Origin of the sequence: Vibrio atlanticus, assembly GCF_024347315.1 — a bacterium.
Taxonomy (GTDB): domain Bacteria; phylum Pseudomonadota; class Gammaproteobacteria; order Enterobacterales; family Vibrionaceae; genus Vibrio; species Vibrio atlanticus.
In genome coordinates this window covers 2,306,861-2,537,546 of the sequence record NZ_AP025460.1, presented here as the reverse complement: position 1 = coordinate 2,537,546, position 230,686 = coordinate 2,306,861, and the positions used below count along the sequence as shown (strand labels likewise).

Sequence of the window (230,686 nt, the reverse complement as noted above, 5' to 3'; positions counted from 1 at the left end):
CACTTCCAGGTTTGCCTGTTGTGCGTGATTTAATCGTAGACATGACTCAGTTCTACGATAACTACGAAAAAGTTAAGCCGTTCTTAGTGTCTGATGGCAATGTGCCACCGGCTCGTGAAAACCTACAAAGCCCTGATGAGCGTGCTCATTTAGATGGTTTGTATGAATGTATTATGTGTGCATGTTGTACGACTTCATGCCCATCATTCTGGTGGAATCCAGATAAGTTCATCGGACCAGCTGGCCTACTTGCAGCATACCGTTGGCTAATAGATAGCCGAGATACGGCGACAGACGAACGTCTGTCCGATCTTGATGATGCATTTAGCGTTTTTCGTTGCCATGGCATCATGAATTGTGTAAGTGTTTGTCCTAAGGGATTAAATCCGACGAAAGCGATTGGTCACATTAAGACCATGCTAGTGAATCGTTCGGTTTAAGTTATATAAAAATTGCCGCCCTAGAAGTTTTGGGGCGGCCTTTTAATAGCTCGGCATAGACCGCAGCAAACGTGAAAACTACTGGTTAAGGGAAAATATGCACAACGGCGTGATGAAGGCATGGCTCGAGTCTTCACACTTGGCTGGCGCCAATGCAACGTACGTAGAAGAACTCTATGAACTGTATCTTAGTGACCCCGATTCGGTAAGTGACGAATGGAGAAGCGTTTTTGAAGAACTGCCTGTGCAAGCTTCAGAAGCGGTGGAACAACCACACTCTCGTGTTCGTGAATACTTCCGTCGACTCGCTCAAGAAACAAAGCATTACAGTGTCCAAGTTAGTGATCCAGATGTCGATGCGAAACAAGTAAAGGTTCTGCAACTTATTAATGCCTATCGATTCCGAGGGCATCAATCAGCAAATCTAGACCCCCTAGGTTTATGGGAAAGAGATACAGTCGCTGAACTGGACCCTTCTTTCCACACTCTTACCGAAGAAGACCTCAACGAGACGTTTAACGTCGGCTCTTACGCCATTGGCCAAGAGACGATGGTGCTTAAAGATCTCTACAAATCTCTAAAGCAAACTTATTGTGGTTCGATTGGTGCTGAATACATGCACATGACTAATACAGAACAAAAGCGTTGGATCCAACAACGTTTAGAGTCTGTATCTGGTCAACCGTCTTTCAATAAAGAAGAAAAGCAAGCTTTCCTAGAAGAGCTAACGGCTGCTGAAGGTCTTGAGCGCTATCTTGGTGCGAAATTCCCTGGTGCAAAACGCTTCTCTTTGGAAGGTGGTGATGCTCTTATCCCAATGACGAAAGAAATCATTCGTCATGCCGGTGGACAAGGCATGCGTGAAGTTGTTGTTGGTATGGCTCACCGTGGTCGTCTAAACATGCTGGTCAATGTGCTTGGTAAAAAGCCACAAGACCTGTTTGACGAATTTGCGGGCAAGCACAGCGATGATTCATGGGGTACTGGTGATGTGAAATATCACCAAGGTTTCTCTGCGGATTTCGCAACCCCAGGCGGCAACGTTCACTTAGCTCTTGCATTTAACCCATCTCACTTAGAAATCGTAAACCCGGTAGTTATCGGTTCAGTACGTGCTCGACAAGATCGTCTAGACGATAAAGACGGCAGCCGTGTACTTCCAATTACTATCCACGGTGATTCAGCTATCGCTGGTCAGGGTGTAGTGCAAGAGACGTTTAACATGTCTCAAGCGCGTGGTTTCTGTGTCGGTGGTACGGTTCGTATCGTTGTAAACAACCAAGTTGGTTTTACGACGTCTAACCCTCGTGATACACGTTCTACGATGTACTGTACAGATATCGCGAAGATGGTTCAGGCTCCGATTTTCCACGTTAATTCTGATGATCCAGAAGCGGTTGCGTTCGTAGCGCGTCTTGCATTGGATTACCGTAATACCTTCAAGCGTGATGTTGTTATTGATTTGGTTTGTTACCGTCGCCACGGTCACAACGAAGCCGATGAGCCGAATGCAACACAGCCTTTGATGTACCAAAAAATCAAGAAACATCCAACACCACGTAAGCTTTACGCTGACGTGCTAATGGAGCGCGGTGAATTTGGTATTGATACGGCAACTCAACTGGTTAACGAATATCGTGATGCACTTGATCACGGTGAAGTTGTGGTTAAAGAGTGGCGCCCAATGGCACTTCACTCTGTGGACTGGTCTCCTTACCTAGGTCACGACTGGAACATCGAGTGGGACAATAAGATTGATATCGAGCGCCTGAAAGAGCTTGGTACTAAACTTTGCCAATACCCAGACAGCCACAAGCTGCAAAGCCGAGTAAATAAACTGTACAACGATCGAACTGCCATGGTGAATGGTGAGAAACAAGTCGATTGGGGTATGGCTGAAACTCTGGCTTACGCAACACTTGTTGACGACGGTAAGCGTATTCGTATCTCTGGCCAAGATTCAGGTCGTGGTACGTTCTTCCACCGTCACTCAGTACTGCACAATCAATCAGATGCAAGCACGTATGTTCCTCTTGCGAACATTCATGATAAACAAGGGCCATTCCAAGTGTTTGACTCTGTGTTATCTGAAGAAGCGGTACTCGCATTTGAGTATGGTTATGCGACAGCAGAGCCAAGCGGTCTCACCCTTTGGGAAGCACAATTTGGTGATTTCGCAAACGGTGCACAAGTTGTTATCGACCAATTCATTTCATCAGGTGAGCAAAAGTGGGCACGTCTATGTGGTCTAACTATGTTGCTTCCTCACGGTTATGAAGGCCAAGGCCCTGAGCACTCTTCTGCGCGTCTTGAGCGTTACCTTCAGTTATGTGCTGAACAAAACATGCAGGTTGTTGTTCCTTCAACACCAGCTCAGGTTTATCACATGATTCGCCGTCAGGTTGTTCGACCAATGCGTCGTCCACTGATTGTAATGTCACCTAAGTCATTGCTTCGTCACCCTCTGTGTACATCTTCTCTTGAAGATTTGGCAGAAGGCACGTTCCAACCAGCTATCGCAGAAATTGATGATCTGGCTCCTGAGAACGTAAAACGCGTCGTGTTCTGTTCAGGTAAGGTTTACTTTGACCTGCTTGACCAAAGACGTAAGAACGAGCAAGACGATGTCGCTATTGTACGTATTGAGCAACTTTACCCGTTCCCTTATGAGGACGTGAGAGCTGCAATCGCACAATACACAAATGTAGTCGATTACGTTTGGTGTCAAGAAGAGCCACAAAACCAAGGTGCTTGGTACAGTAGCCAACATAATTTCCGAGCTGCTATCCCAGTGGGTGCTGATATTCAATACGCAGGTCGTCCTGCATCAGCGTCACCAGCTGTTGGCTATATGTCGGTACACTTGAAACAACAAAAAGCGTTAGTAGACGACGCTTTGACCCTACTTAAGAACTAGAAGTAAAAGGAAAATACAGACATGACAATTGAAATTCTGGTTCCAGATTTACCTGAATCTGTGGCTGATGCAACAGTAGCGACTTGGCACAAAAAACCAGGCGAAGCCGTTGCACGTGATGAAGTCATTGTAGACATCGAAACAGATAAAGTAGTTCTAGAAGTACCTGCTCCTGAAGCGGGTGTTCTGGAAGCTATCATTGAAGAAGAGGGTGCTACGGTACTTTCTAAGCAGCTTCTTGCGAAAATCAAACCTGGTGCTGTCGCTGGTGAACCAACGAAAGACACGACTGAAGATACAGAAGCTTCTCCTGATAAGCGCCACAAAGCGGCACTGACAGAAGAAAGCAACGACGCACTAAGCCCTGCTGTTCGTCGTCTTCTTGCAGAGCACAACCTACAACCAGCTGACGTTAAAGGCACTGGTGTTGGTGGTCGTATTACTCGTGAGGACATCGATGCACACCTAGCAGCAGCGAAAGCGGCTCCGGCAGCAGCATCTGCACCAGCAGTTGAAGCGCCAGCAGCGGCTCGCAGCCAAAAACGCGTGCCTATGACTCGCCTACGTAAGACAGTTGCAAACCGTCTTCTAGAAGCGAAGAACAGTACAGCAATGCTGACTACTTTCAACGAAGTGAACATGAAGCCAATCATGGACCTTCGTAAGCAGTACAAAGACCAATTCGAGAAGCGTCACGATACACGTCTTGGTTTCATGTCTTTCTACGTGAAAGCAGTAACAGAAGCACTGAAACGTTTCCCAGAAGTTAACGCTTCTATTGATGGTACAGATATCGTTTACCACAACTACTTCGACATCAGCATGGCAGTATCAACGCCACGTGGTCTAGTGACTCCAGTACTGAAAGACTGTGACACACTAGGTTTCGCTGACATCGAAAAAGGCATCAAAGAGCTAGCAATCAAAGGCCGTGACGGCAAGCTAACTGTTGATGAGTTGATGGGCGGTAACTTCACTATCACGAACGGTGGTGTATTTGGCTCTCTAATGTCTACGCCAATCATCAACCCGCCTCAAGCGGCAATTTTGGGTATGCACAAAATCCAAGATCGTCCAATGGCTGTTGATGGCAAGGTTGAGATCTTACCAATGATGTACCTAGCGCTTTCTTACGACCACCGTCTAATTGATGGCCGTGAATCAGTTGGCTTCCTAGTGACAATCAAAGAGCTTCTAGAAGATCCAGCGCGTCTGCTATTAGACGTTTAGTATCTCTAAAACGTCTAGTTAACCCGGTTAGCTAGACGTAAAAAGTTTCAAAGGCTAGGCTGCTCAACGTCTGGCCTTCACTTGAACTGTAAAGCCATTAGAAAATGGACAGCAGTTGATTTGAGAAGACCCTACAGACGTACCACAGGAAACTGTGTCGTTATGGAAATAATAATCCCTTAAGGGAAAATAAACGGAATATCAAAATGAATTTGCATGAATACCAAGCCAAACAGCTGTTTGCAGAATTCGGTTTGCCTGTACCAGAAGGTTTCGCATGTGATACTGCACAAGAAGCTTTCGAAGCTGCAGGTCGTATCAGTACAGCCAAGAAAGTCGTTAAGTGTCAAGTACACGCTGGTGGTCGCGGTAAAGCGGGCGGCGTAGAGCTACACGACACCAAAGAAGGCGTTAAAGAGTTTGCACAAAAGTGGCTAGGTAAAAACCTAGTGACTTACCAAACAGACGCTAATGGTCAACCTGTAACAAAGATCCTAGTTGAAGAAGCATCGAACATTGCTAACGAACTTTACCTAGGTGCTGTTGTTGACCGTGCAACGCGCAAAATTGTATTCATGGCGTCAACTGAAGGCGGCGTGGACATTGAGAAAATCGCTGAAGAAACTCCAGAGTTGATTCACCAATCAGCGATCGATCCTCTAGTGGGCCCTCAAGCTTACCAAGGCCGTGAACTTGCGTTCAAACTTGGTCTAGTTGGCGATCAAATTAAACAGTTCGTTAAGATCTTCATGGGTCTTGGCCAAATGTTCTCTCAGTACGACCTAGCTCTACTAGAAATTAACCCGCTTGTTATTACAAATGAAGGTAACCTGCTTTGTCTAGACGGCAAGATCAACATTGATTCAAACGCAATGTACCGTCAGCCAAAGCTTCGTGAAATGCACGATCCTTCACAAGAAGACGAGCGCGAAGCGCACGCAGCTCAGTGGGAACTGAACTACGTAGCACTTGATGGCAACGTTGGCTGTATGGTTAACGGTGCAGGCCTTGCTATGGGTACGATGGATATCGTAAACCTACACGGCGGCAAGCCAGCAAACTTCCTTGATGTAGGCGGCGGCGCAACAAAAGAGCGTGTAGCTGAAGCATTCAAGATCATCCTTTCTGATGACAATGTTAAAGCAGTACTAGTAAACATCTTCGGTGGCATCGTTCGTTGTGACATGATCGCTGAAGGTATTATTGGTGCAGTTAAAGAAGTTGGCGTAACAGTTCCTGTCGTTGTTCGTCTAGAAGGTACAAACGCAGATTTAGGTCGCGAAGTACTTGCTAATTCTGATGTTGATATCATTGCTGCTGTATCTCTAACAGATGCTGCTCAGAAAGTTGTTGCTGCTGCGGAGGCTAAATAATGTCTGTATTAATTAACAAAGACACTAAAGTAATCTGTCAGGGTTTCACTGGCGGTCAAGGTACATTCCACTCAGACCAAGCTATCGCATACGGTACGCAAATGGTTGGTGGTGTTTCACCTGGTAAAGGTGGTCAAACTCACCTAGGCCTTCCAGTATTCAACACAGTACGTGAAGCAGTAGAAGTGACTGGCGCAACAGCAACAGTTATCTACGTACCAGCACCTTTCTGTAAAGATGCAATCCTAGAAGCGATTGATGCAGGTATCGAACTGATCGTAACGATCACTGAAGGTATCCCGACTACAGATATGATCGACGTTAAAGTGAAGCTAGAAGAAACTGGCGTTCGCATGATCGGTCCTAACTGCCCAGGTCTTATCACTCCAGACGAGTGTAAGATTGGTATCATGCCTGGTCACATCCACAAGAAGGGTAAAGTAGGTATCGTATCTCGTTCAGGTACTCTTACGTACGAAGCAGTTAAGCAAACAACAGATGAAGGCTTTGGTCAGTCTACATGTGTTGGTATCGGTGGTGACCCTATCCCAGGTTCAAACTTCATTGATATCCTAAAACTTTTCCAAGAAGACCCAGAAACTGAAGCAATCGTAATGATTGGTGAAATCGGTGGTACTGCGGAAGAAGAAGCGGCTGAGTTCATCAAAGCAAACGTAACTAAGCCAGTTGTATCTTACATCGCTGGTGTTACTGCTCCTCCAGGTAAACGTATGGGCCACGCTGGCGCAATCATCTCAGGCGGTAAAGGTACTGCTGAAGATAAATTCGCAGCACTAGAAGCAGCAGGCGTTAAGACTGTTAAGTCTCTTGCTGACATCGGTAAAGGCCTACGTGAAATCACGGGTTGGTAATCAGCTGGCTTTTATCTATTGAGATAGAAGTTAACTGAACGATATTAAAAAGGCTTGGTCACTGACCAAGCCTTTTTTGTATGTTTTCAATGATACGAGATACGAGATACGAGATCGTACTGATAAGTGCTAAGCTCGGCTTCTAATCATTTGAGATAACATAAACATTGCTGCAGCACTAATAACAACAGACGGGCCTGCAGGCGTATCATAGAACCAAGACAAGCTTAGTCCTCCGAACACTGCGATAGAGCCAATAATCGATGCGATGAAGGCCATTTGCTCGGGTGTATTCGCGAATTTCCTTGCTGTAGCCGCAGGGATGATCAGCAGCGATGTCATGATTAACGCACCAACAAACTTCATACCTACCGCAATCACGATCCCAACCAATAGCATTAAAATAAGACGCATTAAATCAATGTTGATGCCATCAACCGCCGCTAGGTCTTCGTTAACCGTTGTGGATAGTAGTGGGCGCCAAAAGATAGCAAGTACCACTCCAATCACGGCAGCACCCGCATAGATGAATACCAAATCTGTCGGAGACACTGCAAGCAAGTCACCAAATAGGTAGCTCATTAGGTCAACACGAACGTTATCTAAGAAACTCACGGCGACAAGACCCAAAGACAGAGCGCTGTGCGCCAAAATACCGAGTAGGGTATCGGTCGCGACCAGCTTTTGTTTTTGTAAAGTCACTAGCAACACAGCCAGCATCAAACAACAAATCAGCAGCGCGAAATACAAGTTAATGTTGAACAGAAAGCCAAGTGCTAAGCCCATCAAAGAAGCGTGAGCAAGCGTGTCACCAAAGTAAGCCATCTTGCGCCACACCACGAATGAACCTAGTGGCCCCGCGATTAGAGCAATGCCCAAGCCAGCTAAAATAGAGGGAAGAAGAAACTCAAGCATTAGTGGTGTCCGTGTTTATGGTTTGAACATTCATGCACGTCGCCTTCGACAGGCTGTCCTGCGAGATCATGGTGGTGATGTTCGTGTTGGTGGTGATAAAAGGCTAAGGTCTCTTGGGTCGCGGTGCCAAAAAGTGCGATATAAGAGGGGTGGTGTTTGATGTCCGCAGGTGCGCCTGAACAGCAGATATGGTGGTGCAAACAGATAACATCGTCTGTTTTTGCCATCACTAAATGCAGATCGTGTGAAACCATAAATACGGCACAACCAAAACGGTGGCGAATGGTATCGATCAGGTCGTACAGGTCTATTTGGCCTTGTACATCAACACCTTGTGCGGGTTCATCAAGAACCAGTAGATCGGGTCTTCTTAGCAATGAACGAGCAATTAGCACACGTTGGTTTTCACCGCCAGATAGTTGGTGCATGTTGCTCTTTTGTAGATGTTCAGCACCAACGAGCTTCAATGCTTCAAGGATCTCTTGCTGACTGAACTTACCAGTGAGCTTTAGAAAACGTTCTACATTGAGCGGTAGTGAATCATTGAGCTTTAATTTTTGTGGTACATAGCCAATTTTCAGTTTTTTAGCTTTTGTTATTGTGCCTGAAAATTTGGTCTGTAAACCTAATACCACTTTTACTAATGTCGACTTTCCTGCACCGTTTGGCCCAATCAGGGTGGTGATTCTGCCGCGCTCTAAATTTAGAGAGATGTTATCTAGAACTTTTCGACCGTCAAATTCGACGCTCACAGAATCTAGTTGGATTAAATTATCCATGAATAGAACTCATTTGCAATTCGCTAATGTTATAATGTAACATTTACCTCAAGCCTAAGCTACTTTTCTATTAACGAGGAATTATGTCACGTTCATCTTTTATACTTGCTACTTTGCTTTTAGCGCCAAGTGTTGCAAGTGCCAATACTATTCTAACAAGCTTCAAACCAATTCAAATGATTGTGACAGAATTAACGCAGGGCGTTAGTGAACCGGATGTGTTGATGAACAGCAATGCTTCGCCGCACGATTATGCGCTTAAGCCATCGGATGTCAAAAAAGTTCATAGTGCCGATATGGTGATCTGGTTTGGCCCTGACCTAGAAGCTTTTTTGACCAAGGTGATTGGTTCTAAAGAAAACGTTATCAAGATCAGTGAGATTCCGGGGATTAACTTGAGAGAGTTTGGACATGAAGACCATGATGCTCATGAAGGGCACAACCATGGTAGCCATGACCCGCATTTTTGGTTGGGTATCGATCAAGTCGAGGTCGCGGCAAAATATATCTCAGCTAAGCTAATTGAGTCAGACTCTGATAACGCCATGGCGTATCAAGAGAATCTAGATTCATTCTTGATTGCTTTGAAAGAGAAACAGCAGGCGATTCATGAACAACTCGCGCCAGTGAAAGATAAAGGCTACTACGTATTCCATGACGCGTATGGCTACTTCGAACAAGAATTTAAGTTGAATAATCTAGGTCACTTTACGGTTAGCCCTGAGCGTAAACCTGGCGCAAAAAGTCTGATAACTATCAAGAAGACTTTGGTGCGTGAAAATGTTCAATGCGTATTTTCAGAGCCTCAATTTACACCAGCGGTGATTGAATCGGTGACTCGTGGAAGTAACGCTAAACAAGGACAACTTGATCCTGTCGGTTCGCAGGTTGAAGTGAAGAGTGGAAGCTATTTTGATTTTCTTCAGCAGCTTACAGATAGTTACACAAGTTGCTTGAGTGGAGTGTAATCAATATCGAGTATTCTTTACGACACTTTGCTCTCGTTAATTGATGAATCATGCCGCTTTTTGCGGCATTTTCGTGACCGCTAAGATAAAACCTTCCAACAAATATCAAACCTCCTTTCTCCTTTGTCAATTTCAGCTAAAATAGAAAGATAATAATAAGCACAAAAAAACTCACTTTTTGGTTAATCAGCAACAAGCGCTGTGAGAACCAATATTTCATGTGTTGTTGCTGTTCAGGATTAAAAGTTGTATCGAATTATTTTCAAAATGTTCATCTTAATGAGCATTTCATTTAGCGTTCTTGCGGTAAATACATCACCCTCCGTTTTCTACCCTTTGCCCGTTCAAGCACAAGGGAACTTCCTTGCGGCCAAAAATCTGTACTTAGGTGAAGGTGGCGGACTCTGGGTTCATGATGTGCATGGAAAAATACTTTTTTATGATGGCAGAACCCTATTCCCTCGAAAAGGTAGCCTTTTGCAATTTTCTTCAGAGAAAGTCGCGTTTCTTAACGATGAGTTTTGGACTTTCTTTGATAATGAGGTGTACCGACATAGCCCAGGAATCGGCAACTCACTTGCATTTAGTCTAAGCCCGGGGGCTGAGATCGCGAATATCGGTGCTTCCGGTGATTATATTTGGGTTACAGATGGCAGTAATTTCTATACGTACAATACTCAATCTTTAGAATTTAGCACTTACTCGCTTCTAAAATTGTATCGGTACAACAATAGCAGCGATATTACGATTAACGATGCTGAGCGGGTGTTGTCAAAATGGGTGCTAGCGACCAGTTCCGGAGTGTACCTTTCTGATAGCCAAGAATTTACTCATATCGGTGCATCAGAAAAAAATCATATAGAGACGCTGTATTTTTCGATGGCAAGACGTGAGTTAGTCATTGGCACATTGAATGGTGCAGTCATTATAGATCTTGCAAATCCTAAGAAAGAAAGGTGGGTGAGTGGTTCGCATGTTCTTTCTCTCGCTGAAACAACCGATCAATACTGGATTGGGACTGAGCATGGTCTGATCAGCTACAACTTTATTACGGGGCAAATTACACGATTTGAACAAGCCGATAATCAAGACTTTTCGTTACCGGGTGAAAAAATATATTCGTTAATTAACGACAATGCTGGTGGAATGTGGGTCGCGACCAATAACGGAATTCGATACTTTTCACTGTTCAGCAGGACATTCTCAAGAACGCCATTAACGGGAATAGGGATGCACTCGAGTAGTGTGGTGATAAACAAAGTACAGCTTGTTCGCGATCAACTGTCTTGGGTTGCTTCTTCCAGAGGTCTCTATTTGGTTGATTCTCTCAGTGAAGATAACCCCGTTCGTGTTTACTCTAACCCGGTACAGGACTTTGAGATCTTTGGTTCTTCAATTTGGTTGGCGACTGCAGAAGGTATTATTAGTTTCAACACTGATACGTTAGAGGCTGAAAAGGTCGATCTACCAAGAGCGATTGAAGGTGTACCCGTTGAAAACTTTGCACTTGAAGCGGATAACATGCTTTGGATGACCTCGGGACAAAACCTTTATTCGTTATCTATCGAAACCAATAAGTTGACAAGTTATGGTACCGACTGGTTAGTCGATAAATTTTTGCCAGCAAAGATCACCGCTCTCAATATAGGTTTACAAGGTCGTATTTATGTTGGTACTGATCACGGATTCTACTCTTTTCTTGATGAGAGAATTAGCTTTAGTCGTTCAAGCGAGCGGCTTGGCAAAGTGGTCGATATTGAAAAAGCGAAAGATGGATCCCAGTGGTTTGCGAGTAGCTATGGTGTGTATCGAATCTCTAATAACAGTTCTATTATTCAAGAGGTCACTCTTGTTGAGGAAAATATCAGTCCTAAATGTTTAATTAGCGATGATAATGGGATGTGGTTAGGCTCTTCGAAAGGTATTAGCTATTACGGATTGGATGGGCAACTACATAAACATATCGGCTCACCATTTGGCTTGATCACCAATGAATTGGCTGCAGGTGCGTGTGCTCTGTTTTACAGCTCAGGTAGCCAGTCTACTAGGCTTATCTTTGGCTCAAGATATGGCGTGGTGAGTGCATTAGCTAATGAGCTATTGGTATCAACAACACCTCATAGCCGTGCATTGCTAAGCAAGATAAGTGTCGACCATCAGATAGTATCACTTGGTGGCAAGACAGCTGATTTAGATGAAATTTCTTATGGCTCATCAATCGGTTTTAAGATTGGAATTTTACCAGCGACATACACACCTGCAATGGAGTATCGACTAAGCGACAATGAACCTTGGAGTGAGTTTGAAGGGGGGTTACTAACACTCGATCACCTTCTTCCTGGGGACTATACGTTGGAAGTGAAACCCGTTAAGGACTCCCATTATCGCTTTACGTCAACGAACCAAAGCTTTTCTATTGCGGAACCTTGGTATCTGAGTAATTGGGCAGCAGCAAGCTCTCTTGTATTACTTATCTGTGTAGTGACTGCTTTGGTTTTTTGGCGATCACGTTACGTCACTTTCGCCAACAGGCACTTAAAGGCGCAAGTTGCATTAAAGACAGATCAACTGAGGCATCAAAGCCGAATACTACTAACGACTAATCAACAGCTTAAAAAACAGTTGTCAGTTAAGAGTGCTCTTGTCACACATACTGCTAATGAACTCTCTTCTGAAGTTAATCATATCGCAGCTATGATCCCAAATTGGAATGATGAACAAGGTAAGTCGCCAATATTGACATTGAAAAATGGCTTGGCTCAGTTGAGTAACACGCCACAAGGGAAGGGAAAGGTTTGTTACGATATAATTTTAATCTTAGAAGCTGTACTCAAAGCTTGGCAGGACGATTTAGCCAAAGCCGGTATTGAACTGGATATTAAAGTTGAAACTAAACAACGACATGTATCCTTGCTGTATTTTAATCTTGATATTATTTTCAACAGTCTAGTCGCTAGCATCATTAAGAGAAATTTTAAGTCACAGAGTATGGTGGTATTGGTTGAAGAGGTTAAAGAGCACCTTGTTGTGACGATTCGAGACCATGGAATGCCTTTCCCAAAATTGACTTCAAGCATTAATGACAATACTGGAAAGTCGACCGACCTAAACATCGAAAAGTTGCCATTATTGATGAACCAGAGCGGTGGTGAACTGAATGCTTTTGTCTCGGACTCTCAAAATAAGGTGCAGCTTTCGTGGCCGATTGAATATCAAGTGTTAGATAATTTGGAAGCTAGCACAATTGAACAGATCGAGACCATTAAACTTACAGTTTCAGCGACGGAGCAACAAAGGTTAAGTGCTGAGCAAGAGTGGAAAAACAGAGTGTCACAGCTTGTAAGTGAAAACTACGCCGATGCAGAGTTCAGTACTGCAAATGCTGCTAAGTACTTGTTCATGTCAGAGAGAAGCTTACAGAGACGTTTTAAATCGGCTTACAACAAGACCTTTAAAGAGCATTTGAATGAAGTGCGTTTAGAGCATGCGTGCGAGCGGCTACTTGCGGGAGAAAGGATTTCAGACGTCGCGTTTGATTCTGGTTTCAATGACCCTTCCTATTTCAGTCAAAGGTTTAAACATCACTTTGGCATGTCGCCATCTAAGTTTGCTGAAAACAACGAAGAGCAGTGAACTAGGGACGTCCAGTTACAACATAGATAAAGATACTTTGAGCCTCGACATTCGGTGTTGGGGCTTTTTTATGCTTCTACGAGATACGAGATACGAGATACGAGATACGAGATACGAGATACGAGATACGAGATACGAGATACGAGATATAACGATAGTTGGGGGAGTTTAAAAAGGTTTGTGGGTTAAAACAAAAGGAAGAAAAAAAATATCGTGGTATAGCCGGGGGGACTATACCACGGGTGCCAATGACACCTTCGCTTGCTGCCGGAGTGATATGGCAAGCCACATCACCTCTGGAATAAAATTAAAGAGAAAGAGTTTCTCTTCGATGGAGTAACTATACGGGTAGCGACTTGTTTTGCTTATAAAATTAACGACAGATGACTGTGAGAAAACCGACATTGTTATAAGTTGTTGATTATTAGTGCCTTATTGTTTTCTGGTTGACGCGTACTAGTGAGGTAGTCCCCACTAATTGTTGAAAGTGACGTTTTTGACGTAAACGTTTTTAACGAAATTTACGAGAGTGTATTTTCGAAAACATTGATTTCACACAATAGAATTGTGGGTATGTGCATGTATCATGTCGGTAATAACAATCTTTCTCATTATCAATCTCGAACTGGGTACTTATGAAACTCTCACAACTAGAGCAAGGAAAAGCGGCTTCTATTGTTGCACTTACAGGTTTAACACCAGACGTTAGAAAAAAACTAATGGTTATGGGCATGTTGCCAAATACCGAGGTGACACTTATCCGTCGTGCACCTATGGGTGATCCGCTTCAAGTTGAAGTGAGAGGTGTTTCTATAGCCATTCGTGAAAGCATTGCAGAACAAATCGAGGTTATCTAAATGGATTATCAAGTTCTTACTGTTGGTAACCCTAATAGTGGTAAAACAACATTATTTAACGCATTAACTGGCGCAAAACAGCACGTTGGTAACTGGGTTGGTGTGACCGTAGAAAAGAAAACCGGTTTATATTCGCACGCTGGTGATCAATTTCAGTTAACGGATTTACCAGGCATTTATGCACTAGACAGTGGCAATGATGCAAACAGTATCGATGAGTCGATTGCATCACGCGCCGTGCTTACTCACCCAGCGGACGTGATCATCAATGTTGTTGATGCTAGCTGTTTGGAAAGAAGCTTATACATGACATTACAATTGCGAGAGTTGGGTCGCCCAATGATCGTTGTATTGAACAAAATGGATGTATTAAAGCGTGAGCGTCAGGTGATTAACCTTAAGGCTCTAGAAAAAGAGCTAGGTTGCCCGGTTCTAAGCTTGTCAGCAAACGATAAAGGACAAGTGGTTCGTTTTAAAGAGCGTTTGCATAAGCTTCTGGTTCAAGGTGTGAGTCTTGATCCTATCTCTATTGATTACGATGCCGCGTTAGAAGCTCTTATTCCTTCTGTTGAGTCACAATTTGATGATGCTGACGTATCTCACCGAGCGCTAGCGATTCGTGCTTTAGAAAATGATTACTTGGTATTGAATGGTTTGGCCCCACAAACTCGGACTCAAATTGATAGTGTGCGTCTTGGTGCCGATTTCGATATTGATCTTGCTGTTGCTGACGCTAAATACACTTTCTTACATGAACTTTGTAAACGAGTTCGTCGCAGCGAAGGCAAACTGAGCCGTAATTTCACAGAGAAAGCCGATCAATTCATTTTGAATAAATGGGTCGGGATTCCTTTCTTCTTCGTCATCATGTACCTAATGTTTATGTTCTCTATCAATATCGGTAGCGCGTTTATCGACTTCTTCGATATTGGTGTTGGCGCAATATTAGTTGATGGCGGACATCATTTATTAGATGGTCACTTACCGGTTTGGCTAGTCACCGTTCTTGCTGATGGTATTGGTGGTGGTATCCAAACGGTTGCGACCTTTATTCCGGTTATTGCCGCACTTTACTTATTCTTAGCGGTACTAGAAAGTTCAGGCTACATGGCCCGCGCTGCATTTGTACTGGATAAAGTGATGCAGAAGATTGGCTTACCGGGCAAAGCATTTGTACCACTTGTTCTGGGTTTTGGCTGTAACGTACCTTCTATCATGGCAACTCGTACTCTTGACCAAGAGCGCGAACGTAAACTCGCCGCATCAATGGCACCGTTTATGTCATGTGGTGCTCGTCTACCTGTATACGCACTGTTTGCTGCTGCATTCTTTCCTGGTGCTGGACAAAACGTCGTGTTCGCTCTGTACATCATGGGTATTCTGGCTTCTGTATTTACGGGCTTGTTCCTTAAAAATACTATCTATCCTGGTAGCAGCGATAGCTTGGTTATGGAAATGCCGGATTACGAATTGCCGACCGTGCAAAACGTGATGCTGAAAACTTGGCAGAAGCTGAAACGTTTCGTGCTTGGCGCAGGTAAAACCATTGTAATGGTTGTGGCAATTCTGAGTTTCTTGAATTCATTAGGTATGGACGGCAGTTTTGGTAACGAAGACAGTGAAAGTTCTGTGCTATCTAAAGCGGCTCAAGTTGTAACTCCAGTGTTCCAACCGATTGGTATTACTGAAGAGAACTGGCCAGCAACGGTTGGTATCATTACCGGTATTTTTGCGAAAGAAGCTGTGGTTGGTACGCTAAATAGCTTATACACCACACCTTCTGATGAAGAAGCGGCTGAGTTTGATCTAGCGGCAAGTTTAGAAGAAGCTGTAATGACCATTCCTGAAAACCTTGCTGGTTTGAGCTATTCAGATCCACTAGGAATTGAAGTTGGTGACTTGTCTGACTCTAGTTCAGTGGCTGCTGATCAAGAGGTTGATACTTCGATCTTTGGTAACTTGAAAGATAAGTTTGTATCAGGCCACGCTGCGTTTGCTTACTTAATCCTAATCTTGCTTTACACACCTTGTGTGGCAGCGATGGGTGCTTATGTTCGTGAATTTGGTCAGACGTTTGCCCGCTTCATCGCAGTTTGGACAATGGCACTTGGTTACTTCGGTGCGACCTTCTATTACCAAGCAGCAAACTTCGCTGTACACCCAGTAAGTAGTGCTGTGTGGATGGTGGCAATTGCTGGTGGTTTTGTGGTGACGTATCGCATCTTCAAGAAAATCGGCAGTAAGCAAAAAGCACTTGAGGTGCAAGTAGTATGATTTTAACTGAACTTCATCAATACATTGACAACGAAGGTGTCGCTGCACGTAGTGAGCTTGCATCTAAGTTTGGGGTAAGTGAAGACGGTATCGATGCGATGCTGGGAGTGTGGGTCAAGAAAGGCAAGATATCTCGCTTGGTCGACACCAATAAGCATGGCCATACAACACGTATTCGCTACACCATCAGCAAACAAGATGGTTTGTCACTGAATGTGATGATGTAGTTCAGGCCTTCATACTCTCGTTGAAAGCGACGAGATTAGACAATAAAAAAGCCGCTCACCTATTTTAGGTAAGCGGTTTTTTGTTATGTATCTTTTCTGAACAGTCTTGTTTTAAAGCTCAATGAGACCAACTCAAATTACGCCTTCTTGAAGATAGAACTCAGCGACAAAACGTTCTGGATACGAGTATGGATTGCAGCTTGTTCTTCTTCCGTACGCTGCTCACCTTTAGTGTTTCCCCATACTGGTCCTGGCCATGCGATGTCATTTTTGAAACGCGCAATATGGTGAATGTGTAGCTGTGGCACCATGTTACCCAGCGCGCCAAGGTTTAACTTGTCTGGTTGGAATATCGCTTCTAGTGCTTGGCTTACCGCTTGAGACTCAAGCAAGAACTGCTGTTGTTCTTTCATTGGTAGATGGTGCAACTCTTTTAGGTTGGCGCGTTTGGGTACCAAGATAACCCAAGGCACTGCACTGTCTTTGCTTAGCAGCGCCAAGCTTAGTGGAAATTCGCCAATAAGCGTGGTGTCTTTTGCTAACTGTGGGTGAAGTTCAAAGCTCATTATTATTATCCATTTCGATTTCTTGAATTCAGTATACGTTAGATAAAACAAAAGGTTGATGCTCTCACATCAACCTTTGTATTTATTCATTGTAACCCGAAGGGAATTACATGCGCTCTAGAGTTTCGATACCTAGAAGCGACAGGCCTTGCTTGATAGTCTTAGCTGTCAGTGCAGCAAGCTTCAGGCGGCTCTGTTTAACGGTTTCGTCTTCAGCCACAAGGATAGGGCATGCTTCGTAGAAGCTAGAGAATTGACCAGCAAGTTCGAACAGGTAGCTACACATGATGTGTGGTTGACCTTCACGAGCAACAGACTGTACCGCTTCTTCAAATTGTAGAAGTTTCGCGATAAGGGCTTTCTCTTTCTCTTCAGTGATTTTGATTTCACCTTCAAGAGAGTCCATAGAAATGCCTGCTTTAGCAAAGATTGAAGCGACACGAGTGTATGCGTACTGCATGTACGGTGCTGTGTTGCCTTCAAATGCCAGCATGTTTTCCCAGTCGAACACGTAATCAGTGGTACGGTGCTTAGAAAGGTCTGCGTATTTAACAGCCGCCATTGCAACTGTGTTCGCGATGGTTTTCTTCTCGTCTTCTGCTAGCTCAGGGTTTTTAGACTCAATCAGCTGAGTTGCACGTACTTCTGCTTCGTCCAGAAGATCAGCAAGACGCACTGTACCGCCTGCACGAGTTTTAAATGGCTTACCATCTTTACCTAGCATCATGCCGAATGCGTGGTGCTCAAGAGATACAGACTCAGGAACATAACCCGCTTTACGAACGATAGTCCAAGCTTGCATTAGGTGTTGGTGCTGACGAGAGTCGATGAAGTAAAGTACGCGATCTGCGCCCAGTTCTTCAAAACGATATTTAGCACATGCAATATCGGTGGTGGTGTATAGGAAGCCACCGTCACGTTTTTGCACGATAACGCCCATAGGGTCGCCATCTTTGTTTTTGTATTCGTCTAGGAATACAACTTGTGCGCCGTCAGACTCTTTTGCTAGACCTTGTGTTTGTAGGTCAGAAACGATGTTTGAAAGCATATGGTTGTACATACTTTCACCCATCACATCATCACGTGTCAGTGATACGTTCAGGCGATCGTAGTTACGTTGATTTTGAACCATGGTTACGTCAACCAGTTTTTTCCACATTTCAGCACAGTATGCGTCGCCACCTTGCAGTTTCACTACGTAGCCACGTGCTTTCACAGCGAATTCTTCGTCTTCGTCGTAAAGCTTTTTAGATTCACGGTAGAACTGCTCAAGATCTGACAGTTCCATTGAAACTTCACCAGTTTCAGCTTGGATGCGCTCAAGGTTTGCGATAAGCATACCGAATTGAGTACCCCAGTCACCAATGTGGTTAGCACGGATAACTTTGTGACCTAAGAACTCAAGTGTACGAACAACAGCATCACCGATGATCGTTGAACGTAGGTGACCAACGTGCATTTCTTTTGCAACGTTTGGAGCTGAGTAGTCAGCAACAATCGTTTGTGCTTCTGCGGCTGAAACACCAAGGCGAGAGTCAGCAAGCGCTGCGTCTGCTTGTTGTGCCAGGAACGTTTCATCTAGGAAGATGTTTAGGAAACCTGGACCTGCGATTTCAACTTTAGAAGCGATACCGTCTAGGTTTAGAACGTCCAATACTTTTTGAGCAAATTCTCGAGGGTTAGTGCCTAGTCGTTTAGCAACACCCATAATGCCGTTTGCTTGGTAGTCACCAAATTGTGGTTTTGCAGATTGACGGACAGCCGCAGGAGAGCCTGCAGGTGCGCCAGCGGCTTCTAGAGCCTGAGATACTTTGTCATTAATCAGTGCTTGGATATTCACACGCGTTTCCTTCAATTCAAGGATGAATAAGAGTAGCCGTTATTTCGTGGGCATTAAATTTGGCTAATTATGCTTCTAGTTAACGATTTAATGCTGAAATGAACAACAGACTCTGTTTAAGTTCACAAAAATGGCGTTAATCATACCAATTTTGTGGGCTTTCTTATAGGTCGAATTGATAGAAAATTAACATTTCCTGAGGGGTTTTTGACAATCAACTTTGACCAAGCGAAGTTTGTCTATTTAGGAAAGTAAGACACGGTACTTTTTGAGTGTTTTTTGTCAAAGCAGCGCTTGTTGCTGGAAGTAAAACTGATACCATGCTGCCATTATTTGGAGAACATAGACAATGACGATGAGCCTGAAGCAAGCTGAACTAGAGCCACAACAAATGATTGCACGCCTTGATACGTTTATGACGAAAATTGAGAACCTCGGAAATGTGCTGGGTTTGGATTTAAGCTTTGCTCAAGCGGATCATATTGCATTGAGAATCAATGAAACTGAGCTTGCTAAATCAGCACATCAAGCATGGTCTGAATACGGCTCTACGATTTCAGAAGCGATGATCAATGGTCGTCCCATTGTGGTGTTGGCTTTCGATAAACCATTGCAAAGCCTTGGTTGGAAGATTGAATGTTTAGAGCTTCCATACCCAGCTGAAGGCAAGATTTACCCGAACCAAGATTGGGAGCATGTAGAGTTTGTGATTCCTTCTCACGCACAAACGGCCGATGAGTATCTAGCAGACCTTAAAGAGACTTACCCGCAGTTCGCTGCTAAGTTTGAAAATTTGGCAGATCAAGGCATTAAGATAAAACTCTCTAGCCCGAAAGGTGAGGGGGAACGTTTGAATAATCCAACGGTTGCATTCAAGCATCAAGGGATTTGCATTAAGCTGCATCCACACTCTTTGAAGAAGATTGTTGAGTCAGAACAGGCCTAATTTGATTAGAGAGTGGCTGGGAATAGATTCCTGATCTCGCCTAGGCTCGTCGGAATTACGGGGTGTTTGATGGTGTTTGCCAGGTCTATCTTTAGATGCTGACAGTCTGAGCGTTCGAGGACGTATGTCAGAGTCTACGGTTAGAAGGTTCTTACCGAATTCGTCATTCCCGATAGCGACGAAGGAGCGTAGTCGGGAATCTCATAAAGCTAGTCAGATCATCAGATGCAAAAAACGCGTAATGGAGAAATCCTATTACGCGTTTTTTATTGGGTTCTAACTGGAAGTCTTACTGTAAATCGATATCCGACTTACAGAATTACGGTCTTGTTGCCGTAAACAAACACGTGATCATTGATCACTTTGTTTAAAGCCTTGCTCAACACGTTCTTCTCTACGTCACGACCCGCTTGTGCCATGTCTTTTGCGCTGAAGTTGTGATCCACTGGGATAACATCTTGCTTGATGATTGGACCTTCATCGAGATCGTTTGTCACAAAGTGCGCCGTTGCGCCAATGATTTTTACGCCGCGCTCATAAGCCTGCTGGTATGGCTTAGCACCAATGAATGCTGGCAAGAAGCTGTGGTGAATGTTGATGATTTTGTGGTTGTACTTCTCAACAAACCCCGGCGTCAGCACTCGCATGTATTTAGCAAGCACTAGATAGTCCGCCTCATACTGGTCAATCACTTCCAACATCTTCTTCTCATGCTCTTCACGGTTCAATCCTTCGTGAGAAACATGGTGGTAAGGGATATCAAAACGCTCGGTTAGGCTTTGCAGTGTATCGTAGTTACCAACTACTGCCGCAATATCAACATCTAAACTGCCATCGAAGTTCTTCATCAAAATATCGCCAAGGCAGTGTGCTTCTTTAGTTACCAGAATCACAACACGCTTACGAGATGAATCAACCAGCTTACGTTTTGTGTTTTCTGGCAGGGCTTGGTCTAAATCGGCGAGTAAGGTTTCGTCATTGAAGTAGCCCTCTAGCTCGGTGCGCATAAAGAAGTGGCCACTTGTGTTATCAACGAACTCATTATTGTGAATAATATTGAGTTGGTGCTTATAACAAATGTTGGTGATCTTTGAGATGAGGCCAGGGGCGTCAGTACAATGTGTTAATAAAGTTTTTCTTTCCATTTGCGTCTTACTTCCATGAATGTTGCACTTATTATATGAAATCGGGATTCTTCAAAATTTAATGCAGGCCGTCGAACGGTGAACTGAGCCGCAGTATCACCGTTATAATTAATCTATTATCAAGTTGGTTTCAACAAATTCTGCTGCTCATTTATCGCATCGATAAATTGTTTTATATAGAAATATCAGTTTTTCGATAGAAAAAAAGGCAGAAGCTTCATTTTTCAAGTTTTGACCGTAGTACGCATTTGAACTTCAACCGAGGCATTGACGCTTTGGCCAAAAATAGAGGTGATACTTATGGATAAAGAGTTACTAGCAAAAAAACTGTACTGCAAACGAGTGAATTCATTAGCGGGAAGTACAGAGTTAGATGGTAATGTTCTAGATGAAATGTGGGAAAGTAAAACCTCACCAACCGATGCAGTGAAAGCCATGCAGCCTTGCGATAATCATTTTGAAGGCGCCCCTTGGTTGTCGCGTTATCTCAGCCGAAAATAATAACGATTCTATGATTTTTATTTCTTCAATTCTTACCTTCTAGGTAGCTTAACCCGAACCAAACACCTCCGGTGCGAAGTCATTCTTGATTCGCGCCGGCTCACTAAACCTGCCATAATTCGCCTTCTATTTTTCTAAACTTCGTACTCTATGATATCTAAAACGTTTTCTGCTGATGGTGCTTTGGGTAAAGCGATCCCTGGGTTCCAACCTCGACAAGCTCAGCTAGACATGGCTGAAGCGGTTTCACAGGCTATTGAACAACAGAGCCAATTGGTCGTTGAAGCGGGAACGGGAACAGGTAAGACGTTTGCTTATCTAGTGCCAGCACTGCTGAGTGGTAAGAAAACGATCATCAGTACGGGGTCTAAAAACCTTCAAGAACAGCTGTTTCACCGAGATTTACCATTGATGGTCGATGCGCTTGGTTTTTATGGTCAGGTTGCGTTACTCAAAGGCCGTTCAAACTATTTGTGCTTGGACAGGCTCAGTCGTCAAATGATCGAGAGCCATGGCACTCACACCGATCCAACGCTGTTAGCTCAGTTGGTGAAAGTGCGCAGTTGGTCGTCATCCACACAAACGGGTGATCTGGGCGATTGTGATGATATCGCTGAAGATAGCCCAGTTATCCCGACGATTACCTCGACCAATGATAATTGCTTAGGTAAAGAGTGCCCAAGCTACACTGATTGCTTTGTGCTTAAGGCGCGTAAAAAAGCGATGGACTCTGATGTGGTTGTGGTAAACCACCACTTGTTCTTAGCGGATTTAGCGATTAAAGAGACCGGATTTGGTGAGCTGATTCCTGAAGCTGATGTGTTTATTTTCGATGAAGCGCATCAACTTCCCGATATCGCTAGCCAATACTTCGGACAATCGGTTTCCAGCCGACAGATCCAAGAGCTAGCCAAGGACATTGAAATCGCTTACCGAACTGAAGCCAAAGACATGCGCCAACTGCAGAAAGTAGGGGATAGGCTCGTTCAATCGTCAGCCGATCTACGCATTGTGCTTGGCGATACGGGCTTTCGCGGTAACTGGCGTGAAGCATTGAAGTCAGAGTCGATTGCGAGAGAGCTAGTTCGCTTACAAGATGCGTTGCAACTGGCCGTTGATGTATTGAAATTAGCATTGGGTCGAAGCCAGTTGTTAGACACGGCTTTTGAACGCGCCACTATGATCAAGTCGCGCATTGAACGTGTATGTGACGTGTCGATTACTGGTTATTCGTATTGGTATGACACCACGCCACGACACTTTGCTTTGCACATCACGCCACTCTCAGTCGCCGACAAATTCCATGAGCAGATTGAGCTAAAACCGGGTGCTTGGGTGTTTACCTCTGCAACTTTGGCGGTGTCGGACGATTTCGATCATTTTACTTCTCGATTAGGACTAAAACCGTCGGCCCAGTTTTCACTGCCGAGCCCATTTGATTACCCAAATCAGGCGCGCTTGTGTGTGCCTCGTTATCTTCCTGAGCCGAATAGCCCGGGCTTAGCGGATAAGCTAGTAAGAATGCTGACCCCTGTGATTGAGCAAAACCAAGGTCGCTGTTTCTTTTTGTGTACTTCACATAGCATGATGAAAGAGTTGGGGGAGCGATTCCGTGAAACCCTCTCGGTTCCCGTTCTGCTACAAGGTGAGACAAGTAAGCAAAAAACCTTAGCAGAATTCATGGAATTAGGTAATGCATTGCTGGTGGCCACTGGTGCTTTCTGGGAAGGCATAGATGTTAGGGGCGATGCATTAAGCTGTGTTATCATCGATAAATTGCCCTTTACAGCCCCTGATGACCCTTTGCTTAAGGCTCGAATTGAAGACTGTAAGTTGAAAGGGGGTGATCCTTTTGCACAAGTACAATTGCCAGACGCCGTGATTACCTTGAAACAAGGTGTCGGTCGATTGATACGTGATAAGCGCGATAATGGCGCTTTGATTATCTGCGACAACCGCTTGGTGACTCGCGATTACGGTGGCATATTTTTGGCGAGTTTACCGCCTATCCCACGTACTCGTGACTTAGGGGTCATTAAAGAATTCTTAGCTAAAGACCATTCAACCGCTGCTGAGTAATTAGCATTGTTGAGCTTAGCCATTATTTTTAGATTAGATAACGAATATTTGAGACACAAATGAGCGCGAAAATTCTTGCAGTAGATACCGCAACTGAAAACTGTTCAGTTGCACTAGTAATTGGTGACCAGGTGTTCGCACGTAGCGAAGAGGCACCTCGAGACCATACGAAAAAAATTCTACCTATGGTTGATGAAGTACTGAAAGAAGCGAATGTTGCTTTAACCGATATCGACGCGATCGCGTTTGGCCAAGGCCCGGGCAGTTTCACCGGTGTACGTATTGGCATTGGTATTGCTCAAGGCTTAGCTTTTGGTGCTGATTTGCCGATGATCGGTGTGTCTACACTGGCAGCGATGGCGCAAGGCAGCTACCGTAAATTTGGCGAAACTCATGTTGCAACAGCAATTGATGCTCGCATGAGTGAAGTTTACTGGGCTCGTTACAGCCGTGAAGATGATGGTCTTTGGACTGCGGTCGATGCGGAATGTGTAACGCCTCCAAGCGAATTGGCTGAACAGCTTGAAGCGGACTCCAACACATGGGCGAAAGTAGGCACAGGTTGGGAAGCATATGCAGAGCACATGGACACACTAGCGATCAACACCAAAGCGTGTGAAGTGCTATTCCCAGAAGCTCAAGACATGGCGTTCCTTGCTCAATTTGCTTATGCTGAAGGCAAAGCGGTTGCTGCTGAAGAGTCTGAGCCGGTTTACCTACGTGATAAAGTGACTTGGAAAAAACTGCCTGGTCGCGAGTAAATACGTATTACTTTGGCTCTGCAGTTTATTTTGTAGAGCCGTTATTAAAATTAGATACACAATCATTAAAGTCAGGTAATAAACTCTTTAAGCATGGTTTCAATCAACGGCTTACCTCCTTCTTCGATAGGCAATACATCTAAAACCAATCGAACCAACAAAAAGAATGAGGTAAAAAAAGGTGATGCAAAGACCTCTGTTGGTCAGCCAACAAAGGTCGCGAATGCTGTCTCGCATTCTATTCGCCAGGTCAAAGAATCTGAAATTCACAAGGCTCAGATTCAATATGATCTTCCAGAAGGGCGCGGACGACGTGCGATGGAGGAGTATATGGATGTGATGAATCAAGCTAAAAAAGAGGAACTTGCAAAGCTAATTGGGGTCGATATTTATATCTAGCTTTGTGTTTTCATTTATCCTGCTCTAAGGAGCTGCATTATGTATTCTCTCATATCTAAATCTCGCTTATTTTTCCTTGTCGCTTTCTCTACGATGGTGATGGGGTGCTCCTCTTTACCTAAAGAACTTAATGCAAACTCAGAACAGGTGGTAACTGACTACCAAGAGTGGGTAAACACACTACCGGATGCCGGTGATGTTCGTTTGGGTGGCGTGATTGCTAAAGTCACTAATCTGAAAGATAAAACGCGTGTTGAAGTGGTGAACTTACCTATCTCTAGTAGTGGTAAGCCTGATATTGATGCCGAACCAAAAGGACGTTTTGTTGGTTACATTGACGGCTATGTTGAACCATTGAGCTTTGCTGAGGGTCGTTTAGTTACTTTAGTTGGCACATCAAATAGCACTGAAGACGGTATGGTTGGTGAATACCCTTACACTTTCCCAGTCATGAATGTCTACAATCAACGTTTATGGCAGATCACTGAAAGAGTGGTTATTAATGACTTTGCGCCAACTTACTACTCTTGCCGCAGTTTACATTGTCGCAGCTTTCAAACCATGCCTAAGTCAGGGCGTGTGATTCAAGATGTGCAATAGTCGAACCTTAACTCGACATACCCAATGACAGGGACACCATACTATCAATGATTGAACAGTCATATTCCCTTGCGAGCGGGACACTTGCAACACAACAGATTGGCAACCCACAAACGACCGTAACGACGGTCGTTTTTATTCATGGCTGGCTAGACAATTCCGCAAGTTTTACTCAGGTCATGCAGCAAGTCTCTAAGCTTTCTCCAGATACTCACTTGGTTGCGATCGATCTTTTTGGGCACGGTTTCTCGTCGCATAAGTCGGGGAGTTACTACCCATTTCACGACTATATTGATGATTTGCACCAGCTAGTGACCAAATTATCGCCAAACAGACTGGTGCTGGTAGGACATTCACTTGGTGCATTGATAGCAAGTTGCTATAGTGCCGCCTTTCCTGAAAAGGTGTCAGGATTAATTCAAATTGAAGGTCACGGACCTCTTTCTGAAGCTCCCCACGAAACAGTCTCTCGCTTGAGGGATGGGGTACTTAGTCGTCTTCGACAGCGAAGAAAGCCTTCACGTCCTCTGGCAAGTCTTGAGGATGCTATTAAGCTGAGAGCTCACGCCAACCAAATTAATGCTGAATTAATCGCTCCTATTGTTGAGCGAGGTATTGTCGAGTTTGAGAACTCTTGGCAATGGCGATGCGACCCTAATCTAAAATGTGACTCGTTATATCGAATGTCACAGGCGCACGCTGAAGCGATTATGGCGGCTATTGAATGCTCTCAATTAATAATCCTAGGGAATGATGGATTCCGACATTTGCAGCATAATCGCTACAAATCAGCGCATAGTCCTCTGAATATAGAGACGATTCCTGGCGGACATCATTGTCATTTAGAGAGCCCAGAGCTAGTTTCAGAGCTAATTCTTGGTGTAGTTAACAAAATTTAAACAAGTGTTTGAGCCTTTTAGTGCTCATGCACTAAAGCTGTGCTGTAATACCGCAATGATAAAAAGCGGCGAAGCAGTCGTCAGCTGATAAACGAGGAGTAACATCGTGGATAAACCTTGGCTTTCACGTTATCCAAGTGACGTACCAGAAACGATCAACCCAGATCAGTACCAATCTCTCATTGAAATGTTTGAACAGTCGGTACAGAAGTTCGCCGACCAACCTGCATTCGAGAACATGGGATCGATTATGACATTCCGTAAGCTTGAAGAGCGCAGTCGTGCTTTTGCTGCTTACTTGCAGAATGATCTAAAACTGAAGAAAGGCGATCGTGTCGCGCTGATGATGCCAAACTTGCTGCAATACCCAATTGCACTGTTTGGTGTACTGCGTGCAGGTATGATTGCAGTGAACGTCAACCCACTGTACACACCTCGTGAACTTGAACACCAACTGAATGACTCTGGCGCAAAGGCGATTGTTATCGTTTCTAACTTTGCGAGCACACTGGAGAAAGTCGTTGATAAAACTCCGGTTAAACACGTTGTACTCACTAGCCTTGGGCAAATGTTGCCACGAGCGAAAGGTACGATTGTCGACTTCGTAGTGAAATACGTGAAAGGGATGGTGCCTAAGTACGATCTACCGGGTGCCATTTCATTCAGAAAGGCACTTTACAAAGGCCGTCGTCTTCAATATGTGAAGCCGTTTATGGCGGGTGATGACATCGCATTCCTACAGTACACAGGTGGTACAACGGGTGTAGCGAAGGGCGCAATTCTAACGCACCGCAATATGATTGCGAACGTACTTCAAGCGAAAGGGGCATACAGCCCTGTGCTACAAGAAGGCCGTGAATTGGTGGTAACGGCATTGCCGCTTTACCATGTATTTGCACTGACAGTGAACTGCTTACTGTTTGTTGAGATGGGTGGCCGTAACCTTTTGATTACTAACCCTCGTGACATTCCTGGCTTTATTAAAGAATTACAAAAAGTTCCGTTTACCGCGATTACTGGCGTAAACACCTTGTTCAATGCGCTAGTGAATAACGAAGATTTCCACGAGTTGGATTTCAGTAACATGCGTCTGTCTGTTGGCGGAGGTATGGCGGTTCAGCGCGCTGTTGCTGAGCAATGGAAGAAAGCGACAGGTGTCCACCTACTTGAAGGCTATGGTTTAACTGAATGTGCTCCTTTGGTCACAGGTAACCCATACGATCTGAAAGACTACACAGGTGCAATCGGCCTACCAGTACCATCAACAGAAGTTCGTATTGTTGATGATGAAGGTAAAGTGGTTGGCAATGACCAAGTGGGCGAATTGCAGGTCCGTGGTCCTCAAGTGATGCAAGGCTACTGGCAGCGTCCAGAAGCGACCAAAGAAGTGATCGATCAAGACGGTTGGTTATCGACAGGTGACATCGTTAAGTTTGATGACGAAGGCTTGCTGTACATCGTAGACCGTAAGAAAGACATGATTCTAGTGTCGGGCTTCAACGTTTACCCGAACGAGATTGAAGATGTAGTGGCTCTACACGGCAAAGTGTTAGAAGTTGCGGCTATCGGCCAACCTCATGAAGTGTCAGGTGAACTGGTTAAGATTTACGTTGTGAAACGTGACCCGAGCCTAACCAAAGAAGACATTATCGCGCACTGTCGTGAACACCTAACAGGTTACAAGATCCCTAAATTGATTGAGTTCCGTGAAGAACTACCAAAAACCAATGTAGGTAAAATCTTGCGCCGAGTGCTTCGTGAAGAAAACGACGCAGAGCTTGCCAAACGCGCAAGCGAGTAGTGCTCGGGTTTGCGAGAAATTAGCCCTCGAAACCATTCAGGCGCTTAATCTAAGCGAGCGCTGAAAAATGGTGTTAGAATGCCGACAGTTAATGTCGGCATTTTTGTATCCGGCGATCAAAGTAAAATCAGTGAGAGTTTTTGTGGATTATCAAATCATTACCCAAGTGAAAGACCTTGAGCGAGTTTGCCAACAAGCACGTGAAGCCGATGTTGTTATGCTTGATACAGAGTTCGTTCGTACAAGAACCTATTACCCTCAATTAGGCTTAATTCAGTTATTTGATGGTGAAACGCTGTCACTGATTGATCCTATTGCTCTTGATGAAATGACCCCGTTTGTTGGGCTGTTGAAAGATACTTCAGTACTGAAAGTTTTGCACGCGTGTGGCGAAGATCTAGAAGTGTTCCAGAACGCATTTGGCTGTACGCCAACGCCAATGGTTGATACGCAGATCATGGCAGCCTTCTTAGGTCATGGTCTTTCAACTGGCTTTGCAGCTCTCGTTTCAGAGTTTGTAGGCGTTGACCTAGATAAGAGTGAATCTCGCACCGACTGGCTAGCGCGTCCGCTTTCTCAAAAGCAACTCGACTACGCAGCAGCAGACGTTCACTACTTGATGCCAATGTACAACAAGCTTCTAGAAAAAGTGATGGAAGCGGGCTGGTGGGAAGCGGCACAGCAAGAGTCTGATTTACAAGTGGCTAAGCGCATCCGTAAAGCAAACCCAGATAACGCTTACCTTGATATTAAAGGCGCGTGGCAGCTAAAGCCTCAGCAGCTAGCTATTTTAAGACCGCTAGCAACTTGGCGTTTAAAAGAAGCGATTAAGCGTGACTTAGCGCTGAACTTTGTCTTCAAAGAACAAGACCTATGGGCTGTGGCGCGTTTTGCGATGAAAGACCCTAAGCACATGGAGCAAGAAGGTTTTGATTACCGCTCTGTACGTCGCCATGGCGCTAAAATCAGTTCAATCGTTAAGTTAGCTGAGCATACGCCAGAAGAAGAGTACCCTGCGCCAGTAGAACGTTTAATGGACTACCCAGGTTACAAGCAACTCTTCAAAGTGTTGAAAGATGAAGTGAAAACAGCATCGCAACACAGTGGTTTAGCGACTGAGTTTTTGGCGTCGAAGAAGCAACTTAATCAAGTGTTAAGCTGGATTTGGAAGTACGATCGCAATCCTGAAAAGCTGCCAGATGTTATGCAAGGTTGGCGTTTAGATGTGGTTGGCGAGAAGCTAAATAAAGCGATCAAATAACCAACGACTGCAATGACATTTCGATGATTCAAAGAAAAGCGACCTAATTAATGTCGCTTTTTTATTTGGTAAAATTTAGCTAGCTACTCGGCACTTAAGCCATTCTTTGCGTCGGCTTCCAGCGTGCTAGTTCAGGATCAAGCTTGATACCTTGCGAAGTCAGCAGGTTAACACGAGCCAAGTAGGCTGCGCCGTGCATTAGGTGTTTTGCTAGGTCGACTGCATTACGCTGCTGGTAATCATCTAGGTAGCTGTCTTTCGCCCATGCGTTGAATGCGCCAAGTGCCGGGCCTGCCCATACTTGGTAATCCATCTCACGACCTTGTTCGCCGGTGTTTGACCAACGGCTAGAAAGACCCAAGTACCAACGGAAGATCAACGCCATTTTACGTTTAGGGTTGCCTTCAGCGCGTTCGATCTGTTTAGGATCGCGCTCGTTAAAGTGCGCCACAGTCCCTGCCCAAATGTCATCCAGTGTTGAACGGAATACCTGCTTCTCTAGCTTTAAACGTTCTTCAACTGGAATTGCTTCAATCGAGTCGTAACGTGTGTATAGCTCATACAGTTTGTTGGCACGCATTGGGAACAAGGTGCCACGCTTAACCACTTGTAGTTTCACGCCCATTTCGAACATGTCTGCTGCCGGAGCCATAGTCACGTCAGCCATTTCAGTTGTCGAAAGCAGCTTACGTGTGTGTTCGCTCGCGCCAGCCTCAACACACGCTTGGTTGATTGAACCGGTAACAATGTATGCCGCACCCATGTTAAACGTCGCTAGAGCAGCATCAGGTGTACCTACGCCACCACCACAACCGACACGTAGCGGTGTTTTGAATTGATACTGAGCTTGGATTTGCTCTTTCAGCGCTAGAATCGTTGGTAGCAGTGTTACTAGCGGACGGTTGTCGGTGTGACCACCAGAATCGGCTTCTGCGGTAATGTCATCAGCCATAGGAACCAGCTGTGCCAGTTCCATCTGTTCTGCTGTGATTCGACCTTCATCAACTAGAGCTTGCAGCATTTTAGCTGGAGCTGGTTGCATGAACTTACTCGCGACTTCAGTACGGCTTACTTTAGCAATAACTTTGTTGCCGATCTGAATCTCACCTTGTGGATCACGGCTAAGGCCCGCGGCACGGTAGTGAACGATTTGCGGTGTTAAACCTAAGAAGGCAGAAGCCTCAACCGTTTTCACTTTGTGCTTCAAAAACAGCTCTACACTGCCACGCTCTAGAGCGGGTTCGCTTGGGCTGTGAATCAGGTTAAACGCATAAGGACCGTTTGGCAGTGCTGCTTGAATACGGTTGATCGCTTGCTCAACGCGAGACGGGATTAAGCCCGCCGCGCCAAATGAACAAAGAATGCCAGCTTGGCCAAGCGCAATCACCAACTCTTCAGATGAAATGCCGTTTGCCATTGCGCCTGCATAGTAAGCGTATTTCACGCCATGACAGCGACGAAAATCTTCGTCGCCCAAGCTTTGTGTACCGAGTGCAGGAGCAAAAGCGCTAACAGGCTGGCTGTTCGCTGCACTTGCTGAGTCGCCCGATGCAATCTCAGATTTTTGGCTTACGCCTAAACCTTTTTCTGGGTGGTTCACGACGTAACAAGCAAGGCTTAAGTCTTTCAATATTGTCGACATTGCTGCGTTATCAAAGCGAGTTGTGCTCTCTTCGATCTGCCAAGGCCACGGAGATAGCTTTTCGTTATTGATTGTAGTTTGAGTTGTCATACTAAATTCTTTCCTAGTTCTCTGTCACTAATGGCGGCTTATGCTTTATCGTTCGCAGGGGCTTCTTCGATACAAATCGCGATGTCTTTCACTTCGTAAATACGCAGACCATCTTTGCCCAGGTTTGCGTCGCCAACGATGATACGTTTACCGTCTTCGTCTTTAATTGCCGTGATATGTACATCCAGAGACATCTGTTTGTTCAGAGGGTTAATCTGACCACGATATTTCCATTTCACTTCAGATTGGATTTGACCAAACTTCGGATTGCGGAAGCCAGCGCCGAGATCTTTGTTCAGCGCGTAGGTTTGCATTAGCTCGATGATCGCTTCGACACCTAGAGAGCCTGGCATTACCGGATCTTGATGGAAGTGGAATTGGAAGAACCAATCGCTTGGGTCAATCGTACGCTCAGCGTATAGGTAACCCAGACCGTCTTTACCACCATCGCTGGTGATCTGCACCGTATCGATAAAGTTCAAGCGACCGCCAGCCAGTTGGTAGTGCTCTTGCACTTCACCAGTAGCAGAAACGGGTGCATTGAAGTAACGCGTCGTTTTGTCTAGTAGGTTGATGTTTACATCCGGTGTACGGTTGTTATCAACGTGCCAAGGGTGAGTTACTTTACCGTTGTCCAAACCCAGCTGATCTTTCAGGGCTGCGCCTTTGAAGTAACCAAATACCGCTGTACCCTGGTAGAAAGGTACGCCGTCAGTGCTCAGTTCGAAGCTGAAGCTCTGTACGATGTTGGTGCCCATCATTACCGTTGAAAGCAGACGAGAATCGTTGGTGATCGTTTTGCCGCGTAAGTCGACGTTACGCAACATTTTTCCGCTGCCGTCTAGGTTACGGAAAAACAGTTCTTCACCTGGGAAGCCCAGTGTGGTGCCCATGTAGCCTGAGATGAAGCCGTTTGGCTGCAGTGAAATCTCCATCAATACCGAGTAAGGCATTAGGGTCTGGTGGCTGTTTTCATCAAAGTACCATGCATTTTCTGGCACTTCGTATTCAGCGATACACGATGAAGGCTTCTTGAAGTCGCCACGCTTACCGTCGATCTCAACAACACGAGTAGTTAGCTGTAGGTCGCCACACGGAGTACGTGGTGGAATCATGCCACGGTAGATAGAGAAATCAGGACCGAAACATTTCTCGATATCGCCAGTCGCGAATTCGAACATGTGATAAGGCGTGAATGGAACCGTATCGGGTGTGCGGTTCGGGTAATCTGGAGTTACCGGCGCTTCAACGTGTTGAAGAGGAACGACACCTTTGTTTGGTGCCGTTTCTAGGTCTTCAATTTGAGCCATCAATGGCGCATTTGCTGAAGCTTGTTGGTTCACTGCTGGCGTATGGCCCAAGCTTTTATGGTCCAAGCTTTCGATAACAGGGGTCGCGACAGCTGTTTCTAAAGAAGGCAGGTAACGAGTACATTCGTCGTCTTCTTTGATCATCACACCCAAGTTTTGGAAATCAACGATCACTTTGCCGTTGAGCAAAATATCGATGTTAGCTTTTGCGTATGGGCGAGGGCTTAGACCAATCTCAGTCACTTCCATGCGGTAAGTAAGTTCTGCCGATTGTGGTAGAACTTGACCACGACAGCGTACTTGTTGAGGGGCATTTTCAAGCGGTTGGAAACGACCATTTTGAACAAGCGTGTGCATGCCAAGGTGCATCATGAAGAACTGAAGCAGTTGACCACAACCTTCTGCCATCAAAGAACCAGCCATTACCGAGTCATCTTTGAAGTGGCAAGGGAAGTACCAGTGTTCAGGCTCTAGTTGCTTGTGACCTTCAATCAGACCAAGTCCCCATGTGCCGCCTTGCGGTTCAACACGGCTAACCTTTTCGATCATCATGAACTTCTCTGAGCTGAAGCATAGAGAAGGCTGGTGGCTATTGGATTGGTGAGTTGGACCAAAACATTCTGCAATGTTGGCAGTCAGCAGATGACGCAGTTCTTGGTGGTTAAACTGGGTTTTAGGGCAGTGCAACATAGGGTCGAAGCGTTGCTTAGTTGCAAGCTTACGAGCCTTGATTTCATCTTCAGTGTGAATCACACCTTTGCCATCTGCTAGCTCTTCGTCCGTGAAGAAGCCCGCACAGCCGTTATCCATTTTGAGGATCATCTTGTCGCCAACGAAACATTCGTACGAGAAGAAGAACAGCAGCGTGTCGCCATTGCGAGCAAAGTTGTTGATTGAGATATCGTAACGCAGCGTATCGCCACCACGAGGCAAGTCGCCAAGGAAAGTCAGCGTACAATCAAGCAGGCGATAAACACGCTCGCCTTTGTTTTCGAAATCAATGCCTAGGTAGCTGATCAGCATTAGATCACACTGACCAGATTCAACTGCAACAGCCCAAGGGATCTGACCATCAACAAGATACGGCGCATCAACTGGGATGTCGTATTCCGTAGTCATGGTGCTTGGCTTGTACTCGTTAACGGTCGCGTTGAGCTTGGTTACACGAGATACCAATAGGTAATCGGTGGTTGGCAAACGAACGCGGCGCGAATAGCTATCGATGATCGCGTAATCAGGGCCAAATACGTTCGCAATATCGCCTTCAGCGTATTCAACCAGATCATCGTAATCCCAGATACATGGCTTACGGATAGGTTTTACTGGTGCTGGCGTTGCAAGTACTTTGACTGGTGTTGACTGAACCTGAGTTGATTGAGCTTGAACAGGCTGAGCTGATGTTTGCTGACCATTCGTTTGTAGAGAAATGGCATTGCTATCTAAACCAGATGTCACTGCGTTTAACTGTGCTTTCAATAGTGCATCAGCCATTTGCATGCCTTGGGCACGAGTGTGCAGGAATGCTTTGTGTACTTGCTGCGCTACTTGTTGGTTTTGAGCAAAAGCTTGGTTGTGTGGTGTTACAGACGGCTGTAATGCTGCATCCGTATTAGCGTCGATTTGAGACGCGCCATTTTTAGCGGATAGGACATGAGTCATATTGCTGTGGTTACCTGTTAGCTGACTGTGGCGAGTTGGCGCCAGAGTAGGGGATACTGATTTAGGAGTTTCGATGACTGGCTCTACCGCGTTCTGCGCTAATGCTTTCTTCTCTAACTCTTTTTGCGCAAGTGCTGCTTGAATGCTTGCTGTCGTTGGAATAGACGCCACTCTTGCTGCTTGTTTGCCAGAAGCTTTCTGTTGAATCGTTGCTAAGTTAGTCACTGGGGTTTGGGCAATATGTTGATAGATATCGCGACCACCTAATGTCACTTGCTTAACTAATTGACGTTTAGCATCACTCGCCAGTTCACTGCTTAAACGAACAGAAAGTGATTGAGATTCAACACCCGATTGGCTTAGTAGCAGCTGTGAACATTGTCCTTCGCTGATGTTGGCAACAATCGCATTTTTAGAGCTGATATTCGGATTCAGAGGTGCAAGGTTAAGGTTGAGCAGACCGTGTAGCAGGCTTGCCATGCCAGAAGCTGCAGAGCAATGACCCACACGTTGACTTGCTTGAGTCGTCTTTGTGTTCCCTAAACTTAGAGATGAAGACTGATGAGATGAAGACTGTGGTGCATGGTTAAGTTCAAGCAGAGAAACATCGTTCGAGCTGATACCAACTTGAGTCAGTAACTCATCAACAACGGCGTTGTTATTCTCGCTTGAACCAAAAGCCAATACGTTGATGCTGCCGTAAGCCGTATCTTGGTTGCTCACCACTCGACTCTCTTCAACAAGAACAATTGCACCTGCGCCTTCGCCCACATTCCAACAGCCGTCTTGCGGTTGTCCGAATTTTGGAGCAAGTGACACTGGGCTCACGCTGTTCTTCAGAATCACATGTTCTGCACTGCCACTAAGGTCAACGGCTGCAATTACAACGGCATCCATAGATTCTTGCGACATGAGGTTTTGTGCGACATCGATACAACGAGCAACTGACTGTTCAGCGGCTGAAATCGTAAAGGCAGGGCCGTTAAAGTCCCACAATGAAGAGATGCGTGAAGCCATGATATTGCCGATGAAACTGGTGTACTGGTTCAGCTTGGCTGCGTCCATCACACTGTCCATCGCGATGGTTTCTAGCGCTTGGTATTCGTCTTGTGTCAGCTCAATACCCATGTTGGCAAAGCTGTCAGCCAGTTGGCTATGCAGGTTTACGCGTCCACGGAATTGGTGCATCTCAAGCTCTGTTTCCATCGCAACGAGTACTGCAACCTTTTGGCCTGCTACGAGCTTGGCATCTTTGATCGCTTCGTCTGCGACTTTCATCAGTAGCAACTGCTGAGAGATCAAACGGTCATCTTCATTTGGCGGCACTTTGAAGCGAAGGAAGTCTAGATCGAATTGATCGATGTACGCGCCATTTGGAATGCCGTGTAAACCAAACTGATTCAGTAATTCTGGATGTTGGTCTAAGCCTTTCCAGCGTTTCTTAGGCAAGGCAATGAAAGCATCGTTGTTGGTCTCAATCGCGGTGCTTAGCGCATTGATGCTTTGCAGAGAACCGAAGTGAGACGCTAGACCAGTAATGCTTAAATTAGACGGCTGTAGGCTTGGAGACGCTGACTCTAGGGTCTGGTTTATATGACTGGTGTCAGAATACGCTTCAAGCAGTAAGTGTGCGTTACAACCACCGAAACCAAATACAGAAACACCTGCGCAGCGCTCTGGGTTGCCCGCTTTACTTGGCCAAGGTTGAACCTGTGTTGGCAGAGTCTGTGAACCAAATAAACCTTCTGGCGACGATAGTGGCTTGTCCAAATTAATACTTGGAGGAAGTACACCTTCTTTCATCGCAAAGATCATTTTCATGATCCCTGGCATACCTGCCGCAGTCAGCAAGTGACCGAGGTTGGACTTCGCAGAGCCAATTAATGGCGGGTTAGAACCATTCAATTTGTCAGCAAAGAAACGCTCCATTGAGGTTAACTCAACCTTGTCACCTAATGGTGTGCCGGTTGCGTGACACTCAATCACTTCAATGCTGTCTGGTGATAAGTTCGAAGCCTCGTAAGCGCGTTCAAAGGCTTGGACTTGTCCTTTGCTGTTTGGGCTTAATACGAACTGGCCTCGGCCATCGTTCGACAAGCCAATACCGCTGACGACTGCGTAAATATTGTCGCCATCACGCTCTGCATCAGCTAAGCGTTTTAGGACTAAAACCCCCGCACCTTCGCCAGCAAACAGACCTTTACTGTTGCTATCAAACGGAACCGACACACCGTGGTCAGGGTAAGCGTGGAAGATGGAAAAACCCATATTGATAAAGAATGGGTCAGCACCAGATACCGCGCCTGCCAACATCATGTCGGCTTTGCCTGTGTTCAAGTAATCACACGCTAACTTCAATGAATACACTGAGCTTGCACATGCGGCATCTAGACTCAGTTGTACGTTACCTAAACCCAATGCATCAGCCACTAACTTAGAGGCGTTATGTGCTGCAGCACCATTGATAGGATTGAGGTCTTGCGCGGTTTCATTGGTAGGTAGCAGTGAAAACTGGTCATTAGCCAATTTAGCTTGTAGTGCCTTTTCGACTACCGAGTGATACATCGGCAGAAACAAGTCGTTTGAACGTGTGGTTGGGAACGAAAGGGCACCCATGATCACGCCTGTGCGCTCTAAAACATCGGCATTTAAATCAATGCCAGCGTCGACTAACGCCTTACGACTGGTATCCAAAGCCCATAGGAAACTTTGGTCAACACCGTTGAATGATTCTGCTGTTAAGCGGTAGCCATTGTTATCGAAATTGAAGTTTTCGATGTAGCCGCCTTTGTCACAGTAAAAGCGGTCTGATTCGCCTTGCACGCCCTGATAGCTTTCAGGTTTAGCACCTAACTTTTCAGCGCTTAATGTGGTTCGAGAATCTTTTTTATCCAGCAAGTTTTGCCAAAAGTCTTTTGGCGTATCAGCTTCTGGGTATTGGTTAGCAATACCGACAATCGCGATCTTATTGCACTTCACTTGCTGTTTGTTCTGAGCTTGAGCTTGATATTGAGATGGCTTCGATTGAGAACTCATACTAGCTCTCCTTGATGATTCACTGCGCTGCCTTTAGACACACCACTTAATTGCTTAGCGGTGGTGATCTGTTGTTCTAGCCCTTGAATAAGGGGCTCGACAGACAGTGGAATTTGATGAGTAATGAGCTGACCAATGCATTTGATGAGCGTGACAATATCGTCACCGCCTTTGGCATTGGAAGTGATTGTGCAGTATTGGTCGGCTACGTTGTCACCACGATTGATCTTGTCGATCAATGTGCTGGTTTGACGATCGGCACCGACTTCTACAAACAGGCGAGCACCTTGTTGACGTGCACTCTGGATCAACGCGGTGAAATCCAGCGTTGAACAGAAAGTGTCGGCAATCGAAAGGGCGATGCTGTCGCTGTCGATATTGATTGGTGCGCCAGTCGGTAGACCTGCTGCGCTGATAAAGCGGATATGCTTTGGCAACTCGTCGAACAGTGGTTGCGTGTAAAACTCTTGCACTTGGCTATGCTGGCTCAACGCTGGCGTGGTGTGCATTGCAGTAACACGGTTAGCGGCAATGCCACGTTTACCCAGTTTCTTGAGCAATGCACGACATGTGCTTTCACAACCTGCTAGCACGCAAGTATCACCTTGGATGATAGCGAGATAAGCGCGCGGAAACTCTGGTAACAGAGCCTCAATCGCTTGTGCATCACTGCGAACCACAAAGCTATTCCATTGGATGCTTTCGTCGCTGTTTAGCTGCCAATCTTGACGCACTGCGGTGAGTTCACCAGAAATAGCCGTGGTGAAGATAGGACTGGTTTGAGTCATCTCAATCAGCGCATGTGGGTTTTTCCAAACATTTAAGCTGGCCCACATGGAAGCTTCACCCTTGGAGTAACCCAAGGCGAAGTCTGGCTGCACTTTGAATTCATCACACAGCAGTTGTGTTAACAGATAACTACTGCCGACGCCTGCAATTGCCAATTCACTGAGCGACATTTCTTGCGAATCTTCAGCGTAGGTTTTGTCAGCCTGCAGCATCTCTTTCAAGTTACCTTCACGTTCTAAACGAGCAAATAACTGTGGGAAATGGTGGTGATATTCGCGCAACATACCGGGATAAACCGTGCCAACACCAGGGTAAACAAATGCAACGCCACCTTTACTTTGAGGCTTCGGTGAGAAACAACTGCCTGCTGGCGTTTTGTAGTGGCTATTGTCAGCCATTACTTTTGGCAACGCATTTTCTAGCGCTGTGATCTCTTGTAGTGCAGCATCAATTGAAGCCGCCTGAATCACGATATTCGTACCAAGGCCAATATTGTGTTGAGCGCTTTGGAAATGGCTTAGGTTTGAATGCATCAAGCTGGCGATAGCAAGTTCGCGGTCTGCCGCTTCGTCAACGCATTTAAGCTCTGCTCTTAGTGAAGCTAGCTGAGAAACCAATTCGGCTTGGTCATTGCCAGAAACCACAAACATCAAACGCTCGCTGGATAGCAATGGCTTTGGTTCGTGCAAACCGGTCGCTTGAGTCAATATCAGGCTGGTGGCTTTTGGGCTATCGTCACTGAAAGTTAACGCAGCAACACGTGCTTTGTTCGGCTCAGTGAACCAGTAATGGTTAGGTAATGAATGGCTCGGCAATGAACGGCTCGGTAATGAACGGCTCGATATCGCATTAACCATACTCAACAATTCATCAAACTGCAGCGAAGCAGAAAGTGCAGAATATTGTTGTTGATGGCTTAAATCTGTCGCGGGGCGGCGCGCAATATCCAGAGAAAGCTGAACGCTATCTTCGGTAGCTGCATCTACAAAACTCGCTAGATAAGCGTGTGGATGAATCTTATTCTGAGCAGCGGTCAGTGCACTCAACATCAACAATGATGGTGAGTGAGAATCCAAACCAAGCTTAACGACATTACCTTGATTGACTGCCTCAATTGCTTGAGTAAGTGCTTGATTAAAATTGCCATCAACCACAACAGAAACCATTTCAGGGAACGAGGGGAATAAGTCGGCAGAAAGCTCAGCCACGTTTGCTGGCTGAGCTAAAAGAGCGATGCGCAATGGCATCGCTTTATTAGTAGGAACAGTCACTATGACAATTGCTCCTTTTCTGGGTTCTTAGTCGCCTCTTTCTTCGACACTGCTGAGCTAGATTTCGGTAAAAATGCGTCATTTAAGCTCTTGCTGATAGTGACTTTGGCACCTTTTATTACTGCGCTTAAACGACCATCTTGGTGGTAAAGCGAGATATCAGCTTGCAGTGAACGAGCCGTGCTTTTTATTACGCTCAGCTCTAGCCAACCTTGGTCACCATTGTGCATCGGTGCGTAGCAAATAAACTCACCGATTGCAGACGGTAGGCTTGCCGCGCCGTACTTCAATCGAGCCCATACCAGCATGGCTTGCAACAGATAATCTTCAGCAAATGGCTGGCTATCACCAAAACCTTGCTTAGGAATAAATGATCCGCAGTCGCTGTTTTCAATCTGAGGCAACTGGCATTGAGCCAATAAGCCTAAGTCGTCAAAACGTTCAACTGAGGTAATACCTTGCAGTCTTGGTCCATGAAACAGAGTGCCGTCGCTGTATAAAGCTTGTGCCGTTGTTACAGGTGCTGAAGTGTTGGCTTCAAAGCGCTTTGTCGACGCTTGTTGAACATCTTCAGACACTTGCACAGAGGCAACTTGCAACTGAGCTTGATACTGTGGTCGCCCTTGGCAACTGATCACTGCTTTTAGCTGACCTTTTGATTTAGCATCAGAGGACGGCTTCTTAGTGTCTGCAGACAAGACAAGCGTTAGCTCTTGCACTTCATCAGTATCAAAAATCACACCTTTCAGCAGTTTGTAGTTGTGAACGCTAACGTTCACCCCTAACAGTTGCTCAGCGACTTCACGCATCCATTGAATGGCACACACTGTCGGTAACACTGGGTTACCGGCAATGCAGTGATCTTGAATGAAAGGCAATGCCTTAGGATCAAGATTACGTGTCACAGTAATGCTTTTATTCAGCGGACTCTCTGCAAGATGCACAGACTCCGCATTAAGCTTTTTTACAGCATCTTCCTTGTTGTCAGAACCTTGCATGCTAGTACCAACCAGCAGTTGAATGCCAGTTTCGTTCAGCAGTTGAGAACTAAATAGTTCTGCACCTGCTTGAAGAGGAATAACATACACGCCGCGCTCGGTGAACATACGTTTCAGTGCTGCGTTGACCATGCCACCGTCCCACGGTCCCCAGTTGAAGCTCATCACTTTCGCTTGAGGGTAGCGAGCAGACAGTTGCAGAGCCGCTTTGTTTAGGATTTCGTTAGACATTGAGTAATCACTTTGGCCTGTGTTTCCGTAGAAGCCCGCCGCCGAAGAGAACATCGCAATCAGTTTTAGCTTACTGCTATCAAGACCACCAAGAACCGCTTCTAGTCCGCCCACTTTCGTGCCGTAAACCATGTTCAGTTCATCAAGTGTTTTGTCTTGAATGTGTTTGTCAGCCAGTACACCTGCACCGTGGATAAGACCCGTGATGCCGTCGAAATTCGCCAGTGTTTTCGCTACCGACTCATGGTTCGATACATCTAGGCTTAGGTACTCAGCGCTCGCGCCAATCTCGTTGAAAGCGGCAAGTGCTGCGTTGATTTCAAGGCTGCTCAATACCGGTTTTAGCAAGGTATCAACTTTCTTCGGCGTTGGTTTGTCACCTGTTGCTTGTAGGTGAGCGATAGCCGCTGGTTTTAGCTCTTTCTCTTGCTTGCCTTGTGCCCACTGAGGTAGCTCAGCTGAAGTAATATGCTTACTACGACCTGCAAGAATGAAGTGAGACTTACATTGCTTAGCAAGTGTCAGTGCACATTCAAACGTCACGCCTTTAGCGCCACCCGTCACCAGAACTTTGTCGCTCTTGGTGAGCTGAGCACCTGCGTTTTTGGTTTGCGCATCACCTGGTGTTGTCGCAATCAATGTTGCACGACCAGATTCCCCGTTTTCCGCATGGCTAAGGCCGATTTCAACCGTGTTGGTATCGATATCGAACAGTTCGCCTGTGATAGCTTCAGCTAGGTGACGAGCATCAATCGAAGCGTCAGCATCTAATGCACGGCAGAATACGTTTGACCATTCATGGCTCAGTGTCTTAGTTAGACCAGACAACGCGGCTTGGTTAAGTTCTGCATTTGCTAGTTGCTTAGTATCTAGGTAACCAAAGCCACCATCGATACGGCTTAGCGTGAAGAACACGCTGCGACCAGAAACAGCATTCAGTTGGCCATTTAGGTGCTTCGCGAACAAGAACGCTGTGGTTAGCGAAGCTCTTGAGTCTGCATTCAAGTTAACCGCTTGCTCGTTGCTTTGTTTTGCATCAACGATAGCTTGTAGGTGAATGAAGCCAGCAATCACTTTGTTCGACGTTTTAAGGTCTGCTTCGATGTCGTTAATAACCGCAGTCACACCAGCATCATCGACGCTGTTGAGTGTGTAGCTTGCGATTTCACTGTTTAAAGGTGACGCGGCAGAAAGGGCACTACGCACTACGGCAACTTGAATGCCGTTAGCGGTCAACTTTTCTGCTAGAACACCGGCGTTGTGACCATCATCTGTGATCACGACACAAGCGTCTTTTGAGAAACAATCGACGAGTTTATCTGCCGCTGGTAGCTTTTTTAGCGCTACCTCATTGTGTGGAGGAAGTTCCGCTGTCGCTGTTTCTGCGATAGGCGTTACTGATTCAGCTTTAGGAGTCGCTACGGGTGCAGCAGCGGATAGCTTGCTTTGCATGTAGGTAACGATTTCACCAAGCGTACGACACTCAGCTAAGTCTTCAGGATTCAGTTCTGGCAGCGTTGGTAGCTGGTCTTGAACCGTACCTAGGATCTCAACGCGTTTGATTGAGTCGATACCAAGGTCTGCTTCCATGTCCATCGCTAGGTCGAGCATTTCTGCTGGGTAGCCTGTTTTGTCGGCAACCACTTCCATCATTGTTGATTGAACGTGAGCAGGATTTAGGTCGTTGCTTGCGCTTTCTACTGAGGCTGTAGCTGCTTCTGGAGCAGGCGCTGCGTTAGGAGCTTCATTAGCGCCTAGCTTGCTGTTCATGTAAGCAACGATTTCGCCTAGTGTACGACACTCAGCTAGATCTTCAGGGTTCAGCTCTGGCAATGTTGGTAGCTGGTCTTGAACCGTACCAAGGATCTCAACACGTTTGATTGAGTCGATGCCAAGGTCTGCTTCCATATCCATTGCTAGGTCTAGCATTTCTGTTGGGTAGCCCGTTTTATCAGCCACTACGCTCAACATTGTGCTTTGAACTTGCTCGGCGTTTAAACCGTTTGAGACTGCTTGCGCTGGTGCAGATACTTGAGCTGCTGGAGCAGAAGCCGGAAGCTTGCTGTTCATGTAGGCTACGATTTCGCCTAGAGTGCGACATTCAGCTAAGTCTTCAGGGTTTAGCTCTGGAAGAGTCGGTAGTTCGTCTTGAACCGTACCTAGAATTTCAACACGCTTGATTGAGTCGATACCAAGGTCAGCTTCCATGTCCATTGCTAGGTCTAGCATTTCAGTCGGGTAGCCCGTCTTCTCTGCTACCACTTCTAACATGGTTTTCTGAACGACAGCGGCATCTAAACCGCTAGCTGCTTGAACTGAAGTTGCTGCAGTTTGAGCGACTACAGGAGCAGAAGCCGGAAGCTTGCTGTTCATGTAAGCAACGATCTCGCCAAGAGTGCGACACTCTGCTAAGTCTTCAGGATTTAGCTCTGGAAGAGTAGGCAGTTCATCTTGAACCGTACCAAGAATCTCAACACGTTTGATTGAGTCGATACCAAGGTCTGCTTCCATATCCATTTCTAGATCAAGCATTTCCGTTGGGTAACCTGTCTTCTCAGCAACCACTTCTAGCATGGTTTGTTGAACGACTTTCGCATCAAGACCGTTAGCGGCTTGAACAGGAGCAGTTGCGCTTGGCTGTGCTGCCACAGGCGCTGATGCTGGCATCTTGCTGTTCATGCTTTTACTGTTCATGTACTCGACGATTTCACCAAGAGTACGACACTCAGCTAAATCTTCAGGGTTCAGATCAGGTAGATTCGGCATTTCGTCTTGAACGGTACCAAGGATCTCTACGCGCTTGATTGAGTCGATACCAAGGTCTGCTTCCATGTCCATTTCTAGATCAAGCATTTCTGTTGGGTAACCCGTTTTCTCGGCGACCACTTCTAGCATCACTTTCTCAGCATCTGCTGATTGTACTGCTACTGGTGCAGCCACAGGAGCCGGTTGCGCTTTAACTGGCACAGGTTGAGCTGCAACAGGCGCTGCCGCTTGAGCCGCTACTTGTGGAGCAGGAGCGGTTTTCTGTACTGGAGCTTTCTGAGTTGTTGTATTTTGAACCGGCGCAGCTTGAACAGGCTGAGCTTGTACAGGAGCAGTCTGTACTTGAGCTACCGCCTGTTGGACGATAGCTGCTGGAGTAGTTGGAGCTTGAATCGCTGGTTGAGCATTTACTGGCGCAACGAAGGTTGGTTGTGCCGTTTGTACTGAACCTTGCGTCAGCATATTAAGTGCTGAGTTGTTGCTGTGCGCTTGCATTTCTAGGTAATGAGCGTGCGCTTTTAGCGTTTCAGCTTGGTGCTGGTGGAACATTTCCATAGAACGCTGTAGGTTCTCAGGAATTGCTACGCCTGCTGTTGCCATTTTCGCTTGCTCAGACATTAGGGTGTTGAATGTGTCACCGTATTGCTGAGGAATCGCCAAGAATTGCTGATGTACTTCTGCTGCTTGTTGTTGAGCATTGAAGAACGATTGCAGTGAAGATTCATCAACTGTTACTTGAGCTGCTGGCTGAATAGTCGCTGGTGCAGATTGCGCCACTTGTGGCTGCTGAGCTGCTGTTACTACTTGTGCACTTGGTGCTGGAGCAGTTGACTGTTGTACATTTGAAGCTTGAGGAGCAGCCACAGGTACTTCAACGATTTCTGTTTTAATCACTTCTTTTTCCACGATTTTCTCGACTTCAACTTTCACTTCAACAATCTCAGTCTTTTCGGTGACGTTGCCCGAAGCCAATGATTGATCCATTTTCTTACGAGTAGCAGGGCTGATGTAGTTGGTTGCATTCAGCTTGATGTTCATTGGTGATGCCTTTGCAGGTTCAGCAATGTCAGCTTGGTAAGGGTCAATGTTGTCTAATGAAACACCTGCCACACACAGTTGAACCGCAGCTAAACGAAGCTGTTGGTCACTGTCGCCTTTAGGGCTTGGGTTGATACTGATTGCGTAAAGCTCTTCGTTCTTATCAGCCAATGTTTTCTCAACCAGTTTTTGAAGAATGTTCTTCGGACCGAACTCAACGAATACACGCGCACCGGCTTCATACATCGCTTCAATTTGTTCACTGAAACGAACCGATTGCAGCATGTGTTGCTTGAACGCTTTCTTGATCGCTTTAGCGTCTTTGCTGTGCAGTTTGCCCGTTGCGTTCGAGTAAAGCGGCAGCGTTGGAGCGCTAAATGAAGCTTTGTCAATTGCAGAAGCAAATGGTTTTTGAGCGTGAGCAACAAGCGGTGTGTGGAAAGCACCAGACACTGGCAGAGCAATCGCTTTGAAGCCTAGTTCTGTTAGCGCTTGCGCTGCTTGTTGAACCGTCGCAGTTGGACCTGCAATAACCAGTTGAGTCGGAGCGTTGTAGTTGGCAATGCTCACGCCTTCGAATTGGCTGATGCAGCTTTCAACGGCTGGAAGTTTGTCTGCGTCTAGGATGACCGCAAACATCGTACCACTGTCGCCTTGTTCTGGTGTCGCTGCCATCGCATCGCCACGAGCGAAAGCTAGCTGGTAGTAATCGTCTTGCGAGATAACACCCGATGCACATAACGCGCTTAGCTCACCAAAGCTGTGGCCTGCGACCATGTCGGCTTTGAAGCCAGCTTGAGTCATGATGTCGAACTGACCCATAGACACAGTACCAATCGCACTTTGAGCATTGGCCGTGTTGGTTAACACCGCTTCTTGAGCTTTGGTTGCTTCTGGTGTGAAAGTTGGAATTGGGAACAGAATTTGCGACAGAGCCGTTTTCTTGTGCTGACCAAATACTTGATCCGCTTGAGCAAGCTGTTGACGCATCTCTGGGTAGTGACACGCAAGCTCACGACCCATGTTTAGGTATTGCGAACCTTGACCGGCAAATAGTGCTGCCACTTTACCTGCACCATTTTCTGCAATCAGTGCCGACTCACGGTAGCTAGTACCGTTTGGCATCTGCCAATGTGTTTTGGTTTGGCTCTCAAGCATAGAAACAGCCTGAGTCAGTTGCGCTTGAAGGTCTGCTTGGTCAGTTACAACTAAACCAAGACGAGCGTGCTTAGCGTTAACTTCGCGTAGAGCGTGCTGCTCAGCAAGCGCTTCCAGTTTGAACACAGCGTCTGCAGCTTGAGTTGAAACCTGGTTGAGCTCATTGATCAGTGCTTGACGAGATTCCGCGCTGAATAACAGTGTTTGCGGTACTTGGCGCTGACGGTATTTGTCACCGCGAGCGTGCTCTGGCGTGTACTCTTCCAATACAACATGGAAGTTAGTGCCACCAAAACCGAATGAGCTGATACCTGCACGGCGTGGTGTGCCGTCGACACGTTTCATCCAAGGACGCGTTTGTGTGTTTAGGTAGAACGGTGAGTTCTCGATATCCAACTTAGGATTCGGAGCCGATACGTTGATCGTTGGCGGCAGTACTTTGTGGTGCAGTGCTAATGCCGCTTTGATTAAACCTGCAGTACCCGCAGTTGATTTAGTGTGACCAATTTGAGATTTCACAGAGCCTAGCGCAATGTGTTGCTTCTCTTCATTGTTCTCGCTGAACACTGAGTTTAGGCCACCAAATTCAGCCACATCACCCGCTGCTGTACCTGTGCCGTGCGCTTCTAATAGGCCAAGCGTGTGCGGTGCGAAACCAGCATCATCGTAAGCACGTTTTAGTGCTTTTGCTTGTCCTTCAGGGCGAGGTGCGTAAATACTCTTGAACTTACCATCCGAAGAAGAACCGACACCTTTTATCACTGAGTAGATTCTGTCGCCGTCGCGCTCTGCATCTTCAAGACGCTTAAGAGCAACCATGCCGATGCCTTCACCAATCATCATGCCTTTTGAGTCGATGTCGAAAGGTTGAATGGTTTCATTGGTGGTAAACGCAGGTGTTTTAGAGAAGCTCATGTACATGGTTGGTGAGTTATCAGTACACACACCACCTGTGATCATCATTTCACTGCGGCCTTCAACCAGCTCACTTAGAGCCATACGCATTGCGGCTAGAGAGCCTGCACACGCAGCATCTACTACACAGTTGATGCCACCAAGGTCAAAGCGGTTAGCAATACGACCTGAAATTACGTTACCCAATGAACCAGGGAATGAGTTCTCTTCCCAGTGGATGTATTGGTCTTGGAATTTTTTGATCAGCATTTCGCTGTCGTCGTCGCTGATACCACTGCTCTTGAAGACTTTTTTCAAAACAGGGTATTGAAGACGAGCATTTAGGCTTTGAGCGATTTTCTGACCACCGCCTACACCGAGTGTAATACCGATCTTATCGCGATCGTAGCCTTCAGGCAGCTTGGCATCTTCAAGTACTTCTTTTGCAACGATCAAAGAAAGCAGCTGTGAAGTATCAGTCAGTTCTAGGATATTTGGCGGAAGACCGAACTCCATAGGGTTGAAGTCTACTTCTGGGATGAAACCACCGCGCTTACAGTAAGACTTGTCTGGCGTAGTACGATCTGAATCGTAGTAATCTTCTGGACGCCAGTGCGTATCTGGTACTTCAGTAATCGCATCGATCTTTTCGCTGATAAGATCCCAAAATTTATTCAGGTAGCGAGAGTTTGCAAACATGCTCGCCATACCAACGATAGCGACAGGCATATCTTTAAGGCGTTTATTCAGTCGAGAATCGTCGACTGATTCCGGTGTATTTGTCTCGGGTTGGCTCATTATGAGTCTCCACTAGAAATCACAGAAAGTGATGTCGTGTTTTGAGGCTGCGCTTTTAAAGCTATAGAAAGAAAATCTGAAACAGACTTAGGGAAGCGCAGCTGAAAATTCAGGTTGCTGAGTGGCGGCAACCAGATAGAAATTAGTTTTTCGAAGTGCGTTGACTTACGAGTGTGGGGGAGGTGTTTCATGCGCGACGGTGGCATTCAAATGTTGAGGCGATGTCCATTAAAATCCTGTTCAAAGTCTGACTAAACGACAAGTCGGTATCCGCAAAGAAAACGTGTGAATTTGTTTAATGGTTGAGCAGGCTACCCGAGGTGAGTGGTCGATACAATGCTCCCAGAGGCCACTATGATCTGTTCAGACCAGATGAATTTGGCATGGTTTTGATTTTTGTATTTTTAATTTAATTAACTTGTTGATAATTAATGGATATGAGTTGTTTTTTAGTGTTTTTACTCTATATTTTAAGTCGGTGAGATCTATGTCATATTTTTGTAAGTAACATTTAATGGATGCCTCTTGTGTAAGGCTAAGTGTGATCTGTGTTTTAATTTGTTATTATTTTAAAAATTAGTTTTAAGTCCTCATATGAAGGGGGTTTTCCTTCCGTATTCTCTAGGTTCCACTTAATTCATAGGTGAGTTAAATTTGTTCGATTGGGTTGTTCCAATCGTGTTTTGAAGAGTGATTTATAGAAGTGAGTTCGAGTTAAATGAAAACTCCCGTTGTTGATTTGTGGCTATGTTCTCTGAGTAACTTGAATGACCAGCCAGACAATGTATCTCAGCTCAAAAAGAGACTGACGGCCGACGAGATAGCCAAAGTTGAGCGCTATCGAATGCCTTCATCTCAAATTCAGGCCCTGTATGTTAGAAACTACCTAAGAAAGGTGCTGTCTAGCTATTCTGATTTGATGCCTGAAGCGTGGCGCTTTGAATATGGTGAGAAAGGGAAGCCAAGATTAATTGAGAAACAACAAATAGAAACCGGCCTGAATTTCAATATCAGTCATAGCAAAGAACATTTGTTAATCGCAGTTTGCCAGAGAGAAGGGAAGTCACTTCAATTAGGCGTCGATATCGAACATGCCAGAAGCTCGACCAATATCGACTCGATCATGAAGCACTACTTTTCAGATACGGAATTGACGGATTTACTTGAGCTCAGCAAAGAAGAACAAAGAGAGCGCTTTTTCGATCTGTGGGCGCTGAAGGAGTCGTATATCAAAGCGACGGGCAAGGGGCTAGCCACATCGTTGCGAAGCTTTTCGTTCGATTTCTCCAATCTGACGGAGCAAACATTGCCACTTCACGCTTCGGATTTTCAACCAAACTTGCAGGATGAAATTAGATTGCATGGTGAAATCAGCATATACAGTGGAGTTGGGTTGGATGTTACTGAGAAAACCGAGAGTTCTACAGGTTGGCAATGTTGCTTGGGGCGGTTGGATGAACAGTATCGTTTCGCCGTGACTCTTGGTGGTCATTTGTTACCCATGCAGATAGAGATGAGAAGCTTTTCGCCGTCTCATCTCTTTACGTCTATGTAGATAAAATAAAGTTAGCTCGTTTCGCCAAGCATCGCTTTTAATACTTCAGCAGGCACTGGCTGCAGTTGCTTGTCTTTATCAAGGCAGACCATTTCAATATCACCAATCACGGCAGGCTTAGTCGCATCTTTACGCCATACCTCTTGTCGCCATAAGGTTTTGTATTTTCCATCGAGTTCAAAAGAGGTTCGGATGTCGCAGATCTCAGCGAACTCAACCCCATCTTGAAAAGTCATGTTGGCTTTATAGACCGCAAAACCTAGTCCGTGCTCATTCCACAATTCCGCCAGTTTATCGCTGCCCAAGACATGTTCGCGTGCCCGCTCGAAGTATTTAAGAAAGTTTGGGTGATAAACCACACCAGAGTGATCGGTATCTTCATAGTAAATTTGTACTGGGTGATGGTAGATCTGACTCATTGGTATCAACTCTTGGTAAGTAGTGGGACAGTAAATCTGACTAAGTTGTGCAGCACTCTACAGGATAGGTCGAAATTACTTCAAGACATCATCGGTAATGTGGCTTTTGGTCAGACCTCATTCATTACTAATACATTGGTCAGCTTCCACCCATTTACAAATATTCTATGTGTCATTTTCCACCCATTAATTTTTGCAGCGAGTTAGCGACAACTGCAAGTAGATCTGATGAAGCCTTGTGGTTAAAGGCTTGTTAATGAATTGTGTTGATGTGGCGCGCTAATTGCCTTAGTGAAAGCACGCAGTTCCCATTGAAGGGCTGCTTTGTTTACTAAGGAGAATAATAATGTTTAAGCCTCTTACCCTGCTGTCTGTATCTGCTCTGGCGCTCACAAGTTTTAATGCTGCTGCAAACTGTGACCCAGGTGAAATTGTGATTAAGTTCAGTCACGTAACCAATACCGATAAGCACCCGAAAGGCATTGCCGCTTCTTTACTGGAAGAGCGAGTAAACACGGAAATGAATGGCAAAGCTTGTATGCAAGTTTTCCCTAACTCAACACTCTACGATGATAATAAAGTACTGGAAGCCCTGTTAAATGGTGATGTTCAAATGGCGGCGCCATCGCTGTCTAAATTTGAGAAGTTCACTAAGAAATACCGCATTTTTGACCTTCCTTTCCTATTTGAAGACGTAGAAGCTGTTGACCGTTTCCAAAACTCAGAGTCTGGCGAAAAGCTGAAGAACGCGATGAAGCGTCGTGGCCTTCAAGGACTAGCGTTTTGGCACAATGGCATGAAACAGATGTCAGCAAACAAACCTCTTATCAATCCTGAAGACGCGGAAGGTTTGAAATTCCGTGTTCAAGCATCAGACGTATTGGTTGCTCAGTTTGAACAACTGGGTGCTAACCCACAGAAGATGTCTTTCAAAGAAGTATACGGTGGCCTACAAACTAAGGTTATCGATGGCCAAGAGAACACATGGTCAAACATTTACGGTAAGAAGTTCTTTGAAGTACAAGACGGCGTGACAGAAACTAACCACGGTATCCTTGATTACCTGGTAGTAACGTCGAACGACTTCTGGAAAGACCTACCTGAAGATGTACGTACGCAACTTGGCACAATCGTTCAAGAAGTGTCTGAGACTCGTAACGCAGAATCTTCAAAAGTTAACCTAGCGAACAAAAACAACATCATCGAAGCTGGTGGTGAGGTTCGTACGCTTACGCCTGAACAGCGTGAAGCATGGGTAACGGCGCTTCAACCAGTATGGAAGAAGTTTGAAAAAGACATCGGTTCAGATCTTATCGATGCAGCGTTAGCTTCAAACCAATAACACCGCTAAGGGAGTGGCGTGCATTTCGCCACTCCTTATTAAAATAACTATAAGCGGAGTCAATTATGGATAATCCTCAAATGGAACAGCCAAATTCTAGCGAGTCAGCACTGGAAACCTCTTTTTTTTCCAAAGTCGGAAGAGTTACGGATGTGATTGAAGAGTCATTAATCGCATTTTTCCTTGGCGCAATGACGCTACTTACTTTTGCCAATGTGGTATTTCGATACGCATTCAATGGCAATATCTTATGGGCACTAGAACTGACGGTGTTCATGTTCGCTTGGATGGTGTTAGTGGGCGCATCTTATGGCGTTAAAAAACACTTCCACATTGGTGTTGATGTGATCATCAACCTTGCCCCAGAAAAGCTACGCAAAGTGTATGCGTTAATCGCCGTCACAAGCTGCCTAGCATTCTCAATCTTACTTCTTATAGGTTCATGGAATTACTGGTACCCGTTCGCGACTGAGCGCGCTTGGTACGAGACCGATGATATTCCAATGCCAGAGATGCTTCAGTTCCTTGCCGACTGGATGAATGAAGGCGAGCGATACGAGAAACTGCCACGTTTTATTCCTTACATGGCACTGCCTATTGGTATGGCAATGCTGACGTTCCGTTTTGCCCAAGTTGCTTACCAAGTAGTCACAGGCAAGCTTGACCGCATGATTGCGGGGCATGAAGCCGAAGAAGAGCTGGATGCATTGAAAGCTGATGTGTTAGCGGGTTCTGATGAAGACGCGACAGCGGTATTGGATTCGACTAAGCAAAACAAGGCGAATGAGTCGGGTACAAAATCTAACGGTAAGGAAGACTAATCATGGCAATGTTATTTCTATTTTTAATGGTAATTGCTTTCATGTTGGTCGGTGTACCAATTGCGATTTCCCTCGGATTATCAAGCGTCATATTCTTATTGATGCATTCAGATGCTTCTTTGGCATCCGTTGCACAAACGCTGTTTAATGCATTTGCAGGCCATTACACTCTCTTAGCGATTCCTTTCTTTATCTTGGCCTCTAGCTTCATGTCCACAGGTGGTGTGGCGAAACGTATTATCCGTTTTGCTATTGCAATGGTGGGTTGGTTCCGCGGCGGTTTAGCAATGGCATCGGTTGTGGCGTGTATGATGTTCGCAGCGTTATCTGGGTCGTCTCCAGCAACGGTAGTGGCAATCGGTAGTATTGTTATCGCGGGTATGATCAAAAACGGCTACACAAAAGAGTTCGCGGCAGGGGTGATCTGTAACGCGGGTACGTTGGGTATCTTGATTCCACCATCCATCGTTATGGTGGTTTACGCTGCGGCGACGGATGTATCTGTCGGTCGTATGTTCTTAGGCGGCGTGATTCCTGGCCTGTTGGCGGGTGTGATGTTGATGATTGCTATCTACATTGCAGCACGTATTAAGAAGATTCCTGCACAGCCGTTTGTGGGCTGGGGTGAGATGTTCGCAGCAGCAAAAGACGCAAGTTGGGGTCTGCTACTGATTGTCATCATTTTGGGTGGTATCTACGGCGGTATCTTTACGCCGACGGAAGCGGCGGCTGTTGCAGCGGTATACGCGTTCTTTATTGCCAACTTTATCTATAAAGATATGGGGCCTTTCGCTGACAAGAAGAATACAAAGCCTGCTTTGATTAAAGTGTTCCAAACCTTCTTCCACAAAGATACCAAAGACACGCTCTATGATGCAGGTAAGCTGACCATCATGCTGCTGTTTATCATTGCCAATGCTCTGATTCTTAAGCATGTACTGACAGAGGAACGCATTCCTCAGATGATCACTGAGTCTATGCTTTCTGCAGGCTTGGGTCCGATCACCTTCTTGATTGTGGTGAACGTTCTACTCTTGATTGGTGGGCAGTTCATGGAGCCATCAGGTTTGCTGATCATCGTTGCGCCGTTGGTATTCCCAATTGCAATTGCACTGGGTATCGACCCAATTCACCTAGGTATCATGATGGTGGTGAACATGGAGATAGGGATGATAACGCCGCCTGTTGGGCTCAATTTGTTTGTGACCGCCGGGGTCGCGAAGATGTCGATGATGAACGTGGTAAAAGCAGCGTTGCCGTGGGTTGGCGTGATGTTCTTGTTCTTGATTATCGTAACTTACGTACCTTGGGTATCAACATGGTTACCGACCACCTTGATGGGGCCAGAGATCATCACTAAGTAGATAGTGAAGTAACAACGAAGTGATGAGGAGGGTTAAACCTCCTCATCGATAATCTTGCCATATCTAGAACCTGAATCAATCTGCTCATACAGCGCTCTTTTTGCCTCTAATTCTGGCGTGTATAGATCGACATGATTGTCAGTATAAAAAATACCATCTATCTCGAAAGTATCGGTGATCGAGGGAACTCTTGTTTTCTCACCCATAGTTATTTCCTTATTACTTTGATTGCATAACATCCTATTATCAAAATAAGTATAGGTGATCTTGCTCCCAAATCTAATTTAGTTTTCGTTTTGTCTGTATGACTCTTTCACTAGCTGGTGTTTTTGCATCTTATCGTAGAGTGTTTTTCGGGGAAGTTGCAGCCTATCCATCGTCTCTTTGATGCTGCCATTACACTCAATAAGCGCTTGCTTTAACGTGTTTTTCTCAAAATCACAAACCAGTTCTGCTAACGACAAATACTGGGTCGACTCCGAAGTGCTGTCTGATAAGTGAGATAGCTTGCCTAAAAGTACGAAACGCTCCGCAGTGTTACGCAATTCTCGTACATTTCCCGGCCAATCGTGGGCTAAAAGCTCGTGCAGTTCTTTCTGTGGAATTGCCGGGGCTGTTTTGCCATAACGTGCCGCAGCGACCAGTAAGAAGTGGTGGAAGAGTGCTGGGATATCCTCTTGGCGGCTTCTCAACGGCGGTAAATCTAGGGTGACAACATTCAATCGGTAGTAAAGGTCTTGTCTGAAAGTTCCTTCTTCAGCTGCCTTTTTCAAGTCAACTTTGGTTGCGGCGATGACTCGAATATCAAGTGGGACCAATCCGTTTGAGCCAACTCTTTCGATGACGCGTTCTTGCAAGACACGTAACAGGCGAATTTGTGCCTGCATCGGCATGGATTCGATCTCATCTAAGAATAGGGTTCCGCCTTGAGCAAACTCGAACTTGCCAATGCGTTTACTCTCAGCACCTGTGAATGCGCCTTTTTCATGGCCATACAACTCACTTTCAATCAGATTTTCTGGAACCGCCCCGCAATTGACGGCAACAAAGTTCTGTTCTCGTCGACTGCTTTGCTCATGTAGGGATCGTGCGACTAATTCTTTGCCCGTACCTGTCTCACCAAACAACAAAATATCGGCGTTAGTGTCGGCAACGTGGGTGATGATAGAACGCAGCTCGGTCATTGATTGCGTGTCACCAATGATTCTTGGTCCAAGCGCTTTACTGGCCTTGAGAGAGCGCTTCAATTCAAGATTCTCAAGGGTAAGTTGGCGTTTTTCTATCGCTCGCTTAGTGGTTTCGATTAGACGTTCATTGGCGAACGGCTTTTCAATGAAGTCATACGCGCCGTCTTGGATTGCTTGTACGGCCATGGAGATATCGCCGTGGCCAGTGATCATGATTACGGGGACTTCTTTGTCTTTGTGCATTACGGTGTTGAGCAAGTCATGCCCGGAAATACCCGGTAAACAGATATCAGTGATGATTACGTGGGGTAAGCCGTTCTCTTGAATTGCGAGCAGAGCAGATTCGGCATCGGGAAAGAACTCCGCTTCAATATCGGCGAGCTCAAAGCTCTGTTCAATCGCCATTCTTAGGTCGGATTCATCATCAATGAAATAGACGTGACACATAGTGATTCCTTTACTTCTTTGTATTCTGATTATCGCTGAGTTTTTTGCTTGTTGGTTGACTCGCTTGTTCAATAGCTAGCTTGCTAACGGTTTAATCTCAGTCTGTTGTTTTTGGTTTGGGTGTTGGTTTTTTTCTTTTTGTTCTTGCTCAACAAGGGGCAACTCTATGCTGAATCGAGCGCCACCTTGAGGGCTGTGACCGGTAACGAGCTTGCCGTTGATTCCGCTGATTATTTGTTGAGAAATCGATAACCCAAGTCCAAGTCCGTTTTTCTTGGTGGTATGGAAAGGTTCAAAAAAATCTCCGCTCGAAGAGGAAGTGAAGCCGGGGCCATTATCATCGACATGAATCAGCAAGGTGCTGGTTTGTTGATGGTCGGATTCCCTAACCTCTAACAGAATAGCTAATTGCTTGTCGCTTTGTTGTTCCATCGCCTGAATCGCGTTGGTCAGCAAATTAATGATCACTTGTTCCAATTGAATGGCGTTGGCGAGCACGCAAGCATCAAAGGTTTCAGGAAGTTCGTTGACCTTTACTCGTTCACTCTTGAGTTGTGGTTTCATCAGCTCTCTTGACGAGTGCAATACGGGAAGTATCTGCAACGTGTGTAGCTCTTCCGCGGTGGATTTCTTGGCGAAGGAGCGAAGCTGGTGGCTGATTTTCGCCATGCGATCAGTGAGCGCCGAGATTCGCGAGAGGTTGTCATCGACACGATCGGTCTTTTCTTTGGCAAGAAACAGTCGGCCGTTGTCGGCATAACTGCGAATCGCAGCGAGAGGGTTATTCAACTCATGGCTAATGCTTGCCGACATTTGCCCTAGCACCGCTAGTTTGGCGGCTTGGATGAGTTCGTCTTGTGTCTGCCTCAGTACATGTTCGGTTTCGATACGATGTTTAATCTCGACGTGCAGCTCTGATGTGCGCTCAAGTACTTGAAACTCTAGCTTTTGCTTGGCTTCAGATTGCAGCCTATCAATTTGGGCACGCCTTTGTTGTCGATGGTGATTGAGCTGCATCGTTAGATAAATAATCGCAAAGATAAGGCTCAAAACCACTAGGTAAGCCACCAGATCCCACCAAACTAAGTGGGTCGGAGAAAATACCCGTATGGTGAGTTTCGGTTCGGCTAAGAAGCGTGATGAGCTAAAGAATTGCTCTTGGACGAGCTTGTGGGGAGACTCAATATTGCTAGTAGCACTCTCTAAGTCACCCGAGAAGTGCAGGCTTTCTATTTTGGTATCGAGATACTGCCTGCTTTCTTGAATTCGAGCTTGCTGTGCTTGGCTCAGCGGCTGAAGGCTTTTGAACAGCCATTCAGGATTACTCGACATGAATACGATTTGGTCTTTATCGTCAGCAACAAAAAAACTCTGTTTGCCTTTCCAACTTGCTTCAATCAGCGATAAATCCATCTTTACGACAATGACGCCAATAATCTCGGCGGCATAGGAGACGGGGTAAGAATAATAATAGCCTCGTTTCCCAGAGGTTGAACCTAGCGCAAAATATTGATTTTCATTGCCAAGAATCGCTTCTTGAAAGTAGGGACGGAAAGCGAAATTTCGACGAATAAAAGAACGCGGTAGATTCCAGTTACTGGCTGCGATAGTGGTGCCAATGCTGTCTAATAAATAAGTGTCGGACGCTTGAATCACCGAATTTACGTGCTCTAGATAGCGATTGGTGAGTTCGATTTGCGCAGAGTTACTTGGAGAGTGAAGGGCATCGACCAGTTCTTTGTCTTTTGAAAGCAGCTCTGGAATGTGCGCGAACTTATCCAATTGGCTTGAAATATGAACCGAAAAGCGGTCTAGCTTAGATTGATGATCATTTAACAAACTTTCATGACTTGTACTCCACACCCAATGACCGCCAAAGACCATCAGTAGACTGTATATGGCCATTAATAGTATTGGGATTCTAAAAGCTTGAAACATGAAGGCTCTCCGCTAATTTCTTTGGTAATCAATCAAGCCCGTCTTCTCTCGTTTATGGTAGCAAATAGCGGTAGTGTTTGCTGAAAGTAGACAGTCGCCAGATGGATGTAGGTTAAGGGTTTGTAACGGGGATTGTTGAAAAAGTTATCGACTCTGAGGGGTAAAACAAGAGCAAGATCTCTTTTTAAGGTTTTTAGCAAAAAAAGCCCTCGATTCCCTTGAAAAAGTCGCTATTGTCCCCATTTCTGTTGTGCTAAGTGATGATTTGATCGTTTTTGTATCATTTAGTTGGACGAATTTAGAGCATTCATCATCATGCAGAGGTGAACGGCTCGACAGAGATTAAACAGATCGCTAGAATGTCGCGTCTAAAATTTCTGTCCTGAGGCTAATCGGAGATACCTTTCTTGTTTTCGAAAACAAGCTTTATTGCGTTTTAATCGACGCGTGAAGAACGAAGATATCGCTGATTAGTCTGGTGTTTGGTTGAATAATCAATTCAGACATCAATGCTCGATTTTAAATTAGGTGTTCGGATAGAGCACTACACAAGGATGCAGCCAACAACGTCGGCTTTTGAATTAAAGCTAAGTTACGGCTCATATGCTCAGATTACTGAGCCAGTTTTGAGGTTTATATAATGCAAGTTACTGTTGAAACGCTAGAAGGCCTAGAGCGCCGTCTTAATATTACTGTTCCTGCTGCTAACATCGAAGATGCAGTTACAGCTGAACTACGCAACATCGCGAAAAACCGTCGTTTCGATGGCTTCCGTAAAGGCAAAGTGCCAATGAAGATGGTTGCTAAAATGTACGGCAAAGCAGTACGTCAAGACGTGATGGGCGAAGTAATGCAACGTCACTTCATCGAAGCGATCGTTAAAGAGAAAATCAACCCAGCTGGCGCACCTACTTTCGCACCAGTTGAAAACAACGAAGGCGCTGACCTAGTATTCAACGCAACTTTTGAAGTTTACCCAGAAGTTGAACTGAAAGGTCTAGAAAACATCACTGTTGAGAAACCAGCAGTAGAAGTTAAAGAAGCTGACGTTGAAGAGATGATCGAAACTCTACGTAAGCAACAAGCAACTTGGACTGAAGTTGAAGCTGCTGCTGACGCGGGTTCTCGTGCAACTATCGACTTCGTTGGTTCTATCGACGGTGAAGAGTTCGAAGGCGGTAAAGCTGAGAACTTCCCACTAGAGATGGGTGCTGGTCGCATGATCCCTGGTTTTGAAGACGGTATCGTTGGTAAAACAGCAGGTATGGAATTCGAAATCGAAGTAAACTTCCCAGAAGATTACCACGCTGAAAACCTAAAAGGTAAAGCTGCTAAGTTCTCTATCAAGCTGAACAAAGTTGAAGCTCGTGAGCTTCCAGAACTAAACGAAGAATTCGTTTCTAAGTTCGGCGCAGCTGAAGGCGTTGAAGGTCTTAAAGCTGAAGTTCGTAAGAACATGGAGCGTGAGCTTAAGCAAGCAGTTAAGAACCGCATCAAAGAGCAAGCAATCGACGGTCTAGTTAACGAAAACAACATCGACGTACCTTCTGCTCTAATCGATCAAGAGATCGGTGTTCTACGTCAACAAGCTGCTCAACGTTTCGGTGGCAACACTGAAGCTGCTGACCAACTTCCACGTGAGCTGTTCGAAGAGCAAGCTAAACGTCGCGTAGTTGTAGGTCTTCTTCTTGGTGAAGTAATCAAGACTGAAGAGCTAAAAGCTGATGACGAGAAAGTTAAAGCTATCATCGAAGAGATGGCTACAGCATACGAAGATCCAACAGAAGTTATTGCTTACTACGAGCAAAACGAGCAAATGATGAACAACATGCGCAATGTTGCTCTAGAAGAGCAAGCTATTGATGCAATCATCGCTAAAGCTCAAGTTTCTGATAAAGAAGTTAGCTTCAACGAGCTAATGAATCAGCAACCTGCTTAATATAGTAATATCTGACGTAGAAGGTTGACGTACGGTCAACAATTCTGCTAACAATGGTCCGTATGATTTAATCATTCGGGCCATTTATTTTAGGGACATAAGAATATGAGCTACCAAGAAAAAAATACAATGCCATCGATTATGGACGCACTAGTTCCTATGGTGGTTGAACAGACTTCCCGTGGTGAACGTTCTTACGATATTTATTCTCGTCTATTAAAAGAACGTATCATTTTCTTAACAGGTCAAGTGGAAGACCACATGGCAAATCTTGTCGTGGCTCAACTGCTTTTCTTGGAATCAGAAAACCCAGACAAAGATATCTATCTTTACATCAACTCACCTGGCGGTAGCGTAACAGCGGGCATGTCTATCTATGACACAATGCAGTTCATCAAGCCAAACGTGAGCACAGTATGTATGGGTCAAGCTTGCTCTATGGGTGCATTCTTACTAGCGGGTGGTACACCGGGTAAGCGTCACGTGCTTCCAAACTCACGTGTAATGATTCACCAGCCACTTGGCGGCTTCCAAGGCCAAGCGTCTGATATTCAAATTCACGCGCAAGAGATCCTAACGATCAAGCAAAAGCTAAACAAACTATTGGCAGAGCACACAGGTCAGCCTCTAGAGGTTGTTGAGCGTGATACAGATCGTGACAATTTCATGTCTGCTGATCAGGCTGTAGAATACGGTTTGGTGGATTCAGTTCTTAATCACCGCGGTCAATAATTGCAGGGCAATTGTTTAACGCAAAGTGATTCAAATTGATATACACTCAAACATAGAGAGTAAAGGCTAAGAGGTTAGCGAATGACAGATAAAAGCAAAGAGGGTGGTAGCGGTAAATTGCTTTACTGCTCTTTCTGTGGCAAAAGCCAGCACGAAGTTCGCAAGTTAATCGCAGGTCCTTCTGTTTACATTTGTGATGAATGTGTCGATCTTTGTAACGACATTATTCGTGAAGAAATTAAAGATGTTCTTCCAAAGAAAGAATCGGAATCGCTGCCAACGCCGCGTGAGATTCGTGAGCATCTTGACGACTATGTAATCGGTCAAGAATACGCGAAAAAAGTGCTAGCAGTTGCAGTATATAACCACTACAAGCGTTTACGTAATGGTGATACGACGGCTGAAGGCGTAGAGCTAGGTAAGAGTAACATTCTTCTTATCGGTCCTACTGGTAGTGGTAAAACACTACTGGCTGAAACACTGGCTCGTTTCCTAGACGTTCCTTTCACAATGGCAGATGCAACAACACTAACCGAAGCGGGTTATGTGGGCGAAGATGTTGAAAACATCATCCAGAAGTTGCTTCAGAAATGTGATTACGACGTAGCGAAAGCGGAACGCGGCATTGTTTACATCGATGAAATCGATAAGATTTCTCGTAAAGCTGAAAACCCATCGATCACGCGTGACGTGTCTGGTGAAGGTGTACAGCAAGCTCTATTAAAACTTGTTGAAGGTACAGTGGCTTCAGTTCCACCTCAAGGTGGTCGTAAGCATCCACAGCAAGAGTTCTTGCAAGTGGACACGTCTAAGATCCTATTTATCTGTGGTGGTGCGTTTGCCGGCCTAGATAAAGTGATTGAGCAACGTGTAGAAACAGGTTCAGGTATCGGCTTTGGCGCAGAAGTGCGTTCAAAAGACGAAACCAAAACTATCGGTGAACTGTTCACTCAAGTAGAACCTGAAGATCTAGTGAAGTATGGTTTGATTCCAGAATTCATTGGTCGTCTACCTGTTACAACAACACTGACAGAGCTTGATGAAGAAGCGCTAATCCAAATCCTTTGTGAGCCAAAGAATGCACTGACAAAACAGTACGCTGCATTATTTGAACTTGAGGATACAGAGTTAGAATTCCGTGAAGACGCCCTACGCGCAATTGCGAAGAAAGCAATGAACCGTAAAACGGGTGCTCGTGGTCTACGCTCTATCTTGGAAGGTGTTCTACTAGAAACTATGTACGAACTGCCATCTTCAACTGATGTAAGCAAGGTTGTGATTGATGAGTCGGTAATTAATGGTGAGTCAGAACCACTATTGATTTACAGTAACTCAGATAACCAAGCAGCTGTTGCAGAGTAGGTCTTTTTAAGACTACACACTCAAATTGAAAAAGGAGGTAAGCAATTACCTCCTTTTTTTTATTCTTCCATTGAATCCAGTCGTTTAAGCCCCATATACTGCTTTATAAGTTAAAGCGGAAGAGAGAAATATATGAACTTGGAACGTTCCGAGCGTATCGAAATCCCCGTGCTACCTCTACGTGATGTAGTGGTTTACCCACACATGGTTATTCCATTGTTTGTTGGTCGTGAAAAATCGATTACTTGCCTTGAATCGGCAATGGAAGCTAACAAACAAGTACTACTTGTAGCGCAGAAAGAAGCGGACACTGATGAGCCTTCAATCGACGACCTATTTAACGTAGGTACAGTCGCTACTATTCTTCAGTTGCTAAAGCTGCCAGATGGTACCGTAAAAGTACTTGTCGAAGGTCAGCAGCGTGCGAAAATTCACCAGTTCAAAGAGAGTGAGTTTTTCTTAGCGGATGCCGAATACGTTGTAACCTCAGAACTTGACGAAAAAGAACAAGAAGTGGTTGTTCGCAGTGCGATCAATCAATTCGAAGGCTTTATTAAGCTGAACAAAAAGATTCCACCAGAGGTTCTAACCTCACTGAACGGTATTGATGAGGCTGCTCGCCTTGCTGATACGATTGCTGCGCACATGCCACTTAAACTGGTAGATAAGCAGCACGTTCTAGAAATTTCAGATGTGACGGAACGCCTGGAATTCTTGATGGGCCAAATGGAGTCAGAAATTGATATCCTGCAAGTTGAAAAACGCATCCGTGGCCGCGTTAAGAAACAGATGGAAAAGTCTCAGCGTGAGTACTATCTGAATGAGCAAATGAAAGCGATTCAGAAAGAACTGGGCGAGATGGACGACGCGCCTGATGAATTCGAGACTCTGAAGAAGAAGATCGAAGATTCTAAGATGCCTCAAGAAGCTCGTGAAAAAACTGAGCAAGAACTACAAAAACTGAAAATGATGTCGCCAATGTCTGCTGAAGCAACAGTAGTACGTAGTTACATTGATTGGATGGTAGGCGTTCCTTGGGCTAAGCGTTCAAAAGTTAAAAAGAATTTAGCGAAAGCGGAAGAGATCTTAAACGAAGATCACTACGGCTTAGAGCGTGTTAAAGAACGTATTCTCGAATACTTGGCAGTACAAAACCGTATCAACAAACTAAAAGGCCCAATCCTTTGTCTTGTTGGTCCTCCTGGTGTTGGTAAAACTTCGCTAGGCCGTTCGATTGCCGCGGCAACGGGTCGTAAGTACACACGTATGGCGCTAGGCGGCGTTCGTGATGAAGCTGAGATTCGTGGTCACCGTCGTACGTACATCGGTTCACTTCCGGGTAAATTAATCCAGAAGATGTCTAAAGTTGGTGTTAAGAACCCACTGTTCCTATTAGATGAAATCGATAAGATGTCTTCTGATATGCGTGGCGACCCATCTTCTGCGCTTCTAGAAGTACTAGACCCTGAGCAAAACAACGCATTTAACGATCACTACCTAGAAGTCGATTACGATTTATCTGATGTGATGTTTGTTGCAACGTCTAACTCGATGGATATTCCGGGCCCACTATTGGACCGTATGGAAGTGATTCGTCTGTCGGGTTACACAGAAGATGAGAAGCTGAACATTGCTAAGAGCCACCTATTGGACAAGCAAGTTCAACGCAACGGTCTTAAGCCTAATGAGATTGAGATTGAAGACTCTGCAATCATCGGCATCATTCGTTACTACACGCGTGAAGCGGGTGTGCGTAGCCTAGAGCGTGAAATCTCTAAGATCTGTCGTAAAGCAGTGAAGAATATCTTGTTAGACAACAGCCTTAAATCTGTAACGGTTAACATTGATAACCTGAAAGAGTACTTAGGTGTGCAACGTCATGACTTCGGTAAAGCGGATGAAAGCAACCGTATCGGCCAAGTAACTGGCTTAGCATGGACGCAAGTAGGTGGCGATCTACTGACCATCGAAACTGAATCAATGCCAGGTAAAGGTAAGCTAACGCAAACCGGTTCACTAGGCGATGTGATGAAAGAGTCGATTCAAGCGGCAATGACAGTGGTTCGTTCTCGTGCAGAAAATCTGGGTATTAACACCGATTTCTACGAGAAACGTGACATTCATGTTCACGTACCGGAAGGTGCAACGCCAAAAGATGGCCCGAGTGCGGGTATCGCAATGTGTACTGCATTGGTCTCTAGCTTAACGGGTAACCCTGTAAAAGCAGAGGTCGGTATGACAGGTGAAATTACCCTTCGTGGTGAAGTTTTACCTATCGGTGGCTTGAAAGAAAAGCTGCTTGCAGCGCACCGCGGTGGCATTAAAACAGTCTTGATTCCAAAAGACAATGAACGTGATTTGGAAGAGATTCCAGACAACGTAATCGCTGACTTGAAGGTGATTCCGGTTCAATGGATTGATGAAGTACTGAAAGTCGCACTAGAACGAGATCCGTCAGGGGTCGAGTTCGACGTGAAAAAATAGTGATGCATAGCAAAAATAAGTAAAGAATTACGCTGATAGACCCGAAAAGGCTTGTCAGCGTTTTTTTTGGACGCTAAGTTATTCGACTAAAGCGGCAGCCCTTTTGTAATAAGGCTTGCGGCTAAATTAAAACCAAAATGGAACGTACAGTCATCGAGAAGTAGTCACAGATGACACATAGGGGAAAAACAGTGAATAAAACACAACTAGTAGAATCAATCGCAGAAAACGCAGACATCTCTAAAGCTTCAGCTGGTCGCGCTCTAGACGCTTTCATCGAAGCAGTTGGCACAACGCTACAATCAGGCGACCAAGTTGCACTGGTTGGCTTTGGTACTTTCAGTGTTCGTACTCGTGCTGCTCGTACAGGTCGTAACCCAAAAACTGGTGAAGAGATCCAAATCGCAGAAGCTAAAGTACCTGGCTTCAAAGCGGGTAAAGCACTTAAAGACGCATGTAACTAATTTTGTTGCTGAAACCTCGAGTTTTGTGAGGGGAAGGCAGTAATATGCGTTTACTGTTTGAACAATGATGTTTCATTTTTAAACAGTATATGTGCAAAGCACATTGAACTTATTTAAATTATGCGCATCCTACTGATGCGCATTTCTTTTTCTGATAATATCGCGTGAATAGATTTTTATTTTGAAGCCAATGCTTCATATCCGGAGAGCACTTAAATTATGATGGATCGATTACGCGAAGGCGTGAATAGCATCGCGGTAAAAATTATCCTTGGGTTGATTATCCTGTCATTCGTATTCGCAGGTGTAGGCAGCTACATCACCGGTGGCGGTAACAACGCAGCAGCTAAAGTTGGCAACACAGAAATTGCTCGTGGTGAGTTCGAACAAGCTTACCAAAACGAACGTAATCGCATGCAATCTCAACTTGGCGATTACTTCGCTCAAATGCTTGCAGACCCTGCATACGTGGAGTCTTTCCGTAAGTCAGTACTTGATCGCATGATCAACGATGTTCTACTTGAGCAGCAAGCAGAGTCTCTAGGCCTACGAATCAGTGATTCTCAAATCCGTACAATGATTCTAGAAATGCCTCAGTTCCAAACGGCTGGTCAATTCGACCAAGAAGTTTACCAATCGGCATTACGTCGTGCAGGTTTCAGCGCAGAAAGCTTCGCTGAATACATGCGTCGTGACCTAATGCGTAACCAACTTGTTACTGCACTTCAAGGCAGTGAATTTGTTCTTCAAGGCGAAATTGATATTCAGAGCAAGCTTATTGCTCAAACTCGTGACATTCGCACAGTGACACTGTCTGTTGCTGACCTAGCGAAAACCATCGAGTTAACTGACGAGCAAATCGAACAGTACTACCAAGAGAACCCTGCGGCTTACACTCGTCCAGAGCAGGCTAAGGTGTCTTACATCGAACTTTCTGCTGAAGCACTTAAATCGCAACTTGAAGTTAGCGATGAGGAAGCACAGAAATATTACCAAGAGCATCTAGATAAGTACTCTACTGAAGAGCAACGTAAAGTTAGCCACATTCTAGTTCAAGGTGATGACGAAGCGAAAGCTCAGTCTATCCTAGACGAGCTAAATGCAGGTGCTGATTTTGCTACGCTAGCAGAAGAAAAATCTGACGACTTCGGTAGTGCAGATGTTGGCGGTGACCTAGGTTGGATTGAACGCGATGTTATGGACCCAGCATTCGAAGAGGCGGCTTTCGCTCTTGAGAATATTGGCGATACGACTGGCTTAGTTAAATCTGATTTTGGCTACCACATCATCAAGCTAGACGAAGTAAAAGCATCTCAAGCTCAGCCTTACACTGAAGTTGCTACTGATATTAAGCAAGAGCTTCTAGACCAACACGCCGTTGATCAGTTCTACGAGCAACAAACTGAACTTGAAAAAGTAGCGTTTGAATTCCCAGATTCTCTAGACGACTCTGCTGAAGCTATCAACGCGAAGATCACGACGACTGATTTCATCTCTCAAGCTGACGCTCCAGAAGTTCTGATGACGCCTGCAGTAATGCAAGCTATCTTGAGCCCTGAAGTGAAAGAAGACGGTTTGAACTCTGAAGTTATCGAAGTGGCTCCTGAGCACGTTATTGTTGTACGTGTAGAAGAGACTCGCGACGAAACAGTTCTTCCTTTAGCAGAAGTGAAAGATCAAGTTGTAGCTGCATTGTCTGCTGTAAAAGCAGAGCAACAAGCGGTAGAGCTAGGTGTTTCTCTAGTAAACGAACTTAAGCAAGGTAATGAAGCGGTACTGGCGGATAACAGCCTTGAGTTTACTGAACTTGAAACCATTGACCGTAATTCTCCATTAGCTGCATCTGTATTCGCTCTAGTGAAACCAGAAGCCGGTCAAGCTGTGTTCGGTCAATCTAAAGATCAAGACGGTAACATCGTTGTTGTTGAGCTTTCTAAAGTAACGGCTGAAATCAACCCTGCTTACAGCACACAACTTGGTGCACAGTTAGAGCGCGTTGGTAATCAACAAGACCTTACTAATGTACTAAACGTACTGCGTAAAAATGCAGACGTTGAATACTACATCGTTGGTCAAGCTCAATAAGCTTTGAATTTACTCAGTAGTCTTCTGCCGAGTAATACAACTTGAGAATGCAACTTGAAAGTAGTGCAGCAACTCGGTTTGCGAGCTAGCTAACAAGTTGATGAAAATTAGATGTATAACGAAGCGGGTCACTTAGGTGACCCGCTTTATTTTTGTCTGGTGAGCGTTTTATCTAGCGCAGCAAATGCATAAGTTACGTTTTTTGAACAAAGGAACGATTTATGCGCACGATATATTCAACACTATTTCTTACATTTCTGATTCTGTTAAGCCCTGCAGCGTATGCAGACAGCCCAACTAAGGCAGAGCTTTACGATGGCATTGAGATTACGGTCAATATCAATACCGCGACAGCAGAAGAACTATCAGCACTATTGGTTGGTGTTGGGGATAAGAAAGCTCAAGAGATCGTCGATTACAGGGATCAAAATGGGGCATTTACGACTGCTGATGATTTGGTGAGTGTGAAAGGGATAGGTGAAGCCACGGTTAAAAAGAACCGCGAAAGAATTCAACTTTAATCCGTTTGTATACTTGTTAGAAATGAAGCGATAGATATGAAGCCTCCGGCCAGTGCACCTGCTAGGTGGGCTTCAATCGCGACACGAGCATTAATCAGTTCGCCAGTCGTGCTAGAAGGGCCAAAAAGCTGCTCCCAAGCGATTTTAGCGATTAATCCCAATACTAACAGCCAACTTGATCTCCTACCGTTTAAAGCCTCACTGAGCGCGAATAAGCCAAACAACCCATGCAAAGTGCCAGATAGGCCAACATAGATCTGAATACTCGAAAACAACAGCGCGATCCCCGTCACTAGACTAATCACAAGCAGAGCAGCAACAAGCTGTTTTTTACTCGGTTGAAACAGATAGCTGATGATCCATAAGCCTGCTAGATTCATCAGAAGGTGCGAGTAGTTGGTATGTGAAAAGTTTCCTGTTAGGATCCGCCACCATTGCCCCTCGGCAATCGCATTGCTATCCCATACGACCCAAGCTTGTATTGGCTCAAATTGGAATAAGACGCATAAAAGTGAAGTGAAAATTAAAACAGGGTACACATTAAATCCATGTCTCGTTATTGCCGCCAATGCAGCAAGGCTTTGAAAGCTTGTATATGTCAGTGGGTTACGCCACTAGAATCGAACGTTGAGCTTATCATTCTTCAGCACCCATCAGAAGAGCATCGCCCGATGGGAACTGCGCGTATCCTCTCGTTATCCTTAAATAACAGTGTGACGTTTGTCGGTGAAGACTTTTCAGACAATGAACAACTCAACGCATTGTTGTGCGATGAAAAGTACCAACATGTGATTTTATACCCAAGCGAAAACTCTGTTTCAGTTGAGTCGGCAACATCTCCAAATAAGAAGCTGCGTGTGATTTTATTGGATGGCACGTGGAAGAAGGCGTTCAAAATGTGGCAAGTATCGAGTAACTTGCATGCGCTGAATACGGTTCACTTGCCGAAAGATCTCAAGGGTAATTACCGAATTCGCAAAGCGCCAAGTGAAAACAGCCTTTCGACAGTAGAGGCGGGTTATCATCTGTTGAGCTTGTTAGAAAAGGATCGAGACTTTAGTTCTCTGCTAACGGCATTTGACCAAATGATTCAGTTTCAAATCAATCAAATGCCGCCGGGCGTGTTTGAGAAAAACTACCTAGATTAAGCCAGTTTCGTTGGAACGAGTCAGAAATTAAAACTCAGTATGAGCTGAGAACAGTTGCTGGTGCATTTTCTGTGCAAGATCATCGGTCATTGATGAAATGTAATCCGCAATCACGCGCATTTTTCGAGACTCATCTTGATGTTGTAGCCATTGCTTCTTGATAGGTAGTGGCAGCAAGCGTTCAGGATCTGCGCTGAATGCTTCAAACATATCCATGATAATCTGCTGACCTTTATATTCTATCACTTGAACCTGTGGCACTTGAATCACGAACTCGCTGACAAAGTGTTTCAGTTTGTCGAGTGTGGCGTCCATGCTCGGTTCAAGCACCGCATTGTAAGCAAGCAGTACATTCTCAAATCTAGCATCTACTCGTTCAATCGAAATACTGGTCAACAGTGCGTTGACTATCCCACCAATCGCATCCTTTCGACGATACTGCTCACCAGAGAAAAGCATCTCTGTGATTGAATCTAGGTGTTCACAAACCCAAGGGTCGGCCATCTCTTTAAGTTGAGGGTAAGCCGACTCGACCCATTGAGATTTGGTGACAGAGCCAAGCACAATCGCATCTTCTAAATCGTGGACGCCATACGCGATGTCATCAGCAAGCTCCATAATCGAACAATCAAGTGACTTATATTTTGTCTTATTATGTTCAAGAGGTTCGGTGTGTTTTTTTCTTTTCTGTTTTAGAAGCTGTTGGTCGCTGCTTGAAAGCGGCTCCAGTACCCAGTTAAAAAGTTCTTCATCATGATCGTAGATGCCTTTTGCTGGCATCCAATCTTTGGCTCGGAGCTGTCGTTGATGCTTAACAGGTTCAGACTGTAATCTCGCTTGGACTTGACTGAGCAGCGAAGGGTACTTAATTAACCCCAGTAGCGTGCGTCGAGACAGGTTCATCCCGTGATGCTCAGTGTAAGGTTCTAGCTGAGTGACAATGCGAAACGTTTGAGCGTTGCCTTCAAAGCCACCGTGGTCGCGCATCATATAGTTGAGTGCGACTTCGCCGCCATGTCCGTATGGTGGATGACCGATGTCGTGAGCCAAGCACAGTGAATCAATCAAACTGTCTGAGGGCAGTAGGTCTCGAAACTCGGGCTGCTTTTTTTTCAGCTGGGCAACGATACCGGTACCTAGCTGAGCGGCTTCTAGCGAATGGGTAAGGCGAGTTCGGTGGAAATCGTTTACCGTGGTGCCATGAACTTGGGTTTTTGCTTGGAGGCGGCGAAAAGCGGCAGAGTGAAGCACCCGCGCACGATCGCGTTGATACGGGCTACGGTGGTCATCACGCCTTATTTTATGTTCATCGTCATTTCGATCTTGCCATTCTTGTTCGAGTTCAAATGGTGGTTCGAGTGGAGAATTCAAAATAGCACCTATCAAATTGATTTATTTAGCTAATTACACTCAACTTATACCCAGCTAGCTTATCTCGTCTAGTGATAATTCAAAGCTCGGCGCAAATGTGGTGAGAAAGTAGTCCATTTCTGGGCTTTTTCGCTGCTTGAGTGTTTGTTCCAGTCTACGCTTGGCTTGCTCGTATTCATGATTGCCCGCACTGAGTTCTTCCAAGCATTTTAGGTAAGCACAGATGGTGTCGGCCTGCTTGACGATGCTTTGTTCTTCTTTGCTTGCTGTGCCTGAAATTAGGAAAGGTGCGAAGTCGTCTCGGAATTCTTCTGGCAGCATTGAAAGCAGTCTTTGCTCTGCCGCCGCTTCTATCTTCTTGTACTCTTGTGCGATGTCTGGGTTGTAGTATTTAACCGGAGTTGGCAAGTCTCCAGTCAGTACTTCACTGGTGTCATGGTACATGCCAAGCAGCGCAATGTGCTCAGGGTTGAGCTGACCATTAAACTTCTTATTTTTGATAAGCGCCAAGGCATGGGCGACGAAAGCGACCTGTAGGCTATGCTCTGAAATGTTTTCGCTTGAGACTGAGCGCATGAGCGGCCAACGTTGAATTAGCTTCATACGTGCGAGATGGGCAAAGAAGTGGCTCTGTTTCATACGCGTCCTTTCTAAATAGTGTTCCACTCGTATTTTGTGTTTACACAGGCATACGAGACAGCGGATACAAAAAAGGCTCCCAAACAGGCTGTCTCTTGATCACAAGTCTGGTTAATCAAGAGACTTAGCGAGTTCATACCCTTCAAGGATGGTTTGTAACCTAAGCCATCCTTGCCATAACGTCTTTATAGAAGCGCGACCTGTTCGCTTGGTATTCTTCCAACCACCTAACCGAGCAATACCGTTGTAAGCCCATGATATATTAGGCGCTTCTTTCGGTAGTTTTTTGCTCTCCAACTTGAGCCACATTAACTTCCACGCTTTGCCTTTTAATACCTGCTCACAACTGCTCTTAGATAACTCGTCTGATTCATTCATAAACCTCAACTGGAGTAACCGAGTCGCGATAAAAGCCAAAACGACGCTGAGCCTTTCTAAGTTATCCTTACTTTGCATTCTCAGTTGCTCAACTTCAGTCCCTTCACTTTTCCAGACTTTATGAAAATCTTCTATTAGCCAGCGCCGCTCATAATAACTGACGATTTTGAGTGCCTCTTCCTTGCTCGTTATCGGCTCTGAAGTCAGTAAGTGCCATGCGAGCTTATTACCACTCTCTCCTTGTTCTATACATCCCACGTAGTAAAGCGGAATGTTATCGAACTCTTTCTTGTTAGCAGGAGACTTGAGTGTCACGGGGGCATATTTGATATCTAAATGAGCCTTGCGAGCTTTACGACCGCCTTTTTGCGGTATTTCGAGCACTTTCTCTCCGGCTGATAACAGGGTAGAGGCATAGCTATAAAGACGATTATCATGCTCTTCAATACAGCGGCTTTGCATTGAGCGAACGAGGAACCTTTGTTGTTGCTCTCGCTTGTAAGTGAGGTATTCAAATAGGTCGGCTTCTCTATCGCACACAGAAATGACATCCGAAATTTTATCGCCAAGTCGCTCAGCGACATGGCGAGAGGCTTGTTCCCACTTATAACTTTCTTTCTCTTTGTATGGTCGAGTCGCATGCTGGTGCCTTTGACCTCGCTTTTCTATATCACGAGTCCAGCGCTGTTGTTCAATTAAACCAATAACAGATTGAGTGTCGGGAGCAAAAAGTAAGGTTGAGTGTACGAACATGGCGCGATGTCGATTGCCTTGATTGGAGTGCCCGAGTTCATCTCGAATGCTGCGATGGGAGTAACTGAGAGAAGTGGTGTCTTCTAAGGCAAGAAGTGTCTGTTGCTCTAATGCTTCTTGTGCGGTGACATAAAAACCCGCTTCTGCGATATCTTCTGCTTTGATTTGCTCATTACGGATGAAGCGATAAGCCCCTTCCATTTCAGCAGGGGAGATAATGAGTTTCGAGACGGGTACGCCAGGCTGCTCGGCCAGTGAGGCTGCGAGAGCAACGAGTCTTTGAGTGCGTCTAGGGTCATTAAGGTGGGCTTGACCGAACTGTTTTTGTGCCCAAAGGGTTGGCTCTATATAGGTCATGATAATCATCCTTGTCATTGCTTAGATGATCAGATCATGAAACCTAAAAATAGTTCAAAAAAAATCCCCAAGCGTGGCTTAGGGATTTGTGTATAAGAGACAGCCCAAACAGGAGCCCTTTAAGCATAGAAGTGAATGAATACAAGTTAAAGTCTTTTAAAACAGCAAATTGTAGCCATCTTTCTTTGTGCTTATTAACCTTCGATGAGGTCGTCTTGGCTGTAAGTCTGCAAGAAGCGCTCTAGACGACCAATCGCGATTTCTAGATCTTCGATATGTGGCAGAGTCACGATGCGGAAGTGATCCGGTTTTGGCCAGTTGAAGCCAGTACCTTGAACCAATAGCACCTTCTCTTGCTTAAGGAAGTCGAGCACAAACTTCTGATCGTCTTTGATGTTGTACATGTTGGTGTCGATCTTAGGGAACAGGTACATTGCGCCTTTCGGTTTCACACAAGAAACGCCAGGGATCTTGTTGATCAGCTCCCATGCGCGGTCGCGTTGCTCAAGTAGTCGACCGCCTGGCAGAATCAGTTCATTAATACTCTGATAGCCGCCGAGCGCGGTTTGGATCGCGTGTTGCATTGGCACGTTGGCACACAAGCGCATCGAGGCCAGCATTTCTAGCCCTTCAACGTAGCCTTTCGCTATGTGCTTTGGACCCGTTAAGAACATCCAGCCACCACGGAAACCACATACACGGTAAGCCTTAGACAGACCGTTGAATGTGACCATTAATACATCTTCGGCAAGCGTTGCAACTGAAGTGTGTACGGCACCGTCGTAAAGCACTTTGTCGTAGATTTCATCAGCGAAGATAATCAAACCGTGCTCACGAGCAATCTCAACAACTTGAAGTAGGAAATCACGGCTGTATACCGCACCCGTTGGGTTGTTCGGGTTGATAAGAACGATGCCGCGCGTCTTTGGTGAGATCTTCGCACGCATGTCATCAAGGTCTGGATACCAATCTGCATCCTCATCACACATGTAGTGAACCGGTGTACCACCAGAAAGTGCAACAGACGCTGTCCATAGTGGGTAATCCGGAGCAGGAACTAAGATTTCATCACCATTATCCAGTAGCGCCTGCATAGACATCACGATAAGCTCTGATGCGCCGTTGCCAATGTAAACGTCTTCTACATCAAGGTTACGTAGACCTTTTTTCTGGTAATGCTGAACAACCGCTTTACGGGCTGAATAGATGCCTTTTGAGTCGCAGTAACCTTGAGATGTCGGTAGGTTACGGATTACATCAACAAGGATTTCATCAGGGGCGTCAAAACCAAATGGGGCGGGGTTACCAATATTAAGCTTCAGTATTTTATGCCCTTCTTCTTCCATGCGCTTAGCATGTTTGAGTACAGGCCCCCTGATTTCGTAGCATACATTGTTGAGTTTTGACGACATCCCGATATTTTGCATTGCCGATTTCCTGAAATTAATTTAAATACTTTATTAAAGTACCGCAAAATGGGGTTTGATAGAATAAAAATCTGATGAATGTCGCATTTCAGTGTCACGTTTGGTCTTTTTGTTGTCACTCTTTTCTAAATTTTAATTAATCGCTTTCTTTGTTATTGGCTAAGGTGAATAAAGGGGCTAGATCGCTTAAAATCACACGAATGTTCAAAAGATATAGTAGATTCTTGATCTAAGTGGGTGCTGCCCATAAAGTATCAAACTAATATAATAATAATTTAGATGTGAACGAGGTCGATTTGTCACATTTCCAGCAAACTATCTCCGCTTTGATTGAGCGAGTACAAAATGCCCAAGCAAGTGAAGTTCGTTGTGTTGAAGTTCTAACGCAAAAACCATCGTTTGCATTTATAGAATGGCTTCATGCTCAACCGCTCTTTCCAAAGTTCTACTGGCAGTCACGTGATACTCGTGAAGAGGTCGTTGCGCTCGGGCAATTACATACTTTTTCTGATCCCGCTCCCGCGTACGCTATTCTTGGTGAAGACCAACGAATCTGGGGTGGGCGCTCGTTTGACGGGCACACCGCAAAAAACCGTCGTTGCATGGAATCGTTTTTCTTCCTTCCTCAGGTTGAACTGATCCGCTTTGACAAGACTTGGTCGTTAGCCGTCAACTTATCTCCTGATCGCGTTGCTTCTATTAATGCTCTAAATAAGCTTTCTGTTGAAGCGGCGATATTGGCCCCTTTGTCGGCGCACATTGAGCAGATTAACCACGTTCCAGAACGAGAGCTGTGGGGCAACCTTGTCGATAAAGTGCTGAAAGGCATTAGCGACGAAGAGTACAAAAAAGTCGTTTTAGCGCGTAAAACCACATTGCAACTCGATGCGCCAATCTGCGCGGCTCAGTTGCTTAAGGCCAGCTACCTGCAAAACCATCACAGCTTTCACTTTATGTTGGTATTGGATTCCAAACACAGCTTTATCGGCTCAACGCCAGAGCGTTTGTACAGTCGATATGGCACTGAGCTTGATACTGAAGCGCTTGCTGGAACCATTGGTCGCGGAGAAAACGCGACAGAAGATATGGAGTTAGCCAATTGGCTTTCTCAAGACAGTAAAAACCTCAATGAAAACCAGTATGTGGTCGACGACATTATTGAGCGTCTCACTCCTCATTCTCAAACGGTACACGTTGAAAAAGAGGCGCGCCTAGTGCGTTTGCGTAAGGTGCAACATCTTAAACGTAATATCCATGCTCAGCTCAATAACGGCGTCAATGGTGTGCAGTTGCTTGCTGCCTTACAGCCGACGGCTGCGGTAGCGGGTTTACCGCGCAAAGAAGCGATGGATTTCATACTTGAACATGAACCGTTTGCGAGAGGTTGGTATGCAGGCTCTGTTGGCTATATTAGCCATCAACGCGCTGAATTCTGTGTCGCGATTCGAAGTGCCTTGATTGTAAACGATCAAGTACAACTGTTTGCGGGTGCCGGGATCGTACCGGGATCGGTTGCTGAACATGAGTGGCAAGAGTTGAATAAGAAAATGTCGACTCTGCTCAGCTTAATTTCAGATCATCCACCATTGGGTGTGGCGTCATGAACCACGACCAAGCCGTATTAAATAGAGTTTGGTGTAATACGTTACTTGAAGAGTTAGCCCGCAGCGGCGTTGAACATGTTTGTGTTGCGCCAGGCTCGCGCTCAACACCATTAACACTCGAAGCCGAAGCCAATCCAAAACTGACACTGCACACGCACTTTGATGAGCGTGGGCTTGGTTTTCTTGCGTTAGGTTTAGCAAAAGCCAGCAATAAGCCAGTTGCCGTGATTGTCACCTCTGGTACTGCTGTTGCAAACCTTCTTCCTGCGACGGCTGAATCTGGACTGACACGAGAGAAGCTGATTTTGCTGACCTCTGATCGACCTATCGATTTAGTCGACTGTGGCGCTAATCAAGCGATTCAACAGCAAGGCATCTTTTCTTCCCATGTTGAAAGTGCTTTAAATCTACCCAGTCCAACCACACAGATTTCATTGAATTGGCTTCTGACATCCGTTGATAACGCGCTAGCGAAACAACGCAATGTTGGCGGTGTGATTCATATCAACTGTCCGTTCCCTGAGCCTCTATATTCTGCGAATAGCGCGGAAATGTATGCGGAATACACATCCAGTATCACTGGGTGGAAGTCGGGAACAGGTTGTTACAGCCAAACGTTTTTACCTAATCAAGTGAATACACAACCGATTGCTCTAGGTGAGTATCTTGGACGTAAGGGTGTGGTTATTCTCGGTTCGCTCGATATTGAACAAGCGACAAAAGCTCAGCAGTTTGCTACTGCATTAGGCTGGCCAGTTTTTTGCGATCCTCAATCAGGTGTCAGCAGTGATTGGAAACATTATGATTTGTGGATGCAGAGTGACGTAGCCAAAGCGCAACTCAACCAATGTGATTTCATCCTTCAGTTCGGTGAGCGTATTGTTTCTAAGCGCCTTAATCATTGGATAAAGTCGCAAGCTTCATCATTCTGCTCATCACAATACATTGTTGTGTCGCCAGATACGCACCGAATCAACCAAGATCATCTGCCTCAAACCCATATCGTTGCTGATATCGAGTCGTGGGTGTCAGAACAGCACTTACCCACCTTGTTAGGTCAACATGCAGGTTGGGCAGCACCTTTGGTCGAAATCGCGAATACGGTTCAACAATTGGCATTGGCGCAAATATCCAATAATGACCAACTGACCGAGTTGAGCGTTGCAGTTGACTTGTCGACTAGACTTAAAGACAGAGAGTTGTTTGTGGGAAACAGCTTGATGGTAAGGCTGGTGGATATGCTGTCATCAATATCTGCAAATCAAGTTTACAGTAATCGTGGCGCATCGGGCATTGATGGCTTGGTAGCAACGGCTGCGGGCGTGGTGAAAGCCAACCAGAACCCCTTGATAATGTTGATTGGCGATACCTCTTTGCTTTACGACCTCAATTCACTGGCTCTGCTTACTCACAATGTAACGCCGATGGTGATTGTTGTGACCAACAATGATGGCGGTGCGATCTTTGACTTGTTGCCTGTTCCTGAGCAACAAAAACAATCTCTATATCAAATGCCCCATGGTTTCGGTTTTGAACATGCCGCTGCGCAATTCCAGCTTGGTTATGCGGCGCCAGAAACTTTGAATTGCTATCAAACGATTATCGAACAACATTTCGAACAAGGTCAGGGTACCTTGCTCGTTGAAGTTAAGACGCCTCCCGAACAAGCGTCTACTTTGCTGAAACAATTCAGTTCAATGCTCACCGAGGCATTAGCCTAAGGACTTTACATGCTTTACTCCAACTATTACCCAGCTGTACAAGAATCTTCTGACAAACCTTTGCTTGTTTTTCTACATGGTTTACTCGGAAGCGGGGATGATTGGAGCGCATGTCATCCATATCTAGAGGATTTTCCTCGTCTTTGCATAGATTTGCCCGGGCACGGACAAAGTCGCTTTATCGATCCGGTAGGCTTTGATCATTGCTGCAAGAAAATCGTTCAGTGCATCACTTCTCAACTTGCTCTCAACGATCTTCCTGCGGATTACCCTATCGTGGTGATTGGCTACTCTATGGGGGGCAGGCTTGCCATGTATGGGGTGACAAGCCCTTGCTTCGAAACGCTCAATCTTGAGAAAGTCATTATTGAAGGTGGCAACTTTGGTTTGGAGCGTGATGAAGAACGAGCACAAAGGTTAGTACATGATACGCAATGGGCTGTCCGCTTTGCGCAGCAGTCGATTGAAGATGTTTTAGACGATTGGTATCAACAAAGCGTCTTTTCTTCACTAAATCATGAGCAAAGACAAACTTTGGTCATAAAGCGTAGTGGTAACCTTGGAGTATCCGTAGCAAATATGTTGTTATCTACTTCGTTAGCTAAGCAACCGGATTTACGTGCCACATTGAAATCTCATGAGCATCAATTGCATTATGTGTGTGGTGAAAAAGATCGTAAATTCATGGAGCTAGCTGAGAATAGTGGCTTTGAATATAGTCAGGTTGATTACGCTGGTCATAATGTTCATTTTGAGCAACCAGAGTTGTTTTCCAACCTGATCATCCAATGTATCGCCAGTCGTCGCTAAACAGACTGAGCGGTTCTCTCGTATAAAGCACTATCAAAAGCAGAGCAACACCGTCACGACTATTCGTTAGTCGTGGTCTCTAATAGAACAATGGGAATCACCATGGCTAAAACAGTAGGCATCACAGAAGAAGAACTTTACGCAGCAGTTAACTGGCGCGATGAAAGCAGTCAATTTGAGGATATTCAGTACCACAAGTCTGACGACGGTATTGCGAAAATCACGATTGCTCGTCCTCAAGTCCACAATGCGTTCCGTCCACAAACCGTAAAAGAGATGATCAATGCATTGGCTGATGCTCGTTATGACGAGAAGGTTGGCGTAATCATTTTGACGGGTCTTGGTGAGAAGGCGTTCTGTTCTGGTGGTGACCAAAGTATTCGTGGTGACTACGGCGGCTACCAAGATGATTCAGGTACACACCACCTGAACGTACTTGATTTCCAACGTCAAATTCGTACTTGTCCAAAACCAGTTATCGCAGCGGTATCGGGTTGGGCAGTAGGCGGCGGTCATGTACTTCACATGATGGCAGACCTTACGATTGCTGCTGAAAGCGCGCAGTTCGGTCAGACGGGTCCTAAAGTGGGTTCTTTCGATGGCGGTTGGGGTGCTTCTTATATGGCTCGTATCGTTGGTCAAAAGAAAGCGCGTGAAATCTGGTTCTTGTGCCGCTTCTACGATGCACAAGAAGCACTGGACATGGGCCTTGTAAACACTGTTGTTCCTGTTGCTGACCTAGAAAAAGAGACCGTTCGTTGGTGTCGTGAAGTGCTTCAACACAGCCCAATGGCACTGCGTTGCTTGAAAGCGGCACTGAACGCTGACTGTGATGGCCAAGCCGGTCTTCAAGAGTTGGCGGGTAACGCAACCATGATGTTCTACATGACAGAAGAAGGCCAAGAAGGCCGAAACGCATTCAACGAGAAGCGTCGACCTGATTTCGACAAATTTCCGCGTAACCCATAGTCTTTCTCTTCTTTAAAATGAGTCGCTAATAGCGGCTCGTTTTGTTTTGATGTTCCCCGTTTTTTAGGAAACTTTATGAACTCAGTGAATTCTCAGCGTCACGCTAAACTCTACCGTTATCAATTACCTATGGATAGTGGTGTGATTCTTCGTGACAATAAGTTGAACGAACGCGTTGGCTATATCATCCAACTTGAGTGTGATGGTAAAACTGGTTTTGGCGAAGTTGCGCCTTTGCCAGGTTTTAGCCAAGAAGATGCTGAACAAGCTGGCATTCAGCTGCAACACGAATTAGAGCTTTGGAGTCACAATAACCCTCAAACGCCTTTTGATGAGTTATATCCTTCTGTTGCCTTCGGTTTTTCGATGGCGATGATGGAACTACGAGGCGAACTCAATGCTGAAGGTAATTACCAAGCGGCACCGTTATGTACAGGAGATCCTGATGAATTGATCCCTGTGCTGAATGAGATGAAAGGCGAGAAGGTCGCCAAAGTAAAAGTCGGTCTCTACGAAGCGATTCGTGATGGCATGCTGGTGAGCTTATTCCTTGAGTCTATCCCTGATTTGACCCTAAGACTTGACGCCAACCGCGCGTGGAAACCAGAGAAAGCGAAGCAGTTCATTAAATATATTTCGCCGTCACTTCGTCAGCGCATTAGCTTTATTGAAGAGCCTTGTCAGAAACCAGAAGACAGCTTGGCCTTTGCCATCGACCACGGTGTGGCGATTGCATGGGATGAGACACTACAAGAAGCGGTGCGAAGCCCTGAGTTTGATCTTAGTGACTTAACGGGTGTTAAGGCGGTAGTGATTAAACCAACCTTGATAGGCTCAGTAGAGCGTTGTGTTGCTATCATTGAACGCGCGCAACAACTTGGTATTAAACCTGTACTAAGCTCAAGCATAGAGTCTAGCCTTGGCTTAACTCAGATTGCTCGATTGGCACAACAGTACTTGCCTAATGAAGTTCCAGGGCTTGATACGATTGGCTTGTATCAACAACAGCTAGAAGTCTCTTGGCCGGGTTGTCAGCTTCCAGTTTCAACGCTTGAACAGCAACAATTGATTTGGTCTTCTTAGGCTGACGTTCGACTGGCTTAGACCGTTCTCAATCTATAACTTGGTTATCTTATGATGCGCCCACAATCTAATCATCACCCGCTCTGGGTACAGTGGGCGCAGCAGAACCCACATCAAACAGCGTTAGTGACTCCTAACCGCGCTTACACTTGGCAGCAAGTGTCTGTGCTGGTGAGTGAGTACCAACAACAGTTGTCTCATCAAGGCCTATCTGAAGGCGATGTGTTGACGATTGTTGGTAAGAACCAAGCTGAAGTGATTCCAGTTTATCTTGCCGCACTCAATTTGGGTGTGGTTTGTGCGTTTACCATGCCTCAGCCGAAAGCTCGTTTAACGCAGAAGCTTGAATCTCTCTATGGTCAGCAAGACAGACGTTACCTTTGGCTATTAGATAGCTGTGGGTTAGATCATTCTGATGCTGTTGACCTCAAGACGGTATTGGTGGCGCTACCTTGCTTGAACGAAGTTAAGGTCGATGGTGATGACAAACCAACAACACCGAAAAATCCTAATTTCAATCCTCAAAACCTTGCAAGCATCGTATTCACTTCTGGCTCTACCGGAAACCCGAAAGCGGTGGTTCACACGTTGCAGCAACACTTATGTTCAGCTCAGGGTTTACTAGACGCTTTCAACTTTGAACAAGCTGACAGTTGGTTGCTTAGTTTACCGATGTACCATGTGTCGGGATTGGCGATTGTCCATCGTTGGTTGGCGGCTGGTGGCTGCATCAAAATAGGGTCAGGTCAACTTGAAACAGACATCGAAGGTTGCAGTCATGCCTCTTTAGTGGCTACTCAACTACATAGGTTATTGCAGAGTAAGCAAGCACTTACTTTAACTCATGTGCTTTTAGGCGGTAGCCATATCCCAGAAGCGCTAGGGCTTGAAGCTCAACAAATGGGCATTGAAACTTGGCTTGGATACGGTATGACAGAAGCGGCTTCAACAGTGACCGCGAAGCCAGTCGATTCTAGTAATACTGCAGGTTTTGTTCTCGACCAACGCCAGCTAAAAATTGAAGATCAACGTATCTTTATTGGCGGCAATACGCTTGCTTCTGGGTATTACTATCAGGGTGAGGTAACGCCATTAGTTGATGAGAACGGTTGGTTCGACAGCAAAGACCTCGGCGAGTGGGATGGCGAACAAGTGTCGATCATTGGTCGTGCTGATAATCAGTTTATTTCTGGCGGTGAGAATATTCACTGTGAGGAAATTGAACGAGCACTGAATCAGTTATCTTTAATCAATCAGGCGTTTATTGTTCCAATTGAAGATGATGAGTTCGGGTTTCGACCTGTCGCTATTGTGGATTGTGCTGAACTGCCAACCAAAGAGTGGCTTGCTGAGCAATTGAATGGCCGTCTTGAGCGGTTCAAATTTCCTGTTGAGTATTATCGAATGCCTAAGCACGAACAACAGGGTATTAAGGTCTCACGCGCTGGATTGGCACAGTGGTTGTCTCAGCATAGGAGTTAAAGGTAAGCGCTTACCTCGACGTTATTTGCGAAGTTGTTAGGTGATTCAGTTGTTAGGTGACTAAGTTGGCAGGTGGTTAGTTAATTTAGCAATTAGATAGTTCAAAACAGAATTTATTATCTTTATAACCATCCATCATAATAAGCTCTATAAATAACGGATTATAGAATAAGGTCTTATTATGAAAGTTGCCCTCATCATTGCGGTTTTGCTGCAGATAGGCCAAGCGCTCGTTTCGTCAGGACTGACTCGTTCATTGGCTGAACTCACTGCATTTGTGCTGGTTGTGGTACTTGTTTTAATGAAAAGAGAGAGCAAGAAGAGTGATAAGCCCCTATTTGATTCGTGATTGTTGTAACAAAGAATATCTTTACTACAAACGATATTTTCACTAAAAACGATAAAGGCAAAGCCCATTAGAGCTTTGCCTTTTTGTTTTGTCATTCGCTAATCTGTTTGTCTGGTTAATACATTAACCAATCTACAGTGCTTCTTTACGTATTGGGTGTAATTAGGCGTATTATACGAGAGTTAACCACGCTAATGAGCCTGTCGAAATCATCGTCCACATTGTAATACCAAACATCAATGGCTTCGGCCCTGCAGCTTTAAGCTTCTCTACTGAAATACCGCAACCAATCAAGAATAGACACACCACCAGTGCACGCTTAGACACATCAAAGATACCTTGATAGACCATCTCAAATTGTGGCAGCAAGTCACTAACAGCAATAGCAGCGCAATAGAAGAAAATGAAGTAAGGAATCGTAATCTTCTTTTGATCGTTCTTGAAGATCATTGCACTGACTAACGCGATTGGGATGATCCAGAGTGCGCGAGCGAGTTTCAATGTGGTTGCTGTGGTCAGTGCTTCTTCGCCATATGCTGATGCTGCGCCGACTACAGAGGAGGTATCATGAATCGCGATGGCAGCCCATGTTCCGAAAGTTTGTTGGCTTAACTCTAGTGCATGGCCAATCATTGGGAACAAGAAAAGGGCGACCGAGTTCAACACAAATACAGTGGCTAACGCCAAGCCAATCTGTTCATCATCAGCTTTGATGGCCGGTGCTACGGCGGCAATGGCGCTACCACCACAAATTGCGGTACCAGAAGAGATAAGGTAACCCGTGGTGCGATCTAATCCCATGCGTTTTGCCAAGAACCAACCAATGACCAAGGTACCAATAATCGTCGTTACAATGAGGCCAATACCATCGCCTGTTACCGCTAATGCTTTCTCAAACTGAATGCCAAAGCCTAAGCCGACAATCGAGTAGGCCAGTAGCTTCTTGGTGAGTTTGCCTACTTCTAGATGCTCAGGGACTAAACCTAAGCTCGCAAGAAGGAAACCGATCACGAGTGCCGTCGGTGAACTCACCCATGGGGTTAAGCAAAACAGAGCAGCAAGATAAAATGGAACAGACTTTTTTAGATTCATTATATTTAATTCGTCGCGTCTAGTATTGGCAGCGTAGTGGAAGACTATACGCTTAACGCAATGGTAAGTAAGTCTAAATGAATTGAACAAACGTTAAGTAAAACTAAACGTTTGTTCCGCTGATATGAATAAAGGCTTGGTTATTTAGCGTAGTGAGCCGCGAAGATCAGAGACTGACTGTCGAAGAGTGTCGCATGAAGCTTCCTTAGCTAGCATAGGTTCGGCAGCTTCTATCTCTAACTTAGCCCTGAAACGGGTGGGTAGCCCCTTGAAAGCTTGACCTTTATAACGACTGAAGTAACTGCCCCATAACCCTTTAAGTGCCATTGGAATCACAGGCACGGGAGAACGTTTGATAATCAGCTCCATGCCACGCATGAATTCGGCTACTTCGCCATCATCGGTTAGCTTGCCTTCAGGGAAAATACAGACGATGTGCCCTTCATCTAGGGCTCGTTCAACTTCTTTGAAAGCGTTTCTAATCGAGTTTCGGTTGGTTGCGGAGATTGGAATAACTCCTGCTCTTTTTAAGAATCGACGTAGTGGAGGAAGTTTGGCGTAATCCTCTTCCATCACAAACCGAATCAAGCGAGGGCAAACCGCACTCAGAAGCAGTGCATCCATATAACTCACATGGTTGCAAACGATCAATGCACCGCCATTCTCTGGAAGATGGTGTAAGTTCTTGTGCTTAACTCGGTACATGGTGTGAGTGACCACCCATGTAAAGAAACGGAAAGCGTAGATAGGAACCTGATAAAACAGGTACAGCATAACCAAAGTATTCCCTATCGCGAGCAACACAAACAGCTGTGGAATAGAAAGATCGAGAACACTCAGGCAAACAATACCCAAAACGGCGCTTCCCACCATGAATAGTGAATTGTAAATGTTGAGCCCGGCAATCACTTGAGCGCGTTCATCTGGTTTCGCTCGTAACTGCATCAGAGAATACAGAGGAACAATGAAGATACCGCCAGAGACACCTAAGAGCAGAAGATAAGCAAACAGCGGCCACAGCTCTGAATACGTCACGAATTGATGGAAAGAGGTAAATTCAGGCAAGGACTCAGGAATGGATATCGCCATCAATAGCCCAAAAATCGACATACCTAGGCTACCCATTGGTACGATGCCGATTTCAATTCTGTGATTTGACAACTTATCGCAAGCCAAAGAACCTATCGCAATACCGACCGAGAATAGAGCTAACAAAAAGGCAACCGAGCTTTCAGTGCCGTTCAAGTGGAGCTTTGTGAAGTTTGGAAACTGAGTTAGATAAGCAGCGCCAAGGAACCAGAACCAGCTGATAGACATCAGTGCTTGAAACGTTGGGCGATCTTTTTTTGCAATCGCCAGTGTCGCGCGGGTTAGCTTTACTGGCTGCCACTTCACTTTCAGATCTGGTGCGTTACTCGGCGCTTGTGGAATAAAGCAGCTTGATACATAGCCAAGCAGGGCGAAAGAAACAATACATACCGCAGCAATGAGCTTCGCGCTTTCTTCAGATGCAATAATACCGGCGCCTAAAGTACCAATAAGGATGGCTAAGAATGTGCCGGTTTCGACTAAAGCGTTGCCGGATACCAGTTCTTTTGTTTCTAACTGTTGTGGAAGCAGTGCGTATTTCACCGGGCCAAAGAAGGCACTTTGCGTTCCCATTAGGAACAGAAGTAGGAGTAGTATCCCGTAGCTTTCGTAGATAAACCCGATCGCACCCAGTGACATGATCGCTACTTCAAGGAGCTTAACTTTACGTATAAACCAAGATTTTTCGTATTTGTCAGCCAGTACACCAGCCAAAGCAGAAAACAGGAAGAAGGGCAGAATGAAAAGACCAGCGGCCAAATTAATGAATAGGTTGCTGGAAATAGGCAGCGTATCTACGCTGGCGAAAGCAACAAACAGTAACAGAACATTTTTGAATATGTTGTCATTAAAGGCGCCTAGAAATTGAGTAATAAAGTAGGGTAGGAACCTTTTTTGCGTTAACAGCGAAGATTGGCTGCTGTTGTTCATTGTCTTTCCTTGGATGATTACCAGTTGGTTAAGTAGTTTGAGATTAGGTTATTGATCAACTCTTTACCATCGATAGGTTCAGAGGCAAAAAATTTATCATCAACGCTAAGTAGAGTAATTCCATGTACTCCAGACCATAATACACGGCTGGCTTTAATGACTTCGCTTTCTGTGTGTTCAGGCGCAATAGCTACCAGCAATTGCTCTAACATACCTGTCATTCTATCAATACGGTTCGATTGCCATTCAGGAAGGTTTTCACCATTCATGTTGTGCTCAAAGATAAGCTGCCAACGGTGAGGGTGTTTTTGTGCAAAATCGTGATAGCAGTATGCAAGATTGAAAAGAGCCTGTTGAGGGTTGCTCGATTGTTCAACCGCAGAAGCAGATTGGGACGACAGTTCATCTAATGTTTGAGCAACAACGTGTAAAAGGAGTAGGTTGTAGTTACCAAATACATTCACCAAGGTGCTAGGGACATAACCAATCATATTGGCAATTTTACGTAGACTTAGCTCGTGATAAGAGTGCTCTTCTAAGAAGTCGGTTACCGTCTTTAAGGTTAATTGCACTAATTGTTCGCGAGTATGATCGTTTCGTCTTGCCATGAGTACTTTCTATTAAATGAACATCGTTCAATATTTTAATGCTGCCCCAGAGTGCCGTCAATCCCTTCGCTAGTTTAGTAATCAATTAATAGCCGCAATATTATGATACATGTGTAAACGTCGTGAATATTTCATTGTTCTTTGTTAACGAGTATGATTAAGGTGTCGAAAGATAAAAAAACCTATAAAGGATAATAATGAAACGATTTTTCTCACTAGTCGCGATTCTGTTGGTAACAGTCGCGGTGACGCCAATCGCGGAAGCGAAAAAGTTTGGTGGTGGTAAGTCATTTGGCAAAAGCTTTAAAACGGCTCCAGCACCAAAACAACAAAACACAAATTCGATCCGACAAGATCAAACTGGCAAGAAAACAGCAGCAGCTAACTCTAGCAAGAAAGGCCTTATGGGCGGTCTGCTAGGTGGTTTACTTGCTGGTGGTCTTTTAGCTGCATTCTTTGGTGGCGCATTTGAAGGTATCCAGTTCATGGATATTCTGATCATGGGTCTGATTGCTTTCCTAGCGTTTAAATTCCTACGCGGAATGTTGGGCGCGAAGCAGGGCTCAATGAATCAGCAGAATGCACGTGGCCAACAGCCAGCATTCGGCGGCATGGGTCAGAACAAGTTTGAACAACCTAAGCAACAACCAAATGTTCATAACTTCGAGCAAGCACAGCCTCAATCACAACCTCATTCGCAAAATAGCGCTGGTGGTTTCGGTTTTGGTGCACAAAGCGATGTTCCACATAACTACCCACCAGGTTTTGATCAAGCGGCATTCATCAACGGTTCTCGTGAGCACTACCGTACACTGCAAGGTGCATGGAATCACAACGAGCTAAACACGATTGAAGAATACGTATCTCCAAGCCTATTTGAAGACCTTAAAGCTGAGCGTAACAAGCTAGACGGTGATCAGCACACAGACGTAATGTACGTTGATGCTGAAATCGTTCGCGCAGACCACGATGGTAGCAAAGCACAGCTAAGCCTTCAGTTTAGCGGTCGCTACCGTGACACCGCAGACGGCATTGAAGAAGATATCACTGATATCTGGCACTTAGAGCGTGACCTAACGATTCAAAATGCACCTTGGTTAATTGTTGGTATTCAAGGTTAATTCCACGATTTAACTAAACATCTAATTGAAAGCCCCTGCTGAGAAATCATCAGGGGCTTTTTTGTGTCTAATGATAGGTATCTGTAAGTCGCAGCAGGGAAATTGGCTTTGAGCTTTTTTTTTGTGGGGGGAAGAGTTTTAGATTCACGAAGCAATGCCAATATGACTAACACGTGGTGAACCGACAAAGAACATGTATCGACCAATTGCTTAGGCTGCGTTGCTTATCTGGTTTGTGAGCGTCATGTTGAAGTGTGGGATCACTGATGTTTGAATAGGCTAGTTCGCTTAGTCTTTTTTGCAGTATTGGGTTGGTGTAAGTTGAGGGCGGTGTTTAGAAAGATAAGTTTAGAAAGACACGTTTAGAAGGATACAGAGCTCAGAAACGAAAAAAGCCAACTCAATGAGTTGGCTTTTCGATTTTCCAATTAAGGAGAATATGGTGGAGGGAGACGGATTCGAACCATCGAAGGCAGTGCCGGCAGATTTACAGTCTGCTCCCTTTGGCCACTCGGGAACCCCTCCAGGGTGTGTCTTACTTTTCACAAAGTAAGCCTAAATTGATGTTTTCCCATAAGCCCATCAATCAGGTTGTTCTCTTAACTCTCGAAAGAGGTAAGAAGAATATGGTGGAGGGAGACGGATTCGAACCATCGAAGGCAGTGCCGGCAGATTTACAGTCTGCTCCCTTTGGCCACTCGGGAACCCCTCCAGGGTGTGTCTTACTTTTCACAAAGTAAGCCTAAATTGATGTTTTCCCATAAGCCCATCAATCAGGTTGTTCTCTTAACTCTCGAAAGAGGTAAGAAGAATATGGTGGAGGGAGACGGATTCGAACCATCGAAGGCAGTGCCGGCAGATTTACAGTCTGCTCCCTTTGGCCACTCGGGAACCCCTCCAGGGTGTGTCTTACTTTTCACAAAGTAAGCCTAAATTGATGTTTTCCCATAAGCCCATCAATCAGGTTGTTCTCTTAACTCTCGAAAGAGGTAAGAAGAATATGGTGGAGGGAGACGGATTCGAACCATCGAAGGCAGTGCCGGCAGATTTACAGTCTGCTCCCTTTGGCCACTCGGGAACCCCTCCAGGGTGTGTCTTACTTTTCACAAAGTAAGCCTAAATTGATGTTTTCCCATAAGCCCATCAATCAGGTTGTTCTCTTAACTCTCGAAAGAGGTAAGAAGAATATGGTGGAGGGAGACGGATTCGAACCATCGAAGGCAGTGCCGGCAGATTTACAGTCTGCTCCCTTTGGCCACTCGGGAACCCCTCCAGGGTGTGTCTTACTTTTCACAAAGTAAGCCTAAATTGATGTTTTCCCATAAGCCCATCAATCAGGTTGTTCTCTTAACTCTCGAAAGAGGTAAGAAGAATATGGTGGAGGGAGACGGATTCGAACCATCGAAGGCAGTGCCGGCAGATTTACAGTCTGCTCCCTTTGGCCACTCGGGAACCCCTCCAGGGTGTGTCTTACTTTTCACAAAGTAAGCCTAAATTGATGTTTTCCCATAAGCCCATCAATCAGGTTGTTCTCTTAACTCTTAAAAGAGGTAAGAAGAAATATGGTGGAGGGAGACGGATTCGAACCATCGAAGGCAGTGCCGGCAGATTTACAGTCTGCTCCCTTTGGCCACTCGGGAACCCCTCCAGGGTGTTTTTCCCTAACTCATAATGGATAGGCTAAAGAGATGTTTTTCCCAACGCATCTCTCAAGTGCGGAGCGCATCATAGCAAACACGTTAAACCTGTAAAGGGTTTTTCTTATGGTTTTGTGTTAAATGCTGCCTTTTTGGGCAAAGATGGCGAAAAGTACGCATATTGCTCGTGAAGTGAACATCTGTATTAAGATTTACGTACTGATAGGTAACACCTTGAGGTAATTAGCTTTCTGTATCGCGTTTGGTTCGTGTCATTCGTCATGAAACGTCAATTGAATTTAACTTAGATTTACACTTCTTGACGTTACAGCATTCATCAGTTGATAGAATACGGTTAATTTCATTTATAGATATTAAACCTTACTTGCAGACCATTATTATGAAGCATAAATCTGTTTTAACCCTGCTTAGCTTGTCTATTCTTATGGCGTCTCCAGCCGCACTAGCTAAACGCATGGGCCCTAGCACTGTCACTGTTGTTACTGAGCAAGTTGATATTCACCAAGTTAGCCAATCTCTTTCTTTGGTAGGTAAGTTAGAAGCAGAACAATCTGTGACCATTACCTCTGAAGTAGCGGGCAGAGTTGACTCTATCAACATCAAAGCCAATCAAGATGTCACCAAAGGGCAGATGTTGGTTCAATTAGATGACGACAAAGCAAAAGCTGCAGTTGCAGAAGCGCAAGCGTACCTAAAAGACGAGCAACGTAAGCTAGCGGAATTCCAACGACTAGTGAAACGTAATGCGATTACGCAAACTGAAATTGACGCTCAGAAAACGAACGTAGAGATCGCCAATGCTCGCCTAGCTGCCGCAAATGCCAATCTTAAAGACTTACACATCAGCGCGCCTTTCTCTGGCACGGTCGGTTTTATCGACTTTAGCCGCGGAAAAATGGTGACAGCAGGTACTGAGCTTGTGACTTTAGATGATTTGTCTGTGATGCAGTTAGATCTTCAAATTCCTGAGCGTTACCTTTCTAAGCTGTCTAAAGGCATGACAGTGACGGCTCGCACCAGTGCGTGGGGCGAGACTCAGTTCACTGGCACAGTGGTAGGCATTGATTCTCGTATTAATGCTGAAACCTTGAACCTTCGAGTTCGAATCCACTTTGACAACAATAATGATTACCTAAAGCCGGGCATGCTAGTGGCCGCTGATATGGATTTCCCTCCTGTAGAAGCGCCGATTATCCCAGTTCAAGCGCTTGAGTATTCTGGTACTAAGCGTTTCGTCTATGTTATTGGCGAAGATAACAAGGCGACTCGTACCGAAGTGTTCTTGGGTGCACGAATCGATAACGAAGTTGTGATCGACAAGGGCATCGAGATTGGTCAGAAGATCGTAGTGCAAGGTATCGTGAACATGCGTGACGGTGTTTTGGTTCAAGAACTTGCCGTTAATCGCCCTTCTAAACTTGATGAAAGTACAGCAGCACAAGAAGGCGCTAACTAATGTTGTTATCTGATGTTTCTGTGAAGAGACCAGTAGCGGCTGTTGTATTGAGCCTGCTTTTGGTTGTGTTTGGTATTGTCTCTTTCAATAAACTCGCAGTTCGTGAAATGCCCGATATTGAAAGCCCGGTGGTATCGATCAGCACTCGTTATGAAGGTGCATCTGCCACCATCATTGAAAGCCAAATTACCTCCAACCTTGAAGACCAGTTATCCGGCATCAGTGGTATCGATGAAATCGAATCTACGACACGAAACGGATCGTCACGAATCACCATCACCTTTGAACTTGGTTATGACCTCAATACTGGTGTGAGTGATGTGCGTGATGCGGTAGCGCGTGCTCAGCGTTCGTTGCCTGATGAAGCCGATGACCCGATTGTTTATAAGAACAATGGTAGTGGTGAAGCGTCGGTTTACATCAATCTCAGCTCGACGGAGATGGACCGAACGCAGTTAACCGATTACACCGAACGTGTGTTGATTGACCGCTTTAGTTTGATCTCGGGCGTGAGCTCAGTGGATATCTCAGGTGGCTTGTACAAAGTAATGTATGTGAAGCTGAAACCTGCTCAGATGGCGGGTCGTGGCGTGACTACCTCGGACATCACTTCTGCTCTGAACAGTGAGAACATTGAAAGCCCAGGTGGTGAAGTACGTAACGATGCGATTGTGATGTCGGTTCGTACTGCTCGTTCATATACTGAAGCCAAAGATTTCGAATACTTAGTGGTGAAACGTGCCTCTGATAACACACCTATCTACTTGAAAGATGTGGCGGATGTTTACATTGGCGCAGAAAACGAGAACTCGACTTTTAAGAGTGACGGCGTTGTTAACGTAAGTATGGGCATTGTGCCTCAGTCTGATGCCAACCCACTTGAGGTGGCTGACTTAGTCCATAAAGAAGTCGAAGCAATTCAAAAGTTCTTGCCGGATGGAACTCGCTTGGCTGTCGACTATGACTCCACTGTCTTTATCGACCGTTCGATCTCAGAGGTTTACAGCACACTCTTTATTACGGGTGGTTTGGTTATCCTCGTGCTTTACGTCTTCATTGGCCAAGCGCGTGCAACGCTGATTCCTGCAGTGACGGTTCCTGTGTCGCTAATCTCGTCGTTTATTGCGGCGTACTACTTTGGCTTCTCTATCAACCTCATCACCTTGATGGCACTTATCCTGTCTATCGGTTTGGTGGTCGATGATGCGATTGTGGTGGTTGAGAATATTTTCCATCACATTGAGCGTGGTGAATCACCATTGCTTGCGGCTTATAAAGGGACACGTGAAGTAGGCTTTGCGGTAATCGCAACCACGCTAGTACTGGTCATGGTGTTCCTACCAATCTCGTTTATGGACGGCATGGTAGGCCTTCTGTTTACTGAGTTCTCGGTACTGTTGGCGATGTCGGTGATTTTCTCATCTGTCATAGCATTGACCTTGACGCCGGTTCTGGGCAGCAAGATCTTAAAAGCGAACGTGAAACCTAATCGCTTCAATCAATTTGTTGAACGTGTGTTTGGTAAGTTAGAAGCTGGATACAAATCGGTATTGCGCCGTGCTCTAAACTGGCGTTGGGCTGCTCCAATCATCATTATTGCGTGTATGGGCGGTAGTTATGGTTTGATGCAACAAGTGCCTTCGCAACTGACGCCACAAGAAGACCGTGGTGTTATCTTTGCGTTTGTTCGTGGTGCCGATGCAACCAGTTACAACCGTATGTCTGCCAACATGGACATCGTTGAAGAGCGCCTAATGCCACTGCTTGGTCAAGGATTCTTAAAGTCATTCAGCATTCAATCGCCAGCGTTTGGTGGTAATGCGGGCGACCAAACGGGCTTCGTTATCATGATCTTGGAAGATTGGGACGAACGTGAAGAAACAGCACAACAAGCCTTGGGCGAGGTGCGTAAGTCTTTAGCAGGTATTCCTGATGTGCGTGTGTTCCCGTTCATGCCAGGCTTCCGTGGTGGTTCGAGTGAGCCTGTGCAATTTTTACTGGGTGGCTCTGATTATTCTGAGCTTCAGAAATGGGGCGAATTGTTAAAGCAAGCCGCTGAAGACTCGCCAATGATGGAAGGTGCGGACATCGATTACTCTGAGAAAACACCAGAGCTGTTGGTAACCGTAGATAAGCAACGTGCAGCCGAGCTGGGTGTTAGTGTCTCAGATATTTCAGATACTTTAGAAATCATGCTTGGCGGACGCAGTGAAACGACCTTTGTGGATCGCGGTGAAGAGTATGACGTATACCTTCGTGGTGATGAGAACAGCTTTAATAATGCTAATGACTTGAGCCAAATCTACATGCGAACTCAGTCTGGTGAGCTGGTTACACTCGATACGTTGACGCATATTGAAGAAGTAGCGTCTTCGATTCGTTTGTCGCACTATAACAAGCAGAAATCGGTGACCATCAAAGCGAACCTAATGGAAGGTTACACGCTGGGCGATGCTTTGGATTTCCTTGATGAACAAGCGATTGAGCAGCTACCGGGTGATATTTCAGTAAGCTACTCAGGCGAGTCTAAAGATTTTAAAGAAAACCAATCGAGTATCTTAGTGGTGTTCGCGCTAGCGATGCTGGTCGCGTACTTGGTACTGGCCGCGCAGTTTGAGAGCTTCATTAACCCGCTGGTGGTGATGTTCACCGTACCTATGGGTATCTTTGGTGGTTTCTTAGGTTTGGTGTTGATGAATCAAGGGCTCAATGTCTACAGCCAGATTGGTATGATCATGTTGATCGGTATGGTGACCAAAAACGGTATCTTGATCGTAGAGTTTGCTAACCAACTTCGTGACCGTGGCATTGAGTTTGAAAAGGCGATCATTGATGCTTCGGCTCGACGTTTACGTCCAATCTTGATGACGGCGTTTACCACACTAGCCGGTGCAATCCCATTGATTACTTCAACGGGCGCGGGTTATGAAAGCAGAGTGGCTGTGGGTACGGTTATCTTCTTTGGTATGGGCTTTGCAACTTTGGTTACTCTGTTCGTAATCCCAGCGATGTATCGACTGATTTCTGGCTCAACACGTTCTCCAGGTCATGTGGAAGCGGTTCTAAATAAAGAGCTGAGCCATGACAACGTGGGAAGAAGCTCTCACGGCTAATAAACACGCGCGGCTAATAAACATGGAATAGTGTAACAATATTGAAAAGCCTGCGTTTGCTCCTAGCGAATTGCAGGCTTTTTTTGTATAACAAACAGAGCTCAACGAATTAATACAATAAATCGAATAAAGGAAAGTAAAGTGGCTGAATTTAAATACAAAGATCTTTCTCAAGAAGAACAAGATAAGCTAGATGCAGCAACCTTTCGTCGTCTGCTAGCACACTTAGACAATAATAAGGATGTGCAGAACATCGACCTTATGATCTTGGCGGGCTTCTGCCGTAACTGTTTCAGCAAGTGGTATAAAGCGGAAGCTGAGCAACAAGGCCTAGACTTGGATATCGATGACGCTCGTGAGCGCGTATATGGCATGACTTACGATGAGTGGAAACAAAACCACCAACCAAAAGCGACACCTGAGCAACTAGCGGCGTTTGAAGCGAAGCAGAAGCCAGAATAATTTGTTCTCGCTAGAAATTGATGAATAGAATAAACCAAAAAAGAGCCCATCAAGGGCTCTTTTCTATTTCGAACTATCGGTTTATATGAACTTAAACCAGTTCACCCGTTTGCGAGAAAGCTTCTAACTTCGCCGCGTACGGTTGTAGGTCACCGATATTCAGATTTACCCACTCGTCATTGAAGTAAGTGTCTAGGTAACGCTCACCGCTGTCACATAGCAAAGTCACGATAGACCCTTTTTCTCCACGCGCTTTCATCTCACTGGCTAACTGAAGCACACCGTACATGTTAGTACCGGTTGATGCGCCAACCTTGCGACCAAGAATGTCAGATAACCAATGCGTCGTTGCGATACTTGCTGCATCTGGAATTTTACGCATTTCGTCAACCACACCAGGAATGAAGCTTGGCTCTGCTCGTGGGCGACCAATGCCTTCAATCTTGCTGAATGTACTGCCTTTCACGTTCGCATTGCCGGTTTGGAAGTATTCGTGGAATACAGAGTTTTCAGGGTCAACTACACATAGTTTAGTTTCATGCTGTTGGTAGCGAATGAAGCGGCCGATAGTTGCAGAAGTACCGCCAGTACCTGGGCTCATTACTACCCAAGCTGGAACTGGGTGATCTTCCATCTGCATTTGATTGAAAATTGAGTTCGCGATGTTGTTGTTACCGCGCCAGTCGGTTGCGCGCTCAGCGTAAGTAAATTGGTCCATGTAATGGCCATTCAGCTCTTCTGCTAAACGACGTGACTCATCGTAAATTTCATCTGAGCGGTCAACAAGATGTGCTTGGCCGCCGTAGAATTCAATCTGCTCAATTTTCTTCTTCGCTGTGCACTTTGGCATCACTGCGATAAACGGTAGGCCAAGTAGGCGAGCAAAGTACGCTTCAGATACCGCAGTGCTACCCGATGAAGATTCAATGATCGTTGTTTCTGGGCCAACCCAACCGTTACAGATAGCGTATAAGAACAGAGAACGCGCTAAGCGGTGCTTCAAAGAGCCCGTTGGGTGTGTGCTTTCATCTTTAAGGTAAACATCAATGCCTTCGATACTTGGTAGTTCGAGCTTGATAAGGTGCGTATCCGCTGAGCGTTGGTAATCGGCTTCAATTTTACGAATCGCGTTGTTAATCCATTGATGGTCAGTGCACATAAGCGTTCTCCTGATCGAGTGTAGGAATTCTTTGTAATTGGTATGGTTCTAATTTAGCTACAATCAGAGAGAAAAACTTTGCCATATTTGCTTTGTTTTGCTTAAATTGTAGAAAATAATTCTCTTTAAATGCGATTTGGTGAAAGTGTGATAGATGCCGTAGATAAAAAAATATTAGGATTACTGCAAGAAGACAGCACCCTGTCATTGAATGACATTTCTGAAGCGGTCAATCTCACCACAACGCCTTGCTGGAAAAGGCTTAAGCGCCTCGAAGAGAACGGCATTATTGAGAAAAGAGTCGCGCTGTTGAACCCAGAAAAGCTCGATCTTTCTTTTACCGCGTTCGTATTGATTAAAACCAGTGATCATTCTCATGAGTGGTATGGTCGTTTTGTGAATACTGTGTCGGAGTTTCCAGAAGTGATGGAGTTCTATCGCATGGCTGGCGAATATGACTATATGATGAAAGTTCAGGTGAAAGACATGAAGTGCTTTGATGATTTCTACAAGCGCTTGGTGAATAGCATTGATGGTATCTCTAATGTGACCTCTACGTTTGCCATGGAACCATTGAAATACACGACAGCATTGCCGCTTTAAGCTCAAACTAATCTTAGGTGACCTATCGTTTCAGTTTAACTATCTTCTCAGTTTAGATCTCGCCTCTGCGATAAAAGAAAAGGATTATTCATGTTTGCAAAAGTATCTACCGCGATCCAATTGGTATTAGCGGTCGCCATTTTTTACTTGGGCTACACCATCTATTCGTTTACTAATAAAGTAGGGGAGATCGTCGATACTTATCCGCAGGTTATCGAAGATTTATCCGGTCTCACGAAAGGGCTAAAAGTGGAAGAGCTGCTAGTATTTGCTGAACATGTTAGTGAGCTTGCTCCTCAAGTTTTGAACACAGTCGAAGAGGTCAGAAAGACGATAGATGACGTGAATCAAACCGTTTCATCGGTCGACAACAAAATCCCTGCGATATTAGATGAAGTAAAAAATGTTCGAACGGAAGTTGAGCAGGTAAGAACCGATGTTATTCCACCAACATTAACTGAGCTGAAACGATACCGTGTGGATGTTATGCCACCGATGCTCGCTGAAAGTAAGTCTTACCGCCAGCAAACTATCCCCACTGTTGTTGCCGAATCTGAAATGCTACGAGCGGAAGTACCGGGTATTTTGGCACAAGCGAATTTGCTGGCAGATAAAAGTAAAGAGTTGGCTCAGGGCGCAGCAGAGGGCGCAGTGAAAGGTGTGGTGTTATCGCCATTTAATCTACTGCGAGACGCTGGTGATGGAATTAAAACTCGAGTACAAGGTGAATTCGAACCCTTGCTAGAGGCTGAATAGAGATTACGGACTGTTACGTGACAGCTTGTCGTTAGCATCATTAAAAAGAGAGGCTAGGTATTAAACCTAGCCTCTCTTTTTGTTTTCTCGTAAATATTTGGGCTTGCAAAAAGCGTTTATTCGCTATTTACTTGATCGCTATTTAGTAAAACGCATCACACCTTCTTGAACGGCTGTCGCTACGAGCTCACCTTTCTGATTAAAAATTTCGCCGCGCACTAGGCCACGAGTGTTCGCCGCTGTTGGGCTTTCAATCGCATAAAGCAACCACTCATCCATCTTGAATGGGCGGTGGAACCAGATTGAGTGGTCAATCGTTGCTACTTGGAAGTTCGGCGTCATGATCGAAACTTCATGAGGGTGTAATGCCGTCACTAAGAATCCCCAATCCGATGCGTAAGCAAGCAGGTATTGGTGAATCAATTGGTTGTCTGGCATCGCGCCATTTGCTCTCACCCAAAGGTACTGTTTTGGGTCGGCTTTCTTAGGGTTAAGCGGGTTCACTATTGTTACCGGGCGCATCTCAATTGGCTTTTCGCCACAGAAAGTTTTACGCAGTTTCTCAGGCAAAAATTCAGCAATGTGGCTTGCTAACTCAGTTTCTGATGCAAAGTTCTCTGGCCCTGGGATGTTTGGCATTTCATTCTGGTGTTCAAAGCCGGGTGCGTCACCATGATAAGAAGCCGTAAGATAGAAAATAGGGCGGCCATTTTGAATCGCTTTCACGCGGCGTGTACTAAAGCTGCGTCCATCTCTTAGGTTCTCAACATCGTAAATAATGGGTTTTTCAGGGTCGCCGGGAAATAGAAAGTAACTGTGGAACGAGTGAACACTGCGGTCGTCTTGAACCGTATAACGAGCAGCAGAAAGCGCTTGCCCTAATACTTGACCGCCGTATACCTGTGGCAGACCTAGGTTCTCACTTTGCCCGCGGAACAGGCCTTCCTCTAGTTTCTCTAGCTGAAGTAAATTGAGTAATTCATTTAAAGGTTGACTCATCGCCAGCATGCCTCTTGGTAAAATAGGTGTCAGATTATGGTGTTAATCATTCAGCTTAGTCAGATATCTGTCAATAAATCATAGGGTTTCGAGACAGAATATGAAAGCTCTCTTATAATTGGTGAGTAGATTTGCCGAGTCCGGCAAACATGTTGAGAGAAATTGAATATGAAAAAGGCTCTAATTCTTATTACGTCTTTAGTATCGTTTGGCCTACTTGTGGGTTGCCAAGCAACATCAGAAACCAGTGCTTCTCAGGAAGTGGTTGCAGAGAACACTCAAGTGGTTTCAGGAACAGTAAGCTACCGTGAAAGAATTGCATTGCCAGAGAATGCCGTAGTGACTGTTACGCTAGAAGACATCTCACTGGCTGACGCACCATCGACCGTTATCGCGACTCAAGAGTTCACCACAGACGGTAAGCAAGTTCCGTTCGCATTCGAGCTGAGCTACGACAACAACAAGATTAAAGCTAACCACCGTTACAACATGCGCGCAACGATTCACGTTGACGGCAAATTACGTTTCACTACTGACACCATTAAGTCAGTGATTACTGACGTAGAAAACACGCAACAAGCAGACCTACGTTTGGTTGGTGTCCGTTAATTCGAAATCGATGCCACTGTTAAGGCATCTTGATTAAGCTTAATTTAGTCAGTTGAATAGACGATTAGTGGCAGCTCTAGGGCTGCCATTTGTATATTCTGAGTTTAACTTTTCCCGCGTCACTCACTTCAATCCCTTCTTCTTGCAAATGCTTTTTCTGACGATCAAAGGAATCCCCTTTCAAAGAGATCTCACCTTTACTATTGATCACCCGATACCAAGGCAGTTTGCTTCCTTCTGGTAGGTTACCCAGCGCTTTACCCACATGGCGCGCATAACCCGGAAATCCTGAAAAACGTGCGATGTCTCCATAAGTTGTTACTTTCCCATATGGAATTTGGTGAATCACAGCAAAGATTTGGGGCAAAAATTGGTCCATACTAAATGTTCCTAGTTCATAAATACCACGGATCGGTAGAAGGAGAGGGCTATGGTATTTTCAACGTTTCAGTTCTTGATCACCACATTATTAGCGGTTGTTTGCGCGAGAGCAATCAGTTTAAGTGAGGGAGATATCCCAGTACTTGCAATGGTCATTCCTGCATTATGGATTCTACCGCAGGGTGGTATCGCCGGTTTAGCTTTGCTTGCTGCCATGACCACTTACGGTCTAACCCTTCCTTTGCAACCCATCACGCTCTCTGTCAGTGTATGGGTGTTATTCCCACTATTGATGGTGGTCTTTTCAAAACGCAGCAGTTTGTCGGTCGTGATTATTTCTGGCTTGATCGTCGCAACGCTACAAGTCGGGATCATGGTGACGCAATCCGCAGGAAAGCTTGATGGCGTTCCGTGGGTTACCACACTGCAAACCTTGTCGATCATCGTGATTTGGTGGGCGGCCAATCATCTTAAACCAGCCAGTCGACACAGCTGGTGGTCATTAGGCTTAATACTTCCATTATGGATGGCCGATTTACCTTATGCCGCTTTGGTTGCTTTGTGTGTCACGGGTATCATGGCATCGATGGAAACACTGACGCGCTTGAAAACTTTCCGTTGGAATAAGCTGTTGTGTTGGACATTGCCAACAGTCGGTTTTGCGGCTTTGGTGATCACCCCAAGTATCGAAGTGCCTAGTCCCGTTTTTGTGGTGTGGTTATGTTTGTTGGGCACCGCTTGGATGACAGACTACATCCTTCGCACCGAAGATAATGAAGACATCGATATTTAGCTCTTCTGTAACCAAACCTTTCAACTGCAGGTAAATGGCGAATTTACCTGCGATTTGCGAATGGGTTGAATAAAGGATAAGCACTTAGAACGTAATTGTTCAAAAATAGGGTGGAAGGGCTTGCAATGGTTGCTGCGATGCTTAATAATCCAATCACTCTTTGAGGCAAGCCTCTTAGAAAAAGAATCTATGGAGGCTCTGGTCCTCCCGCAACACTAACTTGTGAACTCGGTCAGGCCTGGAAGGGAGCAGCCGCAGCAGGCGACGTGTGTGCCGGGATGTGGCTGGGGCTTCCACCCATTTGAAGCCTGCAATTTGACTTATGTTGCAAGCATCACCATTAAAAAAGCCGCTCTTAATGAGCGGCTTTTTGCTATCTGGCGCTGGCCTAATTCTCTTCAAATATTACCCATCTCTTTGGTTAGAAATTGTTTTCTCTCGTTCTGTAGGCTTGGTATTCCCTTATACCTTAAGTAAGATGACCCGAACCCCCTTAGTTTTTATGGAATTATGACTGAGTTATTTGAGCAAAAAAATTTGCAGCCTTTGTACATTCAAGTCGCGGGAGAGTTAAAGCGCGAGATTGATAAAGGCACTTATCCTGCGGGCAGCAAGCTACCGTCTGAAAATCAGCTCGTGGACCTGCTGAAAGTCAGTCGTGTAACGGTGCGTAAAGCATTGCAGCAACTCAATGATGGCGGTTACATTTTCTCAGAGAAAGGAAAAGGCAGCTTTGTTAAATCCAATAAACTGCGTCACGATTTTCTTTCCATGTCTGGTTTGGCGCAAGAAGCTGCGGGCGCAGGGTTAGAGGCAACTAACATTGTCGATACGTTTGAAGTGTTACCCGCGGACGAATTTGTCTCTCAGAAACTCAATATTTCGCTTGGTGATCCCGTTAACTTTGCTCGTCGTTTACGCTTGGTGAACGAACAAGTCGTCTCATTTGAAGAGTTTTATATCCCTCGAGTGCTGTTGCCTAACCTCACAGAAGAAGATCTTAAGGGATCTAAGTTCGAATATTTGAGCCGTCACGGTATTGAGATGATCAAGACACAACAGAAACTGTTGCCGGCTCTGCCCGACGCCACCGTTCAGCAGTTATTGGATGTTGGGGAGCTTGATCCTATCTTGATCAACCAATCACAAAACTACTATGAAGAGCAGAAAATCTACGAATATTCAACGGTTTACTATAAATCTAGCTTGTATGATTTTGAGATAACCGCACGAGTTTAGAAAATGTCGAATAGCCCACGTTTGTGGGCTATTTTTTTATCTATAGGTTTTGAATGTAAGCAATCTTATGCATTTCCAATAAATAACAAGTGTGACGAATAACAAAAAAACGACAGTGTAAAATACAACCTGTATCTAACTTGTATTACTATAAATACAAGTTAGATACAGGTTGTTATTTCTTTGCACTATTTGGAGACCAAAATTATGGCGCGAGATGCGAAAGTTGTAGCGAATAGAGTTATGGCCTTACTGGGAGGTGAGGGCAATATCGCACAACTGAATCACTGTGCAACACGACTGCGTGTTGTGACCAAGGACGATGAACAAGTCGACGCTGAAGGACTCAGCGCAACAGAAGGTGTACACGGGTACTTCTTCCAAAATGGTCAGCACCAAGTGATCTTGGGTACCGGATTTGTGGGTAAGGTTTTTGCCATCATGAAAGGCAATGAAGCCATTGAAGAAGCCCCACAAACTGAAGAGCAAAAAGACAAAGTCAGCACGTTCCAAACAGTAACACGTACTTTCTCTGACATTTTTGTTGCCATTATCCCAGCGTTGGTTGCAACCGGTTTACTTATGGGCTTGCGTGGGCTGTTGGTTAACGGCTTCGGTATTGAACTGTCGCCACAGTTAAATACGTTGTCTCAAGTTTTAACTGATACGGCCTTCATCTTTATTCCAGTATTGGTGACATGGTCGGCCATGCGCGTGTTTGGTGGTAACCCAGTGCTCGGTATTGTATTGGGTCTGATGCTGGTGGCACCGCAGCTAGCAAGCAAATGGGATGTTGCCTTTGGTAACGCCGAAGCGATGATGATTCCATTCATGGGCTTCGAAATTGCGGTGACGGGCTTGCAAAGCTCGATTCTTCCGGCGGTGTTTATGGGTTGGTTTGCTGCCTTAGTTGAGCGCACATCACGCAAACACATCCCTGAAGTTCTGGATTTGATTCTGACACCATTTATTACGTTGTTGGTCTCTTTGATTGCTGGCTTGGTGTTCGTTGGTCCAATCCTACTCGGCATTGAAAAACTCATTACCGAAGCCGTGCTCTACTTCTTACAAATCCCATATGGCATTGGTGGCTTGATTTATGGTGGCGCAATTCAATTCATGGCGGTAACAGGTATGCACCACACCATCGTGCCTATCACTATTGCGATGGTGACAGACACTGGCTTTGACTACATCAACCCATTAGGCACTGCCGCAATCGCTGGTCAGTTTGGTGCTGCAATGGCGGTAATGTCGATGCAGACAGACAAAGTAAAACGTACCGGTATGTTTGGCGCTGCGTTGCCAGCCCTGTTCGGTATCACTGAACCAGCGATGTTCGCTATCACTCTACCTCGCGTAAAACCTTTCTTGTATGGCTGTATTGGCGGTGCATTAGGTGGTTGTTTGGGCGCGATTGCGGGTATCGGCTCTGCGGGTACGGGCGCAACTATGTTACCAGGTGTTCTGCTTTACCTTGGCGGCGGTCTAGGAATGTATGTGCTTGTTATGTTGGTGGGTGCTGCTTCGGCTTTCGCATTAACAAAGCTGCTCTACAAAGAGCCTAAATAATTTTTCACCACCTATTTGAGTGAATGTTTTTTTCTTGGAGTTGTTATGGATTTTTCTAATCGTCAAAACCGCTTTGTCCGAATTCACGAGGTGAGTGAGGAATATTTGGCAGACATTAAACACAAAACACAAACAGACCCGTTTTACCCGAGCTACCACATTGCACCAAAGCACGGCCTGTTGAATGACCCGAATGGTTTGAGTTACTTCAATGGCGAGCACCACATTTTCTATCAGTGGTTCCCGCTTGGCCCAGTGCACGGTTTGAAGCACTGGTACCACGTATCGACCAAAGATTTCGTGAACTTTACTGACCGCGGTATCGCGATGTACCCAGACCAAGATTACGACCACCATGGTTGTTATACCGGTGTTGGTGTACCACACGATGACCAGCTGTACATTTTCTATACCGCGAACTTGAAAAAGGAGAATGACCAACGTCATCCGACTCAAGTTCTCGCGATTATGGACAAGCAAGGTAACGTGGAAAAGAAAGGCGTAGTCGTGGATTTCGATCCAAATGCTTACACTGCAGAGATTCGTGACCCAGTGCTGGTTTGTCGTGACAACGATTATCACATGTTGATTGGCGCTCAAGATCACAACGAAAAGGGCACGCTGGCTTATTATCACGGCAACGATATTGATGATTACCACCATATGGGTGACATTGATGTGGGTCTCGAAGACTTTGGCTATATGTGGGAGTGTCCGAATTACTATGAAACCGATGAAAACGGGGTTTATATCTTCTCACCTCAAGGCGTGAGCTCAGATAATAAGTACGATCTTAAGAACGTCTTCTCAGTGGTTTACATGGTCGGTGAACGTATTGATTTTGAATCAAAAGTCTTCAACAACCAAGGCTACCGTGAGCTTGACAAAGGCTTCGATTTCTACGCGCCACAAACTTATCTGGATGACCAACAACGTCGCATCCTTATTGGCTGGCTGGGCAACTCAAAAAGTGACTACCCAACAGATAAGAATGGCTGGGCACACATGTTGACTCTGCCACGTGAGTTGACGATTGATGGTAGCTACCTAATTCAGACACCACTGAAAGAGCTTGAAGCGCTGCGTCAAAACTCAGTGGATGTTGAAGGCTCTACACCGGTGGCATTAACGTCACGTTCGTTTGAGTTGGAACTGAATGTAGATGAGTCTTTCACTCTGACTCTGGCTAACCAGAAAGGTGAGCAGATGGTGTTCCAAGGTGATCGCGATGAGCTGATTCTGGACCGCTCTCACGTTTCTCATCTACACGCGGAAGCATACGGTACTGTTCGTTACGCACAGCGCCTAGAGCAAGCACAAACCATTCGCGTTTTTGTCGATAACTCAGCGATTGAAATTTTTGCTGACAACGGGAAGACAGTGTTCACCTCTCGAATCTTCATCGATGAGTTGTCTCTGGTCACGCTCAATAATGCGACTGGCACACTGCATTACATGTCTGCGATACAGGCTACTCGCTAGCCACTAATAAATTATTCCAAAACAAAAAAACAAGGCCCTCGTCGGGGAGGGCCTCTTATTGCCAAAATATAGGGTTTAGCATGAAAAATACACTAAAAATGTCGCTCGCTGCGGCTTCAGTAATGGCTGCAATGACTGCGAACGCTGGAATCAGCAATGTTGATACTGAAGAAGGTAACTTCTCTGTTGGCGGTAACGTGGAGTTGAACTTCAACTACCAAGACCGTGAATCACACGATAATAATGACAGCGAATTCAACCAAGACGGCCGCGTTCTAATCGAGTTTGCTGGCGAAAAGTACACGAGCAATGGTCACTATGTGGGTGTTAAAGCACAGCCTCTGTTTGAGAGCACAGGCAATATCGCACTGGATGATGCGTACTTTGAGTTTGGTAAGAAAGACGGCTGGGCAATTAAAGCGGGTCGCTTTGAAGCTTACGACATGTTCCCTGTTGGTCTTGATGTATTCCTAGAGTACTCAGGTGACACAGCGAACGACCTGTATTCAGACGGTGCAGCTTACACGTACCAAGCGAAAGAGGCGCGTGGTCGCGGTTCAGACGGCCAAATCATGTACAGCCAAACTTTTGGCAACTTGTATGTTGAAGTCGGCGCAATGCTAGGTGACCGTTCTAACTTGTTCGATGGCGGCATTGAAGGTAAGTACCACGGCGAGCAAATCGACACAGTTAAAGATTCATTCCTAGTTCGCCCAGTTGTGGCTTACCAAATGGGTGATTTCAAGGTAGCCGCTTCGTTGGAAACCAACCTAGTTTCAGATGCGATTGTAGCTAACGGTGTTGATATCTCAGATCGTACGGGTTACGGCTTGACTGGTAACTGGACCAGCGCTGATTGGAGTGTAAATGCGAACGTTGCATACATGGATGCTGTAGACGAAAACAACCTAACAGCGGGTGTTAATGCACTTTGGAATAACTTTGGGTTAGGCTACATTCACGCAATCAATGAGTATGAAAACAAAGAGTTTTCTTCTTGGGCTGAAGGCGACGTAAATGTATCAACATGGTATGCATCTTACGCATTCCTTGATGTACTTGAAGTACAAGATTTTTCAATTCTTCTAGGTACATACTACACGATGGTGGATAACAAACTGAACCAACAATCGGACGCTTCAGCCTTTGCTGAAGAAGACGATTTCGGTGCTCGTGTACGTCTGTTCTATGAATTCTAATTTAAACGTCGTTACGAGAGGCAAAGTGATATGAACAAGGTTTGGGTAACTGGAGATGCTGTTGTGGATTTGATTCCAGATGGCGAGACTCGTTATTTAAAATGCCCAGGTGGCGCACCAGCAAACGTAGCTGTGGCCATCTCTCGATTGGGCGGTGATACCGCTTTCTTTGGTCGAGTTGGGCAAGATCCGTTAGGGCGCTTTATGAAGCAAACCCTAACAGATGAGAAGGTTAATACCGATGACATGCTTCTGGATGAAGCTCAGCGAACATCTACAGTGATTGTCGACTTAGATGATGATGGTGAACGCAGCTTTACCTTTATGGTTAAGCCAAGTTCTGACCAGTTTTTCAGCGTCGAAGACATCCCCAAATTTGCATCTGGGCAATGGATGCACAGTTGTTCTATCGCTTTGGCTAACGAGCCATCACGCAGCGCAACGCTTGAAGCGATGAAGCTCATGAAATCAGCAGGCGGCTTCATCAGCTTTGACCCGAACCTAAGGGAAGAGGTATGGGCAGATTCATCTCAGATCCAAGAGGTGGTGATGAGTGCAGTTAATCTGGCAGATGTAGTGAAGTTTTCTGAAGAGGAGCTGACGTTCCTTACAGACACTGGCACTCTCGATACGGCTTTGGACGCACTAAATGCGGCGCCTAACAAACTGATTATCGTGACGCTAGGCGCACTTGGTGCACTGGCTGTTTACAATGGTGAACGTCGAGTGATAGAGGGCACTAAGGTTGAGCAAGTTATTGATACAACGGGCGCAGGTGATGCTTTTGTTGGTGGCTTGCTAGCCAAGCTGTCTCAGAATACTGACTGGCGCTCTTGGACTCTGGTCGAAGCTGCCGTGCACTGGGGCAATGGCTGTGGCGCACTTGCGACCACGCAAAAAGGAGCAATGACGGCATTACCATCCTTTGAAAAGCTAACTAAATTAGTCGGGAAGTAGTGAATGCTGCCTCACAACGCTTGACCTATAAAGCTGCTCTTAATGAGCGGCTTTTTGCTATCTGCAGTTTGCCTCTTTCTTGTTCAAGAACGTTTCATCTTTCTCAATTCGCAGGCAAAACAACCGCAGACGCTTCTTCCTCTGAATCTTCTTTGTCTTCGACTTGTTCAGCTACCCAATCAATCGTCTTTGTTAAATAAAGCTTGTTGGTTTCGGTATCACACCAACTCTTTGATAATCCTCTTCGATTAAACTCACTACCAATTGCAGCCAGTGTTTGGTTACTTGGTCTACCGTAATACAAGGTGTCGCACAGTTGCAGGTTCGACATCGATTGTGGGTATGAATTAACCGATGATGAGTTCATGCTTAGTGCTTTCGATTGATTGTGAGTGCATCCGGTTAGGCTTAACAGAAACAAGGTAGCTAGAGCTATTTTCATGGATCTTAGGTTCACGAACGATGGCTGATACGTAATTATGAGCATGTACGATAATGCTATTTGTCAGTATTTTGCCAAACGACGGATTAGCGGGATCTCGGTACCAGTTCTTCTGGCATGGCTAACGCTATATGTTATCTCTGATACTCATCTTGTCATGCCGGAGACGGTGAATTAAAAATGCACCAAATGTTAAAATGCTCTTTAATTTAATTGATGAATGCGCAATTTTGTACAAAAGCTGAAAGAGACTATAGAGTAGACTGATAAGTCGCTCGATAATTAACAGGCTTGGGAATTGTTATGGAGAACAAGAAGCGCTCTAAAGAAAAGGCCGAATATAAGATAACGGAAGAGCTCGGTGGCCTTGAAATTCTTGATGCTGAATACGAAAAGCAGAACTTCTCACGCCACAGCCACGAGGGCTACACGCTTGGAGTCATCGAACAAGGCGCTCAGCGTTTCTATCGAACGGGCGGACATCATATAGCGCCACAAGATGCGATTATTCTGGTCAATGCCGACGAAGTTCATAGCGGTCACTCTGCCACTGAAGGCGGTTGGGCATATCGAGCCATGTATCCACTCCCAGAGCAACTTGCCAAGATCACTCAAGAACTAAACCTACCGAATTACGGTGCGCCTTACTTCCCAAGAGCGGTTGTTGAAGACCCTGAACTCGCCAATCAATTGAGGTTGGTCTTCAACACGATTGATGAATCCGACAATCGTTTGTTAAGAGAAACCTTGATGTACGGGATGTTGGTTAAGCTGATTAGCCGACATGGAAAATCGCCGCTCACCCCTCAACTCGATGGAAAAACTCAGCGCCAGCTTGTGTTGGTGAAAGAGTTTTTAGATGATTTCCCACAGGCCGATGTGTCCTTAGAGGAGCTGTCTAAGCTAGCGGCTTTGAGCCCGTTTCACTTAGTGCGTTCTTTTCAAAAAGAGTTCGGCCTTCCACCACATGCGTATCAGATTCAGTCTAGATTGAGGTTATCGCGTAAGTTATTGAAGCAAGGACATACCATTTCTGATACGGCTCAAGAATGCGGTTTTCATGATCAAAGCCATTTTCATCGACATTTCAAAAAGGCCAATGGTTACACGCCGGGGCAATACATCAAAATGCTCTAAACTTGCGTGGCTAAGGCATGGCTAACTTGTGTTAAGTGCGGTTAAGTGCGGTTAAGTACGGTTAAGTGTGGCAAACAGAGGGACATGAAATCGAGCAAATTTGTACAATCGAACCGACTCAACTCATCTTACATTGAATAGCCAATGTGAAGAGAGAAAAGAACTATATGGATAGTGAAACAATGGATAGACGAACACAGTTATGGAAGGGCGTTTTAGCGGGAATGCCCTTGAGCATTGCGGTAATCCCTTGGGGAATTCTAGCGGGCTCATATGCGATAGATGCTGGATTGAGTCAGCTTCAAGCGCAAGCGATGTCGGCTATTTTATTTGCTGGCTCAGCACAACTTGTCGCTGCGGGTATGTTTAAAGCGGGTATTGGTCTAGGCACCATGTTGTTGACCACGTTCTTTATTACTTCAAGACACTTTTTATACAGCGTATCGATGCGTGACAAAATCAGCCACCTTCCTGCTCGTTGGCGTTTATTACTTGGCTTTTGGCTGACGGATGAACTGTTCGCGATTTGTAGTGGCCAATCTCAGCAAGAGTTTAATCGCTGGTATGCTGCGGGTGTAGGCGGCGGTTTTTATCTCGTTTGGAATATTGCGAGCTTTGCTGGCATTGTCGCGGGAAGCCAAATTCCTTCACTCAATGAAATTGGGCTCGACTTTGCGGTCGCAGCAACCTTTATCGCCTTGGTGTTCCCATTAATCCGAACTCTACCCGTCGTTGTGTGTGTGGTGGTTTCACTGGTCACTTCGGTTGCCATGTCGGTTAACAATATTGAGGGCGGGCTAATGATTGCAGCGATTGCCGGTATGTTAGCGGGCTTTATCAGCGAATCGTTCCAAGAGCGAAACAACGGTAACAAGACAATCGTGGAGGGGAAATAGAGATGATTTGGTTAACGATATTACTTATGACAGCGATTGTTTTCTTTAGTCGGTATTTGTTTCTTGAGCCTGCAATCCCGCTTCGACTCAATCAAACCGCAAGGCGCCTATTGCGTTATTCAAGCCCTGCGGTACTGACTGCGATTTGGGGGCCAATTGTATTTGCACCAGAACAAACATTTTGGCCAAGCCTTGAAAACCCATACTTGATAGGCGCGGTGGTCACAGGTTTGTTGATTTGGAAAACAGGCAATGTGCTGCTAACGATCGGTGTCAGTATGGGCGTGTTTTTGTTCTATAACCTCGTTGCGGTTGATTACCTTTTTAACTGATAGACCTTGCAACGTATAGCTTGGTGGCATCTAATGTACTGATTCACTATTTGTGTGTTTAGGTTTTGGTAAGGAGTTAGTTTGGCTAAGAAGTATTATGTGGTTTGGAAAGGTCGCACACCGGGTATTTTTACCACTTGGAACGAGTGTAAATCGCAAGTTGATGGTTTTGCTGGCGCGAGATATAAATCGTTTCCAACACTAGGCGAGGCCGAGTCTGCTTTCGGTGGTAAAACGTCGTCTGCGTTAGGTTCTACAGCGACAAAGCCAAGCTCTGCGGGTAAGGCGACGAAAGTGAAGGTACCGCCTCTTTCGGAGCAGCAAATCACAGATATGCCTTTTGATATCAAGATCTTTACCGATGGTGCGTGTGAACCAAACCCTGGTGAAGCAGGGACGGGTTTAGCGGTCTACCTAAACAACCAGTTAACAGAATTGTGGTATGGCTTGTATCAGCCTGTTGGTACCAATAATACCGCCGAGTTACATGGACTTAAGCAAGCATTTGTTCTCGCGAAAGAGAAGCTAAACGCGGGTCTGTCTGTAGCCATTTACTGTGACTCTAAGTACTCGATAGATTGCATCACAAAGTGGGCAACGGGGTGGGAGAAAAAAGGCTGGACCAAGTCGGGCGGCGAGATCAAAAACCTCGATATTATTAAGCCTGCGTATGCTCTCTACCAAGAACTGGCTTCAAAAATTACCATCTACCATGTGAACGGACACGTTGGCATTGAAGGTAACGAATTGGCCGATAGAATGTCGATTGTGGCTATTTCATCGAAAGAGCAGGATCTAGCTCAATATCGTGACATCGAAGATCTTGAGTCTATTTTGGCGCTGCGAGCAGGCTAGCTAGGCTTCTTAATGAAAAGCTAATGAAAGCTACTGAAAGCACAAGTTGCCATCATTAGGCTGTGCTAAGTTGAGCGTTACATTTCAAATCAATGTAGCGCTCTTTGTTTTTGTGGTGCTCAGTTGTTTTGATGTGCTTAGTAGCTGTTGTGATGCTTAGCCGTTCTTGCGATGCTTAGCCGTTCTTGCGATGCTTAGCTGTCTGAGTTAGTCCTTATTGAGCAGGGTTCTCTATCCAACGAGATAATTGCTGAGCTTGTTTGATCGAATTAAAACTGTCTTTCACTCTCTCACGTGCCTTTAACCCCATCGATGTTTTATCGTTACTGCTTAGCTGTGCAAAACGCTCAATCGCTTCTCTTAATTCCTCAACGTTTTTTTCGCTGACTACAAACCCCGTCTCTGGTGAGACGATCTCTTTGCATCCCATTATGTTGGTGGTAATGACGGGTGTTCCCACAGCCATCGCTTCTTTTAAAACCAGTGGTCCTGTATCCACACACCCAGTTTCGGAAAAACAGAAGGGCGCGATTAGGCTGTCATAATTAGATAGTTTTTCTTTGACCCACTCGTGAGGTTTAGCGCCAAGAAATGTCACGTTTCGAGTGAGCCCTTGCTCTTTGACCTGCAATTTTAATTGTTGCTCTAAATCGCCCGTACCGATGATATCGAGATGAATGTCGAGAGGTTCGGCAATCGGCGCCAATGCATCAATAAGATGGTGGATGCCTTTTTGCTCCACTAATCGGCCAAGGAAAACAAAGCGAAGTTGTTTCGTTTCGGCTTTTGGGTTGAGTTGGAATTGTTTGGTATTAACTCCGCAGTGCAGGAGTTTAATGTTTCCTTTCGCCATGGTGTTGAAGTCAGCGAGCATGTCTTTACACACTGCAACCACAAAATCACTCGATGAAATCTTATGTTCAATGTCATAAGCGAACTCGTAAACATCATGACCGTGAGCAACGAACGAACAGGTGATATTCAGCAGCTTTGCCGCGACGATGGCGTGAGCTGTCGTGTGCTGACAGAAATGCGCATGAACGTGTTCGGCGTCGTTTTCCGCGAGTTGCAGCGCTAATTTAAACCCATAAGCGAACAATGACTTTTTGGGCATGCTGGTTTGCTTAGAAATAAATGAGACAGCCTTGATGAAACCTATCCAGTTAATGCTGGCGACTTTACCCATCCGAACATTTTTGCCTATTTCGACAATGTCGTAGTCGAACTGTTTTTCGCTGTTTTCAATTTTGAACGTCATTACACACACATCGTGCCCACACGCTTTCACAGAGTCGACTTCTGTTTGAATGAAGGTCTCACTGAGTACAGGGTAGGTTGGCGCCACAAATGCTACTTTCTTCATTCCTTACTCCTCAAATCCATATGACTAAAGCTATCAAGCCAAGGTAATAACCAACAAAGCAAGATACGAACCAAGATCAAATCGTAGCTTTGGAGGGCTTTCTGATTGCTTTTCGAAGGTTACCCCTTAAGAAGTCGCTCGTTTTCTCAAATTGATAATCAAATTGGAGTAGTAGGTTTTTCGACTGGCAGTGTTTGGTCGTCATTTTGAGAATAGGCGTGTAGGTGACTGATATAGAGCTGATTTCGTAGCAAGACGCTCTCGGCATAGAACATGCAAAGTCAGCCATATAACGTATAAATCTGAGGGCGTCATTATGGCTAAAGTAAGTGTTGTTATTCCTACCTACAATTGTTTGGATTACCTGCCGAAGGCAATTGGCAGCGTACTGAAGCAGACTCATCAAGATGTTGAGCTCATTGTCATTGACGATAACAGCAACGATGGAACGTCGACGTATCTCGCTTCGATAGACGATGAACGCATTATTACCTTATCCACATTGGGTGTCGGGGCGCCTCAAGCGAGAAACCTAGGGATTGAAAAAGCGACCGGTGAATACATCGCTTTTTTAGACGCAGACGACTTCTGGTTTCCAGAAAAAATTGAGCGCCAACTCGAATTTCATCAACGATACCCAGACCTCGCGATGAGCTTTACTAACTACGAACACCTTACTGAAGATTACCAAGTGATAGTCGACTGCTTTAGTTACTGGTCGCAGTTTCAAGATCAAGGTGAAGCGTTTATCAATATAGAAAACCCGTTGGAGTTCATCATTGAAAACAATGTTATTGGAACGTCAACGGTGATGGTGAAAGCGGATGTGTTTTCTCAAACAGACAGCTTTAATCCTGATATAAAATATGCAGAAGATTGGGAACTGTGGCTTCGAATGAGTGAAAGCCATCAGATCGGTGTGTTGAATTCTGTGCAGGTTGGCTACTTGATGAGAGCGAGTTCTGTTACCCAAACTGAAAGTCTTAAACTGACAAATTTGCAGTCTATCGAAACCATTCTTCAACGTTACCAAAATGACAGTCAGCGATGGAACCTACCGACGTCCAGTTTCAAAATTGCAAAGGCAAGAATATTAGAAGGTTACGCCGACTATTACAGAGGCTTACAGCAGAACAGACAGGCCGTTGCTTACAGTTTTCGATCTTTGGTGATGGCTCCGCATAAGCGAACGTTACGACACCTAATAGGAGACTGTAAGAGTTTCCTAACACCTGTATTGTAAGGAAGTGGTAACCGCTATGGGTTCATTAAAACAGTCAGCTTATTACGCTATTGGCATCGTGATGATGAAAGGGATTTCGCTCGTGATGATCCCCTATATCACCCATAAGATGACGTTGGTTGAATACGGTTCTTTAGAAGCCATCGTCTTGTTGGCTGACATCGGGACAATCCTATTTAGCTTTGGGATTGTTGAGGCAATGTACCGTTATGTGGGCGTCGCTGAGGGTGAAGAAAAGAGAAAGCTGGCCTCTAACTGTTTCACGTTGAGTGTTTTGGTCTGTGTGTTAGGCGGTTCTTTAATTGCTCTTAGTATGCCGTTGTTGTTATTGATGCTGCCCGTCGAGTTTCAGCCCTATCAAATATTACTTCTTCTGATACCGACCATGTTAGATGGTGCGATTTCTATCCCGTTAACACTGATGCGAATGAATGCGTTAGCTAAGCGCTTTTGCATGCTCAATGTATTGAAGGCAACGGTGCAAGCTGCAATGACCTTTGTGTTGCTTGAAGCGGGTTATGGCATTGATGGTGTTCTGATCTCTTCCGCTGTTTCGAGTGTGTTGTTGATGCTGTGTTTACTGCGTTATCAATGGCAGGAGATGGGCTCATTTGGCAGCCTAAAATACTCCGCTAAGATCCTAAAGTTTGGATTGCCCACGTTAGTCGGTGGTGCTTCGATGTATATGATTACAGGGTTAGACCGCTGGGTAATGGCGAGCTTTGTTGGCGTTGAAGAACTGGCGATTTACGCGGTCAGTGGTAAGTTTGCGTTGCTTCTTGGCTTACTACTGCAGCCTTATGCTTTGTGGTGGTTTCCAAATCGGGTGGCCATGCTGCAACAATTTGGTGGTAAAAAAGTCTGTGCGGACAGAGCGCTAGTCGGCGTGAATTTGGCCATAGTGTTGGGTTGTTTGATGATCCTTACTGTGCCTGGTTTTATTGCTTTGATTCTGCCCAGCAGTTATCAGTATGCAGGTACTATTGTTGTAGCACTGTTGGCGATTGGTGTAGTTAAGAATGCAGGGGATTACCTTAACCTCGGTTGTTTTAGCGGTGACTCAAGTCAGTCGCAAATGTGGATACAGGGTGGTTGTGCGATCTTAGCAACCATTGGCTATTTTGTTGTGACACCGATTTATGGGGTGTGGGCTGTGGTAGTGGTGCTTTGTGGTACTTATGCCGTGAGGCTGTCACTGCTTTATATTGTGAGCCAAAAAATGGAGTACTTGCCTTACGATCATCGTAAATGGATGGCTGCGGTGAGTATCGCCATACTTGCGATTACCAGTGACAGGCTTCTTGGTTGGGTGCTGGTTGATGTTCATGACTTTGTTTTAGGCAGTTTTGTGGCAGTAGTGACGTTAGTCGTCTTTGTTCGATACTCTGTTATTCCTGTTCCACAAGTGTTGCTCGATAAGCTTGCGCTAGGTAAACATTCCCATGTAAGTTGAACCGATTTCACCCAGAGCGCGGGTATTCTGATAAGCGTCTAGGGAAATATGAATTAATGACAATAAAACACTGTTCATAATTATTTTAATTAGATAGTATTTATAAATCTAGTGAATGCTAACTATGGAAAGATACATGAATAAGTGGATGCTGCTCCTTTCTCTGTTTTCAGCTGCCTCATACAGCGATTCTCATTTTTCAACCGAGGGTGTTGATACTCCCGACTTCAATTCACCGGATTTCAAGCCGCCTGAGGTTTCTCAACAGGAACAAGACAACATCGTTTGTGAAAGTGTTGTTTGTAATTCAGTTTCCCAATCGAAGCCCGTTCCTAAAGTGGGCGAAGTACCAGATCGAGAGCCGAATAAAACAATAGAAACGCTGGCGAGTGCGATATATATCGTGGGTGAAATTGGCGCTGCTGATAACTTGTCTGAACCAGACGATGAGCATCATGTTGTAGAGTAATGATTAATTTTAATTACGGCATGTGAAGCTGTTAAATATAGAGTTTTCTGCATTCGTTTATTGATTAAGTATTTACGAAGTTTTTAACAAGGAGGAAAAATGGAAATCTGGAAGTTAATGCTATTCATCCCGGCTTGTTTTGCGCTCAACATGACACCGGGCCCAAACAATTTGTTATCAATGAATAACGCCCGTTGTTACGGATTTCAGGTCGCCTTTGTCGCTGGTCTAGGAAGAATCCTCGCTTTTTCTGGCATGATTGCTTTGGCTGCATCCGGCTTGGCTGTCGTGCTTTATACCTCTGAAACTTTGTTTTTCCTTATCAAGCTATTTGGGGCGATGTACCTGTTGTGGATCGCGTTTAACCTATGGCGATCTCAAGCCAGCCCGGTCGCGGATATCGAGCGAAATAAGAACTGGTTTGGTCTTGTTAAACAAGAGTTCGCGCTCGCGGCGGGCAATCCAAAAGCGATACTCATTTTCACTGCATTCCTTCCTCAATTTGTCGATGTGTCTGCGAACGTAAATACTCAATTCTTTGTTTTGGGAAGTACGTTTCTTGTATTAGAAATGCTCGCAATTTCTATCTATGCCGCCTTTGGCTTATATCTACGACATTGGTTTTCAAAACCTCAGATGGCCAAGCGCTTCAATAAAGCATGTTCTGTGTTTCTTGCCTTGTCTGGTGCGAATTTATTGGTAAGCCGTCAGTAGAAATTGACTGGTTTGTGAGTTGTATTGTCGATGGGTTTGGTGCCATTAAAGAAGAGAATGCCTATCTAGAACCCACTTCTTGATGCTGATTTAAATATGGGCGTACGTACGCCTAGGTCAACATCACGATACCGTGCATCAACACCACGCTCGAGGTTAATCGGGTTCGCATATCAAAATAGCCATCGGGGCCTTCACTTTGGTTATCTTCTCTCATGGCCCTTTCCGCTCGCCAAACCGCAATGTAGCCTAAGATCAGAATCAGTGTGGTGAGGAACTCTTGCTGCTCACCGAGTAACACCGCTAACCAGGCTACCAACACAATCACGTTACTCAGAATCAGAGCCTTGTTGCTAGACTGGCTTTCGAAATTTTCGATGCCATTTCCCCACAAAATACCCGACAAAAAACTCAATATGACCACGCTGTAGGTGATGAAGAGTGCCTCGCCACTCAGGTCTAAGAATTGACTGTCGGTTAGAGACAGCAGTAGGCCAAACAGAAACGGGACTAGCCCCATGTAACCCAGCTTGGTCATGGTATTGCGGGTTTGAGTTGTTGCCATGTAATCTGCCCTCATAGCTGCTGCTCAATCGCATTTTTGAGTGTTGCACTCACTGGTGATGTCGAGCTAGGAAAGGTTGCCACCACTTTACCTTCTTTGCTGATTAGGAATTTGTAGAAGTTCCATTTGGGCGTCACACCTGCTTGCTGCTGTATTTCTGCAAACACAGGGTTAGCGCTACTGCCAGATAGTGAAGCGCGCGCCATCATCGGAAAAGTCACACCATAATCTAGGTAGCAGATTTTAGCGGATTGCTCCTCGCTTCCTCTGTCTTGGCGAAAATCATTGCTTGGGAAACCAACAACCGTGAATCCTTCGTCTTTATACGTTTGGTGAAGCTGCTCAAGTTGCTCGAACTGTGGGGTGAAACCGCACTGACTTGCCGTGTTCACAACCAAAAGGGTTTTGCCTTGAAACTCTTCACACAGCTCAATTTCTTCGTTTGAATTTAACAGCCTTTGTTTGCCGTTGAGTATCTCGGGGCAGCTTGCTGAAAAAGCGAATGAACTTGTTAGGCTCGCAATCAGGGCGGTGGAGTAAAGCAGTAAAGGTTTCATAGGTTTGGCTCATTTTAATTAGCGTAACTGTTAGTACTCTTGCGCGGCACGAAATGATCACTTTGCTAATCATTAACCGTCACTATTTAAGAACTAATCAAGTGTCATCGCTGATGAGATATGGAGCGACCAAACGACTTATGTTCACCCTTGCTCCAAGGCGAGATGCCAGTAGGTACATGCCTCCAATCTTTCGGTGGAGGAATAGAGCGTCTGCTGGTGGCGTATGCCAATACTCTTGTTCCATGCTCAAAATGGTGCCAGCTTCACGAAGTCGTTGAGCGAGTCCGCTGACTTTAAAATCGTAGTCTTCGTCAACCAACATGGGTTCACAAGCCATGGTCACTAAGTTAAGAATGGCTTGGCGCTGCTCGGGGAGAATCGTCTCGCTAAAGAACCCAATCTGTTCGAGTGCTTGATTGAGCCCTGATTCGTCTTGATTAACAACAGAGGTAAAGGCCAAACGATAGCCATCACTGAAGCGGTCGCTGTACTCTCGGGTTGCCCCAAAATCTAACAGCCCAATCTGGCGCGTGTTTTCAACGTAAAGGTAGTTGGCGAAGTTGGGGTCGGTCTGCACCATCTTAAAATCGAATAATTCCCTGAACATGAGTTCGAGCAAGCTGTGCATGACAAAATCACGAGTACCTTGATCGTAACCTTCTATTTGCTCTATCGAGACACCTTCAATGAAGTCCATCGCGAGCACTGATTCTGAAGACATTTGAGGGTGAATCTTAGGCACGACGAAGTGAGAGTGCGCTTTTAATGCGTTATGGTAACGAGTTGCGTAGTCAGCCTCGCGAGCATAATCCGCTTCATCATGGAGTTGTTTCTTTGCCTCTTCTAATAAGCCTTTGTAGTCAACCGACTTTGGTATCAAGCCAACAATATTGAGCAGTGTGCCTACGTTATCCACATCGCTGTCGATGCTTTTTCGAATGCCTGGGTATTGGACTTTGACGGCGAGTTTGTCCCCCGCATCGCTATAGGCTTGGTGAACTTGTCCTATGGACGCACTGGCAATAGGTTTAAAGTTGAAGGAAAGGAATTCGGCTTTCCAGTTGATGCCGAGTGAGCTTTCTAATACTCGGTTGAGCTGCTTTGTCGGTAGTGGGTCGGCGTCTGAGCGTAGGCGGGAAAGAATGTCGGCTAATTCTGGCTCTAGAACATCGCCCGCATCCATTGATAGCATCTGCCCCAGTTTCATCGCAGCCCCGCGTAAATGTGCCAGTTGATCGGTGAGCCGAGCAATGTTTTGAGGTGTTAATACCAAGTCTTTTGCTTTGGGTCTGTTGCCTTGTGCAAGCTGCTTGGTGCCTTCCGTTAGCACGTTGCCCGCGACCCTTGTCGCCAATGAGGCAAACTTACTGAATCTCGAAATTCGATGTGTAGGAAGGTTTCTCTCTTTTGCCGACATAAAGGTTCTCTCTGGGAATTAAGGTTGACTACAAAGTTCTATAAATCATTACCCAACCGAATGTTTTGTTGTGGTAACGTTGCTCGCGAAACAGTAAACAGAATTTAAAGGACAAAACATGAAGTTTATTTGGTTAAAAGTCGCGGTTACCGTTTTAGTTTTTGCTGCGCTGTTTGGCATTGTTTACTACAAAGTCGCCAGTGGTATGTCTTAATACCAATGCAATTTAGTACAGCTATTTTGTGCAGCTGTTACCATCGCAGCGCGACTTTCCGGTTAACCAGAACGAGACTTTGTATCGGTTCTTGGCAAATCGTAGATAACACCAATCTGCCACTGGCTTGAATATCGCCCAACGTAAAGGGGCGTATAGCCAACCTTTTCCTACTAAGCGCCAAGCTTGGTAGGTCACGTCTAAACCTAGCAGCAGTTTTCCATTCTCATCCAATGCATGCAAAATGGTGTTGGCTGCGTAGGCCTCAATCTGAGGGTAGTCTGAAAAGGCTTCACTGTAGATATCGATGGTTTGAATCTTATTCTCGGTATCATGCTTGGCAAGTGCCGCCATCTCCTTTGCGCACAATGGACATGTCCCATCGTAAAATATCGTAAGTTGTGTCATCGTCTGTTCGCCTATCATTTCACTACCTGAACCTTCAGTTACCCGTTAAGTCGGCACCCGTCAATTCAATCGCTTGTTATTCAATAATCTAGCAATGGCTACGTGATTGCACCTTTTAAAGATCACTTACCTTGTATCCAAAGCTCTAAAGATGTCCGACTTAGACACTTTGTTCATCCTTTCAAGTCCTTGATTGTTTGGTCAAATCTCTGGTTTATGGACAAGTGATAACAAAGCGTCCAATAAAGTTGAGCCTTCAATATACAAACATCAACCAAATCAATTAGTTGAACTTGGCTTGGTATATGCTCTATCGAACCTACGAATAGCTAAGGGATTTTCTCCCATTTGGACATGACAGAAAACCCCAAGAGCATAAGTATGGATAAATGGAGAGAGAACATGAAGGTTATAAATTATTTACTTAGTGTGCTTTTGTTGTTTAGTAGCCCTCAGTTGGCGTGGGCTACTGTTGATGTGATGGAACTCGATGGTAACGCGACCAGTGATAATAGTGCTATCGATTGGGATGACGTAAATGATCCTAACAGCACGGTTGGGATTGCAGAATTTTTCCAAAAAGACCGTAATGGTATCGACCAAATCTTTTGGAAGGGTGGGTCAAAAGATGATTCCGACATTACAGATTGGGCGTTCCGTACCGCGTCACCACAACCAAAAGATGACTTTACTAATGCGTATGCCGCTGCCTTTGAAAGCGAAGGCGATTTGCTAATTTACTTTGGTGCAGACCGATATGCGAACAATGGTGATATGTACATTGGCTTCTGGTTCCTACAAGACCAAGTAGGGTTACCGGATGGGAAAACCAAAGGCGACTTCGTTGGGCAACATGTCAATGGAGACATCCTTGTGCTGATTTCATTCCCACAAGCGAGTGGCGGTAATCCGTATATAGAAGTGTTGCAGTGGGATTTAAATAATGGCGATGTCACCGACAACATGACGAGAATTTTCCAAACGGACGGTGACCCTAAATCGAATGACTTCGTTGGTGCAAGATGTGGCAGTGGTGCTGTCGGTGTCGAGAAGATCTGTGCGATTTCAAATGATGATTCTATCGGGGCAATTGATCTACCCAATGTACAAGGTTGGGACTATCTAGCTAAAACGGGTGAAACAACCTCTATTCCGACAGAAAGCTTTGTGGAAGGTCGATTAAACTTGTCAGCTCTGTTGAATGATGAGTTTGGTATTGAGGATATTCCTTGTTTCAGTAGCTTCTTAGTGGAGTCACGAGCTTCTCGTTCGATTGATGCATCTTTGGCTGACTTCGTTGTTGGTTCATTCAGTTTATGTAGCATCAATATAGCGGCGACTTGTAACACAACCAGCTTTACGGTTGATGGCATGTTTAACATAGATTACACCGTGACGGTTACCAATACTGGCCCTGGTTCGTTAGGTACCAATGGTGATTACGAAGTGGCCTTTTTATCTGAGTCACCAATCTTAGGTGCGCTTCCTGTCGTGGGTAACGGCGATGAAGTGTGGAGTGTCGGCGAGTCATTCTCATTCATGGGTAATTACTTGTCGGTAAATAATGGTGCCGTCGGTGTAATAGATGGTGCGGTGGATCTTGATGGGCTTATCGTGAATGCTCAAGCGCCAGTGGCCTACAATTGTCCACCAATAGACTTGAGCCCGATGGTTGAAATTTCTAAGGTGTGTAATAGCTTCTTAGAGGTTGATGGCGGTCAAGTTGTGCTTAAGAAAACCTATGATGTTGAAATATGTAATACCGGTGATATCCCATTGGCCATTGAATCACTGGTGGATTCTAAGGATGACTCTTTGAGCCGTTCTGATTTACCTACTGAAGTAGTCAACAGCAGTTATTACCTCGACTTTGCTTTACCTTGTGATGATCTTGAGGATGTGACCACATGTGGTGCTGGCAATATGTGTAGTGCATTAAGTGCCGACCCTGAGCTGTTTGCTTGTAAAACGGGTGAAGGAGAGTGGATACCGAACTTTGGTGATGCGATTGGTCAAGTGTGTACCCAAGTAAGTAAAACTTATGCACCCAATGTGTTACCAACCGGAACTGCAGGAATGCTATCTAATCAAGTGACAGCAACGTTTGACTCGCTGTTCTTGCAAGAAGCATTTATGGAAACATCGAACATTGCAACCTGTGATGTTTGTCCATTTACTGTACCTGAGCCATAAGTACTTTCATTAATTGAGTACGACTAAACTCTAAAGCAGCCTAGTTCGTTAGGCTGCTTTATTAGTTATTTAGTTAGCTAACTAGGGCGTGTTGATCTTTCGTGAGTGTTTTTTGAACAGCATGGTAAAGAGTTATAATTTGCTTCGCCAAAAGTAAAACCATAACCAATACCATGCCAAGAACAATGCTAACTGATATTCGCTGGGAACTGCTACTCCAAGTTATGAAAAGTACAGGTCGTATTTACGATAAAACTGAACATCGAATGACATTTGAAGGAATACTTTATCGAATGAGAACAGGTATTCCTTGGCGAGATCTACCCTCTGAGTTCGGAGAGTGGAGTACCGTTTACAGACGATTTAATCTTTGGTCAAAGAAAGGGATTTTAGATAAACTTTTCAAAAGCTTATCTAGCATGGCTGATTTTGAATGGGTCTTTCTTGATGGCTCTATAGTTCGAGCGCATCAGCATAGTACAGGTGCAGCTACTGAAAGCTCAGAGCAAATAGGAAAAAGTCGCGGGGGCAACTCAACCAAAATTCACTTAGCCGTAGATAGTGGTGGTCTGCCGATTTGCTTTGATTTATCAGAAGGACAACGCCACGATATAGTGCATGCCGAAAGCTTAGTTGAACAACTCGATGAAGTTAATACTATCGTTTGTGATAAAGGATATGACAGCGAACCTTTCCGTACTTTTGTTAAGGAACGTGGCGGAGAAACGGTAATTGCTAAACGCAATTACGGACAAGATATAGACAAAGACAGTATGGATTGGTGTCTATACAAGTATCGTCACTTGGTCGAAAATGCCTTTGGGAGAATTAAGCATTATCGAGCTATTTCAAGTAGATATGACAAGCTAGAAAGGAATTATGCCAGCATGTTATCGCTGGCATTCATGTTAATGTGGCTACCGATGTATTGTTGAACACAAAATGTACAGCAAAGATCAACACGCCCTAGTTAGGCGACTTAAATTACTATCTGATGTTTCTTGATCAGCTTGTATAAGGTCGTTCGGGAAATACACAACGCTTTAGCAGATTGGGAAATATTGTAGTGGTGTTGCTGAATCACTCGACGAACATTTTTTGAAGAAAGTCGAGTGTCACTCTCAGTATCGGGCGACGCGTCTTTTAATTGAATCCCCATATGACGAGTAGAGAGGGCGCTTGAGTTAGAAAGAACAATCGCTCTTTTTATGCAGTTAAATAATTCTCTGACATTGCCCGGCCAATGGTACTGTTTCATTTGCTCAAGGGTGTCACTAGGCAGTTTGGTTTTGGATGCGTAATTGTGCTTCAGTTCAAATCGAACCAAATCTTCAATGTCTTCTTTGTGATCATTGAGTGGTACTAGGTCTAATGGAAGTACATTGATGCGATGAAATAGATCCTTTCGAAATTTACCCGCAGCAACGGCTTGTTCGATATTGACGTTGGTGGCGAAAATTACACGGCAATCTACGGGCAATTGGTTATTACTACCGAGTCGTTCTATCGAACTATTTTCAAGAAAGTGGAGCAGGTAAGTTTGCAGCGAAAGTTCAAGGTCGCCGATCTCATCCAAAAATAGTGTGCCACCATTCGCTCTTTCCACGTGTCCGACGTAGCGTTTGTTTGCACCCGTGAACGAGCCTTTTTCAAAGCCAAATAACTCTGAGTGAATCAGGGATTGTGGAATTGCGCCACAATTTACAGCGATGAAAGGTTTTTGACTGCGGGCTGAGGCCTCATGTATTAAACGCGCACATAGGCTTTTTCCTGTTCCGGTTTCCCCTTGAATCAGCACTGGAAAATCGTTGTTAGCGATCTTGGCTATCTTCTTTTTAAGTTGCTGGATGGTTCTGGATTGCCCCACCAATTGACATTCATGGCACGAGACAGGTTTAGGTCTAGTTTGCTTGATGTCTACCATGCCATACGCATGCCCTAAATTTCGACAAAGCCATTCTGTATCAATAGGCAGGTGGTAATAATCCCAAAAGGTTTGCTTAATGAGTGATAAGTTGCGGCTTGGTGGTTGGTTGCAAATAGCGATTGCTTTTAAACTTGGAGAGTGAACCTTTAACGCTGATATTTGCTCACATTGTTTGTCGATTGAGGATGATGTTAGACAAGAAACCACAATTGGTGCGTAGCTTTCGCTGCGTGTCTCGAGTAAGTGAATGGCCTGTTCGGTCGTTTCTGCAACTTGAGCTTCCCAGTTATGGAGACGCAGTTCTCCAACCCACTGACTATGGTGCAGGCACGCGGTGTTGCATAACAAAATCACAGAACGAGTTATTGGCTCAGGTGATACTCTTTTTGATGGCATTGTGCTCACTCTTCATGTTTCGATGTCCATGATGAAACCTTCAGTAAGCCCCCTAAATATCCCATAAGCTTAGAAGCAAAATTCAATTAATTCGAGTACACAAATTTGACGGTGTTTAGCTGACAAGTGGGCATTTTTTCAAGCGAGAAAGTTAATCTGGTGCTTTACTTACTGATATTCATGCTATTAGGGCGTGTTGATCTTTCGTGAGTGTTTTTTGAACAGCATGGTAAAGAGTTATAATTTGCTTCGCCAAAAGTAAAACCATAACCAATACCATGCCAAGAACAATGCTAACTGATATTCGCTGGGAACTGCTACTCCAAGTTATGAAAAGTACAGGTCGTATTTACGATAAAACTGAACATCGAATGACATTTGAAGGAATACTTTATCGAATGAGAACAGGTATTCCTTGGCGAGATCTACCCTCTGAGTTCGGAGAGTGGAGTACCGTTTACAGACGATTTAATCTTTGGTCAAAGAAAGGGATTTTAGATAAACTTTTCAAAAGCTTATCTAGCATGGCTGATTTTGAATGGGTCTTTCTTGATGGCTCTATAGTTCGAGCGCATCAGCATAGTACAGGTGCAGCTACTGAAAGCTCAGAGCAAATAGGAAAAAGTCGCGGGGGCAACTCAACCAAAATTCACTTAGCCGTAGATAGTGGTGGTCTGCCGATTTGCTTTGATTTATCAGAAGGACAACGCCACGATATAGTGCATGCCGAAAGCTTAGTTGAACAACTCGATGAAGTTAATACTATCGTTTGTGATAAAGGATATGACAGCGAACCTTTCCGTACTTTTGTTAAGGAACGTGGCGGAGAAACGGTAATTGCTAAACGCAATTACGGACAAGATATAGACAAAGACAGTATGGATTGGTGTCTATACAAGTATCGTCACTTGGTCGAAAATGCCTTTGGGAGAATTAAGCATTATCGAGCTATTTCAAGTAGATATGACAAGCTAGAAAGGAATTATGCCAGCATGTTATCGCTGGCATTCATGTTAATGTGGCTACCGATGTATTGTTGAACACAAAATGTACAGCAAAGATCAACACGCCCTAGTAAATGTATTCACGGATATCGTGTTTTTACTTTTTGTTTGCTGATGAATACACAGTAAACCCCGCGCTAATCACTAACGATAAAGAGCTGATATTGATGATAATTAACGTAGCAAAAAAGTTCATTTTAGCAGCTTCTGCGCTGATGCTCGGCGGTTGTGTTAGCTACAGTGTGACTGAACAAGAAATGACGAACTACCTGCAAGATTCGGTGATGTTAGAACAAGAAGTCGGTGTGCAAAGCGTTATGTATGCGCAAGTCGCTGTTGATGATTTAGCGGTGCAGATTGGTAGAGCTGATACCGAGCGTGTGTCTGTTTTAGCGAACACCAATGCAAAAGTTCAGGTGTTCAATATGCCGAATATGGGGTTGGACTTGGATATCGAGTTCAGTGCGATTCCTGAATACGACAAAGAGAGCGGCGAGATTTATTTGAAATCACTGCGTTTAGAGCGCTTTGAAGAAAAAGATAAACAGCTTTCGCCAGAGATTGCCAAACTGCTTAAGCCTGCCGTTTCCATGATTGGTTTTGCTTTGTCCCAGTCTCCCGTTTACAAGCTCGACAGCAATAAAGTGCAAGAGTCGTTGATTAAGTCATCGGAACCGAATCTAGTGATCCGAGATAATAAGTTGGTTATCGAATTGTTTGATTAACCTTTTTCGTTTTAGCTTGGACTAAGATTTGAACATAATGGCTGCCGATTAGGTGGCCATTTTTGTATGTGTTGAGCGGTTCATTAATCTTATCGAACTATCCCATTTATTGAATTAGCCGCGTATCTCACCTTTACTTTACTCTTGTGAGCAAGCCATCGCTTCAGTCATCAAATGATAAAAAAGATAAAGGTGAACGAACTATGAAGAATCCAGTAATAGCGGATACCAAGCCAATCAAAGTGGAGCTAACTGAAGGGGAGGAGTATTACTTCTGTACCTGTGGTAAATCGAAAAACCAGCCGTACTGCGACGGCTCTCATGCCGGTACCGGCTTTAAACCGAAGAGTTTTGTGGCCGAAGAAAACGGCGACGCTTACCTATGCCGCTGTAAATATTCGAACAATCTCCCTTTCTGTGATGGCACCCATAAACAGTTTACGGCTGAGCAAGTGGGCCAAGAAGGCCCCGATGTTCACATCCAAGCGGCAACGCCCGATCTCTCACCTGCGGCTTCTGCAACCAAAGAAGAGCCCACGGTCGAATTCATTCATCAATTAGCACGAGATGGCTTATCCAAAGTGGGTCACCATGGGCCAATGACTTCAATGGGTGTTCCAAGATATCTATTACCTCACTGGGATGATATTCAAGTGATGGTTGCTCAAATGGCGACCAAACCTCTGTTGGAACATGTGCCAGTCGGTACTGAGCTGATTATTGGGCCAAAAGCGAAAAAGCCGCTTAAATTGAACATCTCCTTGTTTGTTTCTGATATGAGTTTTGGGTCTTTGTCTGAAGAAGCGAAAGTCTCGTTGGCGACAGGCGCGGAACTCGCAGGCACAGGTATCTGTTCTGGAGAGGGCGGTATGTTACCCGAAGAGCAAGCCGCGAACTCACGTTACTTTTATGAACTGGCCAGTGCTCAGTTTGGTTACGATGAATCTAAGCTCAAGAATGTCCAAGCCTTTCACTTTAAAGGTGGGCAGGGGGCTAAAACCGGAACAGGTGGGCACTTACCGGGTGCGAAGAACATCGGCAAGATTGCAGAGGTACGCGGCATTGAAGCGGGTACGGCTGCGATTTCTCCACCAACCTTTGTTGATCTAAAAACCGTCGAGGATTTTAAAAAGTTCGCCAACCGAGTTCGAGAGGTGACAGGCGGAATCCCAATTGGCTTCAAGTTAAGTGCCAATCATATTGAAGAGGATATTCAGTTTGCACTCGATGCCAGTGCTGATTACATCATCTTGGATGGGCGCGGAGGTGGTACAGGCGCTGCGCCTGAAATGTTCCGAGACCATATCAGTGTTCCCACCATTCCAGCACTTGCTCGTGCCAGAGCTTATTTAGACAAGCAAGGTGTAAGTGACAGAGTCACCTTAATCATTACTGGCGGACTTCGTGTTCCTATGGACTTTGTAAAAGCGATGGCGCTTGGCGCTGATGGTGTCGCCATTTCGAACAGCGCCATGCAGTCGATTGGTTGTGTGGCGGCGAGAATGTGTAATACCAACAATTGCCCAGCAGGCATCGCGACTCAAAAAGCCGATTTACGCCAACGCTTGAATGTCGAGAAAGCGTCGAATCAACTCAAGAACTTCTTCGAAGCTTCGAATGAATTGATGCAAGTGATGGCGAGAGCGTGCGGCCATGATCATTTAAATCAGTTTAACCCTCACGATTTAGCGACATGGAATCGTGAAATGGCAGAGTTGTCAGGCGTTACTTATTCGGGCGTTAGCCCATTAAATCAATCTAAGTAAATAACACTTCAATAAAGCACACCCACTGCACTTTTGGGTGTGCTTATTCTTGCCATGCAATACAAATCCATATTCCACATGCTGTAATTAACTGCTTTATAAGTGTTTTTAAATTATTTCCTATTTTTTGAAAATATCGCTTTACCTCAAGTTAACTTGAAGTTCTATCATCGTCCCCAATCTAAAAACACAATCTATCACCTTGTCGCCTAGTGCAGGTTTTGATGTTATCAAACAGACGTTACGAATCTTCAGTTATGAACTTTGAGCTCCGTAATTGAAGTCATGAGTGCAAAAAGGTGAGAAAAATGAACAAGGATCAACAATGAAAGTATTAGCGATTGGCGCGACCAACAGTAAAGCATCGATTAACCAACAATTGGCAGCGTACACCGCAAGCTTAGTTGAGGGCGCACAAGTAGAGGTGCTCGATCTTAATGATTTCGAGATGCCTATTTATAGTGAAGACAGAGAAAAAGAGTCTGGCGTTCATCAACACGCGCAGCGTTTTTTTAGCAAGATTGGCGAAGCAGATGCTGTGGTCATCTCTTTTGCAGAGTACAACGGTTCATACACCGCAGCCTTTAAGAATGTGTTCGACTGGGCATCTCGAATTGATATGAAGGTTTACCAAGGCAAGCCTGTCGTTATGTTGGCCGCATCACCGGGCCCAGGCGGCGCAACATCGGTGCTATCTTCTGCTGTAAACTCTGCGCCATATTTTGCTGCGAACATCAAAGGCAAACTGTCTGTGCCGAGTTTTTACGACAATTTTGATGTGGAGACAGGGGAAGTGACCAACGCTGAAATATTAGAGAACCTTAAATCGATCATGAGTAAGCTTTGAACCTTAAATACTAAGCCTCAAATATAAACCTCAGGTGTCCAGTTATTAAGGTTGAGTCTTAGGTTGTAAGCTCGTGATTAATTAAGCACAGAAACGGCCACCCTCAGGTGACCGTTTTTTGTATGATGATTACATGGCTGATTATTTAGATAGCTCAGCTGCAGTATCGGCGAAGATACCTGGCATATCTTTAGCTTCACGCTCTGTTTGTCCGCCATGTTTTAGAAACGCGCCAATGATTGCCGCTGTTTTTTGCTCTTTTGCACGCTCTAAGAAGTAACGAAGCTCTAGCTCTGCGCCCGCTTGTTCGTCTTTGATTGAAGCCGCGATGATCTCTTTGTACATCACGATGTCACGTACTTCTAACTGGCTGATCACACCTAACGTTGTTGCTAAGAAATCGTCTAGGTCGGCCTTCGGTACGAACTGCGTGATGATGTTACGGCTCTCTGCTTGTTGAGCAGTGAAATCGTTGCCGAGTAACAATGCTTGTAGCGCTTTGTTTTTACCCATGCGTCTTGCAAATTGCACTGCGCCTTGGCCACCCGTTGGGATGTTTACATGAATTTCTGGTTGTGCGAATGCTGAGTTTTCAGTGCCATAAGCTAGGTCACACGCCATCACAAATTCATTACCGCCCCCACGAGCCACACCATCAACCACTGCAACAGACACTTGCTTCATTGATTTGATGTTCTCAATCATGTGATTGAATTCAATCGAACCCGCTTGTCCACCTTGCGTACCGTTGATCACATTGAGATCTAAGTGAGCTAAAAAGAAGCTTTCATTCAATGATTTAAAGACTACAACCTTGGTATCACGATCATCTTTCAATGAAAGAACGAATGCGTTGATCTCATTGATCAAATCGAAAGTCAGTACGTTCACTGGTGGGTTGTTGATAGATACAGTTGCAATGCCATTTTGGTTAGTCACAGATAGTAGTGTCATGGGATGTTCCTCTATTAGTTCGGGACTGAATGTTGTCTCCGTTATGTGCAGCTACTATAGATTTGTAATAAGATGAGAAAAACAGGCAAATTGGCACAATATTGGTGCTTGAAATGCAACAAAGGGCGTTATGGATATATCGAGTCGTTTATTATTGTTACTTGAAGTGGTTGAGCTGGGTTCGTTTGTCAAAGTGGCGGAGCAAAGAAACGTCGACCGTTCCGTTATCTCTAAACAGATCAGCCGTCTTGAAGAAGAGCTAGATGTTCGATTACTCAATCGCACCACTCGTTCGTTATCTCTGACAGCTGCAGGCAATGAGATGGTCAATCAAGCGCATCAGCTTCGTGCACTATTGAACGATACTCGACGCTTGGCGCAAAATTATCATGCAGAGCCTCGAGGGTTATTAAGAATCACCAGCTCGACCATGTTTGGTCGACAGTATGTTCAGCAAGCGATTGCTGTGTTTCAAAAACAATATCCGGATGTCGATTTTGAATTGAGACTAGAAGACCGAATCGTAGACATGGTTAAAGAAGGGTTTGATATCGGTTTTCGTATCGGTAAGCCAAAGAATTCGAGCCTGATTAGCCGTAAGATTGCCAGAAGTCGATTGCTGATTGTTGCTTCCCCAGAGTTCATTGCTGAGCATGGAGAGATCAATACCATCGAAAAGCTAGAGTCATTACCTGCCACCATTTATGCCGCACCGGGATTGCTGATCGACAAGTTTTCCTATGTTGACCAAAAAGGGCAAGCGCAGCATTTTCAGCTCAACGCGACTTATAAAGTGAATGATGTTGAGATGATTTCCAAGAGTGCTTTAACGGGCAGTACGCTCGCAGTAGTCACGGCACAGATGATTGAAGATGAAGTAATCAGTGGTGAGTTGGTGCCTATTATGACTCACTTAAACTTGGATGACTTTGGCACTTTCTATGCGGTGTACCCACATCGAGATGCACCCATAAAAACTAAGCTCTTCATTGATACATTGAAAACTATTGTCGGTGAAGATAAACCCGTGTGGGAGCAAGGCATTCCTGGATTTGACGACATGTATGGTAATCAGCGAACAAAATCATAGCTCAAAAAATCAATACGTTAGGTTGCTTTGTTACGCGTATTTTGTAACCTAACCCAAACATCAAGTTAAAGTGAACTCTATTATACTGGTCATTATCAGGATGAAACGGCTATTCAAACAGGAAGTGAAAGATCATGAGAAACATCGTATATCTCACCATAGGCCAATTGGCGGAGCGAAGTGGTGTGGCACCTTCAGCGCTGCGCTTTTATGAAACCAAAGGGTTGATTGCTTCGATTCGTACTAACGGAAATCAACGCCGGTATCAGTCGGCGATGTTGAGACGAATTGCGTTGATACAAGTCGCGCAGTCGATAGGCTTCACGCTCGAAGAGATCACCGAAGAGTTATCAACACTGCCAATGAACCATACCGCGACTAAGCGAGATTGGGAACGCGTTGCGAAGAAGTGGCAAGGGCAACTCGACAGCAAGATGGCACAAATCCGTTCGTTACAAGAGAATCTAACCGGCTGTATCGGCTGTGGTTGTTTGAGTATGCAGAAATGCCATTTACTGAACCCTGAAGACATCCTGCACGACCAAGGACAGGGAGCACAACGCATTGTCGATTAGTGCCTGTTCCTTGGTTGTTCGTCGTTCTGAGTTTAACGAATTCGTAATTCATCGAATCCAACACACTCGATATGGTTGTCGCTGAGCCATTGTTTCAACGACGTACTGGTTAAAAGATTGTATTCTTCTACTCTCTTATCGTCATATCCAGATAATGATTTCAGTTCTTCACTCACAGAAAGCGATGGGTGACACATTAACTCTACGGTGCTGTTAGGCATGGTAGTTTGGTAGCTCAACAGAATATCTTGCAAGCAGTTAAGGGAGATTCCTTGATCAAAAAATCGCATATCAAAAGCGTCCGGTGTAGGCACCAACAGTGAACCTTGCCCACTCACAATGTTGTCGATGCGTCTTACTGGCAAGCCAATAGTATTTGCTGTTTTAGTAAACGCCGTTTTGAGAGGTTTGAATACGCCACCAAAATGATGGCTGTCGATATGATTGATCTTTAAACCGGCATTGATGGCAGCTTGATACTGCGCGTTAAGCTCCAGCACAACCTCATCTTCGACTACACCAGCTTTGTTAAATAAAACCGCTTTATCTAAGAAGTTACCTTGGTCATCGACCAAACTTGGTACTAACTCTGGTGCACTAAGAGGTTTCCCTGAAGTAACCGTAAAGTGCAAGCCAACTTCTGGAACCAAACCTTGATGGTAAAGATCGATGGCGTGTTGTGTGCCCGGTTGGTTCATCATGATGGTGGTCGACTTCACCACGCCTGCTTTGAAGCACTCAACAATACCATGGTTTACCGTTTCAGTGAGACCGAAATCGTCGGCGTTTAGTATTAGTTTCATCGTGACCTCTGGTGACTAAAATGGAATGTGAACGACTTGGATTAACCTAATTTCGATTGGGCTAATGTACATAAAGTTACTGTTCATTTTGTGCCAATCGATGAGCAAACGCAGGCATGAAGTCTAGGTTCTCTCGAATCGTTTCTTGTAATGCTTCATCGATATGAGAACCACTATCGACTATAGGGTTCAGAATCAAAGCACGCTTTGCTAACACAATATCGCCGGTCATGGCCGCTTTAACGGTTAAGGTTTCAAACTCTTTCATTTGTTGTATGAGACGAAGTGTATCGCTATCAAAGGGTTCGACGTTCAGTGGCAGGATTGCACTACTGGTGATAACAGAGCTGACTTCTACCGCGCAGTCATCTGGAAGCCCTTGAATCGCACCATTGTTGCGGGTATTGACATGCATGATAGAACGCTTGTTGTTGTGAATACTGCTCATCAGTTCACAAGCTGCTTCAGAATAATGGGCACCACCTCGTTCTTCTAATAATTTCGGTTTGGTATCCAGCATCGGATCTCTGTAGATTTCGAGCAATTGTTGTTCAACTTTTGCAACCAAGTCAGCACGATTTTCGCTCTTTTCAGACGCCGAAAACTCTTTGTCTAGAATATCTCGTGACTGATAGTAGTAACGTAGGTAAGCACACGGCACCAGATTCAATGATCGAATTAACTCGGAATCCCATTCAAATAGTGGGATGTTCTTGGGCATCATTTGATCATTGCCTCCGAGGAGTTGCTCAATCACTTCTTGAAGTTTGTCTTCGCCGTTATGAAGCACTTTTCGAGCCCAAACAAGGTGATTTAAACCTGCGATTTGCATGGTGATATCTTTGCGTTCAGCGCCAAGCATTTTTGCTGCACCACGTTCCATGTTCACGGGGATATTACACAAACCGACCGTTTTGATGGTTGAGTGCTTAATTAAGGCTTCGGTCACCATGCCTGATGGGTTAGTAAAATTGAGCAACCATGCATTCGGACAAAGTGCTTCCATCTCTTTTGCGATTTCTAAAGCAATGGGTATTGTTCGACAAGCGTTAGAAAAACCACCTAATCCGTTAGTCTCTTGGCCTATCATGCGATATTTAAGTGCAATTCTTTCGTCGCGTAATCTTGCTTCTAACCGACCTGCTCGAAATTGAGAACAGACAAAGTTTGCGTCAACGAGCGCCGCTTTTCGGTCTGTCGTGAGGTGTACCGTGATGTCACAGTTGGTTTTTTTAATCATTCGCTGCGTTAAATCGGCAATCACTTGCGCTTTTTCCATACCTTCTTTGATATCGACCAGCCAAAGATCAGAAATAGGTAATTCGTGATAGCGTTTTAGTAAGCCTTCGATGAGTTCAGGGGTGTAACTTGATCCACTACCAATCACCGCGACTTTTAGTTTTTGCTTTTGCATCATTTTACTCACCATTATTATTTAGATTACATGGTTTAATCTATATGATGAGAAAGTACACCGACAAACCAGTATCGATGGTTTATGCATTAGTGAGGTTAATCTATGGGCTTATTTGAAAATCGCCAACAAACGCTGTCGCTGTTGCACACATTCAGTGTTTCGGCCAAGTATTTGAGTTTTACTCTTGCTGCCGAAGAACTATTTCTGACTCAAGGTGGAGTCAGTCATCGTATCAAAAAACTAGAACAACAATTGAAGTTCAACTTGTTTGTGCGCAAGACAAGAAAGCTTGAACTCACCCCCGAAGGGCAACGCGTTCTGGCTATGTTGAATGTCTCTTTCGAATCTATTTTTTCTGAGCTAGTGGACATTCAAACCGGAGAGCTGAGCGGTGAGTTATATATCGCGACATCGCCTTATTTCGCTTCCTCGTGGTTAATGCCGCGTTTGCCAGAATTCAGACGCTTGTATCCGAATCTAAGCATCAAACTGCAAACCAAACAGAGCCAGGCAGACTTCCAGTTTGAACCTTATGACGTGGCAATTTTCTATAGCGAAGGCCATTACCCAAACCATTATAGCGAGCGATTATTCAGTGGAGTAAGAACCCCTGTGTGTAGCCCTGAATATGCAAAACAGTTCAACCTAGAGAAAGGCATAGAACACTTGGGTGATGTCCGGTTTATCCATAATGGTGATATCACCGCGTGGCAGCGTTGGTTGCATGAGGCTCAAAGTAACGCTAATTGTGCTCTGCAGTGTGATTATTATAGCGATAATCGCTTGGCAATGGATGCGGCTATGTTATCGATGGGCGTGGCATTAGGGCGGTTAGAGTTTATGAAACCGCAGATTGAGCAAGGGTTGTTAGTCGCTCCGCTTATGAATATTGAATCCGGTAAAGGCTATGATTTGGTGTGCCCGAAAGGCATGGAGCAACGAACTAAGTTTCAGGTGTTTACTCAATGGGTTAAGCAGCAGTTATGACCGAATAGCATGCCTAGACAAACACGAATTATAGGCCTAGTTTAGGTTGTTCTTTCAATAAAAGAAGAGGTTAGTTATGTTCAGCCATGTTTTTCTCGGTACCGAAGATATTGAACGCGCGAAGTCTTTCTATAACCCAATCATGAAGGTGCTTGGTTATAGCGAAGGTTCTGTTGATCCCAAAGGGCGCTGCATTTACGTTAGCCAAACCGGTGTATTAGGTTTAACCAAACCAATTGATGGTCAGCCAGCAACGCACGGCAATGGCATGACGGTAGGTTTTTTAGCGTCTTCTCCTGAAGCTGTAGATGACTGGCATCGTGTTGGCGTAGAAAATGGCGGCACAAGCATTGAAAATGGCCCCGGTGCGAGAGGTTCTGACGAGCGTCGCTTGTACATGGCTTATTTGCGAGATCCTGATGGAAACAAGATCTGTGCGACTCACTTTATGCCATAGTTCGCCTTATGTCATCGTTCAAAATATGCCACAGTGGCGTATAATTAGAGTGTGTTGATAGTTCGGAGTTAGTTTATCGCTGCTCTGAACTAACCTGTTATTTTAAAAACCTGCTGACTATTGCAAAGGACTTGCTAGATGAAACCGAACGAACTGTTTTATGAAAGCTTTGAGCGCTGCCGGATTGACCAAGAATTTTTGGAGAGCTTTCTGGCGGATTTTTGCGAGCATAATCCAAGATTTTCAGAACGTTTTGAAAAGATAGGGTTAGAGCAACAAACCAAGATGCTTAAAGCTTCGATCATCCTCATCCACAACTCTGCTGGTCTGTCGAGTGTTCGAAATTCGGTGAAGAAGCTGGGTAAGCGACACAAAGATTTAGGGATGGATATCTCAGAGCAAGAGCTAAACGAGTGGTTTAATTCGTTGCTCAACACCGTTAAAAAGTACGACCCGCATTATAACGAGCAAGTTGAGCAAGCGTGGGCAGAAACGCTTGATGCTGGCCTCAAGATCATGAAACAAGAATGTGTTGTGCCACACCCTGTGAATCAATAAGTAAGTCAGCAACAGCTTTTCTTGAAAGGTAGACTTCATTTGAAAGGTAAGCCATGAATACGGCTTACCTAAATTTCTAATATCCTGACTCTCTAATCAAAAATGAGTAGCCCAGCCCACCAAGAAGCCTTGTGTGGCAGTATCGTATTCAAACGTGCCTTTATTTTCGTAATCAACCCAAGTGGATTTGTAGGCGAGATTTAAATCTGACCAGTCGTTAATTTGATAACGAACTCCTGTTAGCAAAGAACTGGTAAAGTCAGTGTCGCTGCCAAGCCCCATGTCTAGGTTGGTGTGTACTGTCCAATTTTTGTTGAGTTCTTTGGTCCATCGAACACCGACAAGATAATCGACCCAATCTTCATCCAAAGACCTTGAATTGAGGGGTGTGCCGTTACTTGTATAGAGTTTCGAATCAATATCGTTATCCCACCAACGTATCCCGATCATATAGTCAATATTGCCAATATCGTATTGGTAACGCTTGAAACCTTTCGCTTCTAACACACCTTGCCTAATCTCAAGTTTGCCATTGAGAATCCCAGCATTACCGATAACCGAATTGGATTTAGCACTGAGCTCCATGAAACTGTAATCAAGGTAGTAACCCCATTGATTGTCATAAATCCCTTCAAGGCGAAGCATGGCTCCCATATCTAAATTATCCATGATAAATGCTGGGTCAACATCGACATCACTAGAGAGTCTTCCAATGGTGGTGTCACCACGAATATTCAGAGCTTGAGCATAAATCTCAATGCTGTGTTGCCATTTTTGATTGTAGACTATGTTTTTTATTAAAGAGGCAAATTTAAAGAGTGAGGGTATGAAACAGCAGAGTGCTTTCTTATTAGCCGCCGTTTTGGGCTTAGCGCCGATTGCTTTGTCTTATGGTTATGCTCCGATTATTTCACTGGACACTGGATTACCATTTTGGAATTGATGCTAGCCCTATCAACGTAACTCACATATTTCGTGCAGTAATGGGGCTGTACTTGTCACTGGCTTTGTTTTGGATTAGCACTGTACTGATCAAGAAATATCAACTGCCAGCGCTCTATAGTTTGGTGGTTTTCATGTTGCGTTTAGCTGCTGGACGAGTCATCAGCTTGGTATTGGATGGCATGCCGCACTGGCTACTTTTCATCTATCTGATCTTGGAGTTGGGCTTTGGTTTAGTCGGTTTAAAAATGATTCATAACGAGCAATCTGAAACAGTATAAGGACATTTTATGAAAGGGATTTTTCACCTTCTTACTCTGAGTGTGTTGAGTAGCTTTTCGCTATCGGCATGGTCAGCTCAAGAGCAGCCAAATATCTTTGTTATCTTCACCGATGATGTGGGTATTTCAAACCTAAGTGCGTATCACAACGGCGTGATGAGCAGCGAGACTCCGAACATCGACAGCATTGCCGAGAAAGGCATGTTGCTCACAGATTACTACGCTCAACCATCATGTACCGCGGGTAGTTCTGCTTTCTTAACAGGGCAATTACCCGTTCGAACAGGCATGCACTCAGTTGGGTTACCGGGTGGCCCAGTTGGTTTAAGTGCCGACACGCCAACGCTTCCTGAGGTTCTTAAAACCATGGGTTATGTCACGGGGCAGTTTGGTAAAAACCACCTTGGTGATCGAGATGAATTCCTACCGACAATGCACGGTTTTGATGAGTATTGGGGTTGGTTGTATCACTTGAATGCAATGGAATACACAGAAGATCCAGATTGGCCAAAAGATGGGTCGTTAGATGCCTTTGCGCCTCGTAATGTAATTTATTCAAGAGCCGATGGTAAAGGCGGACAAACCATTGAAGATGATGGTGCCTTGTCGATTGAGCGTATGCGCACACTGGATGATGAAGTGAATAAACACGCGATCAACTTCATCGAAAGGGCGGTTGAAGCGGATAAGCCATTCTTTACTTGGTACTGTCCATCACGTGGTCACGTTTGGACGCACCTGTCACCTGAATACGAAGCCATGCTTGGCCAAAACGGTTGGGGACTTCAAGAAGTGGTCATGAAAGATCTTGATGACCATGTTGGTGAGATGATGGCGAAAATGGAGGAACTTGGTATTGCCGATAACACCATCATCATTTTCACTGCGGATAATGGCCCTGAGATCATGACATGGCCAGATGGCGGTATGACACCATTCCATGGCGAGAAAGGCACAACATGGGAAGGTGGCGTTCGTGCTCCTGCGCTAGTGAGTTGGCCTGGTAAAATTCCAGCAGGAAGCGTGGGTAACGGCATCTTTGATGGTATGGATTGGCTTCCAACATTAGTGGCTGCAGCTGGTGGGCCCACGGATCTGAAAAAGAAGATGCTGACAGGTCATGATGGCTTTAAAGCGCACCTCGATGGTTACAACCAAGTGGACATGTTAACTGAAAAAGGCGAGTCGAATCGTAAAGAGATTTACTACTACGAACGAGATAAGCTACAAGCCGTTCGCATAGGTGACTGGAAAGCGCACTTCGTGGTACAGAATCACGGTTGGAGTGGTCCGAAAGAAGAGCTTAACGCACCGCTACTGTTCAATTTGCGTCGCGACCCATATGAGCGAGCAGCTGAAGAGTCGGGTATGTACTTGAAGTGGATGGGTCAGAAGATGTGGGCGTTTGGTCCTGCACAAGCTGCTGTACAACAACATCTAGCGACCTTCCAAGAGTGGCCCCCAGTGACACCAGATTTACCAGCTGAGAAAACAGGTGGTGTGGGTAATTAATTCGCACTTGTCTCAAGTAGTCGGGGCAGAAAAGGCTGAGTAGAAATACAAAATCCCGTTGGAGACTCTAATCGTCGCCAACGGTTTTTTTTGTATTTGGGTTGTTTAAAAGCGTGTTTTAATCATGCAAACAAAGGCTGAAGAAAACGCTATTTTGCTTTCAACGTAGTGTTACGTTCTACAAATTGAACAGGCACCATTAGCTTTACTAAGCTAGTGTCTTGCTCTTGAATTTGGCTAACGACAATCTTCACGGACTCACGTGCAAGGCGTCGGAAATCCTGCTTGAAAGTGGTCAATTGGTAGTTCAGCCACTGAGTTTGTGGGATGTCATCAAACCCAATCACTTGTAGGTCTTCTGGGATACGGAGCCCGAACTCTAAACGAGCCACGTCCATCACTGCCATAGCGAGATTGTCCGTCGCACAAAATATGGCTTCAGGATGAGAAGCTTCTTTGAACATGGCTCTGATTATCTCGAGTGAATCAAGGTAATCGTAGTCAGCTTCAATCACGCGAGCTTGTTTGCCCGTTAGGTCTTCAAATTCTGTGCAGAAACCCACTTGGCGCTCGCCATTGGTAAATGTCGGGACGTTACCTGTGAGGTAAGTAGCTGACTTGATATCAAGTTTATGAAAGTGCTGAGCAGCAAATTGACCTGCAGCGTAGTTGTCGCTCACCACATGGTTACTCTTAGTCCCTTCAACAACCCGCGCGAACTGAACGATAGGGATGTCGAACTCTTCACATTCTTCATAAAGCGACTTATTAAAGGTCGCAGAAGCGGCAATCACGCCATCAACACGGTACTGGAAGATGTTAGGAATAGAGTGGTTATCGTTTCCATCAACTTGCCAAGGAATCAATACCGCAGAGTACCCCTGTTTTTGTAGCTCAGTAGAGATAAGCTGCAGTGTTTTCATGTGAATAGGGTAGTCGGCATCTGGGAAAACTAACCCAATCAATTTGGATTCATTTGTCGTCAGACTGCGGGCAAAGGCATTGGGACGATAATTCAACGATTTTGCTGCATCGAACACTTTCTGCTTGGTCTTTTCAGACACTGAACTGCCCGGTACAAATACGCGAGATACAGTTGATTGAGAAACGCCAGCAAGCTTAGCGACATCTTTAGAGGTGACGGTTGGCTTTGACGCCGTGGAGTGTTTTGGAGAGTTCATAGACCATACTTTTGAACCAAATTGACTGCGCACAGAGTAACATGATTAGGTACGTACTCATAAAGTAATGCCAACGAATGATATGAAAAATAAGGAATAATGGTTATTTTGAATTCTATGTTGGGTACAACCCATTAACTGTGTCGCTACAAATGTCGTTACAAAAATGTAGCTTCAAATAAATAGTGACTAAAAAGCTCTGCTTAGAAGCAGAGCTTTAGATTACGAATTTACTCAAAAATGAACTACATACCGCTACATCGTTAGAAGTAGTAACGAATACCGGCAGCGAACTGATCATCGTTGTTTTCGTATTTCACACCATTGTATGAATCTTTACCGTTGTCGAATTGGTACTCCGTCCATACTAAGAACTTGTTCTTCTTAAAGTGGTACTCAAGGCCAGGGATAATAAGCTGACGTTCGTAACCATTCGCGTTGTCGTCTGTGTCCGTTAAGTAGTTAACGTTAAAGGTTGGACGTAGACCATTTTCAAAGTGGTAGTAGGTGAAGAATTCAGCACCACGGTGGTCGTAGAATTCTGCTTTGCTGGTGGTTTCCCAGTTAGAACCTTGGCTGTAGGTGAAGCCAACAAACAGACCATTATTGGTGTAGTTCAAACCTAATAAACCGATACGTTGTGTATCGCCATCTTTGATGTTTTTAACGCCAGCATCGACATCGTCAAATTCATTCTGATGGTAAGCCAAACCAATGGTTAGGCCGTCAGTGATGGTATAAAGCGTTGAAGCGCCCATACCGTTTTTCAGTGTTGCGGTTAAACCATCCGCAAGGCCAACATCTTCACGAGTTGTCTGATAAGTGAAGCCGTATTTCCAGTTATCGCTGATGTTGTTGCGGTAAGTGATAGAGTTTTCCGCGCGGCCTGTACCAGAAGCAATACCCCAGTCAGAAAGGTTGTAGTAACCAGAACCACGTGAACCAAAAACACGACCCATATCGGTAAACCAAGCCACATCGTAAAAGGTAGACCACTGTTTAGTACCCGCAGCAATCTTGCCGTATTTTTCGTGCTCTACGCCTGCGTATAGAAGTCGGTCGTAAATATTGTCGCCGTTAGCACCTGAGTTATAACCCCATTCGGCATGGCCAAAGCCAGTCCAATCGTTGTCTAGTCCCATTTGACCTTTAAGGCCGAAACGAGAACTACCGCTGTTCCATTCGCCATTATGATCGCCACCTTTGTCTTGGTAACGAACGTCGAAACGACCGTCTAAAGTAAGGCTATCGCCCGCGTCATTGGTAAAAGTGTGTGCAGCAAAAGCTGAACCTGATGTAAGTGCCGTCAGGATCACTGCAGAAAGTATCGACTTGTTCATTGTTGTTCTCTTTATTCAGGCCGCAGAAAGCCACCGTGCTTTCAAGCCCGTTATATAGGTAATGGTTTGGCAGGGTGTGCCCATCCGTGAGGCACAAGTTGGTTATCTTGGGTGGAGCAAGTTGTCGAGGGCGAGAAGGAGCCCTCGGCAGTCATGCCTGCCTAGCGTAGGTAAGGACTAGGTAGACAATAGGACATGGTTACAACGTAGGGTTCATGATAGATGAAGTGCGCTCGAACACATCCAGACCTTGCTGTTGTAGCCAGTAAGGAAGGTCGATAAGAACCCAGTTCTCAGACAGTTTGTCGCCGTCACGGTAGTACACGTCAACCACTTGCATGTTTGCGCGTACTTCGCCGCCAGTCATACCAAGGAAGCCACCTGTTGGTGTGTTTGATAGGTTTGGCCAACCGAAGAAACAAGAGAAGTTACCCTCAGCGAAACGACAAACGTGGCCGTTGAACTTCTTGTCTTTCAGGTTGTTACGGAAAGGAAGTTGGTGCTGTTGTTGGTAGCGAGGAATTGTGTAAGACGCGCCGATGCCACATGGACCGTACCAAATCATGTCTTTTGACCAGCTCTTCGCGAGTACTTCTGGTGGGCAACCCATCGCGCCGCTGTCGTTAAGAGCAGACAGGTCATCAACCATTTTGTTTACTAGAGCAAGCGTTGCAACGCCTTCTTCTGGAGCCGCGTCTTCAAACAACAGACCATCGTGGTTACGTGGGCCAGGGTAAACGAAGTGCTTACCAGTTGATGGTGGAAGTGGGTAGCAACCCGCTTGATCCATCATGCCTAGAAGGTCTAGGAACAGGCCTGTCTTAGTGATTTTGCCGTCAACCACACAGTTAAACTCTGCGTAGCGAACGTTCATGATCTTGCCAGTAGGGCGCATGCCTAGGTATTCAGCGTCGAATAGACCCATGAAGTGACCCATGCTCATTACCCAAATCTCATCTGGGTTAACTTCGTTGTTACCACCGATGAAGATGTCTTGACGACGCTGCATGCGAGTCATTGACTTCATCATTGGCGCCCAGAATACGTCAGCAGCTGCTTGTGCGCCTTCTTGCTCACGGAATGGGTAAACACCGCGCCATAAGTAATCTTCAGACGTGTGCGCTTTTAAAACTTCAGCAACGTTCTCGTGTGTTGCGTTTTCGATAGCGTCAAAGTAATCGCGAACAATGCGTTTAGCTTCTTGATATTTAGACATAGTAAATTCTCTTTTTTGTTGTCGAGCCAACATTCGGAACAGGACTCGATTTGGATTTTGTTACCGGCTGACTTCTCAGCCGGATTGATGTTTATTTCGTGTCTTTAGAGGTCTTCAACTTCTAGAGGTTTTCAACTTTTAGAAGTCTTCAACTTAAGGGGATTAAGCTTTTGCTGTTTCCGCTTTTTTGCTCTTGTCGAAAATGCCGCCTTTCAATGTTTCTGGTAGAGATAGCCACAGTAGACCAGCTAGAATCCATACGATTGGCGAGCCCCACATTGCAGTCGCAAGGTCGCTGCGCTCTTGGATGAATACCAACACCATTGGTGCCCACATGCCGATGATACGACCACCGTGGAACAGAGCTGCACCGAAGCTACGTAGGTGAGCAGGGAACAACTCAGAGAAGTAGCCACCCCATACCGCAGAAGCAGACAGACCGAAGTTGTAGATAAGACCTAGGATAGCCAGCATGTTTAGGCTGCCGATCATCACGTCGCTTGGTGCAACGAAGAAGACTGAAGCCATAACACCCGCAAGGATGAAACCAAACGCGTTCACTTTACGGCCGTATTTGTCGGCGATTGCACCCCATACCCAAGCACCGAATAGAGAACCGAATGCTGAGATAGAGAAGATGATGCCGATAGTTGAACCGTCAAATTGGCGAACTTCTTTCAGGTATGTTGTCACGAAGCCTGAGAAGAATTGGTAGCCATAGAAGTTAAGGCCAGCCAGTAGTAGACAAGTGATGGTTAGCTTGCGGTAAGGCGCGCTTAGCATTTCACCCCAAGAACCTTTCTTCGCTGGTTTATTCGATGCTTCAGCTACGGCTTGATCTTCTTCACCGTAAGCGATCACTTTCTTGTCGCTAGGCAGGATGAAGATCATCAGTGCAGCAGCAACTAGAGGAGGAATACCACCCACCCACATTAGGCTCTGCCAAGGTGCATCGATGCTAGAAATGAATGCCGCGTATGCGCCCATTGCCATTAGAGCAACCGAGAACATAGAAGAAGCGAATGCCGTTAACTTACCGCGAACGCTTGGTGTGAATAGGCCAATCATCAGGCTTACTGCTACTGTGAAGTAGCCACCCAAAGAAATACCGATGATGAAACGCATTGCTGCCCACATCGCGTAATCAGTAAACATCATGTTGATGATGGTTGCGCCACCATTCAGTGCGGTGATGACAATAAGAGTCGATTTCTTACCAAAGTTTGATGCCACCCATGCACAGCTTAGGGCACCAATAAGTGCGCCAACCGACTGCCATGTATAGAACTGAGCGGTATCCGCCAAGTTAATACCATCGTACGCATCAACGATGTAGGGGCGTACGTAGTCAATAATTACAAAGTTATAACAATAGAAAAAGTAGCCAACTAGAATTGCTAGATAAGCAGCTACCCTTTGAATCATAGGAACTTCGCTCATGTGTTTTTTAATAGTCATGACCGATAAACCTTTATTTTTTTATAGGGTGTTTTTAGTTTTGATTATTGTGCAGTGGTTATTGATGTTCACTACACCGTCTTCGTTTCGGGAGAGATAATAGAATTTTTGTGGTTATTAGATCCGTGATCAAGGTCAATTTTAAAATGAGTGCGTACCCATTTTATGTATTTTGGTGATCTGGATCTCATTAGATCGTGTGTTTGCGCTGATTAGGACGTTTTGAGCGTTTATTCATCTATATTAGTGACAATACTCACACTTACTGTGGGTTTTTGAGGGAATATATCCAATTTTAAGTACTATTGGCGGCGAATGATTTGCGAAATACAATAAACGGAATCTAAAAATGGTTACGTACTCAAGTTTTGTGGTTATTGCTCTTTATGTACTAACTACTCTATTTATCAGTTACTTAGTGAATAAGCGTTATAGCGTTGGTGGCGATTTCTCAACGGGCGGAAAACAATTTGGTTGGTTTACGGCAGGTGTGTCGATTCTTGCAACCTACATCAGTGCGATGACGTTCGTGGGCATGCCGGGCTGGGTTTATAGCTCAGGCATGGAAGCGATGAGCGTCCATTTGAATTACCCAATAGTGATCTTTTTCGCTGTGGTTTTCTTTGTCCCGGTGTTTTACAAACTCGGCCTAACCTCGATTTATGAATACCTAGAGCACCGCTTTGGCGTTGTTGCTCGCACGATCAACTCTATCGTGTTTATTGTGGTTCAGTGTATTTCGGCAGGTGTGATTTTGTATGCGGTTGCACTGATCTTGGTGCAAGTGTTGCCGGTGAGTATCTCCGAGGCAATCATCTACATCAGCTTATTTACCGCTTTGTATACCTATGCGGGCGGTATCTCGACTGTCATATGGACAGACATGTTGCAGTCGGCGGTGCTGATCATCGGCAGCATTGCGATCTTTGCTTTATTGCTGATGAAGATTGATGCAGGGGAGGTGTTGTCTCCTGAACATCTGAATATCATCAACCTCGATTTTGACTTGGGTGTTGATACCACATTGTGGGCAGGCGTAGTGGCAGTGAGCTTCTTACACTTGAGTGTGTATGGCACAAACCAACTGATTATTCAAAGAACATTGGCGACCAAGAACGTTAAGACTGCACAAAAATCGATGCTGCTTTGTGGTTACGGCGCGTTCTTTATTTACCTGTTTTTCTCTGTAATGGGCGTTTTATTGAGTGTTTTTTATCAAGAGCAAAGCTTTGAAAACAGCAATGAAGTGATTCTCGATTTTGTGTTTAACCATACCAACCCAATCGTTGTTGGTTTGGTGATTTCAGCACTCTCGGCAGCGGCAATGTCGACCTTGGATTCAACTTATAACTCAATGGCGACAGTGGCAACGTTCGATTTCTATAAGCGTTTGTTCCGTAAGAAAGCTTCCGATGCACATTATGAATCAGTGGCTAGAAAAATGAGCTTGGTTGCTGCAGCGTCGGTTGTTGTTCCTGCATTACTGGCGGTTTCTAATGAATCAGTGCTTAAAACTATTGCGAGCCTGACCTCTATTTTTGTTGGTATTCGCCTTGGCTCTTTCATCCTGGGTTTGTTCTTTAAAAAGGCAAATGAGAAAGGGGTGATTGCAGGCAGTATTGGCAGTGTGGCCGTCGTATTCATCGCTAAATACAGCGGCATAGCTTGGCCTTGGTTTGCCTTGATTGGCACTGTGGTTTTCTTGGTGTTAGGCGTTGTTGTGAGTCGTTTCTGGGGAGAAGTAACCGAGCAACAAAATGAATTTATAGCCAAACAAAAGCATTTGTTTGCAAAGCCTACCGCGAGTCATTACGGCTTGTTGGTGTTCGCTGTTGTGACGATTGCTGCTTGTACTGTTATCCCTGATTGGCTTTATGCCGCTCTTTCTTAATTGACCGATTTATTACTGGTATATCTATGTTATCGATCTTTGATATCTACAAAATTGGTGTTGGGCCATCGAGCTCTCACACCAACGGCCCAATGATTGCGGGTTTTCATTTCACACAATTAATCGCTGATAGAATCGCAGATGTGACGCGTGTTCAGGTGGATTTATACGGTTCTTTGTCATTGACTGGCATAGGCCACCACACCGACAGAGCAACCATCTTGGGTTTGCTTGGAAATAAACCAGACACGATTAAGATCACCAGCGCTAATGAAGCGATGCGTCTTGCTATCGACAGTGGTGAAATGCAGCTGAGTGGCCATCACACCATTGGCTTCAATTATCAAACCGACATGCTATTTCATGAAGACAATCTGCCTCTGCATGAAAACGGCATGATGATTACCGCGTTTGACCAAAGTGGAAGCGTAATTGTTGATGAAACTTACTATTCGATTGGCGGCGGTTTTATCGCAACCGCGGATGAACTGCAGAATGGCACTCAAACCCAAGCCGTAGAAGTCCCTTTCCCATTCAAAAATGCCGATGAAATGCTGAGAAAAGCAGAAGACAGCGGCATGAGCTTGGGTGGCATGATTCTGAAAAATGAAGCAGCTTTCCAAAGCGCGGATATTATTTCAGGAAAGGCCGATCAAATCTGGCGAGTAATGACTCGTTGCATGGAGCGTGGCTTTGAAACCGAAGGCATTCTTGATGGTGGTTTGAACGTAACACGTCGTGCGCCAAACTTGTTGAAGAAGCTCGAAGCGAATGCAGCCGTTGAAAACGACCCAATGGAAATCATGGACTGGATTAACTTGTTCGCTTTTGCGGTGAGTGAAGAAAATGCAGCTGGCGGTCAAGTGGTGACATCACCCACCAATGGTGCGGCCGGTGTTCTCCCTGCGGTATTGATGTATTACCATCGCTTCATTAAAGAACTCGATACCAAGCAGTTAAAAGACTTCTTAGCCGTATCGGGTGCGATTGGTATTTTGTACAAGACCAACGCTTCTATTTCTGGTGCGGAAGTAGGGTGCCAAGGTGAAGTGGGCGTGTCATCTTCTATGGCGGCAGCGGGTTTAACGGCATTACGCGGCGGCAGCAACGAGCAGATTTGTATTGCAGCCGAAATCGCGATGGAACATTCGCTAGGTATGACATGTGACCCAATTGGTGGCTTAGTACAAGTGCCATGTATTGAACGAAATGCGATGGGTTCCATGAAAGCGATTAATGCTTCACGAATGGCTCTTAAACGTAATAGCAAAAGTCTGATCTCATTGGATAAGGTTATCGCGACCATGTATCAAACGGGTAAGGACATGAACAAGAAGTATCGTGAAACTTCACTCGGTGGCCTTGCTCTGATTCATCTTGCAGCACCATGTGAGTAGCGATCAAACAGATTAATTAGGCTCAATATCAAAGCCCAGTAGCGTTAGACTTCAAGGCTTCAAGGCTTCAAGGCTTCAAGGCTTTAAGGTGACTGGGCTTTTAAGTATCATTCTTGTTGAAAGAAGACGACTGCTTATCAACTTGGAGCAAGATTATTCTCCAAGAGGAAGCAGATAGCTGTTTTTCAACTCTTTAACCGAGATATTGGACTGGATCGCACTCACGCCTTTTACTCGCCTGATCGAGCTAATACGCTCAAAGTACTCTTCCAAATCTTTCGCTAGCACTTGAATCATATAATCTGCGCCGCCTGCAATACAGTGACACATAGGAATCCAATCGGTTACTTCGACAAACTCTTCAAACGGTTCTGTGTTTTCTACTTCATGGTTACCCAAGGTCACAAGAGTAAAACCAGCCACATGAAAACCAAGCTTTTTGCGGTTTAGCTTCGCGGCATAACCATCGATATAGCCGGCCTCTTCCATGCGTTTCCAACGGCGCCAACATGGGGTTTCGCTGAGGTTCACTTTCTCTGCGAGCTTACTGTTGCTCATTCGTCCGTCTTGTTGGATATGTTCTAAGATGGCGATATCAGTGTCATCTAATACTTCTTTGGTGGATTCTTTCTGTTTCATGGGTGTTTTAGAAAAATCTTGCTCAAATTTGCATTAATATTAGCCTATATAGCAATTTAATTCCTAGTCGAATCTGTAAACTCTCTCCGTATAAATACTTTACTTATTAGGAGTGAGAGGAAATGAGCTCTCAATTAATGCTGGCGTTCTTGCTATTTTCAACATCAATTGCAATTACACCTGGGGCAGGCAATATCGCATTACTTGGGATTTCAAGTCGTTATGGATTTGCAGCGACTTTACCTTTTATCTTTGGGAATGCTGTCGGCATCATCATCGTACTGGCGGGTTCTAGTGTCGGTTTGGTGAGTCTATTTACCCTTTACCCAGATCTTTATAACATTTTGAAATACGCGGGTGCGGCTTACTTGCTGTTTATGGCGTGGTCGATTGCGAACATGCAAATCGAAGAAAGCACGACTGATAATCGCTCGGGCTTTATGTCAGGCGTGTTGGTGCAGGTGTTGAACCCTAAAGGTTGGATTGCTTCATTAACCGTGTTTTCGCAGTTCATCACCCCGAATGCAGATTACTTGATCCAAGTAGTGACTATTATCGCGGGCATGGTTATTACCGGTGTGCCTTGCATGTTGGTGTGGGCGTATTGTGGAACCATGCTTAAAAAGCTACTGCAATCGCCAAAGCAGATGATGTTTGTGAACCGTTGCTTAGGCGGTAGTCTCGCACTTGTGGTTGCCTTTATGCTTTATCAACCGGCATAAATCACAAAGAAAAAAACCACTCCTAAATCCATAGGAGTGGTGTCTAAATGTCGACTAAGTCGTTAACAGTAAAGAATTAAGTTAACAAATATTTAAGGAACTTGAGCTAAAAGCTTTTATGCCTAGAAGCTTTTAAGTTTTAATTTTTAAGTTTTAGGTTTAAAGATTAAGCCGTTTCAGCCTCTTTAACTGGAGCTGAGTTACGGATTAGGTGGTCAAATGCACCTAAGCTTGCTTTTGCACCTTCACCCATTGCAATGATGATCTGTTTGTAAGGTACGGTTGTTACATCACCCGCCGCAAACACACCTTTCATTGATGTTGCGCCATGAGCGTTAATTTCAATTTCACCGCGTGGTGAAAGCTCTACCTTCGAACCCTTCAACCATTCGCTGTTTGGCATCAGGCCGATTTGAACAAAGATACCTGCTAGTTCAATCTGTTTAAGTTCATCGGTGTTGCGGTCTTTGTATTCCAGACCGGTTACGCGGTTGCCATCACCAATCACTTGCGTTGTTTGCGCCATCTTGATGATTTCGATGTTTGGTGTTGCGTTCGCTTTGTCGATAAGCACTTGGTCGGCACGCAGTGTGTCTGCAAATTCAAGTACGGTTACGTGTTCAACGATACCCGCTAAATCAATTGCCGCTTCGATGCCTGAGTTACCACCACCGATAACCGCTGTTTTCTTGCCTTTGAATAAAGGACCGTCACAGTGTGGGCAGTAAGCTACACCTTTATTGCGGTACTCTTGCTCACCCGGAACGTTCATTTCACGCCAGCGAGCACCGGTACTTGTGATAACCGTGCGAGCTCGTAGTGTTGCGCCGCTCTCTAGCTCTACGTGGATGTAACCGTCTTCAGTGTTTTCTGCCGCAATGATGTTTGCAGCGCGCTGCTCAGTCATCACTTCAACACCGTACTCTTTTACGTGCTCTTCAAGGCTGGCCACTAACTTAGGGCCAGTTGTCGCTTTCACTGAGATAAAGTTCTCAATCGCCATCGTATCCATCACTTGACCACCGAATCGGTCAGCAACCACACCGGTACGAATGCCTTTACGTGCCGCATAGATAGCGGCTGAAGAACCCGCAGGGCCACCGCCGACAACCAATACATCAAAGGGTGCTTGTTGGTTTAGGTTTGCTGCTTTCTTTTCTGCAGCGCCTGAATCAACTTTGTTAAGGATCTCTGCCAGTGACATACGGCCTTGACCAAATAGCTCACCGTTAATAAACACGCTTGGTACTGCCATGATGTCGCGAGACTTCACTTCGTCTTGGAATGCTGCGCCATCAATCATCGTTGTCTTAACCAGAGGGTTAATCGCCGACATCATGTTGAAGGCTTGAACCACTTCTGGACAGTTTTGGCACGATAGCGAGATGAAAATCTCTACATTAAGCTCTTGATCGAGTTCTTTAATTTGCTCGATTACGTCAGCTTCAAGCTTGATAGGGTGACCACCACTATGAAGCAGTGCAAGTACCAGAGATGTGAACTCGTGACCCATTGGTAAGCCAGCGAAACCGATCGCAGTGCCTTTCTCTTGGTTCACGACCTGCATAATTGGGCGGCGAGTGCTTGCGTTATCATCTCGAATTACTTCAATTTTGTCGGTGAGAGAGGCGATATCATTCGCCAGATCTTGAAGTTTGTTCGCGGTGTCGCTGTCATCAAGGCTAAGGACTAACTGAACCTTGGTTTTTAGGTTTTCTAGGTATGCTTTTAGCTGCTGCTTCATTGCTTGATCTAACATAATCGTGCCTGCTCTTAAATTCTGTGTCTTGGTATTGACCAATACCTTCTTGCTGAAAAAGGAAAATAAAAAGGGGGCGCAAGTCGGCAAATATTGTGGTGTTGATTTTTTGAAAGGGTGGCGCGCAACTGCCCTTTAGGAGGGGGCCGAAGCGCGCCTGTAGAACCGTTTAACTGTTCTGTTTTACTTGTTCTTTCTAGCTGTTCTTGTTTGAACTAGGCTTAGATTAAATCTTGCCTACTAGGTCTAGAGATGGCGCTAGAGTCTCTTCGCCTTCTTTCCATTTTGCAGGGCAAACTTCACCTGGGTGAGCGGCTACGTATTGTGCAGCTTTAACCTTGCGTAGTAGGTCTTCAGCGTCACGGCCGATGCCTTCAGCTGTGATTTCCATTGCTTGGATAACGCCTTCAGGGTCGATTAGGAACGTTGCACGGTCTGCAAGGCCTTGACCTTCACGCATAACGTTGAAGTTGTTTGTGATGTTGCCTGTTTGGTCGCCGACCATGAAGTATTCGATAGTGCCGATTTTGTCAGAAGTATCGTGCCATGCTTTGTGAGAGAAGTGCGTGTCAGTTGATACTGAGAAAACTTCTACGCCGCGAGATTGAAGCTCTGCGTATTTGTCTTGTAGGTCAACTAGCTCAGTTGGACATACAAACGTGAAGTCTGCTGGGTAGAAGAAGAATACAGCCCACTTGCCTTTAACGTCTTGCTCAGTGATTTCTACGAATTCGCCGTTTTTGAATGCTGTTGCGTTGAATGGTTTGATTTCTGTGTTGATCATGATTCGACTCTCTTTCTAATTTGTAGTGTTTAACGCTATCCCGCGTCGATGGAGCTATATTGCATTCGCACCGAAAATTAGTGAAATCGGACATTTCTATAGATTCAATAGGCGAATCCTATCTTCGAAAGGAAAGGACTATCGGCAAAAGCTATCAACAAAAACGATTAAAAAAAGCCATCAAACATCAGCACCCCATAATTTGAGTAGCTATGCTCTTTAGGTTGTTCTCTATTTAGGCTTATCTCTATTCACGTAAGCCTCTATGTATCTATGTATCCAAGTAGGTAAGTAGGTAAGTAGGCAAGGGCAGGCATGGCTTCTTTAAGTGAGCTGGGATCTGATGCTAAACCTGTAAATAACAAAAAATTATCATTAATATAATTTATGATAATTTTAGTTAATCTTCGCATCTCCATATACTCTCTTCATCGAAACGAAACACCGAAGCTAATCTTCGGAAAGCACAGAATTAAAAACGAATTTGGAGCAAGTTATGAAAATGAATCACGTAGGCATCATGGTTGGCGACATGGACAAGGCAGTCGAGTTTTACACTAAGGCTCTGGGTCTAAGAATCGTAATGAACAACACTAAGGTTATGGAAGAGCGCGAATCAGCAATCGGCCGTATGTGTATCGCAGTATTTGGCGAAGGCTTCAAAGGCTTCAACATTGCACACCTAGTAACTTCTGATGGTATCGGTGTTGAGCTGTTCGAAATGAAAGATCGCCAAGAGCGTCACGAAGTAGACTTCTCTCGTCTAGGTATCTTCCATTTCTGTTTACAGCTTCCAAAAGAGCAGTTTCATTCAGCTATTAAGCGCGTTGAAGAGTATGGCGGTAAGGTTCGTATGGACATCATGCGTTACCACCCAGAAGACGAACTAAAACAAGCGCAAATGGTTTACTTAGAAGACCCATTTGGCAACCTATTCGAATTCTACTCGCACACATACGAAGACACGTACGCGACTGATTACGAGTAATCGCGCTACCTACCTGTCATAAGGTAGAAAACCGAAACACCCCCTAAAGAGGATTGGTAGAGATACCAATCCTTTTTTGCGTTTCTTTGATGAGAGAAGGGGCACTTAATATTAGACTCGGGCATAAATCAACCTGTCTTCGGGTGTTCTTTGAACCGCAGTTTGTTTGTGTTGAATGACTAATAAAGAAAAAGATTTAAGGCGTTGTTAAAGTTGACGTTTTCAGGATAAAACCTTTCATGAATATGACGGAAGGAAGCGTAGTTCATGGAAATATTGCGGGCTCATACCGAATGGTTGCCTCGACTGAGTTGTGACTATACTCAGCACAATATTGCTAACCAACAACAACGAAAATAGAGAAACATGCACAGATTAGCGTTCCCAAATCACATGAAAAAACTACACATCATCTTTACCGCTCTTATTCTTATGATATTAGCCGGATGCACCTCAACGTCGGCTGTCGGCAGTTCTAAAACAAAGGACTATGCCAAGTCACATGCTCTTGTGGGTAAAGCTTCTTGGTATGGCGATAAATTCCATGGAAAACTCACAGCAAGTGGTGAGACATACAACATGAATGCCTACACAGCGGCTCATAAAACCTTGCTCTTGGGGACGATCGTGAGAGTGACTAACACCGCCAATAATAAGTCTGTCGAAGTTAAAATTAACGATCGAGGCCCTTACGTAAAAGGCCGAGTGATTGACCTCTCGCATAAGGCATTTGCAAAAATCGGCAATGTTAAGCAAGGTACTGTGCCTGTCAAAATCGAGATTGTTGATGACAGTAATACCTTTAGGTATAAGCACTAGAATCCCCTCCTAGCCTCCCCTTGGTTTACATCTCCGACCCCTTACTTGCAATAGAAAGGGGAGGAACTGACCGTCGACCTTGATGAATGTACAGTACATTTATGCTTACTTGATTAGGCTGCGTTTGCGGCCTTTTTTGATCCTTTCTACCATCATTTTTTAGTTAGATTATCTAATTCTTAGAATTTGAATTGGGTCTTTTATATCTCAATGATTCAGTGGTTTACATGTCGGTTCACCAAGCTTCATTAAAATTCATTGTGAAATAATGAAAAGATGACCTAATCCAAAGTGAGTTGTAATTTAATTGGCAAGGAGAAGGAAAAGGGAATTACATTTCGTTACTTACTGAAGTAAATCTGAAACATCGCTGACACGGTTTTGAAATTTTTGCTGGCTAGTTTATGGGGTTCTAAAACGAATCCAAATAAGGAAGTACCCGTGAAGCTAACACCTGTCGTTGCCGCCGTAATTATGTCATTCAGTTCAGCAAGTTTTGCTTTTAGCTTGCAACAATCAGCCAATGAAAACAGTGAAGATCTCGTATGGACAGGGCACCTTAGCCCAGACAGCGACACGGTAATGTCTGCGATGCTCGCGGCTCATATCTATGGCGGCACGGCGACAGTGCCTGAGCCTATCAACCCTGAATCGACGTTTATCTTGAACTACTGCAATGCGGAATCACCACGTGTAGAGACAGATTACTCTTCATATCGAGTGGGGCTGGTGGACTTCAACCAAGTGACTCAATTAGCGCCAACCATCGATCAGTCATCTATTGTGGCTGTGGTCGATCATCACACGATTGGTGGCTCTCCGATTAACACACCACAAATTGTCGAGATGGATATTCGAGGTTGGGGTTCAGCTGCCACTATTCTGGCTGACAACGCTGAAAAGCTCGATGTGACCTTACCTAAACACCTTGCTTGTGTCGGACTGGGTGCGATTCTTTCTGACACTGTGGTATTCCAATCAGCAACCACGACTGAGCATGATCGTGAATACGCAGAGAAGCTGGCGAAGGTTGCAGGCGTTTCAGATATTGAAGATTTCGGTCAACAGATGTTGGTTGCTAAATCGGATCTTAGCCACCTTTCATCTGAAACCATTCTGACTCTGGATTACAAAAACTTTAAGTACGGTGGCAAACAGGTGGGCATTGGTGTCGCTGAAACGCTAACCGCTCAATAACTGATTGACCGCAAAGACGAGCTTTTGGCAGCGATGAAGTCTTATAAAGAAGAGAACGGCTTAGATCATCTGTTCTTCTCCATCACAGACACCAAGAATAAAGAAGCGAACCTATTGTGGGTGGATGAAAGCGACTACCAAGTTATCAAGTCGGCTTTCAACGCTGAACCGACAAGCGACATGCTGACCCTAGAGGGCGTCACTTCTCGGAAGCGTCAGATTGGCCCTGCAGTGCAAAAGGCAATTGAGAGCTTGTAAGTAGAAAGAGAGTTTGGGAGAGGGATTGGTAGAGATACCAATCCCTTTTGTAGTGTAAACCGACCCAGCTAGTTTGCTTCTCTACAGTGCTTACTCTGCGCTCTTATGTAGGCTAATGCACAGTCTATCTTGCATGTTTTTAAGGTGCATTTGAGTCGCATCATAAGAGAAATGTGAATTGGGAATACCATAATGTCGAGAATATTTTCGCATCTTCCTTACAAACCAGAATTCTACTGTTTCCATGGGTAGTATATAGTGATCAAAAAAGTCTCTCATTCTATGAGAGCACCTTAATTCTAAATCATAAATAGTTTTTTGGTTTACTTTATAATCAGTATCAATAGAAGTAGAAGTTATGTCATTCTTCATTGCCGATTTCAGGTTCAAAATAGATACTCTAACATCAGGGTAGTGATGTAACTCATCTTTACTCAACAGATCATCCACAACATAATTTAATACCATTATACAAATACACAAATAGTCATTTATTGAAATATAATCCTTCCCTGTAAGCGCTTTCCTGATTTTTATACGCTTTATCATTAGAGACTGAATGTAGCTATCACCAAACACTATTCTAGATTCAACTGGTTTGCGGCAATCTATACGAGAATACTGGTTTAGGTTTAACTCATAATTGTGTCTGTCTATAGCTTGCGTGAAGAAATCTTCGTCCCCCAGAGCATGGGACATAGAACGTCTTATTGTTTGTATATATGAGACTGATATACCGATGTTTTCACTGTACCTTATCTTTTTTATTTCGTCAGGAAGCCGAATTATTACAAAGTCAAAAATACATGCGGCGAATATCGATGAGAAGATTGAACTGAGTAACAGTTCATCCTCAGATTTACAAAGACTAAGTATCAATAGTGAAAATGACATTATTAATATTGTTATTAGGTTACGCGCTTCTGTACTCCTAATTACAAAGAAAGCGGAAAGCAGAGCGTCAATAACTCCATTTTTTATCTTAGTTCTAAGGATGTATTTACAGTGCAAGTTTACATACTTAGTTGTGAAGTATGTGTATACGCTAGAAGGTGGATGAGGTTTAGATTCTAGTAGTTCCCACCAAATAATCTTAAAAGTTAAAAGAGATAAAAGCGGGATATACAGATACAAAGACACTTGGATGAAATCAAGCAATAGGAAAAGTACCGCTATATTAACTAACAACAATGAGAACAATATTTTTGACATTTATAACAATACGTTAGACATCTGAATGGAGTGCATATTATCAATGTTATTCTTAAAAGTGCTAGTTAATTGTATGCATACGAAAAATCAACTTCCCCCGAACAACAAAGCGGAGTTTTATGGCGCTCTTTGCAACTCAAACAATTTACGTTTGTTGCTTGCAGATCCCAGTATCAGAATTACTATTCTGGTTCAGATAATTTTTAGTAGGGAAAACTCACATAAATAGGATGCGAATGAGCAAAAGGTCTATCCAACAACGGGGCAAATCCGTGTTAGCTCATAACTAAATCCCCTCCTAACCTCCCCTTAATCAGCATCTGCTAGCAGTAATACTTGAGGTTGATTCACCCATATCCAATACGCCCGGTATTTACTCCTGTTCTGATCTCAACCAAAACTCAGAAAGATCTTCAAACAAGTCGTCGTTGTCTAAGATGCTTAAATGGTTTTCATCGTAACCAAGAATTTGGTCGGCGTTTAATTGAGCTGGACGCGAAAGCTGGCTTGATAGGTCAATTACGCCATCATTACTGTTGGTATTAAATAATTCCCCTGAATTGTATCCAAACGCTAAAAAGTGCGGGGTATGGTTTTTAGTCTTACTACCAAATAACTCGGCGATAAATTTTCCGTCTGGATTTAAATCTACCCAGGCTGGCATCACGATAGGGGAGTATTCAACCCCTTGCTTGGCAGATGCCACCCCACCAAACGGGGAAGATATGGTGGTGATGCTACTGACAAAATTGCACAACTGTCCGATTTGGCACTGACGAATACTGTTTGTCACGATCAAGCCGCCCATACTGTGTGCAACAACATGTAGTTGTTGGACCTTATATTCAGTCACCACCGTGTGTAACAGGTTATTTAAGCCTTTTGAATTCAAGGAGAGAGACAACCCTGAAGGGTAGTTAAATACCCATATTTGGTATTTAGACTGGTCGACTTTTTCAATGAGTGATGCAAAGTCTAAAGCGGTCGCATTGATCCCATGCACAAAAGGATAGGGGTTTTGTTAGGGTCATATTCAGATAGAAAATAGAGCCCGGCGTTATCTTCAAGCAAGAATGTCAGTGGTTGCCACATACCGAGTTTTGCGTTTCCTTTCTTAAAAGGAGGGTCCGTTAAATTCGCCACGGTTCCGATATCGACGAGGTCTAACTCTATTTTCAATAAAGAGGACAATGATCGATCAACAAAGGCGCTGGGAGCTTTATTTTCATCAATGGTTAGTGAGACCTTTATGGTTGATTTGTCTTGGTGATCATGCAGATTAACGACACTGAATGGTTCGTCAGCTTGTAGGGTTAAATCTTGGTTTTTATCATCAAAGACAAGTAGGTAGTGTATTTTTCTAGATAGCTGCAATTGAATACTGTCGCTATCTATTATGCCGTCGTAGCCATCAACTTCGCTTTTATTGATATCTTTTATCTGTTGAATAACGACGGCTGAGCCCGACGCTGGTTCGGTCAAAATGATTTGGTACTGGTCGGTATAGGCATCAATTGCTTCTATCTCATTAGATAGATTTCTAAAGTTTCCGCATCCTGATAACACTGTACTGATTAACAGCACTGTACTGAGTAAGCATGCAGTAAGTAATCGCCTCATTCTAATCTCATCCCCATGTCAATAAGCTTCGTCCTTCAATCAACAATTTTATACATAAACAAACAGCATGAGTTTAATAGTAGCAAGAAAACAGAGAGTTAGGTCATATGTTGTTCTTGAGTATGTATTTAGATCGCGCCGGTAGTTTCATTACTGATGTAGGAAACGTTTAGTTATTGGTTCTTTTACCTGACCCCAAAAGCAAACAACCAAATTAGTAACCGCGGTTATTTACCTTAGATTGGTTTTTTTTGGCCAAGGGACAAGAGCTTTTAGAAATTAAAGCGTGTTTTTGTACACCTTACCGTCTTTCATGATCAATTTTTGTGTCTCTGTGTCCGCCACACAAGCAACACCTTCTAATGGATTGCCATCGATGATCAATAAGTCGGCATACGCGCCTTCAACGATCTGACCTAACTTGCCTCCTTGAGCATTAATCGTTTCATCGGTAATGGTTGGGTCAATATCTCCAATCTGAGTGATAAGATTATCTTCGATCAGGATAGATACGTTCTCGATAAGGTTGTTATCAACACCGTTAAATACGTTCACGTTAGTGATTAGCTTTTTCATAGTCTGCACCTTTTGGAAATGAGTGTGTGTCGCTGATGGAGTCATCATATGGGGGCAGCATTTGAAGAATGGCCATTTGGTGACAGTGATGAATTGGGTGTGTTTTTGCTATTGCTATAAGAGAAGGAAGGGGGATTTCTGTCGAATCATTAATTTGAATAATGATTATTGGTGGTGTCACAAAATGGTAAGTTTTGCTCCTTTTCGAGCGCTAAGATGTATTTCAAATCAAGGCGACTTATCAAATTAGAGAGAGACAGAATGACTAAATCAGACAAAGTTTACGGGTTCAACACACCACAACGTCTATTTGTAGGTTACACGTTAGCTGTGCTGGTGGACTTAGTGGTACTTAACTTTTTCGATGAGTACTGGGACTTCGTCAACATTGAGTCTTTCACTATTTCTTTGATAGCAGCGTTATTACTGCAGTTATTGTTGAAGCTCTCTATTGGCTTAGAGCACAAGATTGCTGAGCACTTCAAAAGTAAACCGGGTACCGCGCCTAAGGTTTATCGAGCCATCACTACTTACATCATCTTGGTGGGTTCAAAGTTCGTGATGCTAGAAGCGATTAACTTATTGTTCGGCGAGAAGGTGAGCTTTACAGGCCCTTGGAATGGTGTAGTGGCGTTCTTCGCCGTGGTATTTACGATTCTGATTGCTGAAATAATTGTATCGAAGATCTACTTTGCGCTTGATGATAAACAAGAATCAAACTTGAAAGAAAAGACAGCTTAAGCATAAGTAGAGTTAAACATAGGGGAGTTCGGAATGAACCCTCAATTGAAAAGGGTTGGCATGTTTGCCAACCCTTTTTGTCTTTTAGCCATCCCACACTTCAGAGTGGGCGACTAATTCAGCTTATGTAGACCGTTCAATTAGTACTTAACTTGGTAGTTCAGAGTGTAAGTACGGCCGCGGCCTTTGTAGTCATACGCCGCTGAATCGTAATGAGAGGAGTAAAGGATTTGAGCACGTTGACCCCAAACTGTGGTGTAGTCTTTGTTCAGCAAGTTTTGAATACCAAAACCTAGACTACCGACAGGAAGCTGATAGGTACTCACTAGATCAAACACGGTGTAGCCATCCAGTTTGTTTTTGTCGTCTTCGTAATCAAACATGGTTTGGCTTTGTACTTTTACGGATAGGTCTGAGTCATACCAACCTGCCCAAGCACTTGCTTTAGAAGTACTTGCACTTCCTGCAGATACATCTTTCCAACCGTCGTTACCTTTCACTTCAGAGGTGACGTAGTGACCAGAGGCGCCCAGTTGAATGTTGTCATGTACCCAGTAAGAAGCCATCGCCTCTAGCCCGTACACTCGCTTTTTGTCATTGATGTTTTCAATCAGCAATGTCTTTCTGTTGTACTTCACTGATTTGTCAGATTGTGAGTAGTAAGCCGCGGTTTGCAAGCTTAGCTCGCCAGTGTCAAGGCGATAACCTAACTCGAAACTGTTGGTTTTGATACCAGACATTTTTGAGTCATTAACGTTGATGCTGTCGTTGAGTTTCCAGTGATCGCCAACGAGCTTGTAATTACCTTGTCCGTAGTATTTAGCTGGGTCTGCAAGGTCGAAGCCCTGCGAGAAGTTTGCCCAGAGCTGAGACTCGTTAGTGAGGTGGTAGATCGTACCTAGGTTAAATAAGCCAACACCGTAATCGGTTTCACCACCTGGTACTGCGTCTGCTGTTTTCCCTTTACCTGCAGCAATTTTCTTCTGTTCTCTGTAGCCGACAAAATCATCAATCTTGTTAGAGATGTATTGGTAGCGGAATCCACCTTCCACCGTCCAATCATCGGTGATCGCATAGTCAGATTGTACAAAGCCCGCGATAGAGCTGACTTTAACACCTGCATAGCGACCCACTTGTGCATAGGTCTTGTTAATTAAGTTGCCTGAATTGTTCGCAATGGTGCGATCGTAAAGCGCTTGATTGCTATCAAGCTGATCTTGATACGCATCGATACCATAAACAATATTGAACTTATTGAAGCTCTTAGCCAGTGCTGTTTTTAATGAAATAACATCGGTAATTTGTTGACCAGAAGATTGGAAGTAAGGCGTGTAAGTTTGGTCTTCTTTACGGTATGAAGCTTCAGCAATAAACTGATGCCCAAGGAATTGATCATCGACGTAAGAGGCACTCAGCATGATGCGCTCAGTTCCGTGTTCGCGATCCGAGTAAAACCCTTTGCGTACGTCAACAAAATCGCGTCCGGTGATGTATAGGCCGTAAGGAGAGTTCTGCTGGCTATCGTAATATTGTGCTAGGAAGTTGAGCTTCTTGGTCTCAGACAGGTTCACGCCAACAGTTGTCAGGAAATCTACCGTCTTGTTGAACTGCAGTGAGCCTTGTGAAATGTCAGGAGTAACAATATCGCCATCTGCATCGAATACACCTTGTGTCTCGGTGTAAACCACAGAAGAGCGAGCTTGAACTTTGTCGTTACCGCCAGAGATAGATTGACCGACTTTGTAATCGAAATCTTCACCTGAATTAAAGCCCGATGAGCCACCGACATAAGATTCGAATTCTAACTCTTCACCTTGTGCTTTTTTGGTGATGATGTTGATGACACCACCAGAAGCACCCGCACCGTAGATAGACGTTGCACCCGATAACACTTCGATGCGATCAATGTTAAATGGGTCGATTGAATCTAAGTGGCGGCTGATTTGGCGAGAGGATTGCAGTGAAACACCATCAATCATAACGAGCATCTTACGGCCACGTAGATTTTGACCATAGTTAGTGCGAGCGCCGCTGCTTACATCTAAAGAGGGAATACTCGCCGATAGAATTTCACCTAATGATTTACCACCACGATATTCTTGTTCGATTTTATCTGCGTCGATGTACCAAACTGTTCCCGGAATATCGCTGATCGCTTTTGGTGTTCGGCTAGCGACAACCACCATGTTCTCTTCGGTTGTGTATTCTTGTGCTTGGGCTGTAAACACTGTGCTTGCTGCGACAATCGCTAGCGTAACGGTGGAAAGCTTGAAACTTCCTTTTTCGGTTTTCATTTTGTTCTCAATCTTGATCAATAAAAGGCTGCACAAAGACTCATATTTGTGCGATGACTTTGTTTTTTATAAGTAAACAAGCGTTCATCTTTACTGGTTAGTAATAAATGAAGCCTCCTAAATTAGAAAAGAGGTTAACAGTGGTCACTTACTTATGGCCCCAAACATACTCATCTCGATATCTTTCAAGCTTGTATACGTTCGCATTCACGCCACCTAAGCGGTTACTACTTCAATAGTTAAAGTACGAAGTATTATCGTTAAGTTTATTAATTCTAAATAAGAATCATTATTATTGTGTTTTTGTTGCGAAAATACAATATGAAAATGCAATTTTATTTTATAGATTTGGAAACACTTGTTTGCCGGGGGGGTTAGTCACTCGGGCGGAACAGAGCCAGTGCCTTGTTCCGCAAGTGTTTTGCGGGTGTGATACGTATAATTCAGAAGGTGTGAAAGTGCAGGTATTAGGGCCTGTTGATCTTTTGAACAAAATTTAACAACGAAAGTTAAACAGGCCTCGTGTGTTCATGAAGTAAGAATGCCATTTTCGATGGTAGAAGGACACGATAAGGGCAGCCATGATTTGACTGCTCACGTAGTTAACTGTTTTTTGCAATGATGCTGTTGATTAAACTTTCTCGCTGCTCCATAGAGACCGTCATTACGTCGTTGTAGGTGCGTTTCATGACTCGAATGTCATTTTCCAGTAGCTGAGCTAATTTTGTCGAGGCCGTTTGGTTGTCACCTTCTAGCACCAATTCGATGATCTCTAGGCGACGCTGGCACGATTTAGTGACCGAAGATTGAATGTGCATCGAGACGAGATCTGTCGCTTTACGTAGGCGATTATGTTGTTGCATGGTGCTCAATAAGAAGCGATTTCCTGAACATGCGGCAAGTTGCTCGTGAAACTCAGCACTGAGGCTAAAGAGTTGACTGGCGTTGACAGATTCTGGGGTCTGAATCGCTTGAGCATGGCGATCTCGGCAGCTTTCAATTGCACTGTTATCAAGTGTCCATGTTGGTTCGAGTAGGCCAGCAGGCTCGAAAATGAGTCGACAGCGATAACTTTCGGTGTGTCTTTCTAGGGTGTTCAACACACCATCAAGCTGCCATTTGTATCCTGGACTGCGACGAAAAATACCATCGTTTTCTAATAGGCGCAGTACGCTTTGCATCTCACCACGGTTGGCATCATAACGTTGTTGCAGGTCTTTCTCGGAAAACGACTGACCTAACTCACTAAAGAATAAATCCATGAGTACGCGCAGGTATAATTGTTCTTGGCGAGGTTGTTGGTCGTTGTCTTGGCCTGAAATTTCGATATCTGCCGCATCGGTTTGTAATACAGACCCTTTATAAGGGACGACTTTAGTGATGCCTTGCGCTGACAAGTGTTTTAGCACCGCTCGAATAGGGCTTCTTGATACTTCGAATTGCTGCGCCAAAGATGATTCGTTTAGGCTGCTTCCCGCTTTCGCGTTGTCGGCTTTTAGCCTCGCGATGACCTTGAATAACAAATTTTGTTGGAGCTTTGTAATTGTCGTTGTGTCCATGACGCTCAGAGTATGTGTTTAATCTTGATTCCATGGTAAACACAAAAAGGCTTAAATACCATAAATTGTGTTTTTGTAACCAAAAGACAATGTTAATCAACCTGTTGCAATGGATAGGTTGGTTGGTAATTTAGCGGTTCATAGGGAATTGATCGGTTAGTGATAGCTTTGTTGGCAAGTGTGTTGATGAGTGGGTAAGAAGAGAGCCCGCTTAAAGCCTCGACTTCAAATAGAGGCTTCAAACGGGGGCTTTAAGCGGAGAAAGTGACTTCTCGTGTGTGCTTATTTTCTCATTAGATAGAGGAAGTAGCCGCCACCAATCAGAGAGGCTAATAGACCTGCAGGGAACTGCCAAGGAAACCATAGCGTACGACCAACCCAGTCGGCAGCAACCATGATGATAGCGCCTAATAATGCTGCAGTGAGCATTTGAGGAATCGCGCGATATTGGTGAAGCGAACGTGCCATGTGCGGCGCCAATAATCCAATGAAACTTAATGGCCCAATGACGATGGTGCACAGAGTTGTTAGTGCCGCGACAAGCAAAAGCAAAGCCAATCGAACAGCGGTTGTGCTCATACCTAGGCTGCTTGTGGTGACGTCGTCTAAGTTAATCAGCTCTATCCAGCGATTCAACGACAGCGCCACTGCACTGATGATGGTAACCCCAACGGCGAGCAAAATGACATCTTGATTCGCGACTAAATAAGTCGATCCTGAAAGCCAAGTGAGGAGCGCGGTTGCATTCTCATTACCCGAGCTCATTGTGATGCGCAGTAGAGCGTCGAGCCCTGCACTTAGCGCGATGCCTGTTAACAAGGTTTGCGTTGGGGCGAAATTGTGTTTTCTTCCCATTAACCAAACCACGGCAGTCACTGAAGTTGCGCCGAGTGTACCAAGCAGCATTTGCTCTTCTCGGCCGACTGCTATGCCAAATAGTGTGCCGAGCACTAACGCCAGAGCAGCCCCTGAGCTGATCCCCAATACTTCGGGGCTCGCCATTGGGTTGTTTGAGATGCGTTGAATAATCGTGCCTGCAAACGCAAGCCCGATCCCTGCCAATAGCGCGACTAATACACGCGGTAGACGTAGATCGAATAGCGATGGGTTGAGTTCAAGATTCCAGCCGAACTGGTTTTTACCTACTGTAAGGGCAAGAACACACATTGCCATCAATAGTACTGACATCGCGGCAAGTACTTTACGCGTACTGACGAATTTGTAGTGCTCAATGGTTTCACTGCGGTTTTTGAGATCGGACTGCAGCTTGGTACGTTGCAGTAACCACAATAAGAAAGGAGCACCCAGTAGCGCCGTCATTGCGCCGGTAGGGAGCAGTTCGCCACCGAAGCCAGAGAAGGGCTGAATCACTAAATCCACAATCAATAGAATGAAGCTGCCTACCAACCCGCTGACCAGAATCTGTTTCGCGAGTGCTCTTACGCCGATAAGCCTAGCGATAGCAGGAGCCACAATGCCAACGAATCCGATTAAGCCTACTTCACTGACTACGGCTGCAGTAATAAAGATCGCCAACGATAAGCAAAGCAATTTGATTTGTTTGATGTTTACACCAAGCGAAGTGGCGACATTATCGCCAAATTGCAGCGCTGATAATGGACGCTGTAAAACCAGTAATAACAGCGTCGGGATCGAGACTAAAGGTATGAGAACCTGCACGCTCGACCAATCATTCTGATTCAGTACACCTGCACCCCAAACAAAAATACTGGTAAGCCGTTGTTCATGCAGCATGAGCAACATGGTGTTGAGTGAGCCTAAAAATAGGCTGACCACCATACCGGCTAACACCATGTGTAATGGTGAAAAGCCTCGTGCAGAACTTAAAGTAAAAACTAAGCCTGTTGCAAGGCAGCCCCCGATGAAAGCGGGAATAAACCCTGGGATAGCTAGGTTCGCAGGAATTAAAAGGATCCCTAATACCATGCCGAGTTCTGCGCCCGCAGCAACACCCAATGTTGTAGGTGAGGCAATGGGGTTACGCAGTACAAATTGCATCACACACCCAGCGACTGCCAGTGCAAAACCACAAATGAGAGCGACGGTAAGCCTAGGTAAATAGGTGAGGTGAGTAATCAGATGCTGATAATTTGAAGAATCAAAGTGAAACAGCGTACCCCAAATCAAGCCAAACCCTTGCGAGTAAGGAGCGGTAATTTGCAGTAGCGAGCTGATCAACAAAACAGCAGCGACAGGTAGTGCCGCTGCCTTGATATTGAATCGCCCGGTGACGGTTTTTTCGATCTTTACGGTAGCCATTATTTTTGGATAAGCAGTTCGGTAATGTGGTCACTAAACCTTTGAGCGGCGATTAGCCCACCGAAGGTCCAGATGGTAGGAAGTTCGTAAACGGAGTCTGTACGCGTAAACGCCATCGCTTGCCAAAGAGGGGATTGAGTCAGTTTCTTATGCTCTTCTTCCGTTAGCGGGCCAAAGATCATCACATTCGTCTGTTGGTGTTCAGCGAGCCTTTCAGTACCTGTAGTGGTAAAACCCCAGAGGTTTGTCTGCTCTTGCCAGTCGTTTTTAAGACCCATGCTGCTTATGGTGGCTTGCGCTAATGAACCTTGGCTATGAATGCGTAAGGTTTTGTCGTTGATAAAGCGTGCAAAAATCAGTGGTTTGTCTGAGTTGCCTGCGGCACGTATTTTTTCACCGTTATCGCTTAGTCTCTTGTTTGTCTCATCAATCACTTGTTGGGCGCGTTGTGCTTTGTTAAATAGCTTGCCTAAAGAGAGGGTAACCGAAGTTGCGGATTCAAGAGGTTGTTTCTTTTTGCTGTAGACACTGTAAACCAAGACAGGTGCGATTTTATTGAGCTGGTGGTAGGCCGCCGCCATATGCTCACTGATTAAAATGACGTCAGGTTTGAGTTCTGTTAGTAGCTCTAGGTTTGGTTCTCTTCGAGATCCCACATCTGTCACGTCTGCATTTAACGCAGGTTTTACCACCCATTGCTGATAACCTTGTGCGTCTGCCACACCTTGCAACTCAACGCCTAGGCTTAATACGGTTTCGGTGAGTGCCCAATCTAAAGCCACCACTTTTTTAGGTGTAGCATCGAAAGAGACACTGCCCATTTCATGTTTGATTTCTAGTGCGTGAACGCTCTCTAGAGCAAGGGCGTTGAAAGCTAATACTGTGAACAGCATGGTGATGAACTTTTTCACAACAGGTTCCTTTTGATTTAAGGGATGTAGCTGATAGGTTGCCCTGTCTCAGGGTGTTTAAAGAGCGCAAGCTCCATTCCGTAGATTTGCATCAGTGTTTCTGGCGTCATCAAATCTTTAGGCGAACCGGAAGCAATCACTTTTCCAGAATGAAGCGCAATCAAATGATCACTGAATTTGGCGGCCATGTTCACATCATGAAGCACCATGATCACGGTTAAGCCGAGTGACTGATTAAGCTCTCTGATTAAAGCGAGCAATTCATGCTGGTGCGCGACATCGAGTGCTGAGGTTGGTTCATCAAGCAAAATACATTGGCTTTGCTGAGCAAGCAGCATGGCGACCCAAGCTCTTTGTCTTTCTCCGCCGGAAAGTGTTGCGACAAATCGGTCAGAAAAGGCGTTAAGGCCAACTTTCTCAATCGCTTCGTCTACGATGGCATAATCATCTTTGCTGTAACGTCCAAATGCGCCTTTCCATGGATAACGGCCAAAGCAAACCAGTTCACGAACGGTCACGCCATCAGTAATCGGTGGGTTCTGCGGCAAGTAGGCGACTTGGTGTGCAAATTCAAGGTTACTGTATGAGGTGAGTGGTTGCTCATTGAAGAAAACGTCACCTTCTGTTGGCGCGTTTTGTCGACTTAACAGTTTAATGAGTGTCGATTTTCCACATCCATTATGACCAAGCAAGGTGGTGATCTTCTTTGGTTCAAAGGTCAAAGTCGTTGGCGAAAGGATTTTCTTACCGTCGATTTCGAACGAGGCATTGGTAAGTGTGTACATAATGCAATATGAAGTTGAGTTATGGGCTGCTAGCCGCTAATGTAACACAGTGAAATCAAAATGATAATTATTCGCTAAATCAATCTATTTATCATTGTAATGTGCTCGTGCCCACTACGAACCTACCCACCTTATCTAGCGCCTTCGAGTTTATGTCTGTGATACAAAATAAAAAATTTCAACTATTGGCTATTGGTCTTGCTTCGGCTCTTATGGGAATTGGGCAAAACGGCTTACTCGTTTCCCTGCCTTTTCTTGTGGAACAGTCTTCATTTAGCTTGCCTACGTGGTCGATTCTTATCGCAATAGGAAGCATATTATTTCTGCCATCTGCGCCGTTTTGGGGAAGGCAGAGCGACAAATATGGCCCTAAAAAAGTAGTCATTCAAGCACTGATAGGCATGGCTATCAGCTTTGCTTTGTTGTGTTTTTTCGCCATGTTTAGCAAACAGGGGCAGGCATTCGTGTTTTGTTTGATTGGGCTGGTGGTCGCGCGAATTATTTATGGTTGTACGGTGTCTGGAATGGTGCCTGCGAGTCAGCATTGGGCGATATTATTGTGTGGTGAGAAGAACCGTTTACAGGCTATTACATCAGTGAGTCTTGGCCTAAGTGTTGGTCGATTAATTGGGCCTTTGGTCTCCATTTTAGCGTTAAAGTTATCGCCTTTTGCTCCCCTGATCGTGATGATCTTTTTGCCGTGTGTTGCTTTACTTGTCACGATGTTGTTACCAACCCCTAAAGAAGAAACTCGGAAGGCTGAAGGAATAGGGCAAGCACCTTGGTTACCGAATAAAACATTACTGCCTTTTTTATCTTGCGGGTTGTTGTTGTGTGCCGCAGTCGCGTTGTTGCAATACAGTTTTTCTCCACTTATCTATTCGATCACCCGTTGGCCTACCGATCAAATAAGTGACACGATCGGGATTCTTTTGACTATCAGTGCTGCCTGTACTTTTGCTACTCAACTCTTGGTGATCAAAAAAGAAAAGCTGACACCGTTTGTTATGTACCGTTGGGGGGCATTGGGTTTGCTTGTCGGCTTTGGAATGTTCTTGATTCCCAGTATGTGGGCGTTTGCTGTGGCGATGGTAGTGACGGCGATTGGCGCAGCGCTGCTTGTTCCTGCTTACACGTTATTCGCCACCGAAAAGCAAAGTGAGGCTCCGGGCGCAGCCGCAGGGTATATCGCCATGTCTCATACTCTAGGTTACGGGGTTGCTTCAATGCTAGCGTTTACTTCAACCTTGAACCCTCAGTATCCCATCTACTTATGTGGGCTATTTTCTCTACTGATTTTCGCGACGACTTATGTTGTAAAAATAAAGGGAAATACCAAGCTCGCTGAGCAAGCTTAATCTTATATTTCCCCTGATACTTTTTAGTGAATCAGTTAACAGCTGCAAGTAAACGGCTTTGTGTCAAACTTTGATGCGCTAATTTGTGTCTTGTCGAGACGATGACTCCCACTTTACTGAACATCAATGAAACACCATTGATTCATTCGCAGACTAAACTATTCCCATAAGCTTCTGAATAATTTACTGTTATATGAACTATAAAAAAGGCTCTAACGTATTACCAAGGATGTAAGTTTATGTTTTCACAAGGCTTACTCGCATTACTAATAAAAACAAGCCGAGGTTAGGATGAAAAAAATATTATTGCTGCTTAGTGTGATTCTATTGGGTGGTTGCGTGGGCATGCCTGAAACAGTAAAGCCCGTTCAACAGTTTGAATTGGATAGATACTTGGGCAAATGGTACGAAGTTGCTCGTTTAGACCACTCGTTTGAGCGTGGCTTAGATAACATCAGTGCCGAATATAGCTTGCGTGATGATGGTGGCGTTAAGGTGATTAACCGCGGCTATTCGGCTGAAGATGGCGAATGGAACGAAGCGGAAGGTAAGGCGTACTTTGTCGAAGGCAGCGATCAGGGTTATCTAAAAGTGTCGTTCTTTGGCCCCTTCTACGGAGCTTATGTGGTGTTTGAGTTGGACAAAGAGAATTACCAATACGCGTTTGTTTCGGGCCCAGATACCGACTACTTGTGGTTACTTTCAAGAACACCAGAGGTTGCACCAGAAGTGATGGAGAAGTTCAAAGCGATGTCTAAAGAGCGTGGCTTCAATACTGATGAATTGATTTACGTTGAGCACAGTAAATAAGCTGAGCGCGCTAGGTTAACGACAGTTGATTGAGAAAAAGGAACAGATGATGAGTGCATCTGTTCCTTTTTTATTGGTTTGGTTTTTTATGAACTAGCCTTGTCGACGAACCTGCAACACGCTGAGCACCGATAGCGATAGGAAGAACGCAGGGTCACTCCAACCAAAACCAACAAAAATGCCGGTAAACGCGGCATACAGAGTGATGATGGCGCCAAGCATATTCGTAACCACTAAACCTTGGATGAGTTTTTTAGCTGATACGCCGGGTTCAATGTCTCTAAGCAACCAGCTTATTGCTGCGATACCACCCAGAAAGATACTGGTGTGTTGAGAGAGAAAGTAAGCGTACTTATCATTAATTTCCACACCATACATGGGCCACATTACCGTTGGGATAAAAAACAGTGCGATGGCAAACCCTGCGTAAATAATGCCGTGTAGGCTTAAAAACGTTTTATTGTTCATTTGTTATCTCTCTATCTCGTGCCTGTCGCTAATTCTTTATTCATTCCAATCGCTTTGTTTTCATTCAGCGAATTAACTAGTCGTTGATTGGGCCTTTATTAATGGTAGTTAAAGGCTGGTTCACGTCAAAAATCACACCACGCACTTCTTCAACACCCATCTCTTTTAAGCGAGCGCTATGCATCGCTAGGTAAGCCTCTGCACTGAGTTGGTCTTCAAAAAGATAGACACCACCGCCCAGTCTTTCAGCTTCGTTTTCTGTCCAGATTTTCCAGATCATACCCGGTTCGTTGTTAATAGACTTTGCTAGGTCAACGAGTGCGTTTGACATCTCTTCACCAAATGGGCCGCTAAATTCAAAATCAACTTGTAATAATTTCATGGTTATTTCTCCAAACAGTTACTTGGTATTGCGCTGAGACTCATGGTCATTTCGCAAAACGTAGGGGGCTTGATTGCCTGTTGGAATAGATATTACCTGTAAAAAACAGACAGAAAAGTTCATAATATAGTTATTAACTGTCAGGATTTTAGACCGATGAGATTGAAAACCACCCTCGACCAATGGCAAACCCTTTACGAGATTGACCGCGCAGGCAGTATTCAGGCGGCGGCACTGCAATTGAACAAGAGCCACACCACGCTGATTTATGCGTTGAGAAAATTGGAAGACCAATTGGGTGTTTCTTTAGTGCAGGTTGAAGGTCGTAGGGCGGTATTGTCGGAGGATGGGAAATCACTGTTGCGCCGTGCAAGCAGTATGTTGGAACAAGCTCGCGAGCTAGAGTTGATCAGTGAACAGCTAGCGAAAGGTGTTGAGTCTGAAATTGTGGTTGCTGTTGATCACTTGTGCTGCCTTGAACGCCTTTATCAACCGATGGCTGCATTTTTGACGGAGAACAACACCACATCGATACAAGTGATTGAAACGTCTCTGTCTAAAACAACCGAACTGGTGACTCAAGAACTGGCTGATGTGGCTATCATCAACTTGCCTATTACTAATTACTCAGCCGAAGCCTTTGGTTTTACGATGATGGAGCCAGTAGTTGCTAGCTCACATCCGTTAGCAAGTGCCGTTTCAGTGTCGTTGAATCAACTGTCGTCTTTGCCGCAAATTGTGGTGCGAGATTTAGGTGCTCAAACTAGTCAAGGCAGCAAAAAGCAAGGGAACAAACAGGATGTGGGCTGGTTGAAGTCGAGTCAGCGTATTACGGTGGACAATTTCGACCATGCGTTTGGCGCGGTAGAGCAGGGAGTCGGGTATTGTCGACTACCAAAGCACATTGTTGAAAGCCGAGGAAGTGACAAGCTCACTGTGTTGAATGTCGAAAATGGCAGTGGGTATCACGTTCCGCTGCACCTGACTTTACCAAAAGGAGCCAAGACAGGCCCTGCTGCTCAACGTTTCTATGAGTTACTTCTTGAGTCAGCTGCTCCTGCTAACTAACCCTCATTTAGTCGGGCTCAAACTAGTGAGGCTGATTGCCGTTTAAGAACAGCGCGACACATTCGCGAGTGTAGTGAAGTCTTTCTTCTTCAGATTCTCCGCTATCGTGTCCGAAGAATCCCCAATATGCCGATTTGCCGTGAAACATCAGCAACAGTTGGCGTGCTGCAATAACTGGTGAGCTTGATGTCGACAGTGTGAGATCACCAGAGTCTATTTTCGACTGCAAATAATCAGCGAGTAATTTTGTGGTTTTCTGAGGGCCAGTTTCTAAATAGATAGAGGCGATCTCTGGATGCGTATTCGCTTGGCTAATGGCATTTTGAAAGGTTTGTCTAGATTGTTCATCAAGTAATAAATCCTGAAACTTCACACCAAACTTCACCAACTCATCACCCACCGCAGCATCCATATCAAAGGCTGCAGGACTGAGTTCTCGCTCCGCACACTTGGTTTGCATGCAGGTTTCGAAAAGTTCGTCTTTGTTTTTAAAGTGAGAGTAGACCGTTTGCTTAGAAACGTTCGCTGCTTTGGCTATCTGATCCATATTGATCTTGAAGCCATGTTCAGAGAAAAGTTGGCTGGCTGCGGTTAAGATCTGCGATCTCTTCTGTTCACTCTTGATGATTTTAGTCACGTGCTTGCTTCTCGCTACTTGGTACTTGGTGTTGCTCAGTTCAATGCATTTCGTTCTGCGCTAAGCATTATGCTTTTTGTGATGGTTTTATCAATCATTAACGATGAAACTTATTTTTAACACAATCAAACTAGACAGTCTAGTTTGATTTGGTTAGTCTAAAAAAAGAACATAATTGAGTACCGCATAGGAACAGTACGTATGTATAAATTGATGAAGGGAAGCGCAGTGGCAGTGGCGTTGTCGGCTTTTCTTGTTGGATGTGGCGAAAAGGAACAAGCCCAAGAGTCGGTTGATTCAACCGCTGAAACGGCATCGAGCGTCCAAACCATTTTAACGGTGGAAACGATGGCCTTGGCGCTGTCTTCCTCTTATGCAGTTCAGCGTGAATATGTCGGTGTGGTTAAGGCGGGTCAGCAGGCTAATTTAGGTTTCGAACTGGCGGGCAAAGTAAACGAGATTCTGGTGGATGTCGGTGACACAGTTACAACGGGTCAGCCGTTGATTCGATTGGATACTCAACTTTTGGAAACTGAGTCTAGCCAACTGAAAGCGCAGGCTGAAGAAGTGAAAGCTCAGTTGAGTCTTGTTGCTGCTAACTTAAAGCGTCAACGTTCGTTGAAAGCGAAAGGCTTCAGTGCCGAAGCGGAGATTGATTCTCTCACCAGTGAACAACGCGTATTGCGGGCTAACTTGCTACGCATCGATGCCTCGGTAAAAGGCAATCAATTGAAGTTGGTGAAATCGACAGTTCGTGCGCCTTATTCTGGCACCATCGCAACACGCTTTGTCTCGCTTGGAGATGTAGTGAATGTAGGGAATCCAACTCTTACACTGCTTGCCTCTGAAGGGAAGGAAGCCTTTATCGGTATTCCTGCCCATCAAATGAAAAAGGTTACTTCACTTTCCGCCCCAAGTATTCGCGTCGGGCGAGATGAATTTGCTGTGAGCCTGTTGAATCCGGGCGCAATGGTCGACACACAGTCTCGCAGTGTCGGTTTGCGTTATCTTTTTCCTGAACAATCGTCGGTATTAGAAGGGCAACTTGCCTATCTGAAATTTGATGAACAGATTGATGACCAAGGCTACTGGGTGCCATTAACGGGTTTGATTGACGGCCTACGCGGTGTGTGGAACATCTTTGTGATTGGTGAAGACAACAAGGTCGAACGTCGAAGCGTTCAGGTGTTGTTTGCTAACAATCAACAAGCGTACGTAAGTGGGGCGATTGAAGACGGTGAACAAGTGATTGCCAGTGGTTTACATCGTTTAGTTCCCGGACAAACCGTAAAGCCAGCTAGCGTTACTGCTGAATAGGAAATAGTATGAAAATTATAGAGACTATTTCCAACACTCGACTGCTTATCTTGATGACCGCGCTGCTGATGGTGAGTGGTATTTCGGCGTTCATGACGTTGCCACGTGCAGAAGACCCAGTCATCATCAACCGTTACGCGAACATTACTACCAGTTTCCCCGGAGCCAGTGCCGAGCGTGTTGAAACCTTGGTAACAGAAGTTATCGAGAACAAGCTGCGTGAGCTGAGTGAAGTTAAACTCGTGAGCTCAACCTCAAGACCGGGCGTGTCTATTGTCACGCTCGAATTGAATGACACCATCACCGAGCCTGAACCCGTCTGGTCGCAAGCTCGCGACAAACTATCTGACATCGAATCCATTTTGCCTGCGGGCTCTCAATCTCCCGATCTCGATAGCGACCATACCTATGCTTTCACAACCATCGCATCTCTAACTTGGTCTGGTGCAGGCGAGCCTGACAGATTAACTCTCGGGCGCTATGCCAAAGAGCTCGCTAAGCGGTTGCGAACCTTGTCGGGTACCGAATTCGTTGATGAATACGGGATGCCGCAAGAAGAGATTCAAATCAGTTTACGCACTGCCGATGCCGCTGCTCTAGGGCGTTCAAGTGCCAATATCGCTGAATCGCTCGAAGGGGCGGACGCCAAGAACTCCGCCGGCGAGTTAGTGAGTGCTTATTCTCGCTTTGGCTTAGAAATTAAATCTGAACTCGATTCTATTGAACGCATTAAGCAAGTGCCAATAGCCACTGATAGCAAAGGTCACATCATCCGTATGGAAGACATTGCTTCGGTGAAACGTGGTGAGAAAACCCCACAAGACCAGATTGCTATTATTGATGGTGAGCCGGGTGTGATTGTCGCGGCAAGAATGCACCCTGATCTGCGAGTTGACAACTGGACGTCGCGAGCTAATGCTCTGATTGGTAAATTTGAGCAAGAGTTACCAAGTAACGTTAAGGTGACGGTGCTCTTTAATCAGCAAGGTTATACCGAAACTCGCTTAGACGATTTAGGCAAAAGCTTGATGATCGGTTTTGGTCTGATCTTGATTGTGTTGTTTGTCACTTTAGGCGTGCGTGCCGCGATCTTAGTGGCAATTTCTCTGCCGTTAACCTCATTATTGACCCTGTCGATCATGAAAATGACCGGTGTACCGATTAACCAAATGTCGGTGACGGGCCTAATTGTGGCGCTCGGGATCATGGTCGATAACGCAGTGGTGATGGTTGATACCATTCAGGCTTATCGCTTGAAAGGGCAACAACGAGCTGAAGCGACCATGAATGCATTGAAGCATTTATGGGTGCCGTTATTAGGCTCAACCTTAACCACCGTATTGGCGTTTGCCCCGATTATTTTGATGCCGGGAGCATCGGGTGAGTTTGTCGGTGGCATTGCGATTACCGTGTCTTTCTCGTTGATCGGCTCTTACATTATTTCGCACACCTTAATCGCAGGCTTAGCGACCAAGTTACTGCCGAAACAACTCAGCGACGTTGATAAGAAAGGGCAGCACCATTGGTACATGACGGGTTTGAGAATCCCGGCTTTGACGCGCTGGTTCTCATCTTCTGTCCGCTTTGGTGTCACGCATCCAATCATCACGATTGCTTTGGTGTTGTTGGTTCCATTTACTGGTTACTGGAGCATGTCTCAGCTGACTGAGCAATTCTTCCCGCCATCAGACCGAGACATGTTTGAGATTCAGGTTTACATGCCGCCTCAAGCGAGCATTTACGCCACCAAAAACACCTCTGAGAAAATCGATGACATCATTCATCGTTACCCTGAAGTGGAGCGTATCGATTGGCTAGTGGGCGCAAACTTCCCATCCTTCTATTACAACTTGCAAGCAAGGCAAAACAACGCGCCATACTTTTCGCAAGCGATGGTGAAAACAGAGAACTTTGACCAAGCTAACGCGCTGATTCCTGAGCTGCAAAAGGTGTTGGATGAAGAGGTGCCGGAAGCACAAATCTTGGTACGTAAGCTCAACCAAGGGCCTCCATTTACCGCGCCCGTTGAACTGCGAGTATACGGTGAAAACCTCGATACCCTAAAAGCAATTGGTGAAGATGTGCGATTGATTCTGGCAGGTGTTCCTCATGTCACGCACACAAGGGAAACGCTGCAACCGGGTACGCCGAAGGTGTGGTTGAAGGTCGATGAAGACACCGCAAAACTCAACGGTATTTCATTGAACCAGTTTGCTGGTATGTTGCAAACTACGCTGACAGGTCGTGAAAGTGGCTCGGTGATTGAGGGCAGCGAGTCGGTGCCTATCCGTGTTCGTGTGGCGGATGATGCGCGTGAGAACTTGACGCACCTGAGTAATATTCGCTTGCCGATAAGCTCTGATGTCTATTCTACGGGTATCAATGTGTCTACCTTAGCTAAGCTTGAACTGACCACAAGTCGTGGTGCGATTACGCGCAGAAATGGGCAACGTGTGAATACCATTGAGGGTTATATTGAAGCGGGTGTATTGCCTCAAACCGTGCTCAATGAATTCCAAAAACGCCTAGAAAGCTATCAGATGCCATCGGGCTATACGATTGGTTTTGGTGGTGAATCCGCTGAACGAGATAATTCAGTCAACAGCCTCATCTCGAATGTCGCTGTCGTTGTCGTATTGATGGTGTTGGTGGTGGTGATGTCGTTTAACTCGTTCCGAATGAGTAGCATCATCTTCATGGTAGCAGGATTGGCTGGTGGGCTAGGGTTGTTGTCGGTGTGGATCTTCGGTTATCCATTTGGTTTTACGGTGATCATCGCGATGCTTGGGATTGCGGGCTTAGCGATTAACGCGGCCATTGTGATTCTGACCGAATTGAAACTCGATAAAGAGGCTTCCTCCGGGAATGTAGATGCAGTCGTTGAAGCTGTGATGTCATGTACTCGACATATCAGTTCAACCACGATAACGACTGTTGGCGGCTTTATGCCATTGATCATCGCAGGTGGTGGCTTCTGGCCTCCGTTTGCGGTCGCGATTGTGGGCGGTACTGTGTTAACCACGCTTATCTCGTTCTACTTTGTGCCTGTGGTTTATCATTTGATGACTCGAAATCAGCGGAAAAACATCGCGACTCAAGCGGCATAACTGCTTTTCTATTTCACTTCTCTTCAATTACCCATAATCGAGCCGTATCTGGTTCGATTATGGCGTTGTTCTCTCACTAAATTCATTCCAACTACCCTTCAAAAATATCACTAAGCCAATCTTCAAGTTGCTCTCGTTTATCTTGTGGGCCATTGATGATCACTAAGCCATTTAGTGTCGCGTGATCCCAAGATATAGTGCCAGTAGCTAGCGCATCGAACACATCGAGTTCCGTAATCAGTAATAGGTCTTCTTCAGTAGGCAAAGTATCTCGGCCTGAGACATCGACCCCCTTCTCAAATTTCACTTGGCTGTAATGACCTTTGATTGCTTCGAACAAGTTGAACTCAATTTTGCTTGGGTGGGGTTTCGCAAGCGCAGCCTTGATGGCAAAGAGTCGAAAGTGATCTGGCTTATTGAGGTTGTTGAATTCATCGTCTTGTCTGGCTGTAATGACGTTGCCAAATACCTCGAGTGAACCGGGCTCTGTCACTAAACTAAATCCGGTATCTTGGTGAAGACCACAGGCAAACGTGAGTGAAGAGGTGAGTGAAAGAATGAGAGCAAATCGTTTTAGCATGTGTGAACCTTAAACGAACTAGGGCAGTTTTCTTACTTCAACAATAGATCGAGATTGTTGAGTGAAGGTTGCGAACTGTACCAATAAATAAACGATAAAGGGACCACAATGGGTCCCTAAGTTATCGGCTCGCCATCCTTAGCATGCCTTTGCTTGTGTATATCTAATTAACGAACGATTAGCATGATCTCTTCTGGAGTCATTGGCTTATCGAAGTAGCTCATGAATTGACCGAAGCCTTTGATGTCGCCGTTCGAGAACTTGAATGCACCAGACTGTAGGTTGCTACCAATCACTTGTTGAGCGTTTGGACCCGCAATCAAGATTTGGTTCAGTACTGCACGAGTGGTGTCGATTTGAACGTCTGCGCCTTTTACTGCTTCTTCGTGTAACTGAGCAATACCGTTACGGATTTCGATAGTGAATGCTTCGTTCGTATCAGAGAAGTTGTACGTTAGCATCATGTTCACGTCTAACGAGTTTTCTGCGATAAGCGTTGAAGTCATCATGTCGAAGATCTGCTTGCTTGGTAGCGCAGTAAGCACGTCAACAGAAGCGAAGCTGATCATGTTAGAGAAGTCACGTTTGTTCTCTAGTTCAGCCGCCGCGTTAAGCGCCCAGTTACGCCAGTTGATGTTCACTTGGTCTGCAGCCCATGCTTTGTAAGCTTGTGCTTTCATCTCGCGAGCTTCCATATCTTGCTTGTTTACCGTGATTGGGTAAGAAAGAATTTCTGCTGCAAATGTGTAGTTTTCAGCCTTAATTGCTGCTTGTGCAGTCGTAAGGATGTTCTCACGGCCGCCCATGATCTCTACGAACGCTTTAGCACGTTGCTCGTAAGCCATTGGCTCTAATTGCCATGGATCTGCTTCGAAGAAACCGTTGTAACCAACGTAGATCTGACGAACAGCATGTGCAACGGTACCGTAGTGCTCACCTAACCAAGGGTGTTCTGCAAGGTGCTTAGGAAGTTTAACCACTTCAACTAGCTCGTCCGGCGTCATACCTTTGTTCATGTAACGGATTGTTTGGTCATGCGTGTATTGAATCGCATCACGGTAAGCTGTTAATACGTCAGCTACCGCTTCTTTACCTTCAACAGGGCGACCGTGAGAGTTAATCATGATCTCAGTGTCGAACTTACGCATTACGTCGATGCCCTTGAACCACATTGATGGGTCACGGAATTTAGTACCACGGATGGTGTGAAGGTTAGGGAAGTTTTCGCCTTGAAGTACTTCAGCCGCGTGCAGGATTTTTTGCTCTGGGAAGTAAACCACTAACTCATCTTTAGTTTCAGATGGCACGTTCTCGATGTGCATTTTCACGCCAGCGATTTCGATTTCGATGTGACTCTGGCTTGGTACAAGCAGGTTTGGTTCAATGAACGAGATAGCACCTTGCATGAAACGTGGACCAAGGCCGTCGTTTACTGTGCCGTGCTCACCTTCTTCTACGTGCTTAGCACCTGTGTAAGAAGTACGGTGACCAAATAGAGTACCTAGGTTTGAAGACCAGTTAGCCACTGCTGCGGTTAGGCCTTCTTCAGCGATGATTTTTACTTCGCCTGATGCTACTTCTTCATCAGTCACCCATGCACGAACACCAGAAATGTGGTCGATGTGGTTGTGAGAATAGATGATTGCTTTAACCGGCTTGTCTGTGATTTGACGGAACTGTTCTTTAACCGATTGAGCCATTTCTACCGACTCACCTGGATCAACAATGATGATACCGTCAGTGCCTTCAATCATTACTGGTGTATCGAGACCAAAACCGTAACCAAGGTAAATGTTGTCATCTACTTTGATGATTGCTTGGTCCATTTTTCGGCCATGCTTAGTCAGAGTTGGATGAACGTGATCAGATTTTTCTGTGTAAGCCAGAGAGTCGCCCGTTTTCGAAACAACTTGGATGCGTTCGCCCTTGCCCCAGAACATGTTTGATTCGTGTTCGAATAGAACCTCGCTTTTGTAGCGTGCATCAAGATCGATGTTTTGGTATTGAGCTGCGTTTGCCGTTTGAAGTTCTTGGCCTACTTTCGATACTGCTTCAACAGTGGGTGTTGCTGATGCAAAGCCAGAAGCAAATAGTGCACTTGCGATTGCAACTGGAAGTGCCATTTTTTTGAATGTGTTAGTCATGATAGTGACCTTATATTTGGATACAGGAATTGGATTTCTTGAGCCAAATAATAGACAGGAGAGGGGGCGCTATCTACGCGCTAATAGGATTTCAACCTATCGTTTTTACGATGTTTTATTTTGTTAATGATTGTATTAGCGATTTTAATTGATCTGAATCAATTAACCAGATGAGCTTGTGACAGATACAAAAATGCCCTGACATTCAGGGCATTTAATTTGGAACTAATGGCTGTTATATAAGCGTTTACCGAGAACCTGAGTACTTACCAAGCACCTAAGTAAGACTTGTAAGATTGTAGGCGAACCGTTGCTGCACCGATTACATCAATGAAGCCCCAGAACGGATGTGGCTTCTCAGCCGAGATCCAAGCCGCGCCAGTTGAACCAATAGGGATGTTGTAACCTTCTGGTTCGATGATCTCAAGTACGATAGTACGACCTAAACCATTACCGTTTCTTACCACGTGTTGACCGACGCTTTGTGGCCCCTGAAGTGGAGAAATACTCGACTCACCGGTACCGGCATTAAAGCTGTGTACTTTTGCTCGGAACACGTGTCCTGGGTAGGCATCAACGTAGAATTCCGCAAAGTCACCAACTTGAACGTAGCCGTAAGTTTGGTCTGAGATACGCATCTCAAGGAACTTTTTGCTGGTGTTGTAGAGGTGCATGTTACCCATGACAGAACCTTCAGCGATATTCACTATCGATACCTGACCGTCAAACTCAGCTTTAACGGTTTTCTTTTCTTGTGCCCAGTTTACTTTTTGTAGATCGGCTTTCAGCGACACAAGTTCAGCGTGCAGTACTCGAAGATCGGAGTCGTACTTTTCTACATCACGAGCATTGAATATCTCTGGTGATGTTTCAGTACGTTCTAAGTCGCGAGTCATTTGCTTGATCTGTTCTTCTTTTTTAACTATTGAAGATTCGATCTTTGCTTTGTCTGCGGCAGACTCAATGTCGACGAGGGTGTAAATTACATCGCCTTCTTTAACCATTTGGTTGTGCTCAACAAGCACTTGGTCGATCTGCTGGCCAAAGATAGGTGACATCACCGCGTGTGGCGCTTTGACTGTGGTTGAATTGGTTAAATCAACGGGTGCCCACAAGCGAGAGATAACCGCTAAGACTGTAAGAATCGTAACACCGCCAATGGCTGCCCAAGTGTAGTTTTTGAAGTTCTTCTTCAGTGCACCTGTCGCAAACAGTGACCATACAATTAGGATGTATGGAATCATCATCTCTTTCATTATGCGACCTCTTTTTCTGTAGGGGATGGTTTTGTTGGAGCCTTATCTTCTGAAGACTGTTCTTTTGAAGGCTGAGCTTCTGAAGACGGTTCTACTGGAGACTGTTGTGTTTGAGACGGCTCTGCTGCCGATTTTTCAGGTGATACGTGGACTGCGGCTGCCTCTGAATTGGTCGCGTCTTGTTTAGGCTGCACACCACGGCGAATAACATCACTCAGTGATTGACCAATATGTTTCCAGTTCGCCAATGCGATAACCAATGCGATAACCCAGAATGTTTTGCTGATGAAGAGCCCGCAAAGTGACAGTGCAAAAACGATCTGTACGTGAGCGCTTTTGTGTTCTTTTGCTTTATGCACACCCAGTTCATGCAACTGCCACATGCCGTAAACACCGGCTAATACCACAGCAATGGTCACCGAGAACAAGTAACCAGAGAAGTACTCCATCTGGAAGAAGTTCATCATCATTTCATTGGGATGATTGTTGAATTGAGACATGTCGATGTCTTTAGAATGGATAGTGCCTAACGGTGCAAGAGCCCATGCACCAGCAAACATTACCGCCATAAACAGGCAGAATTTAATCAAGACCATCACAACGGCCCAGATTTTCTGGAAAATGATTTTTATAAAGTTCATATCTCAACCTACATCAATAAGAAGAGAGAATTTGCAGCCTAGAAGTCACCTTTAATGACATCTTAAAAAGTAGATGTCTATTATGTGGGTAGATTAGTGTCCATAATAAACAAAAGTAATAGATGATATTTAAAGTGATATTGCACAGTCCAGACAACCGATTCTCGGTATCAAGAAGCGAATATGCTTCTCTACAAATCAATCTTTATTATTTGTCAGCAGACGTAAATGAAATGGCTATGAAGCGTTCGAATTAATATTCGCGCGGCTTTCTAGCGACTGTTTTTATTACGTGTATTACCTCGACAATCGAGGGGCTCTTCCATGACAATTGACATACCAAAGTAAAACATTTGTCAGTTTTCTATTTGGGCTGGTGATTGATTTGTTAGCAGGATAATAGGAAGAGTTTTGACCAGTATCTACCCAGAATTACGATTTGATAATATCGTAATTACGATTAGTAGTTATAACTCTAAATCGGTAAAGTGATTTATTTGAAAAGGCTCATATACAGATAGAAAACATTGTTCATTAACTTGGTTTGGATCATAGAAGTCGATGAAAAGTACTAAAAAGACTGGCCTAAAATATTGAATAAATTAGACCAGCTCTAGGGAGGATTTTAATCGATTATTTGAACGGGTTTAATGTAACAGGAGCAATAAAGAATTTTAGGTTCCAATCTGGTGCATATGGCACATACTCAGCTGGGTTGGTCGTATTAACATTTGCGTCTGGTTTCATTACGTAATATTGAAGTTCTACACCCCAACGAACAGGCATCGGTCCAATCTTAAACATATCGATATAGCCTAACCCGACAGGTACAGTAAATTGGTCGGAACCATCTTTTGTCCAATCAATTTGAATATTAGGCGTCATACCAATTAACGCGGTGTTGCTGACACGATAGTTTAAGAAGTACTGGATGTCCGCTTGATTGGTTGATTCAGTCACGCTGTCGCTACCGCCTACATCCCACCATTGCTGAGCTAAGAAACCAACGTTCCAGCTTTCAATACTTGCTGGGTTACCGGTTTCTTTACCAAGGCGAGCGACCATTGCCGCAGGGCCTACTTGCCATTTATCTTGGGTTAAACCATCAGTACCTGTTGGCATGATCACTGTTGGACCAACACCCCAAATCCAGCCGTCATCACGGTTAGGCGCTGCCATTGACAGAAAGACGGTGTCTCCCATGCCATTTGTACGACCTTCAAAGAAATCACCATTTTCACGGTCACCTGGTGAACTGTAGTGGTTGGCTACCAGACGGTTCACCAAGTTCCATTCGCCATCCATGATAGGAACAGGCATTACTGGTTGAAAGCTGAAACGGTTTTGCATTTCATGGTGGCCATCTTCTTTCTCAAGAAAGGTGTAATCATTCTGAGTGATTAGCATCCATACGTCAGATACCGGGTTAGCCGATTTTTTTGCGGCTTCCTGAACTGAGAGTTGTTCCTTTTCAGCCAGCGCAGAACCAGAGTAAGCGATAGCCGCACCGCTTAAGAGTAGAGAAATTATTTTAGTGTTTTTCATATTGATACCGAGGGTCATTATTTTGGTGCCATTGTAGTATTCACAAAAGGAATGTATATGTACCGAACGGAAACTCAGTGTCATGTAATTTGAGACAATGTTGTGGTTTCAAAGCGCGTTGCATGAAGTACGCCCCATTATTAAAGGGCTTACGGAGAAGGGAGGGCTTTATTGTCTCAATATATGAAGATTTATTGAGGGTTGATGAGTGTGAGTAAAGTCTGGTTAATATGCTATTTATTAGCAAAATAATCAATGCGTTATACCTTTAATAAATGTTTTTATTGACGATATTTAATCGTTTTTACGATAGCATGGTGTTTATGGTCGCCTAACGAGTAATGATATATGAGCAACGAAATCCCCAATTTCAACCTACTTGCTGTGTTTTCTGCGGTGATGGAGCAGGGCAGTTTGAGTAAAGCTGCGGATCAACTCAGCACCAATCAATCGACCATTAGTACCGCATTGGCACGACTGAAAAAAGAGATAGGCCAAGAGCTTTTTGTTCGTAAAGGACGAGGTGTTACGCCTACTTCTTATGCTCAAAGTTTGTATGAACAAATCAAAACGCCGATTCATGAATTGAATGATGTATTTCAGTCGATGGCTAATTTTGATGAACAATCCTCTGAACGTAAGTTTGTGATTTCTGCACCTGAGCACTTACAGTGGATTTTACTTAATAGTTTCGCGGCGCTTCCCAATCAAAACTTGTCGCTAGAAGTCTTTGACCAACCAGACAGTGATGAGCGTATTTACGAAGACCTTTTGACTCAAGAGTTCGATGCAATGATCGATATTGTGGTACCTGAACACCCAAGCATCGTTAGTGAAACTCTATATGAAGGCGAGTTTGTGATCGTGTGTAGAGAGGATCACCCGCGAATCCAAGGTGAAATCAGCGAAGCGCAATTCATGAATGAAAAGCATGCCGTATTAGATAGAACACGGCGTAAAGTTCGCAGTTTAAATCACTACACATCATTGGATTTATCTAAGCGTAAAATCGTGTTTCACGGGCGCTCACTGTTCAGTAATATCTTGCTATGTAGCCAATCGGATTACATCACCGTAGTGCCTTTATCTATGGCTGTGCAGTTTCAAGAAAGGCTAGGTTTACAGTTGTTTAAACCACCTTTTGAATATCAGCCTATATCTCACTATTTGATTTGGTTAAAGAAGCAGAATAATGACCCTGCTCATAAATGGTTCCGAGAACAAGTCATCAGTACATCAGATGCTATGTCGAAGACGCTTAAAGATAGGCGTTTGCGGTTTTAATTGAGAGTCTAACTCGAAGGGAAGCATTGGCTTCCCTTTTTTGTGTCATTGAGTTCGTGCTAGTCATAAGGTTCATAACAAAAAATTATCACATTGAGAATTTTTGATAATTTCATTAATTCCTCGCTGAATCGTATTATTTCACTCAGAGATTAGTGGATAACCTCCACTCAAAATCATAACGGCGCAATGCTTGTGGTGCCAATAAGGGTGAAATATGAAATTCCTACACACAATGATCCGAGTTGCTGATTTAGACAAGTCTATCGAGTTCTACACCAAAGTATTAGGCATGAAAGAGCTTGAACGCCACGAAAACAACGACTACCGCTACACTTTGGTTTTCGTTGGATACGAACAAGGCGGCACGACTATCGAGCTCACGTACAACTGGGACACGAATGAGTACGAGATGGGCAGCGCGTTTGGTCATTTGGCATTGGGTGTGGAAGATATTTACGCCGCATGCGACAAGATCAAATCACTGGGTGGCAACGTCACTCGCGAAGCGGGGCCAGTAAAAGGTGGCTCAACGCACATCGCATTTATCACAGACCCAGATGGTTACCAAATCGAACTGATTCAACTGGGTTAATCGAGGATATAACAATGACAAACGCACTATTTCAACCAATTCAACTTGGTAATATCGAACTTAAAAACCGTATTGTTATGCCACCGATGACGCGTTCTCGCGCAACGCAACCTGGCAATTCAGCAAACGATATGATGGCGGCTTACTACGCTCAACGCGCTTCTGCAGGTTTGATTATCGCTGAAGGCACACAAATTTCACCTATGGGTCAAGGTTACGCTTGGACTCCGGGTATCTACTCTGATGAGCAGATTGCGGGTTGGAAAAAAGTCACCGATGCAGTACATGAAAAAGAGGGCGTTATCTTCGCTCAACTTTGGCATGTAGGCCGTGTAACACACCCAGACAACATTGGTGGTGAACAACCAATTTCGTCTTCTGCACTTAAAGCAGAGAACGTAAAAGTATTCATCGATAATGGCACTGATGAACCGGGCTTTGTTGATGTGGTTGAACCTCGTGAAATGACGAAAGAAGACATCAAAGAAGTGGTTGAACAGTATCGCCAAGCGGCTTTGAATGCAGTTGAAGCAGGCTTTGACGGTATCGAACTTCACGCCGCGAATGGTTACTTAATCAACCAATTCATCGATTCTGAAGCAAACAACCGTACTGACGAATACGGTGGTTCAATTGAAAACCGTTTACGTTTCCTAGGTGAAGTGGTTGAAGCTATGGTTGAAGCGATTGGTGCTGACCGTGTTGGTGTACGCCTTGCTCCGTTCACATCGTTGAATGGTACGGTTGACGCTACACCAGTAGAGACTTACACAGCTGCTGCAGCACTACTTAACCTATACAAAATTGTTTACCTGCACATTGCAGAAGTTGATTGGGACGATGCACCTGAAACGCCAAAAGCATTTAAAGCGGCAGTTCGTGAAGCTTACGATGGTGTCCTTATCTATGCGGGTAAATACGATAGCGAGCGTGGCGAAAAAGCCGTTGCTGAAGGCGTAACTGACATGGTTGGCTTTGGTCGTCCATTCGTTGCGAACCCGGATCTACCCGCTCGTATTCAAAATGGTTACCCATTAGCAGCGCACGATCCAAACACATTGTTTGGTGGTGCTGAAAAAGGTTTAACGGATTACCCAAAATACGCAGGCTAAAAATAGCTGCCTGAAGCAGAGTATTGAGATAATATCTCGATCCTGTTGAATGTTTATAAAAAGCAACCTTGCAGAGTCGGGTTGCTTTTTTTGTTATTGGACCAAGTAAGATGATGAAAGCGATGCGCGGAGAGCTTTATCTCCTATTTGCTACCCTGTTAGCTGGGATTGGATGGATTGCATCTAAGCTGGTGGTGTTAGAAATGCCTGGGCCAGTGTTCATTGGTGTGCGATTCTTCGTCGCGAGTTTGATTCTTTTGCCATTTTGTATTCATCACATTCGTAAGCTTTCGCTTAAGCAGATACTTTCTCTTTGCGGCGTTGGCTTGTTGCTGTCAGCTTCATTGCAAGTATGGGTATTTGCGGTATCGATGACGGAAAGTTTGTCGGAAGGAGCGTTTATCATGAGCTTAGCCATGATCATCGCGCCGTTTGTCTCTTGGATTATATTTCGAGTTAAGCCTAATCGCGCCTTTTGGATGTCATTTCCAATTGCGATTATCGGTATGTTGCTACTGACCCTAACTAACGGCTGGCATGTTGAGCAGAGTCAGATCTATTTCCTATTAGCATCGATGTTGCTTTCGGTTCACTTTGTCATGAATAAGCGAGTGATTACTAATATCAAACCTATAGCTTCAATTTGCGTTCAGCTTTTTGTGGTGGGTGTTAGTGGGTTAGCGTTTGCTTCGATGACCACTCAACCAGAGTTTGAAATAACTCAAACCTTAATATTCTGGTTTATCGTCTCAGCGGTTGTCGCGACATCGATCCGTTACTTATTGCAAACTGTCGGTCAGCACTCCGTGAACATGGAAGTGGCGGCATTGATCATGATTCTTGAGCCGGTGTGGACATTGTTATTGAGTGTCAGCGTGTTGGGAGAAACGGTTGAGATGCAAAAGCTACTAGGCGGAGCGGTAATTATTGGTTCGTTATTTTGTTATATCAAATGGTCGAGACGAAAATAAAACACTCGGCGCAAGGCCGAGTGCTCGTTGGTTGTTAGCGCATGTTTATAGCTCATTAAGCATGTACTAGCAGTAAGCTCCGGTCACAGTAAGATCAGATTGCTGCGACCATCTTTTGAAGTAGCTTGATCATCTGCTGTTGTTCTTCAGCGTCCAACTCATTCATCAGTTCTTTGTTTAAACGAGTAGGGATTGGAATCAACTGTTCTTCGAGTGCTTTCCCTTTTTCCGTTAAGTAGATTCTGAAAGAACGACGACTGTTTGGATCGGCTCTGCGTTCAACCAGCTCAAGCTTTTCTAGCTTGTCTAGTGTGCGAGTCGTCGTTGAATTCTCGACTTTGGACTTTGCCGCGATATCACGCTGAGTAATACCTTCCTCTTCCCATAGGCACATCAAGGTTGGCCAGAGCGCAATGGTTAAGCCATGTTCTTTCAATTCTGTGTCGAAATCTTTGCTCGCTTTATTGGCGATCACGTTGATCATCCAACCAAAGCTATTTTGCCTATCAAATTCTTGTGACATCCGTCAGTACCTAATTCTTACGATGACATTACAACTATTGTCATCGTAACTAATACCGATGCAATTAGCACCAACATTGCTTCGTTATTTGATAAAAAAGCGAATTGACTGCTAATTTTGAATTAATCGCGAATCGTGACCTTGGTGATCATAATATCTTCGCAAGGTACATCTTCGTGTCCCCAGCGAGTGGTCGTTGGAGCGACAGCAATCTTGTTGACCACGTCCATGCCTGCCGATACTTTGCCAAACACTGCGTAACCCCAACCTGCGTTGCTGGTCGCGGTATGGTCAAGGAAATCATTGTCGTCAAGGTTGATAAAGAACTGCGCCGTTGCTGAGTGTGGTGCGTCTGTACGAGCCATTGCCACTGAGCCAATCACGTTCTTTAGTCCACGATTTGCTTCATTGACGATAGGTGCGTGTGTTGGCTTCTCTGTCATGTCTATAGTGTGTCCACCACCTTGAATCATGAAACCCTCAATTACACGGTGAAATGTGGTGCCTTCATAGAAGCCTTCTTGGCAGTATCTAAGGAAGTTTTTTGAACTTACTGGCGCTTTCTCAAGGTTAAGTTCAATTTCGATGTCGCCAAAGTTAGTGGTCAGAATAATCATAAAGGTGCCCAATGTTCGAGTACTAATATTTTGAGTACTACAGAGTAGTGGATGACGTAATAGGGTGCAGTATATGAGAAATAACGACGGATGCCAGTGAACAGTGATTCTGACGTGTATTCAAGGGCGATCTGAATGATCTTCGAGCGTGCGTTGCGCGCTCACTTCACTTGTATAGACAAGAAAGCCAACGAACAGGTCGCTGGCTTTTGAGGTTTTAAAGATTATTGCTTTTGATTAAAGCGTTAGAAGGTAATTTACCAGCTGGTTGTACTCTTCGTAGCTCTTGATTTGATCCGGTTTTACGATGTATTTGTTGTTAACTAATACGCCTGGAACGCCAGTTAATGTGCTCGCATCAAACTGCTTATCAAAACGCTTCTGCATTGAGTTAACTGCGAAACCGTTGTAGGCCGCATCAAACTTCTTCGCATCGATACCGTTATCAATGAAGATCTGGCGCAGTTCCGCTTCGTTTCTTGGAGTCTGTTGCTTCTCGTGAATTTTGGCGAACATTGCTGGAACCATATTGTCTTCAGCGTCGAGTGCAATCATGGTCGCGTAAGCTTTTGCCATAGGCACAGCCATGTCGTTGCCCATAAACACTACGTGCACTTTTTGAAAGCTTGCTGACTCTGGTAGATCTTGTTTAAGGAACTCAATGACGCCTTCAAATTTGTAGCAATGAGGGCAGTAAAACGAGAAGAACTCGGTAACGACGGGTTTATCTGCTTTCGCTACGTCGAGGATCTTGTAGTGAGTACCTTCTTCAAACTGAGCGGCATTAATTGAAGCGCTCATGATCAGAGCTGCGAATAGGCTAAATAGCTTTTTCATGTGTTATTTCCTAAATTTGGATGTCATTGTTTACAGCGATAGAGCTGTATTAGTAATACGTTGGCAAGCGTTGCCAAACAGGGACAAACAATTAAGAAATAGGAGGGCGATAAGGAGCTTGTGGCGACATGATTGCCTTGTGTGAAGGCTCTTTCTCGATCAAAGCCAATGAACCAATTTGGGTATCAAAAGACTCTGACACAATCAACGGTGGCATTTTAAGTAAGCATACAGAGCCACAGCAGTGGTGTTCTACATTGGGTTGCGCGCTGGAATATGGGAATGAGTCACTGGTGTCGAACGAGAGATCGGTTTTCTGCGATAAGGTTGATAGATTTTGAGTTACCTGCATAGCATTGGCGTTCGCGATACTGTCCACACTGATGGTGGCCACTAACATAGCGAATAGCATAAAAGCATGTACCCAAATTTTGCTTATCAACTTTGGCATGAAATATTGGTCTTTGTGTCCGAACTAAGGTTGGTATGAATCACATTCTGCAACCGCTAAACAAGAAAGCGTGAAACGAGCGCATGATACATCACTCGTTTACGCATCTCTAATTAAACCCAACAAAACTTAGCAGAGCTCAACTTTTATTAAGCTTGGTACTGTTTAAGGAACATCTCGACGCTGGAATTAATGATTATTTGTTTGTGCTGCTTATCCGGAGAGGGCGCGTGACCAATGATCTGTGGCCAAAATGCAAAAGATTTCAGCAGGGCGATAAACTGAGTGGATGCAAACAATGGGTCGAGTTCAACCAAACGACCATCAGCCAATGCCGCTTTTATCCAAGTCGTCAGGCCGCTTTCTGCTTGAGAATATTTTTCCATCGCTTGATGCGCGAGTTCTGCGTTATGAAAATATTCAGAGAACAGTACGCGAGATAAGTCGATGAAACCTTCAGACTCGAGAAGCTCAAGTTCTTGGTTGGCTATAGAGGTAAGTTGTTCATCTAGCGGTTGTTCGGCTTGATAGGGGAACTGAGTCGCTGCGAGTGTTTTGCTCCAAATGCTGTCTAAAATCTCATCCAGTAGCAGTTCTTTACTCGCAAAGTGATTGTAAACCGTGCGCTTTGATACTTCCGCGCGGCTCGATATTTTATCCATGCTGGTGGCTTTATAGCCATGCTCGGTAAACTCTGCGATGGCAGCGGCCACGATAGATTCGCGTTTTCTTTGGCTTAGTGTTTTTTTTACCGTCATCTGGATATTACTCAATATGTCGCGGTTAGCATTGCATACTCTAATTTTACACCAGTAAGTTTACTTTTAGAATACCAATCAGTGTATTGGTAATTAGCACGCTAGCACCTGAATCGCTTTGCAATGCACTGCGGGTGTCATAGAATCGAAAACGTATTCGAATTTTATTGATATCAACGGAAGAGAATAAACAATCAATGAGTAGTATTTTAGAGTGTATTCGTACAGTTGGACGAGGGGAAAGAGGTCGTAAGCCTTTGTCGTTCGAACAAGCCTACCGTATCATGGATGAGTATTTAAGCGGAGAGGTCGGTGACGACCAAATGGCTATGCTACTGATGTTGATTCGTGTGCAGAATGAAACCAATGAAGAAATCGCAGGCTTTGTAAAAGCGTTTCAATCTCGAGTGCCAGACTTAGGTGCTGATATCGATTGGCCGTGTTATGCAGGTAAGCGTAACGATAACGCCAGTGGAAAGCCTTGGAACCTGTTGGCAGCAAAAATTCTAGCTGACAACGGCTATAAAGTATTAATGCATGGCTACATGGACAAACCCAGTGGTCGTACGCATGCCGAAACGCATTTAGAATGTGTCGGCGTTCGCAGCGCGCAAGATCCGCAAGACGCAAAGCAGATTCTAGAAGCCGATGGTATTGCTTACTTGCCTTTGGCGAACTTCGCCCCACAAGCTCAAACTATGATTGGTTGGAAACATCGTTATGGACTGAGAACTCCGATTAATACCGTTGTTCGTGCATTGAACCCTGGTGGTGGACGTTTAGGCTTGCGTGGCAGCTTTCACCCTGGATTCCCACAGCTTCATGCAGAAGTTGAGCATGTGATTGGCAATAAATCCCACTCGGTGATTTCATTTAAAGGCATGAATGGCGAATCAGAATACAACCCCAAGGTAAGCCAAACTGTCTGGATGAGTTCTCCTGAAAAGGTGGAATCTTTCTACTGGGAAGGCACGATGAATGCTGAGCTGCCTCTACCTTCTGAATGTGTACTGGGTACACCGGAAGATGAGATGGAGCTGATGGCGAATAGTGTTGTGGATAGTATGACGGCGATTTTATTCGCAGAAACGCACGATAAGGCTGAAGCTTACTCAAAGGCAGCGCGTTTGTGGGAAGCCTATTGCACTCGTTAGTAGCTACTAGCCAGTCGTTAAGAGCTAGCAAATAACGTATAGCGATTGAAATCGTGAATGAGAAGGTCAGCGAATGCTGGCCTTTTTCGTATATTTACCGTGGTCGGTATTCGCTGTTGAATTAAGTAGGCAATCATTGTCAAGGTGATTGCCTACTCATAACATGTTATTCAACGGTGTTCTGTGCTGTTGACCATGCTGCTTAAGCTTGCCGAACAAGACATGCGTTATGAGTGCGCTATTTTAGGAATAGGCCGAAGTCGATCTCTTGTTCTCTTCCGTATTTAACCAGTTTCACTTTCAAGTTGTGTTCTGCTGCAAGATCAATAGCTAAGTTAGACATGCGCTTTATCTCATTAAAACAGCTTGAGATTAGGGGCTTTTCTTGGTTGTCGACAGTAGCGATAAGTGTGTTCTCTGTACCTTCGTTGTCTGCATAAACATACGCGTACATGTTGTTGTCGTGTTGCATAAATTACCTAAGTTGAGCTTTTTATTATTAGTGTGATGAAGGTTACAGTATTTATGTATTCAGGCTAGCTTATGGGAGGAATCAAAGGTAAGAGTTTGTAAGCGGTGTTTAAATTTTTGCTTCATAGGCATGCGTGCAAGCCTTTTGTTACCTCGTTTTTTGCTTTGGTAGGTTTTGCCTATCAATAAAATTGTTGAAATCCATTTAGTAAAATCAAGATTTTAGACAACAATTAAGGTAACACGATAGAAAAATCGATAACAAAACGTATTTTAGGGAGAACGCAATGCATTCTATTAAAGTGAAAGATTACATGACGCCGCAGGTTGTGACATTCACTCCTGATATGCCGTTAAGTCTCGCGTTAGACAGAGTAATGCGCAGCCATCATATGGGGGGTCCAGTCATTGATGATAATGAACAAGTGATTGGTTTCCTTTCTGAACAAGATTTACTCGAGAAGTTAGTGAAGGTGAGCTATTTCTGCCAAGACACGCATATTGTAGGTGATTGTATGTACCAAGAAGTTCTCTCGGTATCACCAGAATTATCCATTATTGAATTGGCAGATATGATGCAAGTTGGAAAACCCAAAGCTTATCCAGTACTCGATAACAAAAAGCTAGTGGGAATGATCACTCGAACCGATGTTTTGAGAGCAATCGGCAAGAACTTAGATGAATGCTTTAAACATCAGGTATAGTTTTAAACATCATGTATAGTGGTGTGTTAAGAACGATTATTTTTCTCAATACCCTCAATTGAAAAGGCGCACTAGCGCCTTTTTTCTTTGTCGAGCTTTTCTTGGTGGATCTTTTTTGTAGATCCCTAGTTTGTGGCTGACTAGCTTATAGAGCTTTATTTTGTGGTGTTCCAACTTTTGGAGGTTTCATGTCAAATCAAACTGCGAAGTTTGTAGAAGGTTCAACGATGCGCCACATATTGGTGATGTCGGGGGCTGGCTCTGTTGGTTTGATGGCGTTATTCGTGGTCGATTTACTCGATATGTTGTTCATCAGTATGTTGGGACAAGTCGAATTGGCCGCGGCTGTTGGTTTTGCAGGCACACTGACATTTTTCTCTACCTCCGTTTCGATCGGTACTTCTATTGCTATGGGTGCGTTGGTTTCCAAAGCTATTGGTTCAAAGAATCAAGAACACGCTCGAAACCTCGCCACGAGTATTATGCTGACTGCTTTTGTCATCAGTTTGACGATTACTGCGGTGATGTTCGCCTATATCCCAGAGCTACTTGCTGCGATTGGTGCAAAGGGGGTTGCCGCAGAGCGGGCGCAAGCTTACCTGCAAATCTTATTGCCAAGCGGGCCATTTCTAGCGCTAGCGATGGCTGCGGGTGCAGGCTTGAGAGCTGCAGGTGATGCCAAACGTTCGATGTGGGCGACCTTGTCGGGCGGCATTGTTAACGCGATTCTCGACCCTTTGTTTATTTTTGGTTTTGGTTGGAACATCGAAGGGGCGGCTATCGCTTCTGTCTTTGCTCGTTTTTCGGTACTCTTTTTCTCGCTTTACCCTTTGATTCGCAGTCACCAGCTGGTGGCTCCCCCTTCTTTTGTACAATGGCGCATTAATATTCGACCAATATTGGCTATTGCGCTGCCTGCTATTATCACCAATACCGCAACGCCTATCGGTAATGCGATTGTAACGACGGGGATTGCACAATACGGAGAGGATTTTGTCGCGGGCTTTGCCGTGATAGGTCGTCTGACGCCGGTTTGTTTTGCGGTTATCTTTGCTTTGTCTGGCGCTGTGGGCCCTATTATTGGGCAAAATTTTGGTGCAGAACGAATGGACAGAGTAAAAGAAACACTCAACAACTCATTGTTGGTTACTACGGCGTACACCATCGCCGTTTGTATTCTCTTATACTTTGTCCAAGACTATGTGATCCAAGGCTTTAGCCTACAAGGTGATGCAGCAATTATTGTTGCCGCATTCTGTACCTATGTGGCGTTAACCTTCACCTTCAACGGCGCACTGTTTGTTGCCAACACGTCTTTTAATAACTTAGGTAAACCGCTTTACTCGACAGCACTGAATCTGGGTAAAGCCACTCTCGGTACATTGCCGTTCGTTTACTTAGGCTCGCAATGGTATGGCGCATTGGGTGTGCTGTATGGGCAAGCTTTGGGCAATGTTTTGTTCGGAATACTCGGTACCCTAGTGCTTCGCTATCATATTGCCGAGCTTATGCAAGGTTCCCAAGTTGATCCTGTAGAAGACGATGTGTCGATAGTCAGCTTGAATACACAACCATTCTGTTCACATGATGCCGTTCTTATTGATGATGTATCGGCGAACAGAGAAGAGTGTAAAGAGCTCAAGTCGCAATAACAGCGACACTCCAATATAGATTAGTTGGTTTGTAAATTTCTTCTTGGTCTTGGACAATTTGTTCTTGACCTTGGAGTAGTCTCCAAGGTTTATACTTTTGTTGTACTTAAGGTTCTGTTGCTCATGAGTGAGCAATAACCTCAAGGCTTTTGAGTATTAAGGAGATACATTATGTGCGCAAAACACGCAGCGTGCCGCTCAACAAAAGTGGACGTTCAACCACAAGCGACTGGAGCAAGTTGCTCTAGCCCTAAAATTTCAAGCATTACCGCAGCAGGTACTTCATCTTCATGTTGCAGCTCTTCTGCTACTGCGTCTTCATCGTCAGGAGATGATTGTTGTGGTTCAGACAGTGGAGAAGAAGACAGTCAGTCCTCTACTCAAACTTTAAATGCCCAATTTTCTAAAAGTTGGTTGGTCTCAGGAATGGACTGCCCAGCTTGTGCTAAAAAAATAGAGAAAGCTGTTAGTAACATTGAAGGTGTTATTCAAGCCAAAGTTCTCTTTGCCACCGAAAAGCTAGTTGTGAAATTCGACAATGAAAGTCTTGCCGACACCATTGAACAGGTCTCTATCAAAACGGGCTTCCCTCTTTCGGAAGTTGGTTCTAAAAAAGAAAAACAGCACCCCGAGACTTTTTGGCAAGCTCATATCCAACCTAATTTACAAATTATAGCGATTGCAGCCGCAATGCTCTTCGCAGCACTGTTGAAAAGTACTTCTCCTCAACTAAGTGAAGGTTTGTTTACCGTAACCTGTTTGCTTGGTTTGTATCCAGTGGCCAAGAAAGCAGTTCAGTTGGCACGTTCAGGTACGCCGTTTGCAATCGAAACCTTAATGAGTGTTGCCGCGCTCGGTGCTTTATACCTTGGCGAAACCGCTGAAGCTGCGATGGTTCTGTTACTGTTTTTGATTGGTGAGCGTCTAGAGGCATTTGCTTCATCAAGAGCAAGAAGTGGTGTTCAAGCCTTAATGGCATTGGTGCCAGAAAATGCCACCAAGATTATCAACGGCGACCGTGTTGACGTTGCAGTAAGTGAACTTGCTCCTGGTGACGTGATTGAAGTGGCGGCGGGTTCTCGTTTACCTGCTGATGGTCAACTTATTACCGACGCTGCGAGCTTTGATGAAAGTGCGCTAACGGGTGAGTCTGTTCCTGTCGAACATATAGCAGGCAACAGCATTATGGCTGGTGCTGTGGTGGTCGATAAAGTCGTTCGCATCACCATCACGTCAAAACAGGGTGAGAACGCGATCGACCGTATTCTTCACTTGATTGAAGAAGCAGAATCTCGTAAAGCACCGCTTGAACGTTTCCTCGATAAGTTTAGCCGCTGGTACACACCACTAATGATGTTGGTGGCTCTGTTGGTCATCATCACCCCACCATTGCTGTTCGCGCAGCCTTGGGAAACCTGGGTTTACCGAGGTCTAGCTCTATTGTTGATTGCTTGTCCGTGTGCGTTGGTTATCTCGACACCTGCTGCAATTACTTCTGGTTTAGCAGCAGCGGCGAAACGTGGCGCATTAATTAAAGGCGGCGCGGCACTAGAGCAGTTAGGGAAAATTCAAACGATTGCCTTTGATAAGACAGGTACGCTGACTGAAGGTAAGCCTCAGGTTACGGATATTCAACCTCTATCAGGTTGGAAACAAGACGCGATGCTTCGTGTAGTTGGGGCGATTGAAGTTGGTTCGACTCATCCTTTGGCGCAATCGCTTGTCGCTAAAGTTAAAGAGCTGAATGTTGAGATCCCTGAGTCACACAACAAGAAAGCGCTCATTGGTAGCGGTGTTGAAGGCGATGTCGATGGTGTTAAGTATCAGGTTTTATCACCGTCTAAAGTCACGTTCGCTCTTGGATCCGATGTGGTTTCTCAGGTAGAAGCATTAGAAGGCGAGGGCAAGACGGTTGTGGTTGCTCTTGAGCTTAAAGATCTAGAAGAGTCAACAGAACAAGCTACGACTGTGATTGGTTTGATTGCTTGGCAAGATACGTTACGTAGTGACGCTAAGCTTACGATTGAACGACTTAATGACTTAGGTATTCAATCAATCATGCTTACTGGTGATAACCCGCGCAGTGCGGCCGCGATCAGCAGCAAAATTGGTATGCAATATAAAGCGAGCCTGCTTCCAAGTGACAAGGTGTCTTATGTTGAAGAGTTATCTCAACAGTCACACGTTGCTATGGTCGGTGATGGCATCAACGATGCGCCAGCAATGAAAACGGCGAATGTAGGTATTGCTATGGGTGGTGGTACTGATGTTGCGCTTGAAACGGCAGATTCAGCACTGACTCACAACCGTTTAACTGAGCTGCCCGCGATGATTGAATTGTCGCAAGCGACTATGAATAACATTCGTCAAAACGTAGCACTAGCGCTCGGTTTGAAAGGTGTGTTCTTGGTGACCAGTTTGCTTGGTATTACCGGGCTTTGGGTTGCCGTTCTTGCAGATAGTGGCGCGACAGCTCTGGTGACACTCAACGCACTGCGCCTGCTTCGCTTCAAGTCTAAAGCGGATTAAGTTCAGCTCTCAGACATAGACGCTCTTAATTTTAAAAGCGTCTTATATAAAAAGCATCTCGCATAAAAGCGCCTTTAGCGGTCATACGTTAAAGGCGCTTTTTGTCTCATTAGTATGCAACGTAGCCGTTCGGATTGCTTATTTTTGTGATGCCAATCGGTTTTTCGTGAAACCTGAAATGTTGTTGCGATCATTGGTGTGATGTTCGTCACTTCATTTCATTGTGAGCTTGGTTAGAGTGTGTTCGTACCCCACGAATTTACTATGAGCTTAAATAAGGGTAAAAAGCCCAATAAGCCAAAAGGAGCGAACTATGTCTCAAGCTGTTTTCCACTTAGGTGTTACTGAAGCAGATCTTAACGGTGCTACTCTTGCGATCATTCCTGGTGATCCTGCTCGTGTGCAAAAAATTGCAGAAGAGATGGAGAATCCCGTATTTCTTGCGAGTCACCGTGAATACACGCTTTACCGCGCAGAGCTAGACGGTAAGCCAGTTGTTGTATGTTCAACAGGTATCGGCGGCCCATCTACTTCTATCGCAGTTGAAGAGCTTGCTCAGCTTGGCGTTCGTACTTTCCTACGTGTTGGGACTACTGGTGCGATCCAACCTCACGTAAACGTGGGTGACATGATTGTCTCTACGGGTTCTGTTCGTCTAGACGGCGCTAGCCTGCACTTCGCTCCTATGGAGTTCCCAGCAGTTGCTGACTTCGAAGTTGCTACAGCAATGAAAGCAGCAGTTGAAGAATCAGGCGCAGCAGTTCACATGGGCGTAACTGCTTCAAGTGATACTTTCTACCCAGGTCAAGAGCGTTACGACACGTTCTCTGGTCGCGTGGTTAAGCGTTTCCAAGGTTCTATGCAAGAATGGCAAGACATGGGGGTTCTTAACTTCGAAATGGAATCTGCAACGCTACTAACAATGTGTGCAAGTTCTGGTTTGAAAGCAGGTTGTGTTGCGGGTGTGATCATCAACCGTACTCAAAAAGAGATACCTGATCACGAGACACTAAAAGTAACGGAAGCGCGCTCAATCAAAGTGGTTGTAGAAGCTGCTCGTAAAATGCTTTAAGTCTTAAAACGACTTCAAATTTTGAAAATGGCCACATCGAATGATGTGGCCATTTTTTTGCGTGTTTACAAGTCCTTTGAGCCTTTTACCTTGCGAGCTTTAGACTTTGCAAACGTGGACCTTGTGAGCTCTAAACCTTGTGAACATCTAGATGTTGTAAAGTTTAGACCTTGTCAATACGGGCGGGGTAGTGGATATAAGTCATTTACTACGATTGGCATAATAGTTACGGGTACAAAAAAGGCGAGTGACTTTAACGGTCATTCGCCTTTTTGTTTTTTGAGAATTCGATATGTTCGAGTTTCTTAAATTAGCACTCTAAATCTTCATCACCACCGGCAGCGGTAAACCATGCCGCGAGATGTGTTTTAAGATCTTTTAATTCGTCAGGGCCAATCAATGCAAGGCCAAGATCTTCTGCTCGAGTGATGTCATTATGACGAAGAGGGCGGAAGCTCACCAACATTGCACGGGCCTGTAGGCCTCCTAGCAGGTCTCTGAGCGATTCCAGCTTGTACAAGGTATCATCGCCATCATCTCGCATACCTTTGGTCTTACACTCGATGATGTGCAGCTTATTGTTCACTACAGAAGCAACATCAAGCTCATTACGAACCTCACGCTCACCGAGTTGACGATAAACCTGAACATTCAAAGAGCGGTCTTGAATGGTCGGCATGTCATCTTGGATCTGCTTAACGGTGCTATGAACCAATGTCTCAAGCCATTCGCCGTTTGAGAAGCGTCGCGCATCTTCATTGGCAAACGTCAAAATACCATTGTCATAAGTGGCAATCTTAGCTTCAACCAAATCGCTCAACAGCATGTTCAGCTCGCGATAACCTTGTTGCTTCTCAGACAAGCCCACATCAAGCCTCTGTTCTTTACGGCAGGTCGTTGCAAGGTAGTTCAATGTAGCAAGGCCTGGGCCTAATTCTAATGCGTTACTTGCCCAACGCTCACCCAGTTCATAAAGTTTTTGGTCAAGTTGCGGAGAAAGTTGTACATCGCTGAATTCACCACGAGCACCGAATACCGTTAAGTAGTCATCGATAGTGATGCGGTCTTGAACTTGTGCGTCTTCTTTCCCATTCGGGTAAAGCCAGCACAGCTTGTCACTGTTTGGTTCAACAACAAAGATTGGCCAGTGGTAAGTACGAAATACTTCGTAGACAGACAGTAGGCGGTGACGAAGGCCACAACTTGCGTTGAGCTTCACTTCTTGTCCCCGAGCTTTTAAGTCTTCAGCAAGGTTTTGGATCGATTCTTTAATTGCAGAGGTGTTTACGATAGTTGGAATCTCGAAAAATTCACTCGTAATATCACGCTTCTGCAAAACGCTGTCTAAGCGTTGATAGATACTGATTTGATTTTTGTCACCGATGAACACGATGTGAGTGCTGATCGTTCGGTTGTCGAGTAGTGGGGTGATCAACCGAATGGGGTCTTGATCGATAATGCCAACATGAACAGCCATATAAATTCCTTAATAGCGGCTCGCTCATAAAGGTGAAAGAAAAACGGGAAGCAGCAAGCCTTTATAATCATATAATGACAAAGCTCATAAAAAACAAGGGCAACCCTTGATAAAAGTTGCCCTTGTTCAATTAGTTATCACTATTGGGTGAGATATCCCAACATTTCAGGTGAATATCTATTGGTTCTTCGTTTACTTATAGCTTGAATTGATGAACTAAATCGCCTTGCTGGTTTGCCAGAATTGTTAGGTTTTGGCTTGCCTCTGCAATTGATGACATCGCTTGATAACTCTTATCAGCAATCTGGTTGATGTCTTCAATGTTACGCGCGATATCACCCGAAGTTTCACTCTGCTCAGCCGCGGCTTGAGAAATGTGCGTACTCATTCGACTGATTTCTAGAATCAATGCCTGAATTTCTTCCATAGCACTATTAGCACTTGAAGCTTGTTGAACCGACATATCCATATCGCTCATGCAGCTTTCAATCACATTGCTTGCTGTTTTAGAACTTGATTGTAGGTTACTGATCATGGTCTCAATTTCAGACGTCGATTGAGTTGTCTTTTGTGCCAGTACTCGGACTTCATCTGCAACTACAGCAAATCCACGGCCTTGTTCACCTGCGCGCGCGGCTTCGATTGCTGCGTTGAGTGCAAGTAGGTTGGTTTGATCTGCAATACCACGAATAACATCGAGGATAGAGCCAATCTGGCTACTCATTTGTTGTAGCTCGCCTACAGCACCCACGGATTCAGTCAGGCGCACCTCAAGTTGATTGATGGTACTGATGTTGGTGTTCATGACCTGACGACCTGATTCAGAAGCCGATTCTACTTGTTGAACCATAGTTAACGAGCTTTGCGCGCTGTTTGCTACTTCTTGTACAGAGTGAGACATTTGTGTCATTGCCGTTGCGACGGTTGCTGTTTGTTCACGCTGGCTGTTCAATTGAGCCTGTGTCTCAGAAGAGGTTTTTTGGTTTACGCTTGCAGTATTGGTTAGGTCATCTGAAGCGTCATTCAGTTTCACCAGAATATTGTGCAGGTTGTCGGCTAAGGTATTGATGTGACGGCTTACTCGGCTGAATTCGTTGTCGTATCGAATATCGATACGCTGAGTCATATCTCCTTCAGTCAGGCCTTCTAATGTACCTAGGATACGCGTTAGTGGCTCTCTTACACTATGTGCAATGTGGTAACCAATTGCTGCAGCGAATACGGTGACAACAATGCCAATTGCAATCGCTTTGAATAGACCGTTGTCGTAGATGCTGCTCGCATCTGCTAATGATGAGTTGAGTTGCTCTTCCGCTGTGACGTTGAAAGAATCCAGTACCGCCATTGCTTGGTCGACTTCAACGGCTAGATTAGCAATGTTGATGTACAAGGCTTCTTTCGCTTTCAGATAGTTATTATGTTTATCTAAAACACCGCCTTTTTGTCCCACGTCTTTGGTGAAGTTTTTAACCGATTCATCGAAAACATTTTTTATCGCAGGCAATTGTGTCGCTAAGCCACGGTACGCGTAGTTTAGGTGGGTAACGGCCTTTTTGTTTTGGTTGACGGCTTTTTGTACGAAGGCAACATCAGAACTTGCTAGTGCATCAGAGGTAATCACCTCGGCGTCTTGTAGTTTAATAAAGTAGCTCTTTGCCATCACTTTTACAGAGATGCTTTTTTGGTCGGCAACGTACTCTTTCATGCCAACGGTCAATTCTGAATGTAAGCGTTGGAAATCACGTGATGCTTTTTGTACTTGCTCTTGCGCCTCAAACATAGCGATATAATTGTTCATCGCTTCATCTGCTTCGGTGAAGTAACGTTCTTCCATCGCTCTTAATTGCGTGATGCGCTCAGTGAGCGAGGTATTGTCTTGGCTTGCTGTTTCTAGGCTACCTAGAACTTCAGAAAAAGCGTTTTGTGATGCAGCAAACTCTGTACGCATTGCAGACATACGCTCAGAATTTTGTGTGGTTAAGAAGTCTTTAAATGACTTGTCAGCGGAAAGTAATTGGACACTTGTTTGGTTTGAAAGCGCAACCAGCGGCAATGAGACTTTTGAGACGCTCTCAAAATTGCTATGTATCTGATTCATGCTGCTCATCATGATGGTTATCGTGACTGCGAACATGATGATGATCAGTGCGAAACCAGCGTACATACGCTTGATCACAGATCCCTTCATGACTTTCTCCCTAAATAAATGTGGACCTAATACCAGGTCAAAACAAAACTAACAAAATTATCAGGATTCTATTGAGCTCGGCTTACGCATTTTATGACGCACACGTCAAAAATAGCCCTTTGTCCTAGCCAATATGCTGTTCTTGAGAGGTAAGGCGTGTTTTTTTTGATTTGAACGGTGTTTTTTATTATGCTTTAAAGCAGGTTTATTGTGGTTTGATGCGGCATAGCGCATACTCAAAGCATTAAAAAATAAATGTTTTATCGGAGAGACACATGGCTGAAGAAACCATTTTTAGTAAGATCATCAATAAAGAAATCCCAGCAGATCTACTATACCAAGACGATTTAGTAACCGCATTTCGCGATATTAACCCTCGTGCTCCTAGTCATATTCTAATTATTCCTAACAAGCTGATTCCAACAACAAATGATGTTGAAACGGAAGATGAAGCAATGATGGGACGTATGTTTACTGTTGCTCGTAAGTTAGCAAAAGAAGAAGGCATTGCAGAAGATGGCTATCGTCTTATTGTGAACTGCAATTCTCACGGTGGCCAAGAGGTTTACCATATTCACATGCATTTGGTTGGTGGCCGCCCGCTTGGTCCGCTTTTAATGAGTTAATTAAAAGGCTAATAAGCTAACGAAACAGTTAATGATCTCGTTAATACAAGTTAATGGTTAATTAACATAAACAGCGAGTTGGAAAATTTGTTGTTTGTATGCCAACTTTTAGTTTTATCTGTTGTCTGAATATCGGCTTCGCTCAGGCAGAGCTAATTAAGCAAGGGATTACCTTGCTTAAGATCCTTTTTACAACGTGTTTCGTTTTGATAATGAGACTAGGGTCTGTTGATCTTTCGAGCTGATTTTTGCAGCACTTTGTGGGAAATTTCTACAAGGCAGAGGCTTTGAAGTGTAGCTAGCCTACATGAGAAGCTGATAACGCAGTAGAAATGAACCACAAAGACTGCCCGAAGGGTTCGGCTAGAATCGTTTTATGCTTTGTTAAGAAGTATTAACTTAGAATGACTAGGCTACATACTCCTTGCCGCGCCTAAAACGATTCTATCTCGAACAAAATTTAACCACGAAAGGTCAACAGACCCTAACAAAGTTGGCATTTTAAACATGCACGGAGACGATAAGTGAAGCACCAGTTTAGATTCGCTTCCATTGCCCTGCTATCGGCGTTGACAGCGGGTTGTGCGAATATGTCGGCAGGGAGCCTGTTCAGTCATTACAGCGCGCAAAACAAAGAAATTTACCAAGCAGTCAAGTCTGGGGATTATTCAACGGCTCAACAAGAGTTACCAGATTACGTAGCAGGTGACATTCTTGATAACTTTGAAAAAGGTAGAATTAATCTACTTGATCAAAAATATCCTGAGAGTAAGTCGTCGCTCGAACTGGCCGATCAGGCAGTAAAAGATCAGCAAAGTAAAGCGGTGATCTCTGTATCAGACAGTGCAACCAGTGTCGGCGCGTTGGCTGTGAATGACAATATTACCGAGTATGTGCCAGCCGATTATGAGTTGGGCTTTCTGCATTTATATCTTGGTTTGAATTATTTAAAGAAAAATGACTTAGAAGGTGCGGTGATCGAAATGCGTCGCGCTAACCAAGTTCAGGAACAGGCCAAGAAACAACGTGAAGCTGAGTTAGAAAGTGCTGCAAGCGATGCAAAATCTCAAGGGTTGTCTGCCAACGTGGGTAGTATTCTTGCGAATTATCCTGATGCGGGTAAAAAGCTGCAATCTGTGCAAAATGCGTATTTGATGTTTTTGTCTGGTCTGCTTTACGAAGCATCTAACGATCTGAACAGCGCTTATGTGGACTATCGACGTGCTTTGGCCATCATGCCAGAGAATCAAGAAATCATCGATAGAACCATGGCAACAGCTGCTCGCTTAGGCATGCGACAAGATTTAGCAACACTGAAAAAGCGCTACAAACAGTCATCTAAGTTAGGGGCAAGCGAAGGGCGAGTAATTGTGCTTCAAGAACAAAGTGCAGTTCAAGCGATGGACAGTTGGCGATTAGATTTACCTATTTATGACAGTCGCGATCAGGGCGCAATATACTCTCTGGCGCTGCCATATTACCCGCGCCAAAACGTAGAACGTTTTTCTGCGCTACGAATCAGCGGGCAACCGTTGTCTGAGCATTTGATTACGGATGTGAATGCGATGGCGCAGAATGATTTATCTGAACGTATGACGAGCATTGTTATTCGCCAAGCGTTACGTGTGGTCGCGAAAGACCGCATCCGTAAAGAAGCAACTCAAGGTAACGATGTCGGTAACATTTTGTTCAATGTCTGGAATGCATTCACGGAACAACCAGACACTCGAAGCTGGCAATCTTTACCTGCGGAAATAAAGACCAGCACGTTTGTAGCAAACAGTGGTCAATATACGTTAGAAGCGGGCGCTAAAACGTATGACTTTGATATTCGAGAAGGGCAGACCACTTTGGTGTGGATTTCTCGACAAGGAAACAATGCAACAATGTGGCATAAACAGCTAGGGAGGCTGTAATGAAAAAGTGGTTAGTGAGCTTAGCAGCGGTTATGGTTCTGGCTGGTTGTGCTGATAATACAGCTGGCGTAAGGGTAGATAGTCAAACTCAGAACGTTTTCTTTGGTGATAAGGTATTGGGTAGCCGCTTACAGGTTGAAGATATCCGTACTGACCTCGTCGACGGTCATACGCGAGGAATCGTGCGTTTAAACAGTAACTATAAAGGCGATCAACATATCCTTTATCGCTTTTACTGGTACGACGATGCTGGTCTTGAGGTCAACCTAAAGCAAGGCCCTTGGAAGCAAGCGATTGTTCGTGGCTTTGAAAGTATTTCGTTGTCGGAAGTGTCGGTAAATCCGAAAGCGACTCAGTTCAGAGTTCAGTTCAGAGAGCAGTAAACTTTCGTTTGGAACCGCTCATATTTAGAGTGGTTCCAAGCTTTCTAGCAAAGACGAGATAGAACGGGTCTAAGGATTCGAAAATACAAAAATTTAAGAGAGTGGGTAACCCCACTTAGTGATTAGTTAAGGAAACAAAATGAAAAAGAGTGTCATTGCGCTACTAGGTTTAGCGGTTATTTTAGGCGGTTGTTCAAACAAGGTAAGCTACGGTGATGCACAATCAGTAGAAACCACGACAATCGATTTCGGTTCAACTGACCTTCAAACGATTGCGGGCGAAATGGTCGATAGCATGATGGCGTCTGGTTCTGTGTCTTACATTACTCGTGAGCAACGTCCAATCGTGTTCGTAGAGCGAATCAAGAACAAAACAAGTGAGCACATCGATACTGAGTCAATCACTGATACCATCAGTACTAAAATGCTGAACTCTGGTAAGTTCCGTTTCGTTGATATGGACCGTGTAGAGTCTGTTCGTGAACAATTGAATTTCCAAAATAACGATGAGCTTGTAAATCAAAGCTCAGCAATCCAATTTGGTAAAATGGTTGGTGCTCAGTACATGTTGTACGGCAACCTATCAAGCATCGTTAAGAAAGCGGGCAGCGACGAAGACGTATACTACAAAATGACCATGCGCCTAATGGATCTTGAGTCTGGCTTGATTGAATGGGCTGACGAAACTGAAATCCGTAAGCAACAATCTAAGAGCTTGCTGGGCTTTTAATTAAGTTTACTTGGCTTCTAATTAGCTTACTGGGTTTTTAATTTAGCTTATTGAGCTTCTTAAATGGTTTAGTGTGCTATCAACTTGGCTTAGTCATGCCTCAACGCAATACATGTTATTTGCTGTGATTGGTATTAATGAAGAGGCACTGGCTTTTGGTCAGTGCCTTTTTTGTAGGGAAATTAAGACGTTTATAGGGCAGTTAAGACGTTTATAGGGAGTAAATATGGCGATTTTTTCTTGGTCTGAAGCAAAGCTTCTTGATACCAGTTTGAGTTCTCTTGATGGCTACTTTTCTGAGCCTCCAATCAGAGCACAGACACTGACAGGTGGGTTGACTAATCGATGTTGGAAATTGGTTTTAGCCGATGGCACCGCGTATGTTTGGCGTCCAATTACCCCCATCACCAAAGCGTTCTTCATCTCTCGCCATGAAGAGTATCAAGTACTGTCTGCTATTGAGCGCCTAGATATCGGCCCAAGTCCGATAGTGGTCAATGAGCAAGGCTTATTGGTTGAATGGATCGCGGGTGAGACGTTGTACGAAGGACTCGAGCAGGATGATTTACTGAAGACGCTGATCTCGGTGCATTTGGTTAATACTGCGCGACTGCCGCTCCAACCGTTCAGTTATACGGCTCGAGTTGACCACTACTGGCTTCAGCTTGATGCGGTTCATAAGACTGAAACCTGCACTAAGATTTATCAAGAGTGGCGCGTGGCTCCAAGTATCCCAAGTGTAGGCCTGTCTTTGTGTCATTTTGATCTCGGTGGCTATAACCTTGTGAAGAATCAAGATGGGATTAAGATCATTGACTGGGAATACGCAGCGCTAGCAGACCCAAGGCTTGATCTTACGCTGACTATTGCTGTTGCCCGATTACCAGTTACAGAAGCTGTTAATAAGTACTGTCAGCTAAGAGGTATCCATGATCCCCAATCGTGGCTTGACGGAGTAGAAGCCTGGTTACCAAGAAGCCAAATGATGGCAATGCTGTGGTATTTACTTGCTCATCAGCTATGGGGCGATGACAGTTATCTGCGTGAAGCAGAGGCTCTTAGTCACACTTTATGTAGCTATGATCACGTTTAGGAAGTGAAAAATATAATTTCAGGGGTCTTCCCTTTAAAACCTTGTTTTTCGTGTTAGATTGATCAAAACGTACCAATATTCAATGGGGGAGGTACAATGATTATCTATCTACACGGCTTCGACTCAACAAGCCCGGGCAATCACGAAAAAATACTGCAGTTGCAATTCATTGATGATGACGTTCGTTTCATCAACTACAGTACTTTGCATCCAAAACACGATATGCAGCATTTGCTAAAAGAAGTGCATAAAGTGATAGAGCAATCCGATGATCCACATCCAATCATTTGTGGTGTAGGTTTGGGTGGTTTTTGGTCTGAGCGTATTGGTTTCTTATGTGGGATTAAGCAGGTGGTGTTCAACCCTAATCTGCACCCTGAGAACAACATGGTAGGTCGAATTGATCGCCCAGAAGAGTACGAAGACATCGCGACTAAGTGTGTCGCTCAGTATCGTATGAAGAACAAAGGACGCTGTTTAGTGGTGCTTTCTCGTGAAGATGAAATTCACGACAATACGAAAACAGCTTCTGCTCTAGAAGATTACTACGAAGTTGTCTGGGACGAAAAAGAGAGTCATAAGTTCAAAAAGATCTCTCAACACTTACAGGCAATGAAGGCGTTTAAAAACGCTTAAGGATTACCGTCATTTTATAAAATAGCACTCAATTGAGTGCTGTTTTTTTATCCAAATTAGCAAACGCTGCCCGAAGGGTTCGAGCTGAGCGATCCCGTAAAAAGCGTTTTACTCTTTGTTGAGGGAGATTTGCTTAGAATGACTAGGCTACTTCCCTCCTTGCCGTGATTAAAATGCTTTCATATCGAACGAAATTCAACCGTGAAAGGTCAATGCGCCCTAGTCATATAGATTTTATCGATGAGTTTGCGCAAACGTTAACTAATCAGTCACGAATCCTCATTGTGGGTAAGGATTTTTGTTGCGGTCATCTTTTTGCTATATATAATGTTCTAAAGCAAAATATTTTGATAAATGTCAAAAAAAATTGAGAGCGAGTGATAAAACTTGCCCATAATTTGTGCTCTGCCTCTCAGGTAGACACCTTTTTCATCCACGTGAGCAAAGTGACAAACCAATGTTTGTTGCTTGTAATCCCTCTAACTACTCAGTGAGCTGTTGTTACTTATTATCACAGTCATCAAATAAGCCACAGCCTTTGGAATTAAGGCCGAGTAGATACATAGAATTTATCGGTTGGAGTAATCGAGCCGAACCCCATTTATTCATTTTGTAGAGGATTGTCATTGTGACAAAAATTATCGTAGTAGGCGGCGGTGCTGGTGGTTTAGAACTAGCAACTAAGCTAGGCCGCACTTTAGGTCGTAAGAAACGTGCCCAGATTACTCTGGTAGACCGTAAAGCAAGCCACCTATGGAAACCATTGCTTCATGAAGTAGCTACTGGCTCATTGGATGAAGGTGTTGACGCGCTAAGCTACCGCGCACACGCAAAAAACCATTGCTTTGATTTCCAAATGGGCAGCCTGAACGATATCGATCGTGAACGTAAAGTAATTGCGTTGAGCGAGTTGACTGATGAGCACGGTGAGTTGCTGATGCCAGGCCGTGAACTTGAATACGACATTCTTGTGATGGCGTTAGGTTCAACGTCAAACGACTTCAATACCCCAGGTGTTCGTGACAACTGTATTTTCCTTGATAGCCCAGAGCAAGCACACCGTTTCCGTACAGAAATGAACAACCAGTTCTTAAAGCTGCACGCTAAGAATGGTCAAGGTACAGTAGACATCGCGATTGTTGGTGCTGGCGCGACAGGTGTTGAGCTTTCTGCAGAACTGCACAACGCAGTGAAAGAGCTTCGTACATACGGTTTTGGCGACCTAGATTCAAGCAAGCTGAACGTTAACCTTGTTGAAGCGGGTGAGCGTATTCTTCCTGCTCTTCCTCCTCGTATTTCCAGCGCAGCACATTCTGAGCTAACTAAGCTTGGCGTCAACGTGCGTACAACGACAATGGTTACACAAGCTGATGCTGACGGTCTAACGACCAAAGATGGTGAGAAGATCCCAGCACAGATCATGGTATGGGCTGCGGGTATTAAAGCGCCAGATTTCATGAAAGATATCGGTGGTCTTGAGACGAACCGTATCAACCAGTTGGTTGTCAAAAACACGCTGCAAACTACGCTTGATGACAACATCTTTGCTATCGGTGATTTGGCGCAATGTACACAAGCGGATGGTTCGTTTGTTCCACCACGTGCGCAAGCGGCTCACCAAATGGCAAGCTGCGCATTTAGCAACATCATTGCTAAGCTGAACGGCCGTGACCTGAAAGACTACATCTACAAAGATAAAGGCTCACTGGTTTCACTAAGCCGTTTTTCTACAGTAGGTAGCTTGATGGGTAACCTGACTAAAGGTTCGATGATGGTTGAGGGACGTATTGCTCGTGTGGTTTACATCTCTTTGTACCGCATGCATCAGATGGCACTTCATGGCTTAATCAAAACATCACTGATGATGTTGGTTGGTCGTATTAACCGTGTCCTTCGTCCAAACCTAAAGCTTCACTAATCAGGTAAGCCTTCTAAGGTCATTACGCTGATAATAAAAAGAGCTCTTCGGAGCTCTTTTTCGATCGTGTCGAGTACGTGTTATTTCGAATTGTTACTCTATTAAGCGATTAAGATAATGGAGGTAACACAGAATAAACCACGCCATCTTTCGGTTTACCGTTAAAGATAAAGCGATTCTTTGCAATGGCTTCACGTTCAGCGCCACATTTCTCGATCAGCTTTTGGCTGGGTAGGTTCTCTGTATCGCAGACAATCTCCAAACGCGTCAACTTGAGCATTGCGAAGCAAAATTCAAATAGGGCAAGCATTGCTTCTTTCGCTATCCCTTTTCTCTGAAATTGATCACCCACCCAATAACCTAAACTTGCCATATTAAAGGTGTGGTAAAGCTCATTTATGGCCACCATGCCGACTAACTTTTCGCTTTTTCGTTCGAAGATACCAAAGCCAAACGCATCGGCTTTAACCCAGTTTAAGCGAGTCGCAAGAATGAATCTCTCGGCCTCGACGGTCGAAAACTCGTCGTGGCACCAGTCGAGCCATGGCAATAAACTCGGGGAGGATTTAACCAGCTGCGAAAACTCTTGAGCGTCTGAGGCTTCAATGATTTTTAGGTTGAGGTGTTGAGTATTTATCTGAAAGTCAGGGCTCATAAGAAATACCGAATTACATGTAAGTACTGAACAAAGGATTCAGTGCAGAATAAAGATAGATAGCACTTAATAAAACGCCCTCACTAGGAGGGCGGATTGAATTACTTATATAATTATAGCCGAATCGGCAAGTAACTTACTGCGCCACGCGTCGAACTTGAATAACCATTCCAAGAAGTGGGTGGTCAAGGTAGTGAGTTTCTGTACTGCGCATACGACGTTTTTGGTCCATGCGGTAGCTCTTAAGAAACTCTTGGACTTCAACCGTCGGAGAAATCTCCGTTAGATTACCCACTTGCACGTTACTTTCTGTACCACTTACAGGTGAATCTAGCTCGATTTGTTGCTCTTGTAGAGTCACTTCACGAACGCTCGGCGCTTTCAAATCCAATGTCGTTTCAGCGTATAGATAGTGCTGAACGTAGATTTGCAGCTTGCCGTCTAACTCGTAAAGCGGCTTATCGATAGTCTCTTCTTGAAAACCATCAGTATTTACTGCTGTTACTACACCTTTCTCAGAACCGTCGGCATTAAACTGTTTGGAGAAGTCTTTACCGGCTTGAATGTGGAAAACCGGTGCCGAGCTTTTGCCTTGGTCGCCTTGACGCCAAGCGGTATGCATCAGAACTTCAAAGCCTGCGTGTTTGCGTAGCTTGTCTTTCTGAGGTGTTAACTTGTATTCCGAGTAAGGCAGCATCTGCACGCCTTTCTTCGCTCGGTATTGGGTATCTTGAAATGAACCTACGCGCTCAAGTGAAATCTGAGGCTGTGTGTTTGGCCAAGATTCATTCACTTTTTCTGCATCAACAGCACGCTTAAAAATGATCACTTCTATATCAAATTGTCTCTGCGCCAAACTTGGCAGTGAGACGAACAATAGTAGCAGTGGGATCAGTCTTTTCATTTTTACTCCGTCTTCCAGCCGAACTACCGGCTGGATAATTTATATGTGCAAGTGGATTGGGTCTTATGCCGAAGGAAGCAAGTTCTGTCTGAATTCGCCCAATAAATCACTAACAAATTGAATTCGTTTCCGTCTGTCGACCAATGGTATCGTAAACTTGAACTTTGTTGGTCCTTCCATTGAAAACTTTTGCGGTTGAGATTGCAACAGTTTAACAAGGTAGGTCGGGTTTATGTCAGCATCCGGGTAGAATTCTAAGAATCCACCTTTATCATGAGCCTCAATTTTCTTCGCTTTGATAGACGCCGCGGCTAATTTTAGCTCTGAAACTGACAACAAGTTCTTGGTAGCATCCGGCAGAAGGCCGAAGCGATCAATCAGCTCGACTTTCAACTCTGCCAATTCGTCGGTGTCACTCACACTCGCAATACGCTTATAAGTAGACAAACGTGTATTGATGTCTGGGATGTAGTCATCAGGCAATAGCGCAGGCAGGCGCATCTCAATTTCAGTTTGTTCACGCAGTAGGTCATCAAGTGATGGCTCTCGCCCCTCTTTCAATGCTTCAACTGCTTGTTCAAGCATCTCCATATACAAGGTGAAACCAACCGATTGAATTTGACCACTCTGTTCATCACCTAACAGCTCACCCGCGCCACGAATCTCTAAGTCATGGGTTGCTAGTGTAAAGCCTGCACCTAAGTCTTCAAGTGAAGCTATGGCATCTAATCGCTTAACCGCATCTTTGGTCATTGCTTTCGGGGGAGGTGTTAGCAGATAGGCATAGGCTTGGTGGTGAGATCGACCCACACGCCCACGCAATTGGTGCAACTGTGCTAAACCAAGGTTATCGGCTCTGTCCATTAAGATGGTATTGGCTGTTGGTACGTCGATACCGGTTTCGATGATGGTTGTACACACTAGCAAGTTAAAACGCTGGTGGTAGAAGTCATTCATGATGCGTTCTAGTTCGCGCTCTCGCATCTGGCCATGAGCCACGGTGACACGCGCTTCTGGAATCAGTTTCTGTAGTGACTCGGCCGTCTTTTCAATCGTGTCGACTTGGTTGTGTAAGAAGTAAACTTGACCACCACGCATGATTTCACGAAGTACCGCTTCTCTGACGATCGCGTCATCACTCTCACGGACAAAGGTCTTTATTGCTAAGCGTCGTGCTGGTGGTGTTGCGATGATTGACAAGTCACGCATGCCGCTCATTGCCATGTTCAATGTACGTGGAATTGGCGTTGCGGTGAGCGTTAGGATATCGACATCCGCACGCATTGCTTTCACTTTTTCTTTCTGACGTACTCCAAAGCGGTGTTCTTCATCGACAACCAACAGGCCAAGGTCTTTAAACTGAAGGTCACTTGAAAGTAACTTGTGAGTACCCACCAAGATATCGACCTTACCGTCGGCGACATCTTGCATGATCGATTTCTGTTCTTTGGCTGATTTGAATCGAGACAGAACTTCGACACGAATCGGCAAGTTGGCGAAACGGTCGCGGAAGTTTTCAAAGTGTTGCTGAGCAAGCAGGGTAGTAGGAACTAACACGGCCACTTGTTTACTGTTATCGGTACACACGAACGCGGCACGCATTGCGACTTCTGTTTTACCAAAACCAACATCACCACACACCAAGCGGTCCATAGCTTTTGCTTGGCACATATCAGACATTACCGCATTAATTGCCATCGCTTGGTCATCGGTTTCTTCAAACGGGAAGCCAGATTTGAAGGTTGCGTACTGACCACGGTCGAGCACAAATTTGTAACCCGGCTTAAGCTCACGCTTGGCGTAAACATCAAGCAGTTCGGCTGCAACGTCACGGACTTTCTCTGCGGCGCGCTTACGAGCTTTCTGCCATGCTTCACCGCCAAGTTTGTGTAGCGGTGCGGAATCTTCAGCGCCACCAGAGTAGCGGCCAATTAAGTTCAGAGATGCAACTGGTACGTAGAGCTTGGCATCGTTTTGATACTCAAGTGTTACGTATTCGGTTTTCATACCACCCGCTTCTAGGGTTTGCAGGCCGATGTAGCGACCAATACCGTGGTCAATGTGAACAACAGGTTGACCTGGTTTAAGCTCGGCAAGGTGACGGATTACGGTGTCGCTGTTTACGCTTTTCTTATCTTTTTTACGACGCTGAACAACGCGATCGCCCAAGAGAACACTTTCACAGATAAGGGCGATGTTTTGCTCTTCGTGGATAAAGCCATGCTCAGCAGAACCTAGGATCAGGGTGAACTTATCTTTACCTTTAATTGCCGCGTCGAGGTTTTCAACTTCACTTGGTCGTACTTTGATGCCTCGAAGCAATTCACTTAGAGCTTCACGGCGGCCTTCAGACTCAACCGAAAAAACAACCTTGCCATCGAAGGCTTCAGTGAACTTTCTTAAGTTAGACAACGGTTCTTTATTCTGATGTTGAACGCTGAGATCAGGCAGAGGCATAACCGGAAGGTTTGTACGCCCAGCTTTTTCCTCAATCGTGTCTAAGCTTAGGTTGACCTGTGGCTTCTGTTTGAAGTGTGCGAACAGCTCGTCTTTCTTCAACCAAAGTTGCTCAGGTGTCAGCAGTGGTCGTAGTGGATCAACGCCACGTTGCTCGTATCGGTGAGAAACGTCGGTTAGGAACGAATCTACTGCAGTCTCGACATCACCTAGAATCAGGAGTTGTGCTTCATCGGCAACATAATCAAACAAGGTTTCGGTGTGCTCGAAGAACAGCGGTTGCCAATATTCAATACCAGCAGGCCACGTGCCTTTGGAAACCTGCATATAAACCGATTCTGGTTCACGGCGCGCATCAAACTGTTGGCGCCAACGAATACGGAACTCTTCAATCGCTGTTTCCGAGGTTGGGAATTCGTGAGCAGGCAGCAGTCGAATCTCAGAGATGTCTTCGATAGAGCGCTGGTTTTCAGGATCGAAAGTACGGATCGTGTCGATCTCGTCATCGAAGAAGTCGATACGATACGGGTCTTTGCTGCCCATTGGGAACAGGTCGAGAATAGAACCACGGCTTGCGTATTCACCTGGGCCAAACACTTGGTCAACATAGCGATAGCCCGACTTTTCGAGTTGCAGACGTAATTTCTCTAGTGAATAGAGATCGCCTGTTTTCACCATTAACGTGTGTTGTAGTAAGAAGTCGCGCGGTGACTGGCGTTGCAATAATGTGCTGATCGGAACGATCGTGATGCCATCTTTTAGCGTTGGCAGTGCGTAAAGGCGTGCGATACGATCTGAGATGATCTCTTGGTGCGGCGAAAAGCTATCGTATGGCAGCGTTTCCCAGTCAGGAAATAACGCAACTTCATGTGCCGTAAACTGTTCAATTTCAGATTGAAGCTTGAGTGCGATCTGAGGATCAGGCACTGCAAGTAAAGTATGGCTGTTATGCTGCTCCGCTAGTTTAGCTATAGTAAGCGCGAGAGATGAACCAACTAGGTTGCCGATGTGCTTTTTATCACCGGCACCTTTGAGCTTAGGTAGTGTGAAAATGGATTGTTTTGTCATGTCTATTTACTTGTTATCTCGTTCTAGAGAGCGTTGACGTAAGAGCTTTTGTTGTTGATGGAGCGCAGCCTTGATCAACAAGTCTTGGTCAGTATCACGAAGATGAGCATATTTGAATTTGATTTCGAAGCCTGAATCTTTAGGTTCGCTAGCGAAGACCTCCGCGTAGCAATAGATAGCGGCGGCAGGGTGCTCGATAAAGAGCTTGGCTTTAACTAAGCGACCCGCTTCGATATCTGTTTTGGAAAAACACGAGAACTGACTCGCGCCAAATGAATACGTATGGGTACGAAATTGTTCATCATCTTGTTGCGATAACATAAAGCTCAACAAGAGGTTTAATTTAGAGTTCTGTGCATCCAATAAACTGATGACATTCTTCAAGTCGCTGTTTTTCAGTTCGTTGCGAGCACTGTCGGCTAACAGGTCCAATTGGCTAAACTCACTTGCCACAACAAAAGGGGCAGGGATCTCCGATTCGAACTGAATCTGAGAAGGTAAAGCGAAGTTACTGTCCATTGGCTCAATATTAGCGGTAAGGCTGTGGTGAACGGTAAAAAACTCTTGTTCTGTCATGCGTTAGTTCCTTGAAGTGATCTATTGATTATCGCTATGTGGCCGCAGTAATCAAGGTCAGTTAATTGAAAGTCTCAAATAGTTGTTTGAAAGTTAGCTATTTGACAAGGTTCTGTTTTTCAAGCCTAACTAATTGAGTTAATTCACTCTATATTTTCAATTAACCCCTACACAGTAACGGCAATACCCGTTACATTAACCCGCATCTCCTTTAGATGGTTCAAAGTATGTTTCATCCTATTTCATTGTTTGTTGGCCTGCGTTATTTGAAAGGCCGTTCAGGTGATCGCTTTAGCCGTTTTGTTTCTTATATGTCGACAGCCGGAATTACCATTGGCGTGCTGTCTCTGGTTACTGTTTTGTCGGTAATGAATGGATTCGAAGCGCAGTTAAAAGACCGAATTCTTGGTGTCCTTCCTCAAGCCGTCGTTTACGAGCAAGGAGGCACAACGTCACTTTCTGCTCAAGCACCTAGCTTTGCGGAGAAAATGTCGCTCAATGGCCACGTAGAACCTATTGTTCGTAGTGAAGCGGTGATCCAAAGTCCTGCTCAGTTATCTGCGGGCTTGTTAATCGGTATTGAGCCAAATTCAGATGACCCTCTTCAGAATCATTTAATTGCTGGCAGACTGTCTTCACTCAAAGCGGGTCAGTATCAGCTTTTCCTTGGTCATACCTTGGCAAGAAACTTGAAAGTGTCTATGGGCGACAAAGTTCGCTTAATGGTGACCAGTGCCAGCCAATACACGCCGTTAGGACGTATTCCAAGCCAGCGAAATTTTACCGTAGCTGGGATTTTTAACACGGGTTCGGATATCGATGCTCAATTGATGGTGACAGATATCAACGATGCTGGGCGTTTGATGCGCTATAAATCAGACACCATTTCAGGCTGGCGACTGTTTTTTGATGACCCATTTGAAGTGGCAGAACTATCAAACCAACCGCTACCGGAAGGTTGGGTGTGGAGCGATTGGCGAGACCAACGTGGCGAGCTATTCCAAGCCGTTCGAATGGAAAAAAACATGATGGGCTTGATGCTTGGGCTGATCATTGGTGTTGCTGCGTTTAATATTATTTCTGCGCTTATTATGGTGGTGATGGAGAAACAGTCCGAAGTCGCCATCTTAAAAACCCAAGGTATGCGTGATGGTCAAGTCATGGGTATCTTTATGGTTCAAGGTGCAAGCAGTGGTGTGATCGGCGCATTATCTGGTGGCATCCTGGGCGTGATTTTAGCTTCGAACCTCAATACTATTTTAGAGGCGATGGGTGTTGCTCTGTTTTCATTTGGTGGACAGTTGCCAATTTTAATTAACCCAATTCAAATCGCCGTTGTTGTGATTCTGGCTATTGCACTTAGCTTGATTGCCACTGTCTTCCCTTCTTATCGTGCATCGTCTGTGAAACCTGCTGAGGCCCTTCGTTATGAGTAATTTTCTTCAATGTAATGATATCCGTAAAACGTACCGTGAAGGCTCGTTAGATACTGAGGTTCTCAAGGGCGTCAGCTTCGAAATAGAAAAGGGTGAGCTAGTCGCAATCATTGGTACATCCGGTTCAGGTAAAAGTACGCTATTGCATATTTTAGGGGCGTTGGATGATGCTTCTGATGGTAGTGTCAGCTTTCTCGGACAAGACTTAGCGTCTTTGAGTTCGAATAAGCAGGCTAAGCTTCGCAACCAGCATCTTGGCTTTGTGTATCAATTCCATCATCTTCTTTCTGATTTCTCAGCGTTAGAAAACGTAGCAATGCCGTTGTTGATAGGTGGAGAGAAGCCAGCGAAAGCTAAACAAGAAGCACAGTTGCTACTTGATAAAGTGGGGCTAAGTCATCGTGTTGACCACCGACCTTCAGAACTTTCAGGTGGTGAGAGGCAACGAGTGGCAATTGCTCGTGCATTGGTGAACAAGCCTGCGCTAGTGTTGGCGGATGAGCCGACTGGTAACCTAGACCACAACACAGCACTTTCTATTTACGACTTAATGCGCGAACTGAACCGTGAGTACGATACTGCCTTTTTGGTTGTGACTCACGATGGTGAACTTGCCGGTAAGATGGATCGCCAACTTCACATGCAAGATGGCTTACTGGTCAACGTAGAAAAAGAGGTGAGCTAAGTGTTTTCTTCTTTATCTCTATTGATAGGCGGCCGATTTAGCCGGGCGAAACAACGAGACAAAATGGTGTCGTTCATCTCCTTGTCTTCGACAATTGGTATTGCTGTTGGTGTCGCGGTAATCATCATTGGTTTGTCTGCGATGAATGGCTTTGAGCGAGAGCTTCAATCACGAGTACTTTCTGTCATTCCTCACGGTGAGTTTGAGGGCGTGAATAAACCAGTAACTCGCTGGGAGCATGTGATTGAGGAGTCGGTAAAGCACGATAAAGTCGTTGCTGCTGCGCCTTATGTGAAAATTACCGCGCTTGCCGAAAAAGGCAAAGAGTTGAAAGCAATTGAAGTTCGCGGTGTTGACCCACAACTTGAGCAACAAGTATCGAGCCTATCGAGTTTTATCGATAAGCAAGCTTGGAGCGATTTTAAGGCAGGGCAACAACAAATCATTTTGGGCTCTGGCGTGGCCAATGTACTTGGCGCGAAAGTCGGTGATTACCTGACTCTGATGATCCCGACGGTGAATGGGTCGGTTAAGGTTCAAGCACCTAAACGTGTTCGAGTCAAAGTGGTTGGCTTGCTGACGCTTAATGGCCAAATTGACCACAGCTTAGCTTTGATCCCGATCGGCGATGCGCAAGTTTACGCAAACTTAGGCGAGGCCGTGACAGGGGTTTCTTTAAAAGTGACCGATGTTCTGAACGCGAACTCTATTGTGCGTGAGGTGGGTAACCAGCTTGATGTTTATGTGTATCTACGAAGCTGGCAACAGAAGTTTGGCTTCTTGTATCGAGATATTCAGTTGGTTCGCACCATTATGTATCTGGTGATGGTACTGGTTATTGGTGTTGCTTGTTTCAATATTGTCTCGACATTAATGATGGCAGTAAAAGACAGAGCATCAGAGATCGCGATTTTAAGAACCATGGGCGCATCGGACGGCCTTGTGAAACGCATTTTCGTTTGGCAGGGCGTATTCTCCGGTGTGTTAGGTAGTTTGGTGGGCAGTGTAATAGGCGTGTTAGTGGCGCTTAATCTCACGACACTTATCAAAGGGCTTGAAAGGCTAGTTGATCACCAGTTCTTGTCCGGTGACATCTATTTTGTCGACTTCTTGCCATCACAACTCGATATGACGGATGTTGTTGTGGTTTCAGGTACAGCGATTGTATTGAGCCTATTGGCGACATGGTACCCAGCATCACGAGCAGCCAAGTTAAACCCTGCCTCGGTGCTTAGCTCGAAGTAATGCGCTTAGTAATACTTCATGTAGCATGATAGACAAATGGCATACACAAAAAAGGATCCCTGATGGGATCCTTTGTTTTTGAATTCAATCTGCATTCTTTACGACTGTGGTTACATCCCAATATTGCAGAGTTCTGCGGTTCATCTGACTTTAACTTGTGTGCGGTTTAAGTGAAGCGCATACAAGGATAGATTGAACGACAAGGAAAAGTTGTCAGTACCTTGCTTGACGCTTCTTCCAACTTCTTACTACTGAGTAACGCCATAACCCGCGAATACCAAAGTAGCCAATCATTGCTGAAACCACGCCACAAATCAGGCAACCCAGTAAGAAAGGAGGCCCGATTGTATTCATTTGCGCCAAGATGAAGTCCCAAGACAATTCGAAATGGAAGGCTTGAGGTGGTACATGCATAACAAACGCCCCGACTTTATAAGCAAAGTAGAAGAGAACGGGCATAGTGACCGGGTTACTGATCCAAACAAGTGCGACAGCCAAAGGTAGGTTAACGCCACATGCGACAGCAAGGCCTGCAGACATAATCATTTGGCTTGGTAGAGGGACAAACGCCATGAATAACCCAACAGCGAATGCGCCAGCCGCAGAGCGACGATTAAGACACCATAAGTTGGGGTTGTACAAAACATTGCCAAAAACTTTCAATGCTTTCTGACGCTTGATTAGCTCATGGTCAGGCATAAATCGTTTGATAAACTTTCTTGGCATAGGAGGAAGCTACTCTCTTGTTTAACACTTGGTTCTTGATTTCATTTGCTGCGACAGTTGTGTCTGCCAGCTTCTGGCCTGTGATGCCTCATTGGGTTTGGGCACCATTGATGCTGTTGTTACTACTAGCATCAACAAAGTATAGCGTTTTCCGGAGTGCAAGAGGTCTAGCAACAGCATTGATACTAGTTATCTGCCTAGGGAATGTAATTGAAATACAAACGAGTCGCTTATTTCAATCAGGGCAGAATACTACCATAAATGCTTCGGTTGTTAGCCTTTTTAGTGAAAATAGCCACGGTTTTGAAAGCGTAATAGTAGCTAGATCAATTGGCGGCGAAAAATTAATCTTTCCTCAATTAATAAAATTACGTTTGTTTACTCCTTTTAAGTTAACACTCGGAGATGATGTCAATTTATCTGTGTATATAAAGCCTGTATGGGGCAAACTCAATGAAGCAGGCTTTGATTTAGAAAAGTATCTGTTTAGCGCAGGTGTGGTTGCCAATGCAATTTACAGATCTAATACAAAGTATCGCATTCATACCAATAGCAACTTACGGTCCTATTGGTTTGAAAACAGTCTTGAAAGGTTAAGTCAACTGGCAAATCAAGACCTCATTATGGCTTTGAGTTTTGGTTATCGAGACCTTATTCACTCTCAGCGTTGGGACTTACTTAAAAGCAGTGGTTTGATTCACTTGATGGCTATTTCGGGGCTGCATATTGGGATTGCCTTTGCTATCGGCTATCAAGTAGGAAAGGTATTCAGATTACTATCATCTTCACTTCTTTGGTTGCCCACAATATTCGGAGTCGGCTTAGCCTATTTTTACAGTTGGTTTGCTGGGTTCACGCTGCCCACCTTGAGAGCTTTGGTGATGTGTATTATCGCCAGCTATTTCTTGTGGCGTGGGCAAAATATCAGTTTGTTTCGGTATGTCGCCTTAAGTCTGTGCGTGGTTCTGCTAATTTGGCCATTTTCAGTATTGTCGAGTAGCTTCTGGTTGTCTTTTGGTGCGTTAGGTGCCGTTCTTTACATTGCGTTAAATAGTCAGTCATCCGATTCAAACTCAACATTTATCGACCGAGCACTGCAGCTCTTCAAGATTCAGTTAATGCTGACATTCCTGATTGCTCCCTTTTCGATGCTGTTCTTTAATGGGGTCAGCTTAGTCTCTGTGTTCTACAACTTGCTCCTTTTACCTTGGGTGTCGATGGTGGTTATCCCACTATTGTTCCTGGCAATGTTCTTTAGCTTAATATTGGCGCCAGTATCAGGTGACGTTGGCTTAACTACATTCAACAATGGTTTGTCTGAACAATTATGGATGTTGGTCGACTTATCGCTTGAGCCTCTCGTATTTAGTCTTCCTTTCTCTGAACGATTTTGGTTTCAAGTGGATAATCACATGATTGAGTTGTCTGTATTCCTCATCTTGTTTTTCGGTTTTGTCAGTCGATATTTCAAACGAGCACTATCTATATTGATTATTACCGTGTTTGTACTGTGGTGGGAGTTCGGCAAGCCTCAACAAGACAAACTAACTATCGATATCTTGGATGTTGGCCACGGGTTGTCTTTGCTCTTAGAAAAGAACAATCAGATTGTTGTTTACGATCTTGGTAACGCATGGCCAGGAGGTTCCATTGTCGAATCCTTACTTATTCCTACTTTGAATCAGAGGGGAATTCATGAGTTGGAGGGTGTAATAGTGAGTCATTTCGATTCTGACCACGCTGGTGGCTATCCGTCGTTACTTGAAAATTACAACCCTAAGTGGGTAAGAGCCAGTCAGAATATCAGTCAACAAGGACAATCTACGATTCAAGAATCGTCTAATATTCAAGCATGTACTTTAGGAGAAGTATGGACCTGGCAAGGGGTTGCTTTTGAGGTCTTGTGGCCTCCCAAACAAGTGAAGAGGGCGTATAACCCACATTCGTGCGTGGTCAGGCTTTTTGACCCCGATTTAGATTTTTCGATGTTACTTACTGGTGATATTGAATTGGTCAGTGAGTGGTTACTTGCACGCGAAGGCGAACGGCTTCGAAGTGACGTTATGCTTGTTCCGCATCATGGCAGCAATACGTCTTCGCTCGCTCGTTTTATTGAGGCCGTTTCACCTCAGTTAGCGATCGCTTCTTTGGCCAAAGGCAATCAATGGGGGATGCCGAGTGAATCCGTAATTGAACGTTATCACGACGCAGGGAGTGCTTGGCTTGATACTGGAGAAAGCGGCCAAATAACCATCAGTATTGGTCAAGAAGGTTGGCAATATCATGAGATTAGAGAACAACAAGGCAGACAGTGGTATAGGCAGATGCTTCGTAAGGGAGTAGAATAGGAAGATTATTGTGAGAAAATTAAGCGATTCTATGTCAACACAAACAGATGAAACTACCTGGGTCACATTTAAAAGACTTTGGACTTATATTCGACTATATAAGGCCGGCCTTGGTGTTGCGGTTATTGCGCTTATTATAAATGCTGTCACTGATACCTACATGATTTCCTTACTAAAGCCGTTACTCGATGAAGGCTTTGGTAATGCAGAGTCTGACTTTTTACGTACACTTCCTCTTATTATCTTTGTCATGATGTTCGTTCGTGGCATCAGTGGCTTTGTTTCAACCTATTGTTTGAGCTGGGTTTCAGGCAATGTGGTCATGGAAATTCGACGTAAAATATTCAGCCACTTTATGCATATGCCAGTTTCTTTTTTTGATAAAGAACAGACTGGTGCGCTGCTATCTCGAATTACTTACGATTCAGAGCAAGTCTCTGCGGCAACCAGTAAAGCATTAGTCAGTATTGTCCGTGAAGGCGCAAGTATTATTGGCCTGTTGACGCTGATGTTCTGGAATAGTTGGCAGTTGTCTTTGGTGTTGTTCGCTGTCGCCCCTCTTGTTGCATGGGCGATAAGTATCGTATCGAAGCGATTCAGAAAGATCTCTAAGAACATGCAAACCAGTATGGGTCACGTCGCGTCTTCTGCAGAACAAATGCTGAAAGGACATAAAGTCGTTCTAACGTATGGCGGACAAGATCTAGAAAAACACCGCTTTGACCAAGTTAGTAACCAAATGCGCCAACAAAGCATGAAGCTAATCACTGCTCAAGCGGCCGCTAACCCAATTATTCAGATGATTGCATCACTTGCAATCGTAGTTGTTCTATTTCTTGCTAGTGTTGATTCAATTAAAGCAGAGCTTACTCCTGGTACGTTCACTGTTGTGTTCTCGGCGATGTTTGGTTTACTACGCCCACTAAAAGCTCTGACTAACGTAACGTCTGAATTCCAACGTGGTATGGCAGCGAGTACGACCCTATTTGGTTTGATGGATCTAGATACGGAACAAAATAAAGGTACGTTGAAGCCTGAAACCGTAGCGGGTGAAGTTGAAGTAAAAGATGTGACATTTACTTACCAAGGTGCAGAGAAAGCAGCACTTGATAAGGTCAGTTTTAATATACCGAAAGGCAAGACAGTCGCACTTGTCGGCCGTTCAGGTTCGGGTAAGAGTACCATTGCGAACCTGTTTACTCGTTTTTATGACGTAGACTCTGGCTCTATTGAGCTTGATGGTCACGACATTCGTGATTATGAATTAAGAAATCTACGTGAGCACTTCGCTCTTGTTTCCCAGAATGTGCACCTATTTAACGATACGGTTGCGAACAACATCGCTTACGCAGCTGAAGAACAGTATTCACGTGAACAGATCGAACACGCGGCTAAACTTGCGCATGCAAGTGAGTTTATCGAAGGCATGGAAAATGGCATCGATACGGTTGTTGGCGAAAATGGCGCGAGCCTTTCTGGCGGTCAAAGACAGCGTATCGCGATTGCACGTGCTCTATTGAGAGATGCACCTGTTCTGATCCTTGATGAGGCGACATCTGCATTGGATACCGAGTCAGAAAGAGCGATTCAATCTGCGTTAGAAGAGCTGCAGAAAGACAAAACAGTACTTGTTATCGCACACCGACTATCTACTATCGAGCAAGCTGATGAGATTCTAGTGGTTGATGATGGGCATATTGTAGAAAGAGGTGCACATGCCGAGCTCATCGCCCTTGATGGCGCTTATGCACAACTACACCGAATTCAGTTCAGCGGATAAGATTAGGTCTTGTTGTGATCGAAAAAATTTGGTTTAACAATCACCCATTAAAATACTTTTTCTGGCCGCTATTGTGGCCATTGAGTCTGCTGTTCAAAATGATCAGCGGTCAACGTCGTGATGCTTATCTATCGGGGAAAAAAGAGACCTATCGCCCGCCTGTACCCGTGATTGTTGTTGGTAATATTACCGCTGGCGGCAATGGCAAAACACCGGTTGTGATTTGGTTGGTAGAGATGCTTCAGGCTCACGGTTTTAAGCCAGGTGTTGTTTCTCGAGGTTATGGGGCGAAAGCACCAAACTATCCGTTAGTGTTGGATGAAAACACGCCAGCAGAGCACTCTGGTGATGAGCCTCGTTTGATTCGTAAGCGAACTGGTGCGCCTGTAGCGGTTGACCCTGTGCGTGCAAACGCAGTAAAGGCTTTGTTGAGCGAAGGGGTTAATGTCATCATCACTGACGACGGCCTTCAGCATTATGCACTTGAACGCGATATTGAATTTGCTGTTATCGACGGTGCGAGACGCTTTGGTAGTGAGTGCCTAATTCCTTTGGGCCCATTAAGAGAGCCTGTTTCACGCTTAGATACCGTGGATTTTTTGGTTAACAATGGCGGTGAAGCGCACGGGCGAGAGTTCTCGATGTCTTTGCTTCCAAGCCAAGCGGTTAACCTGAAGACGGGTCAGAAAAGGTCTGTGGCAGAATTACAAAAGCTGGTGGCTTTTGCTGGTATCGGTCACCCACCACGCTTTTTTAAAACATTGGAAAATCTTGATGGTGATGTGGTTTATACGCAAGGCTTCGCCGACCATCAAGATTTTGATAAAGATGAACTTCATGCCTTAGCAAAAAAAGGTATGAATATGATTATGACAGAAAAAGACGCTGTAAAATGCGAAGAGTATGCTCAAGACAACTGGTGGTATCTTCCAGTTTCTGCGCAGTTCAATGAAGATTCGCAACAGCAAATTTTAAAAAGAATAAAAGAGGTTATGGAATACTATGGATCACCGTCTGCTTGAGATCGTTGCTTGCCCTGTATGTAAAGGTAAACTAACTTTTGACAAAGATAAGCAAGAGCTTGTTTGTAAAATTGATCGCCTTGCTTACCCAATTAAAGAGGGTATTCCTGTTCTTTTGGAACCTGAAGCTCGCACCGTTTCAATGGATGAGGGTAAGTAATGTCTTATACGGTTGTTATACCTGCAAGATACCAATCGAGCCGTTTACCAGGGAAGCCACTTGCTGACATTGGTGGAAAGCCGATGATTCAATGGGTATACGAACAGTCAATGAAGGCGGGTGCCGATAACGTTATTATCGCTACCGACGACGCTCGAGTTGAAAAAGCGGCCAAAGCATTTGGCGCGACCGTTTGTATGACATCACCGAATCATGAATCAGGCACTGAGCGTCTAGCTGAAGTGATTGAAGTTATGAAGATTCCAGATGATCATATTATCGTGAATGTTCAAGGTGATGAGCCACTTATCCCACCTGCGATCATTAATCAGGTCGCGAACAACCTTGCGAACAGTACAGCTCCGATGGCAACACTCGGTGTGGAAATTACTCATGCTGACGAAGTGTTTAATCCTAACGCCGTAAAAGTTGTGACCGACAAAGATGGGTATGCCCTGTACTTTAGCCGAGCTACTATTCCTTGGGATCGCGATGCTTACGCGAACAATGGTACAGCTGCTGAATCTCCACTGCTTCGTCACATTGGCATTTACGCTTACCGTGCGGGTTTTATTAATACCTATATCAATTGGGAACCAAGTACCCTTGAGCGTATTGAGTGCCTAGAGCAGCTACGTGTACTTTGGTACGGTGAAAAAATCCATGTAGACGTTGCGGCAGAAGCACCTGCAGCTGGTGTTGATACGCCAGAAGACCTAGAAGCGGTTCGAGCTATTATTGGCTAAGCGTCTTTTAGCGACTACTTCTTTGCTCTACAAAAATGCAAAATCATGAGCCTTGCTTATCGCGAGGCTTTTTTATGCCTAAAGAGAAGCGAGTGACAGCCTTATTTATCTAAGTTAACGGATATTGAGTTGGTTGCATGGGTTTCTGTAGCATCACCCCGGAATTATCTGAGATTTACCTCGCTCGACTTGCAAATTTTCTCTATAATATGCCGCCTATAAAGTAGTGGCGAATCGCTAGTACAGAATAAAACTTACGACAAAACGTGGAGTAAAAGATGCCTTCTCAAAGCCCAGTGATTACGGTTGATGGACCAAGTGGTGCAGGTAAAGGTACCCTGTGTATGTTACTAGCAGATAAGCTAGGCTTTCATCTTCTAGACTCAGGCGCGATCTATCGCGTATTGGCTTTAGCGGCAATTCACCATGGCGTGGATACTGAATCAGAAGATGCTTTAGTACCGCTTGCAACTCACTTAGATGTTCAGTTTATCGCTGAGGGTGAGCTAGTGAAGGTTATCTTAGAAGGCGAAGATGTGTCTGGTGAACTTCGTAAAGAAGAGACGGGCATGGCGGCTTCAAAAGTCGCTGCTTTACCTCGCGTTCGTGAAGCACTGTTACGTCGTCAACGTGCTTTTAGCGCAGCTCCTGGTTTAGTTGCAGACGGTCGTGACATGGGAACGGTTGTGTTTCCTGAAGCGGAAGCGAAAATATTTTTAGATGCAAGTGCTGAAGAGCGCGCGAGTCGCCGCCTTAAACAGTTGCAACAGAAGGGGTTAGATGTTAAATTTGACGACCTTTTGAGCGAGATCCAAGAGCGAGACGATCGAGATCGTAATCGCCCAGTGGCGCCACTTCGCCCTGCAGAGGATGCTCTAGTGCTTGATTCCACCTCAATGAATATTGAGCAGGTAGTCGAAAAAGCACTACACTATATTGAATCGAAACTGGCTGGGTAATTTCGCCGAGCTAGTACGAGCGTTGGTCGCAAGGATGATGACCGGCGAATTTATCAACCCCATGCGGTAGGATACCCATGGACGTTTAATTATTGAAGATTAAATAATGACTGAATCTTTTGCTCAACTCTTTGAAGAGTTTCTATCTGAAACTGAATTCCAACAAGGCAGCATCGTTAAAGGTACTGTAGTAGCTATCGAGAACGGTTACGTTCTTGTAGACGCTGGTCTTAAGTCTGAATCTGCTATCCCTGCTGAACAATTCAAGAACGCTGCTGGCGAACTTGAAGTTGAAGTTGGTGCTGAAGTAGACGTAGCTCTAGACGCTGTTGAAGATGGTTTCGGTGAAACTCAACTTTCTCGTGAGAAAGCTAAGCGTCACGAAGCTTGGATCGTACTTGAGAAAGCTTGCGAAGAAGCTGAAACTGTTGTTGGTATCATCAACGGTAAAGTTAAAGGCGGTTTCACTGTTGAACTTAACGGTATCCGTGCTTTCCTTCCAGGTTCTCTAGTAGACGTACGTCCTATCCGTGACACTGCTCACCTAGAAAACAAAGAGCTAGAGTTCAAAGTAATCAAGCTAGACCAGAAGCGTAACAACGTTGTTGTTTCTCGTCGTGCTGTTATCGAATCTGAAAACAGTGTTGAGCGTGACGAACTTCTTGAAACTCTACAAGAAGGTACTGAAGTTAAAGGTATCGTTAAGAACCTTACTGACTACGGTGCATTCGTTGATCTTGGCGGTGTTGACGGTCTTCTACATATCACAGATATGGCTTGGAAGCGCGTTAAGCACCCATCAGAGATCGTTAACGTTGGTGACGAAATCCTAGTTAAAGTTCTTAAGTTCGATCGTGAGCGCACTCGTGTTTCACTAGGTCTTAAGCAACTAGGCGAAGATCCATGGGTAGCAATCGCTAAGCGTTACCCAGAAGGTCACAAGCTTTCTGGTCGTGTTACAAACCTAACTGACTACGGCTGCTTCGTTGAAATTGAAGAAGGCGTTGAAGGTCTAGTACACGTTTCTGAAATGGATTGGACTAACAAGAACATCCACCCTTCTAAAGTTGTTAATGTTGGCGACGAAGTTGAGGTTATGGTTCTTGATATCGACGAAGAACGTCGTCGTATCTCTCTAGGTCTGAAACAGTGTAAAGCTAACCCATGGCAGTCATTTGCAGAAATGCAAGCTAAGGGCGACAAAGTTACTGGTAAGATCAAGTCTATCACTGACTTTGGTATCTTCATCGGTCTAGAAGGCGGTATCGACGGTCTTGTACACCTATCTGACATTTCTTGGAACGCTGCCGGCGAAGAAGCTGTACGTGAATACAAGAAAGGCGACGAAATCTCTGCTGTTGTTCTAGCAGTAGATGCAGAGCGTGAGCGTATTTCTCTTGGCGTTAAGCAAATGGAAAACGACCCGTTCAACGCATACGTTGCTGACAACAAGAAAGGTGTTCTTGTAAACGGTACTGTAACTGCAGTTGACGCTAAAGGCGCTACTATCGAGCTAATCGAAGGCGTTGAAGGCTACCTACGTGCTTCTGAAGTTTCTCGTGACCGTATCGAAGATGCATCTCTAATCCTAAGCGTTGGCGACAGCGTTGAAGCGAAGTTCACTGGTGTAGACCGTAAGAACCGCGTAATCAACCTATCTATCAAAGCTAAAGATGAAGCTGATGAGCAAGAAGCAATGGCTTCACTGAACAAGTCTGATGAAGGCGCGTTCGGTAACGCAATGGCAGACGCATTCAAAGCTGCTAAAGGCGAATAATAGCTTCTCGTTAAGAGAATTATAGCTATCTAGCCAAGAAAGGAGCCGTAAGGCTCCTTTTTTTTTGCTTATTTTTCCTATAGGTCTATAATTTCTAAAAAGAAAACCAACGAGGGTAACTATGACTAAGTCTGAATTGATTGAAAGACTGTGCGCTGAGCAAACGCATCTTTCTGCAAAAGAAATTGAAGACGCTGTAAAAGACATTTTAGAGCACATGGCTTCAACACTAGAAAGTGGTGATCGAATCGAAATTCGCGGCTTTGGCAGCTTTTCTCTGCATTACCGTGAACCTCGTGTTGGACGTAATCCTAAAACTGGTGACAAGGTTGAGTTGGAAGGTAAATACGTTCCTCACTTCAAACCAGGTAAAGAGCTACGCGAACGAGTAAACTCAGGGTTGTAGGCTACTTATCGGAATTAAGAAAAGCGGCATACTATAATGTATGCCGCTTTTTTATGACCATAATATGGTGGTCTGATTAGTAATTTTCCTGCATAATCGTACAGCTAACTAATCAATGAGTGATGAACTATGAAAATTATAAAAATAGTCGCTGTTATCGCACTTTTCCTAATGGCACTGGCTTTAGGCTCTCAAAACCAAACAATTGTGAATTTCAATTATTTGCTAGCGCAAGGTGACTTCCACCTCTCAAGCTTGCTAGGTGTTGTATTCGTTTCAGGTTTTGCTCTTGCTTGGTTAGTCTTTGGAAATATGCACATGCGATCTCAACTAAAAATTCATCGCTTGAAGAAGCAACTCAATAAGCAATCAAAGCAGGTCGCTGCTGAAACTAAAGCTTAAAGGCCATATTTGATGTTAGAGTTACTGTTCTTACTTTTGCCCATCGCAGCTGCTTATGGTTGGTATATGGGTAATCGTAATGCTCAGCAAGAAAAACAAAAGCAATCACACCAGATCTCCCGCCAATACGTGACGGGTTTGAACCTATTACTGTCAGACCAATCTGACAAAGCGGTTGATCACTTCATTGAGTTACTTCAAGTAGACAATGAAACCATCGATACTCACTTGGCTTTGGGCAACTTGTTCCGCTCAAGAGGCGAAGTCGACCGCGCTATTCGTATTCACCAAAATCTTATCTCTCGGTCTGGGCTTACTCTCGAGCAAAAAAACCTCGCATTGCAACAATTAGCTAAAGACTATACGGTCTCAGGCTTTCTTGATCGCGCAGAGAAAATTTTTGAACAGCTTGTAGAAGAGCCTGATCATAAAGAAGGCGCTTTACAGCAGTTGGTTGCCATTTATCAGCAAACGCGTGAGTGGAATAAAGCGATTCATTACGGGAATATCTTAGTTAAGCTGAGCAAGAAGAAAATGAAGACGCGTGCGATGGTTGCACACTTCTGGTGTGAGCTTGCGATGCAAGAACAAGCCGACGGCAACCGCCCTAAAGCGCTTCAGCACTTCAAGAAGGCCCTTTCAGAAGACCCTAAATGCGTTCGAGCCAGTATTGCTTTAGGGAAATTCCATTTAGCCAATGAAGATTATCACAAGACAATTACTTATTTAGAGTCAGTTCTCGAGCAAGATATCGACTTCATTAGTGAAGTCCTGCCAACGCTTGCTGAGTGTTACCACAAACTTGGACAAGAAGCGCAGTTGGTCGAGTTCCTTAAAGCGTGTATTCAGAAGAAAGCCGGTGTTTCCGCTGAGTTGATGCTGGCTCAACTCGTTGCCGACCATGAAGATGTTGGCTCTGCTCAAGAGCTACTGACAAAGCAGCTTGTTAAAAACCCAACCATGAAAGGTTTTTATCGATTAATTGATTATCACCTAGAGGAAGCGGAAGAAGGTAGAGCCAAAGACAGCTTAACAACGCTTCAATCTATGGTTGGTGAACAACTCAAGGTTAAGCCTCATTACCGATGCCGTCAGTGTGGTTTCTCAACTCACTCAATGTATTGGCACTGCCCTTCATGTAAGGGGTGGGGAACGATCAAGCCTATTCGTGGGCTTGATGGTGAATAGATTTGTGGTCATTTTAAGACCAAATTATTAATTGCAGCTTTCGGGCTGCATTTTTATGACTGTTATTTATGGCCTGATTGGTATAAATATTTTGTAGAAAGTTAACTGCGTTAGGAGATGAAATGAACGACCAAAAAATCATTGTAGCATTGGATTATGATAACCAAGCGGATGCGTTAGCCTTTGTCGATCGTATTGACCCAGCATCTTGCCGCCTAAAAGTTGGCAAAGAGATGTTTACTCTGTTTGGCCCTGAATTTGTTCGTGAATTACATAAACGTGGTTTCTCTGTGTTTTTGGACCTTAAGTTCCACGATATCCCGAACACATGTTCAAAAGCGGTACGTGCTGCCGCTGAGATGGGCGTGTGGATGGTGAACGTGCACGCGAGTGGTGGCGAGCGTATGATGACTGCTTCTCGTGAAATTTTGGAACCATATGGTAAAGATCGTCCATTGTTAATTGGTGTGACGGTACTAACCAGTATGGAGCAATCTGACCTAGCGGGTATCGGTCTGGATCTAGAGCCACAGCAACAAGTGATGCGCTTAGCGTCTTTGACTAAAAACTCAGGCCTAGACGGTGTTGTATGTTCTGCACAAGAGGCTTCTTTGCTCAAAGGTGCACTTGGTCAGGAGTTCAAACTAGTAACTCCAGGTATTCGTCCTGTAGGCGCTGATGTTGGTGACCAGAAGCGTATCATGACGCCTTCTAAGGCGATTGAGTCAGGTTCTGACTATCTTGTTATCGGTCGTCCAATTACTCAAGCAGCAGACCCTGCATCAGTACTTGCTGAAATCAACGGCACGCTAGCTTAAGCTTATCATTAAGTCGTAATTCCAATAAAGAAGGCCAGCAATTTGCTGGCCTTCTTATAGGTGTACTAAATACAGAATTGTCTGGAGTAGACTTGTTCTAAACGGCTTAAACCGGAGCGCCACTATGAAACTTAAAGTCGCTGTCTTCTGAAGTGATAAGTTCTGCTTCAACTTGCGCAAAATGAGCAATACGCTCAGAGATATCTTTCCCTGCGATTTGTTCCGCGAGTTCAAGATAGTCTTGATAGTGACGAGCTTCTGAACGAAGTAGAGATACGTAAAACTTTTCCATGTCTTCTTCTAAGAAAGGAGCCAGTTTAGCAAAGCGTTCACAAGAGCGAGCTTCAATAAATGCACCAATAATAAGCTTATCAACTAGAGCATCAGGCTCGTAAGTCTTAACTTGCTTGATTAAACCCTTAGCGTAGCGGCCCGCCTCGATCGGTTGATAAGTCACGCCTTTTTTTACCATCAATTCCATCACTTGGTAGAAGTGATGCAGCTCTTCTTTGATCAGCAATACCATTTTATCGATCAAGTCAGCACCGTAATTACAGCCTTCTTTCGCTGTAATTTGCTTTGATACATTACTTTTACCACGTAGAGACTCCAAGTCTCCAATACGACGGTAAGCAAATTGCTCGTAGGGCAAAATCCACTCATTCAGTTGCTTCGCGCTTTCTTTATCTACCGCATATTTACGGATAAGGAACAAAGCACTTTGAGCTGCTTTAAGTTCACAAAGCATGTGATCGCGTAGAATGATATGAAGGTTTTCAGGCTTCTTGGCTTCATCTATCCATGAATCTGGCGTTTCAGCTTTAAGAAAAGAGTGTATAGGGGCTAATAATTCTTGATACATGGTAAGGGCAAGTTTGTTGATAATGCGGGATTTTATCACAGCTTAAGAGATCCCCCTATACGGAGAAAGGAAATTCCACAGGTACAAAAAAGGCCGCTAATTTAAATAGAGCGGCCTTTAAGTGTTGAGTTAGAGCGTTACCATTTTTTCTTCTGACCGAATAGAGCATCCATGTCATCTTCACGCTCTTTCGATTCCATCTGCTGTAAATCTTCTGCGTTTTTATTTAGGCGCTTCTGATCAAGATCGTCAAGCATCTGTTGTAGCTTGTCTTTCGCTTGATTGGAGTATGCGTCGTTTTTAGTGGCTAATGCATCGATGCCTTTGCGCAACAGTTGAATCGCTGTGCCAGGCTGTCCACGAGATATCGAGTCATTTGCACGTTTGATAACATTCTCGATGTTGATGCGAATTTGGATTGTTTCTAAGCGAGCGTTTTCAACCACAAAAGCTTGAGTATTAAAACGTCCTTTATTGTGCTCGTTACGAACCGTGTCACGCAAGCGTTTAACTAGCTTAAGCATCATGATTGCTTGTTTGTCACTACTAGGCATGCGAAAAGCGGTGCTTTCGCCCCCTTGGTGATTCTCTTTAAGCTGAGTTATTTGTTGCTTTACGCTTTCGATGCGTTGGGCAAGCTGCTTATTTTTAGGATCGAGTTCATACATATTAACTAATGCATCAAGAATTCGATTGTTTAAGCATATAAGAAGATCTTGGCTAAACGGCATGTGGTGAGCATTGCCAATTAACTCTTCTGTTCCATCTATAATGGTTAGATAACGAGAAGCTTCCTGTTTCTTCGTTGTTTCTACCTTAACTTTGTATTGAAGCATGATGTTGTAGCCTAAAACCAACACCAAAAGCACGGCTACCAAGGCGATTATTAAACCAATATTCATATATTTGTGTCTGCTTATTGTTTTCTATAGCTAACTAGAGAGGATACACGATTCCATTGTGTATAGGCACTTGTAAATTACAATTTTTGATTATCTCTTGTTGAGTGCAATCGGCAATCAAAATTTACTAACTAATGTGTGAGAATGAGGAGTGGCTTACAAAGCGTCAGTGATATTTTTATTTGTTACGCTTTAAAAGCTCGATATTTCTGTCATTTTAGTTCTCGAAGCGTTATAACTATTAATTATATTACACGAGACTATAACGCTCTATTTGCAAATAAGTTAGCGCAGAAATGAGTAAAGGATTACGAGGTTAGATATGAAGTTACAGCAACTGAAGTACATTGTTGAGGTTCTAAACCATAACCTAAATGTTTCAGCGACAGCAGAGAGTTTGTACACATCTCAGCCCGGCATAAGTAAACAGGTTAGATTACTTGAAGACGAGCTAGGCATTCAAATATTTGAGCGTAGCGGTAAGCATTTAACTCAGGTTACACAAGCCGGTGAGGATATTATTCGTATCTCTCAAGAGATTTTGGCTCGTGTTGAGAGTATTAAAGCGGTTGCAGGTGAGCACACTCATCCTGAGATGGGCACATTGAATATTTCAACCACTCATACTCAAGCTCGTTATGCACTCCCTGATGTGATTAAAGGTTTCACGGCGCGTTATCCAAAAGTGTCGCTTCACATGCATCAAGGTACGCCAAGCCAGATGTCAGAAGCGGTAGCTAAGGGTACAGCGAACTTTGCGATTGCAACGGAAGCGCTACACCTTTATCAAGATGCAATTATGCTGCCTTGTTATCATTGGAACCGTTCGATCGTGGTAACGAAAGATCACCCTCTTGCACAGAAACGAAATATCTCGATTGAAGATCTTGCCGCTTATTCTCTCGTGACTTATGTATTTGGTTTTACTGGCCGTTCTGAGCTGGATACAGCATTTAACAAAGTAGGCTTAACACCGCGTGTTGTGTTTACCGCGACGGATGCTGATGTGATTAAAACTTATGTTCGGATGGGGATCGGGGTGGGTGTAATTGCAAGCATGGCGATTGACCACGAGCAAGATACAGACTTGGTTGCGATTGACGCGAGCCATCTGTTTGGTGCTAGCACCACAAGCATTGGCTTTAGAAAAGGCACTTTCCTGCGTTCTTACATGTTTGACTTTATGGAGCGTTTTGCACCGCACTTAACTCGCCCAGTAGTTGAGCAAGCTATTTCTTTGAAATCGAATGAAGAGATCGAAGAGATGTTTAAAGACATCGACTTACCCGTTCGTTGAGGGTGATAGTCTTACCTAGATACCCAATTCGGCCTGTTTACAGGCCGTTTTCATTTAAGCTCATTTGTGGTTTTCTTGCCGGTAGGTTGTCTTTATACAACCTCAATTTGTAACCTTCCTTTCCATTTTGGCCTCTTACCCCTACAATCCTCGCATCATAGGGGGAAGCATGCATTCACGATTCAAAATACTCGATTCATTTTTGCTAGAGCACCAGATTTACTGGCGTTCAGAGCCTTTTCACCTATGCCAAACTCACGATCAGCCATGGACAGACGTGAACCTTCCACTTGTCGATTGGTTAGATGGTTTGAGTATTGAACGCATTCAAACGCTAAAAGAACAGCCTCAAGTTCTGATTTCGGAACTTATGCGTTTTCTCCCAGAGTTAGGGAATGCCAATCAACACATCCAGTTTGATAATTCGGCTTTAGTTGGGCTTGATCTTCCGCGCGGTACTGCCGATGGTATTCCCGGCAGGAAGCTGCAACAAATTGTCGCGATGGGAGAGGCTTCATTAAAAGAGCATCATGGTAAAGAGTGGCTTGAATGGTGTTCTGGCAAAGGCTTTCTCGGTCGAATCTTATCTCAGCAATCAGATCAAAAGGTCACTAGCTTTGAGTGGCAACAGTCACTGTGTGAAAGCGGGCAAAAGATTGCAGATGACCAGAAACTAGAGATGGACTTTGTTCAAGGTGACGCGTTTTCAAAAGATGCAGATCGGGTGTTTAACTCAAACCAACATGCTGTTGCTCTTCATGCTTGTGGTGACCTTCATGTCGAATTAGTGAAAAAATCTGTTTCACATGGGCTTCCTGCAGTCACCATTTCTCCATGTTGCTACCACCTTATTCGCGATGAAAGCTACCAATCGATGTCATCCGTTGCGAAAAGCTCAGCATTAACGTTGAGCAAGAGCGACTTAAGAATCCCGCTTCAAGAAACTGTCACTGGTGGTGAAAGAGTAAAAAGACACCGTCAGTTAGAAATGAGTTACCGATTAGGCTTTAGCCAACTACTTAAGGGTGAGCTTGGTGTCGACGAGTACATTCCTGTACCAAGCATCAAGAAATCGGAGCTATCCGAAGGTTTTGAATCATTTTGTTGCTGGGCATCTAAAGTGAAAGATATATCGCTGGGTTCAGATATTGATTTTGACTCTTATTTAATTCAAGGCGAAGCGCTTTTCTGGGAAATGGAAAAGCTGAGTTTAGTTCAACAAGTCTTTAGAAGACCTTTAGAGGTATGGTTGGCCTTGGATCGTGCCATTTATCTGCAAGAACAAGGTTATCAAGCTTCGATTGAAGAGTTCTGCGAACGTAGTGTAACGCCAAGAAACCTATTGATTCATGGGGTTAAGATCGAGCGCTAACGGTAAACAGCACTGGTACGTGTTTTTACGATCTAAAATCATGAATGCAAAACAAAGTGATAAATACAAAAAAGCCAGCGCGACATTATGTCGTACTGGCTTTTTGTTTAATGTGTCTGAATTAACTGAACGCTTCAACGAGAAGGTTATTGCGTTCAGTTAGTCATTACATCATTAGTTAAACATTGCGATTGCTTCTGCCGGCGCGACGTATTCTAGGTCAAAGCTCTCTGCAACTTCTTTACAAGTCACTTTACCGTGGATTACGTTTAGACCTTCTAGGAAACCTTCATCAGATAGAAGTGCTTCGCGGTAGCCTTTGTTCGCTAGCTTAACAATGTAAGGAAGTGTTGCATTGTTTAGTGCGTAAGTAGAAGTACGAGCAACGGCACCTGGCATGTTAGCAACACAGTAGTGAACTACGTCATCAACGATGTAAGTTGGATCAGCGTGAGTCGTTGCATGTGAAGTTTCAAAACAACCACCTTGGTCGATTGCAACATCAACAACCGCTGAACCTGGCTTCATCTTAGCGATGTGATCTTTTGTAACAAGTTTAGGAGCGGCTGCGCCTGGGATTAGTACGGCACCAATCACTAGGTCTGCTTCTAGAACATGCTTCTCAATAGCGTCTTCAGTAGAATAAACCACTTTTGCGCGACCTTGGAATTCTTCATCAAGACGACGAAGCGTATCTACGTTGCGATCAAGAATGGTTACGTCTGCGCGAAGGCCAACAGCCATACGTGCTGCGTTAGCACCAACAACACCGCCGCCAACAACAACAACTTTTGCTGGCTCAACACCAGGAACGCCGCCAAGAAGAAGACCACAACCACCGTTAGATTTCTCTAGTGTTTGTGCACCTGCTTGAATAGACATGCGACCAGCGACTTCAGACATTGGTGCTAATAGTGGCAAGCGACCCATATTATCTGTTACAGTCTCATAGGCTACGCAGACAGCTTTGCTCTTGATCAGCTCTTCAGTTTGTGGAAAATCTGGTGCAAGGTGTAAATAGGTAAATAATATTTGCCCTTCGCGAAGCATAGCTCGCTCGACAGCTTGAGGTTCTTTAACCTTTACAATCATTTCTGCTTTCGCGAAAACGTCAGCAGCAGTAGGAAGAATGGATGCGCCTACAGCGATGTAATCATCGTCTGAAAAACCGATACCATTACCGGCATTGGTTTCTACAAAAACTTGGTGGCCGTGTGAGATTAGTTCTCTCACGCTAGCTGGGGTCATACCAACGCGGTATTCGTGGTTCTTGATTTCCTTAGGTACGCCAATGATCATCCTGACTCCTCATTTTATTTTGGTTGTTTTATCTATGTGTAGGGTAATTCTGTCGAATTAATATCTAGTATAGATATGTTTAAGTAAAATTTGATACTGAATATTAAAAAGTTGTAGTATATTTTTTTGCAAGGAAGTAATAAGGTGGAATAAAAAATGGCAGACAATTATAAGAAGCCGTCCAAGGAACTAGATCGTATTGACCGCAACATTCTTAATGAGTTGCAAAAAGACGGTCGTATCTCAAACGTTGAACTCTCAAAACGAGTAGGACTTTCTCCAACTCCATGTCTTGAGCGTGTTCGTCGTTTAGAGCGTCAAGGTTACATTACTGGGTACACAGCATTGCTGAACCCACAGTACCTTGATGCTTCACTTTTAGTGTTTGTTGAAATTACGTTGAACCGTGGTGCGCCAGATGTGTTCGAACAATTCAACACCGCTGTGCAGAAACTGGATGACATCCAAGAGTGTCATTTAGTGTCGGGTGATTTTGACTATCTTCTAAAAACACGTGTATCTGATATGGGTGCTTACCGTAAGCTACTGGGTGATACGTTACTTCGTCTACCAGGCGTAAACGACACTCGAACTTACGTTGTAATGGAAGAAGTGAAACAAACCAATCAACTTGTGATTAAAACTCGTTAATCACAATTGGTGAAATGAAAGAAAGCGGACATTTGTTCCGCTTTCTTGCTTTCTGGAATTGGGTTTTTCTGTTTGATATGGTTAAATCAACAGTAGTTTCATTGAAACGAGCGGCTATTGCCGCTCGAGATGTTTTTATCCTGTTTAATTATTAAGTTGGTTTATGTTCAAGCAGAGCAGTAATAAAGTAGAAACAATCATTAAAACGAGTGAAGAGCCTCAGTCTCCTCGTTTAAGTGGTTCTCAACGTCTAAAAGAGTGCAGCCTAATTCTAGGTGTTCTCTTCTCTATTCTACTTGCCGTTGCGTTATTAACTTTTAGCCCTGCTGACCCATCATGGTCGCAAACGGCTTGGGGTGGTGATATTCAAAATGCAGGAGGTTACGTAGGTGCATGGTTGGCGGATACGCTTTTCTTTGTGTTTGGTTCTTTAGCTTATCCTTTGCCTATCTTGGTGACGGTTGCTGCGTGGGTATTATTCCGTAAACGTAATGAAGATGAGCAGATCGATTTCATGCTGTGGGGTACTCGTTTACTTGGACTGACTGTCCTTATTCTTACTAGTTGTGGTTTAGCGGATATCAACTTCGATGATATTTGGTACTTTTCATCTGGTGGTGTAGTCGGTGATGTATTAACAAGTCTTGCACTTCCAACGCTGAACGTTCTGGGCAGTACGTTGGTTCTTCTTTTCTTATGGGGAGCTGGCTTTACCCTATTAACGGGCATCTCCTGGTTAAGTATTGTTGAATGGTTAGGCGAGTGTGCAATCAAATTCTTTACGTCAGCCGTTAATAAGGCGCGCGGCCAAGAT

Annotated in this window: 189 protein-coding genes, 7 tRNA genes, 1 other RNA gene and 6 pseudogenes (2 of these 203 cut by a window edge); 121 read left to right on the top strand and 82 right to left on the bottom strand. The window is 44.8% G+C overall.

The features are described 5' to 3' along the window. The 5 genes from OCV30_RS11230 to sucD all read left to right on the top strand — a co-directional run. On the top strand, nt 1–440 hold the 3' portion of the coding sequence (locus OCV30_RS11230; protein ID WP_009847320.1) for a succinate dehydrogenase iron-sulfur subunit. It extends 274 nt beyond the left edge of the window; only the last 440 of its 714 coding nucleotides appear in the window; its start codon lies beyond the left edge, outside the window; the stop codon is at nt 438–440. A 97-nt stretch (nt 441–537) separates the two neighbouring features. Beyond that, nucleotides 538–3,357, top strand: coding sequence for a 2-oxoglutarate dehydrogenase E1 component (gene sucA, locus OCV30_RS11225; RefSeq protein ID WP_012604529.1), 2,820 nt, complete (start codon nt 538–540; stop codon nt 3,355–3,357). A gap of 21 nt (nt 3,358–3,378) precedes the next feature. Beyond that, entirely contained in the window at nt 3,379–4,587 is a 1,209-nt protein-coding gene (odhB, locus tag OCV30_RS11220; protein WP_009847318.1) for a 2-oxoglutarate dehydrogenase complex dihydrolipoyllysine-residue succinyltransferase, read from the top strand. 206 nt (nt 4,588–4,793) lie between these two features. Next, on the top strand, nt 4,794–5,960 hold the full coding sequence (gene sucC / locus OCV30_RS11215) for an ADP-forming succinate--CoA ligase subunit beta (protein WP_065679338.1): 1,167 nt from the start codon (nt 4,794–4,796) through the stop codon (nt 5,958–5,960). Next, the gene (gene sucD / locus OCV30_RS11210; RefSeq protein WP_004734209.1) at nt 5,960–6,832 is read left to right on the top strand and encodes a succinate--CoA ligase subunit alpha; all 873 of its coding nucleotides are present in this window, start codon (nt 5,960–5,962) and stop codon (nt 6,830–6,832) included. Before sucC ends, sucD begins: the two co-directional genes overlap by 1 nt. Before the next feature lie 129 nt (nt 6,833–6,961). Here sucD and znuB read toward each other — a convergent pair whose 3' ends face one another. After that, nucleotides 6,962–7,747 carry a zinc ABC transporter permease subunit ZnuB gene (gene znuB / locus OCV30_RS11205; protein WP_065679337.1) on the bottom strand — a complete coding sequence of 262 codons (786 nt, stop codon included), beginning with the start codon at nt 7,745–7,747 and terminating at the stop codon, nt 6,962–6,964. Then, entirely contained in the window at nt 7,747–8,526 is a 780-nt protein-coding gene (gene znuC, locus OCV30_RS11200; RefSeq protein WP_012604527.1) for a zinc ABC transporter ATP-binding protein ZnuC, read from the bottom strand. The genes znuB and znuC overlap by 1 nt, the downstream gene beginning before the upstream one ends. Nucleotides 8,527–8,609: 83 nt before the next feature. Between znuC and znuA the strand changes: the two genes are divergently transcribed. The 5 genes from znuA (at nt 8,610) to OCV30_RS11175 (ending at nt 16,485) form a co-directional block, all read left to right on the top strand. Further along, entirely contained in the window at nt 8,610–9,494 is an 885-nt protein-coding gene (znuA, locus tag OCV30_RS11195) for a zinc ABC transporter substrate-binding protein ZnuA (RefSeq protein ID WP_065679336.1), read from the top strand. 246 nt (nt 9,495–9,740) lie between these two features. Further along, nucleotides 9,741–13,127, top strand: a complete 3,387-nt coding sequence (locus tag OCV30_RS11190) for an AraC family transcriptional regulator (protein WP_065679335.1) — start codon at nt 9,741–9,743, stop codon at nt 13,125–13,127. 635 nt (nt 13,128–13,762) lie between these two features. Then, nucleotides 13,763–13,984 (top strand): FeoA family protein, encoded by a 222-nt coding sequence (locus tag OCV30_RS11185; RefSeq protein WP_065679334.1) that lies wholly within the window; start codon nt 13,763–13,765, stop codon nt 13,982–13,984. Next, nucleotides 13,985–16,258 (top strand): Fe(2+) transporter permease subunit FeoB, encoded by a 2,274-nt coding sequence (feoB, locus tag OCV30_RS11180; RefSeq protein WP_065679333.1) that lies wholly within the window; start codon nt 13,985–13,987, stop codon nt 16,256–16,258. It begins immediately after the preceding gene. Continuing rightward, entirely contained in the window at nt 16,255–16,485 is a 231-nt protein-coding gene (locus OCV30_RS11175) for a FeoC-like transcriptional regulator (protein WP_009847310.1), read from the top strand. Before feoB ends, OCV30_RS11175 begins: the two co-directional genes overlap by 4 nt. 137 nt (nt 16,486–16,622) lie before the next feature. Here the strand turns inward: OCV30_RS11175 and OCV30_RS11170 are convergent, their stop codons facing one another. Both OCV30_RS11170 and argS read right to left on the bottom strand, forming a co-directional pair. Beyond that, nucleotides 16,623–17,051, bottom strand: a complete 429-nt coding sequence (locus OCV30_RS11170) for an HIT family protein (RefSeq protein WP_065679332.1) — start codon at nt 17,049–17,051, stop codon at nt 16,623–16,625. 106 nt (nt 17,052–17,157) lie between these two features. Continuing rightward, the gene (gene argS / locus OCV30_RS11165; RefSeq protein WP_009847308.1) at nt 17,158–18,891 is read right to left on the bottom strand and encodes an arginine--tRNA ligase; all 1,734 of its coding nucleotides are present in this window, start codon (nt 18,889–18,891) and stop codon (nt 17,158–17,160) included. A 349-nt stretch (nt 18,892–19,240) separates the two neighbouring features. Between argS and OCV30_RS11160 the strand changes: the two genes are divergently transcribed. After that, nucleotides 19,241–19,837 (top strand): VOC family protein, encoded by a 597-nt coding sequence (locus tag OCV30_RS11160; protein WP_065679331.1) that lies wholly within the window; start codon nt 19,241–19,243, stop codon nt 19,835–19,837. Between the two features lie 311 nt (nt 19,838–20,148). On the opposite strand, the gene purU is transcribed toward OCV30_RS11160, so the two are convergent. Further along, nucleotides 20,149–20,982 carry a formyltetrahydrofolate deformylase gene (gene purU, locus OCV30_RS11155; protein WP_012604522.1) on the bottom strand — a complete coding sequence of 278 codons (834 nt, stop codon included), beginning with the start codon at nt 20,980–20,982 and terminating at the stop codon, nt 20,149–20,151. A 300-nt stretch (nt 20,983–21,282) separates the two neighbouring features. Between purU and OCV30_RS11150 the strand changes: the two genes are divergently transcribed. The 8 genes from OCV30_RS11150 (at nt 21,283) to rnd (ending at nt 29,283) form a co-directional block, all read left to right on the top strand. After that, nucleotides 21,283–21,483: a hypothetical protein gene (locus OCV30_RS11150; RefSeq protein ID WP_009847305.1), complete on the top strand. Its 201-nt coding sequence runs from the start codon at nt 21,283–21,285 to the stop codon at nt 21,481–21,483. A 150-nt stretch (nt 21,484–21,633) separates the two neighbouring features. Beyond that, a complete protein-coding gene (locus OCV30_RS11145; RefSeq protein WP_065679330.1) occupies nt 21,634–23,562 on the top strand; it encodes a DNA repair helicase YoaA in 1,929 nt (642 codons plus the stop codon). A 59-nt stretch (nt 23,563–23,621) separates the two neighbouring features. Then, entirely contained in the window at nt 23,622–24,323 is a 702-nt protein-coding gene (gene tsaB / locus OCV30_RS11140) for a tRNA (adenosine(37)-N6)-threonylcarbamoyltransferase complex dimerization subunit type 1 TsaB (protein WP_065679329.1), read from the top strand. A gap of 93 nt (nt 24,324–24,416) precedes the next feature. After that, on the top strand, nt 24,417–24,722 hold the full coding sequence (locus OCV30_RS11135; RefSeq protein WP_009847302.1) for a hypothetical protein: 306 nt from the start codon (nt 24,417–24,419) through the stop codon (nt 24,720–24,722). 39 nt (nt 24,723–24,761) lie between these two features. Further along, complete coding sequence (locus tag OCV30_RS11130; RefSeq protein WP_009847301.1) at nt 24,762–25,322, top strand: Slp family lipoprotein; 561 nt, start codon at nt 24,762–24,764, stop codon at nt 25,320–25,322. Between the two features lie 47 nt (nt 25,323–25,369). Next, nucleotides 25,370–26,221 (top strand): alpha/beta fold hydrolase, encoded by an 852-nt coding sequence (locus OCV30_RS11125; protein ID WP_065679328.1) that lies wholly within the window; start codon nt 25,370–25,372, stop codon nt 26,219–26,221. Nucleotides 26,222–26,327: 106 nt separating this feature from the next. Further along, a complete protein-coding gene (gene fadD / locus OCV30_RS11120; RefSeq protein WP_009847299.1) occupies nt 26,328–28,022 on the top strand; it encodes a long-chain-fatty-acid--CoA ligase FadD in 1,695 nt (564 codons plus the stop codon). 142 nt (nt 28,023–28,164) lie between these two features. Further along, a complete protein-coding gene (gene rnd / locus OCV30_RS11115; protein ID WP_032500282.1) occupies nt 28,165–29,283 on the top strand; it encodes a ribonuclease D in 1,119 nt (372 codons plus the stop codon). A gap of 94 nt (nt 29,284–29,377) precedes the next feature. Here the strand turns inward: rnd and pfaD are convergent, their stop codons facing one another. The 5 genes from pfaD to OCV30_RS22910 are packed head-to-tail and all read right to left on the bottom strand — an operon-like array spanning nt 29,378 to nt 47,154. Continuing rightward, the gene (pfaD, locus tag OCV30_RS11110; RefSeq protein WP_065679327.1) at nt 29,378–31,015 is read right to left on the bottom strand and encodes an eicosapentaenoate synthase subunit PfaD; all 1,638 of its coding nucleotides are present in this window, start codon (nt 31,013–31,015) and stop codon (nt 29,378–29,380) included. A 38-nt stretch (nt 31,016–31,053) separates the two neighbouring features. Further along, entirely contained in the window at nt 31,054–37,020 is a 5,967-nt protein-coding gene (locus OCV30_RS11105) for a hotdog fold thioesterase (RefSeq protein ID WP_065679326.1), read from the bottom strand. Next, on the bottom strand, nt 37,017–39,080 hold the full coding sequence (locus OCV30_RS11100; protein WP_065679325.1) for a PfaB family protein: 2,064 nt from the start codon (nt 39,078–39,080) through the stop codon (nt 37,017–37,019). Before OCV30_RS11100 ends, OCV30_RS11105 begins: the two co-directional genes overlap by 4 nt. Continuing rightward, complete coding sequence (locus OCV30_RS11095; RefSeq protein WP_065679324.1) at nt 39,080–46,963, bottom strand: type I polyketide synthase; 7,884 nt, start codon at nt 46,961–46,963, stop codon at nt 39,080–39,082. The genes OCV30_RS11100 and OCV30_RS11095 overlap by 1 nt, the downstream gene beginning before the upstream one ends. Then, on the bottom strand, nt 46,963–47,154 hold the full coding sequence (locus tag OCV30_RS22910) for a hypothetical protein (protein ID WP_081324588.1): 192 nt from the start codon (nt 47,152–47,154) through the stop codon (nt 46,963–46,965). Before OCV30_RS22910 ends, OCV30_RS11095 begins: the two co-directional genes overlap by 1 nt. Before the next feature lie 527 nt (nt 47,155–47,681). Here OCV30_RS22910 and OCV30_RS11090 point away from each other — a divergent pair. Continuing rightward, on the top strand, nt 47,682–48,518 hold the full coding sequence (locus tag OCV30_RS11090; protein ID WP_065679323.1) for a 4'-phosphopantetheinyl transferase family protein: 837 nt from the start codon (nt 47,682–47,684) through the stop codon (nt 48,516–48,518). Between the two features lie 11 nt (nt 48,519–48,529). Here OCV30_RS11090 and OCV30_RS11085 read toward each other — a convergent pair whose 3' ends face one another. Then, nucleotides 48,530–48,937, bottom strand: a complete 408-nt coding sequence (locus OCV30_RS11085; protein ID WP_004736070.1) for a thioesterase family protein — start codon at nt 48,935–48,937, stop codon at nt 48,530–48,532. A 346-nt stretch (nt 48,938–49,283) separates the two neighbouring features. Here OCV30_RS11085 and OCV30_RS11080 point away from each other — a divergent pair, with 346 nt between their 5' ends. From OCV30_RS11080 to OCV30_RS11070, 3 genes are all read left to right on the top strand, one after another. Continuing rightward, nucleotides 49,284–50,279, top strand: coding sequence for a TRAP transporter substrate-binding protein (locus OCV30_RS11080; RefSeq protein WP_012604509.1), 996 nt, complete (start codon nt 49,284–49,286; stop codon nt 50,277–50,279). A 65-nt stretch (nt 50,280–50,344) separates the two neighbouring features. After that, nucleotides 50,345–51,100 carry a TRAP transporter small permease gene (locus tag OCV30_RS11075; RefSeq protein ID WP_009847290.1) on the top strand — a complete coding sequence of 252 codons (756 nt, stop codon included), beginning with the start codon at nt 50,345–50,347 and terminating at the stop codon, nt 51,098–51,100. Between the two features lie 2 nt (nt 51,101–51,102). Beyond that, on the top strand, nt 51,103–52,464 hold the full coding sequence (locus tag OCV30_RS11070; RefSeq protein WP_065679322.1) for a TRAP transporter large permease: 1,362 nt from the start codon (nt 51,103–51,105) through the stop codon (nt 52,462–52,464). A 32-nt stretch (nt 52,465–52,496) separates the two neighbouring features. On the opposite strand, the gene OCV30_RS11065 is transcribed toward OCV30_RS11070, so the two are convergent. The 3 genes from OCV30_RS11065 to OCV30_RS11055 all read right to left on the bottom strand — a co-directional run bounded on the left by OCV30_RS11065 (nt 52,497) and on the right by OCV30_RS11055 (nt 56,036). Next, nucleotides 52,497–52,670: a hypothetical protein gene (locus OCV30_RS11065; protein ID WP_004736075.1), complete on the bottom strand. Its 174-nt coding sequence runs from the start codon at nt 52,668–52,670 to the stop codon at nt 52,497–52,499. A gap of 78 nt (nt 52,671–52,748) precedes the next feature. After that, nucleotides 52,749–54,098, bottom strand: a complete 1,350-nt coding sequence (locus tag OCV30_RS11060; RefSeq protein ID WP_065679321.1) for a sigma-54-dependent transcriptional regulator — start codon at nt 54,096–54,098, stop codon at nt 52,749–52,751. Nucleotides 54,099–54,173: 75 nt separating this feature from the next. Next, nucleotides 54,174–56,036 (bottom strand): sensor histidine kinase, encoded by a 1,863-nt coding sequence (locus OCV30_RS11055; protein WP_065679320.1) that lies wholly within the window; start codon nt 56,034–56,036, stop codon nt 54,174–54,176. 163 nt (nt 56,037–56,199) lie between these two features. Between OCV30_RS11055 and OCV30_RS22905 the strand changes: the two are divergent. The 8 genes and pseudogenes from OCV30_RS22905 to OCV30_RS11020 form a co-directional block, all read left to right on the top strand. Then, nucleotides 56,200–56,382, top strand: a pseudogene (locus OCV30_RS22905) (hypothetical protein); the annotation flags it as partial. Between the two features lie 294 nt (nt 56,383–56,676). Next, nucleotides 56,677–57,975, top strand: a complete 1,299-nt coding sequence (gene tig / locus OCV30_RS11050; protein ID WP_004736079.1) for a trigger factor — start codon at nt 56,677–56,679, stop codon at nt 57,973–57,975. Between the two features lie 105 nt (nt 57,976–58,080). Beyond that, the gene (gene clpP / locus OCV30_RS11045; RefSeq protein ID WP_004736080.1) at nt 58,081–58,707 is read left to right on the top strand and encodes an ATP-dependent Clp endopeptidase proteolytic subunit ClpP; all 627 of its coding nucleotides are present in this window, start codon (nt 58,081–58,083) and stop codon (nt 58,705–58,707) included. An 81-nt stretch (nt 58,708–58,788) separates the two neighbouring features. After that, nucleotides 58,789–60,069 (top strand): ATP-dependent protease ATP-binding subunit ClpX, encoded by a 1,281-nt coding sequence (gene clpX, locus OCV30_RS11040; RefSeq protein WP_009847283.1) that lies wholly within the window; start codon nt 58,789–58,791, stop codon nt 60,067–60,069. Between the two features lie 132 nt (nt 60,070–60,201). Continuing rightward, the gene (gene lon, locus OCV30_RS11035) at nt 60,202–62,553 is read left to right on the top strand and encodes an endopeptidase La (RefSeq protein ID WP_065679319.1); all 2,352 of its coding nucleotides are present in this window, start codon (nt 60,202–60,204) and stop codon (nt 62,551–62,553) included. A gap of 191 nt (nt 62,554–62,744) precedes the next feature. Then, on the top strand, nt 62,745–63,017 hold the full coding sequence (locus tag OCV30_RS11030) for an HU family DNA-binding protein (protein ID WP_004736083.1): 273 nt from the start codon (nt 62,745–62,747) through the stop codon (nt 63,015–63,017). Nucleotides 63,018–63,236: 219 nt separating this feature from the next. Then, nucleotides 63,237–65,102: a peptidylprolyl isomerase gene (gene ppiD / locus OCV30_RS11025; protein WP_065679318.1), complete on the top strand. Its 1,866-nt coding sequence runs from the start codon at nt 63,237–63,239 to the stop codon at nt 65,100–65,102. Nucleotides 65,103–65,323: 221 nt separating this feature from the next. Continuing rightward, nucleotides 65,324–65,623 (top strand): ComEA family DNA-binding protein, encoded by a 300-nt coding sequence (locus tag OCV30_RS11020; protein ID WP_012604502.1) that lies wholly within the window; start codon nt 65,324–65,326, stop codon nt 65,621–65,623. Here OCV30_RS11020 and rrtA read toward each other — a convergent pair. Next, nucleotides 65,620–66,162 carry a rhombosortase gene (gene rrtA / locus OCV30_RS11015; RefSeq protein ID WP_065679317.1) on the bottom strand — a complete coding sequence of 181 codons (543 nt, stop codon included), beginning with the start codon at nt 66,160–66,162 and terminating at the stop codon, nt 65,620–65,622. The two genes, OCV30_RS11020 and rrtA, sit on opposite strands and share 4 nt — an antisense overlap. 9 nt (nt 66,163–66,171) lie before the next feature. On the opposite strand from rrtA, the gene OCV30_RS11010 reads away from it, so the two are divergent. Next, entirely contained in the window at nt 66,172–66,771 is a 600-nt protein-coding gene (locus OCV30_RS11010; protein WP_065679316.1) for a tRNA-uridine aminocarboxypropyltransferase, read from the top strand. Between the two features lie 27 nt (nt 66,772–66,798). On the opposite strand, the gene OCV30_RS11005 is transcribed toward OCV30_RS11010, so the two are convergent. The 4 genes from OCV30_RS11005 to OCV30_RS10990 form a co-directional block, all read right to left on the bottom strand. Continuing rightward, nucleotides 66,799–68,142, bottom strand: a complete 1,344-nt coding sequence (locus OCV30_RS11005; RefSeq protein WP_065679315.1) for an anti-phage deoxyguanosine triphosphatase — start codon at nt 68,140–68,142, stop codon at nt 66,799–66,801. Nucleotides 68,143–68,196: 54 nt separating this feature from the next. After that, on the bottom strand, nt 68,197–68,781 hold the full coding sequence (gene yfbR / locus OCV30_RS11000; protein ID WP_065679314.1) for a 5'-deoxynucleotidase: 585 nt from the start codon (nt 68,779–68,781) through the stop codon (nt 68,197–68,199). Between the two features lie 111 nt (nt 68,782–68,892). Beyond that, the gene (locus tag OCV30_RS10995; RefSeq protein ID WP_102265919.1) at nt 68,893–70,269 is read right to left on the bottom strand and encodes an IS4 family transposase; all 1,377 of its coding nucleotides are present in this window, start codon (nt 70,267–70,269) and stop codon (nt 68,893–68,895) included. A 194-nt stretch (nt 70,270–70,463) separates the two neighbouring features. Beyond that, a complete protein-coding gene (locus tag OCV30_RS10990; protein WP_065679258.1) occupies nt 70,464–71,696 on the bottom strand; it encodes a pyridoxal phosphate-dependent aminotransferase in 1,233 nt (410 codons plus the stop codon). Between the two features lie 296 nt (nt 71,697–71,992). On the opposite strand from OCV30_RS10990, the gene OCV30_RS10985 reads away from it, so the two are divergent. The 7 genes from OCV30_RS10985 (at nt 71,993) to OCV30_RS10955 (ending at nt 79,714) form a co-directional block, all read left to right on the top strand. Beyond that, nucleotides 71,993–73,300, top strand: a complete 1,308-nt coding sequence (locus OCV30_RS10985; protein ID WP_050648016.1) for an isochorismate synthase — start codon at nt 71,993–71,995, stop codon at nt 73,298–73,300. Beyond that, nucleotides 73,297–75,021, top strand: a complete 1,725-nt coding sequence (menD, locus tag OCV30_RS10980) for a 2-succinyl-5-enolpyruvyl-6-hydroxy-3-cyclohexene-1-carboxylic-acid synthase (protein ID WP_065679259.1) — start codon at nt 73,297–73,299, stop codon at nt 75,019–75,021. Before OCV30_RS10985 ends, menD begins: the two co-directional genes overlap by 4 nt. 9 nt (nt 75,022–75,030) lie before the next feature. Continuing rightward, the gene (gene menH, locus OCV30_RS10975) at nt 75,031–75,831 is read left to right on the top strand and encodes a 2-succinyl-6-hydroxy-2,4-cyclohexadiene-1-carboxylate synthase (protein ID WP_017110064.1); all 801 of its coding nucleotides are present in this window, start codon (nt 75,031–75,033) and stop codon (nt 75,829–75,831) included. Between the two features lie 102 nt (nt 75,832–75,933). Continuing rightward, nucleotides 75,934–76,800: a 1,4-dihydroxy-2-naphthoyl-CoA synthase gene (menB, locus tag OCV30_RS10970; RefSeq protein WP_065679260.1), complete on the top strand. Its 867-nt coding sequence runs from the start codon at nt 75,934–75,936 to the stop codon at nt 76,798–76,800. Nucleotides 76,801–76,875: 75 nt separating this feature from the next. Then, nucleotides 76,876–77,883 carry an o-succinylbenzoate synthase gene (menC, locus tag OCV30_RS10965; protein ID WP_065679261.1) on the top strand — a complete coding sequence of 336 codons (1,008 nt, stop codon included), beginning with the start codon at nt 76,876–76,878 and terminating at the stop codon, nt 77,881–77,883. Nucleotides 77,884–77,934: 51 nt separating this feature from the next. Next, nucleotides 77,935–79,365, top strand: a complete 1,431-nt coding sequence (menE, locus tag OCV30_RS10960) for an o-succinylbenzoate--CoA ligase (RefSeq protein WP_065679262.1) — start codon at nt 77,935–77,937, stop codon at nt 79,363–79,365. A gap of 181 nt (nt 79,366–79,546) precedes the next feature. Next, nucleotides 79,547–79,714 (top strand): hypothetical protein, encoded by a 168-nt coding sequence (locus tag OCV30_RS10955; protein ID WP_017100591.1) that lies wholly within the window; start codon nt 79,547–79,549, stop codon nt 79,712–79,714. A 171-nt stretch (nt 79,715–79,885) separates the two neighbouring features. Here the strand turns inward: OCV30_RS10955 and OCV30_RS10950 are convergent, their stop codons facing one another. From OCV30_RS10950 to OCV30_RS10940, 3 genes are all read right to left on the bottom strand, one after another. Further along, complete coding sequence (locus OCV30_RS10950; RefSeq protein ID WP_065679263.1) at nt 79,886–80,806, bottom strand: YeiH family protein; 921 nt, start codon at nt 80,804–80,806, stop codon at nt 79,886–79,888. A 144-nt stretch (nt 80,807–80,950) separates the two neighbouring features. Beyond that, nucleotides 80,951–82,825, bottom strand: coding sequence for an MFS transporter (locus OCV30_RS10945; protein WP_065679264.1), 1,875 nt, complete (start codon nt 82,823–82,825; stop codon nt 80,951–80,953). A gap of 17 nt (nt 82,826–82,842) precedes the next feature. Continuing rightward, the gene (locus OCV30_RS10940; protein ID WP_012604487.1) at nt 82,843–83,433 is read right to left on the bottom strand and encodes a TetR/AcrR family transcriptional regulator; all 591 of its coding nucleotides are present in this window, start codon (nt 83,431–83,433) and stop codon (nt 82,843–82,845) included. A 197-nt stretch (nt 83,434–83,630) separates the two neighbouring features. Here OCV30_RS10940 and OCV30_RS10935 point away from each other — a divergent pair, with 197 nt between their 5' ends. After that, on the top strand, nt 83,631–84,554 hold the full coding sequence (locus OCV30_RS10935) for a Tim44 domain-containing protein (RefSeq protein WP_065679265.1): 924 nt from the start codon (nt 83,631–83,633) through the stop codon (nt 84,552–84,554). Nucleotides 84,555–84,994: 440 nt separating this feature from the next. Here the strand turns inward: OCV30_RS10935 and OCV30_RS10930 are convergent. The 7 genes from OCV30_RS10930 to OCV30_RS10900 all read right to left on the bottom strand — a co-directional run bounded on the left by OCV30_RS10930 (nt 84,995) and on the right by OCV30_RS10900 (nt 86,202). Beyond that, nucleotides 84,995–85,079, bottom strand: a tRNA-Tyr gene (locus tag OCV30_RS10930). A 102-nt stretch (nt 85,080–85,181) separates the two neighbouring features. Next, nucleotides 85,182–85,266: transfer RNA gene (locus tag OCV30_RS10925), tRNA-Tyr, on the bottom strand. Between the two features lie 102 nt (nt 85,267–85,368). Next, nucleotides 85,369–85,453, bottom strand: a tRNA-Tyr gene (locus OCV30_RS10920). 102 nt (nt 85,454–85,555) lie between these two features. Then, nucleotides 85,556–85,640 (bottom strand) — tRNA-Tyr (locus OCV30_RS10915). Nucleotides 85,641–85,742: 102 nt separating this feature from the next. Further along, nucleotides 85,743–85,827 (bottom strand) — tRNA-Tyr (locus OCV30_RS10910). A 102-nt stretch (nt 85,828–85,929) separates the two neighbouring features. Continuing rightward, a tRNA-Tyr gene (locus tag OCV30_RS10905) sits at nt 85,930–86,014 on the bottom strand. Nucleotides 86,015–86,117: 103 nt separating this feature from the next. Next, a tRNA-Tyr gene (locus OCV30_RS10900) sits at nt 86,118–86,202 on the bottom strand. A 389-nt stretch (nt 86,203–86,591) separates the two neighbouring features. On the opposite strand from OCV30_RS10900, the gene OCV30_RS10895 reads away from it, so the two are divergent. From OCV30_RS10895 to OCV30_RS10885, 3 genes are all read left to right on the top strand, one after another. Then, the gene (locus OCV30_RS10895) at nt 86,592–87,668 is read left to right on the top strand and encodes an efflux RND transporter periplasmic adaptor subunit (protein WP_065679266.1); all 1,077 of its coding nucleotides are present in this window, start codon (nt 86,592–86,594) and stop codon (nt 87,666–87,668) included. Beyond that, nucleotides 87,668–90,781, top strand: a complete 3,114-nt coding sequence (gene vexH, locus OCV30_RS10890; protein WP_065679267.1) for a vibriobactin export RND transporter permease subunit VexH — start codon at nt 87,668–87,670, stop codon at nt 90,779–90,781. Before OCV30_RS10895 ends, vexH begins: the two co-directional genes overlap by 1 nt. A 141-nt stretch (nt 90,782–90,922) precedes the next feature. Beyond that, nucleotides 90,923–91,243, top strand: coding sequence for a DUF1244 domain-containing protein (locus tag OCV30_RS10885; protein WP_004736423.1), 321 nt, complete (start codon nt 90,923–90,925; stop codon nt 91,241–91,243). Nucleotides 91,244–91,334: 91 nt separating this feature from the next. Here OCV30_RS10885 and OCV30_RS10880 read toward each other — a convergent pair whose 3' ends face one another. Further along, nucleotides 91,335–92,402: a PLP-dependent cysteine synthase family protein gene (locus OCV30_RS10880; RefSeq protein ID WP_065679268.1), complete on the bottom strand. Its 1,068-nt coding sequence runs from the start codon at nt 92,400–92,402 to the stop codon at nt 91,335–91,337. 129 nt (nt 92,403–92,531) lie between these two features. Between OCV30_RS10880 and OCV30_RS10875 the strand changes: the two genes are divergently transcribed. Both OCV30_RS10875 and OCV30_RS10870 read left to right on the top strand, forming a co-directional pair. Beyond that, on the top strand, nt 92,532–93,005 hold the full coding sequence (locus OCV30_RS10875; protein ID WP_017078855.1) for an Lrp/AsnC family transcriptional regulator: 474 nt from the start codon (nt 92,532–92,534) through the stop codon (nt 93,003–93,005). A gap of 90 nt (nt 93,006–93,095) precedes the next feature. Continuing rightward, the gene (locus OCV30_RS10870; RefSeq protein ID WP_065679269.1) at nt 93,096–93,761 is read left to right on the top strand and encodes a hypothetical protein; all 666 of its coding nucleotides are present in this window, start codon (nt 93,096–93,098) and stop codon (nt 93,759–93,761) included. A 138-nt stretch (nt 93,762–93,899) separates the two neighbouring features. On the opposite strand, the gene tesB is transcribed toward OCV30_RS10870, so the two are convergent. Beyond that, entirely contained in the window at nt 93,900–94,760 is an 861-nt protein-coding gene (gene tesB / locus OCV30_RS10865) for an acyl-CoA thioesterase II (RefSeq protein WP_012604483.1), read from the bottom strand. Nucleotides 94,761–94,928: 168 nt separating this feature from the next. On the opposite strand from tesB, the gene OCV30_RS10860 reads away from it, so the two are divergent. Then, nucleotides 94,929–95,369 carry a YbaY family lipoprotein gene (locus OCV30_RS10860; protein ID WP_065679270.1) on the top strand — a complete coding sequence of 147 codons (441 nt, stop codon included), beginning with the start codon at nt 94,929–94,931 and terminating at the stop codon, nt 95,367–95,369. A gap of 76 nt (nt 95,370–95,445) precedes the next feature. Here OCV30_RS10860 and OCV30_RS10855 read toward each other — a convergent pair whose 3' ends face one another. Beyond that, complete coding sequence (locus OCV30_RS10855) at nt 95,446–95,748, bottom strand: MGMT family protein (RefSeq protein WP_009847252.1); 303 nt, start codon at nt 95,746–95,748, stop codon at nt 95,446–95,448. A gap of 51 nt (nt 95,749–95,799) precedes the next feature. Here OCV30_RS10855 and OCV30_RS10850 point away from each other — a divergent pair, with 51 nt between their 5' ends. The 7 genes from OCV30_RS10850 to OCV30_RS10820 all read left to right on the top strand — a co-directional run bounded on the left by OCV30_RS10850 (nt 95,800) and on the right by OCV30_RS10820 (nt 102,992). Next, complete coding sequence (locus OCV30_RS10850) at nt 95,800–96,543, top strand: VP0952 family biofilm-associated protein (RefSeq protein ID WP_009847251.1); 744 nt, start codon at nt 95,800–95,802, stop codon at nt 96,541–96,543. A gap of 196 nt (nt 96,544–96,739) precedes the next feature. Further along, nucleotides 96,740–96,836: signal recognition particle sRNA small type (ffs, locus tag OCV30_RS10845), an RNA gene on the top strand. A 217-nt stretch (nt 96,837–97,053) separates the two neighbouring features. Next, nucleotides 97,054–97,782 carry a GntR family transcriptional regulator gene (locus OCV30_RS10840; RefSeq protein WP_065679272.1) on the top strand — a complete coding sequence of 243 codons (729 nt, stop codon included), beginning with the start codon at nt 97,054–97,056 and terminating at the stop codon, nt 97,780–97,782. Nucleotides 97,783–97,989: 207 nt separating this feature from the next. Continuing rightward, complete coding sequence (locus OCV30_RS10835; RefSeq protein WP_065679273.1) at nt 97,990–99,354, top strand: PTS transporter subunit EIIC; 1,365 nt, start codon at nt 97,990–97,992, stop codon at nt 99,352–99,354. A 45-nt stretch (nt 99,355–99,399) separates the two neighbouring features. Next, nucleotides 99,400–100,836 (top strand): sucrose-6-phosphate hydrolase, encoded by a 1,437-nt coding sequence (locus tag OCV30_RS10830; RefSeq protein WP_065679274.1) that lies wholly within the window; start codon nt 99,400–99,402, stop codon nt 100,834–100,836. Between the two features lie 80 nt (nt 100,837–100,916). Further along, the gene (locus OCV30_RS10825; RefSeq protein ID WP_065679275.1) at nt 100,917–102,035 is read left to right on the top strand and encodes a carbohydrate porin; all 1,119 of its coding nucleotides are present in this window, start codon (nt 100,917–100,919) and stop codon (nt 102,033–102,035) included. A 30-nt stretch (nt 102,036–102,065) separates the two neighbouring features. After that, nucleotides 102,066–102,992 (top strand): aminoimidazole riboside kinase, encoded by a 927-nt coding sequence (locus OCV30_RS10820; RefSeq protein WP_065679276.1) that lies wholly within the window; start codon nt 102,066–102,068, stop codon nt 102,990–102,992. 103 nt (nt 102,993–103,095) lie between these two features. On the opposite strand, the gene OCV30_RS10815 is transcribed toward OCV30_RS10820, so the two are convergent. Beyond that, nucleotides 103,096–103,434 (bottom strand): hypothetical protein, encoded by a 339-nt coding sequence (locus OCV30_RS10815; RefSeq protein WP_017110048.1) that lies wholly within the window; start codon nt 103,432–103,434, stop codon nt 103,096–103,098. Between the two features lie 303 nt (nt 103,435–103,737). Here OCV30_RS10815 and OCV30_RS10810 point away from each other — a divergent pair, with 303 nt between their 5' ends. From OCV30_RS10810 to OCV30_RS10795, 4 genes are all read left to right on the top strand, one after another. Continuing rightward, on the top strand, nt 103,738–104,571 hold the full coding sequence (locus tag OCV30_RS10810; protein WP_065679277.1) for an AraC family transcriptional regulator: 834 nt from the start codon (nt 103,738–103,740) through the stop codon (nt 104,569–104,571). Nucleotides 104,572–104,738: 167 nt separating this feature from the next. After that, nucleotides 104,739–105,467: an AzlC family ABC transporter permease gene (locus tag OCV30_RS10805; RefSeq protein WP_065679278.1), complete on the top strand. Its 729-nt coding sequence runs from the start codon at nt 104,739–104,741 to the stop codon at nt 105,465–105,467. 2 nt (nt 105,468–105,469) lie between these two features. Next, the gene (locus tag OCV30_RS10800; protein WP_065679279.1) at nt 105,470–105,799 is read left to right on the top strand and encodes an AzlD domain-containing protein; all 330 of its coding nucleotides are present in this window, start codon (nt 105,470–105,472) and stop codon (nt 105,797–105,799) included. A gap of 81 nt (nt 105,800–105,880) precedes the next feature. Beyond that, a complete protein-coding gene (locus OCV30_RS10795; RefSeq protein ID WP_065679280.1) occupies nt 105,881–106,654 on the top strand; it encodes a ribonuclease H1 domain-containing protein in 774 nt (257 codons plus the stop codon). A gap of 214 nt (nt 106,655–106,868) precedes the next feature. Here the strand turns inward: OCV30_RS10795 and OCV30_RS10790 are convergent, their stop codons facing one another. Further along, nucleotides 106,869–108,017: a glycosyltransferase family 4 protein gene (locus tag OCV30_RS10790; protein ID WP_065679281.1), complete on the bottom strand. Its 1,149-nt coding sequence runs from the start codon at nt 108,015–108,017 to the stop codon at nt 106,869–106,871. 316 nt (nt 108,018–108,333) lie between these two features. Here OCV30_RS10790 and OCV30_RS10785 point away from each other — a divergent pair, with 316 nt between their 5' ends. The 4 genes from OCV30_RS10785 to OCV30_RS10770 all read left to right on the top strand — a co-directional run bounded on the left by OCV30_RS10785 (nt 108,334) and on the right by OCV30_RS10770 (nt 111,896). Continuing rightward, nucleotides 108,334–109,260: a glycosyltransferase family 2 protein gene (locus tag OCV30_RS10785; RefSeq protein WP_065679282.1), complete on the top strand. Its 927-nt coding sequence runs from the start codon at nt 108,334–108,336 to the stop codon at nt 109,258–109,260. Between the two features lie 16 nt (nt 109,261–109,276). Next, on the top strand, nt 109,277–110,713 hold the full coding sequence (locus OCV30_RS10780) for a lipopolysaccharide biosynthesis protein (protein ID WP_065679283.1): 1,437 nt from the start codon (nt 109,277–109,279) through the stop codon (nt 110,711–110,713). A 136-nt stretch (nt 110,714–110,849) separates the two neighbouring features. After that, on the top strand, nt 110,850–111,182 hold the full coding sequence (locus OCV30_RS10775) for a hypothetical protein (protein WP_065679284.1): 333 nt from the start codon (nt 110,850–110,852) through the stop codon (nt 111,180–111,182). A gap of 99 nt (nt 111,183–111,281) precedes the next feature. Next, nucleotides 111,282–111,896, top strand: coding sequence for a LysE family translocator (locus OCV30_RS10770; protein WP_065679285.1), 615 nt, complete (start codon nt 111,282–111,284; stop codon nt 111,894–111,896). A 112-nt stretch (nt 111,897–112,008) separates the two neighbouring features. On the opposite strand, the gene OCV30_RS10765 is transcribed toward OCV30_RS10770, so the two are convergent. From OCV30_RS10765 to OCV30_RS10750, 4 genes are all read right to left on the bottom strand, one after another. Then, nucleotides 112,009–112,476, bottom strand: a complete 468-nt coding sequence (locus tag OCV30_RS10765) for a DUF3429 domain-containing protein (protein ID WP_065679286.1) — start codon at nt 112,474–112,476, stop codon at nt 112,009–112,011. After that, nucleotides 112,473–113,018: a glutathione peroxidase gene (locus tag OCV30_RS10760; protein WP_065679287.1), complete on the bottom strand. Its 546-nt coding sequence runs from the start codon at nt 113,016–113,018 to the stop codon at nt 112,473–112,475. Before OCV30_RS10760 ends, OCV30_RS10765 begins: the two co-directional genes overlap by 4 nt. Nucleotides 113,019–113,115: 97 nt before the next feature. Further along, the gene (locus OCV30_RS10755; protein WP_065679288.1) at nt 113,116–114,438 is read right to left on the bottom strand and encodes an ABC1 kinase family protein; all 1,323 of its coding nucleotides are present in this window, start codon (nt 114,436–114,438) and stop codon (nt 113,116–113,118) included. A gap of 235 nt (nt 114,439–114,673) precedes the next feature. Next, nucleotides 114,674–115,060: a thiol-disulfide oxidoreductase DCC family protein gene (locus OCV30_RS10750; protein ID WP_065679290.1), complete on the bottom strand. Its 387-nt coding sequence runs from the start codon at nt 115,058–115,060 to the stop codon at nt 114,674–114,676. Between the two features lie 402 nt (nt 115,061–115,462). Between OCV30_RS10750 and OCV30_RS10745 the strand changes: the two genes are divergently transcribed. Together OCV30_RS10745 and OCV30_RS10740 are read left to right on the top strand one after the other, a co-directional pair. Continuing rightward, on the top strand, nt 115,463–117,253 hold the full coding sequence (locus OCV30_RS10745) for a hypothetical protein (protein WP_065679289.1): 1,791 nt from the start codon (nt 115,463–115,465) through the stop codon (nt 117,251–117,253). Nucleotides 117,254–117,426: 173 nt separating this feature from the next. After that, nucleotides 117,427–118,188, top strand: a complete 762-nt coding sequence (locus OCV30_RS10740) for an IS5 family transposase (protein WP_102552608.1) — start codon at nt 117,427–117,429, stop codon at nt 118,186–118,188. Between the two features lie 44 nt (nt 118,189–118,232). Here the strand turns inward: OCV30_RS10740 and OCV30_RS10735 are convergent, their stop codons facing one another. Then, nucleotides 118,233–119,576: a sigma-54 interaction domain-containing protein gene (locus tag OCV30_RS10735; RefSeq protein ID WP_065680252.1), complete on the bottom strand. Its 1,344-nt coding sequence runs from the start codon at nt 119,574–119,576 to the stop codon at nt 118,233–118,235. A gap of 278 nt (nt 119,577–119,854) precedes the next feature. Between OCV30_RS10735 and OCV30_RS10730 the strand changes: the two genes are divergently transcribed. From OCV30_RS10730 to OCV30_RS10715, 4 genes are all read left to right on the top strand, one after another. After that, the gene (locus OCV30_RS10730) at nt 119,855–120,616 is read left to right on the top strand and encodes an IS5 family transposase (RefSeq protein WP_102552608.1); all 762 of its coding nucleotides are present in this window, start codon (nt 119,855–119,857) and stop codon (nt 120,614–120,616) included. Between the two features lie 131 nt (nt 120,617–120,747). Beyond that, nucleotides 120,748–121,305 carry a YceB family lipoprotein gene (locus OCV30_RS10725; RefSeq protein ID WP_065679560.1) on the top strand — a complete coding sequence of 186 codons (558 nt, stop codon included), beginning with the start codon at nt 120,748–120,750 and terminating at the stop codon, nt 121,303–121,305. Nucleotides 121,306–121,508: 203 nt separating this feature from the next. Continuing rightward, nucleotides 121,509–123,071 carry a glutamate synthase-related protein gene (locus OCV30_RS10720; RefSeq protein ID WP_065679561.1) on the top strand — a complete coding sequence of 521 codons (1,563 nt, stop codon included), beginning with the start codon at nt 121,509–121,511 and terminating at the stop codon, nt 123,069–123,071. 325 nt (nt 123,072–123,396) lie between these two features. Continuing rightward, nucleotides 123,397–123,918 carry an NADPH-dependent FMN reductase gene (locus OCV30_RS10715; protein ID WP_065679562.1) on the top strand — a complete coding sequence of 174 codons (522 nt, stop codon included), beginning with the start codon at nt 123,397–123,399 and terminating at the stop codon, nt 123,916–123,918. 141 nt (nt 123,919–124,059) lie between these two features. Here OCV30_RS10715 and OCV30_RS10710 read toward each other — a convergent pair whose 3' ends face one another. Beyond that, nucleotides 124,060–124,872 carry an enoyl-CoA hydratase/isomerase family protein gene (locus OCV30_RS10710; RefSeq protein ID WP_065103917.1) on the bottom strand — a complete coding sequence of 271 codons (813 nt, stop codon included), beginning with the start codon at nt 124,870–124,872 and terminating at the stop codon, nt 124,060–124,062. Between the two features lie 130 nt (nt 124,873–125,002). On the opposite strand from OCV30_RS10710, the gene OCV30_RS10705 reads away from it, so the two are divergent. Together OCV30_RS10705 and soxR are read left to right on the top strand one after the other, a co-directional pair. Then, entirely contained in the window at nt 125,003–125,962 is a 960-nt protein-coding gene (locus OCV30_RS10705) for a LysR family transcriptional regulator (RefSeq protein WP_065679563.1), read from the top strand. 134 nt (nt 125,963–126,096) lie between these two features. Then, a complete protein-coding gene (gene soxR / locus OCV30_RS10700) occupies nt 126,097–126,537 on the top strand; it encodes a redox-sensitive transcriptional activator SoxR (RefSeq protein WP_065679564.1) in 441 nt (146 codons plus the stop codon). A gap of 32 nt (nt 126,538–126,569) precedes the next feature. Here the strand turns inward: soxR and OCV30_RS10695 are convergent, their stop codons facing one another. Continuing rightward, complete coding sequence (locus OCV30_RS10695) at nt 126,570–127,340, bottom strand: carbohydrate deacetylase (protein WP_065679565.1); 771 nt, start codon at nt 127,338–127,340, stop codon at nt 126,570–126,572. Nucleotides 127,341–127,416: 76 nt separating this feature from the next. Continuing rightward, nucleotides 127,417–128,757, bottom strand: a complete 1,341-nt coding sequence (locus OCV30_RS10690; RefSeq protein ID WP_065679566.1) for a 6-phospho-beta-glucosidase — start codon at nt 128,755–128,757, stop codon at nt 127,417–127,419. A gap of 102 nt (nt 128,758–128,859) precedes the next feature. Here OCV30_RS10690 and OCV30_RS10685 point away from each other — a divergent pair, with 102 nt between their 5' ends. The 3 genes from OCV30_RS10685 to OCV30_RS10675 all read left to right on the top strand — a co-directional run bounded on the left by OCV30_RS10685 (nt 128,860) and on the right by OCV30_RS10675 (nt 130,759). Beyond that, the gene (locus OCV30_RS10685; protein ID WP_065679567.1) at nt 128,860–129,744 is read left to right on the top strand and encodes a LysR substrate-binding domain-containing protein; all 885 of its coding nucleotides are present in this window, start codon (nt 128,860–128,862) and stop codon (nt 129,742–129,744) included. 76 nt (nt 129,745–129,820) lie between these two features. Continuing rightward, a complete protein-coding gene (locus OCV30_RS10680) occupies nt 129,821–130,201 on the top strand; it encodes a VOC family protein (RefSeq protein ID WP_065679568.1) in 381 nt (126 codons plus the stop codon). 138 nt (nt 130,202–130,339) lie between these two features. Further along, a complete protein-coding gene (locus OCV30_RS10675; protein ID WP_065679569.1) occupies nt 130,340–130,759 on the top strand; it encodes a globin in 420 nt (139 codons plus the stop codon). 96 nt (nt 130,760–130,855) lie between these two features. On the opposite strand, the gene OCV30_RS10670 is transcribed toward OCV30_RS10675, so the two are convergent. Next, entirely contained in the window at nt 130,856–131,587 is a 732-nt protein-coding gene (locus OCV30_RS10670) for a DUF481 domain-containing protein (RefSeq protein ID WP_065679570.1), read from the bottom strand. Here OCV30_RS10670 and OCV30_RS10665 point away from each other — a divergent pair. Then, nucleotides 131,586–131,982: pseudogene (locus OCV30_RS10665) on the top strand (DUF4345 domain-containing protein). The gene OCV30_RS10670 and the pseudogene OCV30_RS10665 sit on opposite strands and share 2 nt — an antisense overlap. A gap of 9 nt (nt 131,983–131,991) precedes the next feature. Further along, the gene (locus OCV30_RS10660; RefSeq protein ID WP_065679571.1) at nt 131,992–133,494 is read left to right on the top strand and encodes an arylsulfatase; all 1,503 of its coding nucleotides are present in this window, start codon (nt 131,992–131,994) and stop codon (nt 133,492–133,494) included. 149 nt (nt 133,495–133,643) lie between these two features. Here the strand turns inward: OCV30_RS10660 and OCV30_RS10655 are convergent, their stop codons facing one another. The 4 genes from OCV30_RS10655 to OCV30_RS10640 form a co-directional block, all read right to left on the bottom strand. Continuing rightward, nucleotides 133,644–134,675, bottom strand: coding sequence for a LacI family DNA-binding transcriptional regulator (locus OCV30_RS10655; RefSeq protein ID WP_065679572.1), 1,032 nt, complete (start codon nt 134,673–134,675; stop codon nt 133,644–133,646). Between the two features lie 263 nt (nt 134,676–134,938). Continuing rightward, the gene (locus OCV30_RS10650) at nt 134,939–136,015 is read right to left on the bottom strand and encodes a porin (RefSeq protein WP_065679573.1); all 1,077 of its coding nucleotides are present in this window, start codon (nt 136,013–136,015) and stop codon (nt 134,939–134,941) included. A gap of 199 nt (nt 136,016–136,214) precedes the next feature. Further along, the gene (locus OCV30_RS10645; RefSeq protein ID WP_004736372.1) at nt 136,215–137,231 is read right to left on the bottom strand and encodes a nuclear transport factor 2 family protein; all 1,017 of its coding nucleotides are present in this window, start codon (nt 137,229–137,231) and stop codon (nt 136,215–136,217) included. Between the two features lie 162 nt (nt 137,232–137,393). Beyond that, a complete protein-coding gene (locus tag OCV30_RS10640) occupies nt 137,394–138,689 on the bottom strand; it encodes an MFS transporter (protein ID WP_065679574.1) in 1,296 nt (431 codons plus the stop codon). Between the two features lie 349 nt (nt 138,690–139,038). Between OCV30_RS10640 and OCV30_RS10635 the strand changes: the two genes are divergently transcribed. Then, nucleotides 139,039–140,580, top strand: a complete 1,542-nt coding sequence (locus OCV30_RS10635; protein WP_065679575.1) for a sodium:solute symporter family transporter — start codon at nt 139,039–139,041, stop codon at nt 140,578–140,580. A 26-nt stretch (nt 140,581–140,606) separates the two neighbouring features. Further along, nucleotides 140,607–141,977, top strand: a complete 1,371-nt coding sequence (locus tag OCV30_RS10630; RefSeq protein WP_065679576.1) for an L-serine ammonia-lyase — start codon at nt 140,607–140,609, stop codon at nt 141,975–141,977. Between the two features lie 153 nt (nt 141,978–142,130). Here the strand turns inward: OCV30_RS10630 and OCV30_RS10625 are convergent, their stop codons facing one another. After that, the gene (locus tag OCV30_RS10625) at nt 142,131–142,616 is read right to left on the bottom strand and encodes an Lrp/AsnC family transcriptional regulator (RefSeq protein ID WP_065679577.1); all 486 of its coding nucleotides are present in this window, start codon (nt 142,614–142,616) and stop codon (nt 142,131–142,133) included. A 122-nt stretch (nt 142,617–142,738) separates the two neighbouring features. Here OCV30_RS10625 and OCV30_RS10620 point away from each other — a divergent pair, with 122 nt between their 5' ends. Then, nucleotides 142,739–143,338, top strand: coding sequence for a LysE family translocator (locus tag OCV30_RS10620; RefSeq protein WP_065679578.1), 600 nt, complete (start codon nt 142,739–142,741; stop codon nt 143,336–143,338). Nucleotides 143,339–143,504: 166 nt separating this feature from the next. Here OCV30_RS10620 and ahpF read toward each other — a convergent pair whose 3' ends face one another. Both ahpF and ahpC read right to left on the bottom strand, forming a co-directional pair. Beyond that, complete coding sequence (gene ahpF / locus OCV30_RS10615) at nt 143,505–145,097, bottom strand: alkyl hydroperoxide reductase subunit F (protein ID WP_065679579.1); 1,593 nt, start codon at nt 145,095–145,097, stop codon at nt 143,505–143,507. A gap of 226 nt (nt 145,098–145,323) precedes the next feature. Next, entirely contained in the window at nt 145,324–145,881 is a 558-nt protein-coding gene (gene ahpC, locus OCV30_RS10610) for an alkyl hydroperoxide reductase subunit C (protein ID WP_004736364.1), read from the bottom strand. Between the two features lie 496 nt (nt 145,882–146,377). On the opposite strand from ahpC, the gene OCV30_RS10605 reads away from it, so the two are divergent. The 3 genes and pseudogenes from OCV30_RS10605 (at nt 146,378) to OCV30_RS10595 (ending at nt 149,143) form a co-directional block, all read left to right on the top strand. Next, nucleotides 146,378–146,869: a VOC family protein gene (locus tag OCV30_RS10605; RefSeq protein WP_029406249.1), complete on the top strand. Its 492-nt coding sequence runs from the start codon at nt 146,378–146,380 to the stop codon at nt 146,867–146,869. Nucleotides 146,870–147,235: 366 nt separating this feature from the next. Next, on the top strand, nt 147,236–147,688 hold the full coding sequence (locus OCV30_RS10600) for a septal ring lytic transglycosylase RlpA family protein (protein ID WP_065679580.1): 453 nt from the start codon (nt 147,236–147,238) through the stop codon (nt 147,686–147,688). 441 nt (nt 147,689–148,129) lie between these two features. Next, nucleotides 148,130–149,143: pseudogene (locus tag OCV30_RS10595) on the top strand (manganese-dependent inorganic pyrophosphatase). A 1,585-nt stretch (nt 149,144–150,728) separates the two neighbouring features. On the opposite strand, the pseudogene OCV30_RS22900 reads toward OCV30_RS10595, so the two are convergent. Both OCV30_RS22900 and OCV30_RS10580 read right to left on the bottom strand, forming a co-directional pair. Further along, a pseudogene (locus OCV30_RS22900) lies at nt 150,729–151,975 on the bottom strand (lipase family alpha/beta hydrolase). Between the two features lie 279 nt (nt 151,976–152,254). Next, nucleotides 152,255–152,407: pseudogene (locus OCV30_RS10580) on the bottom strand (metal-dependent hydrolase family protein); the annotation flags it as partial. Between the two features lie 405 nt (nt 152,408–152,812). Here OCV30_RS10580 and OCV30_RS10575 point away from each other — a divergent pair. After that, nucleotides 152,813–153,292 carry a hypothetical protein gene (locus tag OCV30_RS10575; RefSeq protein WP_065679583.1) on the top strand — a complete coding sequence of 160 codons (480 nt, stop codon included), beginning with the start codon at nt 152,813–152,815 and terminating at the stop codon, nt 153,290–153,292. A 140-nt stretch (nt 153,293–153,432) separates the two neighbouring features. On the opposite strand, the gene OCV30_RS10570 is transcribed toward OCV30_RS10575, so the two are convergent. The 5 genes from OCV30_RS10570 to OCV30_RS10550 form a co-directional block, all read right to left on the bottom strand. Next, nucleotides 153,433–155,586, bottom strand: coding sequence for a TonB-dependent receptor (locus OCV30_RS10570; protein ID WP_065679584.1), 2,154 nt, complete (start codon nt 155,584–155,586; stop codon nt 153,433–153,435). Nucleotides 155,587–156,188: 602 nt separating this feature from the next. Then, nucleotides 156,189–157,145, bottom strand: coding sequence for a GntR family transcriptional regulator (locus OCV30_RS10565; RefSeq protein ID WP_065679585.1), 957 nt, complete (start codon nt 157,143–157,145; stop codon nt 156,189–156,191). A gap of 282 nt (nt 157,146–157,427) precedes the next feature. After that, entirely contained in the window at nt 157,428–159,425 is a 1,998-nt protein-coding gene (fhuB, locus tag OCV30_RS10560) for a Fe(3+)-hydroxamate ABC transporter permease FhuB (protein WP_065679586.1), read from the bottom strand. Beyond that, nucleotides 159,425–160,336, bottom strand: coding sequence for an iron-siderophore ABC transporter substrate-binding protein (locus tag OCV30_RS10555; RefSeq protein WP_017096909.1), 912 nt, complete (start codon nt 160,334–160,336; stop codon nt 159,425–159,427). The genes fhuB and OCV30_RS10555 overlap by 1 nt, the downstream gene beginning before the upstream one ends. 17 nt (nt 160,337–160,353) lie before the next feature. Next, nucleotides 160,354–161,121, bottom strand: coding sequence for an ABC transporter ATP-binding protein (locus tag OCV30_RS10550; protein ID WP_065679587.1), 768 nt, complete (start codon nt 161,119–161,121; stop codon nt 160,354–160,356). A 152-nt stretch (nt 161,122–161,273) separates the two neighbouring features. On the opposite strand from OCV30_RS10550, the gene OCV30_RS10545 reads away from it, so the two are divergent. Then, entirely contained in the window at nt 161,274–162,479 is a 1,206-nt protein-coding gene (locus OCV30_RS10545) for an MFS transporter (RefSeq protein ID WP_065679588.1), read from the top strand. A 291-nt stretch (nt 162,480–162,770) separates the two neighbouring features. Beyond that, nucleotides 162,771–163,289, top strand: a complete 519-nt coding sequence (locus OCV30_RS10540) for a lipocalin family protein (RefSeq protein WP_012604434.1) — start codon at nt 162,771–162,773, stop codon at nt 163,287–163,289. A 93-nt stretch (nt 163,290–163,382) separates the two neighbouring features. Here OCV30_RS10540 and OCV30_RS10535 read toward each other — a convergent pair whose 3' ends face one another. Both OCV30_RS10535 and OCV30_RS10530 read right to left on the bottom strand, forming a co-directional pair. Beyond that, on the bottom strand, nt 163,383–163,757 hold the full coding sequence (locus OCV30_RS10535; protein WP_065679589.1) for a hypothetical protein: 375 nt from the start codon (nt 163,755–163,757) through the stop codon (nt 163,383–163,385). A 76-nt stretch (nt 163,758–163,833) separates the two neighbouring features. Continuing rightward, nucleotides 163,834–164,139: a monooxygenase gene (locus OCV30_RS10530; protein WP_065679590.1), complete on the bottom strand. Its 306-nt coding sequence runs from the start codon at nt 164,137–164,139 to the stop codon at nt 163,834–163,836. Between the two features lie 156 nt (nt 164,140–164,295). On the opposite strand from OCV30_RS10530, the gene OCV30_RS10525 reads away from it, so the two are divergent. After that, nucleotides 164,296–165,207 (top strand): LysR family transcriptional regulator, encoded by a 912-nt coding sequence (locus tag OCV30_RS10525; RefSeq protein WP_065679591.1) that lies wholly within the window; start codon nt 164,296–164,298, stop codon nt 165,205–165,207. 22 nt (nt 165,208–165,229) lie between these two features. On the opposite strand, the gene OCV30_RS10520 is transcribed toward OCV30_RS10525, so the two are convergent. Continuing rightward, nucleotides 165,230–165,844 carry a TetR/AcrR family transcriptional regulator gene (locus OCV30_RS10520; RefSeq protein WP_065679592.1) on the bottom strand — a complete coding sequence of 205 codons (615 nt, stop codon included), beginning with the start codon at nt 165,842–165,844 and terminating at the stop codon, nt 165,230–165,232. 201 nt (nt 165,845–166,045) lie between these two features. On the opposite strand from OCV30_RS10520, the gene OCV30_RS10515 reads away from it, so the two are divergent. Beyond that, complete coding sequence (locus OCV30_RS10515; protein WP_065679593.1) at nt 166,046–167,161, top strand: efflux RND transporter periplasmic adaptor subunit; 1,116 nt, start codon at nt 166,046–166,048, stop codon at nt 167,159–167,161. A gap of 8 nt (nt 167,162–167,169) precedes the next feature. Next, on the top strand, nt 167,170–170,268 hold the full coding sequence (locus OCV30_RS10510; protein WP_065679594.1) for an efflux RND transporter permease subunit: 3,099 nt from the start codon (nt 167,170–167,172) through the stop codon (nt 170,266–170,268). A gap of 91 nt (nt 170,269–170,359) precedes the next feature. Here OCV30_RS10510 and OCV30_RS10505 read toward each other — a convergent pair whose 3' ends face one another. The 5 genes from OCV30_RS10505 to OCV30_RS10485 form a co-directional block, all read right to left on the bottom strand. Beyond that, nucleotides 170,360–170,848, bottom strand: coding sequence for a hypothetical protein (locus OCV30_RS10505; protein WP_017095212.1), 489 nt, complete (start codon nt 170,846–170,848; stop codon nt 170,360–170,362). Between the two features lie 167 nt (nt 170,849–171,015). Then, nucleotides 171,016–172,992, bottom strand: a complete 1,977-nt coding sequence (locus tag OCV30_RS10500; RefSeq protein WP_065679595.1) for an alkyl sulfatase dimerization domain-containing protein — start codon at nt 172,990–172,992, stop codon at nt 171,016–171,018. Between the two features lie 266 nt (nt 172,993–173,258). Then, the gene (locus OCV30_RS10495; protein ID WP_065679596.1) at nt 173,259–174,248 is read right to left on the bottom strand and encodes an efflux RND transporter periplasmic adaptor subunit; all 990 of its coding nucleotides are present in this window, start codon (nt 174,246–174,248) and stop codon (nt 173,259–173,261) included. Next, the gene (locus OCV30_RS10490; protein ID WP_065679597.1) at nt 174,248–174,889 is read right to left on the bottom strand and encodes a magnesium transporter; all 642 of its coding nucleotides are present in this window, start codon (nt 174,887–174,889) and stop codon (nt 174,248–174,250) included. The genes OCV30_RS10495 and OCV30_RS10490 overlap by 1 nt, the downstream gene beginning before the upstream one ends. A 633-nt stretch (nt 174,890–175,522) precedes the next feature. Beyond that, complete coding sequence (locus OCV30_RS10485) at nt 175,523–176,452, bottom strand: hypothetical protein (protein WP_065679598.1); 930 nt, start codon at nt 176,450–176,452, stop codon at nt 175,523–175,525. A 330-nt stretch (nt 176,453–176,782) separates the two neighbouring features. Between OCV30_RS10485 and OCV30_RS10480 the strand changes: the two genes are divergently transcribed. The 4 genes from OCV30_RS10480 (at nt 176,783) to OCV30_RS10465 (ending at nt 180,396) form a co-directional block, all read left to right on the top strand. Then, on the top strand, nt 176,783–177,718 hold the full coding sequence (locus tag OCV30_RS10480; protein WP_065679599.1) for a LysR family transcriptional regulator: 936 nt from the start codon (nt 176,783–176,785) through the stop codon (nt 177,716–177,718). 217 nt (nt 177,719–177,935) lie between these two features. After that, nucleotides 177,936–178,313 carry a lactoylglutathione lyase gene (gene gloA, locus OCV30_RS10475; protein ID WP_012604423.1) on the top strand — a complete coding sequence of 126 codons (378 nt, stop codon included), beginning with the start codon at nt 177,936–177,938 and terminating at the stop codon, nt 178,311–178,313. Between the two features lie 14 nt (nt 178,314–178,327). Next, entirely contained in the window at nt 178,328–179,425 is a 1,098-nt protein-coding gene (locus OCV30_RS10470) for an alkene reductase (RefSeq protein ID WP_065679600.1), read from the top strand. 110 nt (nt 179,426–179,535) lie between these two features. Continuing rightward, the gene (locus OCV30_RS10465; RefSeq protein WP_065679601.1) at nt 179,536–180,396 is read left to right on the top strand and encodes a DMT family transporter; all 861 of its coding nucleotides are present in this window, start codon (nt 179,536–179,538) and stop codon (nt 180,394–180,396) included. 94 nt (nt 180,397–180,490) lie between these two features. Here the strand turns inward: OCV30_RS10465 and OCV30_RS10460 are convergent, their stop codons facing one another. The 6 genes and pseudogenes from OCV30_RS10460 to OCV30_RS10440 all read right to left on the bottom strand — a co-directional run bounded on the left by OCV30_RS10460 (nt 180,491) and on the right by OCV30_RS10440 (nt 183,582). Further along, nucleotides 180,491–180,919, bottom strand: coding sequence for a MarR family winged helix-turn-helix transcriptional regulator (locus tag OCV30_RS10460; protein ID WP_017101603.1), 429 nt, complete (start codon nt 180,917–180,919; stop codon nt 180,491–180,493). 17 nt (nt 180,920–180,936) lie between these two features. After that, nucleotides 180,937–181,041, bottom strand: a pseudogene (locus tag OCV30_RS22950) (cytochrome b/b6 domain-containing protein); the annotation flags it as partial. Then, nucleotides 181,042–181,536: a peptidylprolyl isomerase gene (locus OCV30_RS10455; protein ID WP_009847172.1), complete on the bottom strand. Its 495-nt coding sequence runs from the start codon at nt 181,534–181,536 to the stop codon at nt 181,042–181,044. It abuts the pseudogene before it with no gap. Nucleotides 181,537–181,773: 237 nt separating this feature from the next. Further along, complete coding sequence (locus OCV30_RS10450) at nt 181,774–182,373, bottom strand: thiol:disulfide interchange protein DsbA/DsbL (RefSeq protein ID WP_065679602.1); 600 nt, start codon at nt 182,371–182,373, stop codon at nt 181,774–181,776. Nucleotides 182,374–182,464: 91 nt separating this feature from the next. Continuing rightward, nucleotides 182,465–182,824, bottom strand: a complete 360-nt coding sequence (locus OCV30_RS10445; RefSeq protein ID WP_065679603.1) for a hypothetical protein — start codon at nt 182,822–182,824, stop codon at nt 182,465–182,467. Between the two features lie 149 nt (nt 182,825–182,973). Then, on the bottom strand, nt 182,974–183,582 hold the full coding sequence (locus OCV30_RS10440; RefSeq protein WP_009847169.1) for a TetR/AcrR family transcriptional regulator: 609 nt from the start codon (nt 183,580–183,582) through the stop codon (nt 182,974–182,976). Nucleotides 183,583–183,779: 197 nt separating this feature from the next. Between OCV30_RS10440 and OCV30_RS10435 the strand changes: the two genes are divergently transcribed. Beyond that, nucleotides 183,780–184,736: a glycosyl transferase family protein gene (locus OCV30_RS10435; RefSeq protein WP_032499386.1), complete on the top strand. Its 957-nt coding sequence runs from the start codon at nt 183,780–183,782 to the stop codon at nt 184,734–184,736. A 238-nt stretch (nt 184,737–184,974) separates the two neighbouring features. Here OCV30_RS10435 and OCV30_RS10430 read toward each other — a convergent pair whose 3' ends face one another. Further along, nucleotides 184,975–185,208, bottom strand: coding sequence for a hypothetical protein (locus tag OCV30_RS10430; protein WP_012604416.1), 234 nt, complete (start codon nt 185,206–185,208; stop codon nt 184,975–184,977). Nucleotides 185,209–185,494: 286 nt separating this feature from the next. Here OCV30_RS10430 and OCV30_RS10425 point away from each other — a divergent pair, with 286 nt between their 5' ends. From OCV30_RS10425 to udp, 4 genes are all read left to right on the top strand, one after another. Further along, on the top strand, nt 185,495–185,911 hold the full coding sequence (locus OCV30_RS10425; RefSeq protein ID WP_009847166.1) for a CBS domain-containing protein: 417 nt from the start codon (nt 185,495–185,497) through the stop codon (nt 185,909–185,911). A gap of 188 nt (nt 185,912–186,099) precedes the next feature. Next, entirely contained in the window at nt 186,100–187,563 is a 1,464-nt protein-coding gene (locus OCV30_RS10420; RefSeq protein WP_065679604.1) for an MATE family efflux transporter, read from the top strand. Between the two features lie 171 nt (nt 187,564–187,734). Next, nucleotides 187,735–190,092 carry a zinc/cadmium/mercury/lead-transporting ATPase gene (locus OCV30_RS10415; protein WP_012604415.1) on the top strand — a complete coding sequence of 786 codons (2,358 nt, stop codon included), beginning with the start codon at nt 187,735–187,737 and terminating at the stop codon, nt 190,090–190,092. Nucleotides 190,093–190,405: 313 nt separating this feature from the next. Beyond that, nucleotides 190,406–191,164: a uridine phosphorylase gene (gene udp, locus OCV30_RS10410; protein ID WP_009847163.1), complete on the top strand. Its 759-nt coding sequence runs from the start codon at nt 190,406–190,408 to the stop codon at nt 191,162–191,164. A 310-nt stretch (nt 191,165–191,474) separates the two neighbouring features. Here udp and OCV30_RS10405 read toward each other — a convergent pair whose 3' ends face one another. Continuing rightward, nucleotides 191,475–192,641: a DUF1887 family protein gene (locus OCV30_RS10405; RefSeq protein WP_009847162.1), complete on the bottom strand. Its 1,167-nt coding sequence runs from the start codon at nt 192,639–192,641 to the stop codon at nt 191,475–191,477. Nucleotides 192,642–192,837: 196 nt separating this feature from the next. After that, complete coding sequence (locus tag OCV30_RS10400) at nt 192,838–194,829, bottom strand: methyl-accepting chemotaxis protein (protein WP_009847161.1); 1,992 nt, start codon at nt 194,827–194,829, stop codon at nt 192,838–192,840. Between the two features lie 275 nt (nt 194,830–195,104). Between OCV30_RS10400 and hinT the strand changes: the two genes are divergently transcribed. The 7 genes from hinT (at nt 195,105) to OCV30_RS10365 (ending at nt 202,131) form a co-directional block, all read left to right on the top strand. Then, on the top strand, nt 195,105–195,455 hold the full coding sequence (gene hinT / locus OCV30_RS10395) for a purine nucleoside phosphoramidase (protein ID WP_012604413.1): 351 nt from the start codon (nt 195,105–195,107) through the stop codon (nt 195,453–195,455). 524 nt (nt 195,456–195,979) lie between these two features. After that, on the top strand, nt 195,980–197,371 hold the full coding sequence (locus OCV30_RS10390; protein WP_012604412.1) for a COG3014 family protein: 1,392 nt from the start codon (nt 195,980–195,982) through the stop codon (nt 197,369–197,371). Beyond that, nucleotides 197,371–197,754, top strand: coding sequence for a YcfL family putative periplasmic lipoprotein (locus OCV30_RS10385; RefSeq protein WP_065679605.1), 384 nt, complete (start codon nt 197,371–197,373; stop codon nt 197,752–197,754). The genes OCV30_RS10390 and OCV30_RS10385 overlap by 1 nt, the downstream gene beginning before the upstream one ends. Nucleotides 197,755–197,893: 139 nt before the next feature. Then, nucleotides 197,894–198,484 (top strand): penicillin-binding protein activator LpoB, encoded by a 591-nt coding sequence (lpoB, locus tag OCV30_RS10380; protein ID WP_009847157.1) that lies wholly within the window; start codon nt 197,894–197,896, stop codon nt 198,482–198,484. Between the two features lie 226 nt (nt 198,485–198,710). Continuing rightward, nucleotides 198,711–199,577 carry a phosphotransferase gene (locus OCV30_RS10375; protein ID WP_017096884.1) on the top strand — a complete coding sequence of 289 codons (867 nt, stop codon included), beginning with the start codon at nt 198,711–198,713 and terminating at the stop codon, nt 199,575–199,577. Between the two features lie 96 nt (nt 199,578–199,673). Beyond that, complete coding sequence (gene ycfP / locus OCV30_RS10370; protein WP_012604408.1) at nt 199,674–200,213, top strand: alpha/beta hydrolase YcfP; 540 nt, start codon at nt 199,674–199,676, stop codon at nt 200,211–200,213. 628 nt (nt 200,214–200,841) lie between these two features. Next, the gene (locus OCV30_RS10365) at nt 200,842–202,131 is read left to right on the top strand and encodes an NAD(P)/FAD-dependent oxidoreductase (RefSeq protein ID WP_012604407.1); all 1,290 of its coding nucleotides are present in this window, start codon (nt 200,842–200,844) and stop codon (nt 202,129–202,131) included. A 109-nt stretch (nt 202,132–202,240) separates the two neighbouring features. Here OCV30_RS10365 and OCV30_RS10360 read toward each other — a convergent pair whose 3' ends face one another. The 4 genes from OCV30_RS10360 to OCV30_RS10345 all read right to left on the bottom strand — a co-directional run bounded on the left by OCV30_RS10360 (nt 202,241) and on the right by OCV30_RS10345 (nt 207,791). Continuing rightward, nucleotides 202,241–202,786, bottom strand: a complete 546-nt coding sequence (locus OCV30_RS10360) for a GNAT family N-acetyltransferase (protein WP_012604406.1) — start codon at nt 202,784–202,786, stop codon at nt 202,241–202,243. A gap of 136 nt (nt 202,787–202,922) precedes the next feature. Further along, a complete protein-coding gene (locus tag OCV30_RS10355) occupies nt 202,923–203,690 on the bottom strand; it encodes a peptidoglycan binding protein CsiV (protein ID WP_065679606.1) in 768 nt (255 codons plus the stop codon). A 63-nt stretch (nt 203,691–203,753) separates the two neighbouring features. Continuing rightward, nucleotides 203,754–207,215: a transcription-repair coupling factor gene (gene mfd, locus OCV30_RS10350; RefSeq protein WP_065679607.1), complete on the bottom strand. Its 3,462-nt coding sequence runs from the start codon at nt 207,213–207,215 to the stop codon at nt 203,754–203,756. Between the two features lie 6 nt (nt 207,216–207,221). After that, on the bottom strand, nt 207,222–207,791 hold the full coding sequence (locus tag OCV30_RS10345; protein WP_009847150.1) for a hypothetical protein: 570 nt from the start codon (nt 207,789–207,791) through the stop codon (nt 207,222–207,224). Nucleotides 207,792–208,018: 227 nt separating this feature from the next. On the opposite strand from OCV30_RS10345, the gene lolC reads away from it, so the two are divergent. From lolC to lolE, 3 genes are read left to right on the top strand one after another with little or no spacing between them, the layout of a single operon-like run. Next, nucleotides 208,019–209,227: a lipoprotein-releasing ABC transporter permease subunit LolC gene (lolC, locus tag OCV30_RS10340; protein ID WP_065679608.1), complete on the top strand. Its 1,209-nt coding sequence runs from the start codon at nt 208,019–208,021 to the stop codon at nt 209,225–209,227. Continuing rightward, the gene (gene lolD / locus OCV30_RS10335; protein WP_065679609.1) at nt 209,220–209,912 is read left to right on the top strand and encodes a lipoprotein-releasing ABC transporter ATP-binding protein LolD; all 693 of its coding nucleotides are present in this window, start codon (nt 209,220–209,222) and stop codon (nt 209,910–209,912) included. The genes lolC and lolD overlap by 8 nt, the downstream gene beginning before the upstream one ends. Then, complete coding sequence (gene lolE, locus OCV30_RS10330; protein ID WP_065679610.1) at nt 209,913–211,157, top strand: lipoprotein-releasing ABC transporter permease subunit LolE; 1,245 nt, start codon at nt 209,913–209,915, stop codon at nt 211,155–211,157. A gap of 213 nt (nt 211,158–211,370) precedes the next feature. On the opposite strand, the gene OCV30_RS10325 is transcribed toward lolE, so the two are convergent. Then, nucleotides 211,371–211,883 carry a DUF2062 domain-containing protein gene (locus OCV30_RS10325; protein ID WP_009847146.1) on the bottom strand — a complete coding sequence of 171 codons (513 nt, stop codon included), beginning with the start codon at nt 211,881–211,883 and terminating at the stop codon, nt 211,371–211,373. Nucleotides 211,884–211,900: 17 nt separating this feature from the next. Between OCV30_RS10325 and OCV30_RS10320 the strand changes: the two genes are divergently transcribed. The 11 genes from OCV30_RS10320 to pyrF all read left to right on the top strand — a co-directional run bounded on the left by OCV30_RS10320 (nt 211,901) and on the right by pyrF (nt 223,489). After that, on the top strand, nt 211,901–214,231 hold the full coding sequence (locus OCV30_RS10320; RefSeq protein WP_065679611.1) for a DNA internalization-related competence protein ComEC/Rec2: 2,331 nt from the start codon (nt 211,901–211,903) through the stop codon (nt 214,229–214,231). Nucleotides 214,232–214,262: 31 nt separating this feature from the next. After that, nucleotides 214,263–216,011, top strand: a complete 1,749-nt coding sequence (gene msbA, locus OCV30_RS10315; RefSeq protein ID WP_009847143.1) for a lipid A ABC transporter ATP-binding protein/permease MsbA — start codon at nt 214,263–214,265, stop codon at nt 216,009–216,011. Nucleotides 216,012–216,025: 14 nt separating this feature from the next. Continuing rightward, nucleotides 216,026–217,033, top strand: coding sequence for a tetraacyldisaccharide 4'-kinase (gene lpxK, locus OCV30_RS10310; RefSeq protein ID WP_065679612.1), 1,008 nt, complete (start codon nt 216,026–216,028; stop codon nt 217,031–217,033). Further along, on the top strand, nt 217,014–217,193 hold the full coding sequence (locus OCV30_RS10305) for a Trm112 family protein (RefSeq protein ID WP_004736429.1): 180 nt from the start codon (nt 217,014–217,016) through the stop codon (nt 217,191–217,193). Before lpxK ends, OCV30_RS10305 begins: the two co-directional genes overlap by 20 nt. Next, nucleotides 217,193–217,939 carry a 3-deoxy-manno-octulosonate cytidylyltransferase gene (gene kdsB / locus OCV30_RS10300; RefSeq protein ID WP_009847141.1) on the top strand — a complete coding sequence of 249 codons (747 nt, stop codon included), beginning with the start codon at nt 217,193–217,195 and terminating at the stop codon, nt 217,937–217,939. The genes OCV30_RS10305 and kdsB overlap by 1 nt, the downstream gene beginning before the upstream one ends. Before the next feature lie 278 nt (nt 217,940–218,217). After that, on the top strand, nt 218,218–218,898 hold the full coding sequence (gene cmk, locus OCV30_RS10295) for a (d)CMP kinase (protein ID WP_017104105.1): 681 nt from the start codon (nt 218,218–218,220) through the stop codon (nt 218,896–218,898). A gap of 106 nt (nt 218,899–219,004) precedes the next feature. After that, the gene (rpsA, locus tag OCV30_RS10290; protein WP_012604398.1) at nt 219,005–220,675 is read left to right on the top strand and encodes a 30S ribosomal protein S1; all 1,671 of its coding nucleotides are present in this window, start codon (nt 219,005–219,007) and stop codon (nt 220,673–220,675) included. A 121-nt stretch (nt 220,676–220,796) separates the two neighbouring features. Further along, the gene (gene ihfB / locus OCV30_RS10285) at nt 220,797–221,081 is read left to right on the top strand and encodes an integration host factor subunit beta (RefSeq protein WP_010439923.1); all 285 of its coding nucleotides are present in this window, start codon (nt 220,797–220,799) and stop codon (nt 221,079–221,081) included. 129 nt (nt 221,082–221,210) lie between these two features. After that, nucleotides 221,211–221,483, top strand: coding sequence for a LapA family protein (locus tag OCV30_RS10280; RefSeq protein ID WP_012604397.1), 273 nt, complete (start codon nt 221,211–221,213; stop codon nt 221,481–221,483). 12 nt (nt 221,484–221,495) lie between these two features. Then, nucleotides 221,496–222,671: a lipopolysaccharide assembly protein LapB gene (lapB, locus tag OCV30_RS10275; protein ID WP_065679613.1), complete on the top strand. Its 1,176-nt coding sequence runs from the start codon at nt 221,496–221,498 to the stop codon at nt 222,669–222,671. 122 nt (nt 222,672–222,793) lie between these two features. Next, the gene (gene pyrF, locus OCV30_RS10270; protein ID WP_009848861.1) at nt 222,794–223,489 is read left to right on the top strand and encodes an orotidine-5'-phosphate decarboxylase; all 696 of its coding nucleotides are present in this window, start codon (nt 222,794–222,796) and stop codon (nt 223,487–223,489) included. Nucleotides 223,490–223,595: 106 nt separating this feature from the next. Here the strand turns inward: pyrF and miaE are convergent, their stop codons facing one another. Together miaE and OCV30_RS10260 are read right to left on the bottom strand one after the other, a co-directional pair. Then, entirely contained in the window at nt 223,596–224,390 is a 795-nt protein-coding gene (gene miaE / locus OCV30_RS10265; RefSeq protein ID WP_012604394.1) for a tRNA isopentenyl-2-thiomethyl-A-37 hydroxylase MiaE, read from the bottom strand. Between the two features lie 98 nt (nt 224,391–224,488). Further along, a complete protein-coding gene (locus OCV30_RS10260) occupies nt 224,489–225,253 on the bottom strand; it encodes a hypothetical protein (protein WP_009848859.1) in 765 nt (254 codons plus the stop codon). Nucleotides 225,254–225,575: 322 nt separating this feature from the next. Here OCV30_RS10260 and cysB point away from each other — a divergent pair, with 322 nt between their 5' ends. From cysB to OCV30_RS10245, 3 genes are all read left to right on the top strand, one after another. Beyond that, nucleotides 225,576–226,550 carry an HTH-type transcriptional regulator CysB gene (cysB, locus tag OCV30_RS10255; protein WP_009848858.1) on the top strand — a complete coding sequence of 325 codons (975 nt, stop codon included), beginning with the start codon at nt 225,576–225,578 and terminating at the stop codon, nt 226,548–226,550. Nucleotides 226,551–226,719: 169 nt separating this feature from the next. Next, the gene (locus tag OCV30_RS10250; RefSeq protein WP_065679614.1) at nt 226,720–227,922 is read left to right on the top strand and encodes a methyltransferase; all 1,203 of its coding nucleotides are present in this window, start codon (nt 226,720–226,722) and stop codon (nt 227,920–227,922) included. 40 nt (nt 227,923–227,962) lie between these two features. Continuing rightward, nucleotides 227,963–228,085 carry a hypothetical protein gene (locus OCV30_RS10245; protein WP_261879030.1) on the top strand — a complete coding sequence of 41 codons (123 nt, stop codon included), beginning with the start codon at nt 227,963–227,965 and terminating at the stop codon, nt 228,083–228,085. A gap of 11 nt (nt 228,086–228,096) precedes the next feature. On the opposite strand, the gene ald is transcribed toward OCV30_RS10245, so the two are convergent. Beyond that, nucleotides 228,097–229,221: an alanine dehydrogenase gene (gene ald / locus OCV30_RS10240; protein WP_012604392.1), complete on the bottom strand. Its 1,125-nt coding sequence runs from the start codon at nt 229,219–229,221 to the stop codon at nt 228,097–228,099. 156 nt (nt 229,222–229,377) lie between these two features. On the opposite strand from ald, the gene lrp reads away from it, so the two are divergent. Both lrp and OCV30_RS10230 read left to right on the top strand, forming a co-directional pair. Beyond that, on the top strand, nt 229,378–229,872 hold the full coding sequence (gene lrp, locus OCV30_RS10235; RefSeq protein WP_004734558.1) for a leucine-responsive transcriptional regulator Lrp: 495 nt from the start codon (nt 229,378–229,380) through the stop codon (nt 229,870–229,872). Nucleotides 229,873–230,035: 163 nt separating this feature from the next. Continuing rightward, nucleotides 230,036–230,686 carry the 5' portion of a DNA translocase FtsK 4TM domain-containing protein gene (locus OCV30_RS10230; RefSeq protein ID WP_065679615.1) on the top strand. Its footprint extends 2,487 nt past the window's final position, so the window shows 651 of its 3,138 coding nt (coding positions 1–651); its start codon is at nt 230,036–230,038; the stop codon falls past the right edge of the window.

Coding starts and splice junctions, on each gene's coding strand:
- OCV30_RS10405 (WP_009847162.1), bottom strand. CDS start 192,641: ATGGCTGTTCATGTTGGCATTATCGATCAAGACCCCATTCGGTTGATC.
- OCV30_RS10625 (WP_065679577.1), bottom strand. CDS start 142,616: ATGAAACAGAAAGAATCCACCAAAGAAGTATTAGATGACACTGATATC.
- OCV30_RS10955 (WP_017100591.1), top strand. CDS start 79,547: ATGAAAGTTGCCCTCATCATTGCGGTTTTGCTGCAGATAGGCCAAGCG.
- OCV30_RS10445 (WP_065679603.1), bottom strand. CDS start 182,824: ATGCCAAAGTTGATAAGCAAAATTTGGGTACATGCTTTTATGCTATTC.
- OCV30_RS11125 (WP_065679328.1), top strand. CDS start 25,370: ATGATTGAACAGTCATATTCCCTTGCGAGCGGGACACTTGCAACACAA.
- gloA (WP_012604423.1), top strand. CDS start 177,936: ATGAAATTCCTACACACAATGATCCGAGTTGCTGATTTAGACAAGTCT.
- OCV30_RS10500 (WP_065679595.1), bottom strand. CDS start 172,992: ATGACTAACACATTCAAAAAAATGGCACTTCCAGTTGCAATCGCAAGT.
- OCV30_RS22910 (WP_081324588.1), bottom strand. CDS start 47,154: ATGAAACACCTCCCCCACACTCGTAAGTCAACGCACTTCGAAAAACTA.
- OCV30_RS10640 (WP_065679574.1), bottom strand. CDS start 138,689: ATGACTATTAAAAAACACATGAGCGAAGTTCCTATGATTCAAAGGGTA.
- OCV30_RS11130 (WP_009847301.1), top strand. CDS start 24,762: ATGTATTCTCTCATATCTAAATCTCGCTTATTTTTCCTTGTCGCTTTC.
- OCV30_RS10870 (WP_065679269.1), top strand. CDS start 93,096: ATGTTTGCAAAAGTATCTACCGCGATCCAATTGGTATTAGCGGTCGCC.
- msbA (WP_009847143.1), top strand. CDS start 214,263: ATGTCAACACAAACAGATGAAACTACCTGGGTCACATTTAAAAGACTT.
- kdsB (WP_009847141.1), top strand. CDS start 217,193: ATGTCTTATACGGTTGTTATACCTGCAAGATACCAATCGAGCCGTTTA.
- OCV30_RS10435 (WP_032499386.1), top strand. CDS start 183,780: ATGAGTAGTATTTTAGAGTGTATTCGTACAGTTGGACGAGGGGAAAGA.
- OCV30_RS10950 (WP_065679263.1), bottom strand. CDS start 80,806: ATGAATCTAAAAAAGTCTGTTCCATTTTATCTTGCTGCTCTGTTTTGC.
- pfaD (WP_065679327.1), bottom strand. CDS start 31,015: ATGACAACTCAAACTACAATCAATAACGAAAAGCTATCTCCGTGGCCT.
- purU (WP_012604522.1), bottom strand. CDS start 20,982: ATGGAAAGAAAAACTTTATTAACACATTGTACTGACGCCCCTGGCCTC.
- lapB (WP_065679613.1), top strand. CDS start 221,496: ATGTTAGAGTTACTGTTCTTACTTTTGCCCATCGCAGCTGCTTATGGT.
- clpX (WP_009847283.1), top strand. CDS start 58,789: ATGACAGATAAAAGCAAAGAGGGTGGTAGCGGTAAATTGCTTTACTGC.
- OCV30_RS10540 (WP_012604434.1), top strand. CDS start 162,771: ATGAAAAAAATATTATTGCTGCTTAGTGTGATTCTATTGGGTGGTTGC.
- OCV30_RS10690 (WP_065679566.1), bottom strand. CDS start 128,757: ATGATGCAAAAGCAAAAACTAAAAGTCGCGGTGATTGGTAGTGGATCA.
- ihfB (WP_010439923.1), top strand. CDS start 220,797: ATGACTAAGTCTGAATTGATTGAAAGACTGTGCGCTGAGCAAACGCAT.
- OCV30_RS10810 (WP_065679277.1), top strand. CDS start 103,738: ATGGAGAACAAGAAGCGCTCTAAAGAAAAGGCCGAATATAAGATAACG.
- OCV30_RS11150 (WP_009847305.1), top strand. CDS start 21,283: ATGGATAAAGAGTTACTAGCAAAAAAACTGTACTGCAAACGAGTGAAT.
- OCV30_RS10645 (WP_004736372.1), bottom strand. CDS start 137,231: ATGTCTAAATATCAAGAAGCTAAACGCATTGTTCGCGATTACTTTGAC.
- menD (WP_065679259.1), top strand. CDS start 73,297: ATGAACCACGACCAAGCCGTATTAAATAGAGTTTGGTGTAATACGTTA.
- soxR (WP_065679564.1), top strand. CDS start 126,097: ATGAGAAACATCGTATATCTCACCATAGGCCAATTGGCGGAGCGAAGT.
- OCV30_RS10785 (WP_065679282.1), top strand. CDS start 108,334: ATGGCTAAAGTAAGTGTTGTTATTCCTACCTACAATTGTTTGGATTAC.
- OCV30_RS11105 (WP_065679326.1), bottom strand. CDS start 37,020: ATGAGTTCTCAATCGAAGCCATCTCAATATCAAGCTCAAGCTCAGAAC.
- fhuB (WP_065679586.1), bottom strand. CDS start 159,425: ATGGCTACCGTAAAGATCGAAAAAACCGTCACCGGGCGATTCAATATC.
- OCV30_RS11010 (WP_065679316.1), top strand. CDS start 66,172: ATGTCTCGTTATTGCCGCCAATGCAGCAAGGCTTTGAAAGCTTGTATA.
- OCV30_RS10570 (WP_065679584.1), bottom strand. CDS start 155,586: ATGAAAACCGAAAAAGGAAGTTTCAAGCTTTCCACCGTTACGCTAGCG.
- OCV30_RS10355 (WP_065679606.1), bottom strand. CDS start 203,690: ATGAAAAGACTGATCCCACTGCTACTATTGTTCGTCTCACTGCCAAGT.
- OCV30_RS10650 (WP_065679573.1), bottom strand. CDS start 136,015: ATGAACAAGTCGATACTTTCTGCAGTGATCCTGACGGCACTTACATCA.
- OCV30_RS10675 (WP_065679569.1), top strand. CDS start 130,340: ATGAAACCGAACGAACTGTTTTATGAAAGCTTTGAGCGCTGCCGGATT.
- mfd (WP_065679607.1), bottom strand. CDS start 207,215: ATGACAAAACAATCCATTTTCACACTACCTAAGCTCAAAGGTGCCGGT.
- znuB (WP_065679337.1), bottom strand. CDS start 7,747: ATGCTTGAGTTTCTTCTTCCCTCTATTTTAGCTGGCTTGGGCATTGCT.
- OCV30_RS11065 (WP_004736075.1), bottom strand. CDS start 52,670: ATGGGTGAGAAAACAAGAGTTCCCTCGATCACCGATACTTTCGAGATA.
- OCV30_RS10695 (WP_065679565.1), bottom strand. CDS start 127,340: ATGAAACTAATACTAAACGCCGACGATTTCGGTCTCACTGAAACGGTA.
- OCV30_RS10375 (WP_017096884.1), top strand. CDS start 198,711: ATGGCGATTTTTTCTTGGTCTGAAGCAAAGCTTCTTGATACCAGTTTG.
- OCV30_RS10345 (WP_009847150.1), bottom strand. CDS start 207,791: ATGACAGAACAAGAGTTTTTTACCGTTCACCACAGCCTTACCGCTAAT.
- OCV30_RS11085 (WP_004736070.1), bottom strand. CDS start 48,937: ATGAGTCAGATCTACCATCACCCAGTACAAATTTACTATGAAGATACC.
- ahpC (WP_004736364.1), bottom strand. CDS start 145,881: ATGATCAACACAGAAATCAAACCATTCAACGCAACAGCATTCAAAAAC.
- OCV30_RS10770 (WP_065679285.1), top strand. CDS start 111,282: ATGGAAATCTGGAAGTTAATGCTATTCATCCCGGCTTGTTTTGCGCTC.
- OCV30_RS10800 (WP_065679279.1), top strand. CDS start 105,470: ATGATTTGGTTAACGATATTACTTATGACAGCGATTGTTTTCTTTAGT.
- OCV30_RS10815 (WP_017110048.1), bottom strand. CDS start 103,434: ATGAAAATAGCTCTAGCTACCTTGTTTCTGTTAAGCCTAACCGGATGC.
- OCV30_RS10325 (WP_009847146.1), bottom strand. CDS start 211,883: ATGCCAAGAAAGTTTATCAAACGATTTATGCCTGACCATGAGCTAATC.
- OCV30_RS10995 (WP_102265919.1), bottom strand. CDS start 70,269: ATGACCTATATAGAGCCAACCCTTTGGGCACAAAAACAGTTCGGTCAA.
- OCV30_RS10565 (WP_065679585.1), bottom strand. CDS start 157,145: ATGGACACAACGACAATTACAAAGCTCCAACAAAATTTGTTATTCAAG.
- OCV30_RS10535 (WP_065679589.1), bottom strand. CDS start 163,757: ATGAACAATAAAACGTTTTTAAGCCTACACGGCATTATTTACGCAGGG.
- OCV30_RS10635 (WP_065679575.1), top strand. CDS start 139,039: ATGGTTACGTACTCAAGTTTTGTGGTTATTGCTCTTTATGTACTAACT.
- OCV30_RS10740 (WP_102552608.1), top strand. CDS start 117,427: ATGCCAAGAACAATGCTAACTGATATTCGCTGGGAACTGCTACTCCAA.
- OCV30_RS10840 (WP_065679272.1), top strand. CDS start 97,054: ATGACTGAGTTATTTGAGCAAAAAAATTTGCAGCCTTTGTACATTCAA.
- OCV30_RS10730 (WP_102552608.1), top strand. CDS start 119,855: ATGCCAAGAACAATGCTAACTGATATTCGCTGGGAACTGCTACTCCAA.
- OCV30_RS10385 (WP_065679605.1), top strand. CDS start 197,371: ATGAAAAAGTGGTTAGTGAGCTTAGCAGCGGTTATGGTTCTGGCTGGT.
- cysB (WP_009848858.1), top strand. CDS start 225,576: ATGAAGTTACAGCAACTGAAGTACATTGTTGAGGTTCTAAACCATAAC.
- OCV30_RS10710 (WP_065103917.1), bottom strand. CDS start 124,872: ATGACACTACTATCTGTGACTAACCAAAATGGCATTGCAACTGTATCT.
- OCV30_RS10430 (WP_012604416.1), bottom strand. CDS start 185,208: ATGCAACACGACAACAACATGTACGCGTATGTTTATGCAGACAACGAA.
- OCV30_RS10895 (WP_065679266.1), top strand. CDS start 86,592: ATGAAGCATAAATCTGTTTTAACCCTGCTTAGCTTGTCTATTCTTATG.
- OCV30_RS11020 (WP_012604502.1), top strand. CDS start 65,324: ATGCGCACGATATATTCAACACTATTTCTTACATTTCTGATTCTGTTA.
- OCV30_RS11060 (WP_065679321.1), bottom strand. CDS start 54,098: ATGTGTCACGTCTATTTCATTGATGATGAATCCGACCTAAGAATGGCG.
- OCV30_RS10685 (WP_065679567.1), top strand. CDS start 128,860: ATGGGCTTATTTGAAAATCGCCAACAAACGCTGTCGCTGTTGCACACA.
- OCV30_RS10990 (WP_065679258.1), bottom strand. CDS start 71,696: ATGCAAAATATCGGGATGTCGTCAAAACTCAACAATGTATGCTACGAA.
- hinT (WP_012604413.1), top strand. CDS start 195,105: ATGGCTGAAGAAACCATTTTTAGTAAGATCATCAATAAAGAAATCCCA.
- OCV30_RS11070 (WP_065679322.1), top strand. CDS start 51,103: ATGGCAATGTTATTTCTATTTTTAATGGTAATTGCTTTCATGTTGGTC.
- OCV30_RS10550 (WP_065679587.1), bottom strand. CDS start 161,121: ATGTACACACTTACCAATGCCTCGTTCGAAATCGACGGTAAGAAAATC.
- OCV30_RS11145 (WP_065679330.1), top strand. CDS start 21,634: ATGATATCTAAAACGTTTTCTGCTGATGGTGCTTTGGGTAAAGCGATC.
- lolC (WP_065679608.1), top strand. CDS start 208,019: ATGTTTCATCCTATTTCATTGTTTGTTGGCCTGCGTTATTTGAAAGGC.
- yfbR (WP_065679314.1), bottom strand. CDS start 68,781: ATGAAACAGAGCCACTTCTTTGCCCATCTCGCACGTATGAAGCTAATT.
- OCV30_RS10495 (WP_065679596.1), bottom strand. CDS start 174,248: ATGAAAGAGATGATGATTCCATACATCCTAATTGTATGGTCACTGTTT.
- OCV30_RS10835 (WP_065679273.1), top strand. CDS start 97,990: ATGGCGCGAGATGCGAAAGTTGTAGCGAATAGAGTTATGGCCTTACTG.
- OCV30_RS10780 (WP_065679283.1), top strand. CDS start 109,277: ATGGGTTCATTAAAACAGTCAGCTTATTACGCTATTGGCATCGTGATG.
- OCV30_RS10790 (WP_065679281.1), bottom strand. CDS start 108,017: ATGAAGAAAGTAGCATTTGTGGCGCCAACCTACCCTGTACTCAGTGAG.
- OCV30_RS10880 (WP_065679268.1), bottom strand. CDS start 92,402: ATGTGCACTGACCATCAATGGATTAACAACGCGATTCGTAAAATTGAA.
- OCV30_RS11135 (WP_009847302.1), top strand. CDS start 24,417: ATGGTTTCAATCAACGGCTTACCTCCTTCTTCGATAGGCAATACATCT.
- lpoB (WP_009847157.1), top strand. CDS start 197,894: ATGAAAAAGAGTGTCATTGCGCTACTAGGTTTAGCGGTTATTTTAGGC.
- OCV30_RS10485 (WP_065679598.1), bottom strand. CDS start 176,452: ATGACCCTCGGTATCAATATGAAAAACACTAAAATAATTTCTCTACTC.
- OCV30_RS10945 (WP_065679264.1), bottom strand. CDS start 82,825: ATGAACAACAGCAGCCAATCTTCGCTGTTAACGCAAAAAAGGTTCCTA.
- pyrF (WP_009848861.1), top strand. CDS start 222,794: ATGAACGACCAAAAAATCATTGTAGCATTGGATTATGATAACCAAGCG.
- OCV30_RS10415 (WP_012604415.1), top strand. CDS start 187,735: ATGTGCGCAAAACACGCAGCGTGCCGCTCAACAAAAGTGGACGTTCAA.
- OCV30_RS10705 (WP_065679563.1), top strand. CDS start 125,003: ATGGATATATCGAGTCGTTTATTATTGTTACTTGAAGTGGTTGAGCTG.
- OCV30_RS10680 (WP_065679568.1), top strand. CDS start 129,821: ATGTTCAGCCATGTTTTTCTCGGTACCGAAGATATTGAACGCGCGAAG.
- rpsA (WP_012604398.1), top strand. CDS start 219,005: ATGACTGAATCTTTTGCTCAACTCTTTGAAGAGTTTCTATCTGAAACT.
- tig (WP_004736079.1), top strand. CDS start 56,677: ATGCAAGTTACTGTTGAAACGCTAGAAGGCCTAGAGCGCCGTCTTAAT.
- ycfP (WP_012604408.1), top strand. CDS start 199,674: ATGATTATCTATCTACACGGCTTCGACTCAACAAGCCCGGGCAATCAC.
- OCV30_RS10600 (WP_065679580.1), top strand. CDS start 147,236: ATGCACAGATTAGCGTTCCCAAATCACATGAAAAAACTACACATCATC.
- OCV30_RS10480 (WP_065679599.1), top strand. CDS start 176,783: ATGAGCAACGAAATCCCCAATTTCAACCTACTTGCTGTGTTTTCTGCG.
- menC (WP_065679261.1), top strand. CDS start 76,876: ATGAACTCAGTGAATTCTCAGCGTCACGCTAAACTCTACCGTTATCAA.
- OCV30_RS10455 (WP_009847172.1), bottom strand. CDS start 181,536: ATGATTATTCTGACCACTAACTTTGGCGACATCGAAATTGAACTTAAC.
- ppiD (WP_065679318.1), top strand. CDS start 63,237: ATGATGGATCGATTACGCGAAGGCGTGAATAGCATCGCGGTAAAAATT.
- OCV30_RS10260 (WP_009848859.1), bottom strand. CDS start 225,253: ATGAATATTGGTTTAATAATCGCCTTGGTAGCCGTGCTTTTGGTGTTG.
- OCV30_RS10715 (WP_065679562.1), top strand. CDS start 123,397: ATGAAAGTATTAGCGATTGGCGCGACCAACAGTAAAGCATCGATTAAC.
- OCV30_RS11095 (WP_065679324.1), bottom strand. CDS start 46,963: ATGAGCCAACCCGAGACAAATACACCGGAATCAGTCGACGATTCTCGA.
- OCV30_RS11080 (WP_012604509.1), top strand. CDS start 49,284: ATGTTTAAGCCTCTTACCCTGCTGTCTGTATCTGCTCTGGCGCTCACA.
- OCV30_RS10875 (WP_017078855.1), top strand. CDS start 92,532: ATGCGATTTGGTGAAAGTGTGATAGATGCCGTAGATAAAAAAATATTA.
- OCV30_RS10735 (WP_065680252.1), bottom strand. CDS start 119,576: ATGCCATCAAAAAGAGTATCACCTGAGCCAATAACTCGTTCTGTGATT.
- clpP (WP_004736080.1), top strand. CDS start 58,081: ATGAGCTACCAAGAAAAAAATACAATGCCATCGATTATGGACGCACTA.
- OCV30_RS11090 (WP_065679323.1), top strand. CDS start 47,682: ATGAAAACTCCCGTTGTTGATTTGTGGCTATGTTCTCTGAGTAACTTG.
- sucD (WP_004734209.1), top strand. CDS start 5,960: ATGTCTGTATTAATTAACAAAGACACTAAAGTAATCTGTCAGGGTTTC.
- OCV30_RS10525 (WP_065679591.1), top strand. CDS start 164,296: ATGAGATTGAAAACCACCCTCGACCAATGGCAAACCCTTTACGAGATT.
- OCV30_RS10425 (WP_009847166.1), top strand. CDS start 185,495: ATGCATTCTATTAAAGTGAAAGATTACATGACGCCGCAGGTTGTGACA.
- OCV30_RS11075 (WP_009847290.1), top strand. CDS start 50,345: ATGGATAATCCTCAAATGGAACAGCCAAATTCTAGCGAGTCAGCACTG.
- OCV30_RS10620 (WP_065679578.1), top strand. CDS start 142,739: ATGAGCTCTCAATTAATGCTGGCGTTCTTGCTATTTTCAACATCAATT.
- OCV30_RS10745 (WP_065679289.1), top strand. CDS start 115,463: ATGAAGGTTATAAATTATTTACTTAGTGTGCTTTTGTTGTTTAGTAGC.
- OCV30_RS10465 (WP_065679601.1), top strand. CDS start 179,536: ATGATGAAAGCGATGCGCGGAGAGCTTTATCTCCTATTTGCTACCCTG.
- OCV30_RS11160 (WP_065679331.1), top strand. CDS start 19,241: ATGACGATGAGCCTGAAGCAAGCTGAACTAGAGCCACAACAAATGATT.
- lolD (WP_065679609.1), top strand. CDS start 209,220: ATGAGTAATTTTCTTCAATGTAATGATATCCGTAAAACGTACCGTGAA.
- OCV30_RS10655 (WP_065679572.1), bottom strand. CDS start 134,675: ATGAACTCTCCAAAACACTCCACGGCGTCAAAGCCAACCGTCACCTCT.
- OCV30_RS10720 (WP_065679561.1), top strand. CDS start 121,509: ATGAAGAATCCAGTAATAGCGGATACCAAGCCAATCAAAGTGGAGCTA.
- sucA (WP_012604529.1), top strand. CDS start 538: ATGCACAACGGCGTGATGAAGGCATGGCTCGAGTCTTCACACTTGGCT.
- OCV30_RS10760 (WP_065679287.1), bottom strand. CDS start 113,018: ATGAAACCTTTACTGCTTTACTCCACCGCCCTGATTGCGAGCCTAACA.
- OCV30_RS10575 (WP_065679583.1), top strand. CDS start 152,813: ATGACTAAATCAGACAAAGTTTACGGGTTCAACACACCACAACGTCTA.
- OCV30_RS10750 (WP_065679290.1), bottom strand. CDS start 115,060: ATGACACAACTTACGATATTTTACGATGGGACATGTCCATTGTGCGCA.
- feoB (WP_065679333.1), top strand. CDS start 13,985: ATGGATTATCAAGTTCTTACTGTTGGTAACCCTAATAGTGGTAAAACA.
- OCV30_RS10755 (WP_065679288.1), bottom strand. CDS start 114,438: ATGTCGGCAAAAGAGAGAAACCTTCCTACACATCGAATTTCGAGATTC.
- OCV30_RS10805 (WP_065679278.1), top strand. CDS start 104,739: ATGGATAGTGAAACAATGGATAGACGAACACAGTTATGGAAGGGCGTT.
- OCV30_RS10280 (WP_012604397.1), top strand. CDS start 221,211: ATGAAAATTATAAAAATAGTCGCTGTTATCGCACTTTTCCTAATGGCA.
- menH (WP_017110064.1), top strand. CDS start 75,031: ATGCTTTACTCCAACTATTACCCAGCTGTACAAGAATCTTCTGACAAA.
- OCV30_RS10460 (WP_017101603.1), bottom strand. CDS start 180,919: ATGTCACAAGAATTTGATAGGCAAAATAGCTTTGGTTGGATGATCAAC.
- udp (WP_009847163.1), top strand. CDS start 190,406: ATGTCTCAAGCTGTTTTCCACTTAGGTGTTACTGAAGCAGATCTTAAC.
- OCV30_RS10305 (WP_004736429.1), top strand. CDS start 217,014: ATGGATCACCGTCTGCTTGAGATCGTTGCTTGCCCTGTATGTAAAGGT.
- OCV30_RS11170 (WP_065679332.1), bottom strand. CDS start 17,051: ATGAGCTTTGAACTTCACCCACAGTTAGCAAAAGACACCACGCTTATT.
- OCV30_RS10245 (WP_261879030.1), top strand. CDS start 227,963: ATGAATGCAAAACAAAGTGATAAATACAAAAAAGCCAGCGCGACATTA.
- lon (WP_065679319.1), top strand. CDS start 60,202: ATGAACTTGGAACGTTCCGAGCGTATCGAAATCCCCGTGCTACCTCTA.
- OCV30_RS10440 (WP_009847169.1), bottom strand. CDS start 183,582: ATGACGGTAAAAAAAACACTAAGCCAAAGAAAACGCGAATCTATCGTG.
- ald (WP_012604392.1), bottom strand. CDS start 229,221: ATGATCATTGGCGTACCTAAGGAAATCAAGAACCACGAATACCGCGTT.
- OCV30_RS10660 (WP_065679571.1), top strand. CDS start 131,992: ATGAAAGGGATTTTTCACCTTCTTACTCTGAGTGTGTTGAGTAGCTTT.
- OCV30_RS11055 (WP_065679320.1), bottom strand. CDS start 56,036: ATGTTTCAAGCTTTTAGAATCCCAATACTATTAATGGCCATATACAGT.
- OCV30_RS10450 (WP_065679602.1), bottom strand. CDS start 182,373: ATGAAAAAGCTATTTAGCCTATTCGCAGCTCTGATCATGAGCGCTTCA.
- OCV30_RS10855 (WP_009847252.1), bottom strand. CDS start 95,748: ATGGACCAATTTTTGCCCCAAATCTTTGCTGTGATTCACCAAATTCCA.
- OCV30_RS10725 (WP_065679560.1), top strand. CDS start 120,748: ATGATAATTAACGTAGCAAAAAAGTTCATTTTAGCAGCTTCTGCGCTG.
- OCV30_RS10545 (WP_065679588.1), top strand. CDS start 161,274: ATGTCTGTGATACAAAATAAAAAATTTCAACTATTGGCTATTGGTCTT.
- OCV30_RS10825 (WP_065679275.1), top strand. CDS start 100,917: ATGAAAAATACACTAAAAATGTCGCTCGCTGCGGCTTCAGTAATGGCT.
- OCV30_RS10505 (WP_017095212.1), bottom strand. CDS start 170,848: ATGCTAAAACGATTTGCTCTCATTCTTTCACTCACCTCTTCACTCACG.
- ahpF (WP_065679579.1), bottom strand. CDS start 145,097: ATGTTAGATCAAGCAATGAAGCAGCAGCTAAAAGCATACCTAGAAAAC.
- tsaB (WP_065679329.1), top strand. CDS start 23,622: ATGAGCGCGAAAATTCTTGCAGTAGATACCGCAACTGAAAACTGTTCA.
- menE (WP_065679262.1), top strand. CDS start 77,935: ATGATGCGCCCACAATCTAATCATCACCCGCTCTGGGTACAGTGGGCG.
- OCV30_RS10420 (WP_065679604.1), top strand. CDS start 186,100: ATGTCAAATCAAACTGCGAAGTTTGTAGAAGGTTCAACGATGCGCCAC.
- OCV30_RS10850 (WP_009847251.1), top strand. CDS start 95,800: ATGGTATTTTCAACGTTTCAGTTCTTGATCACCACATTATTAGCGGTT.
- menB (WP_065679260.1), top strand. CDS start 75,934: ATGGCTAAAACAGTAGGCATCACAGAAGAAGAACTTTACGCAGCAGTT.
- OCV30_RS10605 (WP_029406249.1), top strand. CDS start 146,378: ATGAAAATGAATCACGTAGGCATCATGGTTGGCGACATGGACAAGGCA.
- OCV30_RS10360 (WP_012604406.1), bottom strand. CDS start 202,786: ATGAGCCCTGACTTTCAGATAAATACTCAACACCTCAACCTAAAAATC.
- vexH (WP_065679267.1), top strand. CDS start 87,668: ATGTTGTTATCTGATGTTTCTGTGAAGAGACCAGTAGCGGCTGTTGTA.
- cmk (WP_017104105.1), top strand. CDS start 218,218: ATGCCTTCTCAAAGCCCAGTGATTACGGTTGATGGACCAAGTGGTGCA.
- lrp (WP_004734558.1), top strand. CDS start 229,378: ATGGCAGACAATTATAAGAAGCCGTCCAAGGAACTAGATCGTATTGAC.
- OCV30_RS10820 (WP_065679276.1), top strand. CDS start 102,066: ATGAACAAGGTTTGGGTAACTGGAGATGCTGTTGTGGATTTGATTCCA.
- odhB (WP_009847318.1), top strand. CDS start 3,379: ATGACAATTGAAATTCTGGTTCCAGATTTACCTGAATCTGTGGCTGAT.
- OCV30_RS10630 (WP_065679576.1), top strand. CDS start 140,607: ATGTTATCGATCTTTGATATCTACAAAATTGGTGTTGGGCCATCGAGC.
- sucC (WP_065679338.1), top strand. CDS start 4,794: ATGAATTTGCATGAATACCAAGCCAAACAGCTGTTTGCAGAATTCGGT.
- znuC (WP_012604527.1), bottom strand. CDS start 8,526: ATGGATAATTTAATCCAACTAGATTCTGTGAGCGTCGAATTTGACGGT.
- OCV30_RS10490 (WP_065679597.1), bottom strand. CDS start 174,889: ATGAACTTTATAAAAATCATTTTCCAGAAAATCTGGGCCGTTGTGATG.
- OCV30_RS10470 (WP_065679600.1), top strand. CDS start 178,328: ATGACAAACGCACTATTTCAACCAATTCAACTTGGTAATATCGAACTT.
- OCV30_RS10940 (WP_012604487.1), bottom strand. CDS start 83,433: ATGGCAAGACGAAACGATCATACTCGCGAACAATTAGTGCAATTAACC.
- OCV30_RS10400 (WP_009847161.1), bottom strand. CDS start 194,829: ATGAAGGGATCTGTGATCAAGCGTATGTACGCTGGTTTCGCACTGATC.
- tesB (WP_012604483.1), bottom strand. CDS start 94,760: ATGAGTCAACCTTTAAATGAATTACTCAATTTACTTCAGCTAGAGAAA.
- OCV30_RS10530 (WP_065679590.1), bottom strand. CDS start 164,139: ATGAAATTATTACAAGTTGATTTTGAATTTAGCGGCCCATTTGGTGAA.
- znuA (WP_065679336.1), top strand. CDS start 8,610: ATGTCACGTTCATCTTTTATACTTGCTACTTTGCTTTTAGCGCCAAGT.
- OCV30_RS10250 (WP_065679614.1), top strand. CDS start 226,720: ATGCATTCACGATTCAAAATACTCGATTCATTTTTGCTAGAGCACCAG.
- OCV30_RS10765 (WP_065679286.1), bottom strand. CDS start 112,476: ATGAGGGCAGATTACATGGCAACAACTCAAACCCGCAATACCATGACC.
- OCV30_RS10515 (WP_065679593.1), top strand. CDS start 166,046: ATGTATAAATTGATGAAGGGAAGCGCAGTGGCAGTGGCGTTGTCGGCT.
- OCV30_RS10935 (WP_065679265.1), top strand. CDS start 83,631: ATGAAACGATTTTTCTCACTAGTCGCGATTCTGTTGGTAACAGTCGCG.
- OCV30_RS10510 (WP_065679594.1), top strand. CDS start 167,170: ATGAAAATTATAGAGACTATTTCCAACACTCGACTGCTTATCTTGATG.
- OCV30_RS11185 (WP_065679334.1), top strand. CDS start 13,763: ATGAAACTCTCACAACTAGAGCAAGGAAAAGCGGCTTCTATTGTTGCA.
- OCV30_RS11175 (WP_009847310.1), top strand. CDS start 16,255: ATGATTTTAACTGAACTTCATCAATACATTGACAACGAAGGTGTCGCT.
- OCV30_RS10830 (WP_065679274.1), top strand. CDS start 99,400: ATGGATTTTTCTAATCGTCAAAACCGCTTTGTCCGAATTCACGAGGTG.
- OCV30_RS10775 (WP_065679284.1), top strand. CDS start 110,850: ATGAATAAGTGGATGCTGCTCCTTTCTCTGTTTTCAGCTGCCTCATAC.
- OCV30_RS10860 (WP_065679270.1), top strand. CDS start 94,929: ATGAAAAAGGCTCTAATTCTTATTACGTCTTTAGTATCGTTTGGCCTA.